This is a genomic window from Leifsonella bigeumensis, from assembly GCF_039537265.1.
GTDB lineage: Bacteria > Actinomycetota > Actinomycetes > Actinomycetales > Microbacteriaceae > Terrimesophilobacter > Terrimesophilobacter bigeumensis.
Map to the genome: position 1 here is coordinate 227,702 of NZ_BAABAE010000002.1, position 195,801 is coordinate 423,502.

Below are 195,801 nucleotides of genomic sequence, written 5' to 3' on the forward strand. Positions count from 1 at the left end.
CGCACAACTTCACCGACCGGATCATCCGGCCCGGCGACCAGGCGTTCTTCGACATCATCCACTCGTTCAACGGATACCGCACCTGCTACTACCGCACCTTCTCGGTCGGCTCGGCGACCACCCCGCAGCGCGATGCCTACAAGCAGGCCAGGGAATGGATGGACAAGGGGATCGACGGTATTCGCGCGGGCATCGGCACCGACCAGGTCGCCGCGCTGCTGCCGAAGGCGACCGACTTCGGGTTCGAGAGCGAGATGGACGCCTTCGGCCTCCAGTTCGCCCACGGGCTGGGCCTCGGCCTCCACGAGCGCCCGATCATCTCCCGGCTCAACAGCATGGAGAACCCGGTCGAGCTGCAGGTGGGAATGGTCTTCGCACTCGAGACCTACTGCCCGGCCTCGGACGGCGTCTCCGCCGCGCGCATCGAAGAGGAGATCGTCGTCACCGAGAACGGGCCGGAGGTTCTGACCCGGTTCCCGGCGCAGGACCTGTTCATCGCCAACGAGTACTGACGCCGACCGGACGACACGAAGCAAGGGGAGGACCTGCAGCATGGCCTATCGAGTGGTGAAGCGCGCCGACGTCGAGTACCGGGAGGTGGAGGGCGCCGAGGGGTTCACGAGCGCCACCCTCGTGGGCTCGGGCACGGGTTCCGTTCACATGGAGCTCTCGCTCTGCCGGCTGGAGCCGGGGGCGTCCTCGCCGGCCCTCCTGCACGCCTTCGAGGAGTCCTGGTACATCCTCGACGGGGCCGGCACCGCATCCGTCGCCGACCTCACCTTCGACGTCACCGTCGGCTCGTTCGGGCTGACCCCGGTCGCGCACCCCGAGCGGATGACCGCCGGCGAGGCCGGACTGACCTGGCTGCGGATGCGTGCGCCCCAGCCCCGTTCGGCCGACCCGAAGCACGGCGACCTGCCGGCATCCGACTGGCAGCCCTCGACGCACCGGCGCCTGCCGTCGGAGACCGATCCGTACTCGCGCTGGACGGGACAGTTCCGGGAGAGCGACATGGGTGCGAAGGGTCCCCTTGCGATGCCCGGCTACCACGGCCCGAACATCAAGAGCATCTTCGTGCGGATGCTCGTCGACGAGCTCCTCGGCGCGGAGCAGCACACCCTCTTCGTGGTGGAGTTCGGCCCGCGGGACCCGAGCGCGCAGTTCGCGAAGGAGCACTACCACCCCTTCGAGGAGGCCTACTACCTGCTCACCGGCTCAGCCCGCGGAACGCTCGACGGCGAGATCGTGGACGTCGAGGCCGGCGACCTGGTCTGGACGAGCGTCAACGCGACGCACGGCTTCCTCACGACGAGCGATGAGCCGCTGCGCTGGCTCGAGGTCCAGGCTCCGAAGCCGCCGGCCTCCCACGGGTTCTATTTCCCGTCGGACTGGGACTGCCTCAGCTGAAGAACGGAAGCCTCGGTCAGTCGAAGCTGTTCTTCCGCCCCTGCCGCACGTAGTCGCCGGAGGAGGCGATGTGCTCGCGGCTGTGCACGGCGGCCCCCTTGGCGAGGTGCCCGAACATCTGGATGCCGAAACCGCCGTCGAGGTCGTCGACGATGCGCTTCTTCCACGGCCTGCGCACGATCTGAGTGCTCAGCCTGCGCACCGTGCGATGCTGGGACATGATGTGGTCGGCGAGCTTGTACGCCCGCGCAATGAGCTCGTCCTGCGGCAGGATCTCGTTGACGAGGCCGTAATCGAGGGCCGTCTCCGCGTCGAAGGACTCCCCGGTCAGGAGCGCGTAGGCCGCGCGTTTCACGCCGAGCAGTTCGATGAACGCACTGTGGATGCCGTCGCCCGGCACCGAGCTGATCCCGAGGTGCAGGTCGTAGATGCGCGCCGTCTCGCTCATGAGGGTGATGTCGCACATCAGCAGGATCTCGGAGTGGAACCCCGACCCGTTGAAGATCCCGATGGTCGGGATCTCCAGGTCGTTGACCATGGAGCTGACGTTGGTGCGGCCGTCCTTGTAGGCGTACTCGTAGGCCCAGTACTCGTTGTCGGCGGCCTCGAGCTCGAAGCCGGTCGGGTCCGAGTCCATCATGAACTCGTCGCCGGAGCCGGTGATGATGAGCAGCTCGTTCTCCGGGTCCGCGCCGACCGTCTTGAGGAACTGGCCGAGCGCCCGGTGGTTCTGGACGCTCAGCTGGACCGGCCCTCCGAGAGTGTGCGCCTTCGCGAGGAGGACGCCGTCCTCCCGCCGGGTGAGCTCGAAGAAGTCCTTGAACGTCTCCTTGTACTCGTCGAACTTCGGGGTGGGGATGAACTCCTGCAGTGACATGCGTTGCCTCCTTGCAACTGGGGGTGATCGGCCGTGGTGAGAGTGGTCGGATGTCGTGGCGCGCCCGTTCAGGCCTTCCACACGGTCTTGAGGTTGCAGAACTCCCGGATGCCCGCGGCCGCGAGCTCCCGCCCGTAGCCGGAATCCTTGATCCCGCCGAAGGGCAGCTCCGGGTACGAGACGGTCATGCCGTTCACGAAGACGGCTCCGGCGTCGAGTGCTGCGGTGACGCGCTGCTCCTCGGCCTGGTCGTTCGTCCAGATCGAAGAGCTGAGGCCGAAGGTCGTCGAATTGGCCAGGGCGACGGCCTCGTCGGCGTCGGCGACGCGGTACACGGTCGCCACGGGACCGAAGGCCTCCTCCGCATACAGCCGCATCGACGGCGTGACGCCCTCGAGCACCGTCGGGCGGTAGTACCAGCCCTGGCCTCCGACGGCCGATCCACCGACGCGGGCGGTGGCGCCCTTCGTGACGGCGTCGTCGACGAGGCCGGCGAGTTCGTTCAGGCCGGCGCTCGTGGCGAGCGGACCGACCTGGGTGGCCTCGTCGAGGGGATCGCCGACGACGAGGGCGGCCATTCGCTCGCTGAACGCGCTGACGAACTCGTCGTAGACATCCGCGTGGACGATGAAGCGCTTGCCCGCGATGCAGGACTGACCGTTGTTGTTGACGCGGGCCGTGACCGCCGTCTCGGCGGCCTTCGCGACGTCGGCACTCGCGAGCACGATGAACGGGTCGGATCCGCCGAGTTCCAGCACGGCCTTCTTGATGTGGCTGCCGGCGATCGACGCAACCGAGCGGCCGGCGGGCTCCGACCCGGTGAGGGTCACCGCCTTCACCCGACGGTCGGCGATGACGTCCGCGACCGCGGCGGATCCGATGAGCAGGGTGCGGAAGGACCCGAGGGGGAAGCCGCCGCGCTCGAACAGGGTGTCGAGGTAGTTCGCCGCCTGAGGGACGTTCGAGGCATGCTTGAGCACGCCGGTGTTCCCGGCCATGAGGGCCGGCGCGGCGAAGCGGATGACCTGCCACAGGGGGTAGTTCCACGGCATGACGGCGAGCACGACGCCGAGGGGCTCGTAGCGCGTCCAGGCGCTCGACGCCCCGACGCTCCCGGGGTCTCCGAGCGGCTCGTCGGCGAGGAACTCCTCGGCGCGCTCGGCGTAGAAGCGCATGTTCTTCGCGCACTTCTGCACCTCGCCCCGCGACTGGGCGATCGGCTTGCCCATCTCGACGGTGAGCATCCGGGCGACCTCGTCGAGCTCGGACTCGAGGATGTCGGCGGCCGCCCGCATCCAGGCGCCCCGCGTCGCGAAGTCGGTGAGCCGGAGGGCGCGCGCTGCGGCATCCGCCTCGGCGATGCGGCGCTCCGTCTCCGCCGCGTCGTGCGGGGTGAACTCCGCTTCGGTGATCCCGGTGGCGGGGTTGACTGTGGCGATCGACATGATCGCTCCTTTCCTGGGGCGTCTGGTGGCCTGGCTGGTGCTTACTGCTCGGTGAATTCGAACACTTCGGGATGCTGCGCGAGCTGCAGCCTCGTGCGGCGGATGTGCGCCTCGAGCACGTGCTCGGCGCCGTCGGCGTCACCGTCCCGGAGAGTGGTGGTGAGCAGGTGGTGCTCGTCGTGCACGATTCGCCGCCGATCGTCGTCGAGGGAGGTCGTGTAGGCGCGACGGTAGTGCTGGGTCGAGTTCCACAGACGGTGCACGAGGTCGCCGATGAGCGACGTGCCCGATCCTTCGTAGGACAGGAGGTGGAACTCGCGGTCGAGCAGCAGGAACTCCTCGACGTCCCCGGTGGCCTCCATGCGGGCGGCGAGGGCCGAGAGCTCGTCGACCCGGTCATCCGGGTAGTGGGGGATGGCGTAGCGCAGCAGCAGCGGCTCGATCCGTTCGCGCGTCTGGTAGATCTCGACGCACTCCTCGAGTGTCAGCCTCGACACCCAGGCGCCCGTGTTGGCCACGAGAGTGACGAGCCCGTCGGATTCGAGGCTGCGCAGGGCCTCGCGCACCGGAAGCCGGCTCGCCCCGAAGCGCGCCGCGACATCCTCCTGCCGGATGCGGGCGCCGGGGGCCAGCCGTCCGCCGAGAATGTCGGCACGGATGCTGTCGGCGATGCGGGCGCTCGCGGCGCCGTCGCGGGTCACGGTCATCGGATGTCGCTCGCTAGCGGTCCGGGTGCGCGGGGTGCCAGAGGAGCACGGCGGCGTCCTTCTCGTAGGCCTTGCCGTTCGGGAAGCTCACGAGCTCGAACTGCATGCCCCAGGGGGAGAGGAAGTACACCCATCGCTGGCCGTCGCTCGCGTTGCGGCTCTCGGTCGGCTCGCCGAGTACCCGGATGCCCTTCGAGCGCAGGTAGCCCACGGCGGCGTCGAGGTCGTCGACGTAGAAGGCGAGGTGGTGACCGCCGAGGTCGCTGTTGCGCGGCTGCGGGGACTGGCCGTCGGCCGCCTCGAACTGGAACACCTCGAAGTTCGGCCCGGTCCTGCAGCGGTAGAAGTTGAGCTTGCGCATGACGGTGCGCGGATGCACGTCCAGGTGTTCGAGCATCCAGTCGCCCTCCGCGTGTTCGAAGGGTCCGAGGGAGTAGATGCGATCGCATCCGATGGTGTTGACGAAGAAGTCGTCGGCCTCGTCGAGGTCGGGCACGGTGAACCCGATGTGCTCGGTGCCGCGGAGCCCTGGAAGGGCCATAAGAAGATCTCCCGCCTGTTTCTCACAACTCTGTGCTGATCGTGGTCACGGTCATTGTCGATGATTGTATCCAGTCGAGCGAGAAATGTCGATCTTTGCCACCTTTTCACCTCCGAACTCTTGTTATTGGATGCAATTTAGATGTATGCTCCCGTTGAACACGTTGTGCGCACGGCCGGTCAGCGCCGCAGCGCCTGTCAATGGAGAGAGGGATCATGCCGAAACTGCAGCGCCTGGACGCAGCCCAGCCGTGGGTGCAGTTGAGCACGACGGCGGCGGACTGGAAGCGGGCCGACCCCGCACTGCTCGCCACGATGCTCGGCGAGCTCCACCTCATTCGTGCCTTCGAGGAGACCGTTCTCGAGCTCGCCGGCGAGAGCCTCGTGCACGGTCCGGCCCACTCGAGCATCGGCCAGGAGGGCGGAGCGGTCGGCTCTATCGTCGGCATGCGCTCGACGGATGCGATCAACGGTTCGCACCGCGGCCACCACCAGTTCCTCGCGAAGGCCATCACCCACGTCTCGCAGGGCGCGCTCGACCCCGCGGCGCTCGTGACGCCGGAACTCCAATCGGTGCTCCAGCGCACGCTCGCCGAGATCCTCGGTCTCGCCCAGGGCTTCTGCCGCGGTCGCGGTGGCTCGATGCACCTCCAGTGGTTCGAGGCCGGCGCGCTCGGCACCAACGCGATCGTCGGAGGCGGCGTACCGCTCGGCGCCGGCAACGCCTGGGCGCAGAAGCACGCCGGGACGACCGATGTGACCATGAGCTACTTCGGCGACGGCGCGGTCAACATCGGCTCGGTGCTCGAGTCGATGAACCTCACCTCGGCGTGGAATCTCCCTCTCGGCTTCTTCATCGAGAACAACATGTACGCCGTCTCGACGAAGGTCGACGAGGCGACCCGCGAGACGCGCCTCTCGGCGCGCGGACTCGGGTTCGGCATCCACTCATGGCGCGTCGACGGGATGGACCCGCTTGCGGTGCACCTCGCCACCGAGCAGGCGATGGAGGTCATGCGCTCGGGCGGAGGCCCCGCCGTCATCGAGGCCGAGGTCTACCGCTACTTCCACCAGAACGGCCCCTACCCGGGCAGCGCGTTCGGCTACCGCACCAAGGAGGAGGAGGCGCAGTGGCGCGCCCGCGACCCGCTCACCCGGGTGGCGAGCGAGATGCTCACGCTGGGCCTCATCTCCGAAGCAGAGGTCGCGTCCGTTCGCGAGCAGGCGCAGGAGGCCATGAAGGCGGCCGCCGGTGAGCTGCTCGAAGCCGATCCGGATGCCCAGGGCAAGCGCCGCATCATCCCGAGCCTGTGGCCGGACCCCTCCTTCGTCGACGTCGGGCTGCGCGGCGACACGAGCGAACTCGCGGATGCGCGGACGCTCGACCCCAACGACTACACGGGGGAGCTCGAGGAGAGCAGGTTCGTCGACGCCGTGGCGGCCGTCATGGGCCGCCGCATGGAGAGCGACGAGCGCATCGTCGTGCTCGGCGAGGACGTGCACCGGCTCGCCGGCGGCACCAACGGGGCCACCAAGGGTCTCGCCGCGCGTTTCCCCGACCGCATCCTCGGCACCCCGATCAGCGAGAACGCCTTCGCCGGACTCGGCGGCGGCATGGCCCTCGACGGGCGCTTCCGCCCGGTCGTGGAGTTCATGTACCCGGACTTCATGTGGGTGGCCGCCGACCAGGTCTTCAACCAGATCGGCAAGGCCCGCCACATGTTCGGCGGCCAGAACCCGGTGCCCCTCGTCCTGCGCACCAAGGTGGCGATGGGTTCCGGCTACGGATCTCAGCACCTCATGGACCCGGCCGGGATCTTTTCGACGAGTCCCGGATGGCGCATTGTCGCGCCCTCGAATGCGGCCGATTACATCGGACTCATGAACACGGCTCTGGCGCTCGAGGACCCGGTGCTCGTGATCGAGCACGTCGACCTGTACGGGCAGACCCAGTCGATCCCGGCCGGCGACCTCGACTACCAGGTGCCGTTCGGCAAGGCCGCGATGCGCCGAGAGGGTTCGGAGGCCACGGTCATCAGCTACCTCTCCATGGTCGGGCACAGCCTCGAGGCCATCGAGCAGACGGGCATCGACGCGGAGCTCATCGACCTGCGCTGGCTCGACCGGGCATCCATCGACTGGGAGACCATCGGCGAGAGCATCAGGAAGACCAACAACGTCATCATCGTCGAGCAGGGCGCGCGCGGCACCTCCTACGGCAGCTGGCTGTCGGACGAGATCCAGCGTCGCTTCTTCGACTGGCTCGACCAGCCCGTCGAGCGGGTCACCGGAGGCGAGGCGAGTCCGAGCATCTCGAAAGTGCTCGAGCGCGCGGCCATCGCCAGGACCGAGGAGGTCGTCGCCGGGCTCGAGCGCGTTCGTCGCGGGTGGGGCGGCAACTGATGGCACTCGTCATCCGGATGCCGGAAGTGCTGACCGGGGCGACGGAAGCCGCCCTGCAGTCCTGGCTCGTCGCGGTGGGCGATACGATCGCGATCGGGCAGCCGATCGCCGAGGTCGAGACCGAGAAGGCGACCGTCGAGTACGAGGCGGAGGCCGCCGGCACGGTGGCCGAACTCCTCATCGAGACGGGTGTCCAGGTCGAGGTGGGCACGCCCATCGCCGTGCTGGCAACGGACGGTGAGACGGTCGCGGCAGCGCTCGCTTCCGCGAGCGCACAGGCGCCGCAGGCGACCGCCGCACCGGTAGCCTCTCGGCCGACCGAACAGGCCGACGCTCCTGTGGTCGCCGCCCCCGTACCGACCCCCGCCCCCCTGCCGGCTGCGGCCCCCATGCCCGTGCCCGCCGCGGCATCCGCTCCGGCGTCTCCCGCATCCGGCGCGCGTCTCTTCATGAGCCCCCTCGTCCGCCGACTCGCGGCCGAGCGCGGCCTCGACCTGACCGACGTGACGGGCAGTGGCCCCGGAGGCCGGATCGTGCGCAGAGACCTGGATGCGATGTCGGCTGCCGCTGCCACCGCCCGCCCCACGACGACCGCTGTCGCGACGGCAGGAGCAGGGTTCACCGACACGCCACACACCGGGATGCGCCGCGCGATCGCGCGGAGACTCGTCGAGAGCAAGACCACGATCCCGCACTTCTACCTCGTGGCGGACTGCCGCGTCGAAGCGCTCCTCGAGCTGCGGAAGGCCGTCAACGAGAACATCTCCACCAAGATCTCGGTCAACGACTTCGTCGTCAAGGCTGTTGCAGCGGCCTTCCGCGACGTGCCGGATGCGAACGCGATCTGGACCGACGAAGGCACTCGCCGTTTCGACGACGTCGACATCGCCATCGCCGTTGCGATCGAGGGCGGACTCGTCACGCCCGTCGTGCGCGGAGTGAACCGCAGGTCGCTCGGCGACGTGAGCGAGAGCATCCGGGAGCTGGCGGAGCGCGGGAGGGCCGGCAGGCTCAGGCAGGACGAGATCGAGGGCGGGTCGTTCTCGGTCTCGAACCTCGGGATGTACGGCACGCAGGAGTTCTCCGCGATCATCAATCCGCCGCATTCCGGCATCCTCGCGGTCGGCGCGGCACGGAAGATGCCCATCGTCGTCGACGACGAGCTGCAGATCGGCACGGTCATGACGGTGACGCTCTCCGCAGACCATCGGGTGCTCGACGGCGCGCTCGCCGCCCAGTGGCTCGCCGCCTTCGTCGCCAGGATCGAGAACCCGGTCAGCATCCTGGTCTAGGTCAGCGCGCTGGTCAGATCCTCGTAGAGGTCGTCGACGTGTTCGAGGCCGATCGAGATGCGCACGATGCCGCCGCCGGGCTTCGCCTCCGCCGCGACCGGGCGGTGGGTGAGCGACGCCGGATGCTGTGCGAGCGTGTCCACGCCGCCGAGCGACACCGCGTGGCTCACGAGCTTCAGCGACTCGATGAACTTCGCGGCCGCGGTGTAGCCGCCCTTCAGTTCGATCGAGAGCATCGATCCGGGGCCCTCCAGCTGGCGCCCGAGGAGGCCGTCCGGATCGCATCCGGGAAGCGTCGGGAACAGGACGCGCTCGAGCGCCGGATGCCCGACCAGCCGCTCGGCGAGCTCCTGCGCGGTCGCCTGCTGGGCGCGCACCCGTAGCGGCATGGTGCGCAGCCCGCGGTGGAGCAGGTACGCGGCGAAGGGGTGCAGCAGCCCGCCGGTCAGTGCCCGCACGTGGCGAAGGCGGGTCGCCCATTCGGCATTCGTGGCGATGACGCCACCCATGACGTCGCCGTGACCGCCGATGTACTTGGTGGCGCTGTGCAGCACGAGGGTCGCCCCGTGCTCGATCGGCCGCTGCAGGACCGGCGTCGCGAAGGTGTTGTCGACGAGCACCGGCACGTCGCCGGCGGCCGCGACCACCCTCGCGATGTCGACGAGCTCGAGGGTCGGGTTGGCCGGGCTCTCGATCACGACGAGGCCGGTGTCCGGCCGGATGGCCGCGGCGATGTCGTCGACGCTGTGCGCCCAGGTGACCGTCGTTCCGACGAGTCCGTTGTCGAGCACGTGGTCGGTTCCGCCGTAGAGGGGGCGGAGGCCCACGACGTGCGGCTTGCCCGCCGTGACCGTCGAGAGCAGGGCGGCGGCGAGCGCGGCCATCCCGGTCGAGAAGGCGACGGCCTGCTCGGCGCCTTCGAGCCCTGCGAGGCTCTCCTCGAAGCGGGCGACGCCCGGCTGCCACAGCCGCTGGTACACGGCGGACTGGCCGGGCAGCAGCACGCCGCCGGTGGCCAGCTGCTCATAGGAGTCTCCGCCCAGTTCGACATTCGGCAGGGGGTTGGTGGTGGAGAGGTCGATGGTCGGGACGTGGGACCCGGATTCCTCCAGGCCCTCCATTCCCCCGTGGACGGCGCGGGTCTCCAGGTGGGGTTTCGATGGCTGCATGAGTCGACTGAAACAGAATCCGCGACCTGCTGCAAGATAGTCGCAAGATTCTGCGATCTTCTTCGATATCCAGGAGGTTTTCTGCGACAATCGGGAAGGTGGACGACACCGATCGCAGAATCCTCCGCTCCCTCTCCGCGAACGCCCGGATGTCCGGTTCGGCTCTCGCCACGGCACTCGGCGTCGCGGAGTCCACCGTGTCCCTGCGCCTCAAGAGACTGCAGCGGGACGGGTACCTGCGCGGCGCCCACGCCGACATCGACCTCGCCGCACTCGGAATGACGGTGCAGGCGCTCATCTCGATCCGGCTCGTGTCGATCGTCCGCGAGGAGGTCGAGGGATTCCGGGATGAGGCGCCGAACTGGCCGGGCGTGCTGGGGCTCTTCCAGATGGCCGGCGTCGACGACTTCCTGCTGCACGTCGCCGCGCGCAACGCCGCCGAGCTGCGCGACTTCGTGCTCGAGTACCTGGCCGGACATCCGGCGGTCGCCAATACCGAGACGAACCTCATCTTCGACCACGTCGCCGGCCGGGGTCTGGAGCAGCTCCTCGCCTGAAAGCGGCGCCGATCACCTGCCGCCCGATTTCTCGTCCCAAATGAAGGCATCCCGCTGGGGCAGCCCCGAACTTCCGGGGCAGTTCGGCCGTGTCCTCCCGAAATGCCTTCATTTGGGACACCCGCTCAGGCGGGGAAACGCCCGTCAGACCTTGTCGCGCCAGTCCTCCTCGTCGACGATCGCGATGGGCAGCGTGAACGCACCCGTCGGCGGGTCGATGACGGTGGCCTCGTCGCGCCGATGCCGCAACACCGTGTCGATGTAGGAGCCGACCGCTTCGGCGAGCGGCACGTCGCGCTTCTCGTTCTGCGACAGATACCAGCGGTGCTCGAGCATCTGGTGGAACACCTCGGCCGGCTCGAGCTTGCCCTTGAGCTCCCGCGGGATCGCCCGGATGACCGGCTCGAAGACCGTCGCGAGCCACTCGTGGGCGGCGATCTCCTCGTCGGCGTCGGCGCCGTAGTTGGTCGCGGCGTAGGCGTCGAGGTCGTTGAGCAGCCTGCGCGCCTGGTTCTCCTCCGCGTCGAGCCCGGTGAGACGCAGCAGCCTGCGCTGGTGATGGCCCGCGTCGACCACCTTCGGCTGGATGCGCACCTGGCTGCCGCTGTCATCCGTCCTGATCGCGAGCTCCTCGATGTCGAAGCCGAGGTCATTGAGCCGCTCGACCCGCTCCGCGATGCGCCAGCGCTCGGTCGAGTCGAAGGACTCCGAGCCGGTCAGCTCACTCCACAGGGTGCGGTAGGCGGCGAGGATGCCGTTGCTCACCTCGATCGGATCCGTCGCCTCGTCGAGCCGGCCGCCGGCCGCGAGGTCGAGCAGCTCGCCGGCGATGTTGATCCGTGCGATCTCGAGGTCGTGCTCGCGCTGGCCGTCGGAGAGCCGGTCGTAGAGGCTCCCGGTCTCCGCGTCGACGAGGTAGGCGGCGAAGGCCCCGGCATCCCGGCGGAAGAGGGTGTTGGAGAGTGAGACGTCGCCCCAGAAGAAACCGATGATGTGCAGGCGCACGAGCAGTACGGCCTGGGCGTCCACGAGCCGCGTCGCGGTGTCGGGTCGCAGCGTCTGCGAGTAGAGGGCGCGATACGGGAGCGAGAACCTCAGGTGCCGGGTGACGAGCACCGAGTCGAGCGCGTTGCCCTCGTCATCCGTGCGGTTGGTGATGACGGCGACCGGCTCGACGCAGGGCACATCGAGCCGCTGCAGGGTGCGCAGCATGTCGTATTCGCGCCGGGCGAGATCCTCGGAGGTCTCCTTGATCGCGACGACGTACCCGCTCAGGTGGGCGAAGCGCACGAGGTGCCGCGAGATGCCCTTCGGCAGCACCGCGATCGAGTCCTCCGGCCAGACCTCGAGCGGAAGATTCCAGGGCAGGTCGAGCAGTGCCGGGTCGACGATCGCCGAGGTGATGCTCAGTGACCCGCTCACGCTGGCCCTCCTCGTGCAGCGGATGCGGTCCGCCCCCGCATCGGGGAGCGGACCGACCGCACGCTACTTGGTGGTCTCGACGGCCTTCGTGCTCAGACGGAGACCGGACTCGGTGTCGAACACGTGGATGTGGTCGGGCTGCGGCGTGATGACGACCTTGTCCCCGGCGTTCGGGTGGCTGCGTCCATCGACGCGGGCGACGATGTCGACGCGCTTGCCGTCGATCTCGGTGTGCCCGTAGAGGTAGCCGTCGGCGCCGAGCTCCTCGACGATGTCGACGTCGACCGGAAGGCCCTCCCCGCTCGTGGCGACCACGACATCCTCGGGACGAACGCCGATCGTGACCTTCTTGGCGGATGCGTTGGCCAGCGTCGCGCGGTCGACCTTGGCGGTCGCTGTTCCGAACCGGAGGCCACCGTCCACGACATCGGCGCTGAAGAGGTTCATGGCGGGGGAGCCGATGAAGCCCGCGACGAAGACGTTCTGCGGTTCGGCGTAGAGGTCGCGGGGGGTTCCGACCTGCTGGAGCACGCCGTCCTTGAGGACCGCGATCCGGTCGCCCATCGTGAGCGCCTCGGTCTGGTCGTGGGTCACGTACACGGTCGTGACGCCGAGGCGGCGGGTGAGCGAAGCGATCTGGGTGCGCGTCTGAACCCGCAGCTTGGCGTCGAGGTTCGAGAGCGGCTCGTCCATGAGGAACACCTGGGGGCTCCGGACGATCGCGCGGCCCATGGCAACGCGCTGACGCTGGCCGCCGGACAGAGCCTTCGGCTTGCGGCCGAGGTAGTCCTCGAGGTCGAGCAGTTTGGCCGCCTCGAGCACGCGGGAAGCGCGCTCCTCCTTGTTGACGCCGGCGATCTTGAGCGCGAAGCCCATGTTCTCGGCCACCGTCATGTGCGGGTAGAGAGCGTAGTTCTGGAACACCATGGCGATGTCGCGGTCCTTCGGCGGGACATCGGTGACGTCGCGGTCACCGATCAGGATGCTGCCCTCATTGACCTCCTCGAGGCCGGCGAGCATGCGCAGCGAGGTGGACTTCCCGCATCCGGAGGGGCCGACGAGGACGAGGAACTCGCCATCGGCCACTTCGAGGTCGAGCTTGTCGACGGCCGGGCGGGTCTGGCCCGGGTAGATTCGGCTGGCCTTGTCGAAGGTCACTGTTGCCATGGTCGTACTTCTCCTTCACCGGCAGGTACGTGCCGGACGATCCGTAGTGAATGGATTGTGCGGTCTCCGGGGCGGGGTCCGCACCTGCGTCATTATGGCACTTGTCACGGTGGTCTGGGAAATACCGAGCGTTCCGAGTGACTATGCTTGCAGCGTTCGTCCTGTCGGCTCCCAGACTGGCGGGTCTAGCATTTTGATCGGTGGCTCGTGCCATCGCACCGTGCAGCGGTTGAGTAGAGGTTTGATGTGAGCACCAGCGACCCGCGTCCGAACAAGAACGAGAGACGCGATGCTGCGCGCGACAAGGCTCGCCAGCTGCGGGAGGAGCAGCGGAAGAAGGACCGCCGCAACCGGTTCGTCCTGCAGGGCAGCCTCATCCTGGTGACCCTCGCGATCGTCGCGATCGTCGCGATCGCGATCTACAGTGCGATCAAGCCGCCTGCCCCAGGTCCCCTCAACATGCTGAGCGACGGGATCAAGATCGGCGAGGGCTTCCATGCGACCCTGACCCCCGCCCTGCAGCCGAGTGAGGAACCGGTGCCGTCGGCGTCGAACGAGCCGGCGGATGTCCTCGACATCCGCGTGTATGTCGACTACATGTGCCCGGTCTGCGGAAACTTCGAGAAGGCCAACGCCGATCAGATCAAGCAGCTGGTGCGGGACGGCGCTGCAACGCTCGAGATCCACCCGGTCGCGATCCTCGACCGGCTCTCGATGGGCACGAAGTACTCGTCCAGGGCGTCGAATGCCGCCGCCTGCGTGGCGAACTTCTCGCCGAACAACTTCTTCGACTTCAGCGCGATCCTGTTCCAGCAGCAACCGGAGGAGGGCTCCGCCGGCCTCGACGACGACACTCTCGTCGAACTTGCCAAGGAGGTCGGGGTCTCCAAGTTCACGAACATCTCCTCCTGCATCCGGGAGCAGACCTTCAAGGACTGGGTGAAGGCCTCGACCGACCGCTTCACCAACAACCCGATCCCTGATGCGGCGCCGCAGCCGGACCCCAAGGGCACGCCGACCATCGTCGTGAACGGGCAGCTGTACCAGTACACGACCGACCAGCAGGGCGCGTTCGACCCGCAGGAGTTCGCGTCGTTCCTCGTGCAGGTGCTGGGGGCCAACTATTCGGAGAGCTCGGTGCCCTCCCCGAGCCCATCGCCCTCGAGTTCGTCTTCGTCGTCGCCGTAGCAGCGGTCGCTGCCCGGTGGTGGAGCCCCCTGTCGGATTCGAACCGACGACCCCCGCTTTACAAGAGCGGTGCTCTGGCCAACTGAGCTAAGGAGGCGTGACCTCCCCATATTAGGGGGAGGCCACGGGCTCAGGCGTCCTTCGGCTCGAAGCTCAGCGACACCGAGTTCATGCAGAAGCGGTCACCGGTCGGGGTCTGCGGCGCATCGTCGAAGACGTGCCCGAGGTGGGAGCCGCAGTTGGCGCAGCGCACCTCCACGCGCTCCATGCCGAGGGTCGAGTCCTTGAGCAGCACCACGGCATCCTGCTCGGTCGGGATGTAGAAGCTCGGCCACCCGCAGTGGGAGTCGAACTTCGCGTCGCTGCGGAACAATTCGGCACCGCACGCCTTACAGCGGTAGACGCCTTCTCGCTTCTCGTCGAGCAACTGGCCGGTCCACGGCCGCTCTGTGGCTGCCTGGCGCAGCACCGCGAACTCGTCCGCGCTCAGCTCCTGACGCCACTCCTCGTCGCTCTTGTTGACCTTGTAGTTCATAATGGTGTCTCTCCGGGAATCCGTCGGGTTCCCTCCATCTCCATTCAACCGCGGTTCGGCGGATGTTGTTCCATACAGCGAGCGGAGGTGGCGACTTCACCTGTGGTGCGAGGATTCTCCCATGACCACAGGACGCAGCACGGCCGACTGGTACCGCAGCTTCGGGGAGCTCGAGGCGCGCGGGCAGTCCGCCGTCTTCGAGGAGTGGGCGCTCGGGGTCGCGGGCGACCCGCAGGTTCTGGCGGTGATCGACGAACTGCCCCTGCAGAAGCGCCAACCCAACCTGGTGTTCGCGGTGGCCAGACTGCTGGGGGCGCCGGAGGGCGGGTACCACGAGCTCCGCGACTGGCTGCTGGCCCACTGGTCGGCGGTCTCACGGGAGGCGGTCGTACGGATGACCCAGACCAACGAACCCCGCAGGTGCGCCGCCTTGCTTCCCGCGCTCGGCGTGGTGGCTGCCTCCCGTGCCGCGCAGTCGTCTCCCCATCGGCCCCTCGCCCTGCTCGAGCTCGGGGCGAGCGCCGGGCTGTGCCTCTACCCCGACCGCTACAGCTACCGCTATGGGGACGACGAGTGGCTGCATCCGGCCTCGGGGCCCTCGACCGTCGCGATCGAGACCGAGACCCATGGCAGTGCCGTACCAGTGCCGGAGGAGCTTCCGGAGATCGTCTGGCGTGCCGGCATCGACGTCGAGCCCCTCGACGTGCGCGATCCGGATGCCGTGCGCTGGCTGGAGACGCTCGTCTGGCCGGAGCAGGAGGCGCGACGTCGGCGCATCCGGAACGCCGTGGGGCTTGTGCGGGCTGACCCGCCGATCCTCGTGAGGGGTAACGCGATCGTCGAGCTCGAGGCGCTCGCCGATGCCCGTCCGGCGGATGCGACGCTCGTCGTGGTCACGAGCGCGATGCTCGTGTACCTCCCCTATGCCGAGCGCATGCGGCTCGTGGACGTCATTCGCTCCCTCGACGCGCACTGGATCTCGCTCGACGGCGTCGGCGTGCTGCCCGAGATCGATGCGAAACTCGACGGACCCGGAGGCGCGATGCCCGGACGCTTCACCCTCTCGCTCGACGGGGAACCGCTCGCCGACGTCGGGCCGCACGGACAGTTCGTCGACTGGTTCGCCTCGGCCGCCGGCGCGAGAGGCGTTCGCCGCGCAGATCGCGCGGCACGCCTCGGGCAAACCCCACCCCGACCTGATTAGGATGGCTGTCCAGGTGAGCGAGAGCGGAGAGCGGGTGGGTCGGAGCGGGAGAGACGCGGCGGGTGCGACCGCGGACGCGACCGGGCCGGACGCGACTGGGCCGGACGCCATTGGGCCGGATGCCGACGCGCCATCCCTCGCCGACCGCGACCGCCGCATCCTCGCCTTCGAGCGGGACTGGACCCGGCACGCCGGCGCGAAAGAGGACGCCGTTCGCGCGGAGTTCGGGCTCTCCTCCGCCCGGTACTATCAGATACTGAACGCTCTCATCGACTCCCCGGCGGCGATCGTCTACGACCCGATGCTGGTGAGACGACTCCAGCGGATGCGGGAGGCCAGAATGAGCGCCAGGACACTCCGCAGGGCACCAGGCACCAGCACTGCCGGCCACAGCTAGCAGAACACGACCGAGAGACCGATGGCTGACTTTCCCCAGGACCGCTTCGACGACGTGCCCACCGAGGTGCTTCGGGTCGGGGCCCACCGCGCGCCGAAGAAGAAGGGCCGCGGCTGGGCGGCGCTGGGCTGGGCGGTGCTCGCGACCGTGATCCTCACGACGGGCGGTCTCATCGGTCTCGCTGCGATCAACAGCAGCATCAACTTCGATCTGCCGTTCCTGCCTGGACCCGAGCAGGAGGAGACGCCGACGCCGACGCAGACCCCGACCGCCGAGCCCACGCTCGCTCCGGATGTCCCGCTCAGCATCCTCAACGGCACGGAGACCCCCGGCCTTGCCAATCAGGTCGGCGACGCACTGGTCGAGCAGGGGTGGGCCGGAGCCGCCGAGGGTGTCGGAAGCCGGGCGAACGCCTCGGCGCGCGACATCGAGGAGACCGTCGTCTACTACGCCGACCCTTCCTACGAGGGCGCCGCACGCGGAATCGTGCTCGCGCTCGGGGTCGGGGAGGTCCGGTTGTCGACCGACTACCCGGGATCTCCCGTGACGGTCGTGATCGGGTCGGACTACAAGCCGCTTCCCTGAGGCTCGTACCCCCGTTTGTCTCGTTTGTATAACGGAGAGCCGTTTTTCCAGCCCTTTGGGTGACACTCCGGTCTCGATCCCGCAACCGCACTCCCGTCCAGGGCGCCCGCTCGTTAGTATCTGGTCTCAATCCGGCTCAGGCACACTCGCACGCGCCGCAAGAAACACAGCAGGGAGTACCACATGGCGAACGGGACCGTGAAATGGTTCAACGCTGAAAAGGGCTACGGCTTCATCACCGTGGAGGATGGCAGCCAGGACGTGTTCGTCCACTATTCCGCCATCGAGATGGGCGGTTACAAAATGCTCGAGGAGGGCCAGCAGGTCGTCTTCGAGGTCGGCACCGGCACCAAGGGTCCACAGGCCGAGTCGGTTCGACCGGCCGGTTGACCCAATTGTCGGGCGCGCCCTCGGCAACGCCGTCCGGGCGGCCGGGCGGCGCTAGTCTGTCCCGGTGACGTTCAACGGCAACCCACCCGGGCGCCTGGGGAGGGCATCCGCCGCGCTTGCGACCGTGCTCGTCGGTGCGGTGGCGCTGTCCGGATGCGCGCCCGAGAGGGCTCCGGAGCCCACGCCCACCGAAACCTACGTCTCCACCTACGAGACCCCGCCGCCGACCGAGCTCGCGCCCCTGCGCGGGACGACCGTACCGGCCGGATCCCTCGACCACGCCTCCATCGCGGCGAAGATCGACAACCACTGGGACGCGAGGCCCCAGGTCGGGCTCGAACGCACCGACGTGCTGTTCGAGGAACTGGTCGAGGGCGGGATCACCCGTTACGTCGCGATCTGGCAGTCGGACATTCCCGAGCGGCTCGGACCGGTGCGCTCGATCCGGCCGATGGATCCGGCCATCGTCTCCCCCTTCCGCGGGATCATCTGCTACTCCGGTGGACAGCAGCGCTTCGTCTACCTCATGCGGCAGACGCCCGTCTACAACGCGATCCACGGCCAGCCGGACACCGCCGACACCTTCTACCGGGCGAGCGACCGCCCGGGCCCGCACGACGTCATCGTCAAGGCGCGGGAGGTTCTCGCCCAGCACACCGACCTCGCCGCACCCCAGCAGCAGTTCGCCTACTCGCTGGATGCGGCATCCTCGACGGCCGCGAAGGAGGGCAAGCCGACCGCCGCAGTCGAGTACCGTTTCTCTTCGCTCTTCTACGGCACCTGGAAGTGGAATGCCGAGGCCGAGCGCTGGATGCGCGTCCAGCAGGGCAAGGTCGACAAGGACAGTCACGGAGACCAGCTCAATGCCGCGAACGTCGTCGTGCTCCGCGTCAACGTCGTCGACGACCGCGGAGTGCCGAAGACGATCCTGACCGGTTCGGGGGAGGCCTGGGTCTCCAGCGGTGGGGCGACCATTCACGGCAAGTGGTCGAAGGGCGGCGAGAAGGATCCTCTTCGCCTCGTCGACGGAAACGGGGTGACGATTCGACTCGCTGCCGGCAACACCTGGTTCGAACTCATCCCGCCCGGCGGCTCGGTCGGTTTCGTCGCCCCGGCGGAGCAGTAGCGGCTCGCTTGCACTCTCCGTCGTAGAGTGCCAGAATCATTTAGCACTCTCTTAGTGTGAGTGCCAAAGGTGTTGCACTTTTCACGACGTCCGGGAGGGACGAGAAACACACATGGCAAAGATCATTGCTTTCAACGAAGAGGCCCGACGCGGCCTTGAGCGCGGCCTCAACATCCTGGCCGATGCGGTCAAGGTGACGTTGGGCCCGCGCGGTCGCAACGTCGTGCTCGAGAAGAAGTGGGGCGCCCCCACGATCACGAACGACGGTGTCTCCATCGCCAAGGAGATCGAGCTCGACGACCCGTACGAGAAGATCGGCGCGGAACTCGTCAAAGAGGTCGCCAAGAAGACGGATGACGTCGCCGGCGACGGAACGACCACCTCGGTCGTGCTCGCCCAGGCCCTCGTTCGCGAAGGCCTGCGCAACGTCGCGGCCGGTGCCGACCCGATCAGCCTCAAGCGCGGCATCGAGAAGGCCGTGGCCGAGGTCATCGCCGCTCTCGTGGCGGGCGCCAAGGAGATCGAGACCAAGGAAGAGATCGCGGCCACCGCATCCATCTCCGCCGGAGACACCGAGATCGGCGCCCTGATCGCCGAGGCCATCGACAAGGTGGGCAAGGAAGGCGTCGTCACGGTCGAGGAGTCGAACACGTTCGGCACCGAGCTCGAGCTCACCGAGGGCATGCGCTTCGACAAGGGCTTCCTGTCGGCGTACTTCGTCACCGACCCCGACCGCCAGGAGACGGTGTTCGAGGACCCGTACATCCTCATCGTCAACTCGAAGATCTCCAACATCAAGGACCTGCTTCCGATCGTCGACAAGGTGATCCAGAGCGGCAAGCAGCTGCTCATCATCGCCGAAGACGTCGACGGCGAGGCCCTCGCGACGCTCGTCGTCAACAAGATCCGCGGCATCTTCAAGTCGGTCGCCGTCAAGGCACCCGGCTTCGGAGACCGTCGTAAGGCCCAGCTGCAGGACATCGCCACGCTCACCGGCGGCCAGGTCATCAGCGAGGAGGTCGGACTCAAGCTCGAGAACGCCACCCTCGACCTGCTCGGCCAGGCCCGCAAGGTCATCGTCACCAAGGACGAGACCACGATCGTCGAAGGCGCCGGCGAGGCCGACGCCATCGCGGGCCGTGTCAAGCAGATCCGCGCGGAGATCGAGAACACCGACAGCGACTACGACCGTGAGAAGCTCCAGGAGCGCCTCGCGAAGCTGGCCGGCGGCGTCGCCGTCATCAAGGCGGGCGCCGCGACCGAGGTCGAGCTCAAGGAGCGCAAGCACCGCATCGAAGACGCCGTCCGCAACGCGAAGGCCGCCGTCGAGGAGGGCATCGTCGCCGGTGGTGGCGTGGCGCTCATCCAGGCCGGCGCGACCGCATTCGAGGGCAAGGCGCTCAAGGCGCTCAAGGGTGACGAGGCGACGGGTGCGAACATCGTCCGCGTCGCCGTCGACGCCCCGCTCAAGCAGATCGCGCTCAACGCCGGCCTCGAGCCGGGCGTCGTCGCCGAGAAGGTGCGCGGTCTCCCGACCGGCCACGGCCTCAACGCGGCGACCGGGGAGTACGGCGACATGCTGACCGCCGGCATCAACGACCCGGTCAAGGTCACCCGCTCCGCGCTGCAGAACGCCGCGTCGATCGCCGGGCTGTTCCTCACCACCGAGGCCGTCGTCGCTGACAAGCCGGAGAAGGCCTCGGCCGCTCCGATGGGTGACCCGTCGGGTGGTATGGACTTTTGATTGACGCAGACGCGTTAGCGTCTGCATCGATCAAGGTTGAGTAGCCCGGCCCTGCCGGCCGGGCGTATCGAAACCCAGCGTCCAAGAAGGGCGGTCCCGAAAGGGGCCGCTCTTTTGCGTGGCGCGGGTTCGGGAAGAACGTCAATGGCTCCGCCCGTAGACGCCCGCCACACCCGAGCCATTGAAGTTCTTCCCGAACCCACTTGGTTACGTCGTTCTCTAGGGGTTCTCGACTCAGTCGAGGGCGAGGTCGAAGGCGGCCTGGATGGCGGCGGCGAGGGACGGCTCCTGGCTGTCGAGGAGGAAGCCGATCTGCGGGCCGAGATCCGAGACTTCGATCGTCGCGATGTTGTCGCAGTTCACGACCGAATCGTGGTCCAGCCCATTCGCCCTGCCGACCGCCACCTCGGTGCGAAGGCCGCGGACGCGGCTGGTGATAGGAGCAACGGTGACGCGGGTGCGATCGAGGCGAACGGCTTCACGAGTGAGGATGACCACCGGACGACGCTTGTCGACCTCCGCGAGGACGATCGGCCGCATCAGTCGATATCCATGGGCAGCCGCGCGGCGTAGCGCGCGAACTCCGCCAGATCGTCATCGCCCTCGCGACGGTAGATCTCGGCATCCTGTTCGGCTTCGACACGTCGCTTGAATCGCTTGAGTTCCCGCGTCACGATCGCCGCCCTGCTGTCGAATCGGCCCTCCGCGACGAGCGCGTCGAGGAAGATGACGAGCTCGTCGGGAAGCCGCACCGCAATCTGCTTGCTCATCCCAACATGATACCGCTGTGGGATGCACGCGGTATGGGCAGGGACGAGAGCGCTCATCCGGCGAACATCCGGGCGTTGGCGAGCTCGACATCCGCGTACTGCTGACCGGCCCGCCCGAGTGCCTGGCCGATCGCCGCGAGGCTCTGCTCGACCCGCTGCTGTGTGGCCGTCCAGTCGGTGACGACCGACTGGAACGCGGTTGCGGCAGGTCCGGTCCACGACGACTGCAGGCTCATGAGTTGCGTCTTGAGGCTCGCGGCCTCCGCCTCGATCCTCGACATGGTCGTCCGGATGGCGCCATGTGCGCCGAGCACTGCCTCGCTGTCCACCTGATAGCTGGTCATGATCCCTCCCTGGGTTCCGGGGAGCATCCCCGTCGGCAGCACGGTAATCGACCGGCCGCCGCCGTTCGGGGCGCACGGGCTCAGGCGGTGGAGGACTCCTGCGTGTCGTCGCTGGGGAGGAGAGGAAGGGTGATGCGGAACGTCGCCCCGCCGCCCGGGGTCTCGAGCACGTCGACGGTGCCGCGGTGGGCGGCGATGATGCCCGAGACGATCGCGAGCCCGAGCCCGCTGCCGCCGGTCGTCCGCGTGCGGGAGGTGTCGGCCCGCCAGAAGCGCTGGAAGATCTTGTCCCGGACCTGTGGGGGCACGCCCTCGCCATGGTCCACGATATCGAGCATGGCCAGTTGCCGGTTGGGGTCCACATGAACGACGAGCTCGAGCGGGCTGTCGGGGGGCGTGAAGCGCATGGCGTTGCCCATGAGGTTCGTGATGACCTGTCGGATCTTGTTCTCCTCGGCGAGCACGACGGCCGGCAGTTCGAGCTGCACCTGTTCCGGTTGTCCGGATGCGGCAACCGGGGGCATCGCCCGCGCCCGGCGCGAGCGCAGGCGGGCGATGGTCGCGCCGGCGAAGGCGATCGGCCCAGTGGCGGTGGAGACCTGCCGTCCGGATCCGGATGCCGCGTCGCGGCGGCGCCCGGACGGCGCGGGCGCCGCGGGCGCCTCGGCCGGCTCCGCGGCATCCGGTTCGGCGACGATCACGGTCACCGTGCGGTCGGGCGCGGAGGCCATGGCGTCGAGCGCGGCGTCGCGGGCGAGCGGGAGGAGGTCGACGCGCGCGAGCTGGAGGGGTTTCGCCTCATCGAGGCGGGCGAGCTCGAGAAGGTCCTCGACGAGGCCGCCCATCCGTACGGCCTCCTTCTCGATACGGTCCATGGCCTGGCTGACCTCGTCGGCCGAGGGGAGAGCGCCCATCCGGTAGAGCTCGGCGTAACCGCGCACGGTCACGAGAGGGGTGCGCAGTTCGTGGCTCGCGTCGCCGACGAAGCGGCGCATCTGGTCGATCGTCTTGGCGCGGTCGGCGAAAGCGCGGTCGATGCGGTTGAGCATGGTGTTGAGCGATCGGTTGAGGCGGCCGACCTCGGTGTTCGGGGTCGCCCCGGGGAGTCGCTGGCTGAAGTCGCCGTTCGCGATCGCCGCCGCCGTCGCCTCGACCTCGCGCAGGGGGGTGAAGGTGGCGGTGACGAGCAACCGGGTGAGGGCACCGCCGAGGATGACGACGGAGAGCCCGAACCCGAGGAACACCGCGGTGTACTGCGAGATGGTCGCGTTGATGTCGGCGAGGCTCGCCCCCACCGAAAGCGTCACGACCGCGCCTGTCACGGCATCCTCGTAGGGGGCGGACACGACGCGCCACTGCCCGGTGCGGTCGGTGTTCCACAGCGTGAGCGGTATGCCCTGCTGGGCCCGGACGATGTCGAGGTTGAGGCCCTGCACGACGGGCTGGGCCTGGGCGGAGTCGCGGTTGCGGCACAGGAGCGTGCCATCCGTGGTGAGTACGGCGACGAAGAACTGGCTGGGGCCGGAGACGTAGTCGCAGGTCTCCTGGATGCCCAGGTGAAGCGCGCCGAGGTCGTATGCGGTCGAGGACACCTTGCGGTCGACCTCTCCAACGAGGTAGTTGCGCAGCACGGTCATGGTGCCGACCCCGGCGACGAGCAGGCCGACGGTGAGCAGCAACACTGTCACGGCCGTCGTCTTGGTGCGCAGGGACACCCGGCCCCACCACTGCGATAGCTGCTCGTGCATCAGGACATCAGGCTAACCGGAATCGCCCGCACTCGCCCCGGAAACCTGCGCCGCAGGTCAGGCCTTCGCCGCTTTGAGCATGTACCCGAAGCCGCGCTTGGTCTGGATGACCGGCTCGTCGGAGTACTGGTCGAGCTTGCGGCGCAGGTAGGAGATGTAGGACTCGACGATGCCGGCATCCCCGTTGAAGTCGTACTCCCAGACGTGGTCGAGGATCTGCGCCTTGCTGAGCACCCGGTTCGGGTTGAGCATGAGGTAGCGCAGGAGCTTGAACTCGGTGGGGCTCAGCTCGACCTGGGTGTCGCCGATCGTGACCTCGTGGGTGTCCTGGTCCATGGTGAGGTCGCCGGTGCGGATGATGGCATCCTCCTCGTCCTGCATCGTGCGGCGCAGGATGGCCTTGATGCGCGCGACGATCTCGTCGAGGCTGAATGGCTTGGTGACGTAGTCGTCGCCGCCGACGGTGAGGCCGGTGATCTTGTCCTCGGTGTCGTCCTTCGCGGTGAGGAACAGGATGGGGGCGGTGTAGCCGGAGGCGCGGAGACGCTTCGTGACGCCGAAGCCGTTCATGTCCGGCAGCATGACGTCGAGGATGATGAGGTCGGGTTCCTCCTCGAGTACGGCGGAGATCGCCTGGGCGCCGTTGCCGACCGCGCGCACGGCGAAGCCGGCGAAACGCAGGCTCGTGGTCAGCAGGTCACGGATGTTGGGCTCATCGTCGACAATGAGAATCTTGGGTCCATCGCTCATATTGTCAGTATCTGCGCGTTTGCTGAGCGAATCCTGAACGTTGGTCGGGCCGGTTCGGGTGCAGACTGGATGGCATGGAAGCGCTGGACGGCACAGATGGCCGTGAGTCGATGCCCCCCGAGGGCTTCACCTCGGCCGGCGATCCGGTCTGCTGGCTCGAGCAGGTCTGCGACGAGTGCGGCGCCCTCATCGAGGCCGCTCTCCCCGCGACCTGCTGGCGCTGCGGGGCGACCCTCCTCCCTTCCTGAACGGAAACGAGCGGCGGCGGCGCGAGAATCAGTCAGCGCGAGCGACGACACGCACGCAGCAGTGTTCGCCGGTGGGCGGGACGAACTCGACGGTGCGCGCATCCTCTGAGGCGCCATCCGCAACCCCGCTGAGGAGCGAAACGTTGGCGTGGCAGATGACATCGGTATGGTTCGTCGCGAGCTTGTGGAACGGGCAGTTGGTGAGCACGAGCCCGCCCTCCCCGTCGTCCTGCGGCTCGTAGCCGCAGCTTTCGAGCGCGGCATCCAGCGTGCCGGCGGATGCCCCGAGCTCTCGGCCGGTCTTCTCGGCGATGGTGGCCAGGACCTCGCGCACCGCTTCCCCCGTCCGGTCGGCCTCTTCAACGGCGGCCGCCAGCAATTCTCCTGCGAGCTCATACCGGCGGGCCGGGATGGAGACCGAGATCTCCCCTCCGGTCCGCCGGTAGAGCTTCGACGGGCGACCGGACCCCGGACCGGTCTTCCCGCTCAGACGCCTGAAGTCTGCCTCCAGCACGCCTTCATCCACGAGTCGGTCGAGGTGGAACGCGGCGGTGCTGCGCGGCACCCCGAGTGCTCGCGCGGCATCCTCCCTACTGACGGCGTTCTCGCTCCGACTCACGAACTCGAACAGGGCGCGCCGTTGTGGATCGCTGATCGCAGCGACGGCGGAGATCTGTCCGGTTCTCGACTCGTTCATGCGGACAGTCTAACTCTAAAACGGTGAATCTTGACAAAAGAATTCTGAACCGCATAGAGTCAGGGAATGCAGGGAGAACAAGGAGGCGTCATGAGCCAGACCGCACTACCGGATGCGCTCGGCGCGGATGCTCAGCGCTCGCAGGTGGCGGTACCCCTCCACGCGATCGATCTCAACCAGCAGCAGCGCGATGCCGAGACCGCCGTCGCCGAACTGCTCACCGCCCTCGGGCGGGACGTGAAGAGCGAACACCTCTCCGAGACCCCGCGCCGGGTCGCCGCGAGCCTGCTCGAACTGCTCACCCCCCGCGACTTCGCGATGACGACTTTCCCGAACGACGAAGGCTACGAGGAGCTGGTCCTCGTTCGGGATATCCCCTTCCACTCGCTCTGCGAGCATCACCTGCTCCCGTTCCGCGGCGTCGCGCACGTCGGCTACGTGCCGGGGGAGAGGCTCGTCGGCCTCTCCAAGCTCGCGCGCGTCGTCGAGCAGTTCTCCCGCGACCTGCAGGTGCAGGAGCGCCTCACGAAGCAGATCGCCGGGTACCTTGACGAGCAGCTCGCCCCGCAGGGCGTCGGCGTCGTGCTCGAAGCCGAACACCTCTGCATGACGATGCGCGGCGCCCAGGCAGCCGGGTCGATGACGACGACCGCGGCCTTCACCGGGGTGCTGACGCGGGACAACGCGATGCGACGCCAATTCCGGCTCGCCGGCGACCTGACGGCCTGAACACGACATCCATCACTGAGAGAAGAACATGACCAGCACGAAGAACTTCATCATCATCGGGGGCGGCCTCGCCGGGGTTTCGGCCGCGGAGGAACTGCGCAAGCAGGGCTTCGACGGCACGATCCAGCTCATCGGCAAGGAGGCGCATGCGCCCTACATCCGGCCACCGCTGTCCAAGGGGTACCTGAACGGCTCCGAAGGGCTGGATGCCGTCTACGTCCACCCGGCCGAGTGGTACGCCGAGAACGATATCCAGCTCCTCACCGGCACGAAGGCGTTCGGGGTGAACGCCGCCACCCATGAGGTCACGGTTTCTGGGGGGAAACCGCTTCACTACGACAAGCTGCTGTTGGCGACCGGTTCGTCGCCCAGGCTGCTCACGATCGACGGCGCTGAGCTCGGTGGCGTCCACTACCTGCGTACGCTCGACGACTCCGTTGCCCTGCAGAAAGAATTCACCGGGGGCGGACGCACGCTCGTGCTCATCGGCTCCGGCTGGATCGGCATGGAGGTCGGGGCGACGGCGCGCACCCTCGGCAACGATGTGACGATCCTCGAGCGGGACCCGATCCCGCTCGCGAACGCGATCGGCGACGAGCTCGGGACCATGTTCGCCGAGGTCCACAAGGAGAAGGGCGTCGTGCTGCGCACCTCGGTCGTCGTCGACAAGATCGTCGGCAGCCACGGCAAGGTCGCCGGCGTGCAGCTGGACAGCGGCGAGGTCGTGCCGGCCGATATCGTGCTCATCGGCGTCGGTGCGGTGCCGAACGTGGCGCTCGCCGACGACGCGGGGATCATCACCGAGAACGGCATCGTCACCGACCAGGCGATGCAGACGAGCGACCCGGACATCTTCGCCGCGGGCGACGTGGCCAACGCCTTCCACCCGCTCGCCAACATGCGACTGCGCAGCGAGCACTGGGCGAACGCGCTCAACGAAGGCCCCGCCGCGGCGCGCGGCATGCTCGGCCAGAACGAGAGCTATGAGGAGATCCCGTACTTCTACACCGATCAGTTCGACATCGGCATGGAGTATTCCGGATACGGTCCGATGACCCGCGGTGCGAAGATCGTCTATCGCGGCAATCGCGAGGGACGCGAGTTCGTCGCCTTCTGGCTCAAAGACGGCCGGGTCGTCGCGGGCATGAACGTGAACGTCTGGGACGTCAACGAGCAGGTGCAGCGTCTCATCCGCGAGGGCAAGGTGGTCGACGAGTCGCGACTGGTCGATGAGTCGGTGCCCCTGGACGAGATCTAGCAGGGAATCCAGTTGCGGAGAACCATCGGCGGGCGCACCTTCGACTTCGATCGTGAGGTCGCGGTCATGGCGGTCATCAACCGCACGCCGGACTCCTTCTTCGACAAGGGTGCGACCTACGCGCTCGACAAGGCCGTCGAGGCCTCGCTGCGCGCCGTGAAGGATGGCGCCGACTGGCTCGACATCGGCGGCGTGCCCTTCGGACGTGGCCCCGTCGTGACCCTTGAGGAGGAACTCGATCGGATCGTCCCCGTCGTCTCGGCGATCGCCGCGAAGTCGGATGTCGTGATCTCGGTGGACACCTTCAACGCGAAGGTGGCCGCCGCGGCGATCGAGGCGGGAGCCTCGGTCATCAACGACACGAGCGGACTGTTCGACCCGGACATGGCATCCGCCGTCGCTGCCACGGACGCGACACTCGTGCTCACCCACAGCATGTCGCCGCCGCGCGCCGAGCCGCCCCGCCCGGAGTACGTCGACGTCGTGGACGAGGTCATCGCCTTCCTGCGCGACCGTATCGGCCGCGCCCAGGCCGCAGGCATCCCGGATGAACGCATCATCGTCGATCCGGGCCACGACCTCAACAAGAACACCTACCACTCGCTCGAGCTCACCCGGCGTCTGCACGAGATCGTCGCACTGGGCTACCCGACACTGGCTGCGGTCTCCAACAAGGACTTCGTGGGCGAGACGATCGACCGCAAGCAGGGGGAGCGGCTCGAGGGTTCGCTCGCCGCGGCGGTGTTCTGCGTCCTGGAGGGCGCGCGCATCATCCGGATGCACGACGTCCCGGCGACCGTCGCGGCCGTGCACATGGTCGAGGCGATCCTCGGTTGGCGCAAGCCGGCCTGGACGCTGCACAATATGGGATGAGCTCTTCCGAAGGTTCCGAGTCGATCCGCCGCCTGTGGCCGGATCCCTCCGGTGAGTTGACCGATGACGAGATCGTCGCATCGCTCCGGTCGGATGAGCCGGTGCTGAGGGTCAACTTCGTCTCGAGCGTGGATGGCGCCGTCACGCATGACGGGCGTTCGGGCGGTCTCTCCGGTGAGGCCGACAAACGCCACTTCGAACTGTTGCGTCGTGTGTGCGACGTGGTGCTCGTCGGCGCCGGGACGGTGCGTGACGAGGGCTACGGTCCGATGCGGGTGAGCGAGGAGTCGGCGCGCTGGAGGGTCGCGAACGGATTGCCGGAGCATCCGGTGTTCGCCATCGTGAGCGGGTCGCTCGCCCTCGACCCCGATTCGGACATCTTCACGGATGCGCCGGTGCGACCGATCGTCGTCACCTCGACACGGGCCCCGGCCGAGTTGGTGGCGCGCTTCGAGGCCGTAGCGGATGTCGTCGTCGGCGGCTCGAACTGGATCGACGTGCCGCACGCGGTCGCCACATTCCACGAGCGGGGACTGCGGAACGTGCTGTGCGAGGGGGGCCCGACGCTGTTCGGCTCCCTGCTCGCGGCGGATGCGGTGGACGAGCTCTTCCTCACCGTCTCGCCGACGCTCGAAGCGGGCGACGCCTGGCGCATCACGGCAGGCGAGCTCGCCGAACCGTACCGGCTCGCACTCGCGAGCGTGCTCGCATCCGGGAGCACCCTGCTCCTGCGATACGCGCGCGCCTGACGGCGGTCTCGCGGAAGGCAGGAGCGGGTCAGGCGGCCAGCAGCGCGTCGGCGTCGAGGATCGTGTAGCTGTAACCCTGCTCGGCGAGGAACCGCTGGCGGTTCTGGGCGAAATCCTGATCGACGGTGTCGCGCGCAACGAGCGTGTAGAAGTTCGCGGGCAGGCCGGACTCCTTCGGGCGCAGCAGGCGACCGAGGCGCTGGGCCTCCTCCTGGCGCGACCCGAACGACCCTGACACCTGGATGGCGACGGTCGCCTCCGGCAGGTCGACCGAGAAGTTCGCGACCTTCGACACCACGAGCACCTTCGTCACCCCGTCGCGGAACTCCTGGTACAGGCGCTCGCGCTCGTCCACCGGGGTGGCGCCGGTCAGCTTCGGGGCGTCCAGGGCATCCGCGAGCTGGTCGATCTGGTCGAGATACTGACCGATGACGAGGATGCGCTCACCCTCGTGCTGCTTCACGAGTCGCCGTACGACGCGCAGCTTCTCCGGCGCGGTCGCCGCGAGCCGGTACCGCTCGTCGTCGGCGCTCGCCGCGTACTCGAGGCGTTCCTGTTGCGGCAGGTCGATGCGCACCTCGAAACAGGATGCCGGGGAGATGAAGCCCTGCGCCTCGATCTCCTTCCAGGGGGCGTCGAACCGCTTCGGACCGATGAGGCTGAACACGTCGCCCTCGCGGCCGTCCTCGCGCACGAGCGTCGCGGTGAGGCCGAGCCGGCGGCGCGCCTGCAGTTCCGCGGTGAGTTTGAAGACGGGCGCGGGCAGCAGGTGCACCTCGTCGTAGATGACGAGACCCCAGTCCATGGCGTCGAGGAGCGAGAGGTGGGCGTACTCGCCCTTCCTCCTGGCGGTGAGGATCTGGTAGGTCGCGATCGTGACCGGCCGGATCTCCTTCACCTGACCCGAGTATTCGCCGATCTCCTCCTCGGTGAGACTCGTGCGACGCAACAGCTCGCTGCGCCACTGGCGCGCCGAGACGGTGTTGGTCACGAGCACGAGCGTCGTGGTCTTCGCCTCAGCCATGGCACCGGCCCCGACGAGCGTCTTTCCGGCTCCGCAGGGCAGCACGACGACCCCGGAGCCGCCGGCGAAGAAGCTGTCGATCGCCTGCGTCTGGTACGGACGCAGGTGCCAGTCGGCGGTGTCGAGGTCGATCTCGTGCGGGGTGCCGGGGGTGTAACCGGCGAGGTCTTCGGCGGGCCAGCCGAGCTTCATGAGCTCCTGCTTGAGCTGTCCGCGGGCCCAGGCCGCGACGCCGAAGCGGTCCGGGGCGAGCCGGCCGGTCAGCAGGGGGACCACGCGCTTGGCGCGGGCGATCTCGGCGAGCACCGCGGCATCCGTCGACCGAAGTTCGAGCTCGCCCGCCTCGGTGCGCTCGACCACGAGACGGCCGTAGCGGGCGACGCTCTCCCGGATGTCGATGGCCACCGATTGCGGGACGGGGAAGCGCGAGTACCGCTCGAGCACGGCGAGCATGCCCTGCGCATCGTGGCCCGCCGCACGGGCGTTCCAGAGGCCGAGCCGGGTGATCCGGTAGGTGTGGATGTGTTCGGGGGCGCGCTCGAGCTCGGCGAAGACGGCGAGGTCGTGGCGAGCGTCCTCGGCATCCGGGTGCGCGACCTCGAGCAGCACGGTGCGATCGCTCTGCACGATGAGGGGGCCGTCAGACATAACGTTCCAGTCTACGTCCCGCCGCCGTTGTCACGTCGGGGAGACGGCGGCGATGCTCGAGAGGGGGAGGGTGCGCTCGATCTCGGAGAGGGGGTCGCGTGCACGCAGGCGCCCGCCGGCGACGCTCGCCGGTTCGAGGCGGTAGTCGACGACCGTGTCGTTCGGCATCCGCACGCTCACCGTGACCGTCGCCTTCGACCGGATGGCCTCCTCGAGCTGCCGGTACAGCCAGGCCTGGCCGGGGTCGAGCGGGGCGCCGGCATCCGCGAGGCGAAGCCGTTCGACGAGCTGGCGCACCGGGTCGACGGGCGCCGGAGCGCTCACGCGGGCGGACACCGGCCGTCGCACCTGCACGATGCGGCCGCGCGAGTCCTCTGCGGCCACCGGATAGCGTGCGTCGACGAGAGCCCAGTACACCTGCGATCGGTCGCGGCGGCTGACGAGCCGGTGCGTGTCGTTCGCCGCGAGGGAGAGGGCTGCGAGGCTTCGGTCGACGCGCACGGCGCCGAGTAGCGCGGAGTCCTCCGACCGCACATAGCTGACCGCCTCCGGGTCGCCGGAGGGCAGCGCGCCCACACGCAGCAGCCCGTGCCTCGCGGCGGTCTCTCCGATGAGATACCCGAGCGGCTGCGGCACCCCGGTGAGCGACACCTCCTCGAGGAACTCGAGCAACGATCCGGCGGTCTCTCCGGCTGCGATGGCCCGCCCGAGGCTTGCCGCCGAGAAGCGGAACCGCGAGGCGATCGCGCGTCCATCGACCTCGGCCATCGAGCGCAGCCGGGCGTCGATCCCGGGCTCGAGCGGCCCCGGCGCGACCGCGGAGAGGTCATGCTGCAGGTACACCTTGTCGACCGGATCGGGAAGGCTCTTCGCGAGCAGTTCCTCCGCGCGGGCAGTCTCGCCCGAGAGCAGTGCGGCGCCAGGCGTGCTCACGACCTCGCCTGCGGTGATCCCGAGCCGTTCGGCTTCCTCGAGCCGTGCCGAGACCCGCCCGGCGAGCCACGCGCCGCCGGCCGGGTAGAGCCAGGCGAGCCAGTCGCGAAGGCCCTGCCCCCACAGGATGTCGGGATGCTCGGCGAGACGGGACCGGATGTCGCCGGGCAGTGAGATCGCCCAGGTCTCGGCGAGCGCGACCCAGCGGCGACTCGCGGAGAGGTTGAGCCACGGGGGGCTCCCTTCGGCGACGAGGAGGCGCGCACCCTCCCTGCGCACGAGGCCGGCCGACTCCGCCGCGGCGACGAGCGTGGCCACGGCCGGCTCCTCGATCGCCATCGCATGAGCTAGACGGCGAGTCTCCGGCTGCCCGAGCGCACCGCGGGCGAGCAGGCGGGCCGGTTCGCGCTCGAGTTCGAAGAGCAGCTCAGCGGTCGCGGTCATCGCCGCGAAGGCGTGTTCTGCGGCGAGGTGGTCGGTGCTGGCTCGATCGGGTGCCGCGACGGCCGGATGCTCCGGCGGCGGTGCGTCGTCGCGCGGGTCGGGGAGGCCGAGCGACGGCCAGCGCGCGAGTTGTCCGGCGACCTCGGCCCAGCCCGCGATGCCCCCGTCGTCGAAGTCCAGGAGCAACTGCTCGTGCAGGCGTTCGACGGCCGGTGCGTCGAGGCCGAGAGCGGCCTTCGCCTGGCTGCCGGACATCCGCCCCCCTCCGGATGCGGCCCGCTCGCCGAGCGCGGCCAGCCCGGCGATGGCGTGCCGGTCGAGGCGCGAGAGGCAGGCCTGGAGCGAGTCCGGTTCGAGCAGGGCGTCGGCGAGGTCGAAGAAGTCCCGGATGCCGGTCGTCGCCACCCCTCGCCCGGCAAGCGCCGCGACGAGCGCGTCGTCGCCCATGGCCCGCAACCGGGCGGCGAGGGCGAGGGTGCTCGTCATGGGCTCCGGTCGTGCGCTAGCGCGCGTTCGCTTTCGCCGCGCGGGATCGTCGCATCCCGTTGGAGACGAGCACGACGATGATGAGCACGAAGGCGAGCGGCAGACCGAGGTAGGGGACGAAGAACACGGCGGGCCAGATCCCGTGGCTGAACCCGTCGTTCGCCCCGACGCCGGCGGAGGTCGCGACGATGACGGCGACGAAGCAGATGAGCGCAAGCGCCACGATCGCGACGATCATGATGGCGAGGATCCGCTCGAGGCGGCTGATGCCGGAGGGAGTGCCGGGTGCTGCGGTGGGCGAAGCGGGGTTCTTGGTCACAGTCACAAGGATACGCACCGCCGGATTGCCCGTAGGCTTGAGACAGAAGATCGTCCGCGCTCGACTGCGCAGCGACCGAGAAAGAGGTAATGACATGCCCACCGGCAAGGTCAAGTTCTATGACGATGAGAAGGGCTTCGGCTTCATCAGTTCCGATGACGGCCAGGAGGTCTTCCTGCACGCCTCTGCGGTGCCCGCGGGAGTCACCATCAAGAGCGGCATGAAGCTCGAGTTCGGCATCGCCGACGGCAAGCGCGGGGCGCAGGCGCTCTCGGTGCGCGTGCTCGAGGCGCCGCCGAGCCTCGCCAAGATGAGCCGTAAGCCTGCGGATGACATGGCCGTCATCGTCGAGGACCTCGTGAAGGTGCTCGACAGCATCGGCTCGAACCTCAAGCGCGGGCGCTACCCGGAGTCCAGCCACTCCCGCAAGATCGCCGCCATGCTGCGCAAGGTCGCGGACGACCTGGATGCCTGAGTCGGCGGGGAAGGCCGGCGCCGCGCCCACAGCCGAAGACGTCGCACTCGCCCGCGAGGCGCTCCTCGACATCACGACGGCGTCGACGATCGGGGAGCCCGTAGGGTCGATGGTCGGCGAGGAGGGCGTGCTCACCCTCTACTTCGATACCACCATGGCCGGTTACCCCGGCTGGAGGTGGACGGTGAGCATCGCGCACGTCGACGGTGCGGATGCGTCGGTGCTCGAGACCGAGTTGACCCCCGGCGAGGGCGCGCTGCTGTCGCCGGACTGGGTGCCATGGTCGGAGCGGTTGGCCGACTACCAGGAGGCGCAGGCGGAGCTCGCAGCGCAGGCCGCCGAGGGTGACGACAGCGACGACGATGACGATGACGACATCGAGGATGACGACGACTTCGACGACGAGGACGTCCACGACGACGATGTGCTCATGCACAGCGGCGACCTCGACGGAGTCGACATCGACTCGCTCGACGAGTCGGAGGGTGGCACGGGTGCCGCGGACTCAGTTCTGCCGGCGGTGGGTGACGACGAGGCCGAGCAGGCCGAGGGCGAGTCCGACGACGCAGGTCCACAGCCACCAGTGAAGGCCCGCCGCAATCAGCGGTCCAAGAAACAGCAGCAGGGCGACGAGGGCGAGTAGCCACAGGGCGAGGCCGACGAGCATGGCCTTGCGGTCATCCGTCTTCACCGGTTCGGGGTCGGGACGACGCTCCGAGTCCTTGAGCCACAAACGCATGCGTTACAGGTTACCCACCACATACTCGACGCAGGCGACGAGGGCGCGCACGTCATCCGAGTCGATCGCGGTGAAGGTCGCGACGCGCAACTGGTTGCGTCCGAGCTTGCGGTAGGGCTCGGTGTCGACGATGCCGTTCGCCCGCAGCGCCTTCGCGACCGCGGCGGCATCGACCGTGTCGTCGAAGTCGATCGTGACGACCACCTGCGAGCGGTGGTCGGGGTTCGCGACGAAGGGATGCGCATAGTCGGTGCGCTCCGCCCACTCGTAGAGCAGACCTGAGGACTCGGCCGTGCGTGCGTCCGCCCAGGTGAGGCCGCCGTTGGCGTTGATCCAGTCGACCTGGTTCTCGAGCAGCAGGAGGGTGGAGATCGCCGGGGTGTTGAGGGTCTGGTCGAGCCGCGAGTTGTCGATCGCGTTCTTGATGCTCAGGAACTCGGGGATGTACCGCCCACTCGCGGCCACCCGCTCGACGCGTTCGATCGCGGCGGGGGAGAAGAGGGCGAACCACAGGCCGCCGTCGGAGGCGAAGTTCTTCTGCGGCGCGAAATAGTAGACGTCGGTCTGGCCGGCGTCGAAGTCGATGCCGCCCGCCGCGCTCGTCGCGTCGACGACGGTGAGGGCGCCGGCATCGCCGACGACTCGCGTGACCGGGGCCATGACTCCGGTGGAGGTCTCGTTGTGAGGCCACGCATACACGTCGATGCCGGATGCCGGGGCGGGTTCGCTGCGGCTTCCCGGCTCGGCGCTGCGGACATCCGGGGCCTGGAGCCATGGCGCGCCGGCGGCTGCGGCGAACTTGCCGCCGAACTCGCCGAACACGAGGTTCTGGCTGCGGTTCTCGATGAGGGAGAAGGCGGCGGCATCCCAGAACGCGGTCGATCCGCCATTGCCGAGCACGACCTCGTAGCCGTCGGGCAGGCGGAACAACTCGGCGAGGCCCGTGCGCACCCGGCCGACGAGGTTCTTCACCGGCGCCTGGCGGTGGGAGGTGCCGAGGAGGGCAGCGCCCGCGCCGGCGAGGTAGGCCACCTGCTCCGCACGCACTTTGGATGGGCCGCAGCCGAATCGACCGTCGGCAGGCAGCAGGTTGGTGGGGATCGTCAGCTCCGGCATGGTGCAATCCTAAGGCGGGGGTCGGGGCCGACAGCCGCCGGAACGCACAGCGGCGACAGGTTAGGCTTGCCTATGACGTTATGTTGCGGAAGGAGGCTCGCATGGCCGATCTGATCGACACGACCGAGATGTACCTCCGCACGATCTACGAGCTCGAGGAGGAGAACATCATTCCCCTGCGCGCCCGCATCAGCGAGCGCCTCGGGCATTCCGGCCCGACCGTGTCGCAGACGGTCGGCCGGATGGAGCGCGATGGTCTCGTCGTCGTCGAGGACGACCGCCACCTGAGGCTCACCCCGCAGGGCCGCAGCAAAGCGGTCAACGTCATGCGCAAGCACCGGCTCGCGGAGCGGCTGCTCTCGGACGTCATCGGCCTCGATTGGGCCCTCGTGCACGATGAGGCATGCCGCTGGGAGCATGTCATGAGCGAGCAGGTCGAGAGGCGCCTCGTGGAGCTGCTCGAGCATCCGACCCATTCGCCCTACGGCAACCCGATTCCGGGTCTCGAGGGCCTCGGCGACTCGGCGCCGTCGAACAAGTTCGCGGATGGCGTCGTCAATCTCGTGAACCTCGTGCTCGGCGCGGTCGGCCCGGTGAAGGGCACGATCCGTCGGCTGGGGGAGCCGGTGCAGTACGAGCCGGAACTGCTGGAGCAGTTGAGGGATGCCGGGATCGTCCCCGGCGCGAAAGCGAGTTTCGAGTCGGTGGGCGGCTACGTGGTCGCGAAGGCGGAGGGCGACGGCGAGGCCGTCGAGCTGCCGACCGAGGTCGCACAGCACATCTACGTGGGGACCGCCCGGTTCACTGGTTGATCGCACGGTCTCCACAGGCTCGACCTGAGATGGGCGTGCGGTCTCGACAGGCTCGACCTGAGACAAGGGGCACGGTCTCGGCAGGCTCGACCTGAGACACGGGGGCACGGTCTTCTCCGGTCGAGCTTGTCGAGACCCCGGCGCGCCTGCGCAGCACCGATCCCGCGTTCTGGGTTACTCTGAAACGTCCTTGCAGTTCCGCAGAGAAGCTCGGGAGAGCCTGATGACCAGCGGTCGCACCGTCCAAACCGTGGATGAGCGCGCCCTCTTCTTCATACGGCTGAGCAGCGGGTACGCCTGTCAGCGCACCCTGAACGCCTGAGCACTGCCGCGTTTTGCGGTGGTGCTTTTTTGTTCCGCTCACTCCCTCTCGTAGGTCTGCAGGGTGGGTCGAATTCCTGGAAGCCGTCCAGGACCCTTCGAAAGGATGAACATGCGTACCCTGGTCCTCAATGCGGGCTTCGAGCCCCTCGCCGTCGTGTCGTTCAAGCGAGCCGTCGTGCTGGTGATGAACGAGAAGGCGACGATCCTCTCGGCGGATGACGAGCACCCGGTGTTCACGGCGTTCGGCGCCTACGACCGGCCGTCGGTCATCCTGCTGACCAGGTATGTGCGGATTCCGACCGGACGTGCTGTTCCGGTGAGCCGCCGCGGCGTGCTGCGGCGCGACAACCAGCGCTGCGGCTACTGCGGAGGGTCGGCGACGACGATCGACCACGTGCTGCCGCGTTCGCGTGGGGGCAAGGACTCGTGGGAGAACCTGGTCGCCTGCTGCCTGCGCTGCAACAACGAGAAGGGCGACCGCACGCCGTCGGAGATGCGCTGGACCCTGCGCTTCCGTCCCCAGCCGCCGCATGGCACCGCCTGGCTCGTGCGCGGCATCGAGCGCGCTCTGCCCGAGTGGGACGAGTTCCTGGCGCCCGTCGCCGCGTAGCTTCTGCTGGTCGGGTAGCGCGCCTTCGGCGCGCGCATCGAAACCCCGGTTGATCGCATGCCAGGGTGCCCGATTCCCCGACCGCAGGTCACCCTGCCCTGGATCGGCCATTGACAAAGTGAGATCGTCGCCGCTATCGTCACCATCAAGGCGTTCATAGAGTGAATTAGTAGTTCATTAGATGGACACAATGTAGAGGATCAACGATGACTCAGGCACCCTTGGTAGCCCTCACCCGATCGGCGGGTGTCGCTACCATCCGGCTCAATCGCGCGACCAAGCGCAATGCGCTCAGCACGGCGCTACTCACCGAACTCCTCGAAACACTCACAGCAGTAGCGGCAGACTTCCCCGCCACGCGCTCCGCCGTGATCCTCGGAGACGGCCCGGCCTTCTGCGCCGGAGCCGACATCAAGGAATTCGAGAAGTGGGATGCCGCATCCCTTCACCGCTTCCTCGAGCTGGGAAGCGAAGCCTTTTCTCTCGTCAGCAGCATGCCGCAGGTCATCATTGCCGGCGTGCAGGGCTTCGCGCTCGGTGGGGGGCTCGAGCTCGCCCTCGCGAGCGACATCCGCTTCGCCGATACGACTGCGCGCTTCGGACTTCCTGAGATCACGATCGGCGGGGTACCCGGTTGGGGCGGAACCGTTCGGCTCCAGGAGATCATCGGTCGCGGGAGGGCGACCTACTTGACGTTGACAGGCGAGCAGATCGACGCCGACGAAGCGAAGGTCCTCGGCCTCGTCCAGGATGTCGTGGCGCCAGGTGACCTCGAAGGCTGCTGCCACGCGCTCGCCGAGCGTCTCGCCGGGATGAGTCCGACCGCACTGCGTCTGGCGAAGCACGCCGTCGCGATGGGGTCGCCGTTCAACGTTGTCGGCCAGGCCGACGTCGAGCAGTACGCGAACCTGGCCTGCATGCTCAGCGACGAGCGCAAGAGCTCCGTCGAATCGTTCACCGGCCGCACCTAGGCAAGTGATTACCAGATAACAATCCCGATGAAGTGAGGAGACAGAATGATGAACAAGAGAAAGAAGCGGTTCTACCAGTACAGCGCGCTCGGTTCCGTCGTCGCTGTCGCATTGGCCCTGACCGGGTGCAGTGCGGATACCGGCGGCGGAGATGGGCCTGGGGACGAAGCGGTCGAGGTCCTGCTGTTCGCGGGGCCATATGCCACTGTCGCACAGCAGATGCTTCCCGAGTTCGAGAAGGAATCCGGCATCAAGGTGGATCTCACGGTCCTCGGTGGTGAGGTGATCAACCAGAAGACCTCGACAGAGCTCCTCGGCGGAGGAACCTCCTTCGACGTCATGAGCATCCGCGGCGACTCCATGCCGTTCTACGGCAGCAGCAGCGTGCTCGCCGACCTCTCCGACTTCCTCGAGGACAGCGAACTCACGCCTCCCGAGTACGAGCTGAGCGATATCACCCCCATGGTGATGAACTACTACAACTGGAAGGGCGCACAGGTCGGGATGCCGTGGATCGCCGACGCCTACATCACCTACTACCGCACCGATCTCGTGGAGCAGGCAGGCCTGTCCGGCCCGCCCACCTCGGCTGAGGAGTATGCGGAGTACGCCAAGAAGCTCACCAATGCCCCCGAGGTATATGGAACCGGGCTCACGATGCAGCGCAGCCACAACCTCTCGAGCGAGTACTACCAATGGCTGAGCATCTTCGGTGGCGCCGTCGTGGACGGTGACGGCAACTCCGTAGTCGACAGTCCCGAGGCCAGGGAGTCGCTCAAGCACTACGTAGCGCTCAAGGACAGCGCTCCGCCGGACGTTACCAACTGGGCCTTCGAGCGCCTGACCACAGGCCTGTCGCAGGGTGAGGTGGCGATGGCTCTTCAGTGGGCCTCGGTCGCCTCGGTCATGGAAGACGAGTCCCAGTCGAAGGTCGCAGGCAAGATGGGCTACGCGCCGACCCCGAGCTCGCCGAACGCCGCATCGGTCGTGGGTGGCTGGGGTCTGTCGATCCCGGCCGCATCGAAGAACCAGGAGAACGCGTTCAAGTTCATCGCCTGGATGACCGGGCCAGAGATGACTCGCGAGATCGCCGTCCTGGGTGGTGGTCCTGCACGCATGTCCCTTCTCAATGACAAGGAGATGAACGAGCAGTTCCCGTGGTTCAAGGCGCAGGGCCAGAGCCTCGAGAATGCCGTGGCGCGCCCGAGAACTCCCGGCTGGCCCGAGATCGACGACTTCATGTCGACCGAGCTGTCTCAGGTGGTCACCGGCTCACTTGCCCAAGAAGAGGCCATCGCCCGGATCGCCGAGAAGGTCGAGGAGATTGTCACGAGAAAGTGACGGGAGTGGAGGGTGCGTTTGACGATCGAAGGAACGGAGGTGTTCGGATGCTGAAGGCAGAACTGGCGAGTGCACGCCACTCCCCCGAGGTGCACGATGCGCCGAAGCTCCAGAGGGATTGGATCTCACGATGACGCAGACGCACTCTCCGCTTCCGAAGCCGGCACTGCCCGGCAGGGGACAGATCTCCCCTGCCGGGCGGGGCCTGCGGCGCAGGAAGGCACTGAGGAGATTCAATCCTTACTTCTACATCCTGCCGGGCATCGCTTACATCGTCATCACGACGATCGTGCCTCTCGTCTACTCGCTGCGCACGAGTTTCAGTGAGGAGAGGGGCGGGTCTATCGGGAACCCGACCTTCATCGGGCTGGAGAACTACTTCAGGATCTTCCAGGACGGGTCGTTCTGGCACTCCGTGCAGGTCACACTCGTCTACACCGGAGCCACGGTCATCCTCGAGATGATCATCGGCACCGCCCTGGCGCTCGTGCTCGTCAGGCTGCGTCGCGGACGCAAGCTCAGCCGCGTGCTCTTCGTCATCCCGTTCAGCCTGCCGCCGGTCGTCGTCGGACTCATGTACTTGCTGATCCTCGACAGGGGCAACGGCATCCTCAACTACTTGCTCAGCCTTCTCGGCGTCGAAGCCGTCTCGTGGCTGGGCGACCCGTCCGTAGCCCTGTGGGCGATCATCAGCGTCGACATCTGGCAGTGGACTCCGTTCGTGATCATTTCGGCCCTTGCCGCGCTCGAGTCCATGCCGGGTGATGTCCTCGAGGCCGGCATCGTCGATGGCGCGAACCCGCGCCAGTTGTTGCGCTGGATCATCCTTCCCCTCATCAAGCCGGTGCTGCTCGTGGTCGCCCTCACGAGGGCGCTCACCTCCCTCAAGGTGTTCGACATCGTGTTCGTGCTCACGAGCGGCGGGCCAGGAAGGGCGACGGAGACGTTGAGTTACAACATCTACATCGACGCGTTCCAGCGGTTCGACTTCGGGCACAGCGCCGCCCTGTCCTGGATCCTCATCCTGCTCGCCATGCTCCTGTCCATCCCGCTCGTTCGGGCCATGCTTCGTTCGGATGTCGCATGAATCAGCCGAAAGGACTCGATGATGACGCTCAGCACTGAGGTCACGAACGGGAAGAAGCGGCGCCTCGCCGGCCCCATCACGATCGTCGTCGTGCTGTTCTTCATGGCGCCCATCCTGTGGTTCGCCTCCACATCCCTCAAGCAGAGTGGACTGACATTCCAGATTCCACCGGCCTGGTTCTTCGAACCGACACTCGAACACTACGGAAACGTCGTCGGCGTCTCCAAGCCGCTCGAGACCCTGTGGCAGGCCGGCCAGATTCCGAACTTCATGGGTGCGCTGTTCAACAGCCTCATCATCGCTGTCGGGTCCACCCTGCTGTCGACATTCCTCGGCACGGTGGCCGCATTCGGATTCGCACGTTTCAAGATCCGCTGGGAGAACGCATTCCTGCTCGGATACCTTCTGATCCGGATGGTCCCGGCTGTCTCGCTCGTCCTGCCGCTGTACCAGTTGTTCCGGATCTTCGGGCTCAACGACACGTACGTCGGCATGATCATCGCCGAGAGCACATTCCAGGTTCCTTTCGTCGTATGGATGATGACCGGGTTCATCCGCCAGGTTCCCGCTGAGCTCGAGGAGAGCGCGATGGTCGACGGCCTGAGCCGTCCGCGTGCCATGCTGCGGATCACCGTCCCTCTCATTACGCCGGGCCTTTTCGCAACCGTCATCTTCAACTTCGTGCAGGCCTGGAACGACTTCCTGTATCCGCTCGTTCTCACGTCGCAGAATACCCAGACACTGCCCGTCGCGATCATCGGCTTCATCGCCGACGGCAATATCTTCTGGGGGGAGATGGCCGCCGCTGGGATGCTCGTGCTCCTCCCGGTCATCCTCTTCTCGATGCTGGCGCAGCGCTACATCGTCGCCGGGGCAACGGCAGGAGCAGTGAAAGGCTGATGACAGTGCAGGATTCGACAACCGGCGTGAGGCCGCTCAGCGGGCTCAAAGTGCTCGACCTGAGCCAGATCCTGGCTGGCCCGTATTGTACGCGCCTTCTCGCCGACGCCGGTGCCGAGGTGACCAAGATCGAGCCGCCGACCGGCGATCCCTCGCGAAACCTTCCCGCCATGATCGGCGAGAATCACAGTGGCTATTTTCTCTGGCTGAACGCGGGGAAGCGCAGTGTCGTGGCCGACCTTCGCAGTCAGGAAGGTCGCAACCTCATCCTCGCTCTTGCAGCGGAGGCGGACGTCCTGGTCGAGAACATGCGGCCTGGCTCGCTCAACGACAAGGGCCTCGGATATGAGCAGCTCCGGCTCGTCAACCCCGGGCTCGTCATGTGCTCGATCTCGGCGTTCGGGGGCACGGGGGCCTTTGCAGGCCGTGCTGGACAGGGCATCGTCGCCGAAGGCTGGGCCGGCGTGATCGACATGAACGGCTACCCGGGCCAGACCCCGCTTCCGCTCGGCGTCGCGCTCGCCGACGTCTCGGCAGGTATCCACGCGTATGGCGCGATCCTGACTGCGCTCTACCGGCGCGACCATGTCGATGGCATCGGCGAGTACATCGACATCTCCCTCTTCGACGCGAGCCTGCCGTTCCATGAGACGGCGATCGAGGAGGTCGAGTTCGGCGACGCCGAGCCGACACGCAATGGCTCGGAGCACCGGGCCGTGGTTCCCTACGGCGTGTACGAGGCGCCGGACGCGCCCCTCGTGATCGCGGCAGGGACCGAGCGCCTCTGGAAGCGTCTCGACGAGGTGCTCGGCGAGAGGCTCGGGCCGGCGGACGTCGACCTGTCGACCAACGAGCTGCGCCTTCGACACCGTCAGATCGTGAAGGATCGCATCGAGAAGTGGGCCGGGCTCCAGGGCTCGCGCGACCGGGCTCTCGAGCAGCTCACGCGTGCAGGGATCCCGTGCGGGCCCGTCGTGGCGGTCAAGGATGTCGCCAGGGGCGAACTGGCAACCTCACGAGGCACCTTCGCCACGATCCCGGATGCCGTGCTCGGTCAGGTCTCGGTGCTCGGCACGCCTTACAAGACCACCAATTCTCTCATCGGCCCGACGGGTCCCGCCCCCGCGCTGGGGGAGCACACCGAACAGGTCGTCGCCGCCGTCCTCGACAGAGGCAGCAGGCGCGAGTGACCAGCACCCACGACCCCGACAAAGATAGGAAACCCATGGACACCCTTGAAGCAGCCTGGAACGAGATAGCTCTCGAGGCTGACATTCTGCGTCGAATGCCCGCCTTCCCGATCTGGACGGACGGAGACTCCTGGATCACCGCGGAGTTCGACCAGGATGAGCGTGGTGTCCTTCCACACCACGGTTCGTGGATGGTCGGCGATCTTCCTGCGATTCTCTGGTTCCTTGCATCGGGTGAGGACGACCCGGAGAAGCGCACGGAACGACATGACCTCGCCCTGACCTGGAGTACGAGGCTCGCCAACCGCACCGCGACGAGGAGTTTCGCCTCCGTGAGCCACATGTTCTTCCGGGGAACCCTCGTCGGCATGGCGATCGCGGGGGAGAAGAACCTTGAGCCGCTCGCGCTGGCCGCCGCGAAGACGATCTCGGATCGCTTTCTCGAGATCGGGTACATGAAGTCGTTCGGCCCCCCCGAGGACCACGAGTACCCGTTCACGACTGTCGACGACGTCATCAACCTCACGGTGCCGCTCTGGTATGCCCGCGAGAAGGGTGACGAGGAACTCGCGGCCGCTGCGATCGCCGCCATCCACGTCATCGCCGACGGACTCATCCGGCCCGATGGCTCTACGGGCCAGGTGCTCCTCTTCGACAAGGATCGAAAGCCGACCCGGGTCGACACCTATCAGGGCTACTCACCGGATGGCTGCTGGTCACGCGGGCAGGCGTGGGGTATCTACGGCTTCGCAACGGTGTATCGGCAGACCGGCGAAGCCCGATTCCTCGACATCGCCCAGTCGATGGCGGACTACTGGATGGACCGGGTGCAGGACGACCCCTCTCCGATCTGGGACTTCGACCTGCCCGAATCGGAGCCGAAGGTGCGTGACAGCTTTGCGGCGGGTCTCGCCTACGCGGGACTGCTCGAGCTGGCGGAGGCGAGCGACGGCGTGCGCCGGGCGGAGCTGCGTTCCTACGCAAAGCACATGGTGGAGGCTCTCGCGATCAAGCACGTGATCGGCAAGCCGCGAGGTCACGGGATCGTGGCGGGTGCCGCCCTGGACGTACCGCACAACCACGGCATCGACTCGTCCGTGATCGTCGGTGACAGCTACTTCACCGAGGCGGTCTGGCGTCTCACCGCCAGCGAGCGACGGTCGATCACACCCAGAATGGTTCCAGCGTGAAGCCGTCGGCGCGACCGTCACGACCTGGTTCACTGGAACGCTTGAGAGGGGTGCCGCAATGACAGAGCAAGGGACCTTGGAGGCCATCACCTCATCACGGGTCGTCGCTATAGTACGAGAAGGATCCGCCGACGCCGCGAAGCGGGAGGTGGAGAGACTGGTCGAGGCGGGCATCCGGGTCGTGGAGGTCTCGCTGTCCACGCCGGGCGCACTCGAGGTCGCGAGGTGGATGGCGGACGAGATGGATGCCGAGGGCCTCCACTTCGGTGTCGGCACGGTTCTCGCGGCACACGATGTCGAAGAGGCCGCGGCGACAGGGGCATCCTTCATCGTGAGCCCGATCAGCCGGGCCGGTCTCATCTCGACGTGCAAGGAGCTCGGGCTCGTGAGCATCGTCGGCGCGATGACCCCGACCGAGTGCGTCGTCGCTTCCGACGGCGGGGCGGACCTGCTCAAGCTCTTTCCGGCCAACATGTGGACGCTCGACGCTCTCAAGGGCCTTCTGCAGGCACTCCCTGAGCTGAGGCTCGTCCCGACCGGCGGCATCACGCTGTCGAGCGCCAAGACGTGGCTGGATGCCGGAGCGGTCGCGGTGGGGATGGGGAGCGCGTTGAGGACCACGGGCTCGGTCAGGCCCCTTCAGGCGGCTCTGGAGGCCCTCGCCCTTGTCGGCTCGGCGGGACTCGATGACTGATCCCGCATTGCTCGGTGTGGACTGGGGGAGCAGCCGTCTGCGCGGATACGTCGTGGCAGCCGACGGCCGGATCCTCGAGGCCGCGGAAAGCGATACCGGGGTGTTGACGGCGGAAAGGAGCGACCTGGCCGATGCGCTCGTGGCGCTGCTGGGCGGCTGGCGCGCGCGATGGCCGGACGTTCCCATCGTTGCCTCCGGCATGGTCGGAAGCCGCACGGGTCTCAGGGAGGTCCCGTATGTCAGCACGCCGGCGGGGGTTTCGGAGGTGCGTAGCGGAATGCAGGTCGTCGCCATCGGCGGAATGCGGGTCGCCATCGTACCGGGGCTGGTCCACCGGACTGGGGGCAGCGTGGACGTCATTCGCGGTGAGGAGACCATCCTGCTCGGCTGTCCGGTGGACGTCGCGACGGGGGTCGCAGCGATCGTCTTACCGGGTACGCATAGCAAGTGGGCGCAGATCGACGAGAGCGTCATCACGGATTTCTGCACCTTCGCAACGGGAGAGTTCTTCGACTCCATGCTCCACTCGGGCTCCTTGCGGGACCTCCTCGAGGCCGAGCCCGACCACGATCCCGGAGCTTTCCGTGAGAGCGTTTTCCGCGGCCTCGAGTCGCAGGGTCTGCTGCACGACTACTTCGGAGTTCGAGCCCAGGTCGTGACCGGCGCCACCGCTGCGTGGGGCATCCCCTCGCGCCTTTCGGGCCTGCTCATCGGTTACGAACTCGCCGAGGCGCTTCGCCGAGGTCTCGTCGCACCGAAGGGATCGGTCGCCGTCGTCGGCGATGGCGCCCTCGCCGACCGATACCGGGAGGCGATCGAGATCGCCGGCCTGACCGCGACCGTCGCTCCGGCCGTTCCGTGTCTTGCGCGCGGTTGGCTGCTCCTCGCCGGAGCCTCGCAACCAAAGGCGTCCTGAATGTCGAACGATGTCGAGACCCCGGTGCTGCTGAACCTGAGTGGCCACGTGCTCACCGTCACGATCAACCGGCCGGCGGCGAGGAACGCCCTTCGCGTCGCGGACAAGCGACGGATCGCGGACATCCTCGACGAGGCGGCTGCGGGAGACGCGAGGTGCGTGGTGCTCACGGGGGCAGGCGACCAGGCGTTCTGCGCGGGTTCGGACCTCAAGGAGATGTCGAAGATGGACACAGCGGGCTTCCTCGCTATGGAGCGGGTCGAGGCGCAGATGTACGACGCCATCATGCGCAACCCCCTGCCGGTGATCGCGGCGGTTCACGGCTGGGCCCTCGGCACCGGATGCGTGCTGGCGGCGGCATCCGACCTCGTCGTGGCCGACCCCGGTGCGAATTTCGGGCAACCGGAGATCCTCAATGGCGCTCCGACGCCGATCCACGGTGCTCTGCTACCGCGCATCGTAGGGTTGAACCGGGCCAGGTGGCTTGTGCTGACCGGGCGGACGATCACGGCTGCCACGGCACTGGACTGGGGGTTGGTGTCCGAGGTCTCGCCGCCTGGAGCCGCGCTGGACGTGGCGCAGACCTTGGCGGCGAGTCTCGTCGAGGATGTGCATCCCGGCTCGATGGCCCTGCAGAAGCAGATCGTCGACGGTTGGGTGCGGCACTCCTTCGGCGCTGCGGTCGACGGCAGCATGTTCATCGCCGCGACGGCGTACGGTTCCGGATGGCCGCAGTCGGCTGCGGCGCGGATGCGGGGAAGAAGACTGCGTCGGACCGGCGAGGCGGGCTGATGCGGGCCATCTCGGGCGTATGCCCGGTTCTCGAGACACCGTTCCACGAGGATGGGTCGGTCGACGATGAGGGATTCGTCCGGATCGTCGACCACATGGTGGCTGCGGGTGTCCGGAATGTCATGTTTCCGGGGTTCGCCTCGGAGTTCCACAAGCTGAGTGACTCAGAACGCAGCCGCTTGACGACGATCCTCCTCAAACGAACCGCCGACGTGAAAGGCTTCGTCGCCGTCATCTCGATCCCGGATCATGCGACGACACTCGCGGTTGCGCGTGCGAAGGAGGCGGTCGCATCCGGAGCCCGGGCGCTCAACGTCCTCCCTCCTCACTTTCTCGGCCCTTCGCGCGGTGCCGTCCGTGAGCACCTGCTCGCGGTGCTCCGGGCTGTTGCCCCGACGCCCGTGGTGCTGCAGTACGCCCCGAGTCAGACCGGCACCGCGCTCGATGCCGACACGATTGCGGAGATTGCCCGTCTCGCGCCGAATCTGGTGCAGGTCAAGGTCGAATCGACTCCTCCTGGCGCCCTGATCACGGCCTTGTCCGCCACCGTTCCGCCCCTGGAGTCGCTCGTCGGATCTGCGGGGGTTCAGTTGCCGGATGCGCTGCGCCGCGGCGCGGTGGGCGTCGAACCCGGATGCTCGTTCGTCGAACTCTACCTCGAGGTCTGGCGATTGTGGCAGGACGGCCAGCAGGATGACGCCACTTGCCTGCACCAGAGGATGCTGCCGTATCTCTCCTACTGGATGCAGAGCAGCGAGCTCATCATCGCGGCGGAGAAGGAGATCTCGAGGAAGAGGGGGATCATCGACTCGAGTCACTGCCGTGCACCCGCCCACGAGCTCGACCCCGAGGAACGGGCCATGATCGATCGGTTCCTCAGCGAGTTCGCTGAGTTCCTGAGTATCCCAGCGCCTGTGAGATCGCCCCGGCGACACGAGTGATCTCGTCGGCCATGTCGCTGCCGATGAGCGGCCGCGGCATGCTCTCGCGGAGGCCCGTCGCGCTGATGGCGGCGACGACCTCACCCGAGAAGTCGCGCAGGGGGGCTGCGATGCAGGCGACCTCGGGCTGCCGTTCGCCGTCCTCGATGCCGTAGCCCCTGCTCCGGATGTCGTAGAGCGCTTCGAGTAGACTCCCGACATCCGAGATCGTGTTGGGCGTCAGCTTCTCAAGACCCTCCTGGGTCGCCCATTTCGCGACATCCTCGAGGTTGCGGTGGGCGAGGAGGACCTTCCCGAGCCCCGTGCAGTGCGCGGGGAGGATGGCGCCCGCGCGCGCCTGCAGCAGCTTCGGCGAGTTCGGGCTGAGAACCCGCTCGAGGTACACGACCTGCCACTGCGCGAGTTTCGCCACCTGAACGTTGAGCTGGAGACTGTCCCGGAGTTCGACCAGGTAGGGAAGGCTGACGGTCCGGACTTCGAGCGATGCGCCAGCGGCGGCGCCGAGTTGGAAGCCCTTGAAGCCGACCTTGTAGTAGTTGTTCTCGCGCTCGAGCCAGTTCGAGGCCTGCAGCGTTCGAACGAGTCGGTGGGCTGTCGGGCGCGGGAGGCCGACGCTCGCTGCGATCTCGGTGAGCGTGAGGGGGTTGGGGCTCGCGGCGACGGTGTCGAGAATGTCGAGCGTTCTCGCGGCCGCTACGACGAGGTAGCGGTCCTTGCCCGGTTCGGTCTCTTCGTCGGCGGTGTCCACAACTCAAACATATGCCAGACGAACGTCGTGTTCACTAAGTGAGACTATTTGATGCTCGATTTTTCTCGGTAAACTCGTGACGCCAGCCTCTGTAGCTCAATGGAAGAGCAGTTCCGTCCTAAGGAAACGGTTGGGGGTTCGAGTCCCTCCAGGGGCACCAAAAGTTCGTCTTTAGAACCCTCGACCAAGGAAATCTTGGCTGGGGGTTCTTTTTTATCTCCCGCGCTTGTGGCGGCTCGCGTACCCTCGGTGCTCAGAATCATTTCGAATGGCTCGGCAAGCTCCGTGCGGATTTCGCCACCCTGGTCGACGAGAATGCGCACGAATAGCGCCTGGTTGAACCTCCTGCGGATATCGTCCGGAGCTCTGCGATATGCCTCGGAGCAGTTCTGGAGCAGTTCCATCGCGCCGATAAGGTTGCTTTCCAACTCCGAGAACTTGATCGTCATGGCCGACAGGCGTTCGACGATTGACGAGAGCTGGAGTGAGATCCCACTCTGTTCTGCGGCGTACAGCTCGGCCGGCACGACGCCGTCCAAGTGGCCGTCGAGTAGCTTCTTGCTGCGTGCCTGAAGGCGTGCTTGCTCAAGCAGGAGGTCGTGTTGAAGTCGACGGGTCTGCTTCATCCCTTCTTCGAGTTCCTGCTTCAGAGTGACTTCGATCTGTGCTCTTAGCTCGGGGCTGAGGGCGATGGTCCGATAGTGATCCACGATCTTGTTCTCGACGAGAGCGATATTGACCGCAGGTTGTATGCATTCAGTTCGTTTCGCATGCCGTCCGCTGCAGATGAAGTACTCATAGACATTGCCGTGTCGATTGACTGCGTGATGCACGATCAGTCGGCTGCCGCAGTTGCCGCAGAACACGCTGCTCTTCAAGTAGTGGTGATGGGCGCGCACCTTCTCGCCGACCACGTGAGAAGCCATGACGTCTTGCACTTTCTGCCATATGACTGAGTTCACGATTGGTTCGTGGCGCCCCGCGTAGATCGCGCCCTGAAAGCGAACATCACCCTTGTAGTAGGGGTTCATGAAGATCTTGTGCAGTTGATTGGCTTGGATCGGCTTGCCCGGTCGAGCAGGAGTCGGTGACGAAATGAGGCCGCGGTCAGCGAGATCTTCGGCCAAGTCACGGATCGTCCAGTCGCCAGTTGCGTAAGTCTCAAAAGCCCACGCGATTAGCTTGGCGCGCTGCTCGTCAATAACAATGGTGCGCACCTCGCGTCCCTCGGCATTGATCACGCCGGCGTTGCGATAACCAATGGGAGCTTTGCCAGGCGTGCCGCCCGTCTTGGCTTTCTGGTGCATTCCCTTGAGAACTTCGTTGGCGAGATTCCGAGAGTAGAACTCTGCGATCGACGACATGATCCCATGCAGCAGCATGCCGCTCGGTGTCTCGTCAATGTTCTCGGTGGCCGAGACCAGCCTCACTTGAGCCTTCTGCAGAGCGAGGTTGATCGTCACATCGTCCGCACGATTTCGGGCGAGACGATCGACCTTATGGACGATGCAGTAGGCGATGGGCTGTTCACGAACGAACTCGAGCATCTTCTGAAGCTCGGGCCGATCTGCGGACCGCGCGGACTCTCCTCTATCGACGAACTCTTCGACGATGTCCGCTCCTAAGGTCGCAGCAATACGTCGATTCGCTTCGCGCTGTGCGGGTATCGAGTAACCCTCTGGGTCCCCGTCTCGTTCGGCTTGCTCCTTCGTTGACACCCTCAAATAACTGACCGCGAGCGGTCGTGTTGATACCTCTGGTGCGATTGTCATTCGCGCGCCTCCCTTCCTCTAGTCGCCAGACTCGGGGCGGTGTTTGCGCCTCCCTCGGATTGGCCTCCTGAAGATAGCTCCGTTGCCCGAAACAGTCCAGACGTTTGGTGTTGCGGAATTGTCTTCACTCGGGGCACGTCAGGAGTCGCCTTGCCTGTGATGAACGGGAGAAAATCTCCTGGTGCGTAGGCGCTGAAAAGACGCTCGTCGAGTCGTTTGTCTGACTCGATCGCGGACTGCATGTTTGACCGGCGGCGAGCATCCACCATTAGCCAGACGACCTTCGGAAAGACACCTGAGGCGTGTTGTTCGCGCCCGCTCTCGAAATAGCGCTGGTAGGTCTGGCACTTGTTCAGCACGGTCGGAAGAGATTCGGTTCCATTGTCGATCTCGATGAACCAGTGGTCTTCGAAGGCCCCGATTGCCGTGATCGCGTGGAGGTCTGGTTTGAGCACCTGGGTCATCCCGCCCCGGCTTACGAAGGTGCGCCAGTTTGTGGGTTCGGTTGTCACTTCGACGAGCTCAAGCTCGTCCCGGTGGCCAGCTTCTTCGAGCATCACGCGGGTCTCTGCGACGGCCAGAGTATGAGCGAGGAAGAGTGGTGATGGGTCGAAGGTGCGCTGGCGCTTGGTGCCTTTGCTGGTGTTATTGGCGCGCAGAAGGCGGTCGCCTGCGTCATCAATGCCCCAAATGTACGACCCGGAACCTGCGTGGATGCCGCCGATCTGTCTGCCCAGTTTGAAGATGAGCGCCCGCAACTCCAGCCGAGTCAACACGCGAATGCATGCGCGAATTGCAGCGCCAGGAGATGCGTGATCCCAAAATAGCAACCGCTGAATCTGCTTGGTCGTGAGGAACCTGTGCTCTCGGATCAGGCGAAGGATGTCCATATCCCTCGGAGTCACCATCGACTGCAGGGTCGCAATGCTCATTGTTCCGAGGCGGTTATTCGGCGTCACGATCGTCGCCTCCGATTTGCTGGGACTAACACCCGGAATCGGGTGTTAGTCGACTCCCGAAACGGCAGATATTCCGCCAAAGACGCCGAGCGCCGGGCCGAGTTCGACGATGCGAACGGATACCCGGCAGGACGGTCAAACAATCGAAGCTGGTCTGTCATGAGGTACGCCGTCTCCGCCGACCGATCGGCTCGTCCGAAGGTTTCCGCTTGGCGTTCTGGGATGCCGGTGCAGACGACTCGTTCGTTGGTTCCGGCTCGCGTCCATAGCGTGCCTGGCTGGTGGCAATGATTTCGATCGGGCTCGAAGTCGCTGCTGGTGGTGGTGCGGTCTGGCCGGAAACCCAACCGAGGTGTCGCCTATTTCGCATCAGCGACGCGTAGATGCCGTACTGCGGCAGAGTCATGAAATCTTCGGCGATCAGATCTGGTGCCATCGCTGCGACCTCGCGAGCGTCTTTCACGCCGAGTCCGAAGATGATCTTATTCAGCGCGTTGGCGTCGAGGGCATTCTTTGTATCGGTCGGAAGCTGGTCTCGGAACTGGTGAGCGAGGTTCCAGGCGACGCCGAGCGAGCGCGAACGGGCGAGCGCATCGGACAGATCATTGCCACCGAGATGGATGAACTCCTGCAGCTCATCAACGTAAATGGAGACTGGTGGGCGCTGCGACTTGGACTGCGCCGCTCGGCCAAGCGTGAGTTGCCAGAGCTGCGAGACCAACAATGATCCCAGTAGCCGCGCGGCATCGTTGCCCAAGATGCCAGTGTTAAGGGGTACAAGCAAGACCTTGTGCTTGGTGAAGACCTCCTCAAGCTGGAACTTCGGTTCGCTCTGATCCAGTACCCTCTTGAGGCTCGGGCGCAGCAGAAACTGACGTAGCCGAGACAGGACAGGACCGGCAAACTGAGCTTGCTGGCGCTCCGACATCTCGCCGTAATCAGCCCACAGAGACTCAAGGCCATCCGGATCGCTGAGGCCGCCGATCAACGTTGACCGGAACCGCGCATCAGCCAGCAGTCGAGGAAGCCACGTCAAGGTTGCACTCGGATGGTTCGCGAGGGTGAGGATCGAGGCGTGCACCATCTCGCTGGTTCGTGGCCCGAAGGAACTCGGGAACAGATCACGGAAGATCGTCACAACGCTGTCGGCAATCAGTTCGGCACTGGTGCCTGGCACGCGGAGCGGGTTCAGCCCGACCGGGACCGGGTCTGTCGGGTCGAGTACGGCGACGTCTCCTCGACGCGATTGCGGGATGCGTTCGAGAATGTCTTGAACGAGATCGCCTTTCGGATCGATCACTACGAGTCCACGTCCGGCTTTCAGGTCGGCAACGATCAGGTTGAGCATCGCGGTCGACTTGCCCGAACCGGTCGGCCCGAGAATGACGGAGTGAAAGAGGTTGTCTTCGATGCTCAGACCAAGCGGCTGAACCTTGCCGGGCGCGGTGGTCTTGGCGAAGACACGGACCTTCTCAATGTCAGTACCGGATAGCCGGAGTGCTTTGGGGTGTGCTGCAGGAAGTCCGGGTAGATCGTCGGCCTCGAGCGGCCACGCAATCAGACTGAGTACTTCGTCGGCGCTCAGGCGCAGCGGCGCCCAGAACGGAACCAGCGCCCGATCGAGCGAGTCGCCAGAGTCTTTGACAAAATCGATGCGCACACCTGGGGCTTGCAGAGTGCGAAGTGCCGCGAGGATTCCTTGCATGATCGTGACGCGACGCGCCTCAGACTTCGCGGTCGCCGCCAGTCGGACGACCGCCTCGAAACCGGGCTGATTGGCTTTGTCGCGCATCCGCCCAGCGAGCTCACTCGACGCCGGCCGCCCACCGCTCGCGAGAACTTCAAACCACGACTGCGTAGGGTCCGCGGGCTGGGCTTGAAGCGTCTGGGGCGAGCGACCTCGTGACAGTACGACTTGGAGCACCGCGTGCTCTTCACGGAAATGCGCTTCGGTGAGAGCGGCGAGGAGGGTTCGCGCCGCGTGCGGGGCGTTGTCGGCGGCGAGGTGCAGTTGCTGGCCCTTCACCTGAAGGCGGGCGCTGCGGGCCACCTGTGGCCGGGCGTCGCCCTCGGCGCTGGTTGCCGTGCCGGGCACCAACCCCTCGATGGCGCGGGTGACGGCTTTCACCTGGTGGGCAGGAGTCCCGACCATGTGCGTGACTGTTCCCTCTGAAACACGAACCTCCCAGATGATCGGCTGCCGAGTCAGATCTGAGGCCCAGCGACGTAGTAAACCTGAGGCGAGCTGGCCGTCGAGCGGGACGGGCCAATGTACCTGCTGCCAGATCAGCTCCCGACTTGGCTCAGGAGGTCTCATCGATGTCCTCCATGCCGGACTTGCCAGTGGCTCGTTCGACTTGGGCCTGCGCTTGGGCTTCGGCATCAGCTTGAGCGAGCGCCAATAGTGCTCGACTGAGCTTCCGAAGATCCGGTGGGTCACGACGAACAGTCCGTACCGAGATACGGCGCTCGTAGGAACGTTTCGATTGTTGACGTTTTCGAATAGTCATGACTGGCTCCCATGGGATCCAGCGAGGCCCACCCCTACGCGAGGTCCCTCACGCCTTGTATTACAACTTTTCAAAATAATGTCAATATCCACATGGCCGCTTGCGCAAGCGATCAGGCAGGCGCGACTTCGAGAGTTCGAGAGACAAATGTCTGGCTGTGATGACGCCTTCACCAGCGTCCTCGACGCAGACGAATCCAGAACGTGACGCCGCCGATCAACAATACGATCATCGCGCCACCCAGTAGCCACGGCCAGATCGACTCGATGAGCTTCACACAAAACCACAGCACTAAGCACACGCCGAACAGTAGGAGCACTGCATTCCAGGCGGTGCGCGCTGGCCCGGTCGGTTCGGGCATCTTTATGCCACATCCGTTTCACTCCTTGTGGCGGGCGAATCGGGAACTGGCCACCCGGGCAGATCCACGTCTGATGCAATTTCGTCGCCCCATACTGCCCAGCCGTGACGAGGCCGACGCGCGAAGATCTCGAGGTACGGCCCGGGAGAGACGCGCTCAAAAATTTCATGAGCTTCCTCGGGTTTGTGGGAGTGGTCCTGGATCGGGGCGAACAACCATGTACCCTGGCCCTTGAATTTCACAGGGGCTTTGCCCCGAGTGCCGAGCATCACATGCTCGGTCATGTTGCGGAGATACGGACCCAGACCGATCCTCGGCTTGATCCACGTCAAGATTGATCGGTACTGAAAGCCCCACGCTTCGAGCACCTCTTGCCCGATGGGGACAGTCGCGTTAGTCACCCAAAGCCAGCAGTGCGCGTCGTCAGTGGTGATGTCGCGGATCGCGGGTCCCATGCTCTTGATGGCCTCCAGAGACATGGTGTCGTAGTGCTTTTCTCCGGATTGGCCCATCCAGGGCGGATCTGCGACCAGCGTTGAATATTTTGGTTGCGTCATTGAAGTTCCTCTTTTCTGCTGTCGGTCTTAGATCGCGCAGCTCTCGCCGTGCTCACAGCTCCCTGAGTGAAGAGCAGGTGCATCTGGCCAGCAACTGTCCGATCGCTTCGGGTTTGGAGCGATCGGACAGTCACGCCTCGGATGACGTCATGCCAGATATGGCGGCGATTATGGTTGTTGTTGTTTCGTCAACGAGGGGGAAGAAATTCATCTCGCGAAGCGAGGTAGGACTCGCGAATGAGCGCCTTCCGTGCCTCATGTGCTTCGGCCCCCAGCTGTGACGCGAGGCTGTAGATCGCGGCCCGTAGCTCTGCTTGCTTGCGGTCAAGCTCCGCCTCGATTCGTGCCCGCTTGTTGGCGCGATGACGATGCACCTTGTTCACGATCCAGGCGCTCACTTCAACCGCGCCTTGGATGAGCAGTGCCGCCAGCACAAACGACACCAATAGCAGCAGCATGATTTCCATGGCTCACCACCGCTGGATGGCCGCTGCTGCGCCCATGGCCTAGCTGTCGACGATGTGCTTGTAGCGGGCTTCGCCAAGCGGAGCGACCTGAATCAAATGCTGCTCAAGTGCCGAGAGAGCGCCCACGTTGTTGAGGGCCGTGTTCGTCAACAGCGCGCGACCCTGCTCGCGGGTGTCGGCGACGAGGGCCTGTGCCTGGACCCGTTCGATTTCCCGACCTGCCTGGCGCTGCATGCTGCCGCTCATCTGAGCAAGAGCCTGTGCGCCGAACGCACCGCCCAAAGGAGCGAGCTCTGTATTACTCATTCCCATCATTTGTTCCTCCGATTTCTTGCCTTCGACCGGGCGGTTAACGCCCACTTCTCACGGTAGGAATCTGCAGAAATCGAAGGAAGATACCTGACTAGAAGTTCTTTTGGAACCGACCGGAACTTGCGATGCGGAGGTTTTCGCGATTCTTTCCAAAGCCGTTGCGACAAATAAGATCAGTCGTGGCAATTGATAGCTGGGAGCAGGAACTTGCGGATCGGTTCGTTGCGCGCGGGAACCCCAGCTTGCGCCGCCATGATCTGAGCGCACTCTCGGCGCTTGCAGACATCCTGCTTGACCAATCCACCGGCTACGACATCGACCTTGTAGATCTCATTCGGTTCGCTGTCGCATATTCCGATCACGAGGATCCCAGCTCGGCCGATCGGGAAGCCAAGGCGCTGTGTGCAGCGGGGGCGGCTTTTCTTCATGCAGGAAGTTCTCCGACTAACGCTGATGTTGCTCTTATCGCGCACGGTAACGGGAAGAGCTACAACGGCGACACTGGGTCCAAGCTCGCACGCGACACGTGGGCATACATGATCTACAAACGTGCGCTCGGTGATGATCGTCGCGGCTTCTACTCCTACAAGCCGGGTGCCGATATGCGCGGCGCTTTCCGTGAGGCACTCATCAAAGCGGTTCGGACTGCGGAGTTAGCGGGCGAGCAGTTTCGTTCCTTTTGCACAGAGCAACGCGGTGTCGAACGCGAGGGTTACGCGCTGCACTACGCGGAGTCGAAGCGGGGAACTGCCTCGACTGACAGTCGACTTGATCGCTCCGATGCCCGCGATGTGAACTTCCCCGATGGCAGCCTCGTCCCGATCGGAGCCCATTTCACGAAGACGTGGGAAGTGACGAACATCGGGCAGGTCGCGTGGATTGACCGTCGTCTTACCCGCATGACGCCACAAGGCCCAACCTTTCCGTCGTCTCCGGACTGGATTCCAATCCCTGATACATTTCCGGGTCAGACAATCCACCTCTCGGTCGACTTCATTGCCGGGCGCGTTCAAGGATTCTCAACAGTTCGATTCAAGATGACTGATGAAGAAGGGACTCTTTACTTCCCCAATAAATACTTGTACGGACTCACCCTCCTGATCGAGACCGGCGGCTTCAAGTGGATTGGACGCGACCTTCCGTAGGTCGATAAGCGCTAGAGAATTTATTGAGTGGTCCTCGGAGTCAATAGTCTGTGTCTCACAGTAGGCGACGTCTCAGCTCAGTTCCGAGAGAGGCATAATAAATGCAAGGTCTGCAGGCGCCCGTTGTCGTGATCCACCAGCCCTATTTCCTGCCTTGGCTTGGGTACTTTGCCAAATTAGCTCTCGCTGACACAGTGGTAATTCTCGACGATGTCTTGTTTCGCAAGAGATTCTTCATTGACCGAGCCCGGATTATCGATGTCCATAGTGAGATCAAGTGGATCGGGTTACCAGTTGGTGAAAACTTCAAGGTCCCGATAAATCAGGTCGTAATTCAAGACGTAAGTTTCTTGGACAACATGATTCAAACCGTACGGTCGGCCTATCGCCGCTCCCCCCTCTTCGTCGAGGAAATGAACTGGGTGGATTGGGCACTGCGCGAATCGATAAAGGCTGGAAGAAGCCTGGTAGAAGTTGACGTCGAGCTTCTGTTGAAGTTCTGTGATCGATTGCAGATCCGACGACCCGCGATAGATTTCTCAAGTTCACACAGAGTGCGGGCAGAACCCACCGAGCGCCTATTGGATCTCCTGCAAATTGAAGGAGGAAGGACGTTCTTGATAGGTTCTGGCAGCAGCGCCTACGTCCACGATCTCGCGCTTCTCGTCAACGCGGGTATCGGGGTTGTAGTTCAGGACTTTCTGCCGGTTCATCCGGTCTACCGTCAAGTTCGTCGTCAGCAACTACCGTTCGCGGCAGGATTGTCTGTAATTGATGTCTTGATGAACGTCGGGCACATTGAGACCCAGCGTCTTCTTGAGGTGGGAATCCTTGACAGCAAGTACGTCACCATTCATAGTGTGGGATGAAACATGAACATATCGCAATTTGAAATACCGTCTCTCGGGACAGCTATTCGCGCCCGGCTTATTGATGTTGGTGAGAGAGCGCCCGTTGTCCTTTATCTGACTGGTGACGGTCCCAAGGGGACAAATAGTCTCAGTTGGACGAACTTGCCTCCGCTATTCGAGCGGGAAGGGATTAGTTCTTTTCTGTTCGACTTCCATGGGCTGGGCGAAAGCGACGGGGACCGCAAGAATCTAACGCTGAGGGTTGGTCGTCAGAATTTTCGTGATGCTTATGAGCTTCTTCGTGACTTGCGTCCGGACAACCCGGTCGTTGTCTTCGCGTCGAGCTTTGGAGCTACCGTCGCGCTGAATGAACCGGACATCCTGTCAGGCTGTGCTGCAGTCGTATTCAAGTCACCTGCCCCATGGATTGCCGAGGCGTACCTAAATGAGTTGAGCGAATCGGAGGTGCACGAGTGGTTTGATACTGGTTTTTCAGGTACTAACTTCTATGACATCGATGTGCTATTGGACTCAACCGCAAACCGCGCGTTCGAGAACGCAACCCTCCTGACTGTCCCTTGTTTTACTACGCACGGGACTGGCGACCTCACCGTTCCTTGGACACAGAGCGCGATGCTCCAGAAGCTTTGGGGAGGGGATTTCCAGCTTGAGTTGTTCGCGGGAGTGGGACATGGATATTCCGAGGATGGTGCGTGGGACAGGATGGCTTCTTTAACAATTAGGTGGACTGCCAAACTACTAAGAGCGATTGGCTAGGGCGGCCTTGAAGAGAGTCAGAACAGTTCTTAGGTTTATTGACCCGATTCTTCTAGCAGTGATAGCGATTGCCGGAATCGTAGTCGGCGCGTTGGACGTTTTCGGGCTCGATCTTCTCCCGCCTGGTTTGACGATTGCCGCGGTAGTGGTCGTACTTGGTGCAATCGGACTGCATCTCGTTGCTCGACACGTTCAGGACGACGAAGTCACTCGTGCAACATCTGAACTGCTCAAGTTGGTCGAACTAAACACCCGTGGGAAAGGCCTCCAAGTCAGACTGTTCGCGTCTTCGATCGAGATTGAGACTTACCTCGGACAGAGGATCCTCACGGCGAGTAAGCAAGTTTGCGATCTCTCTTGGAAAACATCTATCAGCTCTGGGTTCTCCACTCCGACTAGACAAGTGGCGCATGGATACATGGACAAAGCAATATCCGACGCCTCGTCGAGGGTCAATTACCGGGAAATTTTTGTGTTTAATGATGTTCGCCGCGCAGACCGATTTGCCCGTCGTCTCAAAGAAACACATGCGGGATACTCGTGTCGTTTTTACGATGACGCATCCTTGATCCCGCGTTTGCAATTCGTCGTCGTAGATTCAAAAGAGGTTATCTTCTTTGCCTCGGGACCAAATTCACCGCTTGCGGCGGTACAAAGTGAAGTGATCGCCCAGGTTTTCGAGACCTATTTTGAATCGCTTTGGTCCGCAGCGACACCACTAAAGGATGGCGGACAATTGCAGATGGGGCCGATCTCTCAGATCGTAGGCCAATGGCCACAAGCCAGCTGGCCAGCGAGTTTGAAGAAATTGCTTCGAAGCTACGAATCGTGAAACCCCAGGTCGCCGTCATCGGGCGCGGGCACGTCGGGCGTGCACAGATACGTGCATTGTCGGATAACGCCGATGTCTTTTCATGGGACATAAGCGATGACACTGACTATCCAGTTGAACGGCTGCGAACCGCGGATCTCGCCATTGTATGCGTGCCAACGCCGAGCCTCGCAGACGGTTCTTGTGACACGTCGATAGTTGAGGGGGCCTTGTCGATGCTCCCTACGGATCGAGTCTTGCTACGATCAACGGTTCCTCCTGGGTTCACTCGAGGCTGGGCAGAGAAGACCGGCACCTGCATTTGCTACTCGCCCGAGTACATAGGCGAGACGCCAATCCCAATACACAGCTGGGGGGACGATGCGCAGAGCGTCCCTTTCTTGCTTTTGGGAGGGACATCGGATGCGCGGTTAGAAGTTATCAAGATCTTGGGTCCACTGCTTGCGATTTCTCGACAAGTGTTCGAGTGCACCTCCGATGAAGCCGAGCTCATCAAATATATGGAGAATGCCTACTTGGCCACGAAGTTGACGTTCGTCAATGTGTTCTACGACGTTGCCGAACGAATAGGGGCCGATTGGTCCGCTGTCCGCACAGGATGGCTTCTGGACCCGCGAGTAGGAGATAGCCACACGCTCGTTTTCCCTTCAGATCGAGGCTTCGGGGGGTCATGCCTCCCCAAGGATCTGGATGCGATAACAGACGTATTTCGCAAAGTGGGCATCAGCTCTGAGCTTTTCGAAGCGGTCCGAAGAACAAATGAGATCTACAGGACCCAATGAATCCTCCATGACTCACACCGAGCAGCCCGAAGTTGGGGGAGCCCCAGTTCAATAGAACTGGGGCTCGTGGTCACTTGACCGCGATAACTTTCACTTCCTCGGGTGGGCTCCAGACTTCCATCAACTTGAGCGCGCGAATCGTGGCCTCGAAGAAGTCATCCACCGGCTCACCGATAGGCACCCAGGTGTCGAAGCCTCTGCTGAGGCGGACCTGCACCTGAAATCTGGTCGACTCCAAGAGCAGTTCAGCGAGTTCCGCCGGGACATCGTTCATGTCTCCGTGACGTCGAGCGCCGAGAATAACTACATCGCCAACGAGGAAGTCACCACCTAATCCCGACGGGTTTAGGAGCCACCAGAGGCAGGTTGCTCGTCGATTGATTGGCAGCTGCTTCACCTTGCCGTCTTCGTCCGCGACGATGACCAGCGGGTGGCCGTTCATCTTCACGGTTTCGATGTAGCCACCAACAGCCGTTTGGTAATCGGTCAGGTTCTGAAACTCGACCTTCTGGAGCGCCAGATGTGTCTCGTGCGGGATAACAATGCCTGTGACCATCGCGGTCACCGTTCCTTTCGTGAGGGGTCACCCCAGCCGGTCGGCTGGAGAGTTCGCCCCACGTGAAGGTGCAGCACAGTTGTTTCGGAGTGACCCCGACGGCGAGACTTAAGTCTCAAGCCGTCGGGATCAGCTCAGTTCGCTCAGCTACTGCCCCCCTTCTCAGCGTCTGGGCTGCTCGACGACGAAGTTTTTGGCTTCCCGGTCGGCTTGTTGAAGATCGCCTCGATGGCGCCACGCTTGGTGGCGGCTTCGCGTTCGATCTCGTCGCGGACGAACTGTGCTCGCTGAAGCACGGATGGATCAGACTTCGTCTTCTCGATCCATGCCTCGATAGCGAGGCGAATCTCGTCGGTGACCGTGCGGTCGTTCAGCTGGGCAATGACGTCCAGTTGAGCGCGCACATCTTCTGAGAGGCGGACAGCCAATGTCTTGATCTGGCCGTAGCCGGCGTTGGTTGCGCGAGTTGAGTCACTCACTTGAGTGTCTCCTTCCTTGGTGTGGTGCGGCCGGCGAACCCTGGCTAGGTTCTCCTGTTGAGCCGCAGGTCACCAAGGAGTGGTGCGATGCCGAGTGCGCGGAACACTCAAGGCACGCTTTCAGTGAAACACTGTGGGTAATTGCAGCCAACTGTCCGATCGCAAGAAGACAACCGACAGTTACGATCACCAGATGGGTGATCTGGACGTTCCGAACTGCAGTGCATGCCTCAACCCGATGCAGCCGGTTGTCGGCGGCTGGTGGTGTGCCAGTTGCGGGGAGGCGCTGCGTGCGCCGGAGAGTCCCGATAGCCTTCCAGACTTCCAAATCCCGGAGGGCATATTCGGCTATGTTCCGCCTCGACTTCCGACTCTCATTGGAAAGGTCGTAATGCTTGCGGCGCTTCTCGAGACGAAGATCGAGGGGCTCACTTCTAGCGTGGACAATGCGACTCAAGACGTTCACGGGGGTAGAGGGTTCGCGGTGAACTCGACTGCGATCAAGAAGCGGCTTTCAAGCTATGAAGCCAATCCTGCTGAACAGGCGTTCTCGGCCGAAGTAAGGGTGCTTCTAGCCGAGATCGAGGATGTGCTTGAAGACAGGAACTTCATTGTTCACGGTGTCTGGCCAAAGAGCAGTGATTTCGCTTGGTGGGGATGGAAACCGAGACGAAAGTCGAAGACCTCATCACGGTTAGATTGGATCGAAGGCCGAACGCTCACGCCGGAAGAGTTCATCGAGACTTGCGAGACTTTGGTGAGCCTTCTTGACCGCACCCAGCGGGCAATTGAAATGGCTGGTTCGATGTCGCGTCGACCGTAAGCGTGGTTGACTAAATAGAGGATGTTCCTCATAATCAGGGCAGATATAAGCGGCTGAGCCGCAGGAGAATGCGCAGTGTCGAGTTGGAAACATATCTCTAAAGGTCACGCTTCGAACACTCAGCCGAGCAGTCCGCTCCTGTCGGCGGCCATCGGTACTGTTAGGGCATTATGACAAGTCCTTTAACAGTTGTGCCCCTGAAAGGTCAGGTTCGAGCCATAGGCCCTGTTTTCGGGCACGAGGAGAAGAAGCGCGGTGCGATCTTCACGAAGCAGACCGTTGTAGATTTCATGCTTGACCTCATCGGCTACGACTCAGCTAATGACCTATTCGAGCGGAAATTGCTGGAACCCTCTTTTGGAGGGGGACGCTTCATGTTTGGGGCGGTTGACCGTCTTTTGGAAAGCTGGCGTCGGCAAACGTCTCCTCACGTCGATCAGCTTGTGGACGCAATTCGCGGGGTAGAGCTCGATACGGAGAGCTTCACTACCTTCAAGCCTCAGCTTCGAATTCATCTGATCGAGGCGGGACTCTCTGATTTCGAGACTGCTCGACTTCTCGATGCGTGGTTGATCAACGCCGACTATTTGTGGACCGACTTCGAATTCGAATTCGACTTTGTGATTGGCAACCCTCCTTATGTACGTCAAGAGCTGATCGACCCCGAGCAACTCATCGCTTACCGCAAGGCATTTGCCACGATGGTCGGACGAGCTGACCTATATGTCCCGTTTATTGAGAAGTCGCTTGACTATCTCAACGTAGGGGGCAGGCTAAGTTTCATCTGCGCCGACGCCTGGGTAAAGAACGACTACGGTCGAGGGCTACGCGAGAAGGTCGCGTCTGACTTTCATCTACGCGACTACGTCGACATGTACGGCGTCGAAGCGTTCGAAGTTGGCGTTGGCGCGTACCCCTCAATCACGGTCATTGGTCGAGAGGCTGACGGCCCAAGCCGAGTGGCGAAGGCGGAGTCTGCAGACAAGAGATATTTAGACCAACTCTTCGAGGCCCTCACAACGCCAGAAGGTCCGAGTCGTTCTCCTGCGGTTCAGCAGATCGAGCGCGTCGCAAGGGGGAGCGATCCGTGGCTACTGAACATCACGCACCTGCTGCCGATCATTCGCCATATGGAGGCGAACTTCCCTACTCTCGGGGAGGCCGGTTGTCGTATAGGTATCGGTGTTGCCACCGGTAATGACAAGGCCTTCATCGCCCAGTTCGACGAGCTCGACGTCGAGGATGATCGCAAACTTCCACTCGCAACCAACAAAGACGTACCCAACGGGGAGCTCAGGTGGTCAGGTAAGGGCATCCTCAACCCTTACACCGACGAGGGTCCTCTGGTTGATCTTGCACTCTATCCGCGACTGGCTGCTCATCTTGAAAAGTACCGCGCTGCATTGGAGCTTCGGCACACGGCAAAGGCCGACACCACGAGACGTTGGTATAAGACGATCGATCGCATCACACCTAGCCTGACGTGGCAAGAGAAACTACTTATCCCCGACATCAAGGGTGACGGGGATGCGATCACGTATGACCCGGGCACTCTCTATCCGCACCACAATCTGTACTTCATCACATCGTCAAAATGGAACCTGCGAGCGCTCCAGGCTGTGCTGAGGTCTGGCATCGCTCAGTTCTTCATCGAGGCATATTCAGTGAAGATCGGCGGCGGTTACCTGCGCTTTCAGGCGCAAAACCTGAAGAGAATTAGAGTTCCTGAATGGGACGACTTGTCGGACGAAGTTCAATCGGAACTTATCGACGCAGGCGAGGCGGGCCGAAAGCTGAACACCCCACTACTTGAGCGGATATACAAACTTAGAATCGGGGACCTCGCCTTCCTAGAGGGAAACAACTAGATGCCAATTGATCTATCTGACTACGAAGCAAAGACAGCGGAAGCGGTTCGTCTCTTTTGGGCGAACAGGAGCGCCGCTTCACTCAAGCAAGCTGAGGACGGAAAGCTAGATCAGGGCGAGCGAGCTGGCGTAACCTCTGGCAAGAATATGGACGGGTTCGTCCAGTTGATCGCAGACCTTGTGGAAGCAAACGGTCTCCACGATGCCGAGGTCAATACCTCGCGCGCTCTCGTCACGCTGCCGGGCTACTTCCGGCCCACCAAAGACTGGGACCTCGTGATTACAAGGGGTGGACGACTCATCGCTGCCATCGAACTGAAGTCGCAAGTTGGCCCATCGTTTGGGAACAACTTCAATAACCGGACCGAGGAGGCAATCGGCACTGCCCATGACTTCTGGACTGCATACCGGGAGAATGCCTTCGGCGCGCAGCCTCGACCGTTTGTCGGCTGGCTGATGCTCGTTGAGGACGCTGCCGAATCGCGGCGACCGTTGCCGAGAGTGCGTGGGCGTCATTTCAAGTCGTTTCCCGAGTTTGAGGGCGCGTCCTACTTAGGTCGCTACGAAATTCTGTGTCGCCGAATGGTTCAGGAGCAGCTTTACACCAACGCATCAATGATTACGTCTTCGCGGGCCGGCGGGGCTGTTGGCGAATTCGGTGATATGAGTGAGATCACAAGCCTGAAGCGCTTCGTTGCGACTTTCTCAGGCCATATCGCAGCGGAGGCCGCGCAGTAGCGCGACTTAAGGAGCACCGAATGGCTGACGACGTAGAAGTAGATAGCCTCTCACTCTGGTCCGATGAGCCCGCGAGCACGGACCTACTGTCATTCAACGCGGTTGCGGAGACCATTGCGGACGCACTGTTTGATGAGAAGCTCAACCCAATCGCGCTCGGCGTGTCCGGCTCTTGGGGCAGTGGCAAGACGACGGTCCTCAATCTCATCGACGCCCAAGTGACGCTGCGATCTGCTGACGAAGAGAAATCAGTGCTCGTGGTACGCGCGGATCCCTGGCGATATGACCCTTCTGTTGGACCAAAGGAAAGCTTGATATCCGAGGTTCTTGCAGCGCTCTCCAAGGAGTTCTCGGATGCTGATGCTGTTGGTAAGACTGCGGGAGACGCCTTTAAGAAACTCGTCAAGAGGGTCAACTGGGCCAAGGCGTTGAAACTTGCTGCGCGCACTTCGCTCACACTGCAGCTTCCGAAGCTCGACGATGTTCTGGATCTGGTGAGCGATACCCCTGAGTCCCTGGACTCGGTGAAGGGCATGATGGCGTTTCGTGAGGAGTTTCGAGCATTCCTTCAAGAGCCTGCGCTGGCGCACGTCGCGCAAGTTGTTGTCCTCGTGGATGACTTAGATCGTTGCTTGCCAGACACGGTCGTCGAAACACTAGAAGCAATCCGTCTCTTCCTCTCAGTCGAGGGGATGTCTTTCGTAATTGCTGCGGATGAGGAGAGGGTAGCCGACGCGATTCAGCAGAAGCTTAAGACACCGAATGCTCCGAATGAAGAGGAGGGTGTCGCCAGCCTCTATCTTCACAAAATCGTCCAAACCACAATTCCCTTGCCAGCGCTCAGTTACTTCGACACTCGCGCATATCTCTTCTTACTACTGGCTCAATCGAAGGTCCCCTCAGAGACGTATGACCAATTGGTATTGGATTGTTCAGCCCTTCGTGTCGGTGCGGGCAGTCTCGATGACCTCACCTTGCCAGACGAGTACGACCTCTCGTTGGAAGTTGCGACAGCGTCTCGTCTGACTCCGATCCTCTACGAGAAGTTCAAGGGCAATCCGCGCAGGATCAAGCGCTTCATGAATGACCTCAATGTGCGATCGTCGGTGGCCTCTAAGCGAGGTATCAAGCTCGAAGCCGATGCAATTGCGAAGCTCATGGTGCTAGAGAAATTGCTGGACGGGGATTTCACGACGGTGCTCAACTGGCTCGCCAAGGGTCAGCTTCGTCCACAACTTGAGGCACTGGAAAAGGTACGAACCAGCGGGGCCGGAGGCGAGGACCGTGATGCCAAGCCGGTGAAAGCGGGCAAACAACCGGTGGAACCAAAGGAGGACACGCTAGGTGGATTCTCCGCGACGATGGTCCGGTGGGCCAAGCTCCCGCCTGCCCTGGACGCGACAGCGGTGTCTGGTTACCTGACGCTCGCTGCTGCCTTCAAGGGAAGGCAATTGGTGGACGAGTCGCTGCCCGAACAGCTTCGAGATATCGCCGCGGCGCTTACGTCTAGCTCACAGATCGATCGCACGTCAGTCAAGGACGAAGAGCTGAAGGAGATGCCCTTGGGCGATGTGACGGAGCTCTTGTTGCACCTGGGGCGTCGGATGCAAGACGATCCATCGGTTCAATTAAACACTGTCAACGCGATCCTTACTCTCGCGAAGCTGCATCCCCAAGCGATGGCGACAGCAAAGATCGCTCTGAGCAAACTTCCAGCTCAAGAGGTCGCGACCCCCACCGCACTTCTCTTTGATACTGGCAGTTCTCAACAATTCGAGGACATACTCACGTCTTGGAAAAACGGCGCTCAAGACGACCGACTAGTCAAAGCAATTGACTCCGTCGCGAAGGGATGGAGCTAGCTATGGGCACAAGTGGGTCTTTCAAAGGGAGCGGCGGCAAAGACGCCGGTAGTCTGCGTGATGCCATATCGGGTTGGCTGGGCGATGCGGTCAGCGATCCGACGGTCTCACCGGCAACGACCGTGGCTCCACCAAACTCCGATTCACCGCCACAGCCAGGCACCAGCGACCCGCACCACCTGGATCCAGCGAGCCTTGCTCCTATGGTTCGGCTCTGGCGCAAGGGAGGCGGAGGTGGAGACGGGCCGAGCGGTGGCGGCGGTGGATCTAGCACAGGTGGAGGCGGTGGCGGATCAGGCCGTTCTTCCGGGGGGCCGAGAAGGACAGTCGGTCGGGTAGCGGGTCCGGCCGGACGAGCAAGCTCACTCGTTCGAGCTTACGCAGCGGGAGATCGCCGGGCTCTTGAGGCGGTCGGTCTCAATTACGATGAGCTGCGATCACTAAACGACCCGTTAGTTGTCGGGCAGAAGATTGCGGCCGTCGCCTTTGACTCGCAGCCAGATAGTTCTATTGAGGACAGCGAAGCGAGGCTTATCGTTGCCGAGCTGGTGGCTTGGATGATGGACGCTCCAGCGGAATCGCCGCGCCAGCCTGACGAGGTTGTTCGTCACACCATCGAACTCATGATCCTCAAGGGGACACTCAACGAGGTCGGCTCCACGATTCGGGCCGAAAAGGATCGATCCAAGAGGCGAGCTATTGAAGCCGAGATCGCCTCCGCGGCACGGGTAGTTGCCGGCAAAGTCGTGCTTGACGGTGTCGGGACAACATCGGCCGCGATAGCACAGGCAATCGAACAGGGCGTTGGCCAGCTCGCGGGAATCTACGGAAACGACCAATGACCTCGCTTGCCCTCGTATTGAGTAAAACCGAAGCTGACGGACTCGTGGGCATAGATGAAGTCTTCTTGTGGGATGGGTCAGCCAACGATAGTTTCAAGTCGCTACTTAAGCCGGACCTGTCGAGCCTCGGTCCGGTCCCTTCGCTGAACGCGGACTTTGTGAGGATTGCACTCGCCGTAAATGCAGCCGATCACTCCGTCCTCCGCAACGCGCGAGGTTCAAGCTGGAATCGACGTGAGCTTGATCTCTCAGTCCCTGTGAGCGATCCCACGTTATGGTCTGCTCACTCAACACGGCTGATCGCGCTGACTAACTTCCTAACTGGCGATTCCTGGAATTTTTCATTTTCACAGGCAAATCTCGATGCGTCCACGGTCTCGATGATCGACGACACTTCCAAGCGAGTTGTGCTTGTCAGCGGCGGTGCCGATTCGGCAACTGGAGCTCTGCTCTCCGCCCGCGGTCTCACGGGCCAGGAGACCCATACGCTTGTGTCGCATTCGAGTTCAAGTGCGTCGGGCAAACCTCAACGCAGCGTGGCGTCGGCGATCAATGCCTCATATCCAGGAAAAACGGCCGCGCATCATCAAGTCTTCCTCAGCCGCGTACGGAAGCGCCTAGACGGGACTTACTACCGTAGTGAATCGTCAAGTCGGTCTCGGTCGTTGCTCTTTTTGGCGCTAGGTCTTGCGATTGCAAGTCAGTCCGGCAGCCCCCTTTGGATTCCTGAGAATGGTTTTGCATCTCTAAACCCCCCTCTCGGCCCAGAAAGAATTGGCGCGCTCTCAACAAGAACTACCCAGCCATGGTTTTTGGAGCAAGTAATTTTACTGCTCGCGGAGGTCGGAGCTCATGGGCTCATTGAGAACCCGTTCCAACGTATGACCAAGGGTGAGATGTTTGCCGAAGTGGCGAAGATTTTGGGTGCATCCGAGGCATCGACGTTTTTGAGCGCCACCAGCTCGTGCTCACATACGGACCAGCATCATCTTAAAGGCGTTACGAGCGGCACTCATTGCGGAGTGTGCTTTGGTTGCGTTGTCCGCAAGGCATCGTTCAAAGCCGCGGGACTCACAGACGGAACGAAGTATCTCAGTGATGAGAGCGCAAAGTACGCCACGTATCTGGCGCAGCGCTCTATCCTTGAGGCGACCCGTGATTTCGTGGAATCGGGGATTGACGTTCCAACGGTGATGGCGATGGCGTTGCCGGGTAGTCTTGGCGTCCGGGAGGCGCTCGAGCTATGCGAGCGCGGGCTGAATGAACTTGGAGAATCGCTGTCTTGAGTTTGCTTCCTCCTCTCGACGCACACGCCCACGTCGATGCTTCAGTCTCAAAACGAGAGCTCGAGGACCTCGGAGCGGTTGTCCTAATTGCTACGCGCTCCCTGAGCAACTACGAACTCGTGAGGGATCGTGATGACCTCGTAAGCGTTTGGGGGGTTGGTTGTCATCCCTCCCTTGTTGGGGTGCAGAAAGCATTCGATAGTGCTGCCTTCCGGCTGGCAGCCGAAAGCACGCCTTTTATCTCAGAAGTTGGGCTAGATGGGACCTCTCGGGTTCCGTTAGCCAGACAAGAAGAGGTGCTAAGGGACATCCTGTCGATCGCCGAAGATCTCGGCAGGATTATCTCGCTCCACTCGTTCGAAGCAACCGAAGAGCTGATATCGCTTCTCGAGAGCAGGCGTTTGGAGTCCGGCCGCATACTTCATTGGTGGCTTGGCGATCAATCGAGCACACGAAGGGCAGTCGAGATCGGTTGCTACTTCTCTATTAACTTCTCTATGGTGCGAAACTTGGAGATTCTCAATGAGCTACCGCTAGACCGAGTCCTCTTCGAGACGGACCATCCTTCTGGCGATCGATTCTCATCAAGACCGCGCCTACCTGGTCGGGTGCAGGATGTCGAGAGTGCACTCGCTCGTCACTATGGAATCACCATGCAACAGGTTCGGGACCAAGCGTGGCGAAATTTTTCCAGACTCGTCGCGGCCACGGGCACCTTGGAGCAAATGCCTCCTCCTGTAAGGAAGATGATTCTTTCAATAGATCGCGAATAGGTTGCCGCCATCTCGGATTAGTCCAGCACCGATTTGACCGTCTTTGGATCACACCCCAATGCTCGTCCAATGGCATTGAGTGACAGACCCCCGTCATGAAGCTCTCTTGCTCGGATGATCTCGGGCTCAACGAGTGGCTGTCGCCCAATCGTCACACCCCGAGCTTTGAGATGCTGCGAGACGGTGTTTCGGTGAATGCCGTAAATTTCAGCGAGCTTGTAGACCGATCGAACTGATCGATAGTCCTCGACTAGTTGACCAACCTCTGGCATGGTGAGGCGCCGCTGACCGGAGATTCCCGCGCGCTCAGTGCGCGGCTCGTTTCCGAGAAGGGCGGCGAGTCCGCCGTCTTTGACGAGTCGAACTAGGTTCTTCACCCCCGTCGTGAGGTTCGCAAGCACCTCGCTTCGGTGCACCGCGACGTCGGAGGCCGGCCTGCGCGACGACGTAACGTTCAGCGCGAAACGTCGCCGCCTGTGAGGATTGAAGGGTGCCAGATTCCCTTCCCATCCTCGACATGTCCCAACTCGACCAGAGCGAGGAGGCGGCAGAGCGATTCCGCCAGGAACTGCGTTGCGCAACCCACGAGGTCGGGTTCTTCTATCTCGTCGGGCACGGCATCGACCCAGCGCTCATCGACCACATCCTGGAGGTCTCCCGCCGCTTCTTCGACCTTCCCGAGGAGGAGAAGCTCGCGATCGAGAACATCCACAGTCCGCAGTTCCGCGGTTATACCCGGGTAGGCCGTGAACTCACCCACGGCGACGTCGACTGGCGGGAACAGATCGACATCGGCGAAGAGCGAGACGCCGTCGAACGCGGGGAGGGCGTGCCCGATTATTGGCGCCTCGAAGGCCCCAACCTGTGGCCGGCGAACTTTCCAGAACTCCAGCCCATCGTTGCCCGCTGGACGGCCGAGCTCAATGCCCTCGCGCTGCGGCTCCTGCGCACCTGGGCGCTGGCACTCGGCACCAGCGGGGACGTTTTCGACGCCGCATTTGCCGACCATCCGTTCTCACTTCTGAAAATCGTGCGCTACCCGGGCGAGTCGGCGGATGTCGCAAAACAGGGTGTCGGTGCCCATCGCGACGGCGGCGTTCTCACCCTGCTCCTCGTCGAACCGGACAAGGGCGGACTCCAGGTCGAGTACGAAGGGGACTGGATCGATGCGCCATCCATCCCCGGCGCTTTCATCGTCAACATCGGCGAGATGCTGGAGCTGGCAACGGACGGCTACCTCAAGGCCACTCTGCGCCGCGTCGTGTCGCCTCAAGTCGGCACCGACCGCATCTCCATCCCGTTCTTCTTCAATCCGGCGCTGGATGCCACCATGCCGCAGCTGGACCTCGACCCTGCGCTGCGCGCGGAAGCCCGCGGGCTGTCCGTCGACCCGACCGACAGCCCCATCTTGGAGACCTACGGCGACAACGCTCTTCGATACCGTCTGCGCGCCCACCCGAACGTCGCCGAGATCCACCATGCCGACCTGCTGAGGTAGTGCAACCCATCCTCGGCAGCCGCGCATCGAGCGAACTAGGCTTGCCGCCAAGCGCAGGGGAGTAACCATGACGGATGATTCGGTGTCGGTCACGAAAGAACTCACCGTCGAGGAGTGCTGGAGCCTCCTCGAGGAGGATGGCGTCGGCCGCCTCGCGACCGCGACCGTCGACCCGGCCACGGGCGCCGTGACCCCCGACATCTTTCCGATCAATTTCCACGTCTTCCAGCAGAGCATCCTGTTCCGCACTGCGCCGGGCAGCAAACTCATCGACCTTACCGCTCAGCCCTCCGTGGCGTTTCAGACGGATGGCCGGCACGGGAGAACCCATTGGAGCGTCGTCGCACGTGGCTTCGCACACCGCATGATGTTCGACGCCGACATCCAGGAGTCCGGCATCCTCGAGCTGCAGTCGACGCTGCCCACTGAGAAGTGGAACTACGTGCGCATCGAAGTCGAGACGATCACCGGCATCCGGTTCCACGAGACCACGTGACCCATGCTTACTCGTTCATACTCGCGATCTGGATGAGGTTGCCCACGGTGTCGTCGAACACGGCGGTCGTGACCGGGCCGCCGGCCACCGGCGGTTGGGAGAACTCGACGCCGAGGGCGAGCAGGCGCTCGTACTCGGCCACGGCATCCGCGACCCCGAACGAGGTGAAGGGGATGCCGTCGGCGACGAGTGCCGCCTTGAAGGGTGCGACCGCCGGGTGGTCCGAAGGTTCGAGGATGAGCTGGGTGCCATCCGGGTCCTCGGGGGAGACGAGCGCCAGCCAGCGGTGCTCGCCCATCGGGATGTCGTGCACGACGACGAAGCCGAGCTTCTCGGTGTAGAAGGCGAGCGCTCGATCCTGGTCGTCGACCAGCACGCTCGTCACGGTGATTCTCATGGCATGTCCTCTCGTGGCGGCCGCACGGGCCACCGCTCGGCGATCTGCGCCAGGGGGCGCGTATCGATGGTGTGGATCTTGTAGCGGCCGTGACGCTCGCTGTGGACGAGCCCGGCATCCTCGAGCACCTCGAGGTGCTGGGACACCGCCTGCCGCGTCGAGCTCAGGCCGTGCTTCATCGTGAGGCGGGTGCACAGCTCGAACAGGGTCTGCTCGTCGCGTTCGAGCAGTTCGTCGAGGATGATGCGGCGGGTCTCATCCGCCACCGCCTTGAACACGTCGCCCACCGTCACACCATAGGCAAGTAGTTACTTGCCTGTCAACACCTCAGCGCCGATTGATGCCGTTTCGCACGAATGCGCCCGTCTGGGCGGGGGCATTCGTCGTGAGGGGCAGCATTCGCCAAGGTTCCGGCGACCGCGAACGCCGCAAGGGCTAGGCCAGATCGATGGGTAGCAATGTCGGACGCTTCGGCTCCCGGCCGTCCCCTGACGACCTCCCAGTGAGCCGCCGCCCGATCCATGGGAGCACGTAGCCGCGCCAGTACGCGATGGTGCCCGGCCGTTTCAGCTCGAGTCGCTCGTCGCCCCAATCCGGTACCGCCACACCGAGACCGGTCAGCACATTGCTCGCGACCCGGCGATGCCCGAGCGGATTGAGGTGCAGCTTGTCGACCGACCAGTAGCGCAGGTCGGTGAGCTCGGCATCCGCCCAGTTGTCGACGAACGTGACTTTCTCGGATGCCGGCACGCGCGCCCGCACGGCCCTGGCCAACTGCTCACCCCGCACCTCGATACGCGCGCCGAGCGGGATGTGCCGGGTCGGGTTGCCACCGCTCAGGAGCAGCACGTGGATGCCGGCGGCCATCGCCTTCTCGGCGGCCGCTGCCAGCCGGTCGGCCACCGACTCGACGGACACCTTCGGCCGCATGATGTCGTTGCCACCGCCGTTGAGGCTGAGCAGGTCGGGGCGGAGGGCGATCGCGGCATCCAGCTGCTCCTCGATGATCGGCCCGAGCAGGCGTCCCCGGATGGCCAGGTTCGCGTATCCGAACGGTGCAGCGCCGGGCGGTGCGGCCTGGCCGTCGCGTTCGCGCGCGGCGAGCGCGAGCCCGAGCGCGACGAGGTCCGCCCATCCGCGCACCCCGCCATCCGGGAGGTCGTCGCCGACGCCCTCGGTGAAACTGTCGCCGATCGCGACGTAACTGCGAAACTGCATGATCCGATCCCATCACATTCGGCTTTCGATGCGGCCCAGTAGACTCGCCACCCATGACGATCATCGACGACCACGGCCGTCTGGAGCCTCCACTCGCGGCCGACGAGGTCACCATGCTGCTGAGCTTCCTCGACTACCAGCGTGCAACCCTCGAATGGAAGACCCGCGGGCTCGATGCGAACGGCCTGCGCGCGAGCCTCGCGCCGACGGCGATGACTCTCGGCGGCCTCCTGAAGCATCTCGCCTGGGTCGAGGACTACTGGTTCTCGCGCTGCCTGCACGGCAACGAGCCGGCTGCCCCATGGGATGCCGTGGACTGGAGGGCCGACTCCGACTGGGAGTGGCATTCCGCCGCCGAGGACTCGCCCGAATATCTCCGCACACTGTGGGCGGATGCCGTCAACCGTTCGCGCGACCTCGTCGCCGACGCGCTCGCGCACGGCGGCCTCGACCGGGAGATCGCTCCCCGAGGCTCCGACGACCGCGGGGCGAGTCTGCGCTGGATTCTCGTCCACATGATCGAGGAGTACGCTCGCCACAACGGCCACGCCGACCTGCTGCGCGAAGCCGTCGACGGTGAGACCGGAGAGTAGCAGCGAAATAGGGAGCGGCGTGAGCGGCGAACGGGTTCTGGTCACCGGCGGTTCCGGGTTCGTCGGAGTACACTGCATCCTCGCCCTGCTGGCCGCCGGATACAACGTGCGCACGACGGTGCGTTCACTCGACCGCGAACCCGATGTGCGTGCCATGCTCTCCCGGGGCGGGGCCGAGCCCGGCGCAGCGCTCGAGTTCGTGAGCGCCGACCTGACCGATGACTCCGGCTGGGCGGATGCCGTGGCCGACTGCACCTACGTGCTCCACGTCGCCTCGCCGTTCCCCGGCCGCGAACCGAAGAACGAGGATGAACTCATCGTCCCTGCCCGCGAGGGTGCGCTTCGGGTGCTTCGGGCCGCACGCGACGCGGGCGTCAGGCGGGTCGTACTCACCTCGTCCTTCGCCGCGGTCGGCTACGGCACCGCAGCGCTCGACCGGTCGTACACCGAGGAGGACTGGACCGATCCGACCGCCGACGTGAGCGCCTACGTCAAGTCGAAGACGTTCGCCGAGCGCGCGGCCTGGGACTTCGTGATGCGGGAGGGCAACGGGCTCGAGCTCGCGGTTGTGAACCCGGTCGGCATCCTCGGGCCGGCACTCGGCCCCGACACCTCGACCTCGATCGACCTCGTGCTGCGGCTTCTCCGGGGCGCCGCGCCGGGGCTCCCCCGGGTCACCTTCGGCCTCGTCGACGTGCGCGACGTCGCCGACCTGCACGTGCGCGCCATGACCGACCCGGCCGCGAGCGGCGAGCGGTTCCTCGCGGTCGCCGACGGCATCCTGACCGTGCCCGAGGTCGCGGGCGTGCTTCGAGCGCGGCTCGGCGACCTCGCTCGCAAGGTGCCGACGCGCGTGCTCCCCGACTGGATGGTGCGTGTCGCGGCGTTCGTCGATCCCTCCCTGCGCGAGGTCTCGCGTCGTCTCGGCAACCACCGCGAGGTCTCGAACGCGAAGGCGAAGCGGATGCTCGGATGGGCGCCGCGCTCGAACGAGGACGCGATCGTGGCCACCGCCGAGAGCCTCCTGGGGCTTGGGCTCGTGCCCGGTGTCCGGGACGGCGACGGTCAGAACAGCAATGGCTGAATCGGGAGTGGTGCCACGGCCTGGGCGCCATCGACCAGCTGTTGCAGTTTTCTCGCAGTGAAGGGCGAACCGGCTCCACCGTTTTCCGGGTTGTCGAAGTAGGCGAAGACCTCTAGACCTTCGTCGGAGCCGCTACTTCGGGTACGCCGGCCTTCGATGAGTTCGGCCCAGCTCGCGAGCGTTTCATCGTCGTAGCCGCGGGGGAAGCGCCGAAGGTCGCCGTGGAACCGCAGGTAGCTGAAGTCGCTCGTGACCTCACGCAATTCCGGCCATTCCGGGGTATTGGTGATGACCGCGGCGACATTGTGATGGCGTAGGAGGTCGACGAACGCCGGGTCGCCGAAACTCGGATGACGCGCCTCGAAGGCGTGGCGGAGCGGGGCATCCGGCAGGTCGAGGATGCGGGGATCGACTCCGATGCCCGCCTCCGCGATGAGCGATCGCACCTCATCGACCGAGTGCGGGAGCGTCGTGAGAAAGGCCGTCACGGCATCCGCATTGAATCGCAGATGTTCGGAGACCTGCCAGAGGATCGGCCCCAGTTTCTCCTGCAGCAGGGGAACACCCGAGGCGAAGAAAGCGGCCACAGTCCTCTCGGCGGCTCCGAGCGGGTTGTCGTGGGTGACACCGCGGTGGCCTTTGACGGAGAAGACGAAGTCAGCCGGCGTATCCGCGTACCACCCCAGGAAGTCTTCGGGCTTCTTCAGGCCATGAAACGTCGTGTTGATCTCGAGGGTCGCGAGGTTGCGTGATGCGAAACCGAGTCGCTCGTGCGCGGGGAGTCGTGGGGGATAGAAGTCCCCTCGCCAGGCCGCTTTGTCCCATCCGCACGTGCCGATGCGCACACGCGCACGATCGCTCCCCATGAGGTCGCAGCTTAGCGGGACCCTCGGAGGCCCGCTGGAGTCATGGATTGAAGAGCTTCCAGTGCCCCTCCGAGACCACCTCGACCGCCCCGTCGACCACCGTGATCGCCGTCTGATCGTCGATCGCGTACGTCGGGACCGGGATCCCGGACGCCCACTTCTCGATGTTGGCGAGGGAGGCGTCCTCCATCTCGGGATGGTCAAGATGCGGGTACAACGTGAAGTCCACGAACCCCAGTGCCCTCTCGGCTCCGACCCCCATGTCGCTGCCGTCGGGCACGAACTCCAGGTCGAACTCCGCATCGCAGTTGTACGGGGTCATCGCGATGCTCCCCGCGCTCACCCCCACGTAGACGAGCTCGGTGAGCGACGGCAGGAGATCCGCGAGGCCGGACTCCCGCATCCAGTGGCACAGGTAGAGCACGTCGCCACCCCAGACGAGCAGCGCGTCGGTCTCCCGAAGCGTGGGGACCCAGCTCTCCTCCCGGATGCTCGGGAGTGCGGTGAGTTCGAGCACCCCGACGGACTTCCAGCCCAGCTCGGTCAACGGGCCCTGCGCCTTCCCTGCGATGGCTCGCCACGCATTGGCACCGCCGCCGGGGAAGGGGTAGATCCCGGTCGGGACGATGAGCGCGCTGGACTCGGCGATCGGTTTGCCGAGGAGCCCGACGAGTGCGTCGGCGATACTCGGGTTGGTGATCCCGGAGGAGGTGAGTAGAAGCCTCATGACGATCTTCTCCTTCCTGTCGGGCCGGACTCGGCTCGGTCCCGGTCCGAGTGTAGATGCCGGCTCCGACCTCGCCCTGCACTTTGTCGGTGAGACGGCGCATACTGTTCGCACACCACACAGGACGGAGGAGTCCACCATGACTACGCTGCTCAACCCCTACCTCGGCTTCCGCGACAACGCCCGCGAGGCGATGGAGTTCTACAAATCCGTCTTCGGCGGCGAGCTCAGCGTCAGCACGTTCGCCGATTTCCACGCGAGTGAGGAGGTCGATGAGCAGGACCTCGTGATGCACAGCCAGCTCGACACCTCGAACGGGTTGACCATCATGGCTTCGGACACCCCCAAAGCGATGAACTACCAGCCGGGAAGCACCATCTCCATCTCGCTCAGCGGACTCAGCACAGACAATGACGAGCTTCGTGGCTATTGGGACCGGCTCCAGGAGGGCGCGGACATCACGATGCCGCTCGACACGGCCCCGTGGGGCGACCTGTTCGGAATGCTCACCGACCGGTTCGGCACCCACTGGATGGTCAGCATCGGCACCGCCGGCAACACCGCGGCCTGATCGGTGACGGCGCCCGCCACCGTCGAGGAGTACCTTGCCGGTTTTCCGGATGACGTGCGCACGATCCTCGAGAACGTGCGTCAGGCCATCCGGAACGTGATCCCGGATGCCGACGAGCGGATGAGCTACGGCATCGTGCGGCTTGAGATCGTCGGCCGTCACGCGATCTACTTCGGCGGGTGGAAGAAACACGTCGGCCTCTACCCGATTCCCGGGCTCGACGACGAGTTGGAGTCGCTCATCGCGCCGTACCGCGCGGCCAAGGACTCCGTGCGCTTCCCTTATGCGAAGCCGATCCCCTACGACCTCATCGAACGAGTCACCGCGCACATCGCCGGGCGCTGATTCGGATGATGCGGTCGTCTACCGCCGCACCTTGCCGCTGAGCCCGGCGAGCATCGCGAGGATCGAGGGCTTCGCCGCGACCCAGGCGACCGCCATGACGACGAGCGACAGGACGAAGATGCCGAAGCCCCACCACGACTGATCGTCGCGCACGGCGTACATGTGGTTGAGGTTGTTGAGTGCTCCTGTGGTGAGTACGAGGAACACGTGCACGACGATGAAGAGCACGAAGTAGAGCATGACCGGAAAGTGGATGAGGCGTGCGAGCTGGACCGGGTAGACGCGCTCGAGCGGCTTCCAGCGCGCGGCGAGCCCCGGCGTCATCCGCAAGCCCGTGATCACGGCGAGTGGCGCGGCGATGAACACCGTCACGAAGTAGGCGAGCACCTGCAGCGCGTTGTAGTTGACCCAGCCCATCTCGAGCGGCCAGTTCAGTGAGGCGTACTGGATGCCGGCGGACAGCGCGTTCGGGAAGATGTCCCAGCTCGTGGGCACGATGCGCGCCCACTGCCCTGTGACGAAGATGAGTACGTAGAAGAGGATGCCGTTGAGAACCCACAGCGAGTCGACACTGATGTGGAACCACTGGTGGATGCTGATCCGCTGCGGTTCGCCCTTCGTGCGCAGGAGCCCGGTGTTGTTGCGGGTCCAGTACGCTGCGGGCCGCTTCGTCGTGCGGATGAGCCATCCGGAGCGGATGACGAAGAGGATGAAGAAGGCGTTGAGGAAGTGCTGCCAGGCGAGCCATGCGGGGAACCCGACGGGTGTCCCCGCCGGGAGTTCGCTTCGCCCCGGGTAGGTGGTCAGAAACGATTGCACGCCTGGCAGGCTGCGCAGCCAGATCGCGATGGCGACGACTACGCCCGCGAGGACGATGAGCGCGGGGATGATCCAGACCAGGCTGAACCAGCGGCTTTGCCGAAACGTCGCCAGCGTCATGCCTTCTTCGCTTTCACAGCCGCGATGAACTGCGGGACGACCTCGAACAGGTCGCCGACGATGCCGAAGTCGGCGATGTCGAAGATGGGGGAGTTCGCATCCTTATTGATCGCCACGATGGTCTTCGAGCTCTGCATTCCGGCGAGGTGTTGGATGGCACCGGAGATGCCGACCGCGATGTAGAGGTTCGGCGAGACGGTGGTGCCGGTCTGGCCGACCTGCAGGTTGTGCTCGCAGTATCCGGCGTCGACGGCCGCGCGCGAGGCGCCGATGGCCGCGCCGAGCGCATCCGCGAGCTCTTCGACGAGCACGAACTTCTCCTTCGAGCCGAGCCCGCGTCCGCCCGAGACGACGATGTCCGCCGCCTGCAGGCTGGGCCGCTCACTCGCGGCGGTCTCGACGTGGCGTGAGACGACCTCGGTCGTCGGGGCGCCGTCGCCGGAGATGTCGAGTTCGACGAGGGCTCCGGATGCGGCCGCAGCCGCTCCCTCGACCGAGTGCGCCCGCAGCGAGATCACCGGCACGCCCTTGCCCGCCTTCGCGGTCACGGTGAACGCGCCGCCGAAGGCCTGCTGGGTCACGATGCCGTCTGCGGCCACGCCGATAGCGTCGCTCTGGTAGGCGCCGCCGATGCGCACGGCCAGGCGGGCGCCTGCCTCGCGGGCATCCGGGGAGTTGCCGACGATCACGGCGGCCGGGTTCGCTGCGGCAACCGCTGCCTCGAGGGCGGCGACCTGCGGGGTCACGAGCAGCGAGCCGGCGCCGGCGACGGATGCCGCATAGACCGTCGCTGCCCCGAGCGCTCCGAGCGTGGTCGCGAGCTCCGCTGCGGCTCCGGGTTCCGCGACGACGACCGCAGCCGGTTCCCCGATCACGGCGGCCGCGGCCAGAAGCTCAGCCGTCGCCGGGACGGGTGCGCCGTCGGAGAGTTCGACGAGAACGAGTACCTGTGACATCACGAGTCTCCCTAGATCAGTTTCGCCGAGGCGAGGTAGTCGGCGAGCTGCTGGCCGGCCGTGCCGTCGTCCTTGATGACGGTGCCGCCCTCGCGCGGGGGCTTCGGGGCGACCGTCTCGACGACCGACCACGAGTTCGCGCCACCTGCCTCACCGGCATCGATGCCGAGGTCGGCCAGGCCGAGTGTCTCCACGGGCTTCTTCTTGGCGGCGAGGATTCCCTTGAAGTTCGGGTAGCGTGCCTCGGCGATCTGCTCGGTGACCGAGACGAGAGCGGGAAGTGAGGCACGCACCTGCACGTGGCCGTCCTCGGTCATCCGCTCGCCGGAGACGGTACCGTCATTCACCTCGAGGGTGCGCAGGAACGTCAGCTGGGCGAGCGCGAGCCGCTCGGCGAGCATTGCCGGAACCGCCGCGGTACGGCCATCCGTCGACTCGTTGCCGGCGATCACGAGGTCGAAGCCGCGGGGGGCCAGGGCTGCGGCGAGCGCGGCGGAGGTCTGCATCGCATCCGATCCGCCCAGCGCATCGTCGACGATGTGGATGCCGGAGTCAGCACCCATCGCGAGCGACTTGCGAACGGCATCCTGTGCGTTCGACGGACCCATCGTGACGACGACGACCTCGCCGCCATTCGCTTCTTTGACGAGGAGCGCGGCCTCGACCGCTTTCTCGTTGATCTCGTCGATCACGACATCGCTGCTGCGGTCGACCCGCTTGGTCGACTCGTCGATGCGCCGATCGCTCCAGGTGTCCGGCACTTCCTTCACGAGCACTGCGATCTTCATCATGCCTACCATTCCACCACCGATTCGAATGCCGCTGCGATTCTCTTGGCGCTTTCCACACAACGATATAGTTGGATGTCCAACTAAATTGTATGATGCCGGTGAGGACACAATCCAGCCCGGCTTCGAGAGGCTCATCGTGTACGCCATCAGCGACGACCAGCAAGCCCTTGTCGACATGGTTCGGCAATTCGCGACCGAATCCCTCGCCCCGCACGCCGCGGAGTGGGATGAGACGCATCACTTCCCCCTCGACGTCCTGCGCGAGGCCGGCGAACTCGGCATGGGGGCGATGTACTCCCGCGAGGAGTTCGGCGGGGCAGGCCTCAGCCGTGCCGACGCCATCCTGATCTTCGAGGAGCTCGCCAAGGGCGACCCCACGATCGCCAGCTACATCTCCATCCACAACATGGTGGCCTGGATGATCGACGGCTACGGCAGCGACGCCCAGCGAGCGGAGTGGATCCCGAAGCTCGCCACCATGGAGCAGCTCGGCAGCTATTGCCTCACCGAGCCCGGGGCGGGGTCGGATGCCGCAGCGCTCTCGACGCGCGCCGTGCGCGACGGCGACGACTACGTCATCAACGGCACGAAGCAGTTCATCTCCGGCGCCGGCTCCTCCGCGATCTACGTTGTCATGGCCCGCACGGCCGACACCGGCAGCCGGGGCATCACGGCCATCCTCGTTCCGGATGGCACTCCCGGTCTCTCGTTCGGCCCGCTGGAGAAGAAGATGGGCTGGCACGCCCAGCCGACGAGGCAGGTCATCCTCGAGGATGTCCGGGTGCCGATCGCGAACCGCCTGGCCGAGGAGGGCGACGGCTTCGGCATCGCCATGAACGGGCTCAACGGCGGGCGGCTCAACATCGGGGCGTGCTCGCTCGGCGGAGGGCAGGCGGCGCTCGACAAAGCCGTCGAATACGCGAAGAATCGCGAGGCCTTCGGCGGTCCACTAATCGACCAGCAGTCCATCCTGTTCGAGCTGGCCGACATGGACACCAAGCTCGAGGCCGCACGCACCCTGCTCGCCAGGGCGGCGGCCGCGCTCGACAACGGCGACGCCGACAAGGTTCGCCTGTGCGCGATGGCCAAGCGGGTGGCGACCGATGCTGGCTTCGAGGTCGCGAACTCCGCCATCCAGTTGCACGGGGGATACGGTTATCTCACGGAGTACGGCCTTGAGCGCATCGCCCGCGACCTTCGGGTGCACCAGATCCTGGAGGGAACGAACGAGATCATGCGTCTCATCGTGGGCCGCAGTCTCCTCGGCAAGTGACCCGGAGGACACGATGGAGTTCACGGACGACGAAGTCCTGGTGAAACGCGCGGGGCGGCTCGGCCACCTCATCCTCAACCGCCCGAAAGCGATGAACGCCCTCACCCGACCCATGGTCAGGACGATGGCAGCTGCCCTCGACGCCTGGGAGACGGATGACGGGGTCGACACCGTGCTGCTGACCGGCGCCGGCGAGCGGGGCCTCTGCGCGGGCGGCGACATCGTCGGCATGTACCACGACGCGATCGCCGGCGGCGAGGCGAGCCGGCTGTTCTGGCACGACGAATACCACCTGAACGCCCGCATCGGCGGTTACCCCAAGTCCTACGTCGTGTTCATGGACGGTGTCGTGCTGGGCGGTGGCATCGGCGTCTCCGCACACGGCAGTGCCCGCATCGCGACCGAACGCACCCGGTTCGGGATGCCGGAGGTCGGCATCGGCTTCGCTCCAGATGTCGGCGGCCCGTTCCTGCTCTCCCGCGCTCCCGGCGAGCTCGGCACCCACCTCGCGATGACCGGCGGTATGGGCACCGGTGCCGACGCGATCGCGCTCGGCTTCGCCGACCACTACGTGCACAGCGACTGGCTGCCCGCCCTCGCCACCGCGCTCGAGACGACGCCGGCCGCCGAGGCGATCGCGGCGGTCACGATGGCGGCCCCGGATTCCGCGCTGCTCGCTCAACGCGACTGGATCGACCACTGCTACGCGGGCGACGATGCCGCGACCATCGTCGGGAGGCTGCAGGACTCGGCCGTGCCGGAGGCGCGCGAGGCGGCATCCGTGATCCTCACCAAGTCGCCCACCGGAGTGAGTGTCGCGCTCGAAGCGGTACGGCGGGCGAAGAGGCTCGCCACGCTCGAGGAGGCGCTCGACCAGGACTTCCGGGTGTCGAACCGGTTCATCGAGAACCCGGAGATGATCGAGGGCATCCGTGCGCAGGTGATCGACAAGGACCGGCGGCCGCGGTGGGAGCCCGCGACGATCGGCGGGGTGGCCCGCGGCACGGTCGAGGCGTATTTCGCGAGCCTCGGAGACCAGGAACTCGGGCTCTCGGCCCGGACGAAGAGGAGTACATCATGACGAACATCGCCTTCATCGGCCTCGGCCACATGGGCGGCCCGATGGCTGCCAACCTCGTGAAGGCCGGCCATACCGTGACCGGCTTCGACGTGGCACCTCCCGCGCTCGAAGCGGCGCGAACGAACGGTGTCGTTGTCGCCGCAACCGGGCCGGATGCCGCGGCTGGCGCCGACGTCGTCATCACGATGCTCCTGAGCGGCCAGCAGGTGCTCGACGTCTACCGCGGAGGGCTGCTCGCCGCTGCGAAGCCGGGGACCCTCTTCATCGACTCCTCCACGATCGACGTCGACAGCGCCCGCGCGGCACGCGAGCTTGCGATCTCCGCAGGTCATCGCGGCATGGATGCCCCGGTCTCCGGCGGCGTCGTGGGAGCGGAGGCCGGCACCCTCACCTTCATGGTGGGGGCGGACGAGGCCGACTTCGCCGCGGCAGAACCACTCCTGTCCATCATGGGCGGCAGGGTCGTTCACTGCGGCGGCTCCGGTGCCGGGCAAGCGGCCAAGATCTGCAACAACATGATCCTCGGCATCTCGATGATCGCCGTCTCCGAGGCCTTCGTGCTCGGCGAGAAACTGGGTCTCAGCAACCAGGCGCTCTTCGACGTCTCGTCCACGGCATCCGGACAGTGCTGGGCGCTCACGACCAACTGCCCTGTTCCCGGCCCGGTGCCGGCGAGCCCGGCCAATCGCGAGTACCAGCCCGGCTTCGCCGGGGCGCTCATGGCCAAGGACCTCGGGCTCGCGCTCGCCGCCCTCGAATCGACGGGCACGGATGGCCGGCTCGGCACGATGGCCGCCGACATCTACCGGCACTTCGCCGACGAGGGCGGCGCCGGGCTCGACTTCTCCGGCATCATCAACGCGATCCGCGAGCGCTCGGCCGATAACAGCCAGGGGGCCGCATCATGACCGACGTGAAGACGATCACCGTCGAGCGGCGAGGCCGCGTCGGGCTCGTGACGCTGAACCGTCCCGAAGCGCTCAACGCCCTCAACCTCGAACTCATGACGGACCTCGTGGCCGCCGCATCCGAGTTGGATGCCGACCCCGGCATCGGCGCGATCGTCGTCGCCGGATCGACGAAGGCCTTCGCGGCCGGCGCCGACATCAAGGAGATGGTCTCGAAGGACTACCAGGAGATGTACGCCGCCGACTGGTTCGCGGGCTGGAGCCGGTTCACCGCGGTGCGCACACCCGTGATCGCCGCCGTCTCCGGCTACGCGCTCGGCGGCGGCTGCGAACTCGTCATGATGTGCGACATCGTGATCGCCGGCGAGAACGCGAAATTCGGGCAGCCCGAGATCAAGCTCGGCGTCATCCCGGGCATGGGCGGCTCGCAGCGTCTGACCCGCGCGATCGGCAAGGCGAAGGCGATGGAGCTCATCCTCACCGGACGCACGATGGATGCCGCAGAGGCCGAGCGCGCCGGGCTCGTCTCGCGGGTCGTGCCGACCGGGTCCGTGCTCGATGAAGCCATGTCCACCGCGGCTACGATTGGATCAATGTCCCTTCCCATCGCGATGATGGCCAAAGAAGTGGTCAACGCGGCGTACGAGACGATGCTGGAGAACGGCATCCGGTTCGAGCGCCGGGTCTTCCACTCCACCTTTGCGACGGAAGACCAGAAAGAGGGGATGAGCGCCTTCATCGAGAAGCGCGATCCCGAATTCAAGAATCGATAGGAAGACCATGGCCAAGGAAGTGGCGCAGAGCGGCGCCGTCGACACGCATAAGACGTTCACCGGACCCGACCAGCCGATGTGGATCGGTGGGGAACAGGTCGAGTCGACGACGGGGCAATGGCGCGACGTACTGAACCCTGCGCAGCGCGGGCAGGTCATCACGCGCGTGCCGGCCGCCGGCACCGAGGATGTCGACCGCGCGGTCGCGGCCGCGAAGGCCGCCTTCCCGGCCTGGAAGGCCACCCACTTCACCGAGCGGTCCCGTGCGCTCGCACTCATCGCCGATGAGCTCGAGGCACGTGCGGACGACTTCGCCCGCCTCACCGCCCTCGACACCGGCAACGCCCTGCGCACCCAGGCGCGACCAGAGGTCACGACCCTCGTCGCCCTGTTCCGCTACTTCGCGGGCGTCGCCGGCGAGGTCAAGGGCGTCACGCTCCCGGCCGGTGACAACCAGCTTCAGTACACCCGCCGCGAGCCGCTGGGTGTCGTCGCGTGCATACTGCCGTGGAACTCTCCGCTCATGATCGCCGGTTTCAAGGTGCCTGCCGCGCTCGCCGCGGGCAACACCGTCGTGCTCAAGGCCGCGGATGACGCACCCCTGACGATCCTGCTGCTCGCCGCCGTCTGCAACCAGTTCCTGCCGAAGGGCGTGCTCAACGCGCTCACCGGCCGCGGAAGCCTCATCGGCTCGGCCCTCGCCGATCACCCGGATGTCGATAAGGTCTCCTTCACCGGATCCACCGAGGTCGGCCGCACCGTCGCGAAGCAGGCGGGGGAGCGCCTCGCCCACATGTCCCTCGAGCTCGGCGGCAAGAACCCCTCGATCGTGTTCCCGGATGGCGTGGACGACCAGATCGTCGACGGCCTGCTCTTCGCGAGCCGCTTTACCCGCCAGGGGCAGAGCTGCACCGCAGGCTCCCGCCTGTTCCTGCACGAGGACATCTACGACGAGGTGCTCGGCAAGCTCGTCGACCGCCTCGGGAGCCTCGTCGTCGGCAACCCGCTGGATGAGGCATCCGACATGGGCGCCGTCATCAACCAGAAGCAGTTCGACGCGATCGACGAGTACCTCGTGGAGGGCCGCGAGTCCGGCGACATGACGGTCGCACTCGGCGGCACCGCACCATCCGTCGGCCCGCTCACCGAGGGCTACTACCACCTGCCGACGGTCTTCGCGGGCGGCCGCAACGAGTTCCGGCTCGCGCGCGAGGAGATCTTCGGACCCGTCCTCGTGGCGATCCCGTGGAAGACTCTCGACGACGTCGTGCGCATGGCCAACGACTCGCACTACGGTCTCGCCGCCTTCGTCTGGAGCCACGACCTCGACAACGCGCTGAACACGGCGCACCGTCTCGAGGCCGGCTGGGTGCAGGTCAACCAGGGCGGCGGCCAGGTCGTCGGCCAGTCCTATGGCGGGTACAAGCAGTCCGGCATCGGGCGTGAGGTCTCGCTCGAAGGCATGCTCGAGGGCTTCACGCAGATCAAGCAGGTCAACGTCAAGCTGCGGGCCTGAACATGGGCGCTGTGCCTGCATCCGCGCTGCCGTCGGCGTCCGCTCCGGGGCTTCCGCTGGTGGGGATCACGGTTCTCGACCTCACGCGGGCGCTCGCCGGACCGTACGCCACCGCGCTGCTCGCCGACCTCGGCGCGACCATCACCAAGGTCGAGTCGATCAAGGGCGGCGACTCGACGCGCGGCTGGCCGCCGTTCGAGGGCGACCATTCCCTCTACTACGACTCCACAAATCGCGGGAAGTCCTCGATCGCGATCGACTTCTACAGTGCGGAAGGCCAGGCGCTGCTGAAGCGCATGGCCCTCGACGCGGATGTCGTGATCGAGAACTTCCGCCCGGGCGTCATGGCCGACCTCGGTCTCGACCCGGCTGCTCTGCTCGCGGAGAAGCCCGGCCTCGTCGTCGCCTCGGTGAGCGGGTTCGGGTCCACCGGACCGCTCAGCCAGACGGCCGGCCTCGACCAGGTGGCCCAGGGGATGTCCGGTCTCATGTCGGTGACGGGGGCGGATGCCGACAACCTCTACCGCGTCGGCGTCCCGGTCATCGACATCATCTCCGGCATCTTCACGGCGGTCGGAATCCTCGCCTCCCTCGTCGACCGCGAGCGCACCGGCACCGGCCACACCGTATCCACCTCGCTGCTCGAGGCGGCGCTCGCGATCTCGGTGTTCCAGGGCCAGCGGTACCTCAGCACCGGTGTCGTCCCGGAGCCGCAGGGCAACGACCATCCTGTTCTCGCGCCGTACGGGGTGTTCGCGACCGCGGACATCCCGGTCATCATCGCCGTCGGCAACGAGAAGCAGTGGCGCGACCTGTGCGCTCTCGTCGGCGACGCCGCCCTCGCCGACCATCCGGACCTCGCGACCGGCAAGCTGCGCACCGAGCACCGCGGCGAACTCAAGGAGCGCCTGGAGGCGTTGCTCGTCGCACGCACCGGGCTCGAATGGGTCGAGGCCTTCAGGGCCGCGCGCATCCCGACCGGCCCCATCTACACCTATGCTCAGGTCTTCGAGGACGCCCAGGTGAAGCACCTCGACATGGTGCAGCACGTGACCCGTGCCGACGGAAGCGACCTGCCGCTCCTGCGCGGGCCGGTGTCGATCGACGGGGCTGCTCTACGCATCCGGAAGGCGCCGCCGGCGCTCGGCGAAGACACCGAGTCCGTGCTCGCCGGGCTCGGGCTCACGCCCGACCAGATCGCCGGCCTCATCGACGCCGGGATCGTCTCGGCGCTGAAGAGCTGACCATGGCGCAAGTGCGGGTGGAGATCGTCGGACCGGTCGCGACGCTCGTGATCGACAATGCGGGAAAGCGCAATGCGGTCACGGCCGACTTGTGGCAGCAGTTCGAACCGCTGCTCGCCGGGCTGGCCGGCGACGCCGCCGTGAAGGTCGTCGTCCTGCGTGGCGCCGGACAGGACTTCTCGGCCGGTGCGGACATCGCCGATCTCGACCGGATCCTCGCCGGCCCGGGTGACGGTGGGGTCATGACTCAGGCCGAGAACGCACTCGCCACCTTTCCCAAGCCCACGATCGCCGCGATCGACGGCTACTGCGTCGGAGGCGGCTGGGAACTGGCGGGTGCCTGCGATATTCGGATCTGCTCCGACCGCTCGACCTTCGGGATCACGCCGTCGAGGCTCGGGATCGTCTACCCGAGGTCCGGCATCGAGCGAGTGGTGGCGATCGCCGGACCGGCCGTCGCGAAGCACCTCCTGTTCACCGGCGAGCTCGTCGACGCCGAGACCGCGCGCACCTGGGGCCTCGTCACGAAGGTGCTGCCGACCGAGGGCTTCTGGAATGCGGTGGCCGGGTTCGCAGGCATGCTGGCCGGCCGGTCCCAGTATTCGATCCGAGCCATGAAGGAGATCATCGACGCCATCATGGAGGGTCGGGGCGATCTCGGCGCGGTCGTTGACCGCTGGCAGGCCACGGCATCCGACGACCGTGCGATCGGGGTCGAGGCGTTCCTCGGCAAGCGGCCGCCCGAGTTCACCTGGGGATCAGGTGTGCAGTAGCTGAAGGCGCCTCTCCGGCCCCTCCAGGCGTGCGACCGCGACCTTGACCTCGACGAGGCCGGCCGCAAGCTCATCCATCCTGGCCTCGAGTTTCTCGAACCGGGCATCGACCTTGTCGAACCGGGCATCGACCTTGTCGAAGCGCTCGTCGATCTTCCTCATCTGCCCGCGCAGGAGGGAAGCCACGCCGCCGAAGATCGTCGCGGCAGCCCCGATGATCCCGAGGATGACACCGATGACGTCTGCTGACACGGTCATGACTCCATTCTGCCCCAGAGATACCGGGCCTCGCGAGTGAGTCTAAGAGTGTCGTGCGTCGTCGAGTCGGGCTTCCCCAGTCGTTGTGGAGATCGCAGGGGAGCGCACCCTGTGGGGGAGAAGATGGGGCGGATCAGTCCTGGGCCGTGCGCATCGTCAGTACGGGGGTGCCGTCGGCGTCCTCGAGCGTGAGAGTCGCGCGCAGCGAGCCGAGCTCGCCGAGGCCTGTAGCGTGCGTACCGCCACAGGCGATGCGCGCTTCACCGTCGGCGAGGGTGCACACCCAGTAGCGCCGGTCGGTGAGCCTGTCGCCGTCGCGGTCGATGCGCACGGGAGCGTTCTCGGCCACCCAGTCGGCGAGCGTCGTGTTGACCTCCGTCTCGATGCCGGGGAGCGCCTCGGCGATGCCCTCGGTGCTGAAGCCCTTCTTGCGCAGAGACTTGCCGAGCCGGTAGGTGTCGAGCGAACCGCGTTCGAGGATGCGCGATGTGTCGTTCGCCTCGGCGTCGAAGTCGGGCGTGCCGAGTGCGTCGGTTCGCACCTCCTTGCTCCAGCGTCCCGTCATCGCCCGGTTGAGGGCGAGCGAGGCGAGGTGGCATCCGGTGTGGCCGAGGGACAGCGAGCGGCGATACTTCGCATCGATCTCGACTGTCACGACCTGGCCGACGGGTGGAGCATCCGTCACGAGGTGGGCGACGACGAACGTCCAGCCCTCGGTGCCCTTGCGCACGGGAATGTCGCCACCCAGGTACAGCAGGGAGCCGTCCGTGGCAGCGACGATGCAGTCCACGATGTCGGCGGAGCCTCCGTTCCAGGTGAGCGTCGCGCGGTCGGAGCCCTGGTCGGGCCATCCGGCGTCGACCGGATGGCACGGAGTGGCATCCAGCAGCACGGCGAATCGCTCGCCGACGGGCTCGATGTGCAGCACCGTGCCGGTGCCGTCCGTCGCCCCGGTCGGGTAGCTGACGACGGTGTCCGTGCGGGGAAGAGCCATGCCACCATTCTCTCCTGCCGGCGGATCGGGATCGCGCTACGGCTTGTCCTTACCTGGGCCGCCCTTCTTCGGCCCGGGGTCCGGCTTGCCCGGCTTATCCGGCGTGGGGCTGGGTTGCGGCTCAGCGGCGGTCAGATCCGCCCGCACGAGGTCGATCGACGCCTGGATGCGTGCACTGCGGCCCGGGTCGATGGCACCGGATGCCGTCCCCTCCGTCAATTCCTCCTCGAGCGCGTCGAGGGCTGCGATCGCCTCGGAGAAGTCGCCCGCGGCGGCCGCTACCGTCACGGCGAGTACGGATGCCTGCAGCCGTTCTGCGGCCCCCGCATCGATCTGCTGGCCTGACGGGGCGCACCCGCTGAGCGCGCCGGCGAGGAGCAGCAGGGCCGCCCCCGCGGCGATCGCGCGTGCCCTCCACTCCAGCCTCATGGCGCCACGCTGTCCTGGAGCTGCTCGAGATGTGTGCCCAGGATGCCCTCGACGGGCGGATAGGAGGGCGTCGGGGCCGCTGTCCCCTCGGTCGTCGTGAGCATCGTCCCGAGACCGAGACCGAGGCCGATACCGGCGGCGACGGCGATGGCTGCGGCAATGCCGATGACCCTGTTACGCGTCCGCCGCCGCGATGCGGTGGGGCTCGATGTCTCCTGGTCGCTCTCCGACGGGACCGCTGTGTTCTCGTGCACCGGTTCGACGGCAGACGGGGCTTCGCTGGCGGCCGCGTTGCCGAACACCTCGGTTGCCGCGGTCGGGCTCACCGGGTACACGAGCGTGTGATCCAGCGTGTCCTCCGAGGGTTCATCGGCTCTCGCGTCGGCGATGCTCCTCGCGGCGAGGGCGACCTCGAGGGCGTCAGCGCGTTCCTCGGGATCGACCGCGGTCATCCGCGTGAGCAGGGCGGTCCAGGCCGGCCCGAGCGAGTCGGGAACGGTCGGCCGGCTCACGAGGCGCGCCCCCAACGTCTCAGCGGTCGTCCCGGGAAACGCCTTTTCGCCGGTCAGGGTTTCCAGCAGCACGAGGCCTAGGGAATAGATGTCGGATGCCGCTCCGGCGGTGGCGCCGCTCGCCTGCTCCGGACTGAGGTAGTCGGCCGTTCCGACGACGAGTCCCGTCGACGTCAGGGGGTTGGCGTTCAGCAGTTTCGCGATGCCGAGATCCGCGAGCTTGGCGTGGAACTGTCGGTGCGGAAGCTCTGACGGCGCCAGGAGGATATTGGCCGGCTTGATGTCTCGATGCACGATATCTCTCGTGTGCATGTAGTGCAGCGCCTCCGCGATGTCGGCGCCGATGTGGGCGACCTGCTCCTGCGCAAGAGCCTCCGTGATGACCTCGCGCAGGTTCGGGCCGTCGATGAGCTCCATCACGATGAATGGCCGGTCCCCGGTCGGCGTATGCTCGACCCCCGCGTCGAGCAGGGTGACGAGCGCGTAGTGGTTGAGGGAGGCGAGCGTGTCGACCTCGTTGCGCTGGCGACCCAGTTCCTCCGGGTCGGCGGAGCCGGGGACCATGAGCTTGACGGCGACCTCGCGCGGGAGCTCGTCGTCGGCTGCCCGGTACACGGGCGCCATTCCGCCACGCCCGATCAGGGCGGTGATGCGGTAGCGGCCGCCGAGCACGCTGCCGATGACCGCATCCGCCGGGTCCGCCGGTGAACTCTTCGGTGCTCTCGGAACTCCACGTGCCGGCATGCGAACCTCCCTCGCCTTGGCATGATAACCGAGGCGACTGGAGGTCAAGCGAGCAGTGGGCGCACCGCTGCGTCGAGGGCGTCGACGGCGGCCTGCGCGGCGGCAATCCGTTCGGCGGGGGAGCCCTCGGTGCTCGAGGCGTCAAGGTAGACCTTGACCTTGGGCTCCGTACCGCTCGGCCGCACGATCACGCGTGAGCCGTCCTCGAGGTGGATGCGCAGGATGTCGCTCAGCGGGAAGCCGCCGATGCCCTCCGCGAAGTCGTCGATCGCCCGCACGGCGACCGTGCCGAGGTGGGTCGGCGGATGCGCGCGCAGCCGCGCCATGATGCGCGGGATGTCGGCGAGCTCCGTCACCCGCACCGACACCTGGCCGGAGGCGAACGCTCCGAAGCGCGCGGCGAAGTCGAGCTCGTGGTCGTCGATCGTGCGGCCGGCCGCCTTCAGTTCTGCCACGAGCGACAGGAACTCGACGGCCGCCGAGATGCCGTCCTTGTCACGGACCTTCTGTGGGTCGACGAGGTAGCCGAGCGCCTCCTCGTAACCGAAAGCGAGATCGGGTACGCGTGAAACCCATTTGAACCCGGTGAGGGTGTCCGCATAGTCGAGGTGGTACTGGCGTGCGACCTCGGCGAGGGCCGGTGAGCTGACGATGGAGGCGGCGAGGGTTCCGCTCACGCAGGTCGCCACGTCCCCGCCGACCGCGGCGACCGCCTCTCCTGCGGCCTGCAGTCTTTCAGCCGCGCGCCAGCCGAGCAGCCAGCCGACCTCGTTGCCGGAAAGTCGGCGCCAGCCGCCTGCGGCATCCGGGACGGCGACCGCGAGCCGGTCGGCGTCGGGGTCGTTGGCGATGATGAGCTCTGCACCCGCTGCGGTCGCGGTCGCGTAGGAGAGGTCGAGGGCTCCCGGCTCCTCCGGGTTGGGGAAGGCGACGGTCGGGAACGCGGCATCCGGCTCGATCTGCTCGGCCACGACGACGGGTTCGCCGAAACCTGCGTCGGCGAACACACGCCGCGCGGTCTCCCAGCCGACGCCGTGCAGGGCCGTGTAGACGAAACGCGGGGAAGCATCCGGATGCCGCACGAGAGCGGCAGTGCGCCGCACGTACTCGTCGAGCACGCTCTCGCTTGCGACCTCGTAGTCGGTCGAGCGTGGCAGATCGGGAACCAGGAGGGTCGCGGCGACCCGCTGGATCTGGGCCTCGATCTCGGCGTCGGCCGGGGGAACGATCTGTGAGCCCTCGTCGGCGCCGCCGAGGTAGACCTTGTAGCCGTTGTCGTTCGGCGGGTTGTGGCTCGCAGTCACCATGACGCCGGCGCTCACGCCGAGGTGCCGCACGGCGAAGGCGAGCACGGGCGTCGGTAGAAGCCGCGGCAGGATGATCGCTCGGATGCCGGCGCCGGCCATGAGTTCGGCCGTGTCGGTCGCGAAGACCTGCGAGTTCTTGCGGCCGTCGTAGCCGATCACGACGCTCGGGTTCTTCTCCCGGCCGAGCAGGTAGGCGGCGAACCCGGCGGCGGCCTGCGCGACGAGAACGCGGTTCATCCGGTTCGGGCCTGCGGCGAGTTCACCGCGCAGGCCGGCCGTCCCGAACTCGAGGCGGGAGTCGAAACGGGAGTGGAGGGCGGCGATCGCGGTGGCGCCGCGGGCATCCGTGCTGCCGGCTTCGGCATCCGCTATGAGAGCGTCGAGTTCTGCCCGGGTCTCGGGGTCCGGGTCCTGGTCGCGCCATGCCCTCGCGGCTGCGAGCAGGTCGGGGGTGCCGCGCAGCTCGGTGGCGTCGTTCGCGTCGGCGGACGGGGCCGCGCCGGTGGTTCCGCTCACAGCGCCGCCACGATCCTCGCGAGCAGCGCGCTGATGACCGCCTCGGCGGCCTTACCGGCGTCGATGACCTCCTCGTGGCTGAGCGGCGTCTTCTGGATGCCGGCGGCGAGGTTCGTGATGAGGGACATCCCGAGGATCTCCATGCCCGCCTGGCGCGCGGCGATCGCCTCGAGGGCGGTGGACATGCCGACGATGTGGCCGCCGATCGCCTTGGCCATCTGCACCTCGGCCGGCGTCTCGTAGTGGGGTCCCCTGAACTGGCAGTAGACGCCTTCGTCGAGGCTCGCGTCGATCGTGCGGGCGAGGTCCCGCAGGCGCCGCGAGTAGAGGTCGGTGAGGTCGACGAAGGTCGCCCCTTCGAGCGGCGATGAGGCGGTGAGATTGATGTGGTCGCTGATGAGCACCGGGATGCCCGGCTTCCACGTCTCCCGGATGCCACCGGCCCCGTTCGTGAGGATCATCGTCGTCGCACCCGTCGCGGCCGCGGTGCGCACGCTGTGGACGACGCGGCGCACGCCATGGTTCTCGTAGAAGTGAGTGCGCGCACCGATCACGAGGGCGCGCTTGCCGTTCGGCAGCAGGATCGAGCGCAGAGACCCGGTGTGGCCTTCCAGCGCCGGCTTGCTGAACCCGGCGATCTCGGTCGCCGGGATGGTGGCGGTCGTCTCGCCGATGAGGTCGGCGGCCTTCGCCCATCCACTGCCGAGGGTCAGCGCGATGTCGTGCCGTTCGACGCCGGTCTTCTCGGCGATCTGGCTCGCAGCATCCTGGGCGACCGCGAACGGATCGGCGGTCGGGTCATCGAGTGGATTGGGCGGCGTTGTCATGCCCTCCACTCTAATTTGCCGCCCGCTCTTCCGGGCAGTGAGGTGACGGCGGCGGGGCGCGCTGGGGGAGAATAGGGCAATGGCTTATGAGTTCGAGCGCAAGCAGCGGATCGCGATCGTCGGCGGCGGCCCGGGCGGCTATGAGGCGGCGCTCACCGGCGCCCAGCTCGGTGCCGAAGTGACGCTCGTCGAACGCACCGGCGTCGGCGGCTCGGCGGTGCTCACGGATGTCGTCCCCTCCAAGACGCTCATCGCGACCGCCGAGGCGGCGACCGCGATCGTCGACGCGGCCGACCTGGGCGTGCAGTTCTTCGCCCGGGCGGAGAGCGGCCGCCCGAGCAAGGCCGAGGTCGCCGTCAACCTCGGCGCCGTGAACAAGCGGCTCCTCGGCCTCGCCCAGAAGCAGTCGGAAGACATGAAGACCGCACTCGTCGACGCCGGGGTCACGATCATCCAGGGCGACGGCCGGCTCGACGGGCCGCAGCGCGTCGTCGTCTCGACCGGCTCGGGCACGAAGCGCACCGACTTCGAGTCGATCGAGGCGGACACGATCGTCGTCTCGGTCGGGGCGAGCCCGCGCATCCTGCCCTCGGCGGTGCCGGACGGTGAGCGCATCCTCACCTGGACCCAGCTCTACTCGCTCGACAGCGTGCCCGAGCACCTCATCGTCGTCGGCTCGGGGGTGACGGGCGCCGAGTTCGCCTCCGCCTACACCGCGCTCGGCGCCAAGGTCACCCTCATCTCGAGCCGCGACACCGTGCTCCCCGGTGAAGACGCCGACGCCGCCAAGGTCATCGAGACCGTCTTCAAGCGCAACGGCATGACGGTGCTGTCGAAGTCGCGCGCGGAGAAGATCGAGCGCACCGCGGATGGCGTTCTCGCCACGCTCACGGACGGCCGCACGGTCGAGGGCAGCCACTGCCTCATGGCGGTCGGATCCGTTCCGAACACGGCGGGCATCGGGCTCGAGGATGCGGGGGTCCAGCTGACCGAATCCGGTCACATCCGCGTCAACCGGGTCGCCCGCACGTCGATGCCCTCGATCTACGCGGCGGGCGACTGCTCCGACTTCCTGCCGCTGGCATCCGTCGCCTCCATGCAGGGTCGCACGGCGGTGTTCCACGCGATGGGGGACGCGGTGAACCCGACCGAGCTGCGCAACGTGACCTCGAACATCTTCACCCAGCCGGAGATCGCCACCGTCGGCTGGTCGCAGAAGCAGATCGAGGACGGCGTTGTGCCGGGACGGATCTACAAGCTGCCGCTGTCGCAGAACCCGCGCGCGAAGATGTTGGGCATCCGGGACGGGTTCGTGAAGCTCGTGGCGAGCCGGAGCTCGGGCACGGTCATCGGCGGCGTGGTCGTCTCGCCCAAGGCCTCCGAGCTCATCCTGCCGATCGCGATCGCGATCGAGCACCGGCTCACCGTCGACCAGCTCGCGGAGGCGTTCAGCGTCTACCCGTCGCTCTCCGGCAGCGTCACGGATGCCGCACGCGCGATGCACATCGTGCGGTAGCCGATCACGCGGCGCGCCTCCGCGCGATCAGTCGACGATGTTGAGGAGCAGGTGACCGGATGACACGGTCGCCCCGACCGTCGCGTTGACGTCGGCGACGGTGCCGTCCTTGTGGGCCGTGAGCGGCTGCTCCATCTTCATGGCCTCGAGCACCAGCACGAGGTCGCCCTTCACGACACGGTCTCCGTCGGCGACAGCGAGCTTGACGATGGTCGCCTGCATGGGCGCCTTCACCGAGTCGCCCGTCGCGGTCGCGACGGCGCTCCCCGCATTGCGGCGCGGCGGTGCGACGGCGGTCGCGGAGGCCGCCGCCCCCAACATCCTCGCCGGCAGCGACACCTCGATGCGCTTGCCGCCCACCTCGACGACGACATTCTGGCGATCGGATGCCGGCCCGGCATCCGGAAGCGATCCACTCCATGGCTCGAGGTCGTTGTCGAAGTCGGTTTCGATCCAGCGCGTGTAGACGGAGAACGGCTCCGCGGTGAAGGCCGGGTCGCGCACGATCTTGCGGTGGAACGGCAGCACGGTCGGGAGTCCGGCGACCTCGAACTCGTCGAGGGCGCGGCGGGAGCGCTCGAGCGCGTCCTCGCGGCTCGACCCCGTGACGATGAGCTTGGCGAGCAGCGAGTCGAAGGAGCCGCCGATGACGTCGCCCGTCGTGACCCCACTGTCGACGCGCACGCCGGGGCCGCCCGGGAAGCGCAGCACGTTCACCGGGCCGGGAGTCGGCATGAAGTTCAGGCCGGGGTCCTCACCGTTGATGCGGAACTCGAAGGAGTGGCCCTGCGGCGCCGGGTCCTCGTAGTCGAGGATGCCGCCCTCGGCGATGCGGAACTGTTCCCGCACGAGGTCGATCCCGGTCACCTCCTCGGACACCGGATGCTCCACCTGCAGCCGCGTGTTGACCTCGAGGAACGAGATGGTCCCGTCGGAGGCGACGAGGAACTCGCAGGTGCCGGCGCCGACGTAGCCGACTTCGCGCAGGATCGCCTTGGACGAGGTGTAGAGCTGCTCATTCTGCTCGGCGGTGAGGAACGGCGCTGGGGCCTCCTCGACGAGCTTCTGGTGGCGGCGCTGCAGCGAGCAGTCGCGCGTGGAGATGACGACGACGTTGCCTGCCGCATCCGCGAGGCACTGGGTCTCGACGTGGCGCGGCTTGTCGAGGTACTTCTCGACGAAGCATTCCCCTCGGCCGAATGCCGCGACGGCTTCGCGCGTGGCCGACTCGAACAGCTCGGGAACCTCTTCGCGCGTGCGCGCCACCTTGAGGCCGCGCCCGCCGCCGCCGAATGCGGCCTTGATCGCGACCGGGAGGCCGTGCACGTCGACGAACTCCAGCACCTCTGCGGCATCCGTCACCGGGTTGAGCGTCCCCGGCGCGAGGGGCGCACCCACCTTCTCGGCGATGTGGCGCGCGGAGACCTTGTCGCCGAGCTGCTCGATCGCGTCCGGCGACGGCCCGATCCAGATGAGCCCGGCGTCCATGACGGCCTGGGCGAACCGGGCGTTCTCGGCGAGGAACCCGTAGCCCGGGTGGACGGCATCCGCCCCTGAGCGCCTGGCGATCGAGAGGATCTTGTCGATCACGAGGTAGGTCTCGGCGCTCGTCGTTCCCTCGAGGGCGTAGGCCTCATCGGCGAGTTTGACGTGCCGGGCGTCGCGGTCCTGGTCGGCGTAGACGGCGACCGAGGCGATCCCGCTGTCCTTCGCCGCCCGGATCACGCGTACGGCGATTTCTCCACGATTGGCGATGAGGACTTTGGAAATGCGGGGCATAGTTGTTTAGCCTATTGCGCTTCGAGGGCCGGTCATTGGGGTAGACCGACAAAAAGCTAGGAAGTCCTTGTATTCCCGGCTACAACCTCATGCCATTCGACCCCGAACCCGCGCAGCAGGCCGCGCAGGGTGGAGAGGGAGAGGCCGACGACAGTGTGCGGGTCGCCCTCGACGGCCGTGATGAACGGTGCACCGAGCGAGTCGATGGTGAAGGCCCCCGCGACGTTGAGCGGTTCGCCCGTGGCGATGTAGGCGTCGATCTCCGCATCCGTCAGGTCGGCCGCGAACGTGACGCTTGCGCTCGAGACGGCTCCGGCCGCCCCCTGAGGGATGCCGCCCCGTCGATCGATGAGCCAGTGGCCGGAGTGCAGGATGCCGGTGCGCCCGCGCTGGAGCTCCCACCGCGCACGGGCGACGGATTCCGTGTGCGGCTTTCCGTATACCGTGCCGTCGAGTTCGAAGACGGAGTCGCCGCCGAGCACAAAGCCATCGATCGCGGCCTCCTCGAGAGCAGTCCCGTCAGGTCCGCCCGCAGCGACCGCCTCGGCCTTCCGCCGTGCCAGCAGCTCGACCGTCTCGACCGGGGTGAGCCGCCTGCCGGCCGCGCCCTCGGCTTCGACGATGGCGGCATCCTCGTCGACGTCGGACGGTACGACGATCGGCTCGATGCCCGCCGACCGCAGGGTTGCGAGCCTGGCCGGCGAGGTCGAGGCGAGGTAGAGCCGCACTGCAGTTTCTGGCACTGCCGCTCCTAAGCTGTGGGGATGGGCGATCATCTGGGCCAACTCGTCGAGCTGGAGATTTCCAACGTAGCCCACGGCGGGGTCATGGTCGCGCGCCATGGCGGCCGGGTGGTGTTCGTGGCCGATGCGATCCCGGGCGAGGTGGTGCGGGCGGTCGTCACCGACGATTCCAAGGCGAAGTTCTGGCGCGCCGACACCGTCGAGGTGCTCGAAGCCTCCCCGTACCGGCAGCCGCACGTCTGGTCGGCGGCGTCGATCGACCGGGCCCCCGAGGAGCGCGCGGGCGGCGCCGAGTTCGGCCACATCGCACCCGCGCACCAGCGAGAGCTCAAGCGACGTGTGCTGGCCGACGCCCTCCAGCGGATGGCGGGCCTTGAGCCGGCGGTCATCGTCGAAGCGCTGCCAGGCCCGGCCGATGGCACCGGATGGCGCACCCGCGTGCGCTTGCACGCCGCAGAGGACGGGACACTCGGTCCGTACGTCGCGCGATCGCATCGCGTGGTCGAGGTCGCCGACCTGCCGCTCGCCACACCGGAGGTGGCTTCGGCCGCGCTGCTCGCCGGTCGCAAGGACGCCGGCCGCAAGCAACCCGGACGAGCCGCCAGAGCCCATGGCTCCCGCTCCGTCGATGTCATCGGTCCATCGACGGGGGAGCCCATCGTGCTCCGGCACGGCGAGCGCTCAGGGCCCATCACCGAACGTGTCGGCGATCGGGAGTTCCGGCTCGATGCGGCCGGGTTCTGGCAGGTGCACCGGTATGCGGCGGAGGTCCTCACGACGGCAGTGCAGGAGGCGATCGACCCCGAGTTGTTCGATCCGGCCGCCGCGAACCTCGATCTCTATGGGGGCGTCGGACTCCTGGCCGCCGCCGTCGGCGATCGATTCGGCAGGGACATCCGCATCGAGTCGGTCGAGGGCGATTCCGGCGCGACCGGCCACGCGAGGGAGAACCTCGCCGACTGGGCGGGAGCGAGTGCGGTGACCGCGCGCGTCGACCGCTATCTTTCGACACCGGGGACGGGGGCCGGAGGACTCGCCGGTGCGACCGTCGTGCTCGATCCGCCGCGGTCGGGCGCGGGCAAGGATGTCGTCGCCGCCCTCGGAGCGTTGACCCCGGCGCAACTCGTCTACGTCGCCTGCGACCCGGTCGCCCTCGCGCGTGACCTGGCGCTCTTCGCGGGTCACGGCTACCGGCTCAGCGGTATCCGGGCGTTCGACCTGTTCCCGAACACGCATCACGTCGAGGCGGTCGCGAGCCTGGTGCGAACGTAGTCACCTGCCGCCCAGGTCACCTGCCGCCCAGGTCACCAGCCGATCGGGTTACCAGCCGCCTGGGTCACCAGCTTCCGCCGCCACCGCCTCCGCCTCCGCCACCGCCTCCGCCGCCCCCGCCCGAGCCTCCGCTCGAGCCGGGCGTGGAGGTGAACGAGGTGGTCGCCATGCTCGTGAAGCTGTCGACGGCCGAACCGATTGAGGAGATCGAGGCGACGGTGCTCGAGAGGTAGCCGGCGTGGAAGCCTGCGCTTCCCACGTACCAGTCCGGGGCGGGCTCCGCTTTGCCCTGGGCGACGAGTTCGGCGAACACCTTCGCCCAGCGCTCGGCCTCGCCGAAGACCATCGCCCACGGCATGTAGCGGCTGAAGACGTCCTCGCCCTCGTCGAATCGGATGCGGTCGGCCTCGGCCGTCGCAATGTATTCCTTGAATCCGGCTAGCTGAACGTAGACGGCGTGCCCGAGCGCACTGCGCCGGGCGGCCTTGGCGGCGGATCCGAGGGTGAAGAAGGAGCCGACCGCGAGACCGATGGGGATGAAGATCCAGGAGCCGTCGAAGAAGGTCATGACGAAGAACCCGATGGCCCCGAGCGCGAGTCCGCCCGAGATGAGCGGGTGCGTCCCGTTGACCTTGTCGATGAAGTACTTCGCGTGCTCGATCCAGGTGTCGAGCGATTTGACGATCGCGCGCATGTCGGAGGCGAAGGTGTTGGTGAGCGTCGAGAGTCTGACCGAGGTGCGATAGCCGGGAAACAGCTTCCCGAGCAGCAGCGCCTCATGGGGGAGCAGTTCAGCGGCATCCGGACCGCCGGGCCGCGACCGGGCTTTCTTCTCCGCGGCGCGCTCCGGGGTCGCCACGAGTGTGTAGTCCTTCGCCTTCCTCCGATTGCCGCCCTCGACCTCTTCGATGCGCAGGTGGCCGCGCACGGCGAGGTCGACGAGCGTCGCGGTGATGTCGGAGTTCTTGCGCTTCTTGTTGAGCACGGTTCCCGCCGCACCGACCGGGAGACCCTTCGGCGGCTGGTACTGCACGACGATCGTCTCGTCGGCTGGGGCCGGTCCGATCTCCGCGTGCTCCTGGTCGTCGGGGATGCCGCCGGGCGTCACCCCGAGGAACTTCCGATCACGGCGCCGCGCAAGCACGAGTATCCGGAACGCGAGTGGGACGACGAACACCAGGGCGAGCCCGGTTCCCCAGTTCCAGGGATTCCAGAACGGATCCGGGCCGTCGTTCGATCCGCTCACGACGGGCGCGGATCCGGGCGGCAGGCTCGCCTCCAGGATCGGGTCGGTCCCGGTGAAGGTGCCCTCGGGCCAGGCGACCGAGATCGTGAGCCCCTGGGTACTGGAGAGCAGCCCCTGTTCGAAGGTCGCGGTGTCGCCCGCGATGCTCGCCCCCGTGCAGGCATCGTGCGTACCGCTGTATCCGGCGAAGCAGATCGCCGAACCGACGGGAGCCGGGCCGGTGACGCTGACGGTCGTCCGGTCGATCGACGGATCCCAGTAGCTGCCGGTCGCGTTCCAGTAGAACTCGTCCATGATGGTCCCGTTGGGCTGCTCCGCGCGGTTGAGCGCGCCGTCGATGTCGTAGCGGATGACCCAGGTCTGCTCTCCGTGCACGAGCGCGTTCTTGTTGCCGATGCGGATCTGCAGCGCGTTGCCGAGCGTCGTCGAGAAGAGGGCACTCGCGCCGGTCGGGCTCTCGACCTCGATGTCGCTGTAGCGGTAGACGCGGTCGCGCCCGGGCTCGGCGGTGGAGAATCGCGAGGCCAGGAACCGGTCGATGCCGTGACGTTCGTCGGAGCCGGCGAAGTCGTAATCGATGGTCTCGACCACATGAACGGTGCCGTCGGCGTCGATCGTGTACCGGATGTCGAAGTGGCTGATGTGCTCGGCGCCCGATCCGGTGGAGCATCCTGCGAGCGCGATGGCGACGATCCCGACGGCGAGCATGGACTTCACCAGGCGAGAAATCATGTGCAGACTCTACCGGGTACCCCGCTCGGCAGCCATTAAGATGATGGAGGGCAGACCCGGGGGAGAACAGGATCGACGCCATGCAACTCACGGTCGAGAATGAGACATCGACGGAGGCGAAACGGCGCGGCATACGGGTCGGCGTCGTCGACGACCACGAATCCGTTCGCCTCGGTCTCAAGGCGGCGTGCATCGACGCCGGGTTCGAATTCGTGCTCGCTGCGGCATCCGTCAGGGAGTTCGTCTCCGAGCTCGGCGGGCGCGAATGCGATGTCGTCGTGCTCGACCTGTCCCTCGGGGACGGGTCGACGGTGACGGAGAACGTCAAGGCGGTGCAGGCCACCGGATGCGCCGTGCTCATCCACAGCATCGCCGACCGCGTCGCGCTCGTGCGCGAGGCCCTCGCGGCCGGAGCCGCCGGGGTGATCCCGAAGTCCTCGGCCACCAAGACCGTCATGTCGGCGCTCGCGACGGTGGCGCGGGGCGATGTGCTCAACAACCTCGAGTGGGCGACGGCGATCGACGCCGACCGCGACTTCTCCAAGGCGCAGCTCGGTCGGCGCGAGCGCGAGATCCTGCACCTCTACGCATCCGGGCTGCCGCTCAAGCTCGCGGCGGAGCGGCTCGGCATCGGTTACGCCACGGCTCGCGAATACCTCGACCGTATCCGGGTGAAGTACGTCGAAGTCGGCCGACCGGCACCGACGAAGGTCGACCTGCTGCGGCGCGCCGTCGAGGACGGCATCCTGCCGGGTCTCGACCCGGACGGTGGAGATGAGCACTGAGGCTCTGACCACCGAGTCTCTGAGGCAGCCGCGGAGGCCGATCAGCCGATCCCAGATGGAGGTCGTCGCCTCCCGCTCCGTCGCCTTCTTCGGCCTCCTGTTCGGCGCGCAGACCTTCCCGGTCATGCTCGGCCAGGTGGGGGTGCTGCAGACCGGATGGTTCTGGGGCTACAACGTGGCGATCTTCGGCGGGTTGCTGCTGTGCGTCGTCGCCGCGATCGCCCGCCGGTTCGTGCGCATCCTCAACATCTTCGTCTCCGGCGCCTGGCTCGTTGCGATGGCTACCTGGCCTCTCGCGGTCGTCGACCCTTCGGTCGTGGCCGACGAGCGACCCTGGCTGTGGTTCCTCTGCACCGTGGCCACCGCCACGGCAGCCATCGCGCTCTCGACCTGGGCCGCCACCGCCTACCTCGTGCTCGCTCCCGCGCTCTACGGCGTCATCCGGCTCACCCCGCCCGGGGGCGGCGCCCACTGGGATCTCGCCGCCCTCGACACGGTGTACGCGATCCTGCTCGGCGGCGCCGTGCTGCTCATCATCACCCTGCTCCGCCAGGCCGCGGCCTCGGTCGACGCGGCCCAGGCCACCGCTCTCGCCCGCTACACTCACGCCGTCCGACAGCATGCCACGGAGGTCGAGCGGGTGCAGGTCGACTCGATCGTGCATGACAGCGTGCTCACGACCCTGATCTCGGCGGCGCGCGCCTACACACCGGATGCCATGGAGCTTTCGGCCACGATGGCCGGCAATGCGATCGGCCACCTCAAGGAGGCGCAGGCGTCCTCGCCCGACGACGAGTCGCTCGTCGGTGTGAACCAGCTCGCGGACCGCATCACCGGCTCCGCAGAGGCGCTCTCGGCGCCTTTCCCCTCGCGGGTCATGGGGATCGGCGTGGGGAGCATCGCGGTGCAGACCGCCGAAGCACTCTATTCCGCCTCCGTGCAGGCCATGGTCAACAGCCTGCAACACGCGGGACCGGCCGAGTCGGTCGACCGCTGGCTGCGCATCACCGGGGAGGGCGCCGACGGGCTCGAGATCGAGATCGGTGACACCGGGGTCGGTTTCGACCTCGAGGATGTCCCGACCGAGCGCCTCGGCCTGCGGATCTCCATCGTCGAGCGCGTGGCCAACGCGGGGGGGGAGCGCCGACATCGTCTCCCGGCCCGGGGAGGGAACGGTCATCACGATCCGCTGGCCGGATCCGGATGCCGAGGATGCGGGCGGGGAGGTGTCGTCGTGATCACGATCCCCCGGTACATCATCGTCGCACTCGCGGCCGTGTTCTCCGGCTACCACCTGCTGCTGGCGGTCTACTCCCTCGACATCCCCCGCGACAAGGTGCCGTTCATCGCCGCCATGATCCTCTACGCGATCGCGACGACGTTGAGCCTCTGGCCGTCGAAGGTGGGCAGGATGCCGTTGTGGATGGCGATCGCCAATGTCGCCGTGAGCATCGCCCTCCCCCTCCTCGTGACCGCGCAGCTCGACGTGCACGGGTCGGTCGGCTCCGACTACTCGACCTGGTATCCGGCGGCGATCGGGACGCTCATGGTCATCACCTCGACCCGCAGACGCCACTTCCTCGCCTGGGTCGGCGTGGGCTCGTTGGCCGTGCAGACGGCCCTGTGGGCGGGTCCCGGCGCACTCGCGACCCTGGGGGTCGTCGGCAGCATCGTCTGGGTGGCGGTCTCCCACGTGCTCTCCCGCTCGCTTGCCAAGATCAGCCGCGATGCCCAGCAGTATGTGGTGGCCGAGCGCGAGGCGGCGGAGTGGCAGGCGGCGCAGGAGGCCCACCTGTTCGAACGCCAGTTCCGGCTTCGCCAGACGAACCGGATGGCCCTCCCGATGCTGCGGCAGATCGTCGCGGCCCGTGGAGATCTCACGGATGCGCAGCGGCAGGAGTGCGTCTATCTCGAGGGCGCCATCCGGGACGAGATCCGTGGCAGGAAGCTGCTCAACAACCGTGTGCGCGAGCAGGTCATGCGCGCCCGGCGTCGTGGTGCGATCGTCACCCTGCTCGACGAGGGCGGTATCGACGAACTCTCCGACACGGAACTCGAGCGCGTGCTCAACAGCCTTGCGGATGCGCTCAGGAACTCGGACACCGACCGCCTCATCGCGCGCACCGTCCCCGAGGGCTCGGATGTCGCGGTGACGGTCGTCGGCCTCAATTCCGCGGATGGCGGGAACTCGAGCGCGCTCGGGCACACCGACGAGGACGAAGATGACGACCAGGTCGACCTCTGGCTGGAGATCCCCCGCGCGCTGGAGCGATGAAAGCCCTCGCAAGTCAAATCGGGTGACAAAAGTGAAGGGCCGGAGGAGATTCCTCCGGCCCTTCCTTAAGATTCGAGTCAGGGCGATAACCCGAATATCGCCCTGACTCGCCCCCAAGTCATTAACCCGCTTACCCTAGTCGGCTAATGATTGGTGGTGTAACTCTCAAGAGAGGAACACCTAGCACTATCTATTGTGGGGTGTTCATACGATAACCCAAAGTCGTCATTTTGGGGGACCATCGGGGGACATTTTTCTTCGGTCATACCCCGAAAGGCACTGGTATATCGGCATTCCGATCAACTCTCAGCGGCCTGAACGGGGTACATCCGCTCGATATTGAGCGCGTGATCCGGCCGTGGCGACCAAAACCTGCGTTATTGGCCGATTAGGGTGCGAAATTCGTACCAGCTTCTGGGACGCTTCGACAGGCTTCCGCCCATACCCCCAATCCGGGGCTCATCACGGGAAACCGCGCCACCGACTCACTCCCGACACGATCGGGGTACGAATCGGACGCTGACTGAGTCGCCAGGCGCTCGCCGCGCGCGCCGCGGCGCGGGCTCGCGTGCCCTCGAGTTCCTGCGTCATCCCCTCGAGCACCGCGACGACTGCGGCGAGCTCCTCCGGAGTGGGGTTGCCGGAGACGACCTTGATGTCCCCTGCTTCGATCACAGCGGGATGTTCCCGTGTTTCTTGGGAGGCATGCTCGCCCGCTTGGTCCGCAGCGCCCGCAGCGCCTTGACGACCGCCACGCGCGTCGCCGCCGGTTCGATGACGCCGTCCAGCTCGCCGCGCTCGGCGGCGAGGAACGGGCTCGCGACGTTGTAGGTGTACTCGTTGGCGAGCTTCGTGCGCACGGCGGCGACATCCTCGCCCGCCTCTTCGGCGGCCTTGATCTCGCCGCGATACAGGATGTTGACGGCGCCCTGCCCGCCCATGACCGCGATCTCCGCAGTCGGCCAGGCGTAGTTGAGGTCGGCGCCGAGCTGCTTGGAGCCCATGACGATGTAGGCGCCGCCGTAGGCCTTGCGGGTGATGACCGTGACCAGCGGCACCGTCGCCTCCGCGTACGCGTAGAGCAGTTTCGCGCCCCGGCGGATGACACCGGTCCACTCCTGGTCGGTGCCGGGCAGGTAGCCCGGCACATCCACGAGGGTGAGGATGGGGATCGAGAACGCGTCGCAGAACCGCACGAAGCGGCTGGCCTTCTCACCGGCCTCGATGTTGAGGGTTCCCGCCATCGCGTTCGGCTGGTTGGCGATGATGCCGACCGAGCGGCCCTCGACGCGGCCGAAGCCGACGACGATGTTGGGGGCGAAGAGCGGCTGGGTCTCCAGGAAGTCGCCGCCGTCCACGATGTGCTCGATGACGGTCTTGACGTCGTAGGGCTGGTTGGGGGAGTCCGGGATGAGGGTGTTGAGCCGGCGATCGTCGTCGGTGATCTCGAGCTCGACCTCGTTCTCGTAGATCGGCAGGTCCGCGAGGTTGTTGTCGGGGAGGAAGCTGAGGAGGGTGCGCGCGTAGTCGAGCGCATCATCCTCGTCGCTCGCGAGGTAATGCGCCACGCCCGACACCGTGTTGTGGGTGAGCGCACCGCCGAGCTCCTCCATGCCGACGTCCTCGCCCGTGACGGTCTTGATGACGTCGGGCCCTGTGACGAACATCTGACTCGTCTTGTCGACCATGATGACGAAGTCGGTGAGCGCGGGCGAGTAGACGGCGCCGCCGGCCGCGGGCCCCATGATGATCGAGATCTGCGGGATCACTCCGGATGCCATCGTGTTGAGCCGGAAGATCTCGCCGTACTTGCCGAGCGCGACGACGCCCTCCTGGATGCGAGCACCTCCTGAGTCGAGCATCCCGATGATGGGGACGCCGGTCTTCATGGCGAGTTCCATGACCTTGATGATCTTCTCGCCGGCGACCTCGCCGAGGCTCCCGCCGAAGATCGTGAAGTCCTGGGCGTAGACGGCGACCTGGCGACCGTGGATGGTGCCGGTGCCGGTGACGACCGAGTCGCCGTAGGGGCGCGACTTCTCCATGCCGAAGGCGTGGGTGCGGTGGCGGACGAACTCGTCGAGCTCCACGAAGGTGCCGTGGTCGAGCAGTTGCTCGATGCGCTCACGCGCGGTCTTCTTGCCACGCTTGTGCTGCTTCTCGATGGCGGCCTCGCCGCTGGCCGTCACGGCCTCGTGGTAGCGGCGTTTGAGGTCGGCGAGCTTGCCCGCGGTCGTGTACTGGTCCGGATCGGTCGTCTCGTCGGTCACGCCTGTCACTTTACCGTCACCCCACTCCCGCGAGGGCTTACCCGGCGGTGGAGGCGGCGATCGCGGCGACGCCGAGGAAGACGGCGATGACCCCGAGCACCTGAATGCGCTGCAGGTGCTCGCCGAGGATGCGCCAGCCGAGCAGCACCGTGATGACCGGGTAGAGCGAGGCGAGCACAGCGACGACCGTGAGGGGTGCGATGGTGCTCGCCACGGCGAAGCACAGGTTCGCTGCGAAGCCGAGAAGGCCGATGGCCACGATACCCACGAGAGCGCTGCCGCCCGCTTTCGGCACCTGGCGGAGCAGCAGGGCGGCGACCACGTAGACGACCAGGACGGTGAGGCTGTTCGACACGAGCGTCGTCGTGACGTTGAACGCACTGCCGAGGGCGACGGAGAGATTCGCGACACCGAAGCCGATGGCGGCGACGATCGCGAGGATGATGGGCTTCGGCCCGTGACCCACTGTGCGGGTGCGCACCTCGGGCCCGCTTGCGAGCACCGTCCCGACGATCGCGACGACGAGTCCGATCCCGAGGAGCCAGCTGAGCTGATCACCGCCCAGCAGCCCGACGATGACGGGAACGAGAACGCTCAGCGAGGTGATGGGGGCGACGACCCCCATGGTCCCGATCGCAAGGGCCTTGAAGAGGCTCGAGACGGCGACCGCCGTGGCGACCCCGCCGACGATCCCCCAGAAGAGCGCGGGTCCGGCGTTGTCGAGGGGGGACTCCCACAACATCCTCGGCAGGATCGCGAGGGTGGCTACGACCTGCGAGAGCAGCAGGACGGTGACGAGCGCGACTCGGCGGGAGATCACGCCGCCGAGGAAGTCGGACACCCCGAGGAACGCGCTCGCGAGCAGCGCGAGGATGGCGCCGGCCATCAGCGATCCGTCGTCATGCGCGATGCGCGGGGAGCGCGTCCACGAATGACCCGATGGTGAGCGGGCGCTCGGCCCAACCGAGAGCGTCGGCGAGGCGGGCCAGCTGCGGCGCCTCGACCCTCGATTTCTCGAGCACGTCGGGCAGGGCGAAGACGACAGAGGGGGTGTCGTCGGCCTGGACCTCACCCTGGGCCATCGCGACGACCCGTTCGAAGTTCTCGGCGCAGAAGTCCATGTCGTGGGTGATCGCGATGACGGTGCGCCCCTCGGAGTGGAGCTGCGCGACGATCGCGGCGATCATCCGCACCCCGCGCTCATCCTGTCCGGTCGTCGGCTCGTCGAGCACGACGACGGGGGTCTCCATGGCGAGCACGGCCGCGAGGGCGACCCGTTTGCGCTCCGAGAGGGACAGGTGATGTGGATGCGTCTCCGCCTCCCCGGATAGCCCGGTCGCCTCGAGCGCGGCCGCGACGGCGGCATCCGCCCGCTCCTGGTCGAAGCCCAGGTTCTTCGGCCCGAACGCCACATCGTCGATGACCCGCCGTGCGAAGAGCTGTTCGTCGGGGTTCTGGAAGACGTAGCCGACCCGCGCCGACAGCTCGGCGATCGTGTGGCCCTTCGTCACCCAGTCGCCGATCTCGACGGTGCCGGTCGTCGGCTGGAAGATGCCGTTGAGGTGGCGGACGAGCGTGGTCTTGCCGGCGCCGTTCTGGCCGACGATCGCGAGACGCTGACCACTCGGAATCTCGAGGGTGACCCCCTTCACAGCCTCCACGCCGCTCGCGTAGGTGTAGCCGACTTCGGTGAAGCGAACGTCCATGTCAGTTCCCCTTCGCCGAGCGGAAGTCGCGGTAGAGCGGGATGGCGTCGTCGAGCGAGACGGGCAGCTCGACATCCTTGCCGAGGAGACCGCGGTCACGTGCGATGGAGGAGGCGTCGGTGAAGCGGGTCGAGCCGATTCCCCAGTCCTCGAGACGCGGGTCGGCGAGCATGGTGCGGGACGGCCCGGAGGCGATGAGCTGGCGGTCGGCCAGCACGTGCACGATGTCGGCGTGCTCGCGCAGCAGTTCGAGCTTGTGCTCGAAGATCACGAGGGTGACCCCGGCGTCGCGCAGGCTGGACATGACGTCGAAGACCATGCGCGTTCCTCCCGGGTCGAGCTGGGAGGTGGGTTCGTCCATGACGAGTACGGGGGTGCGCATGATGATCATCGAGGCGATCGCGACGAGCTGCTGCTGGCCGCCGGAGAGCGCGTAGGGGGAACGGTCGAGAAGGCCGGTGATCCCGAGCAGGCCGGCGACCTCCGTGACGCGCTCGGCCATCTCATCCCTCGGGACGCCGAGGTTCTCGAGCCCGAACGCGAGTTCCTCGCGCACCGTGAACTTGGCGCCGGAGATCTGGTTGAACGGGCTCTGGATGACGAGACCGACGTGCGAGACGGCCTCCGCGAGCGTGACCTCCGCCATCGTGACGCCGTCGACGACGACCGTGCCGCTCAGCTCACCGCCGTCGACGTGGGGGATGAAGCCCGAGATGAGTTTCGCGAGGGTCGTCTTGCCGGCGCCGGATGCGCCGACGATCCCGGTGACGGTGCCCGCCTCGATGCCGAGGTCGACGTGGGAGAGCACGTAATGGTCGGTATCCGGGTAGGCGTAGGAGACATCGGAGAGCGAGATCACAGGAGTCCCATCACAATCGGGGTGGCGATGGCGCCCAGGGCGATGACGACCATGGCCCAGCGCGCCACGCGCTGGGCCATCGAGTCCGGTACCGGTACGAGGGAGGAGCGCCGGGCGGTCGACCCGAAGGCACGGGCCTCCATGGCGGTCGAGCGCTCCTCGACGTCGGTGAACATCCCGAGCACGAGGGGGCTGAGCAGGGGCAGCATGACCTTCACCCGGCGGAACGGGCTCCCCTTGAGACTGAGTCCGCGCGCCTGCTGGGCGAGCAGGATGCTGTCGGCCCGGTCCCGGAACGCCGGGATGAGCTGCAGGGTCGAGGCGATGATGTAGGCGAACTTGGGGGACATCCCCCGCTCGCTGAGTGCGCTCATGAGGTCGCCCGGGTGCGTCGTGAGAACGAGCAGGATCGACGCGAGCACGAGCACGATGATGCGCGAGCCGATCCCGAGAGCGAACAGCAGACCCTCGGAGGTGACGTCCACGATTCCCCACTGCCAGATGATCGTCTTCCCGCCGGGGAAGGTGAGTCCCTGGACGATGAACAGGACGAGGATGATCGGCAGCAGGATCTTGAGGCTGAGGCTGAGGAGCCTGCCGCCGGATCGTGAGATCACGGCGGCAGGCACGATGACGACGACGATGATCAAACCGGCCACCCACCAGAGCGGGATGGCGAACACGGTGACGATGATCGCAAGGAGCGCGATGAGTTTCGTCACCGGGTTCAGTCGGTGGATGACCGACTTCCGGTTGTCGAAGAGCGTCGTCGACATGCTGTCCTAGCTCTCGTTGGTGTTGCTCGCCGTGTCGGGCGCAGCCGGGGCGGCTGAGGCCCGGGCGGCGGGGGCATCCTGCAGCACCGGCGCCTTGCGGCCGAACACGTTGTACTGGCGCACGAACGGGAACCGCTGGCGGAACCGGCTCGGCAGCGCCGCGAGGATGAGCACGACGATCGTGAACGTGATCGCCTTGTCGAGCGGGTCGGAGAGCAGCCCCTGCAAGGTTGTCGCCCCGAGCAGGGATTGGCCCATGGCCTGGAAGGCTCCGACTATCGCGCCGGTACCACCACCCGTCGCGCCACCGAAGACGAACGCGGAGATGGGCGCCGAGACGACTGCAGCGACGAGGCCTGTGATCGCGCCGGCGATCGGAGCGAGGTAGAACAGGCGGAACATCCCGAGCCTCGCGGCGTAGCCGGCCATGACACCGATGATGACCTGGACGACCGCGTACGGCAGGGCGATCGGGCTGAGGGTCAGACCCCAGATCACGTTCGTGAGGATACCGGTGACGACACCGGCCGCCGGCCCGGCCAGCGCGGAGACGAGCACCGTGCCGATCGAGTCGAGGTACACCGGCAGGCCGATGACCGAGACGAGTTGCCCGACAACGATGTTGAGGGCGATCGCCACCGGGACCATGGCCACCGTCGCGGTGGGCAGGCGGTGGATGGCGCCCATCGCGAGCAGGATCGCGCCGATGACGTAGCCGGCGATCGCGATGAGGCCGGACTGGCTGAACGAGCTCTCGGCGATGTCGGTCGGCTGGCCGATCACCAGGTAGAGGTAGGTGGCGACGATGATGATCGTGCCGACCGCGATCAGGATGCGGTTCCTGGTCTTCTTCGAATCAGCCGGAGTTGTTGCGGTACTACTCATGACTTTCTCCTTCGTTGACGGATCGTGCAGTGGGGTTGCGATTATTCAGTTGGGGTGGAACCGGTCAGCCGACTCGACGGGCGAAGTCGCCGACCCTTTCGACGAGGTGGTCGAAGAATTTGGGCGGGTCGACGGCGACGACGATGTCGGCGTTGGGCTCGCGCCCCCACAGCCCGGCCCAGTCGGCGACGGTCTGGCCCCGCGTGAGCGTTCCGGCCAGTTCCACGTCGACGGTGGCCGGGCGGGTCGTCCCGAGCTCCGGATGCAGGGCGATGGCCGCGGCGAACGGATCGTGCATGTGCGCGAGGAAACCCTGGTTGTGGGCGATGTGGAACTCCATGTAGAAGCGCACGGCGTCGGTGAGGTAACGCACGACCCCATTGGAAGCCCTGGAGAGCGTGCCGTCGACATCCGCCTCGGCGATGATCTCGTCGGGCACGCTCCCTGCCCTGCGGCCGATCTCAGCGATGTGCTCCGGTTTCATCTCGATCTGCTCCGTGACGTCGAGCGCGCAGATGAGTGGCCTGCGATCCGCCGGGAGCCCGGAGAAGGCGTCGAAGACCATCTTCGCCGACTCGGGGTCGACGGCGATGTTCCACTCGGTGGTCGGCAGGGTGTTGCCCGGGTGGTCGAAGGCGCCACCCATGACGACGAGCCGCTTGAGGAGGCGCGGCAGCTCAGGCTCGATGCGCAGTGCGAGGGCCAGGTTGGTGAGCGGGCCGGTGACGAGGCCGATGATCTCGCCCGGACGGCTTCGGGCGAGTTCGACCCAGACCTCGGTGGCGTGCCTGGTCGAGAGGGTCCTCGTCGGCGCCGGCAGCTCGGCGTAGCCGATTCCCTGCGGGCCGTGGGTCTCCTCCGTCGTCATGAGCGGGGCGACGATGGGCACCTCGGAACCGAGGGCGACCTCGATCTCGGGCGCTCCGCACAGTTCGAGCCAGGCGAGGTTGTTGGTCGCCACCTGCTTCGCGGGAACGTTGCCCGAGGTGCAGGTGATCGCGAGGATGTCCGCCTCTGGGCTCGCGAGCAGGTAGAGGAGGGCGAGAGAGTCATCGATGCCGGTGTCGACGTCCATGATGATCGCTTGCTTCATGCGGTTTTCCTTGTCGGTGACGGTGGGAGAGCACCGCCGCTGAGGTTGGACGGGTTGCTCAACTCCACCAGGAGTGGGGCCGGATGAATCGGCCTGGTGGGGGTAATGGGTCTCGGCCGCACACTCGGGGCGCTTCTCGGAAATCTCACGGGAGCGGCCCCAGGGGGCGTCGACCTATCCAGGCAATCCGACTCCGTTTCTCTGGCACCGTTGTGTCGCGGGTGGCCGCCCCTGACTCGTGGAGCGGTCCGTTGGGTCACAGGCTAGCGGGTTTCGCCTCCGGTCGTCTACGACCCGCGCACGGCCGGTCGTAGCCTTGGGTCATGGACTTTCCCCGCGCGCGCTCACTCGGTACGAGTCTCGTCGTGCTCGAGCAGGCGGCGTCGACGAACGACGAACTCGCGGCGCGCGCGACGGATGCCGAACTCGCGGAGTTCACCGCCGTGGTGACCACGAACCAGACCGCGGGCCGCGGCCGGCTCGATCGGAGCTGGGTCACCCCGCCGGGGCAGGCGCTCGCCGTCTCGGTGCTGCTGCGCCCGGCGCAGGTGGACGGTTCGCCCGTCGACCGCGAGCAGTACGGCTGGATTCCGCTCATCGCCGGGCTCGCCATGACGCGTGCAGTCCGCGGGCTGGTCACCGGCCACGAGATCGCCCTCAAGTGGCCGAACGACGTGCTCATCGACGGTCTCAAGGTCTCCGGACTGCTCAGCGAGCTGCTGCCGAACGGCAGGGATGTCATCGTCGGCGCAGGGCTCAACCTCACGACACCGGCGGATGCCCTCCCGGTGCCGACCGCCACATCCCTCGTCCTCTGCGGGGTGACGATGGCTGCGGAGGAGCTCGCGGATGCCGCGCTCGCCGGCTACCTCGGCGAACTGCGGGCGGCGTGGGGCGCGTTCGTCGGATCGAAGGCGGATGCGCGCGCCAGCGGCATCCGGAACGCCGTGAGCGCGGCCTGCAGCACGCTCGGCTCGCAGGTTCGAGTCTCTCTGCCGGACGGAACATCGCAGGTCGGGACGGCGGTCGAGCTCGACGGCGGCGGCCGGTTGCGTATCAGGACGGCAACGGATGGGCGCATGGTGACTGTCGCCGCCGGCGACGTGACGCATCTGCGGTATGAATGAGTCATGTCGAATCCGGGGCGGCCAGGGGCGGCGCAGGAAGCCGAACACCTCGTGGCCGGTCTGCGGTCTCATGGGCGGGCGCTGTTCTGGCCGTCGATCGTCCTCATCGGCGCGATAGGCGGCGCCTTCTACTTCTACGGGCACTTTCCCGAAGGCTGGCAGAACAACGCCGTGCTCGTCGTCGCCGTGCTCATCGTCATCCTGCTCTGGTTCCTGCCACTGGTCAGCTGGCTCGGCCGGAGGTACACCATCACGACCAGGCGGATCGTGCTGCAGCATGGCTTCTTCGTGAGGGTGAGGCAGGAGCTGCTGCACAGCCGCGGCTACGACATCACGGTGCGCAAGAACGCGCTGCAGAGCATGTTCGGCAGCGGCGACGTCCGGATCAACACCGGCCTCGACCATCCGGTCGTGCTCAGGGATGTTCCGAACGCCGATCTCGTGCAGGGTGCGCTGCACGACCTCATGGAGCGCAGCATCAACCCCATCGCTGCACGCCGCCAGGCGGCGGAGTCGAGTGCGCCCGACGAGACCATCGTCTGGGGCGACCGGTAGGACTCAGTCGATCGCGGGAACGGTCGGGATCGGCCCGGGCGGGACGGGAGCGGTCGGAGTGGCGGCCGTCGGATGCGGTTCGGTGGTCGAGAGCGGTACGGGGGCTGCCATCGTCGGCACGACATCCGGAGTCGCGGTAGGTGGCCGGAACACCCAGGTGCGGTAGAGCCAGAAGCGGAACGCCGTGCCGAGTGCGAGGCCTATGACGTTCGAGGAGATGTTGTCGGCGAGGAGCGAGGTGTAGCCGAGCACATAGTGGGAGACCCAGAGGCAGGCGAGGCCGATGAGCATCCCGCCGATGCTCACGAGCGCGAACTCGAGCCCTTCGCGGACCGCCTGCGGCCTGCGGTGCGGGCCGAAGGTCCAGTAGCGGTTGCCGAGCCAGTTGACGACGATCGCGATCGAGGTCGAGATGACCTTGGCGAGGACCGGCCCCTCATACAGATTCTCCGGGGAGAGGATCGTGACGCGCAGGGCGTTGAACACGGCGACGTCCACGACGAGCCCGACCCCGCCGACTGCGGCGAATCGCAACAGCTGCGTGACGAGCGCTTTCACGCGAACCTCCGGTCGGCGTACGGAAGATACGCGAAGATGGACACTGGGCGGTACGAATTCTAACCGCACGGGGCGTTGTCGAAGCTGGGAACCGCGGGACGGAGCATGCGCATGAGGGTAGGCGTCATCGGTGGGGGTCAGCTCGCGAGGATGATGATTCCGGCAGCGATCGACCTCGGCATCGACCTGCGTGTGCTGGCCGAGAACGAGGGAATGGCGGCCGAGTTGGCCGCGAAGAGTGTCGGCGACTACCGGAACGTCGACGAAGTCCTTCGTTTCTGCTCGGAGGTGGACGTGGTGACCTTCGACCACGAGCACGTGCCGCAGGAGGTGCTCCGCGCGCTCGTCGACACGGGGGTCGCCGTGCATCCGGGACCGGATGCCCTGCTCTACGCCCAGGACAAGCTCCTCATGCGTGCGAAGCTCACCGAACTCGGCCTGCCGACGCCCGAGTGGGCTGCGGTCGAGGATGCCGCCGGGCTCGGCGCGTTCCTCGACGAGCACGGCGGGGCAGCGGTCGTCAAGACGGCTCGTGGGGGCTACGACGGAAAAGGAGTGCGCGTCGTGCGTGCCGCCCATGAGGCCGACGACTGGTTCGCCGCGCTCGCCGAGGACGCGAACGGCGGTGCACTGCTCGCCGAGGAGCTCGTCGACTTCCGCCGTGAACTCGCGCAGTCCGTCGCGCGCAGGCCCTCCGGTCAGGTCGTCGCCTGGCCGGTCGTGGAGAGCATCCAGCGCGATGGCGTGTGCGCCGAGGTCATCGCCCCCGCGCCGAACCCCGCCGGCCGGCTCTCCGATGTCGCCGCAGAGGTGGCCACGACGATCGCCGAAGGCCTCGGAGTCACGGGAGTGCTCGCGGTCGAGCTCTTCGAAACGACCGACGAGCGCATCCTCGTCAACGAGCTCGCGATGCGCCCGCACAACTCCGGCCACTGGAGCATCGAGGGCTCGACGACGAGCCAGTTCGAGCAGCACCTGCGCGCCGTGCTCGATCTGCCGCTCGGCCCTACCGGCATCGTCGCCCCGTGGGCGGTCATGGTCAACGTGCTCGGCGGGCCGGCGTCCGGCACCATGGCCGACCGCTATGCGGGCGTCTTCGAGGACTACCCGATGGCGAAGGTGCACAACTACGGCAAGGAGCCGCGGCCGGGCCGCAAGATCGGGCACGTCACGGTCATCGGCGACGACCTGGATACCGTGACCTACGACGCGCGCGCCGCCGCAGCGCAGTTCAGCGACTGATCTAGCATGGACCCCATGCCGGAACCGATCGTCGCCGTCGTCATGGGCTCGGACTCCGACTGGTCGGTCATGAGCGAGGCGGCCGCAGTGCTCGCCGAGTTCGGCGTACCCAGCGAGGTCGAGGTGCTCTCCGCACACCGCACCCCGGAACGGATGATCGCCTGGGGCAAGGCGGCTGCCGGCCGGGGCCTGCGCAGCATCATCGCCGGTGCCGGAGGGGCAGCCCACCTGCCCGGCATGCTCGCGTCGGTCACGACGCTCCCGGTGATCGGCGTTCCGGTCCCGCTCGCGAAGCTTGACGGGCTCGACTCCCTGCTCTCCATCGTGCAGATGCCGGCCGGGGTTCCCGTCGCGACCGTCTCCATCGGCGGAGCGCGCAACGCCGGCCTCCTCGCGATCCGGATGCTGGCGGCATCCGACCCGGCGCTCGCGGCGAAGCTCGCCGACTTCGCGAAGGGCCTCGAGGACTCGGTCGCGGCGAAGAACGCGGCACTCAAGTCGAAGCTGTGAGCGCCACCAGCCCGGTCCGGTATCCGGACGCCTCCTCGCCGGCCACGATGACGAAGCGGGCCTGGTGGCTGGTCGCCCTCAACTTCCTCATCCCGGGTTCGGCACAGCTGCTCGCCGGGAGTCGCCGGCTCGGCCGGTTCGGCGTCGTGGCGACCTTCGTGCTGTGGGGGATCGTGGTCGTCGCGCTCCTTCTGCTGTGGTTGTGGCCGGTCGTGCCGTACACCCTGATCTCGAACACGATCGCACTGACGGTCGCCCAGGTCCTCTTCGCGGCCTACGCCGTGCTCTGGGTCGTGCTCACCCTCGACACCCTCCGCATGGTTCGGCTCGTGAAGACCTGGCCCGCCGCGCGGGGGTTCATCGCGGGGCTTTCCATCGTCGGACTCGTCGCCGGCGCGGGGATCGCCGGATATGGTGCCGTCGTGGCCGGCTCCGCGCGCTCGGCCATCTCGGCGATCTTCGACAGCGGGGAGTATGCGCCTCCCATCGACGGCCGTTACAACATCCTGCTGCTCGGGGGCGATGCCGGACCCGACCGCACCGGCTTGCGGCCGGACAGCATCTCCGTCGCGAGCGTCGACGCCACGACCGGTGCGACCGTGATGATCGGGGTTCCACGCAACCTCGAGCTCGCCCGCTTCTCCGAGGGTTCGCCCCTGTACGGTCCGTTCCCGGACGGCTACGACTGCGGCGACGACTGCCTCATCAGCTACCTCTACACCTACGGCGAGGAGCATCCCGAGCTGTACCCGGATGCCGAGGAGCAGGGGAGCAACCCCGGCATCGAGGCGATGCGCGACGCGGTCGAGGGCGTGCTAGGGCTCACCCTGCAGTACTACGTCCTCATCGACATGCAGGGCTTCTCCGACCTCATCGACGCGCTCGGCGGCATCACCCTCGATGTCCCGCAGCGCACCCCGCTCGCCGCCGCGATCCCCGGATCCAAGCCCTTCGCCTGGGTTGAGGCAGGCGAGCAGCACCTCGACGGGTTCACGGCGCAGTGGTACGCGCGCTCGCGCTACGAGAGCACCGATTACGCGCGGATGTCTCGGCAGCGTGACGTGCAGGAGGCGATCCTGCGCCAGTTCACACCGGCGAACATCCTCGTGAAGTTCCAGGCGGTCGCCGCTGCGGGAACCCAGGTCGTCAAGACCGACATCCCCTCGGTCATGCTCGGGCTCTTCGCCGACCTCGCCACGAAGTCGCGGAAGCTTCCACTCACCCGTCTCGAGCTCGTGCCCGACGAGTTCGACCCGTTGTTCCCCGACTTCGAGAAGATCTCCGCGGCGATCGCCGCCGCTTTCGCAGCGAGCACTCCGACGCCGGAGCCCTGAGGCCGACGCCGACTCGTGAGCCGGCTACGGTGCGTCGTTTCTGAAGACGCGTTCGCTGAGTGCCTGCACGTCGCGGTCGAGGTTGTCGAGTCGCACATTCACGGTCTCGAAGCGCGCGTTCATCTCCGCGCGTAGGCTGGCAAAACCGGTGAAGCCGGTCATCATCTCATTGCGCAGGCTCGTGATCTGTCCGCTGATAGATCGCATGAGTACCGTGCTGAGCAGGGTCATCGTACCCAAGAGCGTGGCGGCGAAGACGCCGATGATCGTCCAGATCTGGGGCTCATTCAAGGTGATCACCCTCCCAGTGTGCCGTGTCGATGGTTCGAAGGCTACTGGGCCGAACAGGTTCAACGATGGCGATCGGCACGGTTCTGTGAGTGAGGCCGTCGTAATTCGATTGTGGAGGAGTGGAGCGCTTGATCAGAGGTCGGCGTGAAGCTGCCAGACCTTCTGGGCGGAGTCGCGCCAGCTGAACGCGCCCGCGCGGTCCAGGCCCGTGTAGTGGAGGCGCTCGGCGAGTGCAGGGTCGCTCACGACGGAGGCGATGGCGACGGCAAGGCGGGCAGGGTAGCCGTCGGCATCCTCCCGCTCGACGGCGATGCCGGCATCCGCCGCGACCTCGAGTACGGCCGGTTCGTCGGAGTGCACGACCGGGGTCCCGAAGTGGAACGCCTCGACGACGGGGAGTCCGAACCCGGCGGCGATGCTCGGAAACACGAAGACGGATGCGCGGTCGAGTGCGACGGCGAGGTCGGCGTCGGCGAGGAACCCGAGCGTACGCACGCGGTCTTCCGCGAGCCCGGCCTCGGCGGCGATCGCGGCGACATCAACGCCGCCCCAGCCCTCTGGGCCGACGATGAGCAGGGGAAGGTCCACGGCATCCGGTTCGGCGAGCGAGCGGATGAGCGCCGTGAGCCCCTTGCGCGGCTCGAGCGTGCCCACGCTCAGCAGGTACCGTTCCGGCAGGTCGAGTCGTGCGGCCCGGGCATCCGCGTCGACGGGGACCTGCAGTTTGGAGCTCACGGCTCCTCCGATCACCCGGATACGATCCCCGAAGTCGAAGAGCTCACCGAGTTGGGAGGCGACCGCGTGGCTCGGAACCACCACGGCATCCGCGAATCGGTGGGCTCGTCTCGTCATGGCCTTCTGCCAACCGACGTGCTGGCGGCTGAGGGTCTCCGGATGCGTCCACGGCACGACATCGTGGATCGTCACGACCACCTGGTCGGCCTCGTAGTTGAGCCGGTCATGTCTGCTGAGCGGGGCGAGGAGGCTCGTCGAGTGCACCATGCCCTTGCCCCTGATCCCGCCGAAGCCCATTCGCCAGGTGAGACCCAGGGCACTGCGCGGCAGTCTGCTCCTGTGGATATCGCCGACGCCGGGGAGAAGCATCCGAAGTCTCGCGTCTTCGTCGCTGGTGGTCGCTGAGACGAACCCTGCAACCTCGCAGCCCGCAGGGGCGACGCGGATGAGTTCGCGCGTGAGTTCTTCGGTGTAGCGCCCGATCCCGCCCGACAGCGGGGCGACCATGGGATCGACGATCACGCTCAGTGTCGTCATGCGTGCTCCAGGATTCTGTGTTCTGCCGCGTCGGCGAGTGCCGATCTCCAATCGCGGATGGGGGCGAGCCCCGACGGCTGCCAGCGTGCGTGCCCGAGAACCGAGTATGCAGGCCGGGGTGCCGGCCGCACGTACTGGGAACTCGAGGTCGGCCTGACCCTGGCAGGGTCGAGCCCCGCGACGCTGAAGATCTGCTGTGCGAACTCGTACCAGCTCGCCTGGCCGCTGCTCGTCGCGTGGTAGATGCCGGGCGCCAGGCCATGGTCGAGCATGAGGACGATCTGCCGCGCAACGTCCATGGTCCAGGTCGGTTGGCCGAGCTGGTCTTCGACGACACTCACCGTCTCATTCTGCCCCGCCAGCCGGATCATGGTCTTCGCGAAGTTCGGGCCATGCGCGCCGTAGAGCCAGGCCGTGCGCACGACGAAGGTCCCGGAGGGGTTGAACTCCAGGGCGAGCCGCTCGCCCTCCGCTTTCGTGCGGCCGTAGGCCGACACCGGATGCCGCGGTGCATCCTCGGCGTAGGGAGTCGTCGCCGTCCCGTCGAACACGTAGTCGGTCGAGAGCTGCACGAGATTCGCGCCGTGCGCGGCAGCAGCACGGGCCAGGTTGCCGGCTCCCACCGCATTGACGGCGAAGGCGGTCTCCTCGTCGGTTTCCGCGTCGTCGACCCGGGTGTAGGCGGCGCAGTTGATGACGACGGTGTGACCGGCGACGGCGGCCTCCACGGCATCCGGATCGGTGACGTCGAGGTCGCTGCGGCCGAGCGCCGTCACCGGCCGGTCGGCCAGCACCTGGCGGAGGTCGGTCGCGAGCATGCCGTTCGCGCCGGTCACGAGATAGGTCATCAGAAGCTCCTAGACCATCACGACGGCAGGGCCGTCGAGGTCACTCAGGATGGTGAAGTCCTGATCCTGGGTGATGACCGGCATGTCGTGGGCGAGGGCCACGGAGGCGATCCACAGGTCGTTGACGTTCATGCGCCGACCGGCCTCGCGCAGTCGGTACCGCAGGCGGCCCCAGTGCGCGGCCGCGGCGGCGTTGACGGACAGGGACCGGATTCCCGCGATCGCCTCGAGGGTGCCCATCCTGGCCGACCTCGACTCCGCGTTCGACGCAGTGTGGACGCCCAGGTGGAGTTCTGCCAGGGAGATCGAGCAGATGAACTGCTGGAGCGGCATGGCGCCATAGTCGACGGGTCGCCCGGTCTCCACGGCGATCACGACGCTCGTGTCGAGAAGCCCGCGCGTGGCCATTATTCGATCGGTCCGAGATCGTCGGTCGTATCGCCCTCGAACTCGTGGTCCCAGAATTCGGGGACGACGGCTCCGGGTTTCGGCTGCATAGCGATGAGGTCGGTGGTCGTCAGGAACTCGCGCGTCCCAGGGGAGACTGCCACGAGCTTCGCGGCCGCGACGCCGTTGACGGTGATCGTGAGGTCTTCGCCCAGCCGCGCACGTTCGATGACGGCGGCGGTGTTGTTGCGCAACTCGCGCACGGGAACGAGGGACATAGCGCCAGTGTAGCAGTGTGTAGCTGACTGTAGCCTGGGCCTCGGCGGGCTCGACCGGAGAAGTGGGAGATCGGCTCTCCTCTCGGATCGAGCCTGTCGAGATCCCGGCCGTCGGCCTACAGAGCAGCCCGGTGTTTGAGCGGCTCCCACCAGGAACGGTTGTCGCGGTACCACTGGACGACATCCGCGAGCCCTTGCTCGAATGGTACCTGCGGCGCGTAGCCGAGCTCGCCCGAGATCTTCGCGATGTCGACCGAGTACCGCAGGTCGTGGCCCTTGCGGTCCTCGACTTGGTCGACGTAGGACCAGTCGTGACCGGTCGCCTCCAGCAGCAGACCGGTGAGCTCCTTGTTGGTGAGCTCGGTTCCGCCGCCGATGTTGTAGACCTCGCCCGCACGCCCACCGGCGAGCACGAGCGCGATGCCGCGGCAGTGGTCGTCGACGTGCAGCCAGTCCCGGATGTTGCCTCCGTCGCCGTAGAGCGGCACGTGTTTGTCGTCGATGAGGTTGGTGACGAAGAGCGGGATGACCTTCTCGGGGAAGTGGTAGGGGCCGTAGTTGTTGGAGCAGCGCGTGATCGACACATTGAGTCCGTGCGTGCGGTGGTAGCTGCGGGCGAGCAGGTCGCTTCCGGCCTTCGACGCGGAGTACGGCGAGTTGGGTTCGAGGGGCCGTGTCTCATCCCACGAACCTTCCGCGATCGAGCCGTACACCTCATCCGTCGACACGTGGACGAACCGTTCGACGCCCGCGCGCAACGCCGCGTCGAGCAGCCGCTGCGTGCCGAGCACGTTCGTCTCGACGAAGATCGACGCATCCCGCACCGAGCGGTCGACGTGCGACTCGGCGGCGAAGTGCACGATCGCGTCGATCCCCGGCAACACCCGGTCGAGCAGAGCGGAGTCCCGGATGTCGCCGTGCACGAAGGAGTACCTGGGCGAGCCCTCGACGGGCGCGAGGTTCGCGACGTTGCCGGAGTAGGTGAGGGCATCGAGCACGACGACCTCGGAATCCCCAAGGCCGGGCAGGGCATCCTCGATTGCGCGCCTTACGAAGTTGGAGCCGATGAAGCCGGCGCCTCCGGTGACGAGAATCTTCACGATTGGCTCTCCTGTCTGCGAATGCGTCGCCCGATGATAGCGGAGCGGATGGTGAGCCCGGCTGTGAGCGCGATCCGCACCGGCCACAGGAGCGGCCCGGAGTACTTGCGCGCGAGGAAGCGCCTGGCGCTCGTGTGGTGCACGGCGATCATCTTCGCCGAGTCTGAGTTCGTCGAATGGGCACCGGTATGCGTCACGCGGGCGGACGGTTCGTACAGGTTGCGGTATCCGTGCCGCCCGAAGCGGTAGCCGAGGTCGACGTCCTCGAAGTACATGAAGTAGCCGGGGTCGAAGCCGCCGAGCTCGTCGAAGGCACTTCGTCGAACGAGCAGGCAGGATCCGGAGAGCCAGCCCGCATCGCGCCGGCCGGTCGGGGCTTCCGCATCGTTGCGATAGCGCTTGCTCCACGGGTTACCCGGCCACAGGTTCGCGAACATGGCGTGGCCGACACCGGTGCGCAGTGACGGCACGGCACGCGCCGAGGGGTAGAGGGTGCCGTCTGCGTTGTAGACGGCGGGGCCGACGCTCGCGATCGCGGCATCCTCGTCGCCGGCCTCGCGCAGCAGGTCGAGGACGCAGGAGCCGAGCACGACATCCGGGTTGCTGATGAGCACCCAGTCGACGTCCGCGGGGAGCGCGGCGATGGCGGCGTTGGCTGCCGCGCCGTAGCCGAGGTTGGATGCCATGGGCAGGTACTGAGCGCCGGCGGCGTCGGCAAGTGCGTGGGCGTCGCCCTCGCCTGGAAGGTTGTCGACGACGACGACGGGAACGCTGCCACCCCCGGCGGTCGAATCGGCCACAGACTCGAGGAAGGCCGGCAGCACCGACTCGGAGCCGTAGCTGACCGTGACGACGCCGAGGCGCGGTGAAGACGCGCTGCCGCCTGACTTAGCCATGATGGGCACAATCCTAGTTGCGCCCAATGGATGCTCAGGCTGGCATGCCTAGACTGGCCATCGTGCAGCACAACGCCTCACGACTCACGGTCTCGGTCGCCCTGTGCACGTACAACGGCTCCCGATTCATCGCGGAGCAGTTGCGCAGCATTCTCACCCAGTCGCCGCCGCCGGACCAGCTCGTGATCTCCGATGACGGGTCGACGGACGGGACGCTCGACGTGGTGCGGGCCGAACTGGCTGCGCAGCCTGCGCGTGCACGAGCGATGCTGCAGGTCACGATCCTCGAGAATGCCTCCCCCCTCGGTGTGACGCGGAATTTCGAGAGCGCGGTCCGCGCCTGCACGGGGGACATCATCGCGCTGAGCGACCAGGACGACGTGTGGGTGCCCGGCCGACTGGCGCGCGCGAAGGAAACGTTCGTGGCGCGGCCCGAGCTGCTCCTCCTGCATAGCGACGCGAGGCTCGTCGACGATGACGGTGTCCCGATCGGGCAAACCCTGTTCGAGGCCATCGAGTTCACGCCGGGGGAACAGCGCGAGGTGAAGGACGGCCATGCTCTCGCGGTCCTGGTTCGTCGCAATGTCGTCACGGGTGCGACCGTTCTCTTCCGTCGCAACCTCCTCAATCACGCGATTCCGTTCAGCGATGTCTGGGTGCACGATGAATGGCTCGCGATCATCGCCTCGATCGTGGGCACGGTCGACTTCGACTCCGAGCAGGTCATCGACTACCGGCAGCACACGGGCAACCAGATCGGTGCTGCCAAGCCGACACTGCGGGTCAAGATCAGCCGGCTCCGCGAGCCCCGTGACGAGCGGAACCAGCACCTCGTCGGACGAGTCGAGGCGCTCCTCGGACGTGTCATCGGACTGGGCGAAGCCGTTCCGACCGGCGTGGTGGAGATCGTCACGAAGAAGCTCGAACATGAACGGTTCCGTCGTGATCTTCCGGTCACCCCCTTGTTCAGAGTGGTCCCCGTGCTCAGGGAGGCGTCGGCAGGAGGTTACCGACGGTACGGCCGTGCGCACTATGACGTGCTGCGAGACCTCGTCCAGCCCGATACCTGAACACCGCTCGTCGGCAGGCGGCCCGCCCGGATGGCTCTGATCGCCGGGACCGCAGGTAGGCTCGTCGCGTGAAGATTCGCGAACTCTTGGTGCCCGACTCGTTCGAGATCACGCCCATTCAACGGGGGGACGATCGCGGTATCTTCCTCGAGTGGTACCGCTTCGACGCGCTCCGGGATGCCGTCGGCCACGCGCTCGACCTGCGTCAGGCCAACACCTCGGTGTCGAAACGGGGGGTCGTGCGCGGTATCCACTTCGCCGACATCCCGATCGGCCAGGCGAAGTACGTCACGGCGATCCATGGCGCCGTGCTCGACTTCGTGGTCGACCTGCGCGTCGGGTCGCCTGCTTTCGGCCGCTGGGACTCCGTGCTCCTCGACACCGCCGATCGCAAGGCTGTTTATCTCGCGGAGGGCCTTGGCCATGCCTTCGTCGCGCTCACCGACGACGCCACGGTCAGCTACCTCGTCTCGGACACCTACCGCCCTGAGCGCGAACACGGCATCACCCCGCTCGACCCGCAGATCGGACTGGCGCTTCCTTCCGATATCGGCGAGCTCCTCCTGTCGCCCAAGGACCTTGACGCGCCAACGCTTGAGCAGGCACGTGACGAGGGCCTCCTGCCGACGATGGATTCCGCACGCGAGTTATACGACTCGCTCGACACTGTAGGGAGTCGCCCGTGAAGGGGATCGTTCTCGCCGGAGGCACCGGCACGCGGCTCTGGCCGATCACCAAGGGCATTTCGAAACAGCTCATGCCGATCTACGACAAGCCCATGGTCTACTATCCTCTGTCGACGCTCATGCATGCCGGCATCCGTGAGATCCTCGTGATCACGACTCCCGACGACCAGCCCCAGTTCGAGCGGCTGCTCGGTGATGGGCGCGACCTCGGGATCGAACTGACCTATGCAGTACAGCCAAGCCCCGACGGGCTCGCCCAGGCCTTCATCATCGGGGAGCAGTTCATCGGTGACGACAGTGTCGCGCTCGTGCTGGGCGACAACATCTTCTACGGGACTGGTCTCGGGTCGAGCCTTCGTGCGCATAGAGAGATCGACGGCGCACTCATCTTCGCGTATCAGGTGGCGAATCCTCGGGCTTATGGCGTCGTGGAGTTCGATGCCGACTTCAAAGCTCTGTCGATCGAGGAGAAGCCTTCAGAGCCCAAGAGCCGTTTCGCCGTCCCTGGTCTCTATTTCTACGACAACTCTGTCATCGAGGTCGCGAAGTCGATTCAACCGAGCGCTCGGGGCGAGCTGGAGATCTCAGCCGTCAACGAGCACTACCTGAGTCGGGGCCTGCTGCAGGTGCAGGTGCTCGATCGCGGAACGGCCTGGCTCGATACCGGCACCTTCGAGTCCATGATCCAGGCAACCGAGTTCGTGAAGGTCGTCGAGCAGCGACAGGGGTACAAGATCGGCTGCATCGAGGAGATTGCCTGGCGTGCCGGCTGGGTCGACGACGCCCAGCTTGCTGCACTTGCCGAGCCGTTGCGTAAGAGCGGGTACGGCGATTACCTGACCGGCCTCCTCACGTGAGTCCTCTCGCCGGCGACTCCATGGCAGGCGCAGTGCGTCGTGTCCTTCGTCTAGTACTACCTGCGGAACGCGCGCGGTACTGGGTGCTGGTCGGCATGAAATCACTCAGCGGGCTTCTCGATGTGTTCGGCATCGTCATGATCGGTCTCGTCGCAAGCGTCGCTGCCACCCAACTCTCCGCCGAGGGGGAGGAATCGACATCAGTGTTCGGCATTGAGATCCCCTACCTCGGGCGGGAGTCGCTGTTCTGGCTCGTCGTGTTGGTTCTCGGGATCTTCACGGTGAAGGCGATCATCGCGATCAGCCTCACGCGAGCGCTCGCCAACTTCGTCGCGTCAGTGGAGGGACGCAATGCCGCCGCGCTTGCCGGGTTCGTACTCGGTGGCCGCCTAGACGACGTGAAGCGTTACTCGAAGGCCGATCTGCAGTTCGCTGTGACTGGATCGACGACCTACGCGTTCACAGGCATCCTCAACAATGTTGCAAGCCTCGTCTCCGAAGGCTTTCTACTCTTGATCATCACGGCAACGTTTTTCGTCGTTGACCCTGTAGCCGCGTTATTCACCCTCGTCTATTTCGCCGTGGTCGTGCTCATCATCCAGGTATTCATTGGACGCAGCCTAAAACGTGCTGGGGCAGAAGCGGTGGCGGGAACGATCGACACGATGGATGTGTTGAGCGACACGGTCGACACATTTCGAGAGATCACAGTACTGGGCAAGCGTGATTTCTTCATCGACAAGGTTGCGAGGTCTCGGCAGCGCATTTCGCAGAGCGACGCGACCATGACGTTTCTCGCCGGAATGCCCCGTTATGTCGTGGAGACCGCTCTGATTCTCGGGGTCGTGCTACTTGTCGGTCAGCAGTTTCTCTCAGGGCAATTGTCCACCGGGCTCGCGAACGTGGGAGTGTTCCTCGCGGGAGGGGTGCGGATGATGGCTTCACTCTTGCCGCTGCAGAGTGCGGCAGCCAACATAAAGCAGAATGTTGAGAAGTCCCGGCTCGCGCTCACCCTGCTCGATCGTCGCGCTGAAGCCGACGTTGCGGCCGCTGGGTACCCGGTCGATCCGACGCTGCCAAGCGACTCGGCCGTGGATGACGGGCCGCTCCCCGTGAGCATCGAGAACGTTCATTATCGCTATCCAGAATCAGTGGAGAAAGCCGTGAATGGCATCTCACTTGAGATCAGCGCGGGACAGTATGTGGCGGTTATCGGGCCATCGGGTGCGGGCAAGACCACACTGGTCGACCTCGTTTTGGGTCTCGTCGAACCGAGTTCCGGTTTGGTGAGGATCGGCGGCAAGAGCCCCGAAGATGTGCGCCGTTTCGCCCCAGGCAGTATTTCGTATGTGCCGCAGAAGCCTGGAATCGTGTCTGGCACCATTGCGGAGAACATCGCACTCGGACTGCCACCCGAGGAGATCGACAGCGATCGGCTGCGGGCGGCCGTCGAGTCAGCATTTCTCACCAGCGTTGTCGATGCGCTGCCGGATGGCGTCAATACGTCCGTCGGCAAGCAAGGTGACTCCCTCAGTGGCGGGCAGATCCAGCGAATCGGCGTGGCGCGAGCACTCTACAGCGGTTCACGTCTGCTGATCCTTGACGAGGCCACAAGCGCACTCGACGCCACTTCCGAGGCGTTCGTATCCGAGAGCATCCGCAAATTGCACGGTTCGGTTACGGTGATCGTGATCGCGCACCGGCTCTCCACCGTTCAACACGCGGACGTCGTGCACCTCGTCGAGCGCGGAACGATCACAGCCTCTGGTGACTTCAAGACCGTCAAGGCCACCGTCCCGACCGTGGCAGAGTATGTGAAACTGATGTCTTTTGAGGAGGAGTGACGCCATGAGTCCCGAACGGTCTCCGGCGACATCTCGGCTCCTGCGCGACAAAGTGCGGGGCTTCCGGGTGATCTGGCTCGCGCCATTGCTTGCATTCGTCGCCCTGGCGTCGTGGGCGCTCGCTTCACCGATGGGGGCCAGTCCGGATGATGATTATCATCTGGTCAGCACATGGTGCGCTGATCCGGGAAAGACCTGGGCGTGTGAGGTCGGCACCGACTTGACACAGCGCGTAGTACCGGAGGCGCTCGTCAAGTCGCCGTTGTGCTTCGCACATCATCCCGAGCGAAGTGCCGCATGCCAGAAAGATACATTCAGCCTCGATCCGGTGCCAACAGAAATGACGCATCGAGGCAATTTCGCGGGGCAGTACCCTCCCGTTTATTACGCTGCGATGAACATCGTCGTGTCTCCCAACCTCGAGTTTTCCGTCGTACTCATGCGTCTCATCAACGCTTTCGTTTTCGTGGCCATTACGACGGCACTTTTCGCTGCGCTCCCCTCCATACGGCGCCCCGCTCTCGTCTGGGGATGGCTTGCTTCGACTGTGCCGCTCGGGTTGTTCCTCATTGCATCGAACAACCCGAGCTCTTGGGCCATCGTGGGTGTTGGCACCTCGTGGATCGCGCTGCTCGGGTACCTGGAATCGAGCGGCCGACGCAAGGTAGGTCTCGGTCTGATCTTCGTAGTCTCTGTCATCATGGCTGCAGGATCGCGTGGCGATACGGCGGTTTACGCTGGATTTGCCATTGCACTCGTCTTGGTACTGCGGTTTCGCAATGTGCGTAGATTCTGGATGGACGCAATTCTGCCGCTAGTGATGGGCGTGGTCGCTGGTCTCTTTGTTCTGATGTCGCGCCAGTCCCAATTCGGTGTTGAAGGTCTCCCCAGCACCGCGGTTTCCGATCCAACGGTGGCATCCGCAGCGGCGCAATCGAGCGACTCCTTTGGCCACATAGCCACCCTCCTCTTCAACGTGCCATCACTGTGGGCCGGAGTCTTCGGCTATTGGGGCCTCGGATGGCTGGACACCGGCATGCCCGCCATTGTCACCTTTGGCGCGATAACTGTCGCGGTGGGCGCAGTGTTCACCGGACTCCGCGTCATGACATGGCGGAAGGCAATTGCGCTGGGCGCAATAGCGACTCTCTTGGTCTTCATTCCGACATGGGTGCTGTACCAAGGGGGCCAGCAGGTAGGCCAGGAGGTGCAACCTCGTTATCTCCTGCCGCTGATCGTCATGTTCATCGGACTCGCGATGGTATCCGCGAACGGCCGGAGTCCCCGACTCACGCGAACTCAGCGCATTCTCGTTGGGGTGACCATCAGTGTTGCCCAACTCGTCGCGTTGTACTTCAACATGCGCAGGTACATTCACGGTGATACTCCCGGCACTGGCTGGAATCTTGATCAACACACGCTGTGGTGGTGGGACATAGCAGTGTCACCCATGACAGTGCTCCTCGTCGGTTCACTTGCGTTCAGCGTCACGATATGGATTCTGCTCTTCCGTACCCCGGAAATCGCGGGAATCTCCGCGAAGAGCGAGGAGACGGAGCCAGTGAGGATATGAGGGCAATCCGTCGCGCGATGCAACTGTTTCGCACGCGAGGTATGGGAGTCGTTCTGCGCAAAGCGGTGCATCGCATGTTTCCGAACATTGCGACAGTGCCAACCCTGGTCGACTATCGCGACGCGATCGCCGTGGACTGGCGACAGCCTCATCCCTCGGCGATCGACCCGATAACCGTGGCCGACAGCAGGAGGGTCGTCGCTTGGGTGATGTCACCGCCAGGTGTCAACAGCGGCGGCCACCAGAACATCTTCCGGTTCATGAAGTTTCTGGAAGACGCAGGGCACGAGGTACGCATATACCTCTACTCGATGGATGACCCATTGACCCCCGCTCAGGTTCGCGACCGGGTGAGCTCTTCGAGCTCTTACGCCAAGGTGCGAGCGAACATCCAGCAGTATCCGAAGGCCGGTATCCCTGACGATGTCCATGCACTCTTCGCGACCTCGTGGGAGACTGCGTACCGATCGTACCGAGACCCTTCTCGCGCCCGGCGGTTCTACTTCGTTCAGGACTTCGAACCACTGTTCTACCCCATGGGCTCCGAGGCTGTACTCGCCGAGAACACCTACCGCTTCGGTTTTTACGGCATCACGGCCGGCAAGTGGTTGGCCACCAGGCTGACTCGCGACTACGGGATGCGCACTGCCAGCTACGATTTTGGTGCGGATCCCGGACATTACAACCTGATTAATCGAGGCGAGAGAAGCGATGTGTTCTTCTATGCGCGCCCGGAGACTGCCCGCCGTGGGTTTGAACTCGGCGTCATGGCGCTCGACCTCTTCGCTCGGGATCGTCCCGACCACCGAATAGTCATGGCAGGCCAGGACGTGCGCAACCTCAGTGTCGGGTTCGACTACGTGAACGCGGGGAGTGCGCAGGTGGGGGACCTCAATTCGCTCTACAACGAATGTGCCGCGGGACTCGTGCTTTCTCTGTCAAACATGTCGTTGCTTCCGCTGGAGCTGTTAGCGGCCGGTGCGATCCCGGTGGTCAATGATGGCGAGAACAACCGGTTGGTCTCCGACAATCCATTCATCGCCTACACGCTGCCGATTCCTCGTGCACTCGCCGACAGGCTCATTGAGATCGTGGATCGTCCAAACGCTGCGGACTACGCGGTGCGCGCCGCCGCATCGGTGAGCACGGCGAGCTGGGAGGCATCGGGTGTGCAGTTCCTCGAGGCCTTCGAGAGGGGGATGAGTGGCCGCTAGTCTCGTGATCGGCGGTAACGGTTTCCTCGGCTCGCACGTCGTGGATGCGCTGGCTGCGGCTGGCGACACAGTCACGGTGTTCGACCGGTTCTCATCGCGGCCGATGTACACCGCCCCCGACGTTCGCAGCGTGGTGGGAGACTTCGAAAGCCACGCCGATCTGCGGGTTGCGTTGGAGGGGCAGCAGAAGCTGTTCCATTTTTTGTCGACGACGACACCGGTGACGGCCGAGAACGACCCGTCGATGGACGTGCGCACGAACCTGAGCGCCAGTGTCGAGCTGTTCGAGCTTGCGGTTCAAGCAGGTGTGCAGCGAGTGTTCTTCGCGTCTACCGGTGGCGCGATCTACGGCGATCAAGCTGGCCACCTGATCAATGAGATGGTGGTGCCCCAACCGGTCTCGCCGTATGCGATTGGGAAGCTCGCGATCGAGGGATACCTCCGGTACTTTCGGCGCAAGCATGGACTGCAGTCTGTGAGTTTTCGGATTTCGAATCCGTACGGTCCCAGACAACACCCGCAGAAGCGTCAAGGCGTCATCCCGATCTTCCTACAGCGCATTGCGGAGGGTCAGCCGGTCATCGTCTTTGGTGACGGTTCGATGGTTCGCGACTACCTGTATGTCAAGGACGCCGCGCGCATGGTGGCATTGGCCGCTGCGGGTGATCCTCAGCATGACGTCTACAACATTGGGAGTGGAACCGGGGTGTCAGTGAATGAGCTGATTGCCGTCGCTCGCGAGGTGACTGGGAGATCTGTGCGGGTGCAGCAGGTCGAGCAACCGGTCACCTTCGTGAACCGTTCTGTGCTTGACGCGTCTCGATTCACGCGGGAGTTCGATCTTGCGGCGTCGGTGTCGCTCCGCGAGGGCATGGAGCGCACCTGGCAGGCGACGGTAGGCAACCTGACCGCGGGGGGCCAAGGTGCCACCGCATGAGTCCGCGTGTGACCGTGGCAATCCTGACGTTCAATGGGGAAAAGCACATTGGGGACATCCTGAGCGCACTGGAAGTGCAGCAGTACGATGGTGAGTTCGACGTCCTCGTGATCGACTCGGGCTCCAGCGACCATACGTTAGAGATCATCGCGTCTCACCCCTCGGTGCGGTTGCATGAGATCCCGAACGCAGAGTTTGGTCACGGACGCACACGGAACCTGGCCGCTCGACTCGCGACGGGAGACATCGTCGTGTACCTGACCCATGACGCGGTGCCGCTAGGCGTGCGTTGGCTGGAGGCGATGGTGGCACCGTTCAACCATGATGAGGTCGCAGCCGTACTCGGCCGGCAGGTAGCCCGCGCGAGCGCACCACCCTTGCTCAAGTACGACATCGACCGGGTATTCCAACGGCAGGGCCGAGCAGGGGATGTGACTCTGCATCGTGCGGACGGCGCCGGTACCGAATCCCCAATACGCCGCATCGCCACGTTCTATTCTGATTCGGCAGCTGCTGCGAGGCGCAAAATCCTACTGGGCCCGATTCCATACAGCGACGTTGCTTACGCCGAGGATCAGGTATTCGGCCGCGCGGTGATCGATGCTGGGCTCACGAAGGCCTACGCGGGCAATGCGACGGTGGAGCACTCGAACGATGGCACCCTGCGAGAGTTCGGAGAGCGCATCGCCGCAGACCTGATCGGGCTGCGCAGTATAGGCACGGAAGTCCCCACGGTCTCGCGTTTCGTGGCATTTCGGCAGTGGGTCAAGTGGTCGATCGTGGACACGGGACGCATTCTTGTTGACCCTGGTTACGGGCTCGGCCGCAGCCTCTACTGGCTCGTGATGAACCCGATCTACCACGCAGTCAAGTGGTCAAGTTACCGCCGGGCGAGTCTGCAGCCACTCAACCCCGCAGTCCCCGACGAGGCATAGCGAGGGCGCTTGAGCTCGCTCTATTAGGATGCAATAGTGCAAGTTCGTGAACTCACTGTGCTTGGCGCGTTCGAGTTCGCACCCTGGCACCACGAGGTCCGGTGTGATCGAGTCAGTCGAGAACCAGGGCGCAATTTCGATCGACGAGAAGCCGAAAGATTGAGCGGCGTGCGGGCTCCACATCAATGAACACACCATCCTCGAGGGGGCACTGCGCCCGTAGAAGAACGGAATGATAGCCATGTCCCAAGAGTTCAGAACGGTCGCGATCGTTGGGCAAGGGTATGTCGGTCTCCCCGTCGCCATGCGAGCAATCGACCAGGGCTACCGCGTCGTCGGTATCGACCTCGACACGCGAAGGATCCAGATGCTGGAGCGTGCCGAGTCCTTCGTGGAGGACATCTCCGATGCGCAACTCGCTCGGGCGATTAAGGGTGGACGGTATATACCCACTGCCGAGTACGGGAAAGCCGCCGGATTCGATGTCGCTGTGATCACGGTACCGACACCGCTCGCGGAGGGGCTGCCTGATCTTTCGTACATTGAGAGTGCGGCTTCTTCGCTGGCACCGCTCCTCACACGTGGCGCGACCGTCGTCCTTGAATCGACCACGTATCCGGGGACCACCGAAGAACTCCTCGTCCCGATTCTGGAGAACGGCTCTGGACTCGTAGCCGGCGTGGACTTCCACGTGGGCTATAGCCCCGAACGAATTGATCCCGGCAACAAGACCTGGGGCTTCGTGGAGACGCCGAAAGTGGTGTCGGGGATCACCCCGGAGTCACTTCAGCACGTCCAGTCCTTCTATGACAGCCTCGTCAACCGCACTGTGCCGGTCAGCTCACCGAAGGAGGCGGAGCTCACCAAGCTTCTTGAGAACACTTTCCGGCATGTGAATATCGCCCTCGTCAACGAGCTTGCCATCTTCGCGCATCAGCTTGGTGTCAACGTCTGGGAGTCCATCGAAGCGGCCGGCACGAAACCCTTCGGATTCATGAAGTTCACTCCGGGGCCTGGAGTCGGCGGCCATTGCTTGCCGGTCGACCCGAGCTATCTCTCGTGGCAGGTGAGAAGAAAGCTCGGCCAGAACTTCAGGTTCGTGGAACTTGCCAACGACGTCAACAACCATATGCCTGACTACGTTCTGCAACGTGTCATCGCGATGCTCAACCAGGAGGGGAAAGCTCTCAATGGATCCAAGGTGTTCCTCGTGGGGCTCGCCTACAAGAAGAACTCGGGCGACATCCGCGAATCTCCGTCCTTGAGGATCATCGAGCTCCTCAGGGAGTACGGTGCAGACATCGTCGCCGTCGATGACAACGTTGCCGACTATCGTTGGCCGACCGGAGTTCGTCGGGTCGGCCTTACCAGTCACGAAGTGGGCGCCAGTGACATCGTCATTCTGGTCACTGATCACGACGATCTCGATCTGACAGTCCTCGATCAGCCTGGAACACCAGTGCTGGATACCAAGAACCGCGCGTCCGGCGTGAACGTGCACCAGCTCTAGCGGGGTCCGCCGTGCCGCTCGTCATCTCGGCAGGGTCAGGAGCCCTCTACAGTGCGTTGACGCCGCTAGTGGCGTTGCTCCTGCTCAAGCCGGCCGACTACGGTCTTTTCTCCATCGTCTACCTCATCTACGCATTCGGTATCTCCCTGCAGTACTCCGTCATCAGCGAGGCATGGGCACGGGCCAGACTTGTTGGGTCCCGCACGGCCACATGGAGTGAATACTCGACCTCCCTCCTCGGACTGGGCTTTCTGGTCGGTTTGGCCAGCCTCATCACCGCACTACTCATACCATCTCTGTTGCCGACCTCCGCATTTCTCGGTGCTGCATCCCTGCTGGCCGTGTACCAGAACGGCAGCCGCTACTACCGAGTGGCTGAAGAAACCTATCAGCGAGTGATCGCGTCGGATCTCGCGGGACTTGCGCTGTTTGCCGCAGGCTTCCTCGCGACTTCGGGCCTGTCGCCACTGCAACGGGTGTCGATCGCCTGGTCGATGGGTGCACTCGCCGCGGTCGTTGTGCTCGGACTGCCATATGTCCGAAGGGCGTCCGGTCTCCACCTCTGGGTGCGTTCGCATCGCAGCGCGATCGGGCCACTTCTCACGGACTCGCTCCTAATGGATGCGGGGGCCATCGGCACGCCGTTCCTACTGGCAGGCCTGCTCGGTCCGGCGCGATTCGGTGTCTACCGGGCCGTGTCGAATGTCGCCCTACCTGTGCGGCTCCTCGTTGAGCCGATGCGACCCGCGATCGGCCGCTCGGGGAGATCAGTGCTCTTCTCCGCGAAGGGCCTCTTGACCGTGGGAGGCGCTGCGCTCGGGATGTCGCTTGCGGCCTACTTCGCTCTTGTCTGGGTTGTTCCGGCGCTACCCTTCCCGGTCGGTACTCTGGCCGCCCTCGTGCCCTATTCGGCAGCGGCAGCGGTCTTCGTAGCCGGCAACGTACTGGGGAGTGTCTATTACATCCTGTGTCGCACCAATTCGACGCATGGTCAGATCCTGACGGGTCGCTTCCTTCAGACTGGTCTCGTCATCGTCTTCCCGATCGTCGGCTTCCTCATCCAAGGTCTCGCCGGGGCCATCTGGGGCTTCTCCGTTTCGGCAGGGATCTCGGCAATCGCGTGGATGGTCATCGCCTTCGTGTCGCGCCAGCGCGGCAGGGGAGGTGGCGAGCCAAGCGGTTGAGGTTGGCGACTCTCCAGCCTCGCCCGGAGCGCCATGATCGTCAACAAGTGGCGCCGCTGACGGCGTTTCCCATCCGCAGACGGTCGTGCAACGTGAGTGGCGTGTTCTGGTGGGCGCCTCAGGCCCCGGACGCCACAGCGTCCGATCTGTTACGAAGGTATGCCTCAAGGTTTGTCCACACCAGGGGGCGGGAGAACTCGCCCTGAGCCCGTGAGCGGGCCCTCGCACCCATCCTCCGACGCTCCGCCGGTGTTGCCGTGAGCAACTCGGCAAGTCGGTCCGCGAGCGAGGTCGGGTCTCCGGTTCTGCTGATGAGACCGGTGATGCCGTCGATAACCGAGTCGCGGGCGCCTGTCGCATCGGTGGTGACAGTCGGAACGCCCGCTGCAGCTGCCTCGAGAACAACGTTGGGGAAGCCTTCACGCAATGTGGGAAGGCACAGCAGGTCCATGAGCCGGTAGTACGGCCCGGGATCGGTCACGTGACCTGTCTCAAGAGGTGGATTGCGCGAGCCACGCAGACTCGCGAGCAGTTCACTGGACTGCGCATCATCGACGGAGCCGATCACGAGCAACCTGTGTCTCACCCCGCGCTCCACGAGCAGCCGCATTGCCTCGACGAGCACGTCGATTCCCTTGTCCTTTGTCAATCGCCCAACGAAGCCGATGACCGGGGTGCCGTCCCCTATCCCCATTTCCTTGCGCAATTCGGCCACGCGACCAGGATCGACCTTATCGGCGGCTGCGAGGTCGACTCCGTTCGAACTACCACTACCAAGCACCAGGATCCTGTGTTGCGCCACCAGGCGCAGGTCAATGGCTCGCTGCCGAAGGCTCGCGCTAACTGCCACAATATCCGTTGCGCATCGCATGGCGAGGCGTTCGAGAGCCGTGAGCACAACTCGCTGAATGCCGGTGGCGGTCTCGAGGCGCAGCCCGCGAAGGAGATAGACGCGCCGCGGAGTACGAACGAGAGTTGAGGCAAGACCGCCGAGCAAGCCTGCTTTGGGGGTGCCGACCAATGTGACTGTGGGTCGGATGTCGCGAAGCAACCTCACCCAGGCGAACAGCCCGCGCATGTCGGTCAACGGTGACGGCTGGCGCGCCATCGCGAGACCGTGGGTATGCAGATCTTCGACCTTGTCCAGAGCGTCAAGAAGGGGTCCGGGTGAGCTCACGACATGGACCTCCCAGCCTGCGTCGCGGAGAAACTCAGGAAACCCGCGCATCAGCATGAGCGATGTGTCGGCCGTGACGCCCAGCACGATCGACCGGGTGCTAGCCACCCGAGCGCCTCTGCGACCGGAACCATTCGACCGTGCTCGCCAGTCCGGCATCCAGTTCGACGGGAGTGACGCCAGGGAACATGGTCCGGATGAGTTCACCGTCGGACTGCGATGCTCGCACATCTCCAACGCGCGGCTCCTCGTGCACGCGCTCGACCGTGGTACCGATGGCCGACTCGAGTCTCTCGATGAGCTCCAGCAGTGTTGTGTTCGTGCCGTAGGCGAGGTTCACAGGATCATTGAAGTGCGTGTGCTCGGCGATTGCGGTGGTGATGACGGCAGCTACCGTGTCGACGTAGGTGAAGTCCCGCGACTGCAGTCCGTCGCCGTGAATCGTGAGTGGCATTCCCGAGAGTGCCGCGTCAAGGAACTTGGGGATCACCGCAGCGTAGGCGTGGTCGGCGGCCTGCCCCGGTCCATACACGTTGAAGAAGCGGAATGCCAGATTCTTCATACCGTAGGAGAAGTTATACGCGAGCGTGTAGCCCTCGGTGGCGAGTTTGCTCACCCCGTACGGACTCATCGGCCGGGTCCACTCGAACTCGGTCTTCGGCAGCACAGGGTTGCTGCCGTAGACAGAACTCGAGGACGCAACGATCACCTGTTCGACACCGCCCGCCCTGGCAGCCTCGAGGACGTTCAGTGTGCCAGTCGCATTCGCCTCGTGGCTTGGGCGTGGCGCCGCCACAGAGCGTGGAACGCTCGGGATCGCGGCAAGATGCACGATGGAGTCGACATCCTCGATGAGTGCGTCGAGCAGCGTTTGATCGAGGATGCTGCCCTCGACCGCGGTTACCCGCAGCCCGTCGAGATTGGTCGCCGACCCTGTGCTCAGGTCATCGATGGAGACGACTTCCCACTCGGGTGTCGACTGATTGATGAAGCGGACCAGGTTGGACCCGATGAAGCCGGCACCGCCGGTGATAAGAACGCGCACATTGACTCTCTGACTAGCGGGCAGGAACGCCCTTGACGGTGACTTGGGGTGGGACGTCCCCTACGACACAAGCGGCTGCCCCGATGACGCTTTCCGAACCGATCGAGAGCCCCTGAAGAATCACTGCGCCCGACCCGATGACCGTACCTGACCCGACAGTCACCTCGCCGGAGACGATAGCTCCCGGATTCACAGAGACGAACGGTTCTAGAATGCTGTCATGTCCGATCGTGACATTCGGATTGAGATGGACGTGACGCTGAAGTTGCACGTTGGTGGAGATCTGAACCCCCGCGCACACGATCACCCCCGGATCGAGCAGAGATTTCGACCCGACCACCACGGCTGGGTGCACGAGGGTCGCCGGGCTGAGCCCGTGGTCGTCGAAGAGCGTGGCCAGTCGCACCCGGACCGCGGGGGCACCGATCCCGATCGCATACTCTGCGCTCTCGCCTCGTTCAAGCCATTCCGTCTCCGAGCCGAGATAGGGCACACCGAGGTCGGCAAGTCGGCGGAGGTTGAGTTCGCTAGGGCCGGCGTCGATCACCCCGAGCAAGTCGTACACCGGGGTGGAAGCCGCGGCATTCACTGCGGCGACCACATCGAGCGTTTCCCGGCCGAACCCGCCCGCGCCGATCACTACGAGGGGGCGCGTCATTCATTCTCCTGGTGGCCTAGGAACTCAGGCATGGTAGCACTGTTGTCCGCACTCACCCCGTTGCGGGCGAGTACCGTGCGCACGGTACGCCAGAGTATCCAAAGATCGAGCTTTGCCGAGCGGTGATCGACATAGTAGATGTCGTGGGCGAATCGCTCCTTCCAGGTCGTAGCGTTGCGGCCGGAGACCTGTGCGAGTCCAGTGATACCCGGGCGTACCTCGTGACGTCGGGCCTGCTCCGGTGTGTAGAGCGAGAGGTAGGACTCGAGGAGGGGTCGTGGGCCGACGAGGCTCATGTCGCCGCGCAGGACGTTGATCAGTGCAGGGAGCTCGTCGAGGCTCGTCGATCGCAGGAGTCGGCCGAAGCGAGGGAGTCGCTCTTCATCGGTGACGAGCCCCCTTGATTCGTCGATATCCACCATCGAACGAAACTTGAGAATCGTGAAGATGTGGCCATCGCGTCCCGGTCGGCGTTGGCGGAAGAGCACGGGTCGGCCGAGATTCACTGCCACGAGAACTGCGACGACGAGTTGCAGTGGTGAACTGAGCACCAGAACAACAGTGCCGACGAGAAGATCAGCGCCGCGTTTGACCAGGTCATACGGTCGTCGTTGGGGATTCATCTCTTCGTGAGGAACTCCTGCACGCGCTGGCCGATTCGAGCCATCTGGCTGTCATCCAGTGCTGAACCGCTCGGCAGTGTCAGTCCTGTGGTGAACAGTCGCTCCGAGGCACCGGTCACGAGCGACCGCGCTCCGGCAAAGACCGGCTGCAGGTGCATTGGTTTCCATAGTGGACGGCTCTCGATGTCGTCTGCGGCGAGCGCGGCGGAGAGTTCCGCGGCCCTCCAACCCGCGACATCCGGGTCGACCAGAATCGAAGTCAGCCAGACATTGTCCTGGGCGTCGTCCTCTCCGCCGAAGATGGTGACGCCGCGGACACCCTCGAACAATTCTCGATACCACGCTCGGTGCTGGCGGCGACGCGCGATCATCGAATCGAGTCGGCTCAGTTGTGCGCGTCCGAGCGCAGCGAGAATGTTGCTGAGACGGTAGTTGTAGCCGATGTCCGTGTGCTCGTAATGCGTCACCGGCTGCCGGGCCTGGGTCGCGAGATAGCGGGTGTGCTTTGCCAGCTTCTCATCATCGGTGAGGAGCATGCCGCCACCCGACGTCGTCATGATCTTGTTCCCGTTGAAGGAGATCGCTGCGGACACCCCGAAAGCACCGGCTGGTCTGCCCTCGTGGTACGCACCGAACGCCTCGGCGGCGTCCGCGATGACCGGCACCCCATATTGCGCGGCGAGCGGCTCGATCAGAGTGTAATTCGCGGGCTTGCCGAGCAGGTCGACGGGAAGGACCGCCGCGACGCGCTCGCCACGTGCGGCGAAGTCGGCGAGCACGTGTTCAAGCAGGGACGGGTCGATGTTGCCAGTGGTCTCGTCGGAATCGATGAAGAATGGCTCCGCGCCGACGTAGTGGATAGCGTTCGCTGTGGCGGCAAACGTCATCGTCGAGGTGAGGACGACGTCCCCTGGCCGAATTCCTTGCCCGAGCAGAGCGAGGTGCAGTGCTGCAGTGCCCGAGCTCAGCGCAACGGCGTACTGGCGCCCGGTACGTTCAGCTATCCCCTGTTCAAATGCGTCCACTTCTGGACCGAGGGGCGCGATCCATCCTGAGCGCACGGCGGCGATGATGGCATCCTCCTCTCGTTGCCCCACATCCGGGGCGGAGAGGTAGATGCGCGTCATGTCAGGGCCATATGCGTCGTCGGTGGGGTGGGGCTGCATCGGCGCTCCCACTCCGCTTTGTCTAGCTGCGCGGGGTCAAGCGGTGGAACCTTCGTGTGCGAAATCTTCGGGTGCAGTGGTCGCGAGTCCTGTTCGCCCTCTCCCAGGAGTTCTTCGTGGAGCTTCTCGCCGTGACGGAGACCGGTGAAGACGATCTTGATATCACGACCAGACATGGCGATCATCTGCTTTGCGACATCCAAAATCCTCACAGGTTCACCCATATCGAGGATGAGCACCTCGCCTGGCCTGCCGATGCCGCCGGCCTGGACGACGAGCTGGCACGCCTCCGGGATGGTCATGAAGAAGCGAGTCACATCCGGGTGTGTGATCGTGAGTGGACCGCCCGCGAGGATGAGCGATGTGAAGGTGGGCAGCATCGAGCCACGGCTGCCGATCACGTTGCCGAAACGCACCGACAAGTAGTTCTTCCCGGTCTCTTCGGCAGCCCACGCCGTGAGTTTCTCGGCCGCGCGCTTCGAATGGCCCAGCACGCTCGACGGATTCGCGGCCTTGTCGGTTGACACATTGATGAAGGTCGAAACGCCGACCGCTCGCGCTGCATTGAGAACATTGAGGGTACCGAGCACGTTGGTCTGCCAAGCCTCGGAGGGGAATTGCTCCAACATCGGAAGGTGCTTGAGGGCCGCCGCATGGAAAACGACCTCCGGCTTGCGGTCGTCGAAGATCTTCTCGATCGTCGGCGCGTCTCGAATATCTGCAAGAACCACGTCTTTTGTATCGAGAAGGCCGTGGCCTGAGATCGCTATCTGGGTTGCCTGCAGTCCGGACTCGTCGCGGTCGAGCATCATGAGTTCGGCTGGAGCGAACTTCGAGATCTCACGACACAGCACCGAGCCGATCGACCCACCCGCACCCGTGACGAGTACCCGCTTGCCCGTAAGGTACCCCGCGATCGACTCCACTTCCGTGTCGACGGGATGCCGGCCGATGAGGTCCTCGATCGACACCTCGCGCAGGTCGGTGAGCCCCGACCGCCCCTCAAGAACTTGGGAGAGGAGGGGCAACATCAGCATGCGAAGCCCTGCGTCGTCCGCCGCCTTCTTCGTCGCCTGAATGAGAGCCGCATCGGCTCTCGCAATCGTGACGATGAGTGTCGTGGCCCCGGTTCGATTGGCAATGTCCGTGAGGTCGGCTCGTGTACCCATCATGGGGACCCCGTGCAACCAGAGGTTGCTTCGCGCGGGGCTGTCATCCACCAGTCCAACGGGAAGGTACTTGGAATTCGGGTCAGTGAGCATTTGGGGCAGGAGGAAGTTTGCAAGGTCGCCCGCACCGTAGACGAGCGTTCTCTGTGCGTCGCTCGGCTTCGCGCGATTCTCGCGGCGGAGCCTGCGCATGTACCTGGCGAAGCCCATCAGCACGAGTGCGATCGGCACGGCGACCAGCACGGTGCTGCGTGGGATCAGCAGCTTTGTACCAAGTATGAGTGTGATGGGCGCCAAGATCACGGCTACTGCGCCCACAGTGAAAGCAAGTGCCCGGACCTCATGGAACGTTCCGATGCGATAGCGCCCGCGATAGAGCTGGAAGACGCGGCCGAACACGAATTGCAGCAGAGCCGTAACGATCGCAAGCAGGACGAGCGGAAGCCAGTTGACGTTCTCGAATGCGAACTCGTATCGAAACACCGCGGCGAGCACGAGTGCGAGGGCCCACGCAGCAGAATCGAAGAGGTATTGACCGCCCACCGTGTGTCGAAGTCGCTTCGCTCCGCGTACGATGAGGCCGCGCTCGTTGTTCTCTGTCATTGATGTCATCTCACTGGGCCGGCAGCCCTTCTGCCGTGAATTACGCGATCATCCGACCGCATTCCGGGGTGTCGCACCCGAACTCATGTTACAACTTGCGCTTGGCACCACCGTCGGGGGCCAGGCGTGCCGCGTCGACTGCTTCGGTTGGTTTCAACATCACCACAGCTACCGCCAAGGGGAAGAACACCGCCCATTGATGACCCGGGGCCTGCAGGTAGGGGTTTGTGGCGTTGGCTATGAGCATCGCAATCGCTCCCGTGCCGGCCACGACGAGGGTGGGTACGAGTTCGGGCCGTCGTGCGGATGCCTGACGCAGGAAGAGCAAGCCGATCACGAGAATGGCCAGGCACATCGTGATACCCACAAGCCCGACATTGAAGAGCAGTAGATGGTACTGGAGTTCAAGCACCCAGGGTCTCTCGGAAGTGCGCGCATAATCGAATGGGATGGCACCGAAACCTGAACCGAGGATGGGGTCGGCCTGCCACGCTCGGATCAGGTGCCAGGCCTGATCCGAGCGGATGTCCTGATTCGCTTCACCGTTGGTGGAAACCGCCCCGAAAAATGAGGCGATGGAATCGACGACGTTGGCGACCGGCCCCCACGAGGAGAGTTTGGGCCAGGTGAGCAGCAGAACGATCACCGCGGTAATCGATCCACCTGCCCAGAGGAGCCGCGCCTGGCGCCCCAGGCGCGTGTGGTGGTCGCGATGTCGCAGAATGAGGATGAGTGCGATGGCGAGCAGTGGGGCGAGCCCGATGACGAGTACGACGGCAGTGCGACTGGAGACGACTGCGGTAGCCAGAGCGGCGATCCCGCAGACGAGGCGGACCATCCAGTGAGGCAAAACTGCATCGCGACGTACCAGGAGCGAGCCCACCCAGATCGGGCCGAGGGCAGCCAGCGACGATAAGCCCCAGGACCGGGCCTGGCTGGACCCATCCCGGAATGTCGCCTTCAGCCCCGTGAACTCCTCAAGCCGGCTGGGAACTATCTGCGGGATGAGACCAGCCTCGCCCGCCACATAGATCAGGAGTAGTCCCGAGACGGTGAGTGTGCCTACCACAGCGGCAATCATCACAAGTCGCAGCAGCCTGAGGGATGCCGCAGCTGCACACAGTAGATACAGAGCCGGCGCCGCAACGAAGATCGCAATCGTGAACACGAGGCCGGTATTGCCGTTCCCGCGGATCATCCCGTAGAGCGCGAGCGCACCTGTGAGGAAGGCGATCACCCACAGGTGCATGTCAATTGTTGGATTCCGTCGCATGATCGTGACCAGGGCGATGAAACCGAGTAGGGCGAAGAGTGGGTACAGCACATAGTTGTGCGAAACCGGGCTGACGAATATCCATCCAAAACCGAACGCTACCCCGATGGGAACGAGTCGATCGGTGATGCTCCCAGCACCGCGCTCACTGCGGTGTCTTTCGCCGGCTTCAGTCATGCGGATTCGAGCGACCCAGTATGGCGCGACACGAACCAGTGGCGAGCGACGAGCCAGCCCAGCGCGAGCCAAAGGGCGGCGAACACCGCGAGCCCGAGCGAGAGCGCCGGGTTCGGCACGGCAGGGGCCTTTGCCGCACTTGCGTCGCTCACCTGGACGAGGTCAATCGACACCGCGCCACCGAACTCCGAGAGTTCGTCCACGGTATGCCGGGCGATCGAGTTCGCGACATCTGCCGCGCCCCGGGCATTCGGCCACGACACGATGATCTCGATGACTGTTGTGTCGAGTGCCGAGAGTGCCGTCACGTGCTCAGCGAGCTCATCGGCGGACTGCGAGAGGTCGAGTTCGTCGATCACCTTGTCGAGCACCAATCCCGTGGTCACGAGCGCCTTATAGGTGATCGTGCGAAAATTCGCGTAAGTGACCGCTTCCTGGAGTGCTTCCTTGCTCGCATCAGCGGGCATTCCTGCCTTGACCTCCACGATCGCCGTCGCTCGATAGCTTGGCGGTTGTATTGCGAGAACCACGACAGCGAGGAGAATGCCGACTACAACTGTTGCCAAGATCACGCGATATCCGCGAATCGCGATTCGGAGGAGGTCTCCCAGGGTCATTGGATCGATGATACCGCCTATCGTCAAAGTCACGAAGTTGTTTTGGTCTTGTCATGGAGCGACCCCTGGAACAGCGTCCAGACTCGCTCAGAGTCCCGTCGCTGCCCGCCAGCTCGCAGCCCATACCCCGTAGCTGAAGTGCTGAACCACGCCAGTGCGGGCGGCTGCGCCGAGACTGGCACGCTGGGTCTCGCCGAGTTCGATGATCGATCGGATCGCGTCAGCCCAGTCGTCGCCAACGTGCACGGCCGTACCTGACACTTTCGAAAGAGCGGAGATGTTGGCTCCCACCGCACTTCCAACGGTCGGGAGCCCGGCGGCGGCGTATTGAAGGAGTTTGTAGGCGCACTTGCCCCTAGCCCACTCATCATCCGGTAGTGGCATGATCCCGAGGTCTGCCTGGGTTAGTTCTGTGGCGAACTGTTCCGGACTCCACTGCACACGGTCAGTCATGGCATCGAGCAACCCGTGGCTTCTGTTTCCCGCGCTGATGAGAGTGAGTCGCAACCCAAGCTCCCTATGCAACTTCAACAGCGGCTCTGCGATCATGGCGAGGTAGGGTTCGGTGCTCGGGGACCCAAGCCACACTGCTCGAGGAGCCTTCTCAATCGCGTAGGAGGACTTTAGGAGATATTTTGAGGGCTCTATGCAGCTCGGGATGACTACCACCTCGTTTGCGAGCTTCTCGGCCGGCTCGGCGAGGATCTCGCTGCCGGCTATGACGATATCTGCGGCTCGCACAGCCTTCTGCCACACTCGGTCGATCGGTCGCAGCAGCGCCGCAAGCGCCCTCGGATAACCAACGTAGAGCGCGTCGTCGTAGTCATAGATACCATGCCCCGCCTTTGACAGAAGATGTGCCTCGAGTCCGCCGCGACCAAACGGAGTCGCCTCTCGACCGAGTAACAGGGTGCGTTGCGAAACTCGACCTGCGAGGCGCCAAAGCCGTGCTTCCGCTCGGAATGCCGCTATGGGCTGTTTCAGGACTTCGCGGGGTGGATTGCTTGAGCGGCCGAGGAATCCATAGTTTTCGCCTTCGAGGCCTAAGTGAGCGAGCCAGTCATGGAGCCGCACCCGCGTGCTCGCGCCGCCGGGTCCGTAGGAAGATACTGTGATCGGCTTGGCTGTTGCGGTTGAGGTGGAGTCCATGGCGACATCCACAGTAGCCGAGCACCGCGGGCACGACTTAACGCAGCTAGTATGGCTCGGAGTGAACCCTAATGCGTCGCATGTGTTGTTCGTGGTGAACACCTACCCACCCCGGCTGGGTGGTCTGGAGCAGCATGTTTCGCAATTGGCGACTCACATGGTCAGGCTCGGGCACGCAGCGAGCGTCGTCACGCTCGGACCACCGATAGGCGAGTCGATGGAGGAAGGGGTAGCCGTGCGTCGGCTGCGGGGTCGGTTCGCGATTGCGTCAGTGATCTCCTTCCCGCCAATTGGTACGGCCCGCCGCATCGCCGCGGCCTATCGCGAAAGTGGTGTGTCTGCGGTGTCGACACATACCCGCTTTTTTCCGATGTCGTTCGTGGGCCTGAGTGTGGCGCGACGGCTCGGAGTTCCCGTAGTGCACACTGAGCACGGTTCCGGGTTCGTACGCGGCGTCTCGCCACTGGTCGCGCTCGGAAGCCGGTTGGTCGACCTCACAGTCGGTCGCCGCATCCTGCGTCGTGCAGATGCGGTGCTCGCTGTCTCGGAGAGCGTTGCCGCATTCGTGCTGCGCCTTGCAGGTCGGCACGCCGAGATCTTCTATAACGCGATCGAGGCCCCTCCGGAGAGTGCGAATCCAGTACCCGCAACCTCTCGTTTCGTGTTCGTGGGACGCCTTGTGCCCGGCAAGGGCTGGGACGCCTTTCTCGACGCGATCGCCGCGCTGAAAGCCGATGGTCGCCTTGGGGGCGCCTCGGCGATGCTTCTCGGCGACGGCCCTGATGCGGCTGCCGCTCGCGCACGAATTGATGCTCTCGGACTCGCCGGCACCGTCGAGTTGCGTGGACACGTCCCCCGAGCGGAGGTCGACCGGGCACTCGCCGGGGCCGTACTGGTCAACCCGACCCGCCTCGCCGAAGGATTTCAGACGTCATTGCTGGAGGCACTCGCCGCGGGAAGCCAGATGGTCACATACCCGGTGCCCGGGGCTGAAGCTCTGCTCAAGGAGGGTGCGCCGGTGCGCATCGCTCAGCGCAATCCGTCCAATTTGGCCGAGCAGATGAGCGCTGCACTCGCGGACCCCATGCCAGCCTTTCCCCGAGAAGGTCTGGCGAGATGGACCTGGCCTCAGCGGGCCCGACAGTACATGAGGGTGGTTGACCGACTACTCGCGCACTGAGTTGTGGGCGAGGGAGGTATCCACTGATCGTAATATTCCGTGGAAACCATGAGGGAATGGTCTCTACGCGACCGGGACGTCCTGTATCTGATCGGTCCCCAGAAGGTCTCGGTGAAAGGACTAAATCACCCGATGCTTGCGTTCTGGATCCTCCGGGCTGCGGGTCTCGAGTTCCATCAGGGCAAGACGTTCAGCAAGCAGTCTCGTTTTACTCTCAAGCCGAGTCAACTCGGCACTGTTCTGCAAGCAGACCAGCACCAGGATAGCGATACCCACGAAGAACACCAGGTTTATGGGTGCTTCGATGCCGATCAAGTTCGCGGCCCAGATCACAGTGGCGGGAAAGATGCCGGCAACGAGCGCGAGCACTCCAGCAATGAACCACCAGATCGCGTGTCGCTCGCGCAATCGACCCCGACGAAGCATTTCGATCACCACGATCAGAATGAGAGCGGCGGCGGCGATGCCGAAAATGTAAGTGGTCGTGGTCATTCGGTCAATCCTTCACGGTAGGTGGATGGTGGCCTAATGTACGCAAACAATAGTGCGAGCACGGCGCGCATGAGGTAGGCCGCAGATCGCAGAGGGTTGTGGGAGGGCACGCCGCCCCTCCGCGATCGCATTGCGACAGGCAGCTGCCTGATTTTCAGTCCCGACCGTGAGGCGATCACGAGCGCTTCAATGGTGTCACCAAGGTACTCGGCCGGGTAGTGGCGGGCGAAGAGGGCGATCGCTCGGGGGCCGGAGGCGCGGAACCCCGACGTGGTATCGGTCAGGTGGGTCCGTGCGGTGCGGCTAAGGACTGCTGCTAGGCACACCATTGCCCAACGTCGCGGACCGCGCGCCTTGTAGTTACCTTCGCCTGCGAACCGGGCGCCGAGTACGAGGTCGGACTCATCGAGTGCGTCGAGCAGGCCTTGTACATTCGATGGCTCATGTTGGCCATCGGCATCGACCTGCACCACGGCCTCGAAGCCCCGCTCCTGGGCGTACCGAAATCCGGTGCGCATGGCCCCACCAACTCCGAGGTTATAAGGGAGAGATGCCACCAAGGCTCCAGCTTGCCGGGCCACCTCGGCGGTGCGATCCGTCGATCCGTCATCGACAACGAGCACCGTGACTTCTGGTAGGGCCGTGAAAACCTCGCGAACGACATCGCCAACCGAAAACTCTTCGTTGAGGGCAGGCATCACGATGAGGGTTCGATCTAGACTGGCGGGCACGTCAACGAGCATACCGAGTCGGCCCGTGTGAGCCGCTGCACGTTCCGATCGCATCTGATGTGACCCACGTTCCCATATGCTCGGAGCATGACGACAGCGGACTCGCATCGGGCATTGGCTGAGAGCCGCCGCGAGGCTCACGGCTACGTGCGGCTCGAGTTGGGTTGCGGCACGAGCAAGATGGATCCGAATGCGATCGGTATCGACCTACTGAGTTCACCTGCGGTCGATATCGTCGGTGATGCACGCGAAGTGCTCAAAGAATTCGCGGCAGCGTCTGTGGACGAGATATTCTCCACACACTTTCTGGAGCACGTGAGTGACGCTCGCGGCATGCTTGAGGCATGCGCTCGGGTGCTGCGCCCAGGTGGGATGTTCCGGGCCGTCATACCGCACTTCTCAAATCCTTACTTCCATTCGGATCCGACCCACGACCGTCCTTACGGGCTGCATACCTTCAGCTACCTGGTGGCCGAGTCATTCACGAACCGGACTGTCCCGCAGTATGAGGCACCCCTGCCGTTTCGCTATTCGAACGCGACATTCGTGTTCAAGTCCACACGACCGCACTACGTGCGGCATGGCTTCAAGCAGCTACGGCGCATCTTCAACCTCAGCACATGGACCAAGGAACTCTACGAGGAGAACTGGTCGTGGATCCTGCCCGCCTACGAGGTCAGGTATGAACTCGAACGACTCGCTTGAGACGGGCATCGGCGCTCTGCCGACACTCCTACCCGAGCGCTCCCGTGACGCTGGTCAGCTATCGGGGAACCAGCCTGCGATGTCGACGATCAGGTGTGTCGAACCGTCGGAGTTGTAGATGCTGATCGACCCGTCGGCGCCGATCTTGGCGATTACCATGTTTGCGACGGACTGTCGTGCGACGAAGTTGAGATTCGATGACAGAGGTCTACTTTCTCCGGTCGGGAAGACAACCAGGTGGCTCGCATTGGTAGACGCTGTGGCGGTGACGTTCACAGCAACCGCGCCGACACCCGCTGCGGGAACCCCGCCACGGCCTAGGACAGGCACACGCAGCGACTGACCTGCAGACACGGCACCGACGCCCTGCACCTGGCCATCGACCGTTGTATTCCCAGTTCCGCTGCGAGTATCGGCGATGCGGGCTGGAGACAAGGATTGGAACCCGCTCCCTTCCGGGAACCAGCCGGCGATGTCGACGATCACATGCGTTGCGCCGTCGGAGTTGTAGATGCTGATCGACCCGTCGGCGCCGATCTTGGCGATCACCATATTCGGGACGGAGGTACCGGCAAGGAAGTTGACATTCGATGCGACCGGTCGTGCCTCGCCCGTCGGATATACGGTGAGGAAGCTACTGCTCGTGGACGCAGTCGACGTCACGTTGAGGGCGACTGCGTTGACACCGGTGGCGGGGACGCCTGCGCGCCCCAGAATCGGCACCTTCAGCGATGCGCCCGCCGTGACCGCACCGACGCCCTCAACCTGGCCATCGAATGTCTTGTCCAGTGGCCCGGAGCGAGTATCTGCAATGCGAGTGGGTGACAGTGGCTGATAGTCACCGCTCACGGGGAACCAGCCAGCGACATCGACGATCACGTGCGTTGCGCCGTCGGAGTTGAAGATACTGATCGACCCGTCGGCGCCGATCTTGGCGATCACCATATTCGCGATCGACTGCTTGGTGGTGAAGTTGAGGTTCGACGCCAGCGGTCGACTCTCTCCCGTCGGATAGACGACCAGATGGCTGGGACTGATGGACGCTGTGGCTGTGACGTTCAGGGCGACTGCGCCGACCCCCGTGGCGGGTACACCGCCACGTCCGAGGATCGGGACCTGAAGTGACTGACCACCCGGAATCGCACCGGTCCCCTGCGCTCGGCGGTCAAGGGTCGTATCCAATGGACCGGAGCGGGTGTCCACGAGGCGTGAGGGCGACAGAGGGTTGAGTCCATCGAGCGCGGGTTCGAGTGCCGCGATCGGTTCAGTCGGTGCACTTGTCTGAATCAGGGTTTGATAGCCGACCAGCGTGCTCGTGACGGTGACCGTCAGCCGAGCTCCAACGTCGGCATCCTGCAGCTGATAGAGGCAGTCGGTAGCGCCAGCAACGGCAGTGCCGGCGCGCTTCCAGGTGCACTTCACAGTCTGAGCTGCGGGCTTCAGTTCCCCCGACCAGCCGTTGACCCACTGGCCCACGGTCTGCACCCCGAGGATCTGCGGGCCGCCGGAGAGGTTGCTCATCTGCGGGACCTGCGTGCTACCGAACCAGTCGGTGTAGAAGTGGAAGAAGTTACGGTTGCCGTACGTGGAGCAGGCGTCGCCTATCCCGTAGCCCGCTGCCAGCGCCGCGGCGTTTGGCGTATACGGGGTATAGGTGTAGAGAGCATGAGTGGCCTGATTCTCGATGAACACTGACTTTGTACCGCACGCGGAGTTCGGATAATAGAGGATCTGGCTGGTCGTGCCCACGGGGTACCTGAGGTCGTACCTGGTCCACCATTCTGTTCCCGGACCGGTCCCGGGTGGCTGGGTGTAGCGCTTGAGCAGGTACGCACCGTAGTGGACCTGATTGAAGAAACCGTAGTAATCTGCGTCGCACGCCGCGGTGTCCGGGCAGCCAGCCCCCATCGCCGCACGGTACTTCCCCGCGGTGGGATGCGTGCTGGTGACAAGGCCCTGCTCCTTTTGGAGCGTTACGAGAATCACCTTGGGGCTCACGCCACACGCCAGCGCGACCTTGGAGATGATTTGCGCCGCCGTCTCGTTCGTGGCCCCTGTGTAAGCCGAACACATAGGGGTAGCCGAAATGTCTCGGGTAGTCTCCCGATAGTTCTTTAAACAGGTGTAGCCCGCGACGCATGTCGGAACCTTGGCATTAAGAAAGTTCTGAATCTCCGTGAGGGTCATGGCGTCGCCGTCCCAGAACAGCGCATCCGCAATGATGTTGCCGGGTTGAAACTGGGAGAGATCGGCGGCGTCGCTATTGAGTGCTGGGCCAATGGTGAACTGCACCCCGATCAGGCCCATGGACATGACCATGATCGTCAGCAACCCAATTTTGGCGCGCCGAAACCGTGCTCCCCCGATGTAACGCATGTTGCCAGTGTAGACGTATGAGTAGAGAGTGACCAGAAGCAGTTCTCGTGCTGCTCTCGGCAGTCCGTTCGCTTACTGAAAGCACTGGAAGCTGCACTGAAGTAAGAGGACTCGGAGGATGAGCGCTGAACGCCGCTGGCAGAGGTGCGTCCAGTAGCGTAGCTATGTGCGCCGGAACTCGGATGCAGCGCACCGGCGCAACCAAGACAAGGAAAGACATGAAGCGAGCCCTCATCACCGGTATCACCGGCCAGGACGGCATGTACCTCGGCGAATTGCTCGACAGCAAGGGCTACGAGGTCTATGGGCTCGTGCGCGGGCAGAACAACCCAAAGGTCGCCACCGTGCGCGAAGTGCTGCCGAACGCCAAGCTGCTCTTCGGCGACCTCACCGACCTCGGCTCGCTCCTGCGCGTCATCGAGACCGCCGACCCCGAGGAGGTCTACAACCTCGGGGCGATCTCGTTCGTCGCGCACTCGTGGGAGAACGCCGGCATGACGACGGACGTCACCGGCAAGGGCGTGCTCAACATGCTCGAGGCGACCCGCATCCACGCGGGCTCGGACCCGTCGAGCATCCGGTTCTACCAGGCGTCGAGCTCGGAGATGTTCGGCAAGGTGCAGGAGGTGCCCCAACGGGAGAGCACGCTCCTCTGGCCGCGCTCGCCGTACGGTGTCGCCAAGGTCTTCGGCCACTACATGACGATCAACTACCGGGAGTCGTACGGGATGCACGCCTCGAGCGGCATCCTCTTCAACCACGAGTCACCGCGCCGCGGTATCGAGTTCGTGACCCGCAAGGTCACGACCGCCGTCGCCCGCATCGCCCTCGGCAAGCAGGACGGCCTCAAGATGGGCAACCTGGACGCGAGTCGCGACTGGGGCTACGCGGGCGACTACGTCGACGCCATGTGGCGGATGCTGCAGCAGCCCGAAGCCGACGACTACGTCATCGCCACCGGCAAGACCCACACGATCCGGGACCTTCTCGACGTCGCGTTCCACCGCATCGGGATCGACGACTGGTCGTCGCGCGTGACCTACGACAAGCAGTACGAGCGCCCGGCGGAGGTCGACCTCCTCATCGGCGATGCGAGCAAGGCGAAGGAAGTTCTCGGCTGGGAGCCGAGCGTCGACTTCCGCGAGCTCATCGAGATGATGGTCGATTCGGATCTCGCCGAGCAGGAGACGCTCGACTGACATGCCGCTCGCCTTCATCACGGGAGTGACCGGCCAGGACGGGACCTACCTGGCCCGCGCCCTGCTCGCGGAAGGCGTCGAAGTGCATGGGCTCGTGCGGCCGGGCTCAGTCGCCATCGTCGAACCGGGTGTCACGGTGCACGAGGCGGACATCCGGGACAGCGGTGCGCTGCAGGGCCTCGTGGCAGACCTGAAACCAGACGAGCTGTACCATCTCGCCGGGCAGAGCTCCGTCGGCGCCTCCTGGGAAGACCCGGTTGGAACCGTGGAGCAGACGGGGGCCCCGGTCGCGGCGCTGCTGCAGGCCGTCGAACGGCACAGCCGGCAAACCCGGTTAGTGAACGCCTCGAGCGCCGAGATCTTCGGGGTGGCCCCGGCACCGCAGAACGAATCGACCCCGATCGCGCCCGTTTCGCCCTACGGGGCCGCGAAGGCGCTCGGGTACTTCCTCGTCTCGAGCTTCCGCGAGCGCGGCGTGCATGCCTCGAGCGCGATCCTCTACAACCACGAGTCGCCGCTGCGGCCGGAGCGTTTCGTCACACGAAAGATCACTGTGGCCGCTGCACGCATCGCCCGCGGACTTCAGGAGACGGTCACCCTCGGCAACCTGGATGCCTCACGCGACTGGGGCTGGGCACCCGACTACGTCGACGCCATGCGCTCGGCGGTGCGCCAACCCACGCCCGGCGACCATGTCATCGGCACGGGAGAGCTCCACACGGTTCGCGACTTCGTCGTCGCCGCGTTCGCCGCCGCGGGAATCGACGACTGGCAGCCGCACGTCGTGACCGATGACACGTTCTTCCGCCCGGTCGACCCGGCAACGCAGGCCGCGGATGCATCGCGCGCGCGCGATCGACTCGGGTGGGCGCCGACCATCGCCTTCCCCGAACTGGTCGAGCGGATGGTACGCAGCGACCTCGCGCGCATCGACGAATCGGTGTAATCACCCCTCGCCCTCTGGTACAAAGAGGGAGTGACTGGTGACGCATCCAAGGACTATTGGAACGAAGCCGCCCGCAACAACGCGGCCTGGTACATCGCCACGGGTCATCTGAGCGAGAGCGCGGAGTTCTTCGACTCCGGGCGACGGGAGGTCGACGAGTTCCTCGCGCGCTACGGCGTGGACGTCAGGAGCACGGATGTGCTGCTGGAGATCGGATGCGGCGTCGGGCGAATGACGAGGCGCCTCGCCGAACTGGCTGGCCGGGTCGTGGCAAGCGACATCAGCGGAGAGATGATCTCGAGAGCCAGGACCAATCTCGCCGATCTCCACAACATCGACTACCTCGAGGTGACCGGCAACGGAGACCTCGACCTCGCCGACGCCGCGGTGAACGCGGTCTTCTCCTACATCACCATGCAACACGTACCCGACGCCGCGGTGCAGGAACGCTACTTCGTGGAGAGCCTTCGGGTGCTGGCCCCAGGAGGGTGGGCGCTCCTCCAGTTCCGGCGGTCAGGAGCCCTGCCGCGCCTACTCGACTGGGTGGGGTATCTCGGCCACGTCCTGCGCGGGCGCAAGACACTGAACCGCGCATGGCGCGGATCGCGCATCAAGGAGCGCACGCTGCGCGCGCTCGCGTCGGAAACGGTTACCGTCGACATCCTGCCGTTCGGGCGCCGACACATCTGGGCGCTCGCGCGGAAAGGCTGACGCGACCACACCTCAGTGCTCGTGCGGCAACTGGGGATTCATTGGCGTCGTTGTGAACGCCTGGCGCCAACTGAGCTCGCGGCTCGCCTTCACCGTGCAGACCACGAGAGTGAGCCATCCGAACTCCACCAGGATCGAACTCTCGGCGATCGACGTCAGGATGAGGGTGAGCAGCACCAACGCCGGCCAGGTGAAGACAACACTGCGCCGACGCGCGGCGAGCAGCCAGGAGCGCACGAAAGCGAGGGAGACGAGCACCAGGAGCGCGATCAGGCCGACGAAACCGAGCTGGAGCCAGACATCCAGGAAAGCGTTCGCCGCCGACCCGGGGGCACCGCCGGGGATCCCGCGGATCCCGACGTACGGCACGATCTCGAGCCGCCATCCGCCGACCCAGCCCCAGCCCTCGAACGAATGGAGGGGAATGAGATCCCACACCCTTCGCCACAGGTTGAGGCGGTAGTCCGCTTCCTTCGTGGCATCGAGCAGGTCGATGATGCGAGCCCGGAACACCCAGGAGAGCACGGCAACGACAATGGCGGAACCGAGCAGGGTGAACTGCCAGAACCGGCGGCGCTCCGGCGAGGTGCGCCGCAGGCCGTAGAGGGCCAGTGCCGCCGCCGCCACGATGACCGTCGCACCCATCGCGACGGGGGACTGCGAGAGCACCAGGCTGGCCGCCGCGAGAACGAGGGAGCCGACGCCGAGCCCGCGCGGGACCGACTTCGTCCGCAACTCGATCACGAACGTCGCGATGGCGACCATCGCGACGATGCCGAGCTGATTTCGGGCCCCGAAGATGCCCTGAAGCGGTCCCAAGTGGTCGAGGTTACCCGAGACCGAAAGGAACCTGACCTGCACGTCGAGCAGCAGCCCTGCGACGATCTCCAGGACGAGAGAGGCGATCAGGGCGAACCGGAGGACATCGCCGAACGCCCTCACGAGCTGGATGGTGTCGCGCAGCAAAGCGACCGCCACCCCGAGGATCGTGAACGCCAGCAGGTAGGCGACGCTGCCGAGAGTCACCCATTGGTAGCGACTCCAGAACACCGAGATGACGGCCCAGCCGACGAAGACCATGAGCGAGATCGGCAGGAGGCCATTCCACTCGATCTCGCCGCGCCGGGAGATGAGCACGATCACCCACAGCGCGAGCAGGACGCCCAGGATGCCGAAGAACCCCGCCCAGCCGATCGTCTGCCGGATGGCGAACGAGCAGGCGGCCGCCCCGATCGTCGCCGTCGACAGCGCGGTCACGAACCGGGCGGAGGAGAGGAACGCGACGATCACATCGAAGCGCTGGCCGGACTTCACGGCGCGCCCCTCACAACAGTTCCCGTCGCTTGGTCTTGACCGCCACGATCACCAGGAAGGCGAGACCGTACTCGGTGATGAGCCTGCTCTCGGCGAGGGACTGCACCACGAGGGCGACGAGCAGCAGCAGTGGAAGGAGGGTGATCGCCGAGTAGCGCTGGGGGGCATCCGGGGCCTTCTGCGGTCGATCGACCGCGTGCTGCCAGGCTTTCACGAGCGCGGCGCCGACGAGCGCCGCGAAGACGATGAGGCCGACGAGACCGAGCTGGAAGGCGACATCCAGCCAGGTGTTGTGCGCCTGCAGCTGGCGCACACCCGAGCGGAAGACCAGGTCGTCGAAGGGGTCGGCCCAGGGGACCCAGTAGCTCACCCAGCCCCATCCGAACGCCGGGCGCTGCTGGGCGAGGTCGATGACCTTCGCCCAGATTCCGAGACGGCCGGTGAGGTCCGCGCTCTTGCCGAGCAGTTCGAGCAGTTCAGCGCGGAACACGATGAAGGCGGTGACGGATGCGGCGACCGCGACGACGCTCGCTCCGTAGACGACGAGCCTGCCGCGAGCGGTCCGCGCCCTGCGCACCATCAGGGCGATCACGAGCACGGCCGCGACGCCGACCACCGCGAGTGTCACCGTCGCCGACTTCGTCATGAGGATCGTCGCGGCGGCGAGCACGAGCCAGACGGTGCCCCAGCGGCGGCTCACCGCCCCGGGCTGGCGCCGGGAGGAGGCGAGCTGGATCGAGAACACGATGACCGCGAGGAGCGCGAGGAAGCCGAGGCTGTTCGCGTTGCCGACGATGCCCTGGATGCGCCCATCGCCGAACACGTCGAACAGCTCGTTGCGCGACCACATGAGCATACCCGGGATGCGGTCGTACGACTCGTAGTCGACGCCCGGCTGGCCGAAGAACGGGAGAAGGCGGTCGCGCAGCACGCCCGAGACGAACAATTCGAACAGGAGGGAGACTCCGAGCACGAAACGCAGGACGAGGCCGAGGCCGCGCAGGAGTTCGGCCCAGGTGAACGTCACCGCGAGGGCGACAGCGTTGATGACGATGATCCAGGTCGTGAACAGGCCGAGCGCCGTCGCCCCCGGATAGTGGGACCAGAAGATGGATGCCATGGCAAGCGCAAGGAACGTCAACAGCGGGAGGGGCATCCCGCCGACGCCCCACCGGGCGCGCTGCAGCCAGAGAAGCCAGGCGGCGACGAGCGTGAGGGCGATCGTCAGGGCGCCGAAGAACCACCAGCCGAGCGCGAGACGCCACGCGTCGCCGGCCAGCAGCGTGAAGAGGACGAGCATGGAGAAGCCGAGGCGAAAGCGCGGGTTCTCCAGCATGCCGCAAGCCTAGTGGCGGGCAGTTCTGCGGCGGCGGGAGTGCATGCGTGTGGTGCGGGGCCGTTCGGAACACGCTGCGGGCGGCCGTCAGCGCCGCCGCGGCCACCGTCGGGTGTGAACGAAAACGAAGGGGAACCGCATGCGAACAACTCGTTCCGGCGCAAAACCGCCTGTTATGGTGCCGTTCTCCTTCGTTTTGGTTCACGCCCGGGGTGGTGTCGGAGCGGGGCTGGGGCGGGGCGGCATCCGGGTTGGTACGGTGAAGCGAGCACGCCGGCCGGTCAGGAGGAGCCCGATGTTCGTCGCGATCACCAACACGCCGCGCGACTACGCGTGGGGCTCGCCGACCGCCATCGCGGAGTTGCTCGGCAGCCGGCCTTCGGGCGGGCCTGAAGCGGAGCTCTGGCTCGGCGCGCATCCGGGGTCGCCGGCACGAATCGTCGGAGCGGAGGATGCTGCGCCGGACTTGTCACCGTCTCTGCCGGCAACGGCGGCGACCGGCGGGGCGCGCGACCTGGCCGAGTGGATCGCGGCCGATCCCGAGGCGGCGCTGGGCGGGCATCCGCGACTTCCGTTCCTGCTCAAGGTGCTCGCAGCGGCGGGGCCACTGTCGCTCCAGGCGCATCCGGATGCCGCCCGCGCCGCTGCCGGGTTCGCGCGGGAGAACGCGCTCGGCATCCCGCTCGACGCTCCGAACCGCAACTATCGGGACGCGTACCCGAAGCCCGAGATCATAGTTGCGCTGAGCGAGCGGTTCGTGGCGCTGTGCGGATTTCGTCCGATCGAGGAGGCGTGGGCTGTGTTCATGGCGCTGGGGCTCGACGAACTCGCACCGCAACTCGACTCGCTGCCCGACCTCTTCGCCCGGCTGCTGAGCGGCGGCCCGGACGTCGACGCTCTCGTCGCGCGGGTCACCGCCGCTGCCGGTGTCACCGCCGCAGGCGCCGATCTCGTCGGCCGAACTAATTTGAAGGAGATCCACCCCCAAAGCGACCTTTCTGGCGCAGAACTGGGCGATTCTGATCGGAACTCCGTCGTTTTCGGCGCGCTCGAGACGGTTCGCACGCTCGCGCACTGGTTCCCGGGCGACACCGGCATCCTCAGCGCCCTGCTGCTCAACCGCGTCACCCTCGCGCGCGGCGAGGCGCTCTTCCTGCCGGCCGGCAACATCCACGCCTACCTGAGCGGGCTCGGGATCGAGCTCATGACAGCATCCGACAACGTGCTGCGCGGCGGGCTCACGCCCAAGCACGTGGACGTCGACGAATTGCTCGCCGTGCTCGACTTCACGCCACAGCCTGTGCCGTACCTCGAACCCGAGCGCACGGAAGGGCTCTCGGTATACCGGCCGGATGGCGCTGGTTTCGTCCTCGCACACGTGACGGCGGATGCCCGGCTCCCCCTCACCGGGCCGGCGATCGCCGTGTGCACGGGTGGAGGATTCGCGATCGATGGTGAGACGACATCCGGGGCCATTGTCCGCGGACAGGTGCTTTATGTCACGTCGGACGAGGGCGCACTTGCCTTTGCCGGCGCCGGCGACCTCTTCGTGGCGACGACTGCCTGACCTACCGGGCGGGTGCCGGGCACATGCTGAACGGCCCCACGGGCGTGAACGAAAACGAAGGAGATTCGCTGCGTTAGCGGCGAGTTGTGCCCGGGCGAGTGCGAAAGGGGGCAGACCTCCTTCGTTTTCGTTCACGCCATCACCACCGGCGCACGCGGAGTGGGGCGCTCGCTAACAGATCTGCTCCTCCACAGGGCGGCGGGAGTGACGTTGTCCACGGTTGGAGTGCACGACGCCGGGCGGGGTCGCCGGGATGCACGACGCTGGCGGTATGTTTCGTATTGCCGACGACATCCGGGAGGGTGGTGGCTTCCTGCGCCGTCGCGACCTCCTCGCGCTCGGCTATACCGACGGGTGGCTGCGCGCGGCGCTGCGCCTCCGCATGATCTTCCGCGTGCGGCACGGCTGGTACTCGGTGCCGGATGCGCCCGATCCGGCCGTGCGTGCGGTTCGGGTCGGAGGCCGGCTGACCGGCATCGCGGCACTCGAAAGTTACGGGTTGCGAGTGCCGCGTCGCGACCGGGTCGACGTCGCGGTGCCGAGACACGCATGCAGACTGCGGCGACCGGGGGAGCGTCGTGAGCGACTCGTGGCCGGCGACGGCATCCGCACCCACTGGAGCGACCAGCGCGTAGCCGAGCTCGGCGACCAGTCTCGCTGGCGGGTCAGCGTCGACGACGCGCTTGCGCACATCCTGGCCACCGAGGGCCGCGACATTGCCGTGGCGTGCTGCAGTGCCGTCGCACATCGGTTCCGCTGGCCCGCACGGCGCATGGATGCGGTCTTCGCGCGTGCGCCACTGCGGGCGCGGCCCTGGCGCGCACTCGTCGAGCGGCGCGACGAGGCGCACGGGGAGACCTTTGCGCGGCTGTGGTGCGGTGACGCCGGGATCCCGTGGGAGCCGCAGCCGTACGTTCCGGGCGTCGGGCGGCTCGACGGTCTGGTCGCGCCGAACGTGTATGTCGAGATCGACGGAGGACAGCACGATCCGGCCTGGACCGGCGATGGCGTAAGCACGTTCGAGAAGGACCACGCGCGTGACGCGGAGATGGCCCGTCGCGGCGAATGGGTGCTGCGGTTCAGCTATCGGATGTTATACACCGACTGGGCGGGCTGCCTCGCCGCGATCACACGGGCAATCGACGACGACCGGGCGCTCACCGCCTACCGGAGGCGGCATCCGTATCGACCACGGCATCCTGCGCCGCGTCGTCGTGCCCGTCGCAGGGCCGCTTCGGTGCTGAACGAAAAAGAAGGAGATCCGCCCCACTAACCCCGTTTTCGGCACAATGCGACGGGATGGACACCGATCTCCTTCATTTTCGGTAACCCCAGCCGTCAGGAGGCGGCGCGCAGCGGCGCGCCGAAGGCGCGGCGGTAAGCGGTGGGGGTGGTCTGCAGCACCTTCAGGAAGTGATGGCGCATGACCGCGGCCGAACCGAAACCGGTCTCGGCGGCGATCTGCTCGAGCCCGAGCGAGGTCTCCTCGAGCAGTTGCTGTGCCCGAAGCAGCCGCTGTCGGTTGAGCCAGGCCGCCGGCGTCGTGCCGGTCTCCGCCCGGAACCGCCGGGCGAACGTCCGCGACGACATGAGCGCTTTGCGCGCGAGCTGGTCGATCGTGAGGTCCTCGCCGAGGTTCTCGAGCATCCACTCGGTGACGCCGACGAGCGAGTCGCTGCGGCATTCGACGACCGGCGACTCGATGTACTGCGACTGGCCGCCGTCGCGCTGCGGCGGAACGACCATCCGCCGGGCGATGACGTTCGCGGCCGAGGCGCCCAGCTCCTTGCGCACGATGTGCAGCGCGGCGTCGATCCCGGATGCCGTTCCGGCGCTCGTCACCACCCCCCGGTCCTCGACGAACAGCACGTCGGGGTCGACATCGGTGCCCGGGTACTGCCGCATGAGCCGGTCGGTGTGCATCCAGTGCGTCGTCGACCGCCGGCCGTCGAGGATGCCGGCCTGGCCGAGCACGAACGCCCCGCTGCACACGCTCAGCACCCAGGCTCCGCGTGCGGCTGCGGCCCGGATGACGTCGAGGTAGCGTTCGTCGACCGCCCCGATCGAGTGGGCGGGAACCGCAATGAGGTCGGCGTCCGCCGCCCCGCTGAGGTCGTTGTCGATCATGAGGTCGAAGCCGAGGCTCGTGGGCACAGGGCCGGGCGTCGCCGTCACGATGCTGAAGTCGAAGACCGGCCCTCCGCTGTCACTGCGGTCGATGCCGAAGACTTCGCAGATGACGCCGAACTCGAACGGAGCGGTGCCGGGGATGGCGAGGAGGGCGATTTTCCGCAGCATGGCATCCTTCTGGCAGCATTCGGTCGAATACTGGCAATCCTGCCACTCCTGGCAGTATCGGTCAAGACATAGATTTACTGCCATGATCCTCCTCGCCCTCATCGCCGCCCTCGCCGCCGCCGGGTTCGCCGCCACCGTGGTGGTCGCCTCGCGCGACGGCTACCGGCGCATCCCCACACGCCCCCGCTAACCTTGTGGCATGACCTGGCTCGTGACCGGCGGCGCCGGCTACATCGGTTCCCACGTCGCCGCAGCGCTCCTGGGCGCGGGCGAGCGGGTGGTCGTCGTCGACGACCTCTCGAGCGGGCGGGACGACTTCATCCCGCCGGGCGCCTCGTTCGAGCAGGGCAGCATCCTCGACGGCGGTCTGCTCCTCGACACCATGAGACGGCACGAGGTCACGGGCGTCATCCACCTCGCGGGCTTCAAGTACGCGGGCGTGTCGATCGAGCGCCCACTCCACACCTACGAGCAGAACGTGACCGGCACCGCAACACTTCTCGCGGCGATGCAGGAGAGCGGGGTGACCCGCATGGTGTTCTCCTCGAGCGCCTCGGTCTACGGCACGCCGGATGTCGAGCTCGTCACCGAGCAGACGCCGACCGCGCCCGAGTCGCCCTATGGCGAGTCGAAGCTCATCGGCGAGTGGCTCCTTCGCGACGAGGCCCGGGCGAGCGGTCTCGCGCACACGAGCCTGCGCTACTTCAACGTCGTCGGGTCCGGATTGCCGTACGTGTACGACGTGAGCCCGCACAACCTGTTCCCGCTCGTGTTCGATGCCCTTCTCGCCGGGGGAGTGCCGCAGATCAACGGCACCGACTATCCGACCCCTGACGGCACCTGCGTTCGCGACTACGTCCACGTCTCGGATGTCGCCCAGGCGCATGTGGTCGCGGCCCGCCGACTGGCATCGGGCGCTGCCATCGAGCCGGTGTACAACCTCGGGAGCGGCACGGGGGTGTCGGTCGCCGAGATCATGGAAGCGATTGCAGTCTCGACCGGGATCGATTTCACGCCCACGGCCGCTTCCCGGCGCCCTGGGGACCCGGCCAGGATCGTCGCATCCGGTGAACTCGCGGCCCGCGATCTGGACTGGGCGGCGCGGAACGACCTCGCCGAGATGGTCGAAAGCGCCTGGGCGGCGCGTCGCAAACCTTCAAGTTGACGTAGAGGGTTTAGCATCTGCGACTTGACCTGATCGAACTACACGAGTGTAATTACCCATAACAACTCGCGCACGCCGCGCCGGCTGGACAGGGGAGGATGTGCTATGGCGCTCACAGACCACCGTGGCGGTGTCCCCGACGACTGGTTCGTCGATCCGGTCCGGTTGGGGGTCCCCGGAGTCCGGCAGCCCGTCTCCGAAGACGACAACGCACTCGCCTGGCAATCCGACGCCCTCTGCGCGCAGACCGACCCCGAGGCCTTCTTCCCCGAGAAGGGCGGATCCACCCGCGACGCCAAGAAGATCTGCGCGACGTGCGAGGTGCGCGCACAGTGCCTCGAATACGCCCTGCAGAACGACGAGCGCTTCGGGATTTGGGGCGGACTCTCCGAGAGGGAACGCCGCAAGCTGCGCAAGCACGCGTAGCTTGGTGCCAGTGCAGTCAGAAGCAGTGCAGTCAAAAGCAGTGCAGCCCAGGGTCACCACGGTTCTCGTTGCCCGCGCGGGCGCCGGGTACCTCGGACGAACCCTCGCCGCGCTCGCCGCCCAGACGCGGAAACCGGATGTGACGATCGCCGTCGACGCGTCGTCGAACGACGGGAGCGACGCCCTGCTCGCGGCATCCGGGCCCGCCCAGGTCCTCAGCGTCCGTGACGGCACGACCTTCGGCTCGGCGGTGAACCACGCCGTCCAGTTCGCCCCGGTTGCCGAGTCCGACGACGAGTGGCTCTGGTTGCTCGGCCACGACAACGCGCCGCATCCGGATGCACTCGCGCAACTGCTCGGCGCGGTCGAGCGGGCGCCATCCGTGGCCGTCGCCGGCCCCAAGCTCATGCGCCACGATCGGGCCGACATGATCGCCGCGTTCGGCGAGACCATGAGCACGTTCGGCACATCGGTGGCCCTCGTCGACGACGAACTCGACCAGGCCCAGCACGACACCCGCGACGACGTGCTCGGGGTCGCGGCCGCCGGGATGCTCGTGCGGCGCTCGCTCTGGAAGCGGCTCGGCGGGTTCGACCCTGGCCTGCCGAGCATCGACGCCTCCCTCGACTTCTCGGTTCGGGCGAGGCTCGCCGGTCACCGCGTCGTCACGGTGCCGGGCGCGCGGGTCGCGAGTGCGGGCGGCCCGGAGGCCTTCGGGCGCGAGAAGGTCTCCGCGCGCCGTCGGTTCCGCGTCGCGCGGGCGGCCCAGCTGCACCGCCGCCTCGTCTACTCCCCGGCCTGGGCGGTGGCCCTCCACTGGCTCTCTCTCGTCCCCCTCGCCGTGCTGCGCTCCATCGGCGACCTCGTGGGCAAGCGCCCCGGCGCGATCGGCGGCGAGTTCCGGGCCGCGTTCGGCACGGCCTTCGCCGGCCGCATCGGCGCCGCGCGCCGCAACCTTCGCCGCACCAGGACGCTCGGCTGGGCGGCGATCGCCCCGCTTCGGATGTCGACCGGCGAACTGCGGGAACGCCGGGGCCAGGCGCGCGAGGCGGAACTCGCCGAACCCGACGCCGACACCCCGGTGTCCGCGGGGCGTACCGGGGTGTACGCGAGCGCGCAGGCGGGAGGACGCGCCGGGTTCGTCGCGCACGGTGGCTTCTGGGTCGTGCTGCTCGTCGGCATCGTCGGTGTGCTCGCCTACGGAGCACTGCTCGGCGCCGCAGCGGTGAGCGGCGGCGGCCTGAGGCCGCTCACCGAGACCGTGCCCGAACTCTGGGCCAACATCGGCTACGGATGGCGGGAACTCGGCACCGGAACCCTCGGAGCAGCCGACCCCTTCGCCGTCGTGCTCGCGGTACTCGGCTCGATCACCTTCTGGTCGCCGAGCTACTCCGTCGTGCTCGTGTACCTCCTCGCCCTGCCGCTCTCGGCGCTCGGCGCCTGGTTCGCCGCGCGGCGCATCAGCCGCAGCCCCTGGCTGCCGTTGCTCGCCGCGCTCCTCTGGTCGCTCGCCCCTCCGCTCCTGGCTGCGCTCGCCGTCGGCAGGCTCGGTGCTGTGCTCACGCACCTGCTGCTGCCCTGGCTGTTCACCGCGGCGCTCGGTGCCGCGCGCTCCGGTGCCTCGCGCTCCTGGGCATCCGGTGCTGCCGCGGCCCTGCTCTTCGCCGTGGTCGCGGCAGGAACGCCCTCTCTCCTTCCCGCCCTGCTGGTCCTCTTCGTCGTGCTGCTGGTGGTACGGCCGGGCAGCGCCCATCGGACGATCGGCATCCCGATCCCCGCGCTCGTGCTGTTCGGCCCGCTCGTCGTGCAGCAGGTCCTCGCCGGCAACCCGCTCGGCATCCTCGCCGACCCGGGCGTCGTGCTCGGCACGGGCTCGGCCGGCGGCGGCACGGCATCCGGATGGCGACTCGCCCTCGCCGACCCGACCGGCGCCCTGCACGGCTGGTCGTCGATCCTCGCCGAGCTCTCCGCGGCCGGCACGCCGCTGCCGGGGGCGGGGGCAGCACTCGCGCCTGCCCTCGTCGCGATCCTCCTCGCCCCGCTCGGCGTGCTCGCACTGCTCGCTCTCTTCCTGCCCGGGGCGCGGCGTGCGATCCCGGCCATGGTGATCGCCCTGCTCGGCTACCTGAGCGCCGTCGGCGCCGCACACCTCCAGGTCGGTGCGGTCGGCGACGTCGCGGCGACGGTATGGCCGGGGTCGGGGCTCAGCCTCTACTGGCTCGGGCTCATCGTGGCGGCCATCGTCGGCCTCGGCGCCCTCGGACGGATGGCGACGCCGGTTTCGGTGCTCGCCGGGCTCACCGTCACGGCGCTCGCAATCCCCCTGCTCGGCGCCATGCTCATCGGGACCGCAGCGGTGCATCCGGCGACGACCCGCATCCTGCCTGCCCTCGTCACGGCGGAAGCGCGAACCCACCCCGGCGCCGGCACCCTCGTCATCACCTCGCTCGGCGAGGCCGGGATCGCCGTTCGGCTCGAACGCGGGCTCGGCGCGAGCCTCGACGACCAGTCCACGCTCGTGAGCACGAGGCCGCGGGCGAGCGACCTCGACGACCGCCTGGCGACACTCGCCGGAAACCTCGCCGCGCCGAGCGGGTACGACGCCGCATCCGACCTGGAGGAGCTCGACATCCCCTTCGTGCTGGTGTCGCCGGCCTCGGAGGACGATACGACGTACCGCTCGATGGTCGACGCGCTCAACGGCAACGAGATCCTCTCGCCGGTCGGGACGACGGCGAACGGGCTGCTCTGGCGGTATGCGGGGGAGGCGGATGCCGACGGCGTGCCCGGCGCGGCGGGCCATCCGGGAGCTGTGCAGCCGGGAAACGGGGACACCGCGCTCGGCTCCGGCTATCTCGTCGCGCTCGGCGTGGTCTTCGGCATCACGGTGCTGCTCGCGATTCCGACCGGTCGGCGCAGGATTCCGCACCGGACGCCGGCCGTCGAGGACCCTGCCGACACGTTCGACGAGGAAGACCATGACTGATCGGGAGGACGGGGCCGACGTGCTCGGCGAACAGGATGCGGCGCCGGTGTCCGAGCCGATGCAGGGTGCCGGCCCGTCGCATCCGGACGGCTCCGGCATGACGCGGCGACTCGCCCTCGTCGGCGCCCGGAGCGCCATCGGCCTCATCGGTGTCGCGACCGCCGTCGTGGCGGTCGCCGCGGCCACCTGGCTGCCGATTCCGGTCCTCGGCACGGGCCCGGCCTCGACCGTCGTGACCCCGGTCGCCGCGACCCAGCTGCGGATCTGCCCGGGACCCGTGCTCCAGCTCGGCGATGACACCGGGCAGGAGGCGACGACCGCCAACTCGCTCGGACGGGCGACGGTCGTGCGCTCATCGACGCAGGGAACGCCGGCCCTCGAGGACATGGACGCCACCGGCAACGAGTCGAACGTGCCCTCCCAGCGGCTCTCCCTCCCGCCGGGCGAGGCGGGCGATGACCCCGGCCTTCTCGCCGGCAGCCAATCGCAGTATGTCGAGACCGGCGACGACGTGGGGTTCGCGGCGACCGACTGCGCGACCCCGAGCGCGGAGAGCTGGCTCGTGGGCGGCTCGACCGTCACCGGGCGCACAACGCTCATCGCGCTCAACAACCCCAGCAAGGTCAGCTCCACCGTGAGTATCACCGTCTACTCGGAGACCGGGCCCGTCAGTGCGGCCGGCACGGACGGCATCGTCGTCCCGCCCGGCGGTCAGCGCATCCTCTCGCTCGCCGGGTTCGCGCCGGGAATCGCGAGCCCTGTCGTGCGCGTCGTGAGCACCGGGGGGCAGGTCACCGCGAACCTCCAGCAGTCGATCGTGCGCACGCTCGCCCCTGGCGGCGTCGACCTGCTCGGCGCGAGTACGCGGCCGTCGACGCTCACGGTGATCCCGGGCGTCATCATCACCGACCATGACGCGATCGCGGCGGCGGCCGGCATCGAGGGGTATCAGGACATCGGCGCGGTGTTGCGGATGTTCGTGCCGGACGCGGCGGCCGGCGGGGATGCCGGCTCGGGGTCCTCACCGGTTCCGGTGACGGTCACCGCGATCCCCGAGGACGGGGCATCGCCCGCCGTCTCCACGACACTCGACATCGACCCGGGGGTCGTCGCCGACCTCCCCTTCGACGACTTCGCGTCCGGCGAATACACCATCACGGTGTCGAGCGAGGTCGGGGTGGTCGCCGCGGCGCGCACCTCGATCGTCTCGATCGCCGGTGACGCGGCCGCCGGAACCGCGCGGGTGAGGTCGACCGACTTCGCATGGTTCGTCGGCGCCCCCGAGCTGCGCGACCGGGCCCTCGTGAGCATCGCGCCGGGGCCATCCCCGCTCCTGCACCTCGCCAACACGGGCACGAAGGATGCCGTCGTCACGATCGAGGCCACCGCCGGCGCCAGCGACACCGTGACCGTCCCGGCGGGCGGTGCGGTCTCCATGCCGGCGACCGCGGGGCGGAGCTACCTGCTGGCCGAGTTCGACTCGCTGCGCGTCGCGGTGACCTATCGGGGCGACGGAAGGCTTGCCGGCTTCGTCGTCCGGCCCCAGGAGCGCGTCTCCCAGCCGGTCACCGTATACCGGCAGTACGGCTGAGCGGCGCCGGCCCGGACGCGGGAGACGCCCTCCTCCGCCGAAAGCGGCGGAGCCACGCCTCTCAGAAGTGGCGGAAGCGCTCCGGAGCGAGATCCCAGGGATCCTTGCCGAGCAGCTCGGCCACGGCACGGAACACGCAGCTCTCGACGAGCATCCGTCGGTGCAGGTCGTCGTTGCGGTGCAGCCGGGCGAGCCGCTCGATCGGAAGACGGAACAGGATGATGCGGTGCTCGGCGGGAAGAACGAGCCAGCGTCGCACGCGGCGCGAGCCGGCATCCGCCGCGGGGAGCGCCGCGATCTCGAAATGCACGTTCGACAACTCCGCCGGCCACAGGTCGCGCAGGTACTCTGCGGTCGAGGCGACGGTCGATTCGAAGATGTCCGCTCGGGTGTGCAGCCGCGGGAGGCGCGGGCCGGTCACCGAGGCCCGGATGCCGCGGCCGTGACGGTCGCGCCAGCCGGCCCGCGCCGAACGCCGGGCACTGCCGCGGGAAGCCTTCGCCATGAGGCCAGTCTACGGCGGGGGACGACGCGGCGGCGGGGTGCCGCAGGTGCGGAGTGCGCGCTCGCTAATGTGGTGATCGATGGACGAACGGTTGTGCAGCAAGGTCGCGTGCGGGCGTGAGGCCGTGTCGACGCTCACCTACGTCTACGCCGATTCGATGGCCGTGCTCGGGCCGCTCAGCCAGCGTGCTGAACCGCACAGCTACGACTTGTGCGAGAAGCACTCCGAGCGACTCTCCGCTCCCCGTGGGTGGCAGGTCGTCCGTCACGTAGCATGGGGCAATGAGCTCTAGTCCCGATCTCAGCGATGCCGGGCGCCCTCTCCCCGACCGCGGTGCCGCCCCGGATCTCACCGCCTTCGTGAAGACCTACGACGTGCGCGGGCTCGTCGGCTCCCAGCTCACCCCGGAGGTCGTCGAGGCGATCGGCGCCGGGTTCGTCGACGAGATCGGGGCGGCCGGACAGGATGTCGTGGTCGGCCACGACATGCGCGACTCGTCTCCCGGCTTCGCGATGGCCTTCGCACGCGGAGTGCAGGCTCGCGGTGGGAACGTCATAGCGATCGGACTCTGCTCGACCGACGAGAGCTACTTCGCCTCGGGGAGCCTCGACGCCCCCGCCGCCATGTTCACCGCGAGCCACAACCCGGCCACCTACAACGGGATCAAGCTCAGCCGTGCGGGGGCCAGGGGGATCAGCATCGACACCGGGCTCGCCGGCGTCCGGGACCGTGCGATCGCCTACCTCAGTGCTGGCGACATCCCGGCGGTCGCCGCACCCGGCTCGTACCGCGAGCTCGACGTGCTCGCCGACTACGCCGCCTACCTGAGGGGGCTCGTCGACCTGACCGGCATCCGGCCCCTGCGGGTCGTCGTGGATGCCGGCAACGGCATGGGCGGGCTCACCGTACCCGCCGTGCTCGGCACCGCGGCGGGGCTGCCCGCACTGCCCATCGAGGTCATCCCGCTGTATTTCGAGCTCGACGGGACCTTCCCGAACCATGAGGCCAACCCGCTCGAGCCGGCGAACCTCGTCGACCTGCAGAAAGCCGTCGTCGAGCACGGTGCCGACCTGGGACTCGCCTTCGACGGGGACGCCGACCGGTGTTTCGTCGTGGACGAGCGCGGGGAGGCGATGAACCCTTCGGCCGTCGCCGCCGTCGTGGCGCTGCGGGAGGTGCGAAGAGTGGGAACCGATGGCGGGCCCATCCACGTCATCCACAATCTCATCACCTCGCGCATCGTGCCGGAGACGATCCTCGCGGCGGGCGCTGTGCCGGTGCGTACCCGCGTGGGTCACTCGCTCATCAAGGACGAGATGGCGGCGACGGGCGCGATCTTCGGCGGGGAGCATTCCGCGCACTACTACTTCCGCGACTTCTGGGGCGCCGACAACGGGATGCTCGCGGCCATGCACCTCCTCGCGGAGTTCGGCGGTGCCGCCGGTGCGGATCCCGAGCCCCTCTCGGCGCTCGCTCGCCGGTACACCCCGTACGCGATGAGCGGTGAGCTCAATTCGACCGTGACGGACATCCCGGCCGCCTACTCGCGGATCGTCGAGGCCTATGCCGCGTTCGACTTCGACGAGCTCGACGGGCTCACGGTGAGCGGGAGCACCGACGGCGTGTTCTGGTGGTTCAACGTCCGCCCCTCCAACACCGAGCCGCTCCTGCGGCTCAACGTCGAGGCCGGCGAGGCGCCCGCCATGGAGCGCATCCGCGACCACGTGCTCGCCCTCATCCGCACCCCCTGACCGGATGTCTCCCCTCGGCGCCACGAGGGAGTCACCTGACGGCGCGTGGGGGAGAATAGGAGGATGACCACCACGACCACCGCCCTGCCGTTCAAAGTCGCCGATCTCGCCCTGGCGGATGCCGGCCGTCACCAGTTGCGCCTCGCCGAGAACGAGATGCCCGGCCTCATGGCCCTGCGCGAGGAGTTCGGCGCCACCCGGCCGCTCGCGGGCGCCCGCATCGCCGGCAGCCTCCATATGACGGTGCAGACGGCGGTGCTCATCGAGACGCTTGTCGCCCTCGGCGCGCAGGTGCGCTGGGCCAGCTGCAACATCTTCTCCACGCAGGATGACGCCGCAGCGGCCGTCGCCGTCGGCCCGACGGGAACGGTCGACGCGCCAGCAGGCATCCCGGTCTTCGCCTGGAAGGGCGAGAGCCTCGAGGAGTACTGGTGGGCGACCTCGCAGATCTTCGACTGGAGCGCGGAAGCGGAAGCGGCGAGCGCCGACTGGACCGGCCCCAACATGATCCTCGACGACGGCGGTGACGCCACGCTGCTCGTGCACAAGGGCCGCGAGTTCGAGCTCGCCGGCAGCGTTCCGGATGCCGCCCCCGACGCGAGCCACGAATGGCGCGTCATCCTCGACACGCTGCGCGCCTCGCTCGCCGCCTCACCGGAGCGCTGGACGAAGGTCGCGGACGGCATCCGAGGAGTGACAGAGGAGACGACGACGGGCGTTCACCGCCTCTACGAGCTCGAGAAGTCGGGCGAGCTGCTGTTCCCCGCGATCAACGTCAACGACTCCGTGACGAAGTCGAAGTTCGACAACAAGTACGGCATCCGGCACTCGCTGCCCGACGGGCTCAACCGGGCGACCGACGTGCTCATCGGGGGCAAGGTCGCCTTCGTGGCCGGCTACGGCGACGTCGGCAAGGGCGCTGCGGAGGCGCTGCGCGGCCAGGGCGCGCGGGTGATCGTGAGCGAGATCGACCCCATCAACGCGCTGCAGGCCGCGATGGACGGCTACCAGGTCGCCCGCATCGAGAGCGTGCTCGGCGAGGCCGACATCTTCGTCACCGGCACCGGCAACCAGAACGTCATCACCGTCGAGCACCTGCTCGGCATGAAGCACCAGGCGATCGTGGCGAACGTCGGGCACTTCGACGACGAGATCGACATGGCCGGCCTCGAGGCGCTCGCCGGGGCCACGAAGGTCGAGATCAAGCCGCAGGTGCACGAGTGGCGGATGCCGAACGGACGCAGCGTGCTCGTGCTCTCGGAGGGGCGGCTCATGAACCTCGGGAACGCCACCGGGCATCCGTCGTTCGTCATGAGCAACTCGTTCACGAACCAGGTGCTCGCGCAGCTCGAGCTCTTCGGCACGGACTACCCGCTCGGCGTGCACGTGCTGCCGAAGCACCTCGACGAGAAGGTCGCGAGGCTGCACCTCGAGGCGCTCGGGGTCGAGCTGACCGAGCTGACACCGGCCCAGTCCGCCTACCTCGGCGTGCCCGTCGACGGACCGTACAAGCCCGACCACTACCGCTACTGAGGTTCCTGCGGCCGGCGGATGCCCGCGCGTGCTCAGCGGTCGGGGAAATCCCTCGGCAGACGGTCGAGCACCGGGGCCAGATTGTCGACCAGGCGCTTCTCGCCCTGCAGCGCCACGAATTCGCGGTCGCGGCGCACCGCGGTGACCGCGGCGAGGAAGAGCTCCGGGTCGCCGCCCGGAAGCGGTGAGACGAGCGGCGAGGCCTCCATCGCGAGCTCACGGCTGACCGCGGCACGGGACTGCGGGGTGAACCCGCCCGCCGAGGCGAGGAACTGGGAGATCCGCCGGGCGAGTGCATCGGGGAGGCGGGCGACATCCGCGGTCCTCGACCATTCGACGAGCTCGAGCGGCACGCCGAAGACCGGCGGGGTGTAGCGGCTCATGCGCTCGTGCTGGCTGTAGGTGCCGGCGATGAGGTCGCCCAGGCGCTTCGCCTTCGAGTTGAACAGGGCGATGAGGGTGGCGAGGCCCCCGAGCGTCCCGAAGATCTCGAGCACGCCGGTGAGCGCCCGGATGAACGCGTGCCGGAACCCGATCGCCCCGCCGTCGTCCCGCACGATGCGGGCCCCGACCGCGAGCTTGCCGAGGGAGCGCCCGCGGCTCAGCAGCTCGACCGTGGTCGGCACCACGACCATGCAGGTCGCGAGGGCGACGACGATGCCGGCCTGCAGCAGCGCGTCGTCGAGGAGGAACCGGAAGAACTCGGAGGAGAGCGCGAGCATGATGAGGATGAACAGCACGATGTAGGCCACGAGGTCGATGGCCGCGCCCGCCGCCCGCAGCACGTAGCCGGTCGGCCGGACGTTGAGGGCGACCGCCTCACCGGTGATGAGCTCGTCGAGATCCGTCGCCGAATCGACAGGTGTGGTCCCCTCGGGCGATGCCATGCCTAGTATTTAAGCAGATGGACCTCGACGCCTACTCCGCCGCCCACCGCGATGACTGGGACGACCTTGCCCGGCTCGCCTCCCGGCGACGCCTGAGCGGTGCGGAGGCGGACGACCTCATCGACCGGTACCAGTCCGGTGCGAGCCAGCTCTCGGCCATGCAGGCCACCTCGGGGAGCTCTGTGCAGGGCGACCGGCTCTCGCTCGGACTCTCGAAGGCGCGGCTGAAGTTCACCGGTACCGGCACGAACGTGCTGAGCCGGATGCCGGCCTTCTTCGGTGCGCAGCTCCCGGCCGCGCTCTACCGCATCCGGTGGCTCTCCCTCGCCGTTACAGCGGCGACGGCGCTCGTGGCCGTGCTGTACGCCGTGTGGGCGCTGCAGACGCCCGGTGTGCTGCAGAACTTCGGCACCGAGGAGCTTCGCCGCCAGTTCGCCGAGGAGGACTTCGTCAACTACTACTCCGAGCACGGCACGAGCTCGTTCACGGCCCTCGTCTGGACGAACAACGCCTGGCTCGCCGCCCAGTGCGTCGCCTTCGGCATCATCGGCGTCTATGCCCCGTACCTGCTGTTCACCAACGCCCAGAACCTGGGCTACTCGGCCGCGCTCATGGGCGCGCACGACCGGCTCGACGTGTTCTTCCTGTACATCGCGCCGCACGGGCAGCTCGAGCTCTACTCGATCTTCGTGGCGGGTGCCGCCGGGATCATGATCTTCTGGGCCTGGATCGCGCCGGGCGCGCGCACTCGCGCCCAGGCGCTCGCCGAGGACGGCCGCGCCCTCATCACGGTCGCCATCGGGCTGACCATCTCCCTCTTCGTCTCCGGCGTCATCGAAGGGTTCGTGACGCGACAGGACTGGCCCTGGGTCGTCAAGATCGGGATCGGGACGGTCGCGCTCGCGGCGTTCCTCGTCTACCAGTGGGTCCTCGGACGGCACGCATTCCGGGCCGGTGAGACCGGCGACCTCGACGAGTTCGAGGCCGGCTCCCGCCGCATCGTCGCCGGCTGATCCGCCCGGAGGGCTTGCAGCCGGCGACGGCAGCTACCTGCGCGCGAAGAGCACCTTGTAGGTGGCGCCAGCCAGGAGTGCGCCGGCGACGGGCGCCACGAGGAACACCCAGAGCTGGATGAGCGCATCCGGGCCGCCGTAGATCGCGGTCGCGATCGACCGGGCGGGGTTCACGGAGGTGTTGCTGATCGGGATGCTGATCAGGTGGATGAGCGTGAGCGTGAGCGCGATCGCCAGCGGGGCCAGTGCGGCGTGCGCGCTGCTCTCGGTGACCCCGAGGATGACCCAGACGAAGATCGCGGTCAGCACGACCTCGGCGATGATGACCGAGACCAGACCGAATCCGCCGGGGGAGTGCTCGCCGAAACCGTTCGACGCGAAGCCGCCGGCCTGCAACTCCGCGAGGTAGCCCTCCTTGCCGCCCGCTGCGATCGCGAACAGGATGGTCGACGCGATGGCACCGCCGACGACCTGCGCGACGACGTAGGGGAGGACGTCTTTCCACGACATCCGGCCCGCCATGGCGACGCCCACCGAGACGGCCGGGTTGAAGTGCCCGCCCGAGATCCTGCCCACCATGTAGATGCCGGCCACGAGCGTGAGGCCGACGGCGAGAGCGATACCCAGGTAGCCGGTGTTGGAGGAGGCGAAGAGCGCCGTGCCGATGACGCCGAACACGAGGAGGAAGGTTCCGAAGGCCTCGGCGATGAGTCGTGCGGTGAGCGACGGGCCCTGTTCGGTGGAGCTTGCCATGGTCGATCCCTTTCTGTCTGCAGGCCGCCGGATGCGGCGATACTCGCAGGATAGTGGAGTGGTCGGACGGAGAGCGGCCACCAAGCCGCCAGTCGCGCGGTGCCTGTTCCTCAAAGCCTCCCTGCGGCTTTGAGCGCAAGGTAGCGGTCGGCGAGGGCGGGAGGCAGGTCGGCGGGAGCGCCGGTGACGACGTCGCCGCCGAGCTGACGGATGGCGGCCGCCACCCGCGCCCGGTCGAGCAGGGCGCGTTCCGCCGCCGCCGCGCGGTACACCTCGCTGCGGTTGCCGCGCTCGGTCGTCGCGGCGAGAACATCCGGGTCGGTCACCGACGACACGATCACGGTGTGCCGCCTCGTGAGCTGGCCGAGCATCCCGAGCAGTCCACGGGATGCCCCCGGCGCGTCGATCGAGGTCGCGATCACGACGAGCGCGTGCTGGCTGGTCACCGAACGGACGAGTCCGGGCACGGCGGCCCAGTCCGGTTCGATGAGCTCCGGGTCGACGGGCGCCATCGTGTCGACCATGCGGGAGAGCAGTTCGCTGCCGCTCGCACCCTGCACGCGTCCGCGAATCCGCCGGTCGAAGATGACGAGGTCGACCCGGTCCCCAGCACGCGTCGCGAGGGCGGCCAGAAGCAGCGCCGACTCGAACGCGGTGTCGATGCGCGGTTCGCCGGCGATGCGCGCCGCTGAAGTGCGTCCGCTGTCGATGACGATGACGACGCGCCGGTCGCGTTCCGGCCGCCAGGTGCGCACCATGAGCTTCTGCCCGCCCTGCGAGTCCTGGCGCCGCGCGGTGGCCCGCCAGTCGATCGAGCGCACATCGTCGCCGCGCACGTACTCGCGCAGGCTGTCGAACTCGGTGCCCTGGCCGCGGATCATGACACTCGTGCGGCCGTCGAGCTCCCGCAGCCGGGCGAGCCGCGACGGCAGATGCCTGCGCGAGGTGAACGGGGGCAGCACTCGGATCGCGCCCGGCACCGCGATGGTCGCCTGCCGTGCCGCGAGCCGCAGCGGCCCGGTCGAGCGGATGGTGACCTGCACAGCCCGCCGCTCCCCACGCCGCACCGGCGTGAGCGCCGTGCGCAGCTCTCGGCGCTCACCGCCCCGGATGGCGACGCGCGTGCGGGTCGGGTGTGCGCCCGCGGACGGCTGCCAGGCGTCGCGGACGATCCCGCGCAGGGTACGTCGCCCGGTGTTCTCCACGAGCAGGCTCGCCACGACCGTTTCCCCGAGCCGGACTCGTGCGGGTACCGTCCTTGCGAGGCGCACGCGCCGCGGCGAGGCCGCGAGGGCGACATCCAGCGCCGCAAGCAGGATGGCGAACAGCAGCCAGGGCCCCAGCCATCCGGGTCGCCCGGTGAGCAGGACCGGCAGGGCGCCTGCCGCGACGAGCGCGACGAACCACCCGCTGATGGCCATCAGCGTCGCCCGGTCTTCCCGGGCGCTGCCGGGCCTGGCGCTGCCGGATCAGGCACCACCGGATCTGGCCCTGCCGTGTCGGACCCTCTCATCTCAGATCGGCACCTGCACCTGCTGCATGATCGACCGCAGGATGGTGTCGCCCGACACTCCCTCGAGCTCGGCTTCCGGCCGCAGCTGGATGCGATGCCGCCAGGTCGGGAGCACCATGGCCTGCACGTGGTCGGGCGTGACGCCGGTCGACCCGCTCAGCCAGGCCCAGGCCCGGGCGGCGGCGAGCAGGGCATTCGCACCCCGAGGGCTCACCCCGAGCTTGACGGATGGGCTCTGCCGGGTTCCCCTGGCGAGGTCCACGATGTAGCCGATGACGTCGGCGCTCACCGTGACCGTGGCGACGGCGGTGCGAGCGGCAGCGAGCTGGGCGGCGTCCAGCACCGGCGTCACACCCGCGGCCTTCAAGTCCCTCGGGTTGAACCCGGCGGCACTGCGCTCGAGGATCTGCAGTTCGCTCTCGCGCTCGGGCAGGTCGAGCACGAGCTTGAGCAGGAAGCGGTCGAGCTGCGCCTCCGGCAGCGTGTAGGTGCCCTCGTACTCGATCGGGTTCATGGTCGCGGCGACCATGAACGGGTCGGGCAGCGGTCGCGTCTCACCGTCGACCGAGACCTGCCGCTCCTCCATGGCCTCGAGGAGTGCCGACTGCGTCTTCGGCGGGGTGCGGTTGATCTCGTCGGCGAGCAGGATGTTCGTGAAGACGGGTCCGGCCCGGAACTCGAACTCTCCGGCCTTCGCGTCGTAGACGAGCGACCCGGTGACGTCGCCCGGCATGAGGTCGGGTGTGAACTGGATGCGCTTGGTGTCGAGCTGGAGCGCCGTGCTGAGCGTGCGCACGAGAAGGGTCTTGGCGACCCCCGGCACGCCTTCGAGCACGACGTGCCCTCCCGCCAGGAGCGCGATCATGAGACCGGTGACGGCGCCGTCCTGGCCGACGACCGCCTTACCGATCTCGGTGCGGACGCGGGCGAACTGTGCTCGGAGCTCATCGGTCATGGTTGTCATTCTCCCCGGTTCTGGGCTGGGCTTGCTTGGACTGGTTCGGTTCCGGGCGGAGCACGGATGCCACGCTCCGCTCGAGCACGAGCAGCTCGTCGGAGAGGCGGACGAGTTCGGCATCCGTGGCGGGCGCCGTGTCGCGCAGCAGGGCGGCGACGCGGGAAGCCGCCTGGGGGTCGCTCCGGCCGACGGCGGCGGAGACGGCGTGGATGACCTCGTCGGTCGAGGCGGAGCGCGGCAGCCCGCACAGGGTGCCGAGCCGGTCGATCGTGCCGATGCGCAGCGCGTCGAGTGCGCGAAGTCGTGCGGAGGACTTCTCGTAGAGTCTCGCCCTGCCCTCCATGGTCTCGCTCGCGCGCACGACGACCGGCAGGTTCTCGACCACGAGCGGCCCGAGGCGCCGGCCGCGCCAGAATGCCGCGGCGATCGTGGTCAGGATGGCGAGCACCATGACCGGGCCGATCCACTCCGGGGTGAGTTCGGCGATGTCGGGGCCGGCGTTCGCCTCGGCGATCGAGGGGAGCAGCCAGACGAGATTCGGCTTCTCGCCGAGGATTCCGAGGGCGAGGGCGGCGTTGCCGTTGTCGGCGACCTGGCCGTTGGTGAACGCGTCCCGCAGCCCGACGATGCTCACCTGCTTCTGGCCGCGGTTCACGACGACGAGGGAGTGGACGTCGTCGCCGCTGTCGAGGCAGCCGACGGCATCCGCCCCCCGTGCGATGATGCGGAAGCCGGTCCCGTCGCCGGTCACCGTGCCCGCGCGTTCGACCGGCCCCAGCTCGCAGTCGGCCTCGAGCAGTCCGCTCACGGTGCCGGCCTGCGCGACCTCGGGGGCGAGAGCCTCGAGCTGGTCGAAGCCCGGCGTCATGATCACGAGCCTGCTGGCCAGGCGCTCCAGCTCGCGCAGCTGGTCTCCGTCGAGATATCCGCCGTCGTCGACGACGAAGATCGTGGTGTCGTCCGGGGTGCCGGCGGCGCCCCGCGTCGCGAGGATGCTGTCGGTCTCGGTGACGGTCACGCCGTGGTCGCGCAGCACCTCGGCGAGTGCCATGCTCCCCTCGGGCGCTGCGTTGTCCGGCGAGAGCGGCGGGCCGCCGTGGGAGCCGGCGCCCATGACGAGGAATCCGATGACGACGATCACGAGCGCGGCGATCACCGCGATGACCCAGTAGCGCGCCCGCCGTCCGGCCTCGCGCACGGTGGGCGTGACGACGGTGGGGGTGGCCACGGGCGGTCGGCCCGGCGACAGCGGGGGCGCGGTCGTGCTCATCGCACCGGCTCCGGCATCTCGGATGCCGCCCTGTCCCTGGCGAGCGGCCGTGCGGCCCGCAACTCCTGCTCGAGGTCGAGGAGGTCTCGGTAGTCGGTCTCCGTCCCCCGGCCTCCGAGGTAGCGCACGCGGTCGAAGACTCCGGCGCCGGCGCCGAGCCGGTCCGCGAACCCGGGGAAGACGGCGCCGGCCCGCGCCGCGAATCCGGTGGCCGTCGCTCCGGGGTCGGTCGAGACGAGCACGCGCTCGGACATGACGCGCGCGAGGCAGCGGAACAGCTCCTCGATCGCAAGCGCCCAGTCGCCGGATGCCGCAGCCGACCGGGCTGCTGCCCGTAACTGCTCGGAGGCGCGGTCCTCGTCCTCGCCGAACAGAGCACCGCCGAGGGCGCTGCGCCGACGCAGGCGCGGAACCCCGAAAATGAGGAACGCAGCGACGATGACCGCTGCGATGACGGTCACGACGATCGCCAGGAGCGGCCCCTGGAGGAAGCCGGCGCCGCTCAGGTCAAGGGAGCTCAGCCAGTCCCAGAAGGCCTGGGAGAGCAGGTCCCACCAGGTGGGCTTCGCCGCCTGGTACTGCGGACCGGAGAGCTCCTCGATGATCCACCGCCGCGCCTCGTCCCCGGTGGGGTCGACCGGGACGTCGCCGTCACCGGCGAGCAGGCCGAAGGCGAGAATGGAGGCAGCGGGCGTCATGCCGCCTGCTGGTCCCGCAGGTACGGGTCGGCGAGCCCCGCCGCGCCGGCCTGCCTGGCTTCGACGAACTTCGCGAGGGCGAGGTCGAGCCCCTCCTTGCGCATCCGAAGGTCGAGGTAGATGAGCGCGGTCACGGCCGTCTGGATGATCGCGGTGACCGCGGCCACGACGAGGGTCACCAGCAGCTGCACGACATAGGCGATGAGGGCGATCGCGATGCCGTAGCCCGACCCGGTGCCGTTCGGGTCGACGAAGTACACGAGGATCGGTGTGATGATCGAGAAGGGCGCGGTCACGATGCTTCCGGCGACGGAGAGGATCACGTAGGCGAGCAACTGGATGCCGAAGGTCTTCCAGAAGTAACCGTTCGTGAGCGTCCACGACCGGCGCATGCTCCCGCCGATCGTGAGGCGTTCGAGCATGATGACGCTCGGAACGAGCGAGAGCTTCGTCCCGATCCAGGCCCCGACGACGATGAGGGCGAGCACGCCGAGGATGCCGACGAGCACACCGAGTCCGACCCCGACCGCCCCGAGAGTGGCCACCATGATCCAGATGACGGCGACGAAGACCCCGATCGTGAGAGCCAGCACGACGGCGATGAGCACCGACCACCCGACGAGTGCGCCTATCCGGCCCTTCGCATGGCCCCACAGGCCGCGGAGGGTGAGCTTCTCGCCGAGGGTCGCGCGGGAGACCTCGAGCACGATGATGCCCTGAAGCCAGGCGTTCGCGACGAGGCTCAGGCACACGGCGAGGAGGGCGGTGACCGCCGCCGTGGCGAACGTTCCGGCGACGATCGCGGACTGGTCCTCCTGAGCGGCGGTGTCGAGTCGCAGGATCGAGGCGAGTACCGGCAGGCCGACCGCGAAGAGGGTGACGATCGAGACGATGCCCTGCACGAGCAGCGCGATCCCGAAGGTCGGACGGGGGTTGCGGCGCAGGGTCCTGAAGGAGGCGCCGAGCAGTGTTCCGAGGTCGAGCGGGCGCAGCGGGATGAGGCCCGGCTTCGGCGGCGGCGTCCAGCCGGCTGCCGGCTGGCCGGGTGCGCCCTGCCCGGGGGCGGGCGGTGGAGGACCGTACCCGGGAGCGGGCTGCGGCGGTCCGTACACCGGTGCGGCGGGGGGTCCGTATCCCGGAACGACCGGTGGTGGCCCGCCCGGTGCCTGCCAGGCCTGATCGTCCGTCATGTTCCGCTCCTCGAGGTCGGGTCGGGCACGCACTCACCGCCACCTCCGGCCTGCCGTGGAGGCGCCCCCACCGCATTATCGTTTCACACTCGACTACTCTTGTGCGAGAGCATGGCAGTGCCGCGAGTACCCGCTTTCGGCCAACTGAAGAAGCAGGAAAGATGACCGCACGTATCCTCGTCGTCGATGACGACACCGCGCTCGCGGAGATGATCGGTATCGTCCTGCGCACCGAAGGGTTCGATCCGGTCTTCTGCGCCGACGGTTCAGAGGCGTTCGCCACGTTTCAGTCGTCGCGGCCGGACCTCGTGCTCCTCGACCTCATGCTCCCCGGCAAGAACGGCATCGAGGTCTGCGCGGAGATCCGTACGGAGTCCGGCGTTCCCATCATCATGCTGACCGCGAAGTCGGACACGACGGATGTGGTCCGGGGCCTGGAGAGCGGTGCAGACGACTATGTCGTGAAGCCGTTCAACCCCAAGGAACTGGTCGCCCGCATCCGGACGCGCCTGCGCCCCACCCCGGTGGGCACGGCCGACACCCTGCACGTCGGCGACCTTATCCTCGATGTCGCCGGCCACGAGGTGCGTCGTGGGGAGACCCGCATCAACCTCACCCCTCTCGAATTCGAGCTGCTGCTCGCGCTCGCCACCAAGCCGCAGCAGGTGTTCACGCGCGAGATGCTCCTGGAACAGGTGTGGGGCTACCACTACAAGGCGGATACGCGGCTCGTCAACGTCCACGTCCAGCGGCTCCGCGCGAAGATCGAGGACGACCCGGACAATCCGCGGATCGTCATGACCGTGCGCGGGGTCGGCTATCGTGCCGGCACGACCGGATAGCACCGCAGGATCGAACTGATGGCAGCGAACCGGATGCCGGCCATCCGGATGCCCGCCATCCGGATGAGCGACTGGCGCTCGTATCCGGCGCAGCTCCTGCACTTCTGGCGAGCGAGCCTGCAGTTCCGCACGGTCGCGATCACGGTCCTGCTCTCCGGGCTCGGCGTCGCCATCCTCGGCAGCTACATGTCCATAAGCATCGGCGACAACCTGTTCGACTCGAGGCTCAACCAGGTTCTCGCCGAGTCGAGCAAGGCCACGGTGCAGGCCCAGGACTTCTTCGACAGCGACCTCGCCACGACCGATCCATCGCGCACCGACCTCGAGTTCCTGGGCAACACCGTGCTGAGCAACATCCGGGCCACGACGACGAGCCCTGGCGGCCTGGGGGTCGCGATCTACCGCTCGCCGGGACAGCAGACGCCGGTGACGATGCAGCCGGCGGCCAGTCGCGGGTTCCCCGACGAGGTCGTCTCGCCCGCCCTCCAGGACGCGGTCGAGAACAACCGCGGTGCCGACCGGGTCTGGTGGCAGTCGGTCGCGCTCGACGACGGCAGGCCGGCGATCGCGGTCGGATCCCTCCTCACCGTCCCCAACGCAGGGTTCTACGAGCTCTACCTCGTCTACGACCTCGGCGACGCCCAGCAGACTCTCGCCTTCGTGCAGCAGACTCTCGCCCTCGGAAGCCTCGCGCTCGTCCTGCTCATCGGCGCCGTCACCTACATCGTGATCCGGCTAGTCGTCGGGCCGGTTCGCGTCGCCGCCGAGGTGAGCCAGAAGCTTGCGGCCGGGCAGCTCGAGCAGCGCATCCCGGAGAAGGGGGAGGACGTGATCGCGACCCTCGCCCGATCGTTCAACGGCATGGCCGACAGCCTCCAGAAGCAGATCACGAAACTCGGCGAGCTCTCCCGCCTGCAGCAGCGGTTCGTCGCCGATGTCTCCCACGAGCTGCGCACACCCCTCACGACCATCCGACTCGCCGGAGACGTGCTGTACGACCAGCGGGACACGTTCCCGGCGGCGACCGCGCGCACGGCAGAACTGCTGCACACCCAGGTGCAGCGCTTCGAGGTCCTGCTGGCCGACCTGCTCGAGGTGAGCCGCTACGACGCGGGCGCCGTCGAGCTCGAGGTCGAGCCCACGAACCTGGTCCGCCTCGTCGAGGATGCCGTCGACTCGATGCGCCTCGTCGCGAGCGAGCGCGGATCCGACCTGCGCGTGGTGGCGGCCGGAGGATATTTCGAGGCGGAGCTCGACGCCCGCCGCATCCGCCGCATCCTGCGCAACCTGCTCGGCAACGCGATCGAGCACGGGGAGGGCAAGCCGATCGTCGTCATGGTCGACAGCAACGAGCACGCCGTGGCATTCACCGTGCGCGACCACGGAGTCGGCATCGCGACCGATGACCTCTCGCGCGTCTTCGACCGGTTCTGGCGGGCGGACCCGTCCCGACAGCGGACGATCGGGGGAACGGGACTCGGCCTCGCGATCTCCCTCGAGGACGCCGCCCTGCACAAGGGCTATCTCGACGTGTGGTCGGAGCCGGGGAACGGGACGTGCTTCCGGCTCACCCTGCCGCGCGACCTGGACAGCTCGATCCGCGTCTCACCGCTCGACCTTCCGCCCGCCGAAGCGGTGGAGGAGCTGGGCGAGGCCACGGGGGAGCTGCCGGTGGAGACCCTCGGCACGATGGAGGGAGCTTCCGATGACTGAACTCCGACGCCGCGTCGCGGCAGCGCTCCTGGCCGCAGGGCTCGCGGCGACCCTCACGGCCTGCGGTGGCATCCCGACCTCCGGCGGTGTGCAGGCCGGGGCGCCTTTCACCGACGAACCGGCCGGCGACTTCGTCTTCAACCCGGTCGGGCCGACGACGGATGCCGACCAGCGCGGCATCCTCGAAGGGTTCATCGCCGCCTTCACCGGACCGCAGGGCGACTACAGCACGGCGCGCGAGTTCCTCAGCAGCCAGTTCAAGAAGGAGTGGGACCCGCGGCAGAGTGTGCTCATCCGCACCGGGATCCCGACCGTGCGCGCGGTCGACTCGACGACCATGGAATACTCGTTCACGACCAAGGCGCAGCTCGACGAGTTCGGCGCGTACTCCGCCGGGGCACCCGCGACCCAGACGCTTCAGTTCCGGTTCGTGCAGGAGGACGGCCAGTGGCGCATCAGCCAGGCGCCCCCCGGGATCGTGCTGCCGGAGAGCACCTTCCTGACGATCTTCAGCAAGCATGCGCTCTACTTCTACGACCTGAGCCTGCAGTACCTTGTGCCGGACGAGCGCTGGTTCGCCGGAGGCACGACGGCCACGAGGGTCGTCTCCGCGCTGCTCGCCGGCCCACCGGAGTGGTTGAAGGGCGCCGTCGTCACCCAGTTCCCGGACGGCACGCAGCTCACCCCCGGCACGACGGTGACGATCGACTCGACCGTCGCCCAGGTCAACCTCACGACAGAGGCGGCGGCGGCCGACCGGCGCCAGCGGCAGCTCATGGAGCTGCAGCTCTCGGAGAGCCTCAGCACCGTCTCCGGAATTGCGAGCGTCGAGGTGTCGGTCGCTGGATCGCTCCTGGCGATCGAACCGATCGGCTCCGACGGCCCCGTGGTCCAGCGCGCGGTCGACTCCCGGCCGCTCGTGCTCGCCGACGGCAGGTTCGGCTACCTCTCCGGCGGCGAGGTCACGAGCATCGACGAGTTGAGCCCGAAGATCGTGGAACTCGACCCGCGCGCGGTGACGCTCGGTTCGCACGGAACCGTGGCCGCCGTGCTCGCCGCCGACGGGGTCTACGTCGCCCGCACCGGCCAGGCGCCGGTGCGCAGGCTCGACGACAGGCCCGGTCTCATCGCCCCGTCGCTCGACGACTTCGGATACATCTGGTCGGTCCCGGCCGACGACCCGACCGAGATCGTCGCCTTCGACTTCGACGGCAACCCGCATCCGGTCTCCGTCGCCCTGCCCGCCGGTGCGACCATCGTCTCCCTCGACGTCGCTCAGGACGACTCTCGCGTGGCCATCCTCCTGCAGACGATCGCGGGGCCGCGGCTGCTCGTGGCCGCGATCGTGCGCGACCCCGGCCAGGGCTACGTCCCGACGAGCATCGGGACTCCCGTGCTCGATTCGCTCATCGACTCCGAGACGGCGATCGACGCGACCTGGGTCGACCGGTTCTCGGTTGCGGCGCTCACCGCGTCGGACGGCGACCCGATCGTGGTCTCCTACGAGATCGGCGGCCTGCAGTCCTCCCTCGGCCGCCCGGCTCCCGCCCTCGCGATCGTCGGCGGCAACTACCGGCCCGGCCTTCGAGTGCTGACCGCCGACAACCTTCTGCAGTCGCCGCGCGGCAGCAGCTGGCAGTCCGGTTCGACGGTCGTCGAACTCCTCGCCACCCAGCGGTAGCACCTGTTCTCCACAGCGGGCGCCCCATGCGGGCTCTCCACCGATCGCGCCCTCCACCAGTCGGCGGCGATCCGGGGCCTGCCATGCTCTTCCGATGCGCGACCTTCTCACTGGTGCCGTGCGCGAGGCGGTACGCGACGCCGTGCTCGATGCGGCCGCGGTGCTGCTGCCGGTGGACTGCGCGGGATGCGGGCGGCCGGATCGCGCGCTGTGCCCGGCCTGTCGTGTGCAGTGCACGGCCGACCCCGTCCTGCGGCGGCTCGCGGACGGCACGCCCGTCGTGAGCGCCCTGCGCTACGAGGGGGTGGTGCGCCGTGCGATCCTCGCGTTCAAGGAGGAGGGGCGGACCGATGCCGCCCGACCGCTCGCGAGATCCATCTGTGTCGCGATCGAAGAGGCTGCGGCGGGGGCCCTGTCGGCCGAGGACGCAGGAGCAACGGGCGGGGGGACGGCGGCGGGTTTGGCCATGCCCGCGAGGCTCGAACTGTGCACCGTCCCCGCGACGCGAGCTGGCCGACGCCGCCGAGGGTACCGTCCGGTCGACCTGCTCGTGCGTACGGCGGGGTTCCGGCCGGTCACCGTCCTCACCGTCGTGGCCGGGATGGTCCAGCAGAAGGCGCTCGGCCGCGAAGAGCGCGACAGCAACCTGCGGGACGCGATGCGGGTGCGGCATCCGCCCGGCGCAGCCCCACTCCTCGGGCGGCGGTTCATCGTGGTCGACGACATCCTGACGACCGGGGCGACCCTCGGCGAGGCCGCCAGGGCGCTGCATGCGGCGGGCGGCGAGGTCGTGGCCTGCGCGACGCTCGCCTTCACACCGCGGCTCTTCGGCAGGGCGGCGAGCATTCCCGGATTCCGTGCGTGACATCCACAGGAACGGCGGCTACGGTGTGTGAAAGAGGCGCGATAATCCGCCTGGTTTCGCTGGGCGGGCGCGCAGCAGAAGACTGGGAGGACGACATGGACGTTTCCATCAACGGGCTCGGACTGGGCATCACCGATCGGTTCCGCGATTATGCGATCGAGAAGTCGGAGAAGGTCGCGCATCTCGCCGACAAGGCCCTGGCCTTCGAGGTCAAGGTCTCCCGCCACAACGAGAAGAACGGCGCCAACGGCGACGATCGGGTCGAACTGACCCTCATCGGCCCCGGCCCGCTGGTGCGCTCGGAGGCCGTCGGTTCCGACAAGTACGTCGCCTTCGACCTCGCCCTCGACAAGTTGATGGAACGCATCCGCCGGGCCAAGGATCGCGGCAAGGTGCATAAGAGCGGCAAGCGTCGCCCCGTCTCCCTGCGCGAGGCCAGCGCCGACGGGTTCAAGGTCGTCGACATCACGCCGGTCGACCAGGACCTCATCGAACGAGTCGCGACCGGCTCGATCCCGGTGATCGCCGAGGGCGGCGCGGAGGCGGAGGAGGAGTGGAGCCCCGTCGTCATCCGCAAGAAGGTGTTCGCCGCGACCCCCATGACGGTCGACGATGCGCTCTATCGCATGGAACTCGTCGGCCACGACTTCTACCTCTTCATCGACGCCGAGACCGATCGCCCGAGCGTCGTCTACCGGCGCAAGGGATGGGACTACGGGGTCATCGGCCTCGACCTTGAGCAGCACGAGGAGCAGGGGAAGCGCCGTCAGCGGCGGTGATGGAGGCGCGCAGCCGACCGGCTGAGGGTTAGGCTTTGATGTCGGCCCAGCCGCGACGCGCCAGCGTGCCGCGGAATGCCCGAAAGACCGCAAGGAGAATTTCACGTGGCCAATGTTCTTGAACGAGTACTCCGCGTCGGCGAAGGACGCCTGCTCCGGCGCCTCGAACGCTACGCTCACGCGGTGGGCCAGCTCGAGGACGACTTCAAGGAGCTCAGCGACGACGAGCTGAAGAACGAGACGCAGGAGCTGCGCGAGCGGTACTCCAACGGCGAATCGCTCGACGACCTGCTGCCGGAGGCCTTCGCCGCGGTGCGCGAAGCCGCGGTCCGCACACTCGGGATGCGTCCATTCGACGTGCAGCTCATGGGCGGCGCGGCGCTCCACCTCGGCAACATCGCCGAGATGAAGACCGGTGAGGGCAAGACCCTCGTCGCCACCCTGCCCGCCTACCTCAATGCGATCGCCTCCCGCGGAGTCCACGTCGTCACGGTCAACGACTACCTCGCGAGCTACCAGTCCGAGCTCATGGGCCGGGTCTTCCGCGCGCTCGGGATGACGACCGGATGCATCGTCTCCGGCCAGACACCCGTCGAGCGTCGCGAACAGTACGCCGCGGACATCACCTATGGCACGAACAACGAGTTCGGCTTCGACTACCTGCGCGACAACATGGCCTGGACCGCCTCCGACATGGTCCAGCGCGGCCACCACTTCGCAATCGTCGATGAGGTCGACTCGATCCTCATCGACGAGGCCCGCACCCCGCTCATCATCTCCGGGCCCTCCTCCGGCGAAGCGAACCGCTGGTTCAACGAGTTCGCCCAGGTCGCCACGCGGCTCATCCCCGAAGTCGACTACGAGGTCGACGAGAAGAAGCGCACCGTCGGCGTCCTCGAGCCCGGCATCGAGAAGGTCGAGGACTACCTCGGCATCGACAACCTCTACGAGTCGGCCAACACCCCGCTCATCTCCTTCCTCAACAACGCGATCAAGGCATCCGCCCTGTTCAAGCGCGACAAGGACTACGTCGTCATGAACGGCGAAGTGCTCATCGTCGACGAGCACACCGGGCGCATCCTCGTCGGCCGTCGTTACAACGAGGGCATCCACCAGGCGATCGAGGCGAAGGAGGGCGTCGCGGTCAAGGCCGAGAACCAGACCCTCGCGACCGTGACGCTGCAGAACTATTTCCGGTTGTACAAGAAGCTCGCCGGCATGACCGGTACCGCCGAGACCGAGGCGGCCGAGTTCATGAGCACCTACAAGCTCGGCGTCGTGCCGATCCCCACGAACAAGCCGATGATCCGCAAGGACCAGCCGGACCTCGTCTACAAGAACGAACAGGCCAAGTTCGGCCAGGTCGTCGAGGACATCGCCCAGCGCCACCAGTCGGGGCAGCCGGTTCTCGTCGGGACCACGAGCGTGGAGAAGAGCGAGTACCTCTCCAAGCTGCTCGCCAAGCGCGGCATCAAGCATGAGGTGCTCAACGCGAAGAACCACGCGCGCGAGGCGGCGATCGTCGCCCAGGCCGGACGGGTCGGCTCGGTGACGGTCGCGACGAACATGGCCGGTCGTGGGACCGACGTCATGCTCGGCGGCAACGCCGAGTTCCTCGCGGTGGCCGAGATGAACGCCAAGGGACTCAGCCCGGTCGAGACTCCGGAGGAGTACGAGGCCGAGTGGGACGGCGTGTTCGCGAAGGTCAAGAAGGTCGTCGAGTCGGAGGCCGCGAAGGTCATCGAGGTCGGCGGTCTCTACGTGCTCGGCACCGAGCGCCACGAGTCGCGCCGCATCGACAACCAGCTTCGCGGCCGCTCCGGCCGTCAGGGCGACCCGGGCGAGAGCCGCTTCTACCTCTCGCTCGCCGACGACCTCATGCGCCTGTTCAACTCCGCGGCCGCCGAATCGCTCATGGGTCGCGGCAATGTTCCGGATGACCTCGCGATCGAGTCGAAGGTCGTGAGCCGCGCCATCCGCAGCGCGCAGGGCCAGGTGGAGGCGCGCAACGCCGAGATCCGCAAGAACGTGCTTAAGTACGACGATGTGCTCAACCGCCAGCGCGAGGCGATCTACGGCGACCGGCGCCACATCCTCGAGGGCGACGACCTGCAGGATCGCGTCGAGCGATTCCTCGAAGACGTCATCAACGAGATCATCGACGACCACACCGGGGAAGGGCATTCCGACGACTGGGACCTGGACGCCCTGTGGCGCGAGCTCAAGGCGGTCTACCCGATCTCGATCACGATCGACGAGCTGTTCACCGCTGCCGGCTCGCAGGGGCGCGTGACACGTGCGTTCATCGGCGAGGAGATCCTCTCGGACGCGAAGTTCGCCTACCAGCGTCGCACCGACGAACTCGGCGAACCGGCCATGCGCGAACTCGAGCGCCGCGTCGTGCTCTCGGTCATCGACCGTCGCTGGCGCGACCACCTCTATGAGATGGACTACCTCAAGGACGGCATCGGCCTGCGGGCGATGGCCCAGCGCGACCCGCTCGTCGAGTACCAGCGGGAAGGCTTCAGCCTGTTCCAGAACATGATGGGGCAGATCCGCGAGGAGACGATCGGTTTCCTGTTCAACCTCGAGGTGGAGGTGACCGGGGGCGGCGGCGCGACCGCTGCGCTCCCGAACGTCGCGGCGAGGGGCCTCGGCGGCAGCGTCGCACCCGCCGAACGGCTCAGCTACTCCGCGCCATCCGACAGCGGCGGCGTGGAGGTGCGCAACCAGCGAGGCCAGCTCGAGCAGGCCGCGACCGCGAAGGCGCAGCAGGCAGCTGCGGCCCAGGCCAACCAGGTGAGTGCCGCGTTCGGCGGGCAGAACCAGCAGCAGGGCCAGAACCAGCAGGCGGGCCAGAACCAGCAGGCCGGCCAGCAGCAGGGCCAGGATGCCGCCGGCCAGCGCGGTGCGTTCGGCCAGCGCCAGGGACCGCCGCAGGGCCAGCAGCCGCCGCAGAACCGTGCTCAGCGCCGGGCGCAGGAGAAGAACAAGGGGCGCTAGCGCGCTACAGCACGTTGATGGCGGTCGCGCGCCAGCGGCTGTCCAGGCCCTCGAGCCGGATGGCGACGGCGCGCACCCGTGCCCTGCCCCGGACGATGACGACGGCTTCGACGATGCCGTCGCGCGGCTCGAAGATCGAGATCGAGCCGATGGCGAAGGCCGGCCGGACCGGCACCCTGCCCTTCGCCTGGCGGGCGCGGGCCGAGAGCACCACACGCTTGAGCAGATGGCGGTAGACGTCATCCGTCACCCACCGGGAGATCTGCTCGAGGTCGCGGGCGCCGGCGAGGATCTCGATGACGCAGCGCGTCAGATTCTCCAGCAGCGGCGTCGGCCCGGGCAGCACCGACCGTGGCGACGGTTGGTGGGCGAAGTACTCGTCGGATTCCAGTTCGTCGTTGCGGCGCTTCGGTTGCTGCGCTTCGAGCCTTGCGATCGGGCGCGGTGCGGGCAGGGGGGTGCTCATCAAGACTCCGGCTTTTCGAGGTGAGGTGCTCGGACGGGTCTGGCGCTGTCTGCTCGTTCGAGGTGACATACCCGCGAATACTAAAGCAGGTTGAGACAAGTCTGTCTACCTCCAGACCCTCGACCTGTGGATAACCTCCCACGGGTGTCGGCGCGGATGGCTAGCGTCGCCTCATGCGATGGAACAACCTGTTCGACGACCTCGAGGGGCAACTGGAGCACGAGCTCGGCGCCGAGGAGGTGGACCTGCGCGGCGAGGAGGAGAGGCTGCGCCTCGGCCGACTTTCGATGCGTGATCGGTTGCAGTCGCTCCATGAAGCGTGCGGTGCGCGGGAGTACTCGCTTCGCATCGCGCTCCGGGACGGGGCGATCATCCGGCTGCGACCGCTCGGTTTCGGAAAGGACTGGATGTCGGCGGACCTGCTGGACGAGACGACTCGTCGCGCACAGGTCATCGTGCCCCTCGAGTCCGTCGCGAGCATCATTCTCGATCGCGACCAGGTTGCAGCAAGCCTTGCGGCGCGGCCGGGTGACGGCTCTCGCGGCCTCTCCGCGCGGCTGGGCATTGCGTTCGTGCTGCGGGATCTCTGCCGGCGCAGGAGCCCGGTCGACCTGATGCTCGTGGGCGGAACCCTGCACGGGACGATCGATCGTGTCGGTCGGGAGCACTGCGACGTGGCCGTGCACGAGCCGGGGACCTCGCGCCGGGAGAGCGGCGTCACCCAGTATCGGGTCGTGCCGTTCGGTCAGCTCCTGCTCGTGCGGATGTGATCCTCGCCGAGTGCGAGCTCGGTGACATTGGCGAAGTCCGACTGGTTCCAGAGGCTCGCCCGCCGGGCCTCCTCGTACCTGGCGTCGATGTAGGACTCGAGCACGTCCCGCTCCACCCTCCATTGACCGCGCACGCCGATCCTGATCGCAGGGAGCTCGCCCGACCTGACGAGCGAGTACGCCTGTCCGACCGAGACGCTGAGCATCTCGGCGGTGTCGGCGATGGTGAGGAAACGGGCGAGGGCACCGCGGGGGCTGGCGTCGTTCATGTCTCGATTATCGGACGGATGGCGGCGCCCGGACGGGCCTGTGGATAACTTCCGACGCCGCCGGGCTCAGGGCAGCACGATAGTGCGGTGGGCGCATCCGCCCGACGAACTCTGGGAGGCAGCCATGGCCGGAACGCGGGACCCTGGGAGAACGGGCGACTCGGGTCGCATGGGCCGCCCGGGTCGAATGGGCGACTCCGGGCGCGATCCCGGGTGGAACGCCGGAGCCGTGCGCCCGGCGCGCCAGCGGCGGCCGTTCCGGTTCGACCCGCGGCTCGCGATCGGAGTGGTCATGGTGGTCGCCTCGGTCGTCGGGGTGTATGCGGTCGTGGTGGCGGCCGATCGCAGCGTGCTCGTCTACGCCGCCACATCGACCGTCAACCCGGGAGACCGCATCTACATCGACGACCTCCAGCCGACGAGCGTACGGCTCGGCGAGGCCGCCGGCCGATACCTCCTCCCGGAGGACGTGCCCGCCGAAGGGCTGCTCGTCACCCGTTCCGTCGCGGCCGGTGAACTCGTGCCGGCCTCGGCGGTCGGCTCGGCCGCGAGCATCCGCTTCGCCTCGGTCGTCGCCTCGGTGAGCGGGCGACTGTCCAAGGCGATCGCCCCCGGGGCGGTTGTGGATGTCTGGTCGGCGGTCGAGACCGACCACGGGGTGTTCGGGCCGCCTGTCGTGCTCGTCGGCTCGGCCACCATCGTGCGCGTCGTCGATGCGGGCGGCCTCATCGCGGACGGGGGCGGCGAGGGCGTCGAGGTGCTCGTCCCGCGTGACAGGATCGCCCGCGTGCTCGAGGCCACGGCCAACGGCGATGCGGTCTCGCTCGTGCCGGTGAGCATCCCGGCCGGGAGGTGACGATGCTCGACGTCGCCGTCTGCCTCGGATCGGAGACCGAGGATCGTACGATCGCGGAGCTCGAGCGCCACGGCTACCGCGTCGTGCTCCGCGCGGGGACCGCCGCCGAACTCGAGGAGGGGATCGGGGCAGTGCCGTTCGAGGTCGCCCTGTGCGGCGCGGAGCCGGACCGCCTGACCTCTACCCTGCTCGCGGCATGCGATTCGGCGGGGGTGCGTCTCGTCGCCGTGGCGTCGGGGGGCGCGGGCCGCAACAATGCCGCGAGGCTCGGCCTTCACGAGGTGGTCGACGCATCCGCCGCCTGGCCCGAGCTGGAGAGGCTCCTCACGGCCGGGATCGCTTCTCGTGGTCCGGGCGGTCACGACCGGGCTCCCGGTCCTTTACGGGGGAGCACTGTGGATCCCACAGGGATCCCGGAACGCGCGCCCGTCGAAGACAGCGCTGACCCCCGGGATCGCATGGTCACCCCGGACCGCTCGGACGACCACGAGAGGTCCAGCCGAGGAGAGGTCATCGCGGTGTGGGGTCCGGCGGGATCCCCTGGGCGAACGACGATCGCCATCGCGATCGCGGCCGAACTCGCGGCGGAGGGGTATTCGGTGGCCCTCGCCGACGCCGACACCCACAGCGGATCCGTCGCTCCGGCGCTGGGGCTGCTCGACGAGGCACCGGGATTCGCCGCGGCGTGCCGACTCGCGACCACCGACAGCCTCAGCACCGAGGAGCTCGAACGCATCGGGGAGCGGTTCCGTTCACCGCACGGCAGCTTCTGGGTGCTCACCGGGCTCGGTCGTCCGCACCGCTGGCCCGAGCTCTCGGCCGAGCGCGTCGTCGCGACGATCGACGCCTGTCGTGCCTGGGTCGACTTCACCGTGCTCGACACCGGCTTCAGTCTCGAGAACGACGAGGAGATCTCGAGCGACCTGTTCGCGCCCCGGCGCAACGCGGCGACCATCACGACGCTCCGCGAAGCAGACCGTGTCGTCGCAGTGGGCTCCGGGGACCCGGTGGGCCTCTCGCGCTTCCTGCGTGCGCACGTCGACCTGCTCGAGATCGTCGACGCCGAACGGGTGACGACCGTCGTGAACAAGATCCGCGGCAGCGCGATCGGGTTGAACCCGAGCGGCCAGGTCGAGCAGACCCTGCAGCGGTTCGGCGGCATCATCGGTCCCGTGCTGGTTCCCCACGACCAGCAGGCCCTGGATGCCGCGGTGCTGAGCGGCAAGACGCTGCGGGATGTCGCGGGCAAGTCACCCGCGCGGATCGCCCTCAGCAGGCTTGTCGCGTCGCGCCTGCTCCCCGGCGGGGCTGAGGCGCAGGCAGGCCGGATGAGACGCGGCCGGTTCGCGCCGAGGCGATAACGTGCCCCGTGCCCGCACCGTGTATGGGACCATCGGAACCGTTCAGCCCTCGAGTCGAACGACCTCGGTCCTACCCTCCGCCCCGGCGACGACGAGGACATGCCTGGCCTCGATGCCGTCGAGCGCCGCGACGAGGGCGGCGGCGTCCGGTTCGCCGGCCACGGCATCCGCCCGGCGCAGCACCGTGACCCGCGCACCGGTCGCCTCGTGGATCGCGGTGACGAGAAGGTCGGAGGCGGGTGAGCTCACCAGCGTGACCTTCTCGATCGTGCGCCGACTCTCGACGCTCGGCATCGCCGCACGGTCCCCGCGCCAGAGCACGAAGTGGTACGCCGCGACGAGCACGGTCGCCACGAGCAGGCCGAGTGCCTGGCGGGTGCGCTCGAGCAGGCTCCCGCCCGAGGCCCCGTCGAGGGCGAAGGAGAAGAGCTGGTAGCCGATCACGAGAAGGGTGATGAGGGCCACGAGGGCGCTCAGGCCGAAGATCACCACGAGGTAGACGCGCCGTCCGGGGGTCGAGATCCGCGCGGCAGAGGACGCACTGCCCGGCCGCCACGACGCCCACCACAGGGCGCCGCCGACGAGCAGGGCGCTGATGCCGCCGATGAGCAGCGGCCGTTGGTCGGCGCCGACGAGCGAGGGGCTGAACGAGGCGAGCAGGGCGTTGACGGTCACGCCGACCCCGGTCGCGGCGGTGGCGAGGGCGACGCCAGAGGCGACGAGACCGGTCGCCTTGTGCACGGCATCCGGATGCTCGGTGACGACACGACTGTGGTAGACGAGCACGAGGGCGCCGAACGCCGCTGACGAGACGGCGAGCCCGAGAGGGTCGAGGATCACCGAAAGCGGGTCACCCGCAGTGACGAGGAGGCGGAGCACGGTGTAGAGGGTGAAAGTCACCCCGTAGATGAAGAGTGCGAAGGAGGCGAAGCCGGTGACGAACACGAGCAGCACGGTCGCGAAACCGGTGCGCTGCTCGCGCACGCCCGCGCGGAACCAGTGCCACCACCAGAGCAGTCCGCCGCCGACCGCCCAGACGAGCGGCTGAAGCACCGCCTGCCAGAGCGGGATACCGATCACGGTCGTCACGGTGAAGGTCTCGGTCGCCGAGTCGATGAGGGTGCCGAGGGCGTCCACGAGTCCGCCGACACCCATCCAGAGTCCGGTGAGCGAGGCGATCGCCGGGGCGACCCCGATGAGTCGCACCGGAGCCTTGGCGGGGTGGCGCCACATCCAGTAGTGCCAGATCCAGACGAGGCCCCAGACGATCGCGATGGCGAGATTCGAGGGCTGCCAGCGGTCGGCGATGAGCGCCTCCGCCCAGGCGAACAGGGCGAGAGTGAAGACGAGCAGCGCGACGGTCGAGGCGAGCACGAGGTAGAGCGGCCAGGCGATGGATGCGCGGTCGCGCGACATCGCCGACTCCCGCCAGGTGAGCCACCACAACAGCGCCGCGAGCGGGCCGGCGATGAGGGTGAAGGCGAGGGACTGGGCGAGCCCGGCGTTGTCGGAGAAGGCGATCATGCTGCCGTCGTCCAACACACGTTCGAGGAGACCGCTCAGACCGATCGCGGCGATGACCACCATGACGAACAGGAGCAGGTAGGTGATGAACCGGCGGACGGTCTGCACGCCGCCGGCGGCCGACGGTGCGGCCGGAGGGGCGCTCACGGGGGTGGGGGCCGGTGCCGTCATTGCTCGACCTTCGTGTTGTAGCAGATCGTGAACTGCCAGGGTGCGGTCTCCACTAGCCACTGGCCGCCCTCCATCGCGAGGGTGAACGAGTCCTCCGTCTGATAGCTCGACGAACCGAACGGGCCACTGCCGTAGTCGGTGGCGATCGAGACGCGAACGGTCGCGTGGTCGCCGCTGACCTTCGTGGAGACCAGGGTGAGACGCACGCTCGAATCCCCTTCGGGGTCGAGACGCTCGCAGTTGTCGCGGACCTCTTTGGTCAGGAGCGGGGTGATGGCACTCAGGTCGCCTTCGATGACCGCCGTCGTGTACGCCTGTACGACACCTTCGGGTGTGGTGGGATCGAGCGGGGCGGGGGTACCACGCGTGAACACCACCACGAGTGAGAGGATCACGACAGCGGCGATGACGGAGACGATGACGACGAGTGTGCGGTCAGGTCTCCCGGAGGTGGTCTGCATGTGACCAGCATGCTGTATCCGAGGCCGCCTGACTAGAGGCGTTCCGGAGGGTGGATCGCGGGGTTCGGCCCGTAGGCTGGTCGGGTGTCGACACTCTCCGATCTGGTCCAGGCGCACGGGCGCGCGAGCGAGGCGGACATCGACTGGCTGCACCTGCTGGTCGGGGATCTGCAGCTGCTCGCCGACCTCGCTTTCGCCGATATCGTGCTGTGGGTACCAACGACCGTCGGGGGATTCGTGGCCGTCACGCACGCCCGGCCCTCATCCTCGGCGACCCTGTTCTACCGCGACTTCGTCGGCCAGGAGATCAAGCCGGAATGGAGCGCGCTCGTCATGGATGCCTGGACGAGTGGCCGGATCGCCGACTCCTCGGCGCCCGACTGGTATGAGGAGACACCGACCCGGGTCCGCGCGGTGCCGGTCGTGCACCGCAACCCGGAGGCGGAGCCGCAAGCGGGGCGCAAACCCATCGCCGTGCTCACGCGGCACACCAACCTGAGCGAGGCGAGAACGCCGAGCCGCCAGGAACTCACCTTCAACGAGTGTGCGAACGAGATCTTCGCCATGATCGCGGTGGGGGACTTCCCCGACCTGAGCGCACCCACCGGACCCAGGCGCGGGGCGCCGCGCGCATCCGACGGCCTGCTCAAACTGGATGTCGAGGGCGTCGTCACCTTCGCGAGCCCCAACGGGCTGTCCGCGTTCAACCGGATGGGGTTCGCCGGCGAACTCGAGGGGGAGGCGCTGGCCGAGGTGACCGCGGGGCTCATCGAGAACGCGGCGGCGGTCGACGAGTCGCTTCCGCTCGTCGTGACCGGGCGGGCGCCGTGGCGCACAGAGATCGAGGCACGCGGGGTGGCGGTCGCGCTCCGGGCGATCCCGATCCGCCGGAAGGGGGAGCGGGCCGGTGCGATCGTGCTCTGTCGTGACGTCACCGAGCTGCGCCACCAGGAGCAGGAGCTGCTCACCAAGGATGCGACGATCCGCGAGATCCACCACCGGGTCAAGAACAACCTGCAGACGGTCGCCTCATTGCTGCGCATCCAGGCCCGCCGGTCGCACTCCGAGGATGCCAGGGACTCGCTCAACCACGCCATGCGCCGGGTCGCCGCGATCGCGGTCGTGCACGACACCCTGAGCGAGGGGCTCAACCAGAACGTCGACTTCGACGCGGTGTTCGACCGCGTGCTGCTGCTCATCGCCGAGGTCGCCTCGTCACACGCGACGAAGGCGCATCCGAAGTTCTCGGGGAGCTTCGGCGAGTTGCCGAGTGCCTACGCGACGCCCCTCGCCCTCGCCCTGACCGAGCTCGTGACCAACGCGGTCGAACACGGGCTCGCCGGGCGGGAGGGCGAGGTGGAGATCATCGCGAACCGTACGGAGGAGACCCTGAGCGTCAAGGTGCGCGACAACGGGGTCGGACTCGGAGAGGGCAAGGTCGGCACCGGGCTCGGCACTCAGATCGTGCGCACGCTCATCCAGGGCGAGCTCGGGGGCACGATCGACTGGCACACGATCATGGGCAGCGGCACCGAGGTGACGATCGAGGTTCCGCTGACCTGGCTGACGAAGCCTTAGCCCGCCTGCCGGTCGAGTGCCGCGGGGAGGCGGTGTATCGAGACCCTTAGGAAGCGCGGCGGGCGCGTGCGGCGCGGCGCTTGAGGGCGCGGCGCTCATCCTCGCTCAGGCCGCCCCAGACGCCAGAGTCCTGGTTGGTCTCGAGGGCGTACTGCAGGCACATCTCGCTGACGGTGCAGCGGGCGCAGACGGCCTTCGCCTTCTCGATCTGGTCGACGGCGGGGCCGGTGTTCCCGACGGGGAAGAACAGCTCGGGGTCGGCAGTGAGGCATGCGGCTTTGTCGCGCCAGTCCATAGTGATGTGCTCCTTGGTGAATGCGTGAGTGCATGGCTCGATGACCCGGAGACCGGGTGAGAACAATGGAGTTGGGATATGCCCACGCCACTGTGAGCGACAAATCGACCTCAACTAGACTCTCATACCGGTTGGGTCAAATCAATAGTTTTGTATGGGATATCTCTGTGAGTGAAGACAAATCGGGCGACAGGACGGATGTTGCACCCCGACGACCGGTCCTGCTCACCGTGCTCGCGGCCATGCTCTTCCTGGAGGCGGCGCTCCTGGCGGCGACCGCGGGGTTCCTGTTCTTCGAGCTCATCACCGAGACGCCGGCATCCTATGCGAGCGCGATCGCCATCCTGGGCCTCGTCCTGATCGCCGCCGCATGGCTTGTGGTCGTCGCGGTCGGCGCACTGCGGGCCAGGCCGTGGGTGCGCGGTGCCGCGCTCACCTGGCAGGTGCTGCAGCTGGCTGTCGCGGTCGGGAGCTTCCAGGGGCTCTTCCCCCGGGATGACATCGGCTGGTTCCTGCTCGTGCCGGCGGTGATCGTGCTGTTCCTGCTCTTCACCCGGTCGGTTATGGCCGCGACGCGGCGGGACTAGGCGGCCAGTATGGGCTTCCGGTTTCAGGCATCCAGCCCGAGGAGCTTGCGCAGCCTCGCGACGTGGCCGGTGGCCTTGACGTTGTAGAGGGGGAGCTCGATGCGACCGGACTCGTCGATGACGAAGGTCGAGCGGATCGTGCCGGTCACGGCCTTGCCGTAGAGCGACTTCTCGCCCCAGGCGCCGTATGCCTTGTGGATGTCGAGTCCCGGGTCGCTGAGGAGCGGGAAGCTCAGGTGCTCCTCCGTCTTGAACTTCACGAGTGCGGGGAGTTCGTCCTTGGAGAGGCCGAGCACCTGGTAGCCGGAGGAGGCGAGGGAGTTCAGGTTGTCGCGGAAGTCGCAGGCCTCCGTCGTGCAGCCGGGGGTGGATGCGGCCGGGTAGAAGTAGACGATGACCTTTCGTCCGAGGAAGTCGGAGAGGGAGACCGGTCTGCCGGTCTCATCGCTCAGGGTGAAGGCGGGGGCGAGGTCCCCGGGCTGAAGTTCTACGGCATCCGACATGGGTCTCCTTGCGAGCGTGACGGGTCCGACTTTCCGGCCCCTGACTCTCATGCTAATCTTGTTCGTCGGCCCGGGTTCAGCATCCGGGCCCGCGCACCTCTAGCTCAATTGGCAGAGCAACTGACTCTTAATCAGTGGGTTCCGGGTTCAAGTCCCGGGGGGTGTACTCCAGAGCCGCACTGTCCGATCGTTCCCGACTGCGGAACCGACCTGTCGTCATCGTCCGACCAGCCCGAGGTGGTCGCGGTCGTAGCGGTCGCCCTGCACGCCGATCCGGCTCGCCACTGAGTTGAGCTCGGCGAGTTCGTCGGCGGAGAGCGCGATAGTCGTCGCCGCCGCGTTCTCCGCGAGTCGTTCGCGTCGGCGGGTGCCCGGGATGGGCACGATCCAGGGCTGCTGTGCGAGGAGCCAGGCGAGTGCGAGTTGCCCGGGGGTCGCACCCTTCGCCGCCGCAAGACCGGCCACGTTGTCGACGAGTGCCTGGTTGGCGGCACGGTTCTCAGCTTTGAAACGCGGGATGGTGGCCCGGATGTCGCCCTCGGCGAACCTCGTGGAACTGCCGACATCGCCGGTGAGGAAGCCTCTGCCGAGCGGGCTGAACGGAACGAAACCGATGCCGAGTTCTGCCAGGGTCGGCAGCACCTCCGGCTCGGGGTCGCGCGTCCAGAGCGAGTATTCGCTCTGGACGGCGGTCACCGGATGCACCGCGTGGGCCGCGCGGATGGTCCCTGCGGCCGCCTCGGAGAGCCCGAAGTGCCGCACCTTCCCGGCCTGGACCAGTTCGCCGACCGTGCCGGCGACATCCTCGATCGGCACGGCCGGGTCGACGCGGTGCTGATAGAAGAGGTCGAGTGTTTCGACGCGGAGGCGCCGGAGCGAATCGTCGGCGACCCTCCTGATGTGCTCCGGGGTGCTGTCGAGTCCGACCGATCGCCCATCCTCGATTCGCCAGCCGAACTTGGTGGCGATGACCACCTCGTCGCGCAGCGGTTCCAGGGCCTCCCCGACGAGCTCCTCGTTGACGAACGGCCCATAGACCTCAGCGGTGTCGAAGAAGGTGATTCCACGCTCTACGGCATCCCGCAGCACCCCGACCATCGCCTGTCGGTCGCCAGGGTTGGGCCCGTAGCTTTCGGACATGCCCATGCAGCCGAGACCGAGGGCGGACACCTGGAGTCCTTGCCCGAGTGTTCGCGTGTGCATCCGAGGTTCCTCCGTCAGCCGGCTTCAGTGAGAGTCGTCGACAACGATTCTGCGCCTCGCGCACGCCGACGTCGACCCATGGTCACGGACCGCTGCGTCGACGCCGAGCCTTCCCGTCGCGGTGGTGGACAGAGAGCGGCGACTCAGCGATCGATGCGGTGCATGATGTGCACCGGGATGAAGACGCCGACAGAGACGGCGAGCAGGCCGCCCGCGAAGGTCACGAGACCGAGGTTCTCCGGGACGTCGAAGGCGATCCCCATGAGGTAGAGACCCGCGGCGAAGATCACGAAGGAGACGACGAAACCGATACCGTTCATGGCTCCATCCTAGGATGCCTACGGCTTCTTCGGAGCCGCCTTGGGAGCGGGCTTCGTTGCGGGCTTCGGGGTGGCGGGGATCTTCGGCGCCGGCTTCGTCGGCGCGGTCTTCGCTGCGGATGTCCTCGGTGCAGCCTTCGGGGCGGGCACGGTCGCGGCCGCTGTTCCGGATGCGGCTGCGGGAGAGGCATCCGTGCTTGCCGTCGTGGGCTTGGCCGGCGCAGGCGTGGCGGGCTTCGCCGCTGCGGCGGCCGGGGTGGTGGGTGCGGTGGGTGCCGCGGGCGGAGCAGGTGGGGTGGCTGGAGTCACCGGACGCGGCGGCTCGTTCTTCGCGACATAGAGCTGGGCGGCGCGGGTGCCGACGAGCAGGAAGCGCACGAGCAGGAACAGCACGGCGACGAGGACGCTGAAGCACAGAATCCAGACGAAGGCGGCGAGCATGCCGCCGAAGATGGACAGAAGTCCGTGGCCGAAGCCCCAGCCGAAGTCAGGATTCCACATGGTTACTCCTCAAGCTCGTCGATGTCTTGTTCTTTCAGGACCGTACCGACCGCGACCGCGATCGTCAGCCCCCAGATGACCCACAGGAGGGCCAGGCGCCAGTCGCGCGGACCCTTCCGCGTCGCCTGTATCGTGCTCCAGCCGCCGAACAGGGCGCTGAGCATGGTGCCGCTGAAGATGAACTTTCGCACGGGTCAACGCTACCGTGTCCTCCACAGCATGGTGGATTCACAGATGCGATGCACAGGCGGAGCATAGGCTGGCGGCATGTCCAGGCGGTTCGTCGACCGCGAGGATGCCGGGCGCGCGCTCGCAGCCGACCTTGCGGATGTCGATGGTGCGAACGCGATCGTGCTCGGCCTTCCGCGCGGCGGGGTGCCGGTCGCCGCAGTCGTGGCGGAGGTGCTCGGGGCGCCGCTCGACGTCGTTGTCGTCCGCAAGATCGGGGTGCCGGGGCAGCCCGAGGTGGCGATGGGCGCACTCGCCTCGATCGCCGGCTCGGTAATGACAGTGCGCAACGAGTCGGTGCTGAGTGCGGTGGGCTCGGATGCTCAGCGCCGCTTCGATGAGATCGCCGCTCGCGAGCGGGTCGAACTCGAGCGGCGGCAGGAGCTGTATCGCGCCGGCCTTCCTCCGCTCGAGGTCCAGGGGAAGGACGTGGTACTCGTGGACGACGGCATCGCGACGGGCGCCACCATGCGCGCGGCGGTGATGGCACTGGCGGCGAGCGGGCCGGCATCCGTGATCGTCGCGGTGCCGGTGGGGCCGGCGGATGGCCTCGGGGAACTCGGGGAGCTCGTTGATCGTGTCGTCTGCGTCTCGGCGCCCGAGCCGTTCTGGGCGGTGGGCCAGGCCTACGTCGACTTCACCCAGACCACGGACGACGAGGTGCGGCGACTGCTGGGCGTTGGCGGCTGAGGTCCGGCTGCTCGAGTGTTCCCGAAGCAAGACGATCGCTGAAGTTTCGGATGGCATGGTCGCGCAGGTTCAGGTCCCCGACAAGGTCAGCTGCGACGGCCACCTGCAAGGGGAGGGTCGCGCGGTGTGCGCGAGCACGCTGCACTGTGTCGGCATCGGCGATGTCTCGCAGGTGTTCTGAGCCGAAGACACCGATCAGCGGAGCGAGGTCGGCGGCGGGATCGCCGAGACCCGCGGAATCGAAATCGATGATGGCTGAAACGCGACCCTCCAGGAAGAGGATGTTGTAGAGGTTGAAGTCTCCATGGACGAACGTGCGCGGCGCAGTCGACTCGATGTCGAGGAGCCGGGCGACGACATCCTTTGCGGAGCGCCTGACAGATTGTTCGGTGTTCGACAGGATCTGGCCGACCTTATCGGGCCACTCGTCGCCACCGCACCATTGCCGCACTGCCTTGAGCTCATCTGTCGGGAGTCGTCCGAGATCGGCCAGAACCGTTTCAAGTGGTTCCAGCGCCTCCGCCCAGGGGATGTCCAGTCGGGCATGGCCGGGGACGAAGGTCGTCGCATAGGCGGACCACGTCGCGGTCGTGGCCAACTCGCCGACAGCGCAGGGCACGGCAAACGAGAGGCCGGCGGATGGCACGGCCGCGAGAGTGCGTAGTTCCCTCTGCGCTCGGTCCAGGTGCCCGACCCCACGGCACAGCCGGACGACCTCGGATGTCCCAAGGATCGCTACGTCATGGAAAGCGCCCTGAGTGATTGTGGAGGAAGCCCAATCGAACTGTGGCATCGAGGCTGCGACGTCCTGCCATCCCGAGGGGTTGGAAGAGTGAGTCATGGAGACCCGCACCTCCTTCACCTTGACGCGCTTGTTGCGATCAACGATACGGAGGTGTGCTGTGTCGGCTGGACTTTTCGCTTGAGTTGCCGGGTCCGTGACGGATTGCCCTCCTGTGTGCGCTGGCCTTGTGGAGGAGAAGTTATCCACCAATGCGGGAAAATGGTAGAAAACATGTGTTCGAGTCTG

General features: G+C 66.3%; 196 protein-coding genes, 3 tRNA genes and 2 pseudogenes (1 of these 201 running past the window's edge). 104 read left to right on the plus strand and 97 right to left on the minus strand.

Annotated elements, in window-relative coordinates; genetic code table 11:
- Positions 1 to 512 carry the end of a M24 family metallopeptidase gene (locus tag ABD678_RS04030; RefSeq protein WP_344753955.1) on the plus strand. It extends 724 nt beyond the left edge of the window, so 512 of the gene's 1,236 nt are visible here — the last part of the coding sequence; its start codon lies off the left edge, out of view; the stop codon is at positions 510 to 512.
- Positions 513 to 552: 40 nt separating this feature from the next.
- On the plus strand, positions 553 to 1,407 hold the full coding sequence (locus ABD678_RS04035) for a cupin domain-containing protein (protein ID WP_344753957.1): 855 nt from the start codon (positions 553 to 555) through the stop codon (positions 1,405 to 1,407).
- A gap of 16 nt (positions 1,408 to 1,423) precedes the next feature.
- Here ABD678_RS04035 and ABD678_RS04040 read toward each other — a convergent pair whose 3' ends face one another.
- The 4 genes from ABD678_RS04040 to ABD678_RS04055 form a co-directional block, all read right to left on the minus strand.
- Positions 1,424 to 2,284, minus strand: a complete 861-nt coding sequence (locus tag ABD678_RS04040) for an enoyl-CoA hydratase/isomerase family protein (RefSeq protein ID WP_344753959.1) — start codon at positions 2,282 to 2,284, stop codon at positions 1,424 to 1,426.
- A 68-nt stretch (positions 2,285 to 2,352) separates the two neighbouring features.
- Entirely contained in the window at positions 2,353 to 3,729 is a 1,377-nt protein-coding gene (locus tag ABD678_RS04045; protein ID WP_344753961.1) for an NADP-dependent succinic semialdehyde dehydrogenase, read from the minus strand.
- A gap of 41 nt (positions 3,730 to 3,770) precedes the next feature.
- On the minus strand, positions 3,771 to 4,436 hold the full coding sequence (locus tag ABD678_RS04050; protein WP_344753963.1) for a GntR family transcriptional regulator: 666 nt from the start codon (positions 4,434 to 4,436) through the stop codon (positions 3,771 to 3,773).
- Positions 4,437 to 4,449: 13 nt separating this feature from the next.
- Positions 4,450 to 4,977, minus strand: a complete 528-nt coding sequence (locus ABD678_RS04055; RefSeq protein WP_344753965.1) for a VOC family protein — start codon at positions 4,975 to 4,977, stop codon at positions 4,450 to 4,452.
- Between the two features lie 215 nt (positions 4,978 to 5,192).
- Between ABD678_RS04055 and ABD678_RS04060 the strand changes: the two genes are divergently transcribed.
- Complete coding sequence (locus ABD678_RS04060) at positions 5,193 to 7,379, plus strand: alpha-ketoacid dehydrogenase subunit alpha/beta (protein WP_344753967.1); 2,187 nt, start codon at positions 5,193 to 5,195, stop codon at positions 7,377 to 7,379.
- Entirely contained in the window at positions 7,379 to 8,671 is a 1,293-nt protein-coding gene (locus tag ABD678_RS04065) for a dihydrolipoamide acetyltransferase family protein (RefSeq protein ID WP_344753969.1), read from the plus strand. The genes ABD678_RS04060 and ABD678_RS04065 overlap by 1 nt, the downstream gene beginning before the upstream one ends.
- Here the strand turns inward: ABD678_RS04065 and ABD678_RS04070 are convergent.
- Complete coding sequence (locus ABD678_RS04070) at positions 8,668 to 9,840, minus strand: trans-sulfuration enzyme family protein (RefSeq protein WP_344753970.1); 1,173 nt, start codon at positions 9,838 to 9,840, stop codon at positions 8,668 to 8,670. The two genes, ABD678_RS04065 and ABD678_RS04070, sit on opposite strands and share 4 nt — an antisense overlap.
- A 98-nt stretch (positions 9,841 to 9,938) precedes the next feature.
- Here ABD678_RS04070 and ABD678_RS04075 point away from each other — a divergent pair, with 98 nt between their 5' ends.
- Positions 9,939 to 10,397: an Lrp/AsnC family transcriptional regulator gene (locus tag ABD678_RS04075; protein ID WP_344753972.1), complete on the plus strand. Its 459-nt coding sequence runs from the start codon at positions 9,939 to 9,941 to the stop codon at positions 10,395 to 10,397.
- Between the two features lie 144 nt (positions 10,398 to 10,541).
- Here ABD678_RS04075 and ABD678_RS04080 read toward each other — a convergent pair whose 3' ends face one another.
- Positions 10,542 to 11,819, minus strand: a complete 1,278-nt coding sequence (locus ABD678_RS04080; RefSeq protein ID WP_425561944.1) for a DUF4032 domain-containing protein — start codon at positions 11,817 to 11,819, stop codon at positions 10,542 to 10,544.
- Positions 11,820 to 11,882: 63 nt separating this feature from the next.
- On the minus strand, positions 11,883 to 12,986 hold the full coding sequence (locus ABD678_RS04085; protein ID WP_344753974.1) for an ABC transporter ATP-binding protein: 1,104 nt from the start codon (positions 12,984 to 12,986) through the stop codon (positions 11,883 to 11,885).
- A gap of 246 nt (positions 12,987 to 13,232) precedes the next feature.
- On the opposite strand from ABD678_RS04085, the gene ABD678_RS04090 reads away from it, so the two are divergent.
- Complete coding sequence (locus ABD678_RS04090; RefSeq protein ID WP_344753976.1) at positions 13,233 to 14,174, plus strand: DsbA family protein; 942 nt, start codon at positions 13,233 to 13,235, stop codon at positions 14,172 to 14,174.
- 20 nt (positions 14,175 to 14,194) lie between these two features.
- On the opposite strand, the gene ABD678_RS04095 is transcribed toward ABD678_RS04090, so the two are convergent.
- Together ABD678_RS04095 and msrB are read right to left on the minus strand one after the other, a co-directional pair.
- Positions 14,195 to 14,271, minus strand: a tRNA-Thr gene (locus ABD678_RS04095).
- A 33-nt stretch (positions 14,272 to 14,304) separates the two neighbouring features.
- Positions 14,305 to 14,709 (minus strand): peptide-methionine (R)-S-oxide reductase MsrB, encoded by a 405-nt coding sequence (gene msrB, locus ABD678_RS04100; RefSeq protein WP_344753978.1) that lies wholly within the window; start codon positions 14,707 to 14,709, stop codon positions 14,305 to 14,307.
- 121 nt (positions 14,710 to 14,830) lie between these two features.
- Here msrB and ABD678_RS04105 point away from each other — a divergent pair, with 121 nt between their 5' ends.
- From ABD678_RS04105 to groL, 6 genes are all read left to right on the plus strand, one after another.
- On the plus strand, positions 14,831 to 15,913 hold the full coding sequence (locus tag ABD678_RS04105; RefSeq protein WP_344753980.1) for a DUF2332 domain-containing protein: 1,083 nt from the start codon (positions 14,831 to 14,833) through the stop codon (positions 15,911 to 15,913).
- A 109-nt stretch (positions 15,914 to 16,022) separates the two neighbouring features.
- Positions 16,023 to 16,310 (plus strand): DUF3263 domain-containing protein, encoded by a 288-nt coding sequence (locus tag ABD678_RS04110; protein ID WP_344754368.1) that lies wholly within the window; start codon positions 16,023 to 16,025, stop codon positions 16,308 to 16,310.
- 21 nt (positions 16,311 to 16,331) lie between these two features.
- Positions 16,332 to 16,895, plus strand: a complete 564-nt coding sequence (locus ABD678_RS04115) for a LytR C-terminal domain-containing protein (RefSeq protein ID WP_344753982.1) — start codon at positions 16,332 to 16,334, stop codon at positions 16,893 to 16,895.
- Positions 16,896 to 17,078: 183 nt separating this feature from the next.
- Complete coding sequence (locus ABD678_RS04120) at positions 17,079 to 17,285, plus strand: cold-shock protein (RefSeq protein WP_344753984.1); 207 nt, start codon at positions 17,079 to 17,081, stop codon at positions 17,283 to 17,285.
- Positions 17,286 to 17,349: 64 nt separating this feature from the next.
- Positions 17,350 to 18,411: a DUF3048 domain-containing protein gene (locus ABD678_RS04125; RefSeq protein ID WP_344753986.1), complete on the plus strand. Its 1,062-nt coding sequence runs from the start codon at positions 17,350 to 17,352 to the stop codon at positions 18,409 to 18,411.
- A 112-nt stretch (positions 18,412 to 18,523) separates the two neighbouring features.
- Complete coding sequence (gene groL, locus ABD678_RS04130; protein ID WP_344753988.1) at positions 18,524 to 20,155, plus strand: chaperonin GroEL; 1,632 nt, start codon at positions 18,524 to 18,526, stop codon at positions 20,153 to 20,155.
- 234 nt (positions 20,156 to 20,389) lie between these two features.
- Here groL and ABD678_RS04135 read toward each other — a convergent pair whose 3' ends face one another.
- The 5 genes from ABD678_RS04135 to ABD678_RS04155 all read right to left on the minus strand — a co-directional run bounded on the left by ABD678_RS04135 (position 20,390) and on the right by ABD678_RS04155 (position 23,767).
- Positions 20,390 to 20,695 carry a type II toxin-antitoxin system PemK/MazF family toxin gene (locus tag ABD678_RS04135; protein WP_344753990.1) on the minus strand — a complete coding sequence of 102 codons (306 nt, stop codon included), beginning with the start codon at positions 20,693 to 20,695 and terminating at the stop codon, positions 20,390 to 20,392.
- Positions 20,695 to 20,925, minus strand: a complete 231-nt coding sequence (locus ABD678_RS04140; RefSeq protein ID WP_344753992.1) for a hypothetical protein — start codon at positions 20,923 to 20,925, stop codon at positions 20,695 to 20,697. Before ABD678_RS04140 ends, ABD678_RS04135 begins: the two co-directional genes overlap by 1 nt.
- A gap of 53 nt (positions 20,926 to 20,978) precedes the next feature.
- The gene (locus ABD678_RS04145; RefSeq protein WP_344753994.1) at positions 20,979 to 21,269 is read right to left on the minus strand and encodes a WXG100 family type VII secretion target; all 291 of its coding nucleotides are present in this window, start codon (positions 21,267 to 21,269) and stop codon (positions 20,979 to 20,981) included.
- A gap of 80 nt (positions 21,270 to 21,349) precedes the next feature.
- A complete protein-coding gene (locus ABD678_RS04150) occupies positions 21,350 to 23,017 on the minus strand; it encodes a sensor histidine kinase (protein WP_344753996.1) in 1,668 nt (555 codons plus the stop codon).
- Between the two features lie 57 nt (positions 23,018 to 23,074).
- On the minus strand, positions 23,075 to 23,767 hold the full coding sequence (locus tag ABD678_RS04155; protein WP_344753998.1) for a response regulator transcription factor: 693 nt from the start codon (positions 23,765 to 23,767) through the stop codon (positions 23,075 to 23,077).
- A gap of 74 nt (positions 23,768 to 23,841) precedes the next feature.
- Between ABD678_RS04155 and ABD678_RS04160 the strand changes: the two genes are divergently transcribed.
- The gene (locus ABD678_RS04160; RefSeq protein WP_344754000.1) at positions 23,842 to 24,015 is read left to right on the plus strand and encodes a hypothetical protein; all 174 of its coding nucleotides are present in this window, start codon (positions 23,842 to 23,844) and stop codon (positions 24,013 to 24,015) included.
- 28 nt (positions 24,016 to 24,043) lie between these two features.
- On the opposite strand, the gene ABD678_RS04165 is transcribed toward ABD678_RS04160, so the two are convergent.
- A complete protein-coding gene (locus ABD678_RS04165; RefSeq protein ID WP_344754002.1) occupies positions 24,044 to 24,712 on the minus strand; it encodes a helix-turn-helix transcriptional regulator in 669 nt (222 codons plus the stop codon).
- A 90-nt stretch (positions 24,713 to 24,802) separates the two neighbouring features.
- On the opposite strand from ABD678_RS04165, the gene folE reads away from it, so the two are divergent.
- From folE to ABD678_RS04185, 4 genes are all read left to right on the plus strand, one after another.
- Positions 24,803 to 25,441: a GTP cyclohydrolase I FolE gene (gene folE, locus ABD678_RS04170; RefSeq protein WP_344754004.1), complete on the plus strand. Its 639-nt coding sequence runs from the start codon at positions 24,803 to 24,805 to the stop codon at positions 25,439 to 25,441.
- 28 nt (positions 25,442 to 25,469) lie between these two features.
- Complete coding sequence (locus ABD678_RS04175) at positions 25,470 to 26,699, plus strand: NAD(P)/FAD-dependent oxidoreductase (RefSeq protein ID WP_344754006.1); 1,230 nt, start codon at positions 25,470 to 25,472, stop codon at positions 26,697 to 26,699.
- A gap of 66 nt (positions 26,700 to 26,765) precedes the next feature.
- The gene (gene folP / locus ABD678_RS04180; RefSeq protein WP_425561947.1) at positions 26,766 to 27,572 is read left to right on the plus strand and encodes a dihydropteroate synthase; all 807 of its coding nucleotides are present in this window, start codon (positions 26,766 to 26,768) and stop codon (positions 27,570 to 27,572) included.
- The gene (locus tag ABD678_RS04185) at positions 27,569 to 28,321 is read left to right on the plus strand and encodes a pyrimidine reductase family protein (RefSeq protein WP_344754010.1); all 753 of its coding nucleotides are present in this window, start codon (positions 27,569 to 27,571) and stop codon (positions 28,319 to 28,321) included. The genes folP and ABD678_RS04185 overlap by 4 nt, the downstream gene beginning before the upstream one ends.
- A gap of 28 nt (positions 28,322 to 28,349) precedes the next feature.
- Here the strand turns inward: ABD678_RS04185 and ABD678_RS04190 are convergent, their stop codons facing one another.
- The 3 genes from ABD678_RS04190 to ABD678_RS04200 are packed head-to-tail and all read right to left on the minus strand — an operon-like array spanning position 28,350 to position 32,175.
- Positions 28,350 to 29,993 carry a DNA repair helicase XPB gene (locus tag ABD678_RS04190; protein WP_344754012.1) on the minus strand — a complete coding sequence of 548 codons (1,644 nt, stop codon included), beginning with the start codon at positions 29,991 to 29,993 and terminating at the stop codon, positions 28,350 to 28,352.
- A gap of 30 nt (positions 29,994 to 30,023) precedes the next feature.
- Positions 30,024 to 31,856 (minus strand): helicase-associated domain-containing protein, encoded by a 1,833-nt coding sequence (locus ABD678_RS04195; protein ID WP_344754014.1) that lies wholly within the window; start codon positions 31,854 to 31,856, stop codon positions 30,024 to 30,026.
- A 16-nt stretch (positions 31,857 to 31,872) separates the two neighbouring features.
- Positions 31,873 to 32,175: a hypothetical protein gene (locus ABD678_RS04200; RefSeq protein ID WP_344754016.1), complete on the minus strand. Its 303-nt coding sequence runs from the start codon at positions 32,173 to 32,175 to the stop codon at positions 31,873 to 31,875.
- A 94-nt stretch (positions 32,176 to 32,269) separates the two neighbouring features.
- On the opposite strand from ABD678_RS04200, the gene ABD678_RS04205 reads away from it, so the two are divergent.
- Positions 32,270 to 32,650: a cold-shock protein gene (locus ABD678_RS04205; protein WP_344754018.1), complete on the plus strand. Its 381-nt coding sequence runs from the start codon at positions 32,270 to 32,272 to the stop codon at positions 32,648 to 32,650.
- Positions 32,643 to 33,293 carry a DUF3027 domain-containing protein gene (locus tag ABD678_RS04210; protein ID WP_344754020.1) on the plus strand — a complete coding sequence of 217 codons (651 nt, stop codon included), beginning with the start codon at positions 32,643 to 32,645 and terminating at the stop codon, positions 33,291 to 33,293. The genes ABD678_RS04205 and ABD678_RS04210 overlap by 8 nt, the downstream gene beginning before the upstream one ends.
- Here ABD678_RS04210 and ABD678_RS04215 read toward each other — a convergent pair.
- A pseudogene (locus ABD678_RS04215) lies at positions 33,234 to 33,389 on the minus strand (DUF2530 domain-containing protein); the annotation flags it as partial. The gene ABD678_RS04210 and the pseudogene ABD678_RS04215 overlap by 60 nt on opposite strands.
- A 3-nt stretch (positions 33,390 to 33,392) precedes the next feature.
- Positions 33,393 to 34,505, minus strand: a complete 1,113-nt coding sequence (gene serC, locus ABD678_RS04220; protein ID WP_344754022.1) for a phosphoserine transaminase — start codon at positions 34,503 to 34,505, stop codon at positions 33,393 to 33,395.
- Between the two features lie 101 nt (positions 34,506 to 34,606).
- On the opposite strand from serC, the gene ABD678_RS04225 reads away from it, so the two are divergent.
- The 12 genes from ABD678_RS04225 to ABD678_RS04280 all read left to right on the plus strand — a co-directional run bounded on the left by ABD678_RS04225 (position 34,607) and on the right by ABD678_RS04280 (position 46,273).
- A complete protein-coding gene (locus tag ABD678_RS04225) occupies positions 34,607 to 35,317 on the plus strand; it encodes a metal-dependent transcriptional regulator (RefSeq protein WP_344754024.1) in 711 nt (236 codons plus the stop codon).
- A gap of 433 nt (positions 35,318 to 35,750) precedes the next feature.
- Complete coding sequence (locus tag ABD678_RS04230) at positions 35,751 to 36,251, plus strand: HNH endonuclease (protein WP_344754026.1); 501 nt, start codon at positions 35,751 to 35,753, stop codon at positions 36,249 to 36,251.
- Between the two features lie 206 nt (positions 36,252 to 36,457).
- Positions 36,458 to 37,222, plus strand: a complete 765-nt coding sequence (locus tag ABD678_RS04235; RefSeq protein WP_344754028.1) for an enoyl-CoA hydratase/isomerase family protein — start codon at positions 36,458 to 36,460, stop codon at positions 37,220 to 37,222.
- A 45-nt stretch (positions 37,223 to 37,267) separates the two neighbouring features.
- Positions 37,268 to 38,563: a sugar ABC transporter substrate-binding protein gene (locus tag ABD678_RS04240; RefSeq protein WP_344754030.1), complete on the plus strand. Its 1,296-nt coding sequence runs from the start codon at positions 37,268 to 37,270 to the stop codon at positions 38,561 to 38,563.
- A gap of 130 nt (positions 38,564 to 38,693) precedes the next feature.
- A complete protein-coding gene (locus tag ABD678_RS04245) occupies positions 38,694 to 39,650 on the plus strand; it encodes a carbohydrate ABC transporter permease (protein WP_344754032.1) in 957 nt (318 codons plus the stop codon).
- Positions 39,651 to 39,671: 21 nt separating this feature from the next.
- Entirely contained in the window at positions 39,672 to 40,550 is an 879-nt protein-coding gene (locus ABD678_RS04250; RefSeq protein ID WP_344754034.1) for a carbohydrate ABC transporter permease, read from the plus strand.
- 5 nt (positions 40,551 to 40,555) lie between these two features.
- The gene (locus ABD678_RS04255; RefSeq protein WP_344754036.1) at positions 40,556 to 41,740 is read left to right on the plus strand and encodes a CaiB/BaiF CoA transferase family protein; all 1,185 of its coding nucleotides are present in this window, start codon (positions 40,556 to 40,558) and stop codon (positions 41,738 to 41,740) included.
- A 35-nt stretch (positions 41,741 to 41,775) separates the two neighbouring features.
- Positions 41,776 to 42,930 carry a hypothetical protein gene (locus ABD678_RS04260; RefSeq protein ID WP_344754038.1) on the plus strand — a complete coding sequence of 385 codons (1,155 nt, stop codon included), beginning with the start codon at positions 41,776 to 41,778 and terminating at the stop codon, positions 42,928 to 42,930.
- A gap of 58 nt (positions 42,931 to 42,988) precedes the next feature.
- Positions 42,989 to 43,624, plus strand: coding sequence for a bifunctional 4-hydroxy-2-oxoglutarate aldolase/2-dehydro-3-deoxy-phosphogluconate aldolase (locus ABD678_RS04265; RefSeq protein ID WP_344754040.1), 636 nt, complete (start codon positions 42,989 to 42,991; stop codon positions 43,622 to 43,624).
- On the plus strand, positions 43,617 to 44,540 hold the full coding sequence (locus ABD678_RS04270; protein ID WP_344754042.1) for a 2-dehydro-3-deoxygalactonokinase: 924 nt from the start codon (positions 43,617 to 43,619) through the stop codon (positions 44,538 to 44,540). The genes ABD678_RS04265 and ABD678_RS04270 overlap by 8 nt, the downstream gene beginning before the upstream one ends.
- The gene (locus tag ABD678_RS04275; protein WP_344754044.1) at positions 44,541 to 45,332 is read left to right on the plus strand and encodes an enoyl-CoA hydratase/isomerase family protein; all 792 of its coding nucleotides are present in this window, start codon (positions 44,541 to 44,543) and stop codon (positions 45,330 to 45,332) included.
- Positions 45,332 to 46,273: a dihydrodipicolinate synthase family protein gene (locus tag ABD678_RS04280; protein ID WP_344754046.1), complete on the plus strand. Its 942-nt coding sequence runs from the start codon at positions 45,332 to 45,334 to the stop codon at positions 46,271 to 46,273. The genes ABD678_RS04275 and ABD678_RS04280 overlap by 1 nt, the downstream gene beginning before the upstream one ends.
- On the opposite strand, the gene ABD678_RS04285 is transcribed toward ABD678_RS04280, so the two are convergent.
- Positions 46,209 to 47,021: an IclR family transcriptional regulator gene (locus ABD678_RS04285; protein WP_344754048.1), complete on the minus strand. Its 813-nt coding sequence runs from the start codon at positions 47,019 to 47,021 to the stop codon at positions 46,209 to 46,211. The two genes, ABD678_RS04280 and ABD678_RS04285, sit on opposite strands and share 65 nt — an antisense overlap.
- A gap of 85 nt (positions 47,022 to 47,106) precedes the next feature.
- Between ABD678_RS04285 and ABD678_RS04290 the strand changes: the two genes are divergently transcribed.
- A tRNA-Arg gene (locus ABD678_RS04290) sits at positions 47,107 to 47,181 on the plus strand.
- Positions 47,182 to 47,776: 595 nt separating this feature from the next.
- On the opposite strand, the pseudogene ABD678_RS13785 reads toward ABD678_RS04290, so the two are convergent.
- The 7 genes and pseudogenes from ABD678_RS13785 to ABD678_RS04330 form a co-directional block, all read right to left on the minus strand.
- Positions 47,777 to 48,793: pseudogene (locus tag ABD678_RS13785) on the minus strand (recombinase family protein); the annotation flags it as partial.
- Entirely contained in the window at positions 48,790 to 49,752 is a 963-nt protein-coding gene (locus ABD678_RS04305; protein ID WP_344754054.1) for a replication-relaxation family protein, read from the minus strand. The gene ABD678_RS04305 and the pseudogene ABD678_RS13785, both read right to left, overlap by 4 nt.
- A gap of 157 nt (positions 49,753 to 49,909) precedes the next feature.
- Positions 49,910 to 52,192 (minus strand): type IV secretory system conjugative DNA transfer family protein, encoded by a 2,283-nt coding sequence (locus tag ABD678_RS04310; RefSeq protein ID WP_344754056.1) that lies wholly within the window; start codon positions 52,190 to 52,192, stop codon positions 49,910 to 49,912.
- 239 nt (positions 52,193 to 52,431) lie between these two features.
- Positions 52,432 to 52,623: a hypothetical protein gene (locus ABD678_RS04315; protein ID WP_344754058.1), complete on the minus strand. Its 192-nt coding sequence runs from the start codon at positions 52,621 to 52,623 to the stop codon at positions 52,432 to 52,434.
- Positions 52,624 to 52,625: 2 nt separating this feature from the next.
- Positions 52,626 to 53,180, minus strand: a complete 555-nt coding sequence (locus ABD678_RS04320) for an MT-A70 family methyltransferase (RefSeq protein WP_344754060.1) — start codon at positions 53,178 to 53,180, stop codon at positions 52,626 to 52,628.
- Between the two features lie 188 nt (positions 53,181 to 53,368).
- Positions 53,369 to 53,647: a hypothetical protein gene (locus ABD678_RS04325; RefSeq protein WP_344754062.1), complete on the minus strand. Its 279-nt coding sequence runs from the start codon at positions 53,645 to 53,647 to the stop codon at positions 53,369 to 53,371.
- A gap of 39 nt (positions 53,648 to 53,686) precedes the next feature.
- Positions 53,687 to 54,007: a hypothetical protein gene (locus tag ABD678_RS04330; protein ID WP_344754064.1), complete on the minus strand. Its 321-nt coding sequence runs from the start codon at positions 54,005 to 54,007 to the stop codon at positions 53,687 to 53,689.
- Between the two features lie 131 nt (positions 54,008 to 54,138).
- Between ABD678_RS04330 and ABD678_RS04335 the strand changes: the two genes are divergently transcribed.
- From ABD678_RS04335 to ABD678_RS04355, 5 genes are all read left to right on the plus strand, one after another.
- A complete protein-coding gene (locus ABD678_RS04335) occupies positions 54,139 to 55,104 on the plus strand; it encodes an NBR1-Ig-like domain-containing protein (protein ID WP_344754066.1) in 966 nt (321 codons plus the stop codon).
- A gap of 101 nt (positions 55,105 to 55,205) precedes the next feature.
- Positions 55,206 to 55,973, plus strand: coding sequence for a WbqC family protein (locus ABD678_RS04340; protein ID WP_344754068.1), 768 nt, complete (start codon positions 55,206 to 55,208; stop codon positions 55,971 to 55,973).
- 3 nt (positions 55,974 to 55,976) lie between these two features.
- On the plus strand, positions 55,977 to 56,732 hold the full coding sequence (locus tag ABD678_RS04345; protein ID WP_344754070.1) for an alpha/beta hydrolase family protein: 756 nt from the start codon (positions 55,977 to 55,979) through the stop codon (positions 56,730 to 56,732).
- Positions 56,733 to 56,790: 58 nt separating this feature from the next.
- On the plus strand, positions 56,791 to 57,564 hold the full coding sequence (locus ABD678_RS04350; RefSeq protein WP_344754072.1) for a hypothetical protein: 774 nt from the start codon (positions 56,791 to 56,793) through the stop codon (positions 57,562 to 57,564).
- Positions 57,504 to 58,346 carry a Rossmann-fold NAD(P)-binding domain-containing protein gene (locus ABD678_RS04355; protein ID WP_344754074.1) on the plus strand — a complete coding sequence of 281 codons (843 nt, stop codon included), beginning with the start codon at positions 57,504 to 57,506 and terminating at the stop codon, positions 58,344 to 58,346. The genes ABD678_RS04350 and ABD678_RS04355 overlap by 61 nt, the downstream gene beginning before the upstream one ends.
- Positions 58,347 to 58,416: 70 nt before the next feature.
- Here the strand turns inward: ABD678_RS04355 and ABD678_RS04360 are convergent, their stop codons facing one another.
- Together ABD678_RS04360 and ABD678_RS04365 are read right to left on the minus strand one after the other, a co-directional pair.
- Positions 58,417 to 58,902, minus strand: coding sequence for a DUF3846 domain-containing protein (locus ABD678_RS04360; protein ID WP_344754370.1), 486 nt, complete (start codon positions 58,900 to 58,902; stop codon positions 58,417 to 58,419).
- A 143-nt stretch (positions 58,903 to 59,045) separates the two neighbouring features.
- Positions 59,046 to 59,381 carry a hypothetical protein gene (locus ABD678_RS04365; protein ID WP_344754076.1) on the minus strand — a complete coding sequence of 112 codons (336 nt, stop codon included), beginning with the start codon at positions 59,379 to 59,381 and terminating at the stop codon, positions 59,046 to 59,048.
- A gap of 193 nt (positions 59,382 to 59,574) precedes the next feature.
- Between ABD678_RS04365 and ABD678_RS04370 the strand changes: the two genes are divergently transcribed.
- The 9 genes from ABD678_RS04370 to ABD678_RS04405 all read left to right on the plus strand — a co-directional run bounded on the left by ABD678_RS04370 (position 59,575) and on the right by ABD678_RS04405 (position 69,567).
- Positions 59,575 to 60,204, plus strand: coding sequence for a hypothetical protein (locus ABD678_RS04370; protein WP_344754078.1), 630 nt, complete (start codon positions 59,575 to 59,577; stop codon positions 60,202 to 60,204).
- Between the two features lie 170 nt (positions 60,205 to 60,374).
- Positions 60,375 to 62,072 (plus strand): Eco57I restriction-modification methylase domain-containing protein, encoded by a 1,698-nt coding sequence (locus ABD678_RS04375; RefSeq protein WP_344754080.1) that lies wholly within the window; start codon positions 60,375 to 60,377, stop codon positions 62,070 to 62,072.
- The gene (locus ABD678_RS04380) at positions 62,073 to 62,810 is read left to right on the plus strand and encodes a PaeR7I family type II restriction endonuclease (RefSeq protein WP_344754082.1); all 738 of its coding nucleotides are present in this window, start codon (positions 62,073 to 62,075) and stop codon (positions 62,808 to 62,810) included.
- A gap of 20 nt (positions 62,811 to 62,830) precedes the next feature.
- Positions 62,831 to 64,672 carry a KAP family P-loop NTPase fold protein gene (locus ABD678_RS04385; protein ID WP_344754084.1) on the plus strand — a complete coding sequence of 614 codons (1,842 nt, stop codon included), beginning with the start codon at positions 62,831 to 62,833 and terminating at the stop codon, positions 64,670 to 64,672.
- 623 nt (positions 64,673 to 65,295) lie between these two features.
- Positions 65,296 to 65,514, plus strand: coding sequence for a hypothetical protein (locus tag ABD678_RS04390; RefSeq protein WP_344754086.1), 219 nt, complete (start codon positions 65,296 to 65,298; stop codon positions 65,512 to 65,514).
- Complete coding sequence (locus ABD678_RS04395) at positions 65,511 to 66,800, plus strand: hypothetical protein (RefSeq protein WP_344754088.1); 1,290 nt, start codon at positions 65,511 to 65,513, stop codon at positions 66,798 to 66,800. The genes ABD678_RS04390 and ABD678_RS04395 overlap by 4 nt, the downstream gene beginning before the upstream one ends.
- Positions 66,801 to 66,802: 2 nt before the next feature.
- On the plus strand, positions 66,803 to 67,573 hold the full coding sequence (locus tag ABD678_RS13790; RefSeq protein WP_425561948.1) for a TatD family hydrolase: 771 nt from the start codon (positions 66,803 to 66,805) through the stop codon (positions 67,571 to 67,573).
- 490 nt (positions 67,574 to 68,063) lie between these two features.
- Entirely contained in the window at positions 68,064 to 69,071 is a 1,008-nt protein-coding gene (locus ABD678_RS04400; RefSeq protein ID WP_344754090.1) for an isopenicillin N synthase family dioxygenase, read from the plus strand.
- Between the two features lie 67 nt (positions 69,072 to 69,138).
- Entirely contained in the window at positions 69,139 to 69,567 is a 429-nt protein-coding gene (locus ABD678_RS04405) for a pyridoxamine 5'-phosphate oxidase family protein (protein ID WP_344754092.1), read from the plus strand.
- A 7-nt stretch (positions 69,568 to 69,574) separates the two neighbouring features.
- Here the strand turns inward: ABD678_RS04405 and ABD678_RS04410 are convergent, their stop codons facing one another.
- From ABD678_RS04410 to ABD678_RS04420, 3 genes are all read right to left on the minus strand, one after another.
- On the minus strand, positions 69,575 to 69,964 hold the full coding sequence (locus tag ABD678_RS04410; RefSeq protein WP_344754094.1) for a VOC family protein: 390 nt from the start codon (positions 69,962 to 69,964) through the stop codon (positions 69,575 to 69,577).
- Positions 69,961 to 70,251 (minus strand): ArsR/SmtB family transcription factor, encoded by a 291-nt coding sequence (locus ABD678_RS04415; RefSeq protein WP_344754096.1) that lies wholly within the window; start codon positions 70,249 to 70,251, stop codon positions 69,961 to 69,963. The genes ABD678_RS04410 and ABD678_RS04415 overlap by 4 nt, the downstream gene beginning before the upstream one ends.
- 148 nt (positions 70,252 to 70,399) lie before the next feature.
- Positions 70,400 to 71,182, minus strand: coding sequence for an SGNH/GDSL hydrolase family protein (locus ABD678_RS04420; RefSeq protein ID WP_344754098.1), 783 nt, complete (start codon positions 71,180 to 71,182; stop codon positions 70,400 to 70,402).
- A 53-nt stretch (positions 71,183 to 71,235) separates the two neighbouring features.
- Between ABD678_RS04420 and ABD678_RS04425 the strand changes: the two genes are divergently transcribed.
- Both ABD678_RS04425 and ABD678_RS04430 read left to right on the plus strand, forming a co-directional pair.
- Positions 71,236 to 71,775: a DinB family protein gene (locus ABD678_RS04425; protein WP_344754100.1), complete on the plus strand. Its 540-nt coding sequence runs from the start codon at positions 71,236 to 71,238 to the stop codon at positions 71,773 to 71,775.
- Positions 71,776 to 71,794: 19 nt separating this feature from the next.
- Positions 71,795 to 72,859 (plus strand): SDR family oxidoreductase, encoded by a 1,065-nt coding sequence (locus tag ABD678_RS04430; protein ID WP_344754102.1) that lies wholly within the window; start codon positions 71,795 to 71,797, stop codon positions 72,857 to 72,859.
- Here the strand turns inward: ABD678_RS04430 and ABD678_RS04435 are convergent.
- On the minus strand, positions 72,841 to 73,725 hold the full coding sequence (locus ABD678_RS04435) for a DUF72 domain-containing protein (RefSeq protein ID WP_344754104.1): 885 nt from the start codon (positions 73,723 to 73,725) through the stop codon (positions 72,841 to 72,843). The two genes, ABD678_RS04430 and ABD678_RS04435, sit on opposite strands and share 19 nt — an antisense overlap.
- Before the next feature lie 40 nt (positions 73,726 to 73,765).
- On the minus strand, positions 73,766 to 74,452 hold the full coding sequence (locus ABD678_RS04440) for a Type 1 glutamine amidotransferase-like domain-containing protein (protein WP_344754108.1): 687 nt from the start codon (positions 74,450 to 74,452) through the stop codon (positions 73,766 to 73,768).
- Between the two features lie 139 nt (positions 74,453 to 74,591).
- On the opposite strand from ABD678_RS04440, the gene ABD678_RS04445 reads away from it, so the two are divergent.
- Together ABD678_RS04445 and ABD678_RS04450 are read left to right on the plus strand one after the other, a co-directional pair.
- Positions 74,592 to 75,023, plus strand: coding sequence for a VOC family protein (locus tag ABD678_RS04445; RefSeq protein ID WP_344754110.1), 432 nt, complete (start codon positions 74,592 to 74,594; stop codon positions 75,021 to 75,023).
- Positions 75,024 to 75,026: 3 nt separating this feature from the next.
- Positions 75,027 to 75,368, plus strand: a complete 342-nt coding sequence (locus tag ABD678_RS04450) for an iron chaperone (protein WP_344754112.1) — start codon at positions 75,027 to 75,029, stop codon at positions 75,366 to 75,368.
- 18 nt (positions 75,369 to 75,386) lie between these two features.
- On the opposite strand, the gene ABD678_RS04455 is transcribed toward ABD678_RS04450, so the two are convergent.
- Genes ABD678_RS04455 through ABD678_RS04465 form a run of 3 tightly spaced genes read right to left on the minus strand, consistent with a single transcriptional unit; the run spans position 75,387 to position 78,051 of the window.
- Positions 75,387 to 76,307, minus strand: a complete 921-nt coding sequence (locus tag ABD678_RS04455; protein ID WP_344754114.1) for a cytochrome b/b6 domain-containing protein — start codon at positions 76,305 to 76,307, stop codon at positions 75,387 to 75,389.
- Positions 76,304 to 77,263: an electron transfer flavoprotein subunit alpha/FixB family protein gene (locus ABD678_RS04460; protein ID WP_344754116.1), complete on the minus strand. Its 960-nt coding sequence runs from the start codon at positions 77,261 to 77,263 to the stop codon at positions 76,304 to 76,306. The genes ABD678_RS04455 and ABD678_RS04460 overlap by 4 nt, the downstream gene beginning before the upstream one ends.
- 11 nt (positions 77,264 to 77,274) lie before the next feature.
- A complete protein-coding gene (locus ABD678_RS04465) occupies positions 77,275 to 78,051 on the minus strand; it encodes an electron transfer flavoprotein subunit beta/FixA family protein (protein ID WP_425561949.1) in 777 nt (258 codons plus the stop codon).
- Between the two features lie 139 nt (positions 78,052 to 78,190).
- Here ABD678_RS04465 and ABD678_RS04470 point away from each other — a divergent pair, with 139 nt between their 5' ends.
- From ABD678_RS04470 to ABD678_RS04500, 7 genes are read left to right on the plus strand one after another with little or no spacing between them, the layout of a single operon-like run.
- Positions 78,191 to 79,327 carry an acyl-CoA dehydrogenase family protein gene (locus tag ABD678_RS04470; protein WP_344754120.1) on the plus strand — a complete coding sequence of 379 codons (1,137 nt, stop codon included), beginning with the start codon at positions 78,191 to 78,193 and terminating at the stop codon, positions 79,325 to 79,327.
- A 13-nt stretch (positions 79,328 to 79,340) separates the two neighbouring features.
- The gene (locus ABD678_RS04475; RefSeq protein WP_344754122.1) at positions 79,341 to 80,408 is read left to right on the plus strand and encodes an enoyl-CoA hydratase/isomerase family protein; all 1,068 of its coding nucleotides are present in this window, start codon (positions 79,341 to 79,343) and stop codon (positions 80,406 to 80,408) included.
- On the plus strand, positions 80,405 to 81,316 hold the full coding sequence (gene mmsB, locus ABD678_RS04480; RefSeq protein WP_344754124.1) for a 3-hydroxyisobutyrate dehydrogenase: 912 nt from the start codon (positions 80,405 to 80,407) through the stop codon (positions 81,314 to 81,316). Before ABD678_RS04475 ends, mmsB begins: the two co-directional genes overlap by 4 nt.
- Positions 81,313 to 82,089 (plus strand): enoyl-CoA hydratase, encoded by a 777-nt coding sequence (locus tag ABD678_RS04485; protein ID WP_344754126.1) that lies wholly within the window; start codon positions 81,313 to 81,315, stop codon positions 82,087 to 82,089. The genes mmsB and ABD678_RS04485 overlap by 4 nt, the downstream gene beginning before the upstream one ends.
- A gap of 7 nt (positions 82,090 to 82,096) precedes the next feature.
- Positions 82,097 to 83,605, plus strand: coding sequence for an aldehyde dehydrogenase family protein (locus ABD678_RS04490; protein ID WP_344754128.1), 1,509 nt, complete (start codon positions 82,097 to 82,099; stop codon positions 83,603 to 83,605).
- An 11-nt stretch (positions 83,606 to 83,616) separates the two neighbouring features.
- The gene (locus ABD678_RS04495) at positions 83,617 to 84,849 is read left to right on the plus strand and encodes a CaiB/BaiF CoA transferase family protein (RefSeq protein WP_344754130.1); all 1,233 of its coding nucleotides are present in this window, start codon (positions 83,617 to 83,619) and stop codon (positions 84,847 to 84,849) included.
- Between the two features lie 2 nt (positions 84,850 to 84,851).
- Positions 84,852 to 85,622, plus strand: coding sequence for an enoyl-CoA hydratase/isomerase family protein (locus tag ABD678_RS04500; RefSeq protein ID WP_344754132.1), 771 nt, complete (start codon positions 84,852 to 84,854; stop codon positions 85,620 to 85,622).
- Here the strand turns inward: ABD678_RS04500 and ABD678_RS04505 are convergent.
- From ABD678_RS04505 to ABD678_RS04530, 6 genes are all read right to left on the minus strand, one after another.
- Positions 85,608 to 85,880, minus strand: coding sequence for a hypothetical protein (locus tag ABD678_RS04505; RefSeq protein ID WP_344754134.1), 273 nt, complete (start codon positions 85,878 to 85,880; stop codon positions 85,608 to 85,610). The genes ABD678_RS04500 and ABD678_RS04505 overlap by 15 nt on opposite strands.
- A gap of 133 nt (positions 85,881 to 86,013) precedes the next feature.
- Entirely contained in the window at positions 86,014 to 86,874 is an 861-nt protein-coding gene (locus tag ABD678_RS04510; protein ID WP_344754136.1) for an alanyl-tRNA editing protein, read from the minus strand.
- 36 nt (positions 86,875 to 86,910) lie between these two features.
- The gene (locus ABD678_RS04515; RefSeq protein ID WP_344754138.1) at positions 86,911 to 87,303 is read right to left on the minus strand and encodes a hypothetical protein; all 393 of its coding nucleotides are present in this window, start codon (positions 87,301 to 87,303) and stop codon (positions 86,911 to 86,913) included.
- Positions 87,300 to 88,559: a serine/threonine-protein kinase gene (locus tag ABD678_RS04520; protein ID WP_344754140.1), complete on the minus strand. Its 1,260-nt coding sequence runs from the start codon at positions 88,557 to 88,559 to the stop codon at positions 87,300 to 87,302. The genes ABD678_RS04515 and ABD678_RS04520 overlap by 4 nt, the downstream gene beginning before the upstream one ends.
- A 44-nt stretch (positions 88,560 to 88,603) precedes the next feature.
- Positions 88,604 to 90,328, minus strand: coding sequence for a phospho-sugar mutase (locus ABD678_RS04525; RefSeq protein WP_344754372.1), 1,725 nt, complete (start codon positions 90,326 to 90,328; stop codon positions 88,604 to 88,606).
- A 50-nt stretch (positions 90,329 to 90,378) separates the two neighbouring features.
- Positions 90,379 to 91,209: a purine-nucleoside phosphorylase gene (locus tag ABD678_RS04530; protein WP_344754142.1), complete on the minus strand. Its 831-nt coding sequence runs from the start codon at positions 91,207 to 91,209 to the stop codon at positions 90,379 to 90,381.
- Between the two features lie 79 nt (positions 91,210 to 91,288).
- Here ABD678_RS04530 and ABD678_RS04535 point away from each other — a divergent pair, with 79 nt between their 5' ends.
- The gene (locus tag ABD678_RS04535) at positions 91,289 to 92,725 is read left to right on the plus strand and encodes an NAD(P)H-quinone dehydrogenase (RefSeq protein ID WP_344754144.1); all 1,437 of its coding nucleotides are present in this window, start codon (positions 91,289 to 91,291) and stop codon (positions 92,723 to 92,725) included.
- A 27-nt stretch (positions 92,726 to 92,752) separates the two neighbouring features.
- On the opposite strand, the gene ABD678_RS04540 is transcribed toward ABD678_RS04535, so the two are convergent.
- Both ABD678_RS04540 and ABD678_RS04545 read right to left on the minus strand, forming a co-directional pair.
- Positions 92,753 to 94,504, minus strand: a complete 1,752-nt coding sequence (locus tag ABD678_RS04540) for an acetyl/propionyl/methylcrotonyl-CoA carboxylase subunit alpha (RefSeq protein WP_344754146.1) — start codon at positions 94,502 to 94,504, stop codon at positions 92,753 to 92,755.
- Positions 94,505 to 94,560: 56 nt separating this feature from the next.
- Positions 94,561 to 95,232, minus strand: a complete 672-nt coding sequence (locus ABD678_RS04545) for a Maf family protein (protein ID WP_344754374.1) — start codon at positions 95,230 to 95,232, stop codon at positions 94,561 to 94,563.
- Between the two features lie 36 nt (positions 95,233 to 95,268).
- On the opposite strand from ABD678_RS04545, the gene ABD678_RS04550 reads away from it, so the two are divergent.
- Positions 95,269 to 96,519 (plus strand): class I SAM-dependent RNA methyltransferase, encoded by a 1,251-nt coding sequence (locus tag ABD678_RS04550; RefSeq protein ID WP_344754148.1) that lies wholly within the window; start codon positions 95,269 to 95,271, stop codon positions 96,517 to 96,519.
- Positions 96,520 to 96,583: 64 nt separating this feature from the next.
- On the opposite strand, the gene ABD678_RS04555 is transcribed toward ABD678_RS04550, so the two are convergent.
- On the minus strand, positions 96,584 to 98,497 hold the full coding sequence (locus ABD678_RS04555; RefSeq protein WP_344754150.1) for a DUF2207 domain-containing protein: 1,914 nt from the start codon (positions 98,495 to 98,497) through the stop codon (positions 96,584 to 96,586).
- Positions 98,498 to 98,577: 80 nt separating this feature from the next.
- On the opposite strand from ABD678_RS04555, the gene ABD678_RS04560 reads away from it, so the two are divergent.
- Both ABD678_RS04560 and ABD678_RS04565 read left to right on the plus strand, forming a co-directional pair.
- The gene (locus tag ABD678_RS04560) at positions 98,578 to 99,282 is read left to right on the plus strand and encodes a response regulator transcription factor (RefSeq protein ID WP_344754152.1); all 705 of its coding nucleotides are present in this window, start codon (positions 98,578 to 98,580) and stop codon (positions 99,280 to 99,282) included.
- Between the two features lie 55 nt (positions 99,283 to 99,337).
- Positions 99,338 to 101,557, plus strand: a complete 2,220-nt coding sequence (locus ABD678_RS04565) for a sensor histidine kinase (RefSeq protein ID WP_344754154.1) — start codon at positions 99,338 to 99,340, stop codon at positions 101,555 to 101,557.
- Positions 101,558 to 102,019: 462 nt separating this feature from the next.
- Here ABD678_RS04565 and ABD678_RS04570 read toward each other — a convergent pair whose 3' ends face one another.
- From ABD678_RS04570 to ABD678_RS04605, 8 genes are all read right to left on the minus strand, one after another.
- The gene (locus ABD678_RS04570) at positions 102,020 to 102,232 is read right to left on the minus strand and encodes an acyl-CoA carboxylase subunit epsilon (protein ID WP_344754156.1); all 213 of its coding nucleotides are present in this window, start codon (positions 102,230 to 102,232) and stop codon (positions 102,020 to 102,022) included.
- Positions 102,229 to 103,827: an acyl-CoA carboxylase subunit beta gene (locus tag ABD678_RS04575; RefSeq protein ID WP_425561945.1), complete on the minus strand. Its 1,599-nt coding sequence runs from the start codon at positions 103,825 to 103,827 to the stop codon at positions 102,229 to 102,231. Before ABD678_RS04575 ends, ABD678_RS04570 begins: the two co-directional genes overlap by 4 nt.
- A gap of 37 nt (positions 103,828 to 103,864) precedes the next feature.
- A complete protein-coding gene (locus tag ABD678_RS04580; protein ID WP_344754160.1) occupies positions 103,865 to 104,713 on the minus strand; it encodes a DMT family transporter in 849 nt (282 codons plus the stop codon).
- Positions 104,714 to 104,726: 13 nt separating this feature from the next.
- Positions 104,727 to 105,533 (minus strand): energy-coupling factor ABC transporter ATP-binding protein, encoded by an 807-nt coding sequence (locus ABD678_RS04585; protein WP_344754162.1) that lies wholly within the window; start codon positions 105,531 to 105,533, stop codon positions 104,727 to 104,729.
- A 1-nt stretch (position 105,534) separates the two neighbouring features.
- Positions 105,535 to 106,392: an energy-coupling factor ABC transporter ATP-binding protein gene (locus ABD678_RS04590; protein WP_344754164.1), complete on the minus strand. Its 858-nt coding sequence runs from the start codon at positions 106,390 to 106,392 to the stop codon at positions 105,535 to 105,537.
- Complete coding sequence (locus tag ABD678_RS04595) at positions 106,389 to 107,168, minus strand: energy-coupling factor transporter transmembrane component T family protein (RefSeq protein WP_344754166.1); 780 nt, start codon at positions 107,166 to 107,168, stop codon at positions 106,389 to 106,391. Before ABD678_RS04595 ends, ABD678_RS04590 begins: the two co-directional genes overlap by 4 nt.
- A gap of 6 nt (positions 107,169 to 107,174) precedes the next feature.
- A complete protein-coding gene (locus ABD678_RS04600; RefSeq protein ID WP_344754168.1) occupies positions 107,175 to 108,053 on the minus strand; it encodes an ECF transporter S component in 879 nt (292 codons plus the stop codon).
- Between the two features lie 64 nt (positions 108,054 to 108,117).
- Entirely contained in the window at positions 108,118 to 109,146 is a 1,029-nt protein-coding gene (locus tag ABD678_RS04605; protein ID WP_344754170.1) for a nucleoside hydrolase, read from the minus strand.
- A gap of 323 nt (positions 109,147 to 109,469) precedes the next feature.
- Here ABD678_RS04605 and ABD678_RS04610 point away from each other — a divergent pair, with 323 nt between their 5' ends.
- Positions 109,470 to 110,273 carry a biotin--[acetyl-CoA-carboxylase] ligase gene (locus ABD678_RS04610; RefSeq protein ID WP_344754172.1) on the plus strand — a complete coding sequence of 268 codons (804 nt, stop codon included), beginning with the start codon at positions 109,470 to 109,472 and terminating at the stop codon, positions 110,271 to 110,273.
- 3 nt (positions 110,274 to 110,276) lie between these two features.
- Positions 110,277 to 110,828 (plus strand): PH domain-containing protein, encoded by a 552-nt coding sequence (locus ABD678_RS04615; RefSeq protein ID WP_344754174.1) that lies wholly within the window; start codon positions 110,277 to 110,279, stop codon positions 110,826 to 110,828.
- A 3-nt stretch (positions 110,829 to 110,831) separates the two neighbouring features.
- On the opposite strand, the gene ABD678_RS04620 is transcribed toward ABD678_RS04615, so the two are convergent.
- Positions 110,832 to 111,386 (minus strand): GtrA family protein, encoded by a 555-nt coding sequence (locus ABD678_RS04620; protein ID WP_344754176.1) that lies wholly within the window; start codon positions 111,384 to 111,386, stop codon positions 110,832 to 110,834.
- Positions 111,387 to 111,491: 105 nt separating this feature from the next.
- On the opposite strand from ABD678_RS04620, the gene ABD678_RS04625 reads away from it, so the two are divergent.
- From ABD678_RS04625 to ABD678_RS04635, 3 genes are read left to right on the plus strand one after another with little or no spacing between them, the layout of a single operon-like run.
- The gene (locus tag ABD678_RS04625) at positions 111,492 to 112,628 is read left to right on the plus strand and encodes a 5-(carboxyamino)imidazole ribonucleotide synthase (protein ID WP_344754178.1); all 1,137 of its coding nucleotides are present in this window, start codon (positions 111,492 to 111,494) and stop codon (positions 112,626 to 112,628) included.
- A 6-nt stretch (positions 112,629 to 112,634) separates the two neighbouring features.
- Positions 112,635 to 113,138, plus strand: a complete 504-nt coding sequence (purE, locus tag ABD678_RS04630; RefSeq protein WP_344754180.1) for a 5-(carboxyamino)imidazole ribonucleotide mutase — start codon at positions 112,635 to 112,637, stop codon at positions 113,136 to 113,138.
- The gene (locus ABD678_RS04635; protein WP_344754182.1) at positions 113,135 to 114,472 is read left to right on the plus strand and encodes an LCP family protein; all 1,338 of its coding nucleotides are present in this window, start codon (positions 113,135 to 113,137) and stop codon (positions 114,470 to 114,472) included. Before purE ends, ABD678_RS04635 begins: the two co-directional genes overlap by 4 nt.
- Positions 114,473 to 114,496: 24 nt before the next feature.
- Here the strand turns inward: ABD678_RS04635 and ABD678_RS04640 are convergent, their stop codons facing one another.
- The 7 genes from ABD678_RS04640 to ABD678_RS04670 form a co-directional block, all read right to left on the minus strand.
- Positions 114,497 to 114,772: a hypothetical protein gene (locus tag ABD678_RS04640; RefSeq protein WP_344754184.1), complete on the minus strand. Its 276-nt coding sequence runs from the start codon at positions 114,770 to 114,772 to the stop codon at positions 114,497 to 114,499.
- A gap of 123 nt (positions 114,773 to 114,895) precedes the next feature.
- On the minus strand, positions 114,896 to 116,035 hold the full coding sequence (locus ABD678_RS04645) for a glycosyltransferase family 4 protein (protein ID WP_344754186.1): 1,140 nt from the start codon (positions 116,033 to 116,035) through the stop codon (positions 114,896 to 114,898).
- Positions 116,032 to 116,883 (minus strand): dTDP-4-dehydrorhamnose reductase, encoded by an 852-nt coding sequence (rfbD, locus tag ABD678_RS04650; protein ID WP_344754188.1) that lies wholly within the window; start codon positions 116,881 to 116,883, stop codon positions 116,032 to 116,034. Before rfbD ends, ABD678_RS04645 begins: the two co-directional genes overlap by 4 nt.
- Before the next feature lie 9 nt (positions 116,884 to 116,892).
- A complete protein-coding gene (locus ABD678_RS04655) occupies positions 116,893 to 117,291 on the minus strand; it encodes a type II toxin-antitoxin system VapC family toxin (protein WP_344754190.1) in 399 nt (132 codons plus the stop codon).
- Entirely contained in the window at positions 117,291 to 117,548 is a 258-nt protein-coding gene (locus tag ABD678_RS04660; protein ID WP_344754192.1) for a type II toxin-antitoxin system Phd/YefM family antitoxin, read from the minus strand. Before ABD678_RS04660 ends, ABD678_RS04655 begins: the two co-directional genes overlap by 1 nt.
- 116 nt (positions 117,549 to 117,664) lie before the next feature.
- Positions 117,665 to 118,648: a dTDP-glucose 4,6-dehydratase gene (gene rfbB / locus ABD678_RS04665; RefSeq protein ID WP_344754193.1), complete on the minus strand. Its 984-nt coding sequence runs from the start codon at positions 118,646 to 118,648 to the stop codon at positions 117,665 to 117,667.
- Positions 118,645 to 119,544 (minus strand): glycosyltransferase family 2 protein, encoded by a 900-nt coding sequence (locus tag ABD678_RS04670; RefSeq protein WP_344754194.1) that lies wholly within the window; start codon positions 119,542 to 119,544, stop codon positions 118,645 to 118,647. The genes rfbB and ABD678_RS04670 overlap by 4 nt, the downstream gene beginning before the upstream one ends.
- A 62-nt stretch (positions 119,545 to 119,606) precedes the next feature.
- On the opposite strand from ABD678_RS04670, the gene ABD678_RS04675 reads away from it, so the two are divergent.
- The 10 genes from ABD678_RS04675 to ABD678_RS04720 all read left to right on the plus strand — a co-directional run bounded on the left by ABD678_RS04675 (position 119,607) and on the right by ABD678_RS04720 (position 131,354).
- On the plus strand, positions 119,607 to 120,614 hold the full coding sequence (locus ABD678_RS04675) for a glycosyltransferase family 2 protein (RefSeq protein WP_344754195.1): 1,008 nt from the start codon (positions 119,607 to 119,609) through the stop codon (positions 120,612 to 120,614).
- Between the two features lie 68 nt (positions 120,615 to 120,682).
- On the plus strand, positions 120,683 to 121,300 hold the full coding sequence (locus ABD678_RS04680; protein WP_344754196.1) for a dTDP-4-dehydrorhamnose 3,5-epimerase family protein: 618 nt from the start codon (positions 120,683 to 120,685) through the stop codon (positions 121,298 to 121,300).
- Positions 121,297 to 122,157: a glucose-1-phosphate thymidylyltransferase RfbA gene (gene rfbA / locus ABD678_RS04685; RefSeq protein ID WP_344754197.1), complete on the plus strand. Its 861-nt coding sequence runs from the start codon at positions 121,297 to 121,299 to the stop codon at positions 122,155 to 122,157. The genes ABD678_RS04680 and rfbA overlap by 4 nt, the downstream gene beginning before the upstream one ends.
- A 95-nt stretch (positions 122,158 to 122,252) precedes the next feature.
- A complete protein-coding gene (locus ABD678_RS04690) occupies positions 122,253 to 124,001 on the plus strand; it encodes an ABC transporter ATP-binding protein (RefSeq protein WP_344754198.1) in 1,749 nt (582 codons plus the stop codon).
- Positions 124,002 to 124,005: 4 nt separating this feature from the next.
- Positions 124,006 to 125,574 carry a DUF2142 domain-containing protein gene (locus tag ABD678_RS04695; protein ID WP_344754200.1) on the plus strand — a complete coding sequence of 523 codons (1,569 nt, stop codon included), beginning with the start codon at positions 124,006 to 124,008 and terminating at the stop codon, positions 125,572 to 125,574.
- Positions 125,575 to 125,669: 95 nt separating this feature from the next.
- A complete protein-coding gene (locus ABD678_RS04700) occupies positions 125,670 to 126,788 on the plus strand; it encodes a rhamnosyltransferase WsaF family glycosyltransferase (RefSeq protein WP_344754202.1) in 1,119 nt (372 codons plus the stop codon).
- The gene (locus tag ABD678_RS04705) at positions 126,778 to 127,725 is read left to right on the plus strand and encodes an NAD-dependent epimerase/dehydratase family protein (protein ID WP_344754204.1); all 948 of its coding nucleotides are present in this window, start codon (positions 126,778 to 126,780) and stop codon (positions 127,723 to 127,725) included. The genes ABD678_RS04700 and ABD678_RS04705 overlap by 11 nt, the downstream gene beginning before the upstream one ends.
- 14 nt (positions 127,726 to 127,739) lie before the next feature.
- Positions 127,740 to 128,660 carry a glycosyltransferase family A protein gene (locus tag ABD678_RS04710; RefSeq protein WP_344754207.1) on the plus strand — a complete coding sequence of 307 codons (921 nt, stop codon included), beginning with the start codon at positions 127,740 to 127,742 and terminating at the stop codon, positions 128,658 to 128,660.
- A 232-nt stretch (positions 128,661 to 128,892) separates the two neighbouring features.
- Positions 128,893 to 130,170 carry a nucleotide sugar dehydrogenase gene (locus ABD678_RS04715; RefSeq protein ID WP_344754209.1) on the plus strand — a complete coding sequence of 426 codons (1,278 nt, stop codon included), beginning with the start codon at positions 128,893 to 128,895 and terminating at the stop codon, positions 130,168 to 130,170.
- An 11-nt stretch (positions 130,171 to 130,181) separates the two neighbouring features.
- Positions 130,182 to 131,354, plus strand: a complete 1,173-nt coding sequence (locus ABD678_RS04720; protein ID WP_344754212.1) for a hypothetical protein — start codon at positions 130,182 to 130,184, stop codon at positions 131,352 to 131,354.
- Positions 131,355 to 131,472: 118 nt separating this feature from the next.
- On the opposite strand, the gene ABD678_RS04725 is transcribed toward ABD678_RS04720, so the two are convergent.
- From ABD678_RS04725 to ABD678_RS04765, 9 genes are all read right to left on the minus strand, one after another.
- Positions 131,473 to 132,639: a glycosyltransferase family 4 protein gene (locus ABD678_RS04725; RefSeq protein ID WP_344754215.1), complete on the minus strand. Its 1,167-nt coding sequence runs from the start codon at positions 132,637 to 132,639 to the stop codon at positions 131,473 to 131,475.
- On the minus strand, positions 132,632 to 133,576 hold the full coding sequence (locus ABD678_RS04730; RefSeq protein ID WP_344754217.1) for an NAD-dependent epimerase/dehydratase family protein: 945 nt from the start codon (positions 133,574 to 133,576) through the stop codon (positions 132,632 to 132,634). The genes ABD678_RS04725 and ABD678_RS04730 overlap by 8 nt, the downstream gene beginning before the upstream one ends.
- A 13-nt stretch (positions 133,577 to 133,589) precedes the next feature.
- On the minus strand, positions 133,590 to 134,234 hold the full coding sequence (locus ABD678_RS04735; protein WP_344754219.1) for a NeuD/PglB/VioB family sugar acetyltransferase: 645 nt from the start codon (positions 134,232 to 134,234) through the stop codon (positions 133,590 to 133,592).
- A complete protein-coding gene (locus ABD678_RS04740) occupies positions 134,231 to 134,857 on the minus strand; it encodes a sugar transferase (protein WP_344754221.1) in 627 nt (208 codons plus the stop codon). The genes ABD678_RS04735 and ABD678_RS04740 overlap by 4 nt, the downstream gene beginning before the upstream one ends.
- A complete protein-coding gene (locus tag ABD678_RS04745; RefSeq protein ID WP_344754223.1) occupies positions 134,854 to 135,984 on the minus strand; it encodes a DegT/DnrJ/EryC1/StrS family aminotransferase in 1,131 nt (376 codons plus the stop codon). Before ABD678_RS04745 ends, ABD678_RS04740 begins: the two co-directional genes overlap by 4 nt.
- Positions 135,981 to 137,795, minus strand: coding sequence for a polysaccharide biosynthesis protein (locus ABD678_RS04750; RefSeq protein ID WP_344754225.1), 1,815 nt, complete (start codon positions 137,793 to 137,795; stop codon positions 135,981 to 135,983). The genes ABD678_RS04745 and ABD678_RS04750 overlap by 4 nt, the downstream gene beginning before the upstream one ends.
- Positions 137,796 to 137,883: 88 nt before the next feature.
- The gene (locus tag ABD678_RS04755) at positions 137,884 to 139,245 is read right to left on the minus strand and encodes a hypothetical protein (protein ID WP_344754227.1); all 1,362 of its coding nucleotides are present in this window, start codon (positions 139,243 to 139,245) and stop codon (positions 137,884 to 137,886) included.
- On the minus strand, positions 139,242 to 139,862 hold the full coding sequence (locus ABD678_RS04760; protein WP_344754229.1) for a YveK family protein: 621 nt from the start codon (positions 139,860 to 139,862) through the stop codon (positions 139,242 to 139,244). The genes ABD678_RS04755 and ABD678_RS04760 overlap by 4 nt, the downstream gene beginning before the upstream one ends.
- An 87-nt stretch (positions 139,863 to 139,949) precedes the next feature.
- Positions 139,950 to 141,011 carry a glycosyltransferase gene (locus tag ABD678_RS04765; RefSeq protein ID WP_344754231.1) on the minus strand — a complete coding sequence of 354 codons (1,062 nt, stop codon included), beginning with the start codon at positions 141,009 to 141,011 and terminating at the stop codon, positions 139,950 to 139,952.
- Between ABD678_RS04765 and ABD678_RS04770 the strand changes: the two genes are divergently transcribed.
- A complete protein-coding gene (locus ABD678_RS04770) occupies positions 141,010 to 142,191 on the plus strand; it encodes a glycosyltransferase family 4 protein (RefSeq protein WP_344754233.1) in 1,182 nt (393 codons plus the stop codon). The genes ABD678_RS04765 and ABD678_RS04770 overlap by 2 nt on opposite strands.
- A gap of 120 nt (positions 142,192 to 142,311) precedes the next feature.
- On the opposite strand, the gene ABD678_RS04775 is transcribed toward ABD678_RS04770, so the two are convergent.
- Both ABD678_RS04775 and ABD678_RS04780 read right to left on the minus strand, forming a co-directional pair.
- On the minus strand, positions 142,312 to 142,683 hold the full coding sequence (locus tag ABD678_RS04775) for a DUF2304 domain-containing protein (protein ID WP_344754235.1): 372 nt from the start codon (positions 142,681 to 142,683) through the stop codon (positions 142,312 to 142,314).
- The gene (locus ABD678_RS04780) at positions 142,680 to 143,381 is read right to left on the minus strand and encodes a glycosyltransferase family 2 protein (RefSeq protein WP_344754237.1); all 702 of its coding nucleotides are present in this window, start codon (positions 143,379 to 143,381) and stop codon (positions 142,680 to 142,682) included. Before ABD678_RS04780 ends, ABD678_RS04775 begins: the two co-directional genes overlap by 4 nt.
- Positions 143,382 to 143,501: 120 nt before the next feature.
- On the opposite strand from ABD678_RS04780, the gene ABD678_RS04785 reads away from it, so the two are divergent.
- Positions 143,502 to 144,119 (plus strand): class I SAM-dependent methyltransferase, encoded by a 618-nt coding sequence (locus ABD678_RS04785; protein ID WP_344754239.1) that lies wholly within the window; start codon positions 143,502 to 143,504, stop codon positions 144,117 to 144,119.
- Between the two features lie 54 nt (positions 144,120 to 144,173).
- Here the strand turns inward: ABD678_RS04785 and ABD678_RS04790 are convergent, their stop codons facing one another.
- A complete protein-coding gene (locus ABD678_RS04790) occupies positions 144,174 to 146,495 on the minus strand; it encodes a hypothetical protein (RefSeq protein WP_344754241.1) in 2,322 nt (773 codons plus the stop codon).
- A gap of 218 nt (positions 146,496 to 146,713) precedes the next feature.
- Here ABD678_RS04790 and ABD678_RS04795 point away from each other — a divergent pair, with 218 nt between their 5' ends.
- The 3 genes from ABD678_RS04795 to ABD678_RS04805 are packed head-to-tail and all read left to right on the plus strand — an operon-like array spanning position 146,714 to position 149,351.
- Positions 146,714 to 147,694 carry a GDP-mannose 4,6-dehydratase gene (locus ABD678_RS04795; RefSeq protein WP_344754243.1) on the plus strand — a complete coding sequence of 327 codons (981 nt, stop codon included), beginning with the start codon at positions 146,714 to 146,716 and terminating at the stop codon, positions 147,692 to 147,694.
- Between the two features lies 1 nt (position 147,695).
- Positions 147,696 to 148,640, plus strand: a complete 945-nt coding sequence (locus ABD678_RS04800; RefSeq protein ID WP_344754245.1) for a GDP-mannose 4,6-dehydratase — start codon at positions 147,696 to 147,698, stop codon at positions 148,638 to 148,640.
- Between the two features lie 30 nt (positions 148,641 to 148,670).
- Positions 148,671 to 149,351, plus strand: a complete 681-nt coding sequence (locus ABD678_RS04805; RefSeq protein ID WP_344754247.1) for a class I SAM-dependent methyltransferase — start codon at positions 148,671 to 148,673, stop codon at positions 149,349 to 149,351.
- A 12-nt stretch (positions 149,352 to 149,363) separates the two neighbouring features.
- Here the strand turns inward: ABD678_RS04805 and ABD678_RS04810 are convergent, their stop codons facing one another.
- Both ABD678_RS04810 and ABD678_RS04815 read right to left on the minus strand, forming a co-directional pair.
- Positions 149,364 to 150,665, minus strand: coding sequence for an O-antigen ligase family protein (locus ABD678_RS04810; RefSeq protein ID WP_344754249.1), 1,302 nt, complete (start codon positions 150,663 to 150,665; stop codon positions 149,364 to 149,366).
- A gap of 10 nt (positions 150,666 to 150,675) precedes the next feature.
- Positions 150,676 to 152,001, minus strand: a complete 1,326-nt coding sequence (locus tag ABD678_RS04815) for an O-antigen ligase family protein (RefSeq protein WP_344754251.1) — start codon at positions 151,999 to 152,001, stop codon at positions 150,676 to 150,678.
- 295 nt (positions 152,002 to 152,296) lie between these two features.
- On the opposite strand from ABD678_RS04815, the gene manA reads away from it, so the two are divergent.
- Both manA and ABD678_RS04825 read left to right on the plus strand, forming a co-directional pair.
- Positions 152,297 to 153,568 carry a mannose-6-phosphate isomerase, class I gene (gene manA / locus ABD678_RS04820; RefSeq protein ID WP_344754253.1) on the plus strand — a complete coding sequence of 424 codons (1,272 nt, stop codon included), beginning with the start codon at positions 152,297 to 152,299 and terminating at the stop codon, positions 153,566 to 153,568.
- A 271-nt stretch (positions 153,569 to 153,839) separates the two neighbouring features.
- Complete coding sequence (locus tag ABD678_RS04825; protein ID WP_344754255.1) at positions 153,840 to 154,841, plus strand: hypothetical protein; 1,002 nt, start codon at positions 153,840 to 153,842, stop codon at positions 154,839 to 154,841.
- 65 nt (positions 154,842 to 154,906) lie between these two features.
- On the opposite strand, the gene ABD678_RS04830 is transcribed toward ABD678_RS04825, so the two are convergent.
- Positions 154,907 to 155,866: a GlxA family transcriptional regulator gene (locus ABD678_RS04830; RefSeq protein WP_344754257.1), complete on the minus strand. Its 960-nt coding sequence runs from the start codon at positions 155,864 to 155,866 to the stop codon at positions 154,907 to 154,909.
- Positions 155,867 to 156,065: 199 nt separating this feature from the next.
- Here ABD678_RS04830 and galE point away from each other — a divergent pair, with 199 nt between their 5' ends.
- The 4 genes from galE (at position 156,066) to ABD678_RS04850 (ending at position 162,034) form a co-directional block, all read left to right on the plus strand.
- Positions 156,066 to 157,031, plus strand: coding sequence for a UDP-glucose 4-epimerase GalE (galE, locus tag ABD678_RS04835; RefSeq protein WP_344754259.1), 966 nt, complete (start codon positions 156,066 to 156,068; stop codon positions 157,029 to 157,031).
- Positions 157,032 to 157,136: 105 nt separating this feature from the next.
- On the plus strand, positions 157,137 to 157,457 hold the full coding sequence (locus ABD678_RS04840) for a WhiB family transcriptional regulator (RefSeq protein WP_344754261.1): 321 nt from the start codon (positions 157,137 to 157,139) through the stop codon (positions 157,455 to 157,457).
- A 25-nt stretch (positions 157,458 to 157,482) separates the two neighbouring features.
- A complete protein-coding gene (locus ABD678_RS04845) occupies positions 157,483 to 160,443 on the plus strand; it encodes a glycosyltransferase family 2 protein (protein ID WP_344754263.1) in 2,961 nt (986 codons plus the stop codon).
- Positions 160,436 to 162,034 carry a DUF5719 family protein gene (locus ABD678_RS04850; RefSeq protein ID WP_344754265.1) on the plus strand — a complete coding sequence of 533 codons (1,599 nt, stop codon included), beginning with the start codon at positions 160,436 to 160,438 and terminating at the stop codon, positions 162,032 to 162,034. Before ABD678_RS04845 ends, ABD678_RS04850 begins: the two co-directional genes overlap by 8 nt.
- Before the next feature lie 61 nt (positions 162,035 to 162,095).
- Here ABD678_RS04850 and ABD678_RS04855 read toward each other — a convergent pair whose 3' ends face one another.
- Positions 162,096 to 162,539: a metallopeptidase family protein gene (locus ABD678_RS04855; RefSeq protein WP_344754267.1), complete on the minus strand. Its 444-nt coding sequence runs from the start codon at positions 162,537 to 162,539 to the stop codon at positions 162,096 to 162,098.
- A 79-nt stretch (positions 162,540 to 162,618) separates the two neighbouring features.
- Between ABD678_RS04855 and ABD678_RS04860 the strand changes: the two genes are divergently transcribed.
- From ABD678_RS04860 to ahcY, 3 genes are all read left to right on the plus strand, one after another.
- The gene (locus ABD678_RS04860; RefSeq protein ID WP_344754269.1) at positions 162,619 to 162,831 is read left to right on the plus strand and encodes a DUF3499 domain-containing protein; all 213 of its coding nucleotides are present in this window, start codon (positions 162,619 to 162,621) and stop codon (positions 162,829 to 162,831) included.
- Complete coding sequence (locus ABD678_RS04865) at positions 162,821 to 164,290, plus strand: phosphomannomutase/phosphoglucomutase (RefSeq protein ID WP_344754271.1); 1,470 nt, start codon at positions 162,821 to 162,823, stop codon at positions 164,288 to 164,290. The genes ABD678_RS04860 and ABD678_RS04865 overlap by 11 nt, the downstream gene beginning before the upstream one ends.
- 63 nt (positions 164,291 to 164,353) lie before the next feature.
- Complete coding sequence (gene ahcY, locus ABD678_RS04870) at positions 164,354 to 165,823, plus strand: adenosylhomocysteinase (RefSeq protein WP_344754273.1); 1,470 nt, start codon at positions 164,354 to 164,356, stop codon at positions 165,821 to 165,823.
- A gap of 32 nt (positions 165,824 to 165,855) precedes the next feature.
- Here ahcY and ABD678_RS04875 read toward each other — a convergent pair whose 3' ends face one another.
- A complete protein-coding gene (locus ABD678_RS04875) occupies positions 165,856 to 166,710 on the minus strand; it encodes an RDD family protein (RefSeq protein WP_344754275.1) in 855 nt (284 codons plus the stop codon).
- Between the two features lie 17 nt (positions 166,711 to 166,727).
- Here ABD678_RS04875 and ABD678_RS04880 point away from each other — a divergent pair, with 17 nt between their 5' ends.
- Positions 166,728 to 167,723 carry a stage II sporulation protein M gene (locus ABD678_RS04880; RefSeq protein ID WP_344754277.1) on the plus strand — a complete coding sequence of 332 codons (996 nt, stop codon included), beginning with the start codon at positions 166,728 to 166,730 and terminating at the stop codon, positions 167,721 to 167,723.
- Positions 167,724 to 167,756: 33 nt separating this feature from the next.
- On the opposite strand, the gene aqpZ is transcribed toward ABD678_RS04880, so the two are convergent.
- The 6 genes from aqpZ to ABD678_RS04910 all read right to left on the minus strand — a co-directional run bounded on the left by aqpZ (position 167,757) and on the right by ABD678_RS04910 (position 174,105).
- Complete coding sequence (gene aqpZ / locus ABD678_RS04885) at positions 167,757 to 168,476, minus strand: aquaporin Z (RefSeq protein WP_344754279.1); 720 nt, start codon at positions 168,474 to 168,476, stop codon at positions 167,757 to 167,759.
- A gap of 110 nt (positions 168,477 to 168,586) precedes the next feature.
- Positions 168,587 to 169,897, minus strand: coding sequence for a DUF58 domain-containing protein (locus tag ABD678_RS04890; protein WP_344754281.1), 1,311 nt, complete (start codon positions 169,895 to 169,897; stop codon positions 168,587 to 168,589).
- A 93-nt stretch (positions 169,898 to 169,990) separates the two neighbouring features.
- Positions 169,991 to 170,944, minus strand: coding sequence for an AAA family ATPase (locus ABD678_RS04895; RefSeq protein ID WP_344754283.1), 954 nt, complete (start codon positions 170,942 to 170,944; stop codon positions 169,991 to 169,993).
- Complete coding sequence (locus tag ABD678_RS04900) at positions 170,934 to 172,217, minus strand: DUF4350 domain-containing protein (RefSeq protein WP_344754285.1); 1,284 nt, start codon at positions 172,215 to 172,217, stop codon at positions 170,934 to 170,936. The genes ABD678_RS04895 and ABD678_RS04900 overlap by 11 nt, the downstream gene beginning before the upstream one ends.
- The gene (locus ABD678_RS04905) at positions 172,214 to 172,915 is read right to left on the minus strand and encodes a DUF4129 domain-containing protein (RefSeq protein WP_344754287.1); all 702 of its coding nucleotides are present in this window, start codon (positions 172,913 to 172,915) and stop codon (positions 172,214 to 172,216) included. Before ABD678_RS04905 ends, ABD678_RS04900 begins: the two co-directional genes overlap by 4 nt.
- Positions 172,912 to 174,105, minus strand: a complete 1,194-nt coding sequence (locus tag ABD678_RS04910) for a hypothetical protein (RefSeq protein WP_344754289.1) — start codon at positions 174,103 to 174,105, stop codon at positions 172,912 to 172,914. Before ABD678_RS04910 ends, ABD678_RS04905 begins: the two co-directional genes overlap by 4 nt.
- Before the next feature lie 161 nt (positions 174,106 to 174,266).
- Between ABD678_RS04910 and mtrA the strand changes: the two genes are divergently transcribed.
- From mtrA to secA, 6 genes are all read left to right on the plus strand, one after another.
- Positions 174,267 to 174,947 carry an MtrAB system response regulator MtrA gene (gene mtrA, locus ABD678_RS04915; protein ID WP_344754292.1) on the plus strand — a complete coding sequence of 227 codons (681 nt, stop codon included), beginning with the start codon at positions 174,267 to 174,269 and terminating at the stop codon, positions 174,945 to 174,947.
- Positions 174,948 to 174,965: 18 nt separating this feature from the next.
- The gene (gene mtrB / locus ABD678_RS04920; RefSeq protein ID WP_344754294.1) at positions 174,966 to 176,660 is read left to right on the plus strand and encodes an MtrAB system histidine kinase MtrB; all 1,695 of its coding nucleotides are present in this window, start codon (positions 174,966 to 174,968) and stop codon (positions 176,658 to 176,660) included.
- Positions 176,653 to 178,341, plus strand: a complete 1,689-nt coding sequence (locus ABD678_RS04925; protein ID WP_344754297.1) for a GerMN domain-containing protein — start codon at positions 176,653 to 176,655, stop codon at positions 178,339 to 178,341. Before mtrB ends, ABD678_RS04925 begins: the two co-directional genes overlap by 8 nt.
- Before the next feature lie 94 nt (positions 178,342 to 178,435).
- A complete protein-coding gene (locus ABD678_RS04930) occupies positions 178,436 to 179,206 on the plus strand; it encodes a ComF family protein (RefSeq protein WP_344754299.1) in 771 nt (256 codons plus the stop codon).
- 95 nt (positions 179,207 to 179,301) lie between these two features.
- Complete coding sequence (gene hpf, locus ABD678_RS04935; protein WP_344754302.1) at positions 179,302 to 179,985, plus strand: ribosome hibernation-promoting factor, HPF/YfiA family; 684 nt, start codon at positions 179,302 to 179,304, stop codon at positions 179,983 to 179,985.
- 105 nt (positions 179,986 to 180,090) lie between these two features.
- The gene (gene secA / locus ABD678_RS04940; protein ID WP_344754304.1) at positions 180,091 to 182,988 is read left to right on the plus strand and encodes a preprotein translocase subunit SecA; all 2,898 of its coding nucleotides are present in this window, start codon (positions 180,091 to 180,093) and stop codon (positions 182,986 to 182,988) included.
- 4 nt (positions 182,989 to 182,992) lie between these two features.
- On the opposite strand, the gene ABD678_RS04945 is transcribed toward secA, so the two are convergent.
- Positions 182,993 to 183,454 carry an Rv3235 family protein gene (locus ABD678_RS04945; protein ID WP_344754306.1) on the minus strand — a complete coding sequence of 154 codons (462 nt, stop codon included), beginning with the start codon at positions 183,452 to 183,454 and terminating at the stop codon, positions 182,993 to 182,995.
- Between the two features lie 173 nt (positions 183,455 to 183,627).
- On the opposite strand from ABD678_RS04945, the gene ABD678_RS04950 reads away from it, so the two are divergent.
- A complete protein-coding gene (locus ABD678_RS04950; protein ID WP_344754308.1) occupies positions 183,628 to 184,224 on the plus strand; it encodes a hypothetical protein in 597 nt (198 codons plus the stop codon).
- Here the strand turns inward: ABD678_RS04950 and ABD678_RS04955 are convergent.
- Positions 184,200 to 184,493, minus strand: a complete 294-nt coding sequence (locus ABD678_RS04955; RefSeq protein WP_344754310.1) for a helix-turn-helix domain-containing protein — start codon at positions 184,491 to 184,493, stop codon at positions 184,200 to 184,202. The genes ABD678_RS04950 and ABD678_RS04955 overlap by 25 nt on opposite strands.
- Positions 184,494 to 184,617: 124 nt before the next feature.
- Here ABD678_RS04955 and ABD678_RS04960 point away from each other — a divergent pair, with 124 nt between their 5' ends.
- On the plus strand, positions 184,618 to 185,349 hold the full coding sequence (locus ABD678_RS04960; RefSeq protein WP_344754312.1) for a hypothetical protein: 732 nt from the start codon (positions 184,618 to 184,620) through the stop codon (positions 185,347 to 185,349).
- Positions 185,350 to 185,351: 2 nt separating this feature from the next.
- Positions 185,352 to 186,710: an AAA family ATPase gene (locus ABD678_RS04965; protein ID WP_344754314.1), complete on the plus strand. Its 1,359-nt coding sequence runs from the start codon at positions 185,352 to 185,354 to the stop codon at positions 186,708 to 186,710.
- Between the two features lie 42 nt (positions 186,711 to 186,752).
- Here ABD678_RS04965 and ABD678_RS04970 read toward each other — a convergent pair whose 3' ends face one another.
- On the minus strand, positions 186,753 to 188,405 hold the full coding sequence (locus ABD678_RS04970) for a DUF5671 domain-containing protein (RefSeq protein ID WP_344754316.1): 1,653 nt from the start codon (positions 188,403 to 188,405) through the stop codon (positions 186,753 to 186,755).
- Positions 188,402 to 188,866: a nuclear transport factor 2 family protein gene (locus ABD678_RS04975; RefSeq protein ID WP_344754318.1), complete on the minus strand. Its 465-nt coding sequence runs from the start codon at positions 188,864 to 188,866 to the stop codon at positions 188,402 to 188,404. The genes ABD678_RS04970 and ABD678_RS04975 overlap by 4 nt, the downstream gene beginning before the upstream one ends.
- A gap of 84 nt (positions 188,867 to 188,950) precedes the next feature.
- Here ABD678_RS04975 and ABD678_RS04980 point away from each other — a divergent pair, with 84 nt between their 5' ends.
- A complete protein-coding gene (locus ABD678_RS04980) occupies positions 188,951 to 190,444 on the plus strand; it encodes a sensor histidine kinase (protein ID WP_344754320.1) in 1,494 nt (497 codons plus the stop codon).
- Between the two features lie 46 nt (positions 190,445 to 190,490).
- Here ABD678_RS04980 and ABD678_RS04985 read toward each other — a convergent pair whose 3' ends face one another.
- On the minus strand, positions 190,491 to 190,739 hold the full coding sequence (locus ABD678_RS04985; protein WP_104095298.1) for a WhiB family transcriptional regulator: 249 nt from the start codon (positions 190,737 to 190,739) through the stop codon (positions 190,491 to 190,493).
- 167 nt (positions 190,740 to 190,906) lie between these two features.
- On the opposite strand from ABD678_RS04985, the gene ABD678_RS04990 reads away from it, so the two are divergent.
- Positions 190,907 to 191,326, plus strand: coding sequence for a hypothetical protein (locus ABD678_RS04990; protein WP_344754334.1), 420 nt, complete (start codon positions 190,907 to 190,909; stop codon positions 191,324 to 191,326).
- 23 nt (positions 191,327 to 191,349) lie between these two features.
- Here ABD678_RS04990 and bcp read toward each other — a convergent pair whose 3' ends face one another.
- Positions 191,350 to 191,829: a thioredoxin-dependent thiol peroxidase gene (bcp, locus tag ABD678_RS04995; protein WP_344754337.1), complete on the minus strand. Its 480-nt coding sequence runs from the start codon at positions 191,827 to 191,829 to the stop codon at positions 191,350 to 191,352.
- Positions 191,830 to 191,922: 93 nt separating this feature from the next.
- Between bcp and ABD678_RS05000 the strand changes: the two genes are divergently transcribed.
- Positions 191,923 to 191,995: transfer RNA gene (locus tag ABD678_RS05000), tRNA-Lys, on the plus strand.
- Between the two features lie 50 nt (positions 191,996 to 192,045).
- Here ABD678_RS05000 and ABD678_RS05005 read toward each other — a convergent pair.
- The 4 genes from ABD678_RS05005 to ABD678_RS05020 all read right to left on the minus strand — a co-directional run bounded on the left by ABD678_RS05005 (position 192,046) and on the right by ABD678_RS05020 (position 194,044).
- The gene (locus tag ABD678_RS05005) at positions 192,046 to 193,032 is read right to left on the minus strand and encodes an aldo/keto reductase (protein ID WP_344754339.1); all 987 of its coding nucleotides are present in this window, start codon (positions 193,030 to 193,032) and stop codon (positions 192,046 to 192,048) included.
- Positions 193,033 to 193,175: 143 nt separating this feature from the next.
- Positions 193,176 to 193,352, minus strand: coding sequence for a hypothetical protein (locus ABD678_RS05010; protein WP_344754341.1), 177 nt, complete (start codon positions 193,350 to 193,352; stop codon positions 193,176 to 193,178).
- 18 nt (positions 193,353 to 193,370) lie between these two features.
- A complete protein-coding gene (locus ABD678_RS05015; RefSeq protein ID WP_344754342.1) occupies positions 193,371 to 193,853 on the minus strand; it encodes a hypothetical protein in 483 nt (160 codons plus the stop codon).
- Between the two features lie 2 nt (positions 193,854 to 193,855).
- Positions 193,856 to 194,044 (minus strand): hypothetical protein, encoded by a 189-nt coding sequence (locus ABD678_RS05020; RefSeq protein ID WP_344754344.1) that lies wholly within the window; start codon positions 194,042 to 194,044, stop codon positions 193,856 to 193,858.
- Between the two features lie 76 nt (positions 194,045 to 194,120).
- Here ABD678_RS05020 and ABD678_RS05025 point away from each other — a divergent pair, with 76 nt between their 5' ends.
- Complete coding sequence (locus ABD678_RS05025) at positions 194,121 to 194,771, plus strand: phosphoribosyltransferase (RefSeq protein WP_344754346.1); 651 nt, start codon at positions 194,121 to 194,123, stop codon at positions 194,769 to 194,771.
- Here ABD678_RS05025 and ABD678_RS05030 read toward each other — a convergent pair.
- A partial coding sequence (locus ABD678_RS05030) for an aminoglycoside phosphotransferase family protein (protein WP_344754348.1) occupies positions 194,719 to 195,801 on the minus strand: 1,083 nt, incomplete at its 5' end. The two genes, ABD678_RS05025 and ABD678_RS05030, sit on opposite strands and share 53 nt — an antisense overlap.

What these genes read in the sequence shown, in the direction of transcription:
- ABD678_RS04035 (WP_344753957.1), top strand. Translation starts at nt 553, where the DNA reads ATGGCCTATCGAGTGGTGAAGCGCGCCGACGTCGAGTACCGGGAGGTG.
- ABD678_RS04040 (WP_344753959.1), bottom strand. Translation starts at nt 2,284, where the DNA reads ATGTCACTGCAGGAGTTCATCCCCACCCCGAAGTTCGACGAGTACAAG.
- ABD678_RS04045 (WP_344753961.1), bottom strand. Translation starts at nt 3,729, where the DNA reads ATGTCGATCGCCACAGTCAACCCCGCCACCGGGATCACCGAAGCGGAG.
- ABD678_RS04050 (WP_344753963.1), bottom strand. Translation starts at nt 4,436, where the DNA reads ATGACCGTGACCCGCGACGGCGCCGCGAGCGCCCGCATCGCCGACAGC.
- ABD678_RS04055 (WP_344753965.1), bottom strand. Translation starts at nt 4,977, where the DNA reads ATGGCCCTTCCAGGGCTCCGCGGCACCGAGCACATCGGGTTCACCGTG.
- ABD678_RS04060 (WP_344753967.1), top strand. Translation starts at nt 5,193, where the DNA reads ATGCCGAAACTGCAGCGCCTGGACGCAGCCCAGCCGTGGGTGCAGTTG.
- ABD678_RS04065 (WP_344753969.1), top strand. Translation starts at nt 7,379, where the DNA reads ATGGCACTCGTCATCCGGATGCCGGAAGTGCTGACCGGGGCGACGGAA.
- ABD678_RS04070 (WP_344753970.1), bottom strand. Translation starts at nt 9,840, where the DNA reads ATGCAGCCATCGAAACCCCACCTGGAGACCCGCGCCGTCCACGGGGGA.
- ABD678_RS04085 (WP_344753974.1), bottom strand. Translation starts at nt 12,986, where the DNA reads ATGGCAACAGTGACCTTCGACAAGGCCAGCCGAATCTACCCGGGCCAG.
- msrB (WP_344753978.1), bottom strand. Translation starts at nt 14,709, where the DNA reads ATGAACTACAAGGTCAACAAGAGCGACGAGGAGTGGCGTCAGGAGCTG.
- ABD678_RS04105 (WP_344753980.1), top strand. Translation starts at nt 14,831, where the DNA reads ATGACCACAGGACGCAGCACGGCCGACTGGTACCGCAGCTTCGGGGAG.
- ABD678_RS04115 (WP_344753982.1), top strand. Translation starts at nt 16,332, where the DNA reads ATGGCTGACTTTCCCCAGGACCGCTTCGACGACGTGCCCACCGAGGTG.
- ABD678_RS04120 (WP_344753984.1), top strand. Translation starts at nt 17,079, where the DNA reads ATGGCGAACGGGACCGTGAAATGGTTCAACGCTGAAAAGGGCTACGGC.
- groL (WP_344753988.1), top strand. Translation starts at nt 18,524, where the DNA reads ATGGCAAAGATCATTGCTTTCAACGAAGAGGCCCGACGCGGCCTTGAG.
- ABD678_RS04135 (WP_344753990.1), bottom strand. Translation starts at nt 20,695, where the DNA reads ATGCGGCCGATCGTCCTCGCGGAGGTCGACAAGCGTCGTCCGGTGGTC.
- ABD678_RS04140 (WP_344753992.1), bottom strand. Translation starts at nt 20,925, where the DNA reads ATGAGCAAGCAGATTGCGGTGCGGCTTCCCGACGAGCTCGTCATCTTC.
- ABD678_RS04145 (WP_344753994.1), bottom strand. Translation starts at nt 21,269, where the DNA reads ATGACCAGCTATCAGGTGGACAGCGAGGCAGTGCTCGGCGCACATGGC.
- ABD678_RS04150 (WP_344753996.1), bottom strand. Translation starts at nt 23,017, where the DNA reads ATGCACGAGCAGCTATCGCAGTGGTGGGGCCGGGTGTCCCTGCGCACC.
- ABD678_RS04155 (WP_344753998.1), bottom strand. Translation starts at nt 23,767, where the DNA reads ATGAGCGATGGACCCAAGATTCTCATTGTCGACGATGAGCCCAACATC.
- ABD678_RS04160 (WP_344754000.1), top strand. Translation starts at nt 23,842, where the DNA reads ATGGAAGCGCTGGACGGCACAGATGGCCGTGAGTCGATGCCCCCCGAG.
- ABD678_RS04165 (WP_344754002.1), bottom strand. Translation starts at nt 24,712, where the DNA reads ATGAACGAGTCGAGAACCGGACAGATCTCCGCCGTCGCTGCGATCAGC.
- folE (WP_344754004.1), top strand. Translation starts at nt 24,803, where the DNA reads ATGAGCCAGACCGCACTACCGGATGCGCTCGGCGCGGATGCTCAGCGC.
- ABD678_RS04175 (WP_344754006.1), top strand. Translation starts at nt 25,470, where the DNA reads ATGACCAGCACGAAGAACTTCATCATCATCGGGGGCGGCCTCGCCGGG.
- folP (WP_425561947.1), top strand. Translation starts at nt 26,766, where the DNA reads ATGGCGGTCATCAACCGCACGCCGGACTCCTTCTTCGACAAGGGTGCG.
- ABD678_RS04185 (WP_344754010.1), top strand. Translation starts at nt 27,569, where the DNA reads ATGAGCTCTTCCGAAGGTTCCGAGTCGATCCGCCGCCTGTGGCCGGAT.
- ABD678_RS04190 (WP_344754012.1), bottom strand. Translation starts at nt 29,993, where the DNA reads ATGTCTGACGGCCCCCTCATCGTGCAGAGCGATCGCACCGTGCTGCTC.
- ABD678_RS04195 (WP_344754014.1), bottom strand. Translation starts at nt 31,856, where the DNA reads ATGACGAGCACCCTCGCCCTCGCCGCCCGGTTGCGGGCCATGGGCGAC.
- ABD678_RS04205 (WP_344754018.1), top strand. Translation starts at nt 32,270, where the DNA reads ATGCCCACCGGCAAGGTCAAGTTCTATGACGATGAGAAGGGCTTCGGC.
- ABD678_RS04210 (WP_344754020.1), top strand. Translation starts at nt 32,643, where the DNA reads ATGCCTGAGTCGGCGGGGAAGGCCGGCGCCGCGCCCACAGCCGAAGAC.
- serC (WP_344754022.1), bottom strand. Translation starts at nt 34,505, where the DNA reads ATGCCGGAGCTGACGATCCCCACCAACCTGCTGCCTGCCGACGGTCGA.
- ABD678_RS04225 (WP_344754024.1), top strand. Translation starts at nt 34,607, where the DNA reads ATGGCCGATCTGATCGACACGACCGAGATGTACCTCCGCACGATCTAC.
- ABD678_RS04230 (WP_344754026.1), top strand. Translation starts at nt 35,751, where the DNA reads ATGCGTACCCTGGTCCTCAATGCGGGCTTCGAGCCCCTCGCCGTCGTG.
- ABD678_RS04235 (WP_344754028.1), top strand. Translation starts at nt 36,458, where the DNA reads ATGACTCAGGCACCCTTGGTAGCCCTCACCCGATCGGCGGGTGTCGCT.
- ABD678_RS04240 (WP_344754030.1), top strand. Translation starts at nt 37,268, where the DNA reads ATGATGAACAAGAGAAAGAAGCGGTTCTACCAGTACAGCGCGCTCGGT.
- ABD678_RS04245 (WP_344754032.1), top strand. Translation starts at nt 38,694, where the DNA reads ATGACGCAGACGCACTCTCCGCTTCCGAAGCCGGCACTGCCCGGCAGG.
- ABD678_RS04250 (WP_344754034.1), top strand. Translation starts at nt 39,672, where the DNA reads ATGACGCTCAGCACTGAGGTCACGAACGGGAAGAAGCGGCGCCTCGCC.
- ABD678_RS04260 (WP_344754038.1), top strand. Translation starts at nt 41,776, where the DNA reads ATGGACACCCTTGAAGCAGCCTGGAACGAGATAGCTCTCGAGGCTGAC.
- ABD678_RS04265 (WP_344754040.1), top strand. Translation starts at nt 42,989, where the DNA reads ATGACAGAGCAAGGGACCTTGGAGGCCATCACCTCATCACGGGTCGTC.
- ABD678_RS04270 (WP_344754042.1), top strand. Translation starts at nt 43,617, where the DNA reads ATGACTGATCCCGCATTGCTCGGTGTGGACTGGGGGAGCAGCCGTCTG.
- ABD678_RS04275 (WP_344754044.1), top strand. Translation starts at nt 44,541, where the DNA reads ATGTCGAACGATGTCGAGACCCCGGTGCTGCTGAACCTGAGTGGCCAC.
- ABD678_RS04280 (WP_344754046.1), top strand. Translation starts at nt 45,332, where the DNA reads ATGCGGGCCATCTCGGGCGTATGCCCGGTTCTCGAGACACCGTTCCAC.
- ABD678_RS04315 (WP_344754058.1), bottom strand. Translation starts at nt 52,623, where the DNA reads ATGCCCGAACCGACCGGGCCAGCGCGCACCGCCTGGAATGCAGTGCTC.
- ABD678_RS04320 (WP_344754060.1), bottom strand. Translation starts at nt 53,180, where the DNA reads ATGACGCAACCAAAATATTCAACGCTGGTCGCAGATCCGCCCTGGATG.
- ABD678_RS04325 (WP_344754062.1), bottom strand. Translation starts at nt 53,647, where the DNA reads ATGGAAATCATGCTGCTGCTATTGGTGTCGTTTGTGCTGGCGGCACTG.
- ABD678_RS04340 (WP_344754068.1), top strand. Translation starts at nt 55,206, where the DNA reads ATGCAAGGTCTGCAGGCGCCCGTTGTCGTGATCCACCAGCCCTATTTC.
- ABD678_RS04345 (WP_344754070.1), top strand. Translation starts at nt 55,977, where the DNA reads ATGAACATATCGCAATTTGAAATACCGTCTCTCGGGACAGCTATTCGC.
- ABD678_RS04355 (WP_344754074.1), top strand. Translation starts at nt 57,504, where the DNA reads ATGGCCACAAGCCAGCTGGCCAGCGAGTTTGAAGAAATTGCTTCGAAG.
- ABD678_RS04360 (WP_344754370.1), bottom strand. Translation starts at nt 58,902, where the DNA reads ATGGTCACAGGCATTGTTATCCCGCACGAGACACATCTGGCGCTCCAG.
- ABD678_RS04370 (WP_344754078.1), top strand. Translation starts at nt 59,575, where the DNA reads ATGGGTGATCTGGACGTTCCGAACTGCAGTGCATGCCTCAACCCGATG.
- ABD678_RS04375 (WP_344754080.1), top strand. Translation starts at nt 60,375, where the DNA reads ATGACAAGTCCTTTAACAGTTGTGCCCCTGAAAGGTCAGGTTCGAGCC.
- ABD678_RS04380 (WP_344754082.1), top strand. Translation starts at nt 62,073, where the DNA reads ATGCCAATTGATCTATCTGACTACGAAGCAAAGACAGCGGAAGCGGTT.
- ABD678_RS04385 (WP_344754084.1), top strand. Translation starts at nt 62,831, where the DNA reads ATGGCTGACGACGTAGAAGTAGATAGCCTCTCACTCTGGTCCGATGAG.
- ABD678_RS04390 (WP_344754086.1), top strand. Translation starts at nt 65,296, where the DNA reads ATGATCCTCAAGGGGACACTCAACGAGGTCGGCTCCACGATTCGGGCC.
- ABD678_RS04395 (WP_344754088.1), top strand. Translation starts at nt 65,511, where the DNA reads ATGACCTCGCTTGCCCTCGTATTGAGTAAAACCGAAGCTGACGGACTC.
- ABD678_RS04405 (WP_344754092.1), top strand. Translation starts at nt 69,139, where the DNA reads ATGACGGATGATTCGGTGTCGGTCACGAAAGAACTCACCGTCGAGGAG.
- ABD678_RS04410 (WP_344754094.1), bottom strand. Translation starts at nt 69,964, where the DNA reads ATGAGAATCACCGTGACGAGCGTGCTGGTCGACGACCAGGATCGAGCG.
- ABD678_RS04420 (WP_344754098.1), bottom strand. Translation starts at nt 71,182, where the DNA reads ATGCAGTTTCGCAGTTACGTCGCGATCGGCGACAGTTTCACCGAGGGC.
- ABD678_RS04425 (WP_344754100.1), top strand. Translation starts at nt 71,236, where the DNA reads ATGACGATCATCGACGACCACGGCCGTCTGGAGCCTCCACTCGCGGCC.
- ABD678_RS04435 (WP_344754104.1), bottom strand. Translation starts at nt 73,725, where the DNA reads ATGGGGAGCGATCGTGCGCGTGTGCGCATCGGCACGTGCGGATGGGAC.
- ABD678_RS04440 (WP_344754108.1), bottom strand. Translation starts at nt 74,452, where the DNA reads ATGAGGCTTCTACTCACCTCCTCCGGGATCACCAACCCGAGTATCGCC.
- ABD678_RS04445 (WP_344754110.1), top strand. Translation starts at nt 74,592, where the DNA reads ATGACTACGCTGCTCAACCCCTACCTCGGCTTCCGCGACAACGCCCGC.
- ABD678_RS04455 (WP_344754114.1), bottom strand. Translation starts at nt 76,307, where the DNA reads ATGACGCTGGCGACGTTTCGGCAAAGCCGCTGGTTCAGCCTGGTCTGG.
- ABD678_RS04460 (WP_344754116.1), bottom strand. Translation starts at nt 77,263, where the DNA reads ATGTCACAGGTACTCGTTCTCGTCGAACTCTCCGACGGCGCACCCGTC.
- ABD678_RS04465 (WP_425561949.1), bottom strand. Translation starts at nt 78,051, where the DNA reads ATGAAGATCGCAGTGCTCGTGAAGGAAGTGCCGGACACCTGGAGCGAT.
- ABD678_RS04475 (WP_344754122.1), top strand. Translation starts at nt 79,341, where the DNA reads ATGGAGTTCACGGACGACGAAGTCCTGGTGAAACGCGCGGGGCGGCTC.
- mmsB (WP_344754124.1), top strand. Translation starts at nt 80,405, where the DNA reads ATGACGAACATCGCCTTCATCGGCCTCGGCCACATGGGCGGCCCGATG.
- ABD678_RS04485 (WP_344754126.1), top strand. Translation starts at nt 81,313, where the DNA reads ATGACCGACGTGAAGACGATCACCGTCGAGCGGCGAGGCCGCGTCGGG.
- ABD678_RS04490 (WP_344754128.1), top strand. Translation starts at nt 82,097, where the DNA reads ATGGCCAAGGAAGTGGCGCAGAGCGGCGCCGTCGACACGCATAAGACG.
- ABD678_RS04500 (WP_344754132.1), top strand. Translation starts at nt 84,852, where the DNA reads ATGGCGCAAGTGCGGGTGGAGATCGTCGGACCGGTCGCGACGCTCGTG.
- ABD678_RS04505 (WP_344754134.1), bottom strand. Translation starts at nt 85,880, where the DNA reads ATGACCGTGTCAGCAGACGTCATCGGTGTCATCCTCGGGATCATCGGG.
- ABD678_RS04510 (WP_344754136.1), bottom strand. Translation starts at nt 86,874, where the DNA reads ATGGCTCTTCCCCGCACGGACACCGTCGTCAGCTACCCGACCGGGGCG.
- ABD678_RS04515 (WP_344754138.1), bottom strand. Translation starts at nt 87,303, where the DNA reads ATGAGGCTGGAGTGGAGGGCACGCGCGATCGCCGCGGGGGCGGCCCTG.
- ABD678_RS04520 (WP_344754140.1), bottom strand. Translation starts at nt 88,559, where the DNA reads ATGCCGGCACGTGGAGTTCCGAGAGCACCGAAGAGTTCACCGGCGGAC.
- ABD678_RS04530 (WP_344754142.1), bottom strand. Translation starts at nt 91,209, where the DNA reads ATGACAACGCCGCCCAATCCACTCGATGACCCGACCGCCGATCCGTTC.
- ABD678_RS04535 (WP_344754144.1), top strand. Translation starts at nt 91,289, where the DNA reads ATGGCTTATGAGTTCGAGCGCAAGCAGCGGATCGCGATCGTCGGCGGC.
- ABD678_RS04540 (WP_344754146.1), bottom strand. Translation starts at nt 94,504, where the DNA reads ATGCCCCGCATTTCCAAAGTCCTCATCGCCAATCGTGGAGAAATCGCC.
- ABD678_RS04550 (WP_344754148.1), top strand. Translation starts at nt 95,269, where the DNA reads ATGGGCGATCATCTGGGCCAACTCGTCGAGCTGGAGATTTCCAACGTA.
- ABD678_RS04555 (WP_344754150.1), bottom strand. Translation starts at nt 98,497, where the DNA reads ATGATTTCTCGCCTGGTGAAGTCCATGCTCGCCGTCGGGATCGTCGCC.
- ABD678_RS04560 (WP_344754152.1), top strand. Translation starts at nt 98,578, where the DNA reads ATGCAACTCACGGTCGAGAATGAGACATCGACGGAGGCGAAACGGCGC.
- ABD678_RS04565 (WP_344754154.1), top strand. Translation starts at nt 99,338, where the DNA reads ATGGAGGTCGTCGCCTCCCGCTCCGTCGCCTTCTTCGGCCTCCTGTTC.
- ABD678_RS04580 (WP_344754160.1), bottom strand. Translation starts at nt 104,713, where the DNA reads ATGGCCGGCGCCATCCTCGCGCTGCTCGCGAGCGCGTTCCTCGGGGTG.
- ABD678_RS04585 (WP_344754162.1), bottom strand. Translation starts at nt 105,533, where the DNA reads ATGGACGTTCGCTTCACCGAAGTCGGCTACACCTACGCGAGCGGCGTG.
- ABD678_RS04595 (WP_344754166.1), bottom strand. Translation starts at nt 107,168, where the DNA reads ATGTCGACGACGCTCTTCGACAACCGGAAGTCGGTCATCCACCGACTG.
- ABD678_RS04600 (WP_344754168.1), bottom strand. Translation starts at nt 108,053, where the DNA reads ATGAGTAGTACCGCAACAACTCCGGCTGATTCGAAGAAGACCAGGAAC.
- ABD678_RS04605 (WP_344754170.1), bottom strand. Translation starts at nt 109,146, where the DNA reads ATGAAGCAAGCGATCATCATGGACGTCGACACCGGCATCGATGACTCT.
- ABD678_RS04610 (WP_344754172.1), top strand. Translation starts at nt 109,470, where the DNA reads ATGGACTTTCCCCGCGCGCGCTCACTCGGTACGAGTCTCGTCGTGCTC.
- ABD678_RS04615 (WP_344754174.1), top strand. Translation starts at nt 110,277, where the DNA reads ATGTCGAATCCGGGGCGGCCAGGGGCGGCGCAGGAAGCCGAACACCTC.
- ABD678_RS04625 (WP_344754178.1), top strand. Translation starts at nt 111,492, where the DNA reads ATGCGCATGAGGGTAGGCGTCATCGGTGGGGGTCAGCTCGCGAGGATG.
- purE (WP_344754180.1), top strand. Translation starts at nt 112,635, where the DNA reads ATGGACCCCATGCCGGAACCGATCGTCGCCGTCGTCATGGGCTCGGAC.
- ABD678_RS04645 (WP_344754186.1), bottom strand. Translation starts at nt 116,035, where the DNA reads ATGACGACACTGAGCGTGATCGTCGATCCCATGGTCGCCCCGCTGTCG.
- rfbD (WP_344754188.1), bottom strand. Translation starts at nt 116,883, where the DNA reads ATGACCTATCTCGTGACCGGCGCGAACGGCATGCTCGCGACCGACCTC.
- ABD678_RS04655 (WP_344754190.1), bottom strand. Translation starts at nt 117,291, where the DNA reads ATGGCCACGCGCGGGCTTCTCGACACGAGCGTCGTGATCGCCGTGGAG.
- ABD678_RS04660 (WP_344754192.1), bottom strand. Translation starts at nt 117,548, where the DNA reads ATGTCCCTCGTTCCCGTGCGCGAGTTGCGCAACAACACCGCCGCCGTC.
- ABD678_RS04670 (WP_344754194.1), bottom strand. Translation starts at nt 119,544, where the DNA reads ATGGCTAAGTCAGGCGGCAGCGCGTCTTCACCGCGCCTCGGCGTCGTC.
- ABD678_RS04690 (WP_344754198.1), top strand. Translation starts at nt 122,253, where the DNA reads ATGAAATCACTCAGCGGGCTTCTCGATGTGTTCGGCATCGTCATGATC.
- ABD678_RS04695 (WP_344754200.1), top strand. Translation starts at nt 124,006, where the DNA reads ATGAGTCCCGAACGGTCTCCGGCGACATCTCGGCTCCTGCGCGACAAA.
- ABD678_RS04715 (WP_344754209.1), top strand. Translation starts at nt 128,893, where the DNA reads ATGATAGCCATGTCCCAAGAGTTCAGAACGGTCGCGATCGTTGGGCAA.
- ABD678_RS04735 (WP_344754219.1), bottom strand. Translation starts at nt 134,234, where the DNA reads ATGACGCGCCCCCTCGTAGTGATCGGCGCGGGCGGGTTCGGCCGGGAA.
- ABD678_RS04740 (WP_344754221.1), bottom strand. Translation starts at nt 134,857, where the DNA reads ATGAATCCCCAACGACGACCGTATGACCTGGTCAAACGCGGCGCTGAT.
- ABD678_RS04745 (WP_344754223.1), bottom strand. Translation starts at nt 135,984, where the DNA reads ATGACGCGCATCTACCTCTCCGCCCCGGATGTGGGGCAACGAGAGGAG.
- ABD678_RS04750 (WP_344754225.1), bottom strand. Translation starts at nt 137,795, where the DNA reads ATGACAGAGAACAACGAGCGCGGCCTCATCGTACGCGGAGCGAAGCGA.
- ABD678_RS04755 (WP_344754227.1), bottom strand. Translation starts at nt 139,245, where the DNA reads ATGACTGAAGCCGGCGAAAGACACCGCAGTGAGCGCGGTGCTGGGAGC.
- ABD678_RS04760 (WP_344754229.1), bottom strand. Translation starts at nt 139,862, where the DNA reads ATGACCCTGGGAGACCTCCTCCGAATCGCGATTCGCGGATATCGCGTG.
- ABD678_RS04770 (WP_344754233.1), top strand. Translation starts at nt 141,010, where the DNA reads ATGGCGACATCCACAGTAGCCGAGCACCGCGGGCACGACTTAACGCAG.
- ABD678_RS04765 (WP_344754231.1), bottom strand. Translation starts at nt 141,011, where the DNA reads ATGGACTCCACCTCAACCGCAACAGCCAAGCCGATCACAGTATCTTCC.
- ABD678_RS04775 (WP_344754235.1), bottom strand. Translation starts at nt 142,683, where the DNA reads ATGACCACGACCACTTACATTTTCGGCATCGCCGCCGCCGCTCTCATT.
- ABD678_RS04780 (WP_344754237.1), bottom strand. Translation starts at nt 143,381, where the DNA reads ATGCCTGCCCTCAACGAAGAGTTTTCGGTTGGCGATGTCGTTCGCGAG.
- ABD678_RS04785 (WP_344754239.1), top strand. Translation starts at nt 143,502, where the DNA reads ATGACGACAGCGGACTCGCATCGGGCATTGGCTGAGAGCCGCCGCGAG.
- ABD678_RS04790 (WP_344754241.1), bottom strand. Translation starts at nt 146,495, where the DNA reads ATGCGTTACATCGGGGGAGCACGGTTTCGGCGCGCCAAAATTGGGTTG.
- ABD678_RS04795 (WP_344754243.1), top strand. Translation starts at nt 146,714, where the DNA reads ATGAAGCGAGCCCTCATCACCGGTATCACCGGCCAGGACGGCATGTAC.
- ABD678_RS04800 (WP_344754245.1), top strand. Translation starts at nt 147,696, where the DNA reads ATGCCGCTCGCCTTCATCACGGGAGTGACCGGCCAGGACGGGACCTAC.
- ABD678_RS04815 (WP_344754251.1), bottom strand. Translation starts at nt 152,001, where the DNA reads ATGCTGGAGAACCCGCGCTTTCGCCTCGGCTTCTCCATGCTCGTCCTC.
- manA (WP_344754253.1), top strand. Translation starts at nt 152,297, where the DNA reads ATGTTCGTCGCGATCACCAACACGCCGCGCGACTACGCGTGGGGCTCG.
- ABD678_RS04825 (WP_344754255.1), top strand. Translation starts at nt 153,840, where the DNA reads ATGTTTCGTATTGCCGACGACATCCGGGAGGGTGGTGGCTTCCTGCGC.
- ABD678_RS04830 (WP_344754257.1), bottom strand. Translation starts at nt 155,866, where the DNA reads ATGCTGCGGAAAATCGCCCTCCTCGCCATCCCCGGCACCGCTCCGTTC.
- galE (WP_344754259.1), top strand. Translation starts at nt 156,066, where the DNA reads ATGACCTGGCTCGTGACCGGCGGCGCCGGCTACATCGGTTCCCACGTC.
- ABD678_RS04840 (WP_344754261.1), top strand. Translation starts at nt 157,137, where the DNA reads ATGGCGCTCACAGACCACCGTGGCGGTGTCCCCGACGACTGGTTCGTC.
- ABD678_RS04850 (WP_344754265.1), top strand. Translation starts at nt 160,436, where the DNA reads ATGACTGATCGGGAGGACGGGGCCGACGTGCTCGGCGAACAGGATGCG.
- ABD678_RS04855 (WP_344754267.1), bottom strand. Translation starts at nt 162,539, where the DNA reads ATGGCGAAGGCTTCCCGCGGCAGTGCCCGGCGTTCGGCGCGGGCCGGC.
- ABD678_RS04860 (WP_344754269.1), top strand. Translation starts at nt 162,619, where the DNA reads ATGGACGAACGGTTGTGCAGCAAGGTCGCGTGCGGGCGTGAGGCCGTG.
- ABD678_RS04865 (WP_344754271.1), top strand. Translation starts at nt 162,821, where the DNA reads ATGAGCTCTAGTCCCGATCTCAGCGATGCCGGGCGCCCTCTCCCCGAC.
- ahcY (WP_344754273.1), top strand. Translation starts at nt 164,354, where the DNA reads ATGACCACCACGACCACCGCCCTGCCGTTCAAAGTCGCCGATCTCGCC.
- ABD678_RS04875 (WP_344754275.1), bottom strand. Translation starts at nt 166,710, where the DNA reads ATGGCATCGCCCGAGGGGACCACACCTGTCGATTCGGCGACGGATCTC.
- ABD678_RS04880 (WP_344754277.1), top strand. Translation starts at nt 166,728, where the DNA reads ATGGACCTCGACGCCTACTCCGCCGCCCACCGCGATGACTGGGACGAC.
- aqpZ (WP_344754279.1), bottom strand. Translation starts at nt 168,476, where the DNA reads ATGGCAAGCTCCACCGAACAGGGCCCGTCGCTCACCGCACGACTCATC.
- ABD678_RS04890 (WP_344754281.1), bottom strand. Translation starts at nt 169,897, where the DNA reads ATGGCCATCAGCGGGTGGTTCGTCGCGCTCGTCGCGGCAGGCGCCCTG.
- ABD678_RS04895 (WP_344754283.1), bottom strand. Translation starts at nt 170,944, where the DNA reads ATGACCGATGAGCTCCGAGCACAGTTCGCCCGCGTCCGCACCGAGATC.
- ABD678_RS04900 (WP_344754285.1), bottom strand. Translation starts at nt 172,217, where the DNA reads ATGAGCACGACCGCGCCCCCGCTGTCGCCGGGCCGACCGCCCGTGGCC.
- ABD678_RS04905 (WP_344754287.1), bottom strand. Translation starts at nt 172,915, where the DNA reads ATGACGCCCGCTGCCTCCATTCTCGCCTTCGGCCTGCTCGCCGGTGAC.
- ABD678_RS04910 (WP_344754289.1), bottom strand. Translation starts at nt 174,105, where the DNA reads ATGACGGACGATCAGGCCTGGCAGGCACCGGGCGGGCCACCACCGGTC.
- mtrA (WP_344754292.1), top strand. Translation starts at nt 174,267, where the DNA reads ATGACCGCACGTATCCTCGTCGTCGATGACGACACCGCGCTCGCGGAG.
- mtrB (WP_344754294.1), top strand. Translation starts at nt 174,966, where the DNA reads ATGGCAGCGAACCGGATGCCGGCCATCCGGATGCCCGCCATCCGGATG.
- ABD678_RS04925 (WP_344754297.1), top strand. Translation starts at nt 176,653, where the DNA reads ATGACTGAACTCCGACGCCGCGTCGCGGCAGCGCTCCTGGCCGCAGGG.
- ABD678_RS04930 (WP_344754299.1), top strand. Translation starts at nt 178,436, where the DNA reads ATGCGCGACCTTCTCACTGGTGCCGTGCGCGAGGCGGTACGCGACGCC.
- hpf (WP_344754302.1), top strand. Translation starts at nt 179,302, where the DNA reads ATGGACGTTTCCATCAACGGGCTCGGACTGGGCATCACCGATCGGTTC.
- ABD678_RS04945 (WP_344754306.1), bottom strand. Translation starts at nt 183,454, where the DNA reads ATGAGCACCCCCCTGCCCGCACCGCGCCCGATCGCAAGGCTCGAAGCG.
- ABD678_RS04950 (WP_344754308.1), top strand. Translation starts at nt 183,628, where the DNA reads ATGCGATGGAACAACCTGTTCGACGACCTCGAGGGGCAACTGGAGCAC.
- ABD678_RS04955 (WP_344754310.1), bottom strand. Translation starts at nt 184,493, where the DNA reads ATGAACGACGCCAGCCCCCGCGGTGCCCTCGCCCGTTTCCTCACCATC.
- ABD678_RS04960 (WP_344754312.1), top strand. Translation starts at nt 184,618, where the DNA reads ATGGCCGGAACGCGGGACCCTGGGAGAACGGGCGACTCGGGTCGCATG.
- ABD678_RS04965 (WP_344754314.1), top strand. Translation starts at nt 185,352, where the DNA reads ATGCTCGACGTCGCCGTCTGCCTCGGATCGGAGACCGAGGATCGTACG.
- ABD678_RS04970 (WP_344754316.1), bottom strand. Translation starts at nt 188,405, where the DNA reads ATGACGGCACCGGCCCCCACCCCCGTGAGCGCCCCTCCGGCCGCACCG.
- ABD678_RS04975 (WP_344754318.1), bottom strand. Translation starts at nt 188,866, where the DNA reads ATGCAGACCACCTCCGGGAGACCTGACCGCACACTCGTCGTCATCGTC.
- ABD678_RS04985 (WP_104095298.1), bottom strand. Translation starts at nt 190,739, where the DNA reads ATGGACTGGCGCGACAAAGCCGCATGCCTCACTGCCGACCCCGAGCTG.
- bcp (WP_344754337.1), bottom strand. Translation starts at nt 191,829, where the DNA reads ATGTCGGATGCCGTAGAACTTCAGCCCGGGGACCTCGCCCCCGCCTTC.
- ABD678_RS05005 (WP_344754339.1), bottom strand. Translation starts at nt 193,032, where the DNA reads ATGCACACGCGAACACTCGGGCAAGGACTCCAGGTGTCCGCCCTCGGT.
- ABD678_RS05010 (WP_344754341.1), bottom strand. Translation starts at nt 193,352, where the DNA reads ATGAACGGTATCGGTTTCGTCGTCTCCTTCGTGATCTTCGCCGCGGGT.
- ABD678_RS05015 (WP_344754342.1), bottom strand. Translation starts at nt 193,853, where the DNA reads ATGTGGAATCCTGACTTCGGCTGGGGCTTCGGCCACGGACTTCTGTCC.
- ABD678_RS05025 (WP_344754346.1), top strand. Translation starts at nt 194,121, where the DNA reads ATGTCCAGGCGGTTCGTCGACCGCGAGGATGCCGGGCGCGCGCTCGCA.